The 205,392-nt window shown below is 64.5% G+C and carries 173 protein-coding genes, 3 tRNA genes, 2 pseudogenes and 2 riboswitches (1 of these 180 only partly in view); of the genes and pseudogenes, 90 read left to right on the forward strand and 88 right to left on the reverse strand.

Annotated features, from left to right (window positions below; translation table 11 throughout):
• The 3 genes and pseudogenes from F0185_RS09475 to F0185_RS35650 all read left to right on the forward strand — a co-directional run.
• Nucleotides 1-2,258, forward strand: partial view of a DUF6861 domain-containing protein gene (locus F0185_RS09475; protein ID WP_167223753.1) — the 3' portion only. The gene continues 2,203 nt to the left of window position 1, outside the view; only the last 2,258 of its 4,461 coding nucleotides appear in the window; the start codon falls outside the window, past its left edge; it ends in the stop codon at nucleotides 2,256-2,258.
• 33 nt (nucleotides 2,259-2,291) lie between these two features.
• Complete coding sequence (locus tag F0185_RS09480) at nucleotides 2,292-3,338, forward strand: immunity protein RhsI2 family protein (protein WP_167223755.1); 1,047 nt, start codon at nucleotides 2,292-2,294, stop codon at nucleotides 3,336-3,338.
• Between the two features lie 7 nt (nucleotides 3,339-3,345).
• Nucleotides 3,346-3,573, forward strand: a pseudogene (locus F0185_RS35650) (immunity protein RhsI2 family protein); the annotation flags it as partial.
• A 327-nt stretch (nucleotides 3,574-3,900) separates the two neighbouring features.
• On the opposite strand, the gene F0185_RS09485 reads toward F0185_RS35650, so the two are convergent.
• Entirely contained in the window at nucleotides 3,901-4,362 is a 462-nt protein-coding gene (locus tag F0185_RS09485) for a cache domain-containing protein (RefSeq protein ID WP_229476857.1), read from the reverse strand.
• Between F0185_RS09485 and F0185_RS09490 the strand changes: the two genes are divergently transcribed.
• The 7 genes from F0185_RS09490 (at nucleotide 4,346) to F0185_RS09520 (ending at nucleotide 10,591) form a co-directional block, all read left to right on the forward strand.
• Entirely contained in the window at nucleotides 4,346-4,621 is a 276-nt protein-coding gene (locus tag F0185_RS09490) for a hypothetical protein (protein WP_167223757.1), read from the forward strand. The two genes, F0185_RS09485 and F0185_RS09490, sit on opposite strands and share 17 nt — an antisense overlap.
• Before the next feature lie 15 nt (nucleotides 4,622-4,636).
• Nucleotides 4,637-5,023 carry a VOC family protein gene (locus F0185_RS09495; protein ID WP_167223759.1) on the forward strand — a complete coding sequence of 129 codons (387 nt, stop codon included), beginning with the start codon at nucleotides 4,637-4,639 and terminating at the stop codon, nucleotides 5,021-5,023.
• A 231-nt stretch (nucleotides 5,024-5,254) separates the two neighbouring features.
• Complete coding sequence (locus tag F0185_RS09500; protein WP_167223761.1) at nucleotides 5,255-6,340, forward strand: PEP-CTERM sorting domain-containing protein; 1,086 nt, start codon at nucleotides 5,255-5,257, stop codon at nucleotides 6,338-6,340.
• A 192-nt stretch (nucleotides 6,341-6,532) separates the two neighbouring features.
• Nucleotides 6,533-7,555 (forward strand): phospholipase C/P1 nuclease family protein, encoded by a 1,023-nt coding sequence (locus F0185_RS09505; RefSeq protein ID WP_167223763.1) that lies wholly within the window; start codon nucleotides 6,533-6,535, stop codon nucleotides 7,553-7,555.
• Nucleotides 7,552-8,919, forward strand: coding sequence for a peptidylprolyl isomerase (locus tag F0185_RS09510; protein WP_229476858.1), 1,368 nt, complete (start codon nucleotides 7,552-7,554; stop codon nucleotides 8,917-8,919). The genes F0185_RS09505 and F0185_RS09510 overlap by 4 nt, the downstream gene beginning before the upstream one ends.
• The gene (locus F0185_RS09515) at nucleotides 8,916-9,449 is read left to right on the forward strand and encodes a hypothetical protein (RefSeq protein WP_167223765.1); all 534 of its coding nucleotides are present in this window, start codon (nucleotides 8,916-8,918) and stop codon (nucleotides 9,447-9,449) included. The genes F0185_RS09510 and F0185_RS09515 overlap by 4 nt, the downstream gene beginning before the upstream one ends.
• 92 nt (nucleotides 9,450-9,541) lie before the next feature.
• Nucleotides 9,542-10,591: an Rpn family recombination-promoting nuclease/putative transposase gene (locus F0185_RS09520; RefSeq protein ID WP_167223767.1), complete on the forward strand. Its 1,050-nt coding sequence runs from the start codon at nucleotides 9,542-9,544 to the stop codon at nucleotides 10,589-10,591.
• Nucleotides 10,592-10,722: 131 nt separating this feature from the next.
• Here F0185_RS09520 and F0185_RS09525 read toward each other — a convergent pair whose 3' ends face one another.
• Nucleotides 10,723-11,871 (reverse strand): ABC transporter substrate-binding protein, encoded by a 1,149-nt coding sequence (locus tag F0185_RS09525; RefSeq protein ID WP_167223769.1) that lies wholly within the window; start codon nucleotides 11,869-11,871, stop codon nucleotides 10,723-10,725.
• A gap of 305 nt (nucleotides 11,872-12,176) precedes the next feature.
• On the opposite strand from F0185_RS09525, the gene F0185_RS09530 reads away from it, so the two are divergent.
• The 16 genes from F0185_RS09530 (at nucleotide 12,177) to F0185_RS09600 (ending at nucleotide 32,693) form a co-directional block, all read left to right on the forward strand.
• On the forward strand, nucleotides 12,177-13,478 hold the full coding sequence (locus F0185_RS09530; RefSeq protein WP_229476860.1) for an NCS2 family permease: 1,302 nt from the start codon (nucleotides 12,177-12,179) through the stop codon (nucleotides 13,476-13,478).
• Nucleotides 13,479-13,627: 149 nt separating this feature from the next.
• Nucleotides 13,628-15,667 carry a methyl-accepting chemotaxis protein gene (locus tag F0185_RS09535; RefSeq protein ID WP_167223773.1) on the forward strand — a complete coding sequence of 680 codons (2,040 nt, stop codon included), beginning with the start codon at nucleotides 13,628-13,630 and terminating at the stop codon, nucleotides 15,665-15,667.
• 38 nt (nucleotides 15,668-15,705) lie between these two features.
• Entirely contained in the window at nucleotides 15,706-16,578 is an 873-nt protein-coding gene (locus F0185_RS09540; protein ID WP_187362479.1) for an outer envelope protein, read from the forward strand.
• Nucleotides 16,579-16,654: 76 nt separating this feature from the next.
• Entirely contained in the window at nucleotides 16,655-17,290 is a 636-nt protein-coding gene (yfcF, locus tag F0185_RS09545; protein ID WP_167223775.1) for a glutathione transferase, read from the forward strand.
• 132 nt (nucleotides 17,291-17,422) lie between these two features.
• Nucleotides 17,423-17,959 carry a hypothetical protein gene (locus F0185_RS09550; protein WP_167223472.1) on the forward strand — a complete coding sequence of 179 codons (537 nt, stop codon included), beginning with the start codon at nucleotides 17,423-17,425 and terminating at the stop codon, nucleotides 17,957-17,959.
• 235 nt (nucleotides 17,960-18,194) lie between these two features.
• Nucleotides 18,195-19,460 carry an ABC transporter substrate-binding protein gene (locus F0185_RS09555; RefSeq protein WP_167223777.1) on the forward strand — a complete coding sequence of 422 codons (1,266 nt, stop codon included), beginning with the start codon at nucleotides 18,195-18,197 and terminating at the stop codon, nucleotides 19,458-19,460.
• Between the two features lie 4 nt (nucleotides 19,461-19,464).
• Nucleotides 19,465-20,358, forward strand: coding sequence for a carbohydrate ABC transporter permease (locus tag F0185_RS09560; protein WP_167223779.1), 894 nt, complete (start codon nucleotides 19,465-19,467; stop codon nucleotides 20,356-20,358).
• Nucleotides 20,355-21,218: a carbohydrate ABC transporter permease gene (locus F0185_RS09565; protein ID WP_167223781.1), complete on the forward strand. Its 864-nt coding sequence runs from the start codon at nucleotides 20,355-20,357 to the stop codon at nucleotides 21,216-21,218. Before F0185_RS09560 ends, F0185_RS09565 begins: the two co-directional genes overlap by 4 nt.
• Nucleotides 21,219-21,221: 3 nt before the next feature.
• Nucleotides 21,222-22,274 (forward strand): ABC transporter ATP-binding protein, encoded by a 1,053-nt coding sequence (locus tag F0185_RS09570; RefSeq protein WP_167223783.1) that lies wholly within the window; start codon nucleotides 21,222-21,224, stop codon nucleotides 22,272-22,274.
• A 107-nt stretch (nucleotides 22,275-22,381) separates the two neighbouring features.
• A complete protein-coding gene (locus F0185_RS09575; RefSeq protein ID WP_167223785.1) occupies nucleotides 22,382-23,404 on the forward strand; it encodes a LacI family DNA-binding transcriptional regulator in 1,023 nt (340 codons plus the stop codon).
• 197 nt (nucleotides 23,405-23,601) lie between these two features.
• Complete coding sequence (locus F0185_RS09580) at nucleotides 23,602-26,088, forward strand: glycoside hydrolase family 3 protein (protein WP_167223787.1); 2,487 nt, start codon at nucleotides 23,602-23,604, stop codon at nucleotides 26,086-26,088.
• Nucleotides 26,089-26,186: 98 nt separating this feature from the next.
• On the forward strand, nucleotides 26,187-26,507 hold the full coding sequence (locus F0185_RS34410; protein WP_223164481.1) for a hypothetical protein: 321 nt from the start codon (nucleotides 26,187-26,189) through the stop codon (nucleotides 26,505-26,507).
• Nucleotide 26,508: 1 nt separating this feature from the next.
• Entirely contained in the window at nucleotides 26,509-27,801 is a 1,293-nt protein-coding gene (fucP, locus tag F0185_RS09585; RefSeq protein ID WP_167223789.1) for an L-fucose:H+ symporter permease, read from the forward strand.
• Between the two features lie 152 nt (nucleotides 27,802-27,953).
• Nucleotides 27,954-28,697 (forward strand): DUF4142 domain-containing protein, encoded by a 744-nt coding sequence (locus F0185_RS09590; RefSeq protein WP_229476862.1) that lies wholly within the window; start codon nucleotides 27,954-27,956, stop codon nucleotides 28,695-28,697.
• A 104-nt stretch (nucleotides 28,698-28,801) separates the two neighbouring features.
• Complete coding sequence (locus F0185_RS09595) at nucleotides 28,802-29,752, forward strand: AEC family transporter (protein WP_167223790.1); 951 nt, start codon at nucleotides 28,802-28,804, stop codon at nucleotides 29,750-29,752.
• Nucleotides 29,753-29,846: 94 nt separating this feature from the next.
• The gene (locus F0185_RS09600) at nucleotides 29,847-32,693 is read left to right on the forward strand and encodes a sensor domain-containing diguanylate cyclase (RefSeq protein WP_167223791.1); all 2,847 of its coding nucleotides are present in this window, start codon (nucleotides 29,847-29,849) and stop codon (nucleotides 32,691-32,693) included.
• Here F0185_RS09600 and F0185_RS09605 read toward each other — a convergent pair.
• On the reverse strand, nucleotides 32,690-33,328 hold the full coding sequence (locus tag F0185_RS09605) for an FMN-binding negative transcriptional regulator (protein ID WP_167223792.1): 639 nt from the start codon (nucleotides 33,326-33,328) through the stop codon (nucleotides 32,690-32,692). The genes F0185_RS09600 and F0185_RS09605 overlap by 4 nt on opposite strands.
• A gap of 1 nt (nucleotide 33,329) precedes the next feature.
• Nucleotides 33,330-33,794, reverse strand: a complete 465-nt coding sequence (locus F0185_RS09610; protein ID WP_167223793.1) for an OsmC family protein — start codon at nucleotides 33,792-33,794, stop codon at nucleotides 33,330-33,332.
• A gap of 236 nt (nucleotides 33,795-34,030) precedes the next feature.
• On the opposite strand from F0185_RS09610, the gene pdxR reads away from it, so the two are divergent.
• From pdxR to F0185_RS09640, 6 genes are all read left to right on the forward strand, one after another.
• Nucleotides 34,031-35,539, forward strand: a complete 1,509-nt coding sequence (gene pdxR, locus F0185_RS09615; RefSeq protein ID WP_370663992.1) for a MocR-like pyridoxine biosynthesis transcription factor PdxR — start codon at nucleotides 34,031-34,033, stop codon at nucleotides 35,537-35,539.
• Nucleotides 35,540-35,553: 14 nt separating this feature from the next.
• On the forward strand, nucleotides 35,554-36,126 hold the full coding sequence (locus tag F0185_RS09620) for a DNA-3-methyladenine glycosylase I (RefSeq protein ID WP_167223794.1): 573 nt from the start codon (nucleotides 35,554-35,556) through the stop codon (nucleotides 36,124-36,126).
• Nucleotides 36,123-37,763: an FAD-dependent 5-carboxymethylaminomethyl-2-thiouridine(34) oxidoreductase MnmC1 gene (mnmC1, locus tag F0185_RS09625; protein ID WP_167223795.1), complete on the forward strand. Its 1,641-nt coding sequence runs from the start codon at nucleotides 36,123-36,125 to the stop codon at nucleotides 37,761-37,763. The genes F0185_RS09620 and mnmC1 overlap by 4 nt, the downstream gene beginning before the upstream one ends.
• Before the next feature lie 152 nt (nucleotides 37,764-37,915).
• Nucleotides 37,916-38,563: a sensor histidine kinase gene (locus F0185_RS09630; protein WP_229476863.1), complete on the forward strand. Its 648-nt coding sequence runs from the start codon at nucleotides 37,916-37,918 to the stop codon at nucleotides 38,561-38,563.
• Nucleotides 38,560-40,245 (forward strand): response regulator, encoded by a 1,686-nt coding sequence (locus F0185_RS09635; protein ID WP_167223797.1) that lies wholly within the window; start codon nucleotides 38,560-38,562, stop codon nucleotides 40,243-40,245. Before F0185_RS09630 ends, F0185_RS09635 begins: the two co-directional genes overlap by 4 nt.
• A gap of 92 nt (nucleotides 40,246-40,337) precedes the next feature.
• Nucleotides 40,338-40,553, forward strand: a complete 216-nt coding sequence (locus F0185_RS09640) for a hypothetical protein (RefSeq protein ID WP_099874024.1) — start codon at nucleotides 40,338-40,340, stop codon at nucleotides 40,551-40,553.
• A 265-nt stretch (nucleotides 40,554-40,818) separates the two neighbouring features.
• On the opposite strand, the gene F0185_RS09645 is transcribed toward F0185_RS09640, so the two are convergent.
• Nucleotides 40,819-41,478, reverse strand: a complete 660-nt coding sequence (locus tag F0185_RS09645) for a PhaM family polyhydroxyalkanoate granule multifunctional regulatory protein (RefSeq protein WP_229476865.1) — start codon at nucleotides 41,476-41,478, stop codon at nucleotides 40,819-40,821.
• A 133-nt stretch (nucleotides 41,479-41,611) separates the two neighbouring features.
• On the opposite strand from F0185_RS09645, the gene F0185_RS09650 reads away from it, so the two are divergent.
• Both F0185_RS09650 and F0185_RS09655 read left to right on the forward strand, forming a co-directional pair.
• A complete protein-coding gene (locus F0185_RS09650; RefSeq protein ID WP_167223798.1) occupies nucleotides 41,612-42,757 on the forward strand; it encodes a DUF3108 domain-containing protein in 1,146 nt (381 codons plus the stop codon).
• A 1-nt stretch (nucleotide 42,758) separates the two neighbouring features.
• A complete protein-coding gene (locus F0185_RS09655) occupies nucleotides 42,759-43,505 on the forward strand; it encodes a DUF3108 domain-containing protein (protein WP_167223799.1) in 747 nt (248 codons plus the stop codon).
• 124 nt (nucleotides 43,506-43,629) lie between these two features.
• Here the strand turns inward: F0185_RS09655 and F0185_RS09660 are convergent, their stop codons facing one another.
• On the reverse strand, nucleotides 43,630-44,025 hold the full coding sequence (locus F0185_RS09660; RefSeq protein WP_167223800.1) for a hypothetical protein: 396 nt from the start codon (nucleotides 44,023-44,025) through the stop codon (nucleotides 43,630-43,632).
• A gap of 4 nt (nucleotides 44,026-44,029) precedes the next feature.
• Complete coding sequence (locus tag F0185_RS09665) at nucleotides 44,030-44,935, reverse strand: LysR substrate-binding domain-containing protein (protein WP_167223801.1); 906 nt, start codon at nucleotides 44,933-44,935, stop codon at nucleotides 44,030-44,032.
• Nucleotides 44,936-45,036: 101 nt separating this feature from the next.
• On the opposite strand from F0185_RS09665, the gene F0185_RS09670 reads away from it, so the two are divergent.
• Nucleotides 45,037-46,320 carry an MFS transporter gene (locus F0185_RS09670; RefSeq protein ID WP_167223802.1) on the forward strand — a complete coding sequence of 428 codons (1,284 nt, stop codon included), beginning with the start codon at nucleotides 45,037-45,039 and terminating at the stop codon, nucleotides 46,318-46,320.
• A gap of 56 nt (nucleotides 46,321-46,376) precedes the next feature.
• On the opposite strand, the gene F0185_RS09675 is transcribed toward F0185_RS09670, so the two are convergent.
• Entirely contained in the window at nucleotides 46,377-46,808 is a 432-nt protein-coding gene (locus F0185_RS09675; RefSeq protein ID WP_167223803.1) for a hypothetical protein, read from the reverse strand.
• 174 nt (nucleotides 46,809-46,982) lie between these two features.
• On the opposite strand from F0185_RS09675, the gene F0185_RS09680 reads away from it, so the two are divergent.
• From F0185_RS09680 to F0185_RS35430, 4 genes and pseudogenes are all read left to right on the forward strand, one after another.
• Nucleotides 46,983-48,350: a hypothetical protein gene (locus F0185_RS09680; protein ID WP_167223804.1), complete on the forward strand. Its 1,368-nt coding sequence runs from the start codon at nucleotides 46,983-46,985 to the stop codon at nucleotides 48,348-48,350.
• Entirely contained in the window at nucleotides 48,343-49,119 is a 777-nt protein-coding gene (locus F0185_RS09685) for a hypothetical protein (protein WP_370663998.1), read from the forward strand. Before F0185_RS09680 ends, F0185_RS09685 begins: the two co-directional genes overlap by 8 nt.
• Nucleotides 49,120-49,128: 9 nt before the next feature.
• Nucleotides 49,129-51,951, forward strand: coding sequence for an ATP-binding protein (locus tag F0185_RS09690; RefSeq protein WP_167223805.1), 2,823 nt, complete (start codon nucleotides 49,129-49,131; stop codon nucleotides 51,949-51,951).
• A 94-nt stretch (nucleotides 51,952-52,045) separates the two neighbouring features.
• A pseudogene (locus F0185_RS35430) lies at nucleotides 52,046-52,135 on the forward strand (hypothetical protein); the annotation flags it as partial.
• Here F0185_RS35430 and F0185_RS09700 read toward each other — a convergent pair.
• Entirely contained in the window at nucleotides 52,122-52,628 is a 507-nt protein-coding gene (locus F0185_RS09700; protein ID WP_167223807.1) for a CcdC protein domain-containing protein, read from the reverse strand. The pseudogene F0185_RS35430 and the gene F0185_RS09700 sit on opposite strands and share 14 nt — an antisense overlap.
• Nucleotides 52,629-52,795: 167 nt before the next feature.
• On the opposite strand from F0185_RS09700, the gene F0185_RS09705 reads away from it, so the two are divergent.
• Both F0185_RS09705 and F0185_RS09710 read left to right on the forward strand, forming a co-directional pair.
• Nucleotides 52,796-55,243 carry a S9 family peptidase gene (locus F0185_RS09705; RefSeq protein WP_167223809.1) on the forward strand — a complete coding sequence of 816 codons (2,448 nt, stop codon included), beginning with the start codon at nucleotides 52,796-52,798 and terminating at the stop codon, nucleotides 55,241-55,243.
• A gap of 106 nt (nucleotides 55,244-55,349) precedes the next feature.
• Nucleotides 55,350-55,517: a hypothetical protein gene (locus tag F0185_RS09710; protein WP_166890286.1), complete on the forward strand. Its 168-nt coding sequence runs from the start codon at nucleotides 55,350-55,352 to the stop codon at nucleotides 55,515-55,517.
• A gap of 14 nt (nucleotides 55,518-55,531) precedes the next feature.
• Here F0185_RS09710 and F0185_RS09715 read toward each other — a convergent pair whose 3' ends face one another.
• Together F0185_RS09715 and F0185_RS09720 are read right to left on the reverse strand one after the other, a co-directional pair.
• The gene (locus tag F0185_RS09715; protein ID WP_167223811.1) at nucleotides 55,532-59,932 is read right to left on the reverse strand and encodes a translocation/assembly module TamB domain-containing protein; all 4,401 of its coding nucleotides are present in this window, start codon (nucleotides 59,930-59,932) and stop codon (nucleotides 55,532-55,534) included.
• Complete coding sequence (locus F0185_RS09720) at nucleotides 59,932-61,830, reverse strand: autotransporter assembly complex protein TamA (RefSeq protein ID WP_167223813.1); 1,899 nt, start codon at nucleotides 61,828-61,830, stop codon at nucleotides 59,932-59,934. Before F0185_RS09720 ends, F0185_RS09715 begins: the two co-directional genes overlap by 1 nt.
• Nucleotides 61,831-61,914: 84 nt before the next feature.
• Here F0185_RS09720 and queC point away from each other — a divergent pair, with 84 nt between their 5' ends.
• Together queC and F0185_RS09730 are read left to right on the forward strand one after the other, a co-directional pair.
• The gene (gene queC, locus F0185_RS09725) at nucleotides 61,915-62,619 is read left to right on the forward strand and encodes a 7-cyano-7-deazaguanine synthase QueC (protein WP_167223815.1); all 705 of its coding nucleotides are present in this window, start codon (nucleotides 61,915-61,917) and stop codon (nucleotides 62,617-62,619) included.
• A gap of 276 nt (nucleotides 62,620-62,895) precedes the next feature.
• Nucleotides 62,896-63,777 carry a hypothetical protein gene (locus F0185_RS09730; protein ID WP_167223818.1) on the forward strand — a complete coding sequence of 294 codons (882 nt, stop codon included), beginning with the start codon at nucleotides 62,896-62,898 and terminating at the stop codon, nucleotides 63,775-63,777.
• Between the two features lie 51 nt (nucleotides 63,778-63,828).
• Here F0185_RS09730 and F0185_RS09735 read toward each other — a convergent pair whose 3' ends face one another.
• Nucleotides 63,829-65,451, reverse strand: a complete 1,623-nt coding sequence (locus F0185_RS09735; protein ID WP_167223820.1) for a hypothetical protein — start codon at nucleotides 65,449-65,451, stop codon at nucleotides 63,829-63,831.
• Between the two features lie 365 nt (nucleotides 65,452-65,816).
• Here F0185_RS09735 and lodA point away from each other — a divergent pair, with 365 nt between their 5' ends.
• From lodA to F0185_RS09755, 4 genes are all read left to right on the forward strand, one after another.
• The gene (lodA, locus tag F0185_RS09740) at nucleotides 65,817-67,976 is read left to right on the forward strand and encodes a CTQ-dependent lysine 6-oxidase LodA (RefSeq protein ID WP_167223822.1); all 2,160 of its coding nucleotides are present in this window, start codon (nucleotides 65,817-65,819) and stop codon (nucleotides 67,974-67,976) included.
• Nucleotides 67,954-69,114, forward strand: coding sequence for an FAD-dependent monooxygenase (locus tag F0185_RS09745; protein WP_167223824.1), 1,161 nt, complete (start codon nucleotides 67,954-67,956; stop codon nucleotides 69,112-69,114). Before lodA ends, F0185_RS09745 begins: the two co-directional genes overlap by 23 nt.
• A gap of 175 nt (nucleotides 69,115-69,289) precedes the next feature.
• The gene (locus F0185_RS09750) at nucleotides 69,290-70,033 is read left to right on the forward strand and encodes a metallophosphoesterase family protein (protein WP_167223826.1); all 744 of its coding nucleotides are present in this window, start codon (nucleotides 69,290-69,292) and stop codon (nucleotides 70,031-70,033) included.
• Between the two features lie 85 nt (nucleotides 70,034-70,118).
• Nucleotides 70,119-73,163 (forward strand): CHASE domain-containing protein, encoded by a 3,045-nt coding sequence (locus F0185_RS09755; protein WP_167223828.1) that lies wholly within the window; start codon nucleotides 70,119-70,121, stop codon nucleotides 73,161-73,163.
• A gap of 3 nt (nucleotides 73,164-73,166) precedes the next feature.
• Here F0185_RS09755 and F0185_RS09760 read toward each other — a convergent pair whose 3' ends face one another.
• Nucleotides 73,167-73,553: a hypothetical protein gene (locus F0185_RS09760; RefSeq protein ID WP_167223830.1), complete on the reverse strand. Its 387-nt coding sequence runs from the start codon at nucleotides 73,551-73,553 to the stop codon at nucleotides 73,167-73,169.
• Nucleotides 73,554-73,773: 220 nt separating this feature from the next.
• On the opposite strand from F0185_RS09760, the gene F0185_RS09765 reads away from it, so the two are divergent.
• From F0185_RS09765 to F0185_RS09775, 3 genes are all read left to right on the forward strand, one after another.
• Nucleotides 73,774-74,019: a hypothetical protein gene (locus F0185_RS09765; protein ID WP_166890316.1), complete on the forward strand. Its 246-nt coding sequence runs from the start codon at nucleotides 73,774-73,776 to the stop codon at nucleotides 74,017-74,019.
• Between the two features lie 224 nt (nucleotides 74,020-74,243).
• A complete protein-coding gene (locus F0185_RS09770; RefSeq protein ID WP_167223832.1) occupies nucleotides 74,244-74,675 on the forward strand; it encodes a BPSL0067 family protein in 432 nt (143 codons plus the stop codon).
• A 2-nt stretch (nucleotides 74,676-74,677) separates the two neighbouring features.
• Entirely contained in the window at nucleotides 74,678-75,115 is a 438-nt protein-coding gene (locus F0185_RS09775) for an STY0301 family protein (RefSeq protein ID WP_167223834.1), read from the forward strand.
• A gap of 152 nt (nucleotides 75,116-75,267) precedes the next feature.
• Here the strand turns inward: F0185_RS09775 and F0185_RS09780 are convergent, their stop codons facing one another.
• Entirely contained in the window at nucleotides 75,268-76,317 is a 1,050-nt protein-coding gene (locus F0185_RS09780) for a choice-of-anchor A family protein (RefSeq protein WP_167223836.1), read from the reverse strand.
• Between the two features lie 226 nt (nucleotides 76,318-76,543).
• On the opposite strand from F0185_RS09780, the gene F0185_RS09785 reads away from it, so the two are divergent.
• The 3 genes from F0185_RS09785 to F0185_RS09795 all read left to right on the forward strand — a co-directional run bounded on the left by F0185_RS09785 (nucleotide 76,544) and on the right by F0185_RS09795 (nucleotide 79,830).
• Nucleotides 76,544-77,044: a hypothetical protein gene (locus F0185_RS09785; RefSeq protein WP_166890326.1), complete on the forward strand. Its 501-nt coding sequence runs from the start codon at nucleotides 76,544-76,546 to the stop codon at nucleotides 77,042-77,044.
• A 41-nt stretch (nucleotides 77,045-77,085) separates the two neighbouring features.
• A complete protein-coding gene (locus F0185_RS09790) occupies nucleotides 77,086-79,023 on the forward strand; it encodes a GAF domain-containing sensor histidine kinase (RefSeq protein ID WP_167223838.1) in 1,938 nt (645 codons plus the stop codon).
• 99 nt (nucleotides 79,024-79,122) lie between these two features.
• Nucleotides 79,123-79,830, forward strand: coding sequence for a DarT1-associated NADAR antitoxin family protein (locus tag F0185_RS09795; protein WP_167223840.1), 708 nt, complete (start codon nucleotides 79,123-79,125; stop codon nucleotides 79,828-79,830).
• A 13-nt stretch (nucleotides 79,831-79,843) separates the two neighbouring features.
• On the opposite strand, the gene F0185_RS09800 is transcribed toward F0185_RS09795, so the two are convergent.
• Entirely contained in the window at nucleotides 79,844-81,349 is a 1,506-nt protein-coding gene (locus tag F0185_RS09800) for a DUF3369 domain-containing protein (protein ID WP_167223842.1), read from the reverse strand.
• A 175-nt stretch (nucleotides 81,350-81,524) separates the two neighbouring features.
• Entirely contained in the window at nucleotides 81,525-82,262 is a 738-nt protein-coding gene (locus tag F0185_RS09805) for a DNA-formamidopyrimidine glycosylase family protein (RefSeq protein WP_167223844.1), read from the reverse strand.
• A 160-nt stretch (nucleotides 82,263-82,422) separates the two neighbouring features.
• On the opposite strand from F0185_RS09805, the gene F0185_RS09810 reads away from it, so the two are divergent.
• Nucleotides 82,423-82,917, forward strand: a complete 495-nt coding sequence (locus F0185_RS09810; RefSeq protein WP_167223846.1) for a DUF3016 domain-containing protein — start codon at nucleotides 82,423-82,425, stop codon at nucleotides 82,915-82,917.
• Between the two features lie 49 nt (nucleotides 82,918-82,966).
• On the opposite strand, the gene F0185_RS09815 is transcribed toward F0185_RS09810, so the two are convergent.
• From F0185_RS09815 to mepK, 10 genes are all read right to left on the reverse strand, one after another.
• Nucleotides 82,967-83,902: a hypothetical protein gene (locus F0185_RS09815; RefSeq protein WP_167223848.1), complete on the reverse strand. Its 936-nt coding sequence runs from the start codon at nucleotides 83,900-83,902 to the stop codon at nucleotides 82,967-82,969.
• 26 nt (nucleotides 83,903-83,928) lie between these two features.
• Nucleotides 83,929-84,411 carry a hypothetical protein gene (locus F0185_RS09820; protein WP_167223850.1) on the reverse strand — a complete coding sequence of 161 codons (483 nt, stop codon included), beginning with the start codon at nucleotides 84,409-84,411 and terminating at the stop codon, nucleotides 83,929-83,931.
• Nucleotides 84,412-84,420: 9 nt separating this feature from the next.
• A complete protein-coding gene (locus tag F0185_RS09825) occupies nucleotides 84,421-85,023 on the reverse strand; it encodes an RNA polymerase sigma factor (protein ID WP_229476869.1) in 603 nt (200 codons plus the stop codon).
• A 63-nt stretch (nucleotides 85,024-85,086) separates the two neighbouring features.
• The gene (locus F0185_RS09830) at nucleotides 85,087-85,530 is read right to left on the reverse strand and encodes a thioesterase family protein (protein ID WP_166882465.1); all 444 of its coding nucleotides are present in this window, start codon (nucleotides 85,528-85,530) and stop codon (nucleotides 85,087-85,089) included.
• An 84-nt stretch (nucleotides 85,531-85,614) separates the two neighbouring features.
• Nucleotides 85,615-87,054, reverse strand: coding sequence for a PQQ-dependent sugar dehydrogenase (locus F0185_RS09835; RefSeq protein ID WP_167223852.1), 1,440 nt, complete (start codon nucleotides 87,052-87,054; stop codon nucleotides 85,615-85,617).
• A gap of 78 nt (nucleotides 87,055-87,132) precedes the next feature.
• Nucleotides 87,133-88,338: an MFS transporter gene (locus F0185_RS09840; protein ID WP_167223854.1), complete on the reverse strand. Its 1,206-nt coding sequence runs from the start codon at nucleotides 88,336-88,338 to the stop codon at nucleotides 87,133-87,135.
• Nucleotides 88,339-88,624: 286 nt separating this feature from the next.
• Nucleotides 88,625-90,610 (reverse strand): putative bifunctional diguanylate cyclase/phosphodiesterase, encoded by a 1,986-nt coding sequence (locus F0185_RS09845; RefSeq protein ID WP_167223856.1) that lies wholly within the window; start codon nucleotides 90,608-90,610, stop codon nucleotides 88,625-88,627.
• A gap of 359 nt (nucleotides 90,611-90,969) precedes the next feature.
• Nucleotides 90,970-91,287 carry a hypothetical protein gene (locus tag F0185_RS09850; RefSeq protein ID WP_229476870.1) on the reverse strand — a complete coding sequence of 106 codons (318 nt, stop codon included), beginning with the start codon at nucleotides 91,285-91,287 and terminating at the stop codon, nucleotides 90,970-90,972.
• Nucleotides 91,284-92,105, reverse strand: coding sequence for a hypothetical protein (locus tag F0185_RS09855; protein ID WP_229476871.1), 822 nt, complete (start codon nucleotides 92,103-92,105; stop codon nucleotides 91,284-91,286). The genes F0185_RS09850 and F0185_RS09855 overlap by 4 nt, the downstream gene beginning before the upstream one ends.
• Nucleotides 92,106-92,161: 56 nt before the next feature.
• On the reverse strand, nucleotides 92,162-92,698 hold the full coding sequence (mepK, locus tag F0185_RS09860) for a peptidoglycan L,D-endopeptidase MepK (RefSeq protein ID WP_167223858.1): 537 nt from the start codon (nucleotides 92,696-92,698) through the stop codon (nucleotides 92,162-92,164).
• 337 nt (nucleotides 92,699-93,035) lie between these two features.
• On the opposite strand from mepK, the gene F0185_RS09865 reads away from it, so the two are divergent.
• Complete coding sequence (locus F0185_RS09865; RefSeq protein ID WP_167223860.1) at nucleotides 93,036-93,818, forward strand: NF038120 family PEP-CTERM protein; 783 nt, start codon at nucleotides 93,036-93,038, stop codon at nucleotides 93,816-93,818.
• A gap of 19 nt (nucleotides 93,819-93,837) precedes the next feature.
• Nucleotides 93,838-96,996, forward strand: a complete 3,159-nt coding sequence (locus F0185_RS09870) for a S8 family serine peptidase (RefSeq protein ID WP_167223862.1) — start codon at nucleotides 93,838-93,840, stop codon at nucleotides 96,994-96,996.
• 104 nt (nucleotides 96,997-97,100) lie between these two features.
• Here F0185_RS09870 and F0185_RS09875 read toward each other — a convergent pair whose 3' ends face one another.
• The 3 genes from F0185_RS09875 to F0185_RS09885 form a co-directional block, all read right to left on the reverse strand.
• Nucleotides 97,101-97,589, reverse strand: a complete 489-nt coding sequence (locus F0185_RS09875) for a hypothetical protein (RefSeq protein WP_167223864.1) — start codon at nucleotides 97,587-97,589, stop codon at nucleotides 97,101-97,103.
• A 52-nt stretch (nucleotides 97,590-97,641) separates the two neighbouring features.
• Nucleotides 97,642-98,415: an SDR family NAD(P)-dependent oxidoreductase gene (locus F0185_RS09880; protein WP_167223866.1), complete on the reverse strand. Its 774-nt coding sequence runs from the start codon at nucleotides 98,413-98,415 to the stop codon at nucleotides 97,642-97,644.
• Nucleotides 98,416-98,496: 81 nt separating this feature from the next.
• Nucleotides 98,497-99,084, reverse strand: a complete 588-nt coding sequence (locus tag F0185_RS09885) for a TetR/AcrR family transcriptional regulator (RefSeq protein WP_370663993.1) — start codon at nucleotides 99,082-99,084, stop codon at nucleotides 98,497-98,499.
• 318 nt (nucleotides 99,085-99,402) lie between these two features.
• Between F0185_RS09885 and F0185_RS09890 the strand changes: the two genes are divergently transcribed.
• Entirely contained in the window at nucleotides 99,403-99,804 is a 402-nt protein-coding gene (locus F0185_RS09890; protein ID WP_167223868.1) for a hypothetical protein, read from the forward strand.
• A gap of 105 nt (nucleotides 99,805-99,909) precedes the next feature.
• Here F0185_RS09890 and F0185_RS09895 read toward each other — a convergent pair whose 3' ends face one another.
• On the reverse strand, nucleotides 99,910-100,824 hold the full coding sequence (locus F0185_RS09895) for a LysR family transcriptional regulator (protein ID WP_167223870.1): 915 nt from the start codon (nucleotides 100,822-100,824) through the stop codon (nucleotides 99,910-99,912).
• A 106-nt stretch (nucleotides 100,825-100,930) separates the two neighbouring features.
• On the opposite strand from F0185_RS09895, the gene F0185_RS09900 reads away from it, so the two are divergent.
• Nucleotides 100,931-101,554, forward strand: coding sequence for a glutathione S-transferase family protein (locus F0185_RS09900; RefSeq protein WP_167223872.1), 624 nt, complete (start codon nucleotides 100,931-100,933; stop codon nucleotides 101,552-101,554).
• Nucleotides 101,551-102,381, forward strand: coding sequence for a pyridoxamine 5'-phosphate oxidase family protein (locus F0185_RS09905; RefSeq protein ID WP_167223874.1), 831 nt, complete (start codon nucleotides 101,551-101,553; stop codon nucleotides 102,379-102,381). The genes F0185_RS09900 and F0185_RS09905 overlap by 4 nt, the downstream gene beginning before the upstream one ends.
• A gap of 363 nt (nucleotides 102,382-102,744) precedes the next feature.
• Here the strand turns inward: F0185_RS09905 and F0185_RS09910 are convergent, their stop codons facing one another.
• From F0185_RS09910 to F0185_RS09920, 3 genes are all read right to left on the reverse strand, one after another.
• Nucleotides 102,745-105,711, reverse strand: a complete 2,967-nt coding sequence (locus F0185_RS09910) for a TonB-dependent receptor (protein ID WP_167223876.1) — start codon at nucleotides 105,709-105,711, stop codon at nucleotides 102,745-102,747.
• A gap of 306 nt (nucleotides 105,712-106,017) precedes the next feature.
• Nucleotides 106,018-107,238, reverse strand: coding sequence for a DUF4861 family protein (locus F0185_RS09915; RefSeq protein WP_167223878.1), 1,221 nt, complete (start codon nucleotides 107,236-107,238; stop codon nucleotides 106,018-106,020).
• 7 nt (nucleotides 107,239-107,245) lie between these two features.
• A complete protein-coding gene (locus F0185_RS09920) occupies nucleotides 107,246-108,652 on the reverse strand; it encodes a glycoside hydrolase family 88/105 protein (protein ID WP_370663994.1) in 1,407 nt (468 codons plus the stop codon).
• 329 nt (nucleotides 108,653-108,981) lie between these two features.
• Here F0185_RS09920 and F0185_RS09925 point away from each other — a divergent pair, with 329 nt between their 5' ends.
• Both F0185_RS09925 and F0185_RS09930 read left to right on the forward strand, forming a co-directional pair.
• On the forward strand, nucleotides 108,982-109,932 hold the full coding sequence (locus F0185_RS09925; protein ID WP_229476873.1) for an alpha/beta hydrolase: 951 nt from the start codon (nucleotides 108,982-108,984) through the stop codon (nucleotides 109,930-109,932).
• Nucleotides 109,929-111,536 carry a glycoside hydrolase family 43 protein gene (locus F0185_RS09930; RefSeq protein ID WP_167223882.1) on the forward strand — a complete coding sequence of 536 codons (1,608 nt, stop codon included), beginning with the start codon at nucleotides 109,929-109,931 and terminating at the stop codon, nucleotides 111,534-111,536. Before F0185_RS09925 ends, F0185_RS09930 begins: the two co-directional genes overlap by 4 nt.
• Nucleotides 111,537-111,592: 56 nt before the next feature.
• On the opposite strand, the gene F0185_RS09935 is transcribed toward F0185_RS09930, so the two are convergent.
• The 7 genes from F0185_RS09935 to F0185_RS09965 form a co-directional block, all read right to left on the reverse strand.
• Nucleotides 111,593-111,799 carry a hypothetical protein gene (locus tag F0185_RS09935; protein ID WP_167223884.1) on the reverse strand — a complete coding sequence of 69 codons (207 nt, stop codon included), beginning with the start codon at nucleotides 111,797-111,799 and terminating at the stop codon, nucleotides 111,593-111,595.
• A gap of 70 nt (nucleotides 111,800-111,869) precedes the next feature.
• Nucleotides 111,870-114,134 (reverse strand): pectinesterase family protein, encoded by a 2,265-nt coding sequence (locus tag F0185_RS09940; RefSeq protein WP_167223886.1) that lies wholly within the window; start codon nucleotides 114,132-114,134, stop codon nucleotides 111,870-111,872.
• A 361-nt stretch (nucleotides 114,135-114,495) separates the two neighbouring features.
• Nucleotides 114,496-115,299 carry a rhamnogalacturonan acetylesterase gene (locus tag F0185_RS09945; RefSeq protein ID WP_167223888.1) on the reverse strand — a complete coding sequence of 268 codons (804 nt, stop codon included), beginning with the start codon at nucleotides 115,297-115,299 and terminating at the stop codon, nucleotides 114,496-114,498.
• Nucleotides 115,299-118,118 carry a TonB-dependent receptor domain-containing protein gene (locus F0185_RS09950; RefSeq protein ID WP_167223890.1) on the reverse strand — a complete coding sequence of 940 codons (2,820 nt, stop codon included), beginning with the start codon at nucleotides 118,116-118,118 and terminating at the stop codon, nucleotides 115,299-115,301. The genes F0185_RS09945 and F0185_RS09950 overlap by 1 nt, the downstream gene beginning before the upstream one ends.
• Nucleotides 118,119-118,446: 328 nt before the next feature.
• The gene (locus tag F0185_RS09955) at nucleotides 118,447-119,145 is read right to left on the reverse strand and encodes a FadR/GntR family transcriptional regulator (protein WP_167223892.1); all 699 of its coding nucleotides are present in this window, start codon (nucleotides 119,143-119,145) and stop codon (nucleotides 118,447-118,449) included.
• Nucleotides 119,146-119,245: 100 nt separating this feature from the next.
• Nucleotides 119,246-120,448, reverse strand: a complete 1,203-nt coding sequence (locus F0185_RS09960) for an ammonium transporter (protein ID WP_166896457.1) — start codon at nucleotides 120,446-120,448, stop codon at nucleotides 119,246-119,248.
• Between the two features lie 172 nt (nucleotides 120,449-120,620).
• The gene (locus tag F0185_RS09965; protein WP_167223894.1) at nucleotides 120,621-123,086 is read right to left on the reverse strand and encodes a sensor domain-containing protein; all 2,466 of its coding nucleotides are present in this window, start codon (nucleotides 123,084-123,086) and stop codon (nucleotides 120,621-120,623) included.
• A gap of 254 nt (nucleotides 123,087-123,340) precedes the next feature.
• Here F0185_RS09965 and F0185_RS09970 point away from each other — a divergent pair, with 254 nt between their 5' ends.
• Entirely contained in the window at nucleotides 123,341-125,611 is a 2,271-nt protein-coding gene (locus tag F0185_RS09970; protein ID WP_167223896.1) for a TonB-dependent receptor domain-containing protein, read from the forward strand.
• Nucleotides 125,612-125,624: 13 nt separating this feature from the next.
• Here the strand turns inward: F0185_RS09970 and F0185_RS09975 are convergent, their stop codons facing one another.
• Nucleotides 125,625-125,933, reverse strand: a complete 309-nt coding sequence (locus F0185_RS09975) for a PsiF family protein (protein ID WP_167223898.1) — start codon at nucleotides 125,931-125,933, stop codon at nucleotides 125,625-125,627.
• A gap of 186 nt (nucleotides 125,934-126,119) precedes the next feature.
• On the opposite strand from F0185_RS09975, the gene F0185_RS09980 reads away from it, so the two are divergent.
• Genes F0185_RS09980 through F0185_RS09990 form a run of 3 tightly spaced genes read left to right on the forward strand, consistent with a single transcriptional unit; the run spans nucleotide 126,120 to nucleotide 128,310 of the window.
• Nucleotides 126,120-127,118 (forward strand): MerR family transcriptional regulator, encoded by a 999-nt coding sequence (locus tag F0185_RS09980; RefSeq protein ID WP_167223900.1) that lies wholly within the window; start codon nucleotides 126,120-126,122, stop codon nucleotides 127,116-127,118.
• 40 nt (nucleotides 127,119-127,158) lie between these two features.
• Nucleotides 127,159-127,866, forward strand: a complete 708-nt coding sequence (gene folE, locus F0185_RS09985; protein WP_166896465.1) for a GTP cyclohydrolase I — start codon at nucleotides 127,159-127,161, stop codon at nucleotides 127,864-127,866.
• 18 nt (nucleotides 127,867-127,884) lie between these two features.
• On the forward strand, nucleotides 127,885-128,310 hold the full coding sequence (locus F0185_RS09990) for a BLUF domain-containing protein (protein WP_167223902.1): 426 nt from the start codon (nucleotides 127,885-127,887) through the stop codon (nucleotides 128,308-128,310).
• A gap of 73 nt (nucleotides 128,311-128,383) precedes the next feature.
• Here F0185_RS09990 and F0185_RS34760 read toward each other — a convergent pair whose 3' ends face one another.
• The 6 genes from F0185_RS34760 to F0185_RS10020 form a co-directional block, all read right to left on the reverse strand.
• On the reverse strand, nucleotides 128,384-129,070 hold the full coding sequence (locus tag F0185_RS34760; protein ID WP_229476874.1) for an Hsp20/alpha crystallin family protein: 687 nt from the start codon (nucleotides 129,068-129,070) through the stop codon (nucleotides 128,384-128,386).
• 15 nt (nucleotides 129,071-129,085) lie between these two features.
• On the reverse strand, nucleotides 129,086-129,523 hold the full coding sequence (locus tag F0185_RS10000) for an Hsp20/alpha crystallin family protein (RefSeq protein WP_167224060.1): 438 nt from the start codon (nucleotides 129,521-129,523) through the stop codon (nucleotides 129,086-129,088).
• A gap of 145 nt (nucleotides 129,524-129,668) precedes the next feature.
• A complete protein-coding gene (locus F0185_RS10005; RefSeq protein WP_167223904.1) occupies nucleotides 129,669-130,439 on the reverse strand; it encodes a ParA family protein in 771 nt (256 codons plus the stop codon).
• Nucleotides 130,440-130,586: 147 nt separating this feature from the next.
• Nucleotides 130,587-131,081 carry a Dps family protein gene (locus F0185_RS10010; protein ID WP_167223906.1) on the reverse strand — a complete coding sequence of 165 codons (495 nt, stop codon included), beginning with the start codon at nucleotides 131,079-131,081 and terminating at the stop codon, nucleotides 130,587-130,589.
• Nucleotides 131,082-131,138: 57 nt separating this feature from the next.
• On the reverse strand, nucleotides 131,139-132,137 hold the full coding sequence (locus F0185_RS10015; protein ID WP_167223908.1) for an LLM class flavin-dependent oxidoreductase: 999 nt from the start codon (nucleotides 132,135-132,137) through the stop codon (nucleotides 131,139-131,141).
• 163 nt (nucleotides 132,138-132,300) lie between these two features.
• Entirely contained in the window at nucleotides 132,301-133,932 is a 1,632-nt protein-coding gene (locus tag F0185_RS10020) for a methyl-accepting chemotaxis protein (protein WP_229476876.1), read from the reverse strand.
• A gap of 474 nt (nucleotides 133,933-134,406) precedes the next feature.
• Here F0185_RS10020 and F0185_RS10025 point away from each other — a divergent pair, with 474 nt between their 5' ends.
• Both F0185_RS10025 and F0185_RS10030 read left to right on the forward strand, forming a co-directional pair.
• Nucleotides 134,407-134,616 carry a hypothetical protein gene (locus F0185_RS10025; RefSeq protein WP_167223910.1) on the forward strand — a complete coding sequence of 70 codons (210 nt, stop codon included), beginning with the start codon at nucleotides 134,407-134,409 and terminating at the stop codon, nucleotides 134,614-134,616.
• A gap of 58 nt (nucleotides 134,617-134,674) precedes the next feature.
• The gene (locus tag F0185_RS10030; RefSeq protein ID WP_167224081.1) at nucleotides 134,675-136,834 is read left to right on the forward strand and encodes a phosphocholine-specific phospholipase C; all 2,160 of its coding nucleotides are present in this window, start codon (nucleotides 134,675-134,677) and stop codon (nucleotides 136,832-136,834) included.
• Between the two features lie 84 nt (nucleotides 136,835-136,918).
• On the opposite strand, the gene F0185_RS10035 is transcribed toward F0185_RS10030, so the two are convergent.
• On the reverse strand, nucleotides 136,919-137,719 hold the full coding sequence (locus F0185_RS10035; protein ID WP_167223912.1) for an HDOD domain-containing protein: 801 nt from the start codon (nucleotides 137,717-137,719) through the stop codon (nucleotides 136,919-136,921).
• Between the two features lie 530 nt (nucleotides 137,720-138,249).
• Here F0185_RS10035 and F0185_RS10040 point away from each other — a divergent pair.
• Nucleotides 138,250-140,565, forward strand: a complete 2,316-nt coding sequence (locus F0185_RS10040; protein ID WP_167223914.1) for a DUF6351 family protein — start codon at nucleotides 138,250-138,252, stop codon at nucleotides 140,563-140,565.
• Between the two features lie 31 nt (nucleotides 140,566-140,596).
• On the opposite strand, the gene F0185_RS10045 is transcribed toward F0185_RS10040, so the two are convergent.
• The 4 genes from F0185_RS10045 to F0185_RS10060 all read right to left on the reverse strand — a co-directional run bounded on the left by F0185_RS10045 (nucleotide 140,597) and on the right by F0185_RS10060 (nucleotide 144,698).
• The gene (locus F0185_RS10045; RefSeq protein WP_167223916.1) at nucleotides 140,597-142,048 is read right to left on the reverse strand and encodes a glucose/sorbosone family PQQ-dependent dehydrogenase; all 1,452 of its coding nucleotides are present in this window, start codon (nucleotides 142,046-142,048) and stop codon (nucleotides 140,597-140,599) included.
• 133 nt (nucleotides 142,049-142,181) lie between these two features.
• On the reverse strand, nucleotides 142,182-142,748 hold the full coding sequence (locus tag F0185_RS10050; RefSeq protein WP_167223918.1) for a hypothetical protein: 567 nt from the start codon (nucleotides 142,746-142,748) through the stop codon (nucleotides 142,182-142,184).
• Nucleotides 142,749-142,763: 15 nt separating this feature from the next.
• Nucleotides 142,764-143,609: a hypothetical protein gene (locus tag F0185_RS10055; RefSeq protein ID WP_167223920.1), complete on the reverse strand. Its 846-nt coding sequence runs from the start codon at nucleotides 143,607-143,609 to the stop codon at nucleotides 142,764-142,766.
• Nucleotides 143,610-143,801: 192 nt separating this feature from the next.
• A complete protein-coding gene (locus F0185_RS10060; protein ID WP_167223921.1) occupies nucleotides 143,802-144,698 on the reverse strand; it encodes a CAP domain-containing protein in 897 nt (298 codons plus the stop codon).
• Nucleotides 144,699-144,799: 101 nt separating this feature from the next.
• Between F0185_RS10060 and F0185_RS10065 the strand changes: the two genes are divergently transcribed.
• The gene (locus tag F0185_RS10065; RefSeq protein ID WP_166896488.1) at nucleotides 144,800-145,336 is read left to right on the forward strand and encodes a DUF2058 domain-containing protein; all 537 of its coding nucleotides are present in this window, start codon (nucleotides 144,800-144,802) and stop codon (nucleotides 145,334-145,336) included.
• Nucleotides 145,337-145,508: 172 nt separating this feature from the next.
• Here F0185_RS10065 and F0185_RS10070 read toward each other — a convergent pair whose 3' ends face one another.
• The 4 genes from F0185_RS10070 to F0185_RS10085 form a co-directional block, all read right to left on the reverse strand.
• A complete protein-coding gene (locus tag F0185_RS10070) occupies nucleotides 145,509-146,501 on the reverse strand; it encodes a GlxA family transcriptional regulator (protein WP_167223923.1) in 993 nt (330 codons plus the stop codon).
• A gap of 30 nt (nucleotides 146,502-146,531) precedes the next feature.
• Nucleotides 146,532-147,662, reverse strand: a complete 1,131-nt coding sequence (locus F0185_RS10075; RefSeq protein ID WP_167223925.1) for a DJ-1/PfpI family protein — start codon at nucleotides 147,660-147,662, stop codon at nucleotides 146,532-146,534.
• A gap of 188 nt (nucleotides 147,663-147,850) precedes the next feature.
• Nucleotides 147,851-148,270, reverse strand: a complete 420-nt coding sequence (locus F0185_RS10080) for a hypothetical protein (RefSeq protein WP_167223927.1) — start codon at nucleotides 148,268-148,270, stop codon at nucleotides 147,851-147,853.
• Nucleotides 148,271-148,354: 84 nt separating this feature from the next.
• Nucleotides 148,355-148,558: a hypothetical protein gene (locus F0185_RS10085; RefSeq protein ID WP_167223929.1), complete on the reverse strand. Its 204-nt coding sequence runs from the start codon at nucleotides 148,556-148,558 to the stop codon at nucleotides 148,355-148,357.
• 211 nt (nucleotides 148,559-148,769) lie between these two features.
• Between F0185_RS10085 and F0185_RS34285 the strand changes: the two genes are divergently transcribed.
• The 3 genes from F0185_RS34285 to F0185_RS10100 all read left to right on the forward strand — a co-directional run bounded on the left by F0185_RS34285 (nucleotide 148,770) and on the right by F0185_RS10100 (nucleotide 150,209).
• Complete coding sequence (locus tag F0185_RS34285) at nucleotides 148,770-149,009, forward strand: hypothetical protein (RefSeq protein WP_187362480.1); 240 nt, start codon at nucleotides 148,770-148,772, stop codon at nucleotides 149,007-149,009.
• A 246-nt stretch (nucleotides 149,010-149,255) separates the two neighbouring features.
• Nucleotides 149,256-149,828, forward strand: a complete 573-nt coding sequence (locus tag F0185_RS10095) for a hypothetical protein (RefSeq protein WP_167223931.1) — start codon at nucleotides 149,256-149,258, stop codon at nucleotides 149,826-149,828.
• A 90-nt stretch (nucleotides 149,829-149,918) separates the two neighbouring features.
• Complete coding sequence (locus tag F0185_RS10100; protein ID WP_166896504.1) at nucleotides 149,919-150,209, forward strand: VldE C-terminal domain-containing protein; 291 nt, start codon at nucleotides 149,919-149,921, stop codon at nucleotides 150,207-150,209.
• Between the two features lie 19 nt (nucleotides 150,210-150,228).
• Here F0185_RS10100 and F0185_RS10105 read toward each other — a convergent pair whose 3' ends face one another.
• Complete coding sequence (locus F0185_RS10105; protein WP_167223933.1) at nucleotides 150,229-151,230, reverse strand: DUF4424 family protein; 1,002 nt, start codon at nucleotides 151,228-151,230, stop codon at nucleotides 150,229-150,231.
• Nucleotides 151,231-151,680: 450 nt separating this feature from the next.
• Nucleotides 151,681-152,787 (reverse strand): alkene reductase, encoded by a 1,107-nt coding sequence (locus tag F0185_RS10110; protein ID WP_167223935.1) that lies wholly within the window; start codon nucleotides 152,785-152,787, stop codon nucleotides 151,681-151,683.
• A gap of 226 nt (nucleotides 152,788-153,013) precedes the next feature.
• Between F0185_RS10110 and F0185_RS10115 the strand changes: the two genes are divergently transcribed.
• Complete coding sequence (locus F0185_RS10115) at nucleotides 153,014-156,328, forward strand: DEAD/DEAH box helicase (RefSeq protein ID WP_167223937.1); 3,315 nt, start codon at nucleotides 153,014-153,016, stop codon at nucleotides 156,326-156,328.
• Between the two features lie 75 nt (nucleotides 156,329-156,403).
• Here F0185_RS10115 and F0185_RS10120 read toward each other — a convergent pair whose 3' ends face one another.
• Genes F0185_RS10120 through F0185_RS10130 form a run of 3 tightly spaced genes read right to left on the reverse strand, consistent with a single transcriptional unit; the run spans nucleotide 156,404 to nucleotide 157,925 of the window.
• Entirely contained in the window at nucleotides 156,404-157,252 is an 849-nt protein-coding gene (locus F0185_RS10120) for a hypothetical protein (protein WP_167223939.1), read from the reverse strand.
• On the reverse strand, nucleotides 157,252-157,584 hold the full coding sequence (locus F0185_RS10125; protein ID WP_167223941.1) for a hypothetical protein: 333 nt from the start codon (nucleotides 157,582-157,584) through the stop codon (nucleotides 157,252-157,254). Before F0185_RS10125 ends, F0185_RS10120 begins: the two co-directional genes overlap by 1 nt.
• A complete protein-coding gene (locus tag F0185_RS10130; RefSeq protein WP_167223943.1) occupies nucleotides 157,566-157,925 on the reverse strand; it encodes a hypothetical protein in 360 nt (119 codons plus the stop codon). Before F0185_RS10130 ends, F0185_RS10125 begins: the two co-directional genes overlap by 19 nt.
• Before the next feature lie 241 nt (nucleotides 157,926-158,166).
• Between F0185_RS10130 and F0185_RS10135 the strand changes: the two genes are divergently transcribed.
• Entirely contained in the window at nucleotides 158,167-158,847 is a 681-nt protein-coding gene (locus tag F0185_RS10135) for a hypothetical protein (RefSeq protein ID WP_229476877.1), read from the forward strand.
• Here F0185_RS10135 and F0185_RS10140 read toward each other — a convergent pair.
• A complete protein-coding gene (locus F0185_RS10140) occupies nucleotides 158,844-160,130 on the reverse strand; it encodes a site-specific DNA-methyltransferase (protein WP_167223947.1) in 1,287 nt (428 codons plus the stop codon). The genes F0185_RS10135 and F0185_RS10140 overlap by 4 nt on opposite strands.
• Before the next feature lie 366 nt (nucleotides 160,131-160,496).
• On the opposite strand from F0185_RS10140, the gene F0185_RS10145 reads away from it, so the two are divergent.
• Together F0185_RS10145 and F0185_RS10150 are read left to right on the forward strand one after the other, a co-directional pair.
• Entirely contained in the window at nucleotides 160,497-162,272 is a 1,776-nt protein-coding gene (locus F0185_RS10145) for a coiled-coil domain-containing protein (protein ID WP_167223949.1), read from the forward strand.
• A gap of 268 nt (nucleotides 162,273-162,540) precedes the next feature.
• The gene (locus F0185_RS10150; RefSeq protein ID WP_167223951.1) at nucleotides 162,541-162,972 is read left to right on the forward strand and encodes a hypothetical protein; all 432 of its coding nucleotides are present in this window, start codon (nucleotides 162,541-162,543) and stop codon (nucleotides 162,970-162,972) included.
• A 115-nt stretch (nucleotides 162,973-163,087) separates the two neighbouring features.
• Here the strand turns inward: F0185_RS10150 and F0185_RS10155 are convergent, their stop codons facing one another.
• The 7 genes from F0185_RS10155 to F0185_RS10185 all read right to left on the reverse strand — a co-directional run bounded on the left by F0185_RS10155 (nucleotide 163,088) and on the right by F0185_RS10185 (nucleotide 171,239).
• Entirely contained in the window at nucleotides 163,088-166,879 is a 3,792-nt protein-coding gene (locus F0185_RS10155; protein ID WP_167223953.1) for a WGR and DUF4132 domain-containing protein, read from the reverse strand.
• 103 nt (nucleotides 166,880-166,982) lie between these two features.
• Nucleotides 166,983-168,098 carry a suppressor of fused domain protein gene (locus tag F0185_RS10160; protein ID WP_167223955.1) on the reverse strand — a complete coding sequence of 372 codons (1,116 nt, stop codon included), beginning with the start codon at nucleotides 168,096-168,098 and terminating at the stop codon, nucleotides 166,983-166,985.
• A gap of 321 nt (nucleotides 168,099-168,419) precedes the next feature.
• Nucleotides 168,420-168,485, reverse strand: a tRNA-Phe gene (locus F0185_RS10165).
• Entirely contained in the window at nucleotides 168,461-169,807 is a 1,347-nt protein-coding gene (locus F0185_RS10170) for a sensor domain-containing protein (protein WP_167223957.1), read from the reverse strand. The genes F0185_RS10165 and F0185_RS10170 overlap by 25 nt, the downstream gene beginning before the upstream one ends.
• Nucleotides 169,808-170,241: 434 nt before the next feature.
• Nucleotides 170,242-170,317 (reverse strand) — tRNA-Phe (locus F0185_RS10175).
• Between the two features lie 92 nt (nucleotides 170,318-170,409).
• On the reverse strand, nucleotides 170,410-170,865 hold the full coding sequence (locus tag F0185_RS10180) for a fasciclin domain-containing protein (RefSeq protein ID WP_167223959.1): 456 nt from the start codon (nucleotides 170,863-170,865) through the stop codon (nucleotides 170,410-170,412).
• Nucleotides 170,866-171,163: 298 nt separating this feature from the next.
• Nucleotides 171,164-171,239 (reverse strand) — tRNA-Phe (locus F0185_RS10185).
• 118 nt (nucleotides 171,240-171,357) lie between these two features.
• On the opposite strand from F0185_RS10185, the gene F0185_RS10190 reads away from it, so the two are divergent.
• Genes F0185_RS10190 through F0185_RS10215 form a run of 6 tightly spaced genes read left to right on the forward strand, consistent with a single transcriptional unit; the run spans nucleotide 171,358 to nucleotide 178,634 of the window.
• A complete protein-coding gene (locus F0185_RS10190; RefSeq protein WP_167223961.1) occupies nucleotides 171,358-172,578 on the forward strand; it encodes an FAD-dependent monooxygenase in 1,221 nt (406 codons plus the stop codon).
• A gap of 24 nt (nucleotides 172,579-172,602) precedes the next feature.
• The gene (locus F0185_RS10195) at nucleotides 172,603-173,421 is read left to right on the forward strand and encodes a DsbC family protein (protein ID WP_167223964.1); all 819 of its coding nucleotides are present in this window, start codon (nucleotides 172,603-172,605) and stop codon (nucleotides 173,419-173,421) included.
• A 52-nt stretch (nucleotides 173,422-173,473) separates the two neighbouring features.
• Complete coding sequence (locus F0185_RS10200; protein ID WP_167081809.1) at nucleotides 173,474-173,932, forward strand: (2Fe-2S)-binding protein; 459 nt, start codon at nucleotides 173,474-173,476, stop codon at nucleotides 173,930-173,932.
• A gap of 10 nt (nucleotides 173,933-173,942) precedes the next feature.
• Nucleotides 173,943-176,162 carry a xanthine dehydrogenase family protein molybdopterin-binding subunit gene (locus F0185_RS10205; protein WP_167223966.1) on the forward strand — a complete coding sequence of 740 codons (2,220 nt, stop codon included), beginning with the start codon at nucleotides 173,943-173,945 and terminating at the stop codon, nucleotides 176,160-176,162.
• Nucleotides 176,163-176,170: 8 nt separating this feature from the next.
• Nucleotides 176,171-176,764, forward strand: a complete 594-nt coding sequence (locus F0185_RS10210; RefSeq protein ID WP_229476878.1) for a nucleotidyltransferase family protein — start codon at nucleotides 176,171-176,173, stop codon at nucleotides 176,762-176,764.
• A gap of 46 nt (nucleotides 176,765-176,810) precedes the next feature.
• Nucleotides 176,811-178,634, forward strand: coding sequence for a M61 family metallopeptidase (locus F0185_RS10215; protein ID WP_167223968.1), 1,824 nt, complete (start codon nucleotides 176,811-176,813; stop codon nucleotides 178,632-178,634).
• A gap of 46 nt (nucleotides 178,635-178,680) precedes the next feature.
• Here F0185_RS10215 and trpC read toward each other — a convergent pair whose 3' ends face one another.
• The 7 genes from trpC to F0185_RS10250 form a co-directional block, all read right to left on the reverse strand.
• Nucleotides 178,681-179,481 (reverse strand): indole-3-glycerol phosphate synthase TrpC, encoded by an 801-nt coding sequence (gene trpC / locus F0185_RS10220; RefSeq protein ID WP_167223970.1) that lies wholly within the window; start codon nucleotides 179,479-179,481, stop codon nucleotides 178,681-178,683.
• A 9-nt stretch (nucleotides 179,482-179,490) separates the two neighbouring features.
• Nucleotides 179,491-180,123, reverse strand: coding sequence for a LysE family translocator (locus F0185_RS10225; RefSeq protein ID WP_167223972.1), 633 nt, complete (start codon nucleotides 180,121-180,123; stop codon nucleotides 179,491-179,493).
• A 156-nt stretch (nucleotides 180,124-180,279) separates the two neighbouring features.
• Nucleotides 180,280-181,311, reverse strand: a complete 1,032-nt coding sequence (gene trpD / locus F0185_RS10230) for an anthranilate phosphoribosyltransferase (protein WP_167223974.1) — start codon at nucleotides 181,309-181,311, stop codon at nucleotides 180,280-180,282.
• Nucleotides 181,312-181,336: 25 nt separating this feature from the next.
• Nucleotides 181,337-181,900 carry an anthranilate synthase component II gene (locus F0185_RS10235; protein WP_167223976.1) on the reverse strand — a complete coding sequence of 188 codons (564 nt, stop codon included), beginning with the start codon at nucleotides 181,898-181,900 and terminating at the stop codon, nucleotides 181,337-181,339.
• Between the two features lies 1 nt (nucleotide 181,901).
• Nucleotides 181,902-183,398 carry an anthranilate synthase component I gene (gene trpE / locus F0185_RS10240; protein WP_167223978.1) on the reverse strand — a complete coding sequence of 499 codons (1,497 nt, stop codon included), beginning with the start codon at nucleotides 183,396-183,398 and terminating at the stop codon, nucleotides 181,902-181,904.
• Nucleotides 183,399-183,592: 194 nt separating this feature from the next.
• Entirely contained in the window at nucleotides 183,593-184,306 is a 714-nt protein-coding gene (locus F0185_RS10245; RefSeq protein WP_167223981.1) for a phosphoglycolate phosphatase, read from the reverse strand.
• Nucleotides 184,307-184,436: 130 nt separating this feature from the next.
• Nucleotides 184,437-184,886: a hypothetical protein gene (locus F0185_RS10250; protein ID WP_167223983.1), complete on the reverse strand. Its 450-nt coding sequence runs from the start codon at nucleotides 184,884-184,886 to the stop codon at nucleotides 184,437-184,439.
• Nucleotides 184,887-185,204: 318 nt separating this feature from the next.
• On the opposite strand from F0185_RS10250, the gene F0185_RS10255 reads away from it, so the two are divergent.
• Nucleotides 185,205-186,359 (forward strand): carboxypeptidase-like regulatory domain-containing protein, encoded by a 1,155-nt coding sequence (locus F0185_RS10255; protein WP_167223985.1) that lies wholly within the window; start codon nucleotides 185,205-185,207, stop codon nucleotides 186,357-186,359.
• 36 nt (nucleotides 186,360-186,395) lie between these two features.
• A complete protein-coding gene (locus F0185_RS10260) occupies nucleotides 186,396-186,899 on the forward strand; it encodes a hypothetical protein (RefSeq protein WP_167223987.1) in 504 nt (167 codons plus the stop codon).
• Nucleotides 186,900-187,055: 156 nt separating this feature from the next.
• Here the strand turns inward: F0185_RS10260 and F0185_RS10265 are convergent, their stop codons facing one another.
• From F0185_RS10265 to rpe, 5 genes are all read right to left on the reverse strand, one after another.
• Complete coding sequence (locus F0185_RS10265) at nucleotides 187,056-187,331, reverse strand: HigA family addiction module antitoxin (RefSeq protein WP_167223989.1); 276 nt, start codon at nucleotides 187,329-187,331, stop codon at nucleotides 187,056-187,058.
• 16 nt (nucleotides 187,332-187,347) lie between these two features.
• Complete coding sequence (locus tag F0185_RS10270; protein ID WP_187362481.1) at nucleotides 187,348-187,626, reverse strand: type II toxin-antitoxin system RelE/ParE family toxin; 279 nt, start codon at nucleotides 187,624-187,626, stop codon at nucleotides 187,348-187,350.
• A gap of 410 nt (nucleotides 187,627-188,036) precedes the next feature.
• Nucleotides 188,037-188,717 (reverse strand): hypothetical protein, encoded by a 681-nt coding sequence (locus tag F0185_RS10275; protein ID WP_167223993.1) that lies wholly within the window; start codon nucleotides 188,715-188,717, stop codon nucleotides 188,037-188,039.
• A 22-nt stretch (nucleotides 188,718-188,739) separates the two neighbouring features.
• The gene (locus F0185_RS10280) at nucleotides 188,740-189,657 is read right to left on the reverse strand and encodes a hypothetical protein (protein WP_167223995.1); all 918 of its coding nucleotides are present in this window, start codon (nucleotides 189,655-189,657) and stop codon (nucleotides 188,740-188,742) included.
• 10 nt (nucleotides 189,658-189,667) lie between these two features.
• Nucleotides 189,668-190,339 (reverse strand): ribulose-phosphate 3-epimerase, encoded by a 672-nt coding sequence (rpe, locus tag F0185_RS10285; protein ID WP_167223997.1) that lies wholly within the window; start codon nucleotides 190,337-190,339, stop codon nucleotides 189,668-189,670.
• Between the two features lie 181 nt (nucleotides 190,340-190,520).
• On the opposite strand from rpe, the gene apaG reads away from it, so the two are divergent.
• On the forward strand, nucleotides 190,521-190,895 hold the full coding sequence (gene apaG, locus F0185_RS10290) for a Co2+/Mg2+ efflux facilitator ApaG/CorD (protein WP_166898164.1): 375 nt from the start codon (nucleotides 190,521-190,523) through the stop codon (nucleotides 190,893-190,895).
• 13 nt (nucleotides 190,896-190,908) lie between these two features.
• On the opposite strand, the gene F0185_RS10295 is transcribed toward apaG, so the two are convergent.
• The gene (locus F0185_RS10295) at nucleotides 190,909-191,181 is read right to left on the reverse strand and encodes a hypothetical protein (protein ID WP_167223474.1); all 273 of its coding nucleotides are present in this window, start codon (nucleotides 191,179-191,181) and stop codon (nucleotides 190,909-190,911) included.
• Here F0185_RS10295 and mltA point away from each other — a divergent pair.
• Together mltA and F0185_RS10305 are read left to right on the forward strand one after the other, a co-directional pair.
• Entirely contained in the window at nucleotides 191,075-192,289 is a 1,215-nt protein-coding gene (gene mltA, locus F0185_RS10300) for a murein transglycosylase A (RefSeq protein ID WP_167223999.1), read from the forward strand. The two genes, F0185_RS10295 and mltA, sit on opposite strands and share 107 nt — an antisense overlap.
• A gap of 58 nt (nucleotides 192,290-192,347) precedes the next feature.
• On the forward strand, nucleotides 192,348-193,124 hold the full coding sequence (locus F0185_RS10305; RefSeq protein WP_167224001.1) for an enoyl-CoA hydratase: 777 nt from the start codon (nucleotides 192,348-192,350) through the stop codon (nucleotides 193,122-193,124).
• A gap of 9 nt (nucleotides 193,125-193,133) precedes the next feature.
• Here F0185_RS10305 and F0185_RS10310 read toward each other — a convergent pair whose 3' ends face one another.
• From F0185_RS10310 to rtcR, 6 genes are all read right to left on the reverse strand, one after another.
• Nucleotides 193,134-194,543 carry a carotenoid oxygenase family protein gene (locus F0185_RS10310; protein WP_167224003.1) on the reverse strand — a complete coding sequence of 470 codons (1,410 nt, stop codon included), beginning with the start codon at nucleotides 194,541-194,543 and terminating at the stop codon, nucleotides 193,134-193,136.
• Between the two features lie 16 nt (nucleotides 194,544-194,559).
• Nucleotides 194,560-195,576 (reverse strand): MerR family transcriptional regulator, encoded by a 1,017-nt coding sequence (locus tag F0185_RS10315; RefSeq protein WP_167224005.1) that lies wholly within the window; start codon nucleotides 195,574-195,576, stop codon nucleotides 194,560-194,562.
• 112 nt (nucleotides 195,577-195,688) lie between these two features.
• Nucleotides 195,689-196,282 carry a C39 family peptidase gene (locus F0185_RS10320; RefSeq protein WP_229476879.1) on the reverse strand — a complete coding sequence of 198 codons (594 nt, stop codon included), beginning with the start codon at nucleotides 196,280-196,282 and terminating at the stop codon, nucleotides 195,689-195,691.
• A 33-nt stretch (nucleotides 196,283-196,315) separates the two neighbouring features.
• Nucleotides 196,316-197,062: a hypothetical protein gene (locus F0185_RS10325; protein ID WP_229476880.1), complete on the reverse strand. Its 747-nt coding sequence runs from the start codon at nucleotides 197,060-197,062 to the stop codon at nucleotides 196,316-196,318.
• Nucleotides 197,063-197,175: 113 nt separating this feature from the next.
• Nucleotides 197,176-198,408: a D-amino acid dehydrogenase gene (locus F0185_RS10330; RefSeq protein WP_167224007.1), complete on the reverse strand. Its 1,233-nt coding sequence runs from the start codon at nucleotides 198,406-198,408 to the stop codon at nucleotides 197,176-197,178.
• A 57-nt stretch (nucleotides 198,409-198,465) separates the two neighbouring features.
• A riboswitch (glycine riboswitch) is annotated at nucleotides 198,466-198,575 on the reverse strand.
• Nucleotides 198,576-198,680, reverse strand: a riboswitch (glycine riboswitch).
• Between the two features lie 109 nt (nucleotides 198,681-198,789).
• On the reverse strand, nucleotides 198,790-200,400 hold the full coding sequence (gene rtcR / locus F0185_RS10335) for an RNA repair transcriptional activator RtcR (RefSeq protein WP_167224009.1): 1,611 nt from the start codon (nucleotides 200,398-200,400) through the stop codon (nucleotides 198,790-198,792).
• 284 nt (nucleotides 200,401-200,684) lie between these two features.
• On the opposite strand from rtcR, the gene F0185_RS10340 reads away from it, so the two are divergent.
• From F0185_RS10340 to rtcA, 3 genes are all read left to right on the forward strand, one after another.
• Nucleotides 200,685-202,148, forward strand: a complete 1,464-nt coding sequence (locus F0185_RS10340; RefSeq protein ID WP_229476882.1) for a vWA domain-containing protein — start codon at nucleotides 200,685-200,687, stop codon at nucleotides 202,146-202,148.
• 530 nt (nucleotides 202,149-202,678) lie between these two features.
• Entirely contained in the window at nucleotides 202,679-203,914 is a 1,236-nt protein-coding gene (locus tag F0185_RS10345; protein ID WP_166898149.1) for an RtcB family protein, read from the forward strand.
• A 42-nt stretch (nucleotides 203,915-203,956) separates the two neighbouring features.
• Nucleotides 203,957-204,979, forward strand: coding sequence for an RNA 3'-terminal phosphate cyclase (gene rtcA / locus F0185_RS10350; protein WP_167224013.1), 1,023 nt, complete (start codon nucleotides 203,957-203,959; stop codon nucleotides 204,977-204,979).
• Nucleotides 204,980-205,392 lie beyond the last annotated feature (413 nt).

Consider the following 205,392-nt stretch of genomic DNA (forward strand, 5'->3'; position numbering starts at 1 on the left):
CCGAGGAGCATTACGAATACGATGAATTCGGGCGCATTTGTGCACACATCGCCGGAGGCAACCGCACCAGCTATGTGCTCGACAGCGATGGCCGCCCACTGCAACGGATCGATGCGCGCGGCGGCGTGTTGCAGTACCAGTACGACGCTGCGCGCCGCATGGCGGCGCTGGTCAACGAAAACGGCGAGACGCACAGCTTCGCCTACGACGCGATGGATCGCCTGACCGAAGAAATCGGCTTCGATGGCTGCCTGACCCGCTACCGCTACGACGCCAGCGGCCAGATCGCCGCCAAGGAGGAGCATGGCAGCGGCGCGCGAAGTGAACTGACCCACATCGAGACCAGCTTCCTGCGCGACACAGCAGGCCGCCTGATCGAAAAAATCACGTCCCGCGTTACCGGCCCGGCGCAGGCAGAGCAGATGCGCGAGCGTTATGGCTACGACCTGGCCGGACGCATGACGCACGCGGCCAACGCCGATGCCGCCATCGTGCTCAAGTACGATGCCGTGGGGCAGTTAGTGGCTGAACAGACCACCAGCGCCGGCCACACCAGCGCGATGCGGCACGCCTACGACGAACTGGGCAACCGCGTGCAAACGGTGCTGCCCGACGGGCGCGTGCTCAATCATCTGTTCTACGGTTCCGGTCACTTGCACCAGATCAACCTCGATGGCGAGGTGGTGAGCGATATCGAGCGCGACAGCGCGCACCGCCCGGTCAGCCGCAGCCAGGGCGCCTTGACCAGTCACTTCCGCTATGACCCGGTCGGGCGACTGTTGTCTCAGGTCGCCGCGAACGGCAGCACGCCGGCCTTGGCGCGACGTTACGAGTATGACGCCGGCGGCAACCTGGTGGTGCTCGACGACAGCCGTAACGGCCGAAGCACGTTCGAGTACGACGTCATCGGCCGCATCCTGAGCGCCACCCAGCCGCAACTGGGCGAGCGTTTCGCGTTCGACCCGGCGCATAACCTGCTCAATGCGGGAGCCGAAGGCAGCGGCCGGGTCGAGGGCAACCGCCTGCGCGTGTTCGAAGACAAGCGCTTCGACTACGATGCGCACGGCAACCTGATCGAAAAGCGTGTCGGTCGCCACACACACATGCAGTTCACCTGGAACGGCGCGCATCAGCTGGTCAAGTCGACGGTTACCCGTAACGCCGGGCAGGAGGGCGACAGCGCGCAGACGGTGAAGTATGCGTACGATCCGTTCGGTCGGCGCATCGCCAAGCGCGATGCCTTCGGCACCACGCGCTTTGCTTGGGATGGCAACCGCCTGCTCAGCGAGACCCGTGGCACGCACTGCCGCACGTATATCTACGAGCCGGATTCCTTCGTGCCGCTGGCGCAGATCGACAGCGCGCCGGAGAATGGAGGCGCTGCGGCGCAGGTGCACTACCTGCATACCGATCATTTGGGCACGCCGCGCGAAGTGAGCGATGCCGGCGGGCGCGTGACTTGGGCCGCCACTTACAAGGCATGGGGCAATGTGCTCAGGATCGAGGCCCCCGAGGTGGAGGACGAGGTGCAGGCCGGACAACGCTCGCAGCAGGCGCTGGCACAGGCGCAGCCGATCCGTTTCCAGGGTCAGTATCACGACGTCGAAACGGGCCTGCATTACAACCGCTTCCGGTACTATGATCCGGACGTGGGGCGTTTCGTCAGCCAGGATCCGATCGGGCTCGCGGGTGGCCATAATGCGATGGCATATGCGCCCAATCCGACAGGATGGATTGATCCGCTCGGGTTGGCGACGTGTGGGCCGTGTCCGAAAGGCACAGGTGTTGTCGCGAGAAGCGTGCAGGGGGCAGCGAACCGCGTTCTGGAGTGGGATAAATTCGGTAACGAAATTGTGTACCGTGGTATGAAAGCAAAACACTACAATGCTCTTGTTGCACGCGGAATAATAACCGGGACGGGGGAAACGTCCACCTCTCCGGCAATTTGGTATGCAAGTCGATATGCCCAAGAAGAGGGTGAAGTTTTGGTCAGATTTGCGATGAAACCGGGTACCTCAGATAAACTCCTCGCTATTGCTGTCGCTGCCGATGACGATGTGACCAGACTTGCGTTCCCTGATCTTCCGGTATTACGTCCCGGAGTAAGGTGGGGGGAGAGTTATGCGCGAATTAAAGTTGAAGGAGATCAGGTGACCACTGCCCTCGGTGCAAAAGGCGGGAGAGCGATAAAAATTTTCGAAGAAAATATTGTTCAATTTGAGCGTATTGCGCCAGATAAAACCAGCCTAATTTATTAAAGAATTGCAACATAACTTATGCGAGTAGCGACAATGTTTTTACGCCTTGATGAAGCTGACGTGCCAATGAAATTGGTCTACCAACTGAAAGAAGATCTCAAGAGGGATCCGGAACGAGTGCAGCAAACACAAGCGTTGACCCTGAATGCGTCTAGGCCGTGCATGGGGCTGAGCGGGAGATTGGGATTGTATGGTTCACCTGAGTGGTGGACCAACATTCAAAATGGCGTAATTAGACAGGAGATAGTCTCCGGGCTAATCACTCGTGTATATATAAGCGGGTGGGGGGAGGATGAAATTAATGCTTTCTCTTTCGTGACACCGTATGAAGAAGTGGACCATGAAGACATTCATGTCATCAATCAAGCCGATGCTAACCTGTTCCAGGTTGGAAGCCGTGTCGATGTGCTTTACTGCTATTACGAGCTGAAACACCAGCCGGCGGAAGACGGCACCATCGTCTATCTGAAGGAGGTGGTGGAAATGGCTGTATCATTGGAACCTGCCAGGCAGCGACCGGAGGGGGCTTACCGCAAAAGACAGGAACCAGGTTTTGTGGCGCCGGTGTCGTCGTTATTGGAGAGCATGCCAAATTTTATAGATCTCGATGCTGAGATACCGATGAAGCGGGTGTTCCGGCTGTCGGAACATCACAGACTTCATCCGGATGAGATAAGGAAAATTCAAGCGCTCACCTTGGATGAAACCAGGCCAACCGAAGGTCTGAGTGGGTATCGTGGCCTATACGGTTCAAATGAATGGTGGCACTACGTGCAATGTGGAAAAATACGTCGCACTTTTGCATCGGGTGTGATCAGCAAAGTCTATGTCGGAAAGGATAATGGGGTAGAATCGCCGGTCCTGCTGATTGACGTTTTGTCATCGAGAAATGCATTGATGGGTTTGCCTGTGCATGTGAACGACAACGCAGACATCGCGCTGTTTCAAGTGGGATGCCGGGTTGATTTTATCCATCTTTATCTGGAAAAAAAATGCCCTCCCTCCGCTGAAGAGGAAACCGAATGGGCTCCTGGCATGCTTGAAATGGCCGTCTCGCTCGAACCAGTCCGCCAGGGTTGAAAGATACTTGCTGAATGACAGGAGACGGCAATCTTTTGTTTGGTTTCGTCACAGGCGGTATCCGGATGTTGTAAAAGCCAGGGAGGCGCTTACCCTGGACGAGACCCGGCCGACGCAGGGCTTGTGCGGAAAGCCCGGCCTGTACGGCTCCAACGAATGGTGGCACTACCTGCACCGCAGGAAAATACACCTGAGCCGGGGATCGGGCGTGATCAGCAGGGTGTATAGCGCCCCTGTCGAGGACGGTGAAAAGCCGGCGCCAAGCTGCCTCGTACAAATGGCCTGCTATGGTGGTGAGAAACACGATGGCAAGCTCGCCCAGCGCCATCGGCGTATTGCCCCAGCTGCTGCCGGCGTGGACAAACTCGATCTGCGCCTGCGGCGCCAACCCGGCCAGCGCCCGCCGCGCGCTGTAGAGCGTGAGCAGGCGCGCGCGCAATTGCTGCGGCGCTCGCGCGGCCACGATCCTCACCAGCGCCGCATCGTGAGTTGCGAGTTTATCGGACAAAAAGCCATTCCCTGCGCTCATTGCTTCATGTCTGCTGGACTCCGGGCGCGTCGCCTATTTCTTGTAGTACCCCGCCGAAATGACGACATCCTCGACTTTTTCAAAATACGCCGACTTGGCCTGGATATCCTTGCTCACCGGATTGACCCATTTGTAGTCGACCCAGCCGCTGCCCGGATTGGCGGCCTTGGCCATGATTTCCTTCATGAAGTACTTGTCGTCGCCATCTTTCAATTCGATGATGTTCTTGCCGGCCATCTTGGGATTGGCGCCGTGCGCCAGCACCTTGGCCTTGGTGTCCCACACGCTCAGGTACAAGTCCTTGCTGACGAACTGCCCCTTGGGATTGGCCACTTCGGCAAGCAGCTTGTCCTTGCCGTTGGCCTTGAAGAAAGCCACGCCCTGCTTCACCAGCGCGCTCGCTTCCTCCGCCGTTCCCGCATCCGCCGCCAGCACATTGGCGGCGAAGGCCAGCGAAGCGGCCACGCCGAGTACACTTTTGATCAACATTGTCATCAACTTACTCCTTCAAACAGGTGGGGGAACAGGTGTCGGCAAGCTTCCCGATGGTGTACCCGCCGCCCGCGAAAGTCAATCGACACTGTTGTCTGGCGGATTCTCCCGGACCTTGACTTCGAAAAACCGTACAGTGGAACATGCGCTGGCTGGCCGACCGGTCGATATTGGCCCGGACGGGCGCGCCGGCCCGACCTTGAAAAAGTTCAAAAATGGCGAAACGGGTGCGCGGATGCGCGGCCGGGTGTGCCGCTGTTGAAAGGAGAAAGGCTGTATGCGGATCGATGTGTTCTTGAGGGCCGAAGCGCCGGCCGAGACGATCAGGTTTTATGTGCAGGAACTGGGGATGTTCCGGGTCGACGCCGATTACGGGATGGATTCCTGGCTGCTGCGTGCAACCGCCAACCCGGCTATCTGCCTGCAAATCACGCCCTGGCATCCGGCGCCGTGCGCGACGCCGGTGTTTGCGTTGACCGTGCCGAGCTGCGACGCCGAATTGAAGCGCTTGCGGGGAGTGCAGTTTGCCAGCGGCGGCGGGCTGGTGCCGGACAAAAACGGCGTGCTGGAGGTATTCGAATGGCCGGGCGGGAAGAATTTCATGCTGGAAGATCCGGGTAAAAACCGTTTTCTCCTGTGCGAAGACCATATCGCACCTACGTGAACCGGACCGGTGCGCCCATCCTGGAAGGTGGCGAAGCGTAAGGAAAATCGCGGGGCGTTCGATCGTCGCACGCCTGCCGATCCCAAGGCCGATTTACTGAATGGGAAAAGATAGATTTATCAACGTTGATATTGGTCTAAGATTGTCAGTGCTGTCCACGTCCTGCCTGTAGCCCATTTGCGCTAAAGGCAATATGGCATCCCTCTCCGCCACGCTCACCGGAACCTTACCATGCAAAAATCATCAGTTCTTTTTGTCGCAAGTCTTCTTTTTGCCGCCGCCGGCCCGGCCCAGGCGCTGCAGTACAAGCTCTCGCCCCTGCTGGTCGATTCGGCCAGCGCGACCGAGGCGTTCTCGATCAATAACGCCGGCACCGTTCTTGGGCTGGCCCAGCTTAACCTGATCCAGGCCGTGGTGTGGGAGCAGGGCACGGCGCGCCAATTGAGCCACGACCCGCAGAGTTATGGCAGCTATGGCCTGGCGCTCAACCAGGCCGGCGACGTCGCGGGCTATGACTATTACCCTCACGGTATCGTCCGCGCCGCCACATGGACCGCTGCCGGCCGGCAGCCGGTGTCGTTGTCGGCCGAGTATTCCAGGGCGGTCGACATCAACGCGCATGGGGTGACGGTTGCCAATGGATTCGGCGGCTACGCGCAAGACTCCTGGTCATGGGATGGCGCGACGCTGACAAAGCTGCTTCCCTTCAGTCCGGCCTACAACGACTCGCCCGGTTCGCCGCTACGGCCGGGGACCACGGCGCATGCGATTAACGACCTCGGCCAGGTCGTGGGATCGGGCGGGACCGCCGATCACCAGTCTCATGCGGCGCTGTGGACCAATGGCCAAATCGTCGACCTGCATGGCGGCGGGACCGGCAGCGCGGCGAAAGACATCAACAATGCCGGGCAAATCCTGGTCAATACCTATTTTGGACAAGACGTGCGCGCCGGCCTGTGGCAGAACGGCGCCCTGAGCTACCTGGGCGAGCACTCCGAAGGCAACGGCATGAATGCCCAGGGCGCCGTGGTCGGATGGGCCGGCTTCGGCGAAGGCGCCCAGCACGCCATGCTGTGGCAGGATGGGATGGAATTCGACCTGAACGCGCAGATCGTCGGGAAGCGGTTCGGCTTTACTTATCTCGAGAAGGCCTACGGCATCAATGACCACGGCCAGATCGTCGGGCGCGGCCTGACGGCCGATGGCAGCTACCAGGCATTCCTGTTGAGCCCTGTGCCGGAACCCGGCGCCTGGCTGATGCTGGTGGTCGGGCTGGGCATCGTGGTGCGCGTCAAGCGCAGGGCGCGGGCTGCCTGAACGGCGGCGGCGAAACCGTCGCGCCGATCGCCAACGAGCTGCCTTTGCGCGGCCTGTCAACTGAAAAAGCGCGTCGTTACCGGGCGCGCCACAGTCATGGCATCGTCACATTTCATCGTTACATTTTCACATTTCTTCCTTCGCGAATCAGCCACGCGGTTACCGCACCGCTGGCATCACCCTGGAGTCATGATGAAACCGACACTGCTCGCCGCCAGCCTCGCGCTGGCCCTGTTTGCCAGCGCACCCGCCAAGGCATGGCAACAAGAAACGCACCGCCGCATCGTGCTTGATGCGATCACCTTCATGAAGAACAATCCATCGACCACCAACTACGCCAAGCTGGCGGCCGGCGTGGCCAAGGCCGGCTACACGATGGACCAGTTCGCCCAAGCCGTGGGCCAGGGCGCTTACGACGTCGATGATTTTGCCGACACCTATCTGTGCGGCGCCACCACCGGCAGCTGCCAGATGGCGCCGGTGTGGGGCCTGGGTTCCTCGCTGGCCAACTACACCTCCTACTGGCACTTCCAGAACCACACGGGCGGGCGCGATGTGCACGGCAACGCCTTCGGCGGCTACAACTACGCCAAGCTGAGCAACCGCGGCGATATCGACAAGCTGGCCGCCGGCTGGCTGGTGGGCGACTACCTGGACGATGGCGCCGGCGGCCTGAAAGGCTGGTTCGGCGACAGCAGCAAGTACAACAGCTTCGGCGTGACCGAGGCCAACTACCGCATGGGCGGCACCTCCAGCAGCAAGCAGTACGCCGATTTCGAGACCATGCCGTTCCAGCCGATCGACAACCTGGGGCAGTACTGGTGGCAGCAGTTCCTCGCGCGCCCGAGTGCGCAGTCGCTCGGCTTCGTGCTGCACACGACCGACCTGGTCCAGCCGCACCATACCTGGGGCACCTCGGGCAATGGCCACTCGGGCTGGGAACAGTGGGTGGGCGACTACTACGAGCGCGAACAGTTGAACGATGCCGCCCTGGTGCGCGGGGCGCTGGCCAGCTTTACCCCGCTCGCCCCAAACGCCACCGATATCCGCGCGCTGCTGACCCAGGGCGGCAGCTATTCGTACGCCAACGGCGGCATGGTGCTCTCGTCGACCGATCACGCCGACCGCCGCACGGTGGCGCGCGCCATGGTGCCGCATGCGATCGCCATGGTGGTGCACGTACTCAACCGCGCCGCCGAGCGCCTGGCGATTTGAAGCCGCTGCGCCTGCTGCGCGCGCTGGCCGGCGCCGCCTGCGTGACGTGCGCCTGGCCTGCCATGGGGGCTTGCGGCCAGCCGGCGTCGGCAGCGGCGGTGGCGGCGCGCATCGACGGCGCGCCGTTGCTCGCGTTCAGCGTCGAGAGCAGCTGGTGCATGGCGCGCGCCGCCGATCCGGACGCGCAGCGCAGCGCCACGCTCGAGCTCCTCATCGCCAACCGCCTGCTGGCCGGGGAGGCGCGCAAGCGCTTCGGGGAAGCGGCGCTGTGGGCCGGGCAGCGGGTCGGCTTCGCACGCGAGGTGAGCATCGACGACCAGCTGGTGAGTACCTTGCGCAGCCTGTATGGCAAGGAAATGGAAAGCGATTTGCGGCAATTGCCCGGCGTCGGCCTCGACAGTTTGCTGCGGCCAACGCCGCCCTTGAGCGACGCCGAGCTCGACGCGGTGTTCGGCAAACCCGGCGCGCTGAGGCTCGACCTCAGCCTGGGCGAGGCGCAGCTGGCGCAGGCAAGCAAGCTGGTGCTGCTGCGCTTTGGCAAGCCGGGCGGTGGCGAAGGCAGCATCAGCCTGGCCGACGTGGCCCGTCGCCAGAACGTCCAGGGCAGGGTGGCGCTGTTCGCGCGCGAGCGTGACTTCATGCAGCGGCAGGCCCGGCTGCAGGTCGCCTCGTGGTACGTGCTGGACTGGAGCGTGCGCCGCTTCGGCGCCGCGTCCGTGGCCGACCTGCGCCGGGTGCTGGCCGACCAGGGCGATGTGCAGGCCATGATGCGCCTGCACGGCCTGGGCGACGACCAGCACGCCGGCAGCCGCCTGCTCGACACGCTGGCCGGCCAGGTCGGCGCCGGGCAGGTGCGCGCCTACTACGCGCGGCGGCGCGAGGATTTCGTGCGCATCGAACGGGTGCGCGCGCGCCATATCCGCCTGCCCGATGAAGCGGCGGCGCGCAGGGTGGCGGCCGCGCTGGCCGGCGGCGCCGATTTTGCGGCCTTGGCGCGGCGCCACTCGATCGCGCCGGACGCCGGCGGCGGCGGATCGCTCGGCTGGGTGCGCCATGAAAGCCAGGCTGGAAGCAAACCCGGCTGGCTGGCGCAATTGCTGTTTACCCAGGCGCCGGGCCAGGTCTCGGCGCCGGTGCGCAGCCCTGCCGGCCCCGGCCGCCATGCGCCATGGGAAATCGTGCTCGTCGAAGAGCGGGTGCAAGGTTATCAGGCGGCCGATTCCGAAGCGGTGCGCTATGTGGCCAGCCGCGCGCTGGCGCGCGAGATGGCTGCGGCACAGCTGACGGCGCTGCGTGCCGGGCTGCTGCGCAAGGCGCGCGTCGAGATCACCAGGGCCGGCATGGCAGGGGAGGGGCCGGCATGAAGGGCGGCGCCCTGCTCGTGGCGCTGGTGGTGGCCGCTGCCGCCTCACTGCTGGCGCGCCCGCCTGCCCCGGAGCCGTCGGCGGCTGCGCCACCGGCCGGGACGCCCGCCGTGCCGCCCGTCGCAGCCGCGCCTGCCCGCACCGTCCAGGCGGCGGGGCCGGGATGGTTCGGCGAGATGCCGCGCGCCGCGCCGCTCACGGCAGCCGACAGCATGGCCGATGCACGCCTGCATGGCGACGCGCGTACGCCGCCGCTGGCGCCACCAGCGGCCGCCGAGGCGGGGCCGAGCAGCGCCGAATTGGCCGACCGCCACGCGTACCGGGACTACGAAGCGCGCCAGGAGGCGCGCGTCATGGCCGCCTTCGCCAGCGCCGCGCAGCGCGAAGTGCCGCGCTTGCAGGCTGACGTCGAGCGCGCCCGCGCCAGCGGGATTCCGGCGGCGCAAATCGCCAGGGTGGAAGACAAGATCCGGCGCCTGGAACAGTTGCGCCGCGAGATCGCCAACCCCGGAGCGGCGCTACGCGACTGAGCATGCAAAGGCGTGGCAACTGCCGCTGGCACGCCGCTGCGCACGTTTGAGCCAGCGCAAAGGCGGGCCAGGGGCGCTGGCTAAGATGCGCCATGACCGCCAATCACGACCTTGGATACCGCGCCTTGTTTGCCCACCCGGAAATGGTGCGCGAACTGATCACGGGCTTTACTGCCTTCAAGTTGCTTGACGGAGTCGCCCTGTCGGCCTTCGAACGCGTCAATGCGGACTACGTGAGCGAGCGACCGTCGGCGCGCCAGGGCGATGTCGTCTGGCGCGTTCGGCTCGGCGAGCAATTCCCGGACGTGGTCATCCTGCTCGAATTCCAGTCCGGCGTGGACCGCTGCATGGCGCTGCGCATGCAGACTTACGTCGGCTTGCTGTGCCAGGACCTGGTCAAACGCCACCAATTGTCGCCAGGCTTGCTGTTGCCGCCGGTGCTGCCGCTGGTCTTCTACAACGGCGAGCCGCCGTGGAGCGCGACCCCGGATCTGGCCGACTTGCTCATGACGCCGCCCGCCGAGCTGGCGGCCTTGCAACCATCGCAGCGCTATGCGCTGATCGACCAGCGCCGCCTGGACCGGGCGGCGCTGGACGCGAATGACGATTTGCTGGCGCTGCTGTTCCGGATTGAACTTTCACTGTTCCCCGATGTCTTAACGACGCATGTAACGGCGCTGAAGACCTGGTTCAGGAACACGCCCCAGACCAGCCTGCGGACGTCGGTCTGGGCCTGGTGGAAAGCGCTGCTCGCGCGTAAAACTGACAATACGCAATTGTTTGACCTCGATAGTGCAGAGGAGGATGACATGAAACAGCTAAAACCTTGGGACAGAGAGATGGAGGAGCTCGTCAATCAAAGAGCACTCGCGCTGATTGAGAAAACCATGGAGAAAATTAGGGAAGAAAGCAAGAAAGAAGGCCAGAAAGAAGGCAAGGAAGAAGGCCAGATAGAAGGCCAGCTCATCACCCTGCGCAACATGCTCGGCGCCCTGTTGCGCAAGCGCTTCGGCGACTTGCCGACGCCGGCGGCGCAGCGTATCGCCGAGGCCACGAAGGACGAGCTCGAACAATGGTTCGAGCGCGGCCTGAATGGGCCCAACCTGGCGCTAGTGTTTGGTGACGCCAAGACGCCCGGATAGACGCGCTTGCCCGAACATGGGCGCCGGCAAGGTGGCGGGCATTGCCGGCGCGGTGGACCTGGACCTGTTCAACGGCAGCGCCCGGGCGCTGGCACAGCCGGGCCGGGCCGCCACCTGAGCGTCGGGCAAGCTTACAGCGGCGCGCGCACGATCGCGCCTTTTTTCCAGATCGCCATCACTGCGCTGCTCAGGTTGATGCCTTCGTGATCATCTTCCGAGAACGGTTTGTTGTAGGTGGCAATCGCACCCGGCACCGTGCTGTTCAGCTTTTCCAGCGCGGCCTTGATCTTGGCGCCGTCGGTGCTGTTGGCCTGGCGGATGGCGGCGGCCAGCAGCAGGATCGAGTCGTGCCCACCGGCCACGGCGGTCGGATTGGTCATGCGCGCACGCTTGTATTCGCTGCGGTAGGCCGTCTCGAATTCGCGCCCGGCCGCCGAGGTGGCGCCTTCCACAAACGTCTGCGGCGAGATCGCTCCTTCGGCATGGGTGGCCGCCACGTTGATGAAGGAATCGGTGGCGTTGGCCCACGAGCCGATCAGCGCCAGGTTCAAGCCCAGCTTGGCGCTGGTGGCGGCGATATGACCCTGCTCGGTGCCGATGCCGTACACCAGCATCACCGTCGCACCGGCTTCCTTGGCCTTGGCCAGCTGGGCCGACATATCGGCGTCGCCCACCTTGAAGCTGCCCACCGAGACGGCCTTGATGTCATGCGTGATCAACTGCTTGACCATGTCGTCATGCCCGCCCGTGCCGTACGGCGTGGTGTCGTGCAGCAGCGCGATTTTCTTGTGGCCCTTCTTGACCGCGTAGTCGACCATCATCTGCGCCTGCAAGGTGTCCGACGCTTGCACGCGGAAGGTGTAATTGCCTTCCGGCGCGTTCTGGAACGCCTTGGTCAGCTTGGTGCCGGCCGACGCCGGTACGATATTGGGCAGCTTGGCCTTTTGCATCACCGGCTGGTACGCCAGCACCACGCCGGTGTTCACGCCACAGGAACACGCCACCACGCCCTTGGCCAGCAACGCTTCCATGTTCTTGCTCGCGTTTTCAGGCTTGCTTTCATCGTTCAGCTCGACCAGTTCCAGGTTGCGCCCCATGACGCCGCCACGGGCATTGATGTGCGCCACCGCGAGGCGCTGGCCGTCGCGTACCGCCAGGCCCAGCGGGGCCGATCCGCCCGTCAGCGGCAACAGCGCGCCGATCTTGATGGTGTCGGCCGCAAACGTGGCGCTGCCGAGGCACAGCGTGGCCGCTGCGAATCCGATATGGCTAAGTTTCATGCGTAATCCTTTTCCTTCTGTTCTGTAAGAGGCAAACTGCTGATGGGACTCCGGATACCGCCGAGCATCATGGTCGCGGGCCCGATGTTGAGCAAATTGATAGCGTTCTTGGCAAGGGCGCTTTAGTTTAAGGCAAATTTGCGCTGATGCAACAATTGAACTGTTGTATTTGCGTCAGCCCATGGCGTATGGCGGCGCTCGCCATGCACTTTGCATGCAAATGGCGACGAGCGGGTACGATATGCCCCCCGCCGGCATGCCGGCTGTTATATTTCCCATGCTTACCCCCAACAGGAGAGACCATCTTGTCGTTACTTGAAAACCATTTCAAACTCAAGGAGCACGGAACCGACGTCCGCACCGAGCTGCTGGCCGGGCTGACCACGTTCCTGACGATGGCCTACATCATCTTCGTCAACCCGTCGATCCTCGGCAGCGCCGGCATGCCCACCGATGCCGTGTTCGTGGCCACCTGCCTGGCCGCCGCGCTCGGCAGCCTGATCATGGGCCTGTACGCCAACTATCCGATCGCGCTGGCGCCGGGAATGGGCTTGAATGCCTATTTCGCTTTCATCGTGGTCAAGCAGATGGGCTTGTCGTGGGAGGTGGCGCTGGGCGCGGTGTTCATTTCCGGCTGCCTGTTTTTGCTGGTGAGTCTGTTTCGCCTGCGCGAAATGATCATCAACGGCATTCCCGCCTCGATCCGGGTCGCCATTGCGGTCGGGATCGGCCTGTTCCTCGGCCTGATCGCGCTGCACAATGCCGGCATCGTGGTGCCCAACAAGGACACCATGGTCACCATGGGGGACTTGCATTCCGCCCCGGCCTTGCTGGCGATCATCGGCTTTTTCGTGATCGTCGCGCTCGACAAGCTGAAGGTCAAAGGCGCGATCCTGATCGGCATCCTGCTGGTCACCGTGCTCAGTTTTTTCTTCGCGGGTAACAAGTTCATGGGCCTGGTGTCGGCCCCGCCATCGCTCGCGCCCACCCTGTTCAAGCTCGACATCATGGGCGCGCTCTCGGTCGGGATCTTGAACGTGGTGCTGGTGTTCTTCCTGGTCGAGCTGTTCGACGCCACCGGCACCATGATGGGCGTGGCCAGCCGCGCCGGCTTCCTGGTCAACGGCAAGATGGCGCGCATGAACAAGGCCCTGATGGCCGACAGTTGCGCCATCGTGGCCGGGGCCGCCCTCGGCACCTCGAGCACCACGGCCTACATTGAAAGCGCGGCCGGGGTCCAGGCCGGCGGGCGCACCGGACTGACCGCGGTGGCGGTGGCGATCCTGTTCCTGTGCTGCCTGTTCCTCTCGCCGCTGGCCTCGGTGGTGCCGGCGTACGCTACCGCGCCGGCGCTGCTGTACGTGGCTTGCCTGATGCTGCGCGAACTGGGCGAGATCGACTGGAACGACACCACCGAAAGCATACCGGCCGCGATCACCGCCCTGGCCATGCCGTTCACGTATTCGATCGCCACCGGCGTGGCCTTCGGCTTCATTTCCTACGCCGTGCTCAAGCTGCTGACCGGGCGCGCGCGCGAGGTCAAGGCGGCGGTATGGGTGATCGCAGCCTTGTTCTTGTTTAAGTTTATCTATCTCGGCGGAGGTTAAACCATTGCGTGTTTGTCCAGCTTGCGACCGGCACGCAACACTTCCTGAGGGCGTTAGCACGCACCAGTGCATTTGGTCTTGACCTGGCGCAAGCCAGAAAGGAATATGGTCCTTGTGTTGTGACTCCCTGTCACCGAAAGGACACCGCCTTGACCCTGTTGCGCCATCTCTCGATCCAAAAGAAACTCATGCTCAGCATGGCCGCCTGCCTGCTGTTGTTCGTTGTCATTTCCTCCACCCTGAGCATCACCATGACCAGCCGCGCCATCCGCGAGCGGGTCGTCGAGCAGGAGTTGCCGTCGGTGGTGGGCGAGATCCGCAATGACGTGCTGCGCCAGATTTCGGTGCCGCTGGGCGCATCGCTGGCGCTGGCCAACAACACCTACATCCACGCCTGGGAAGGCGAGGGCTTGCCCGACGCCGGCATCGAGGCCTGGAAGGCCTACGCCGAGAGCGTCAAGGCCAAGAACAAGGCCGTCACCGTGTTCTGGGTCTCGAAAGCGACCGGCAAGTACATGAGCGAGCAGGGCCTGACCCGCACCATCGACAAGGAAGGCGGCAACGACCAATGGTTCCATGGTTTCCTGGCCGAGGGCAAGCCCTACACCCTGGTGCTGAACAAGGAAGGCGCCTCCGACATCATGTTGTTCATCAACGTGCGCGCCGACGCCGGGCCGGGCAAGCTGGGCGTGGCCGGGGTCGGCCTGTCGGTGGCGGCGCTGGCCGACACCATCCGCGCCTACAAGGTCGGCCAGACCGGCTTCGTGTCGCTGGTCAGCGCCAACGGCGCCGTGCTGGTGCACCGCGACGCCGCCCTGGCCGACGGCAAGCACCTGCTCAAGGACTTGCCGGGCTACAGCGAAGAACTGAGCAAGGCCTTGCTGGGCGGCGCCAAATTCACCCACGCCGCCGGCACCGGCGCCAACGGCGCGCGCATCCTGGCCTCGTCCTATGTGCCGGAACTGAACATGTATGTGGTGGCCGAAGTGCCGGAAACCGAAGTGCTGGGCAACGTCGCGCGCGACGCCACCATCTCGGCCCTGGTGGCGGCCCTGATCGGCGGCGGCATCGGCCTGTTCGGCATCTATTTGATCAGCCGCGCGATCGCCGGCCCGGTGGCGCGCGCTAGCGCCATGCTGAGCGATATCGCCGGCGGCAATGGCGACCTGAGCCGCCGGATGCCGGTCGAGAGCGGCGACGAGGTGGGCGAACTGGCCGATGCCTTCAATCGCTTCGTGTCGTCGCTGAACCTGACCATCAGCCAGGTGCGCGGCAGCACCGAAACCATCGCCGCGGCCTCGAGCGAAATTGCAGCCGGCAATATGGACTTGTCGGGCCGCACCGAAGCGCAAGCGTCGAGCCTGGAAGAAACGGCCGCCGCCATGGAGCAGATGACCTCGACCGTGAAGCAGAATGCCGAGAACGCCAGCCAGGCCAACCAGTTGGTCGTGTCGGCCTCCTCGCACGCGGTCAAGGGCGGCCAAGTGGTGGGGCAGGTGGTCAGCACGATGGGATCGATTACCGACAGTTCGCGCAAGATCGTCGACATTATCGGCGTCATCGACGGCATCGCTTTCCAGACCAATATCCTGGCGCTGAACGCCGCCGTGGAAGCGGCGCGCGCCGGCGAGCAGGGGCGCGGCTTTGCCGTGGTGGCGTCGGAAGTCCGCAACCTGGCCCAACGCTCGGCCGCCGCCGCCAAGGAAATCAAGACCCTGATCGACGACTCGGTGGCCAAGGTCGACGCCGGCAGCAAGCTGGTGGACGAAGCCGGGGTCACCATGCACCAGATCGTCACCTCGGTGCAACAGGTGGCCGACCTGATGAGCGAGATCGCCGCCGCCAGTTTCGAGCAGAGCCAGGGCATCGGCCAGATCAACCATTCGATCAGCGCCATGGACGACGCCACCCAGCAGAACGCCGCGCTGGTGGAAGAAGCGGCCGCAGCCGCCAAGTCGCTGCAGGACCAGGCGGCCAACCTGGCCAGCGTGGTCAGCGTGTTCAAGCTCGACGAGAACGTGGCGCCGCCCGCGCGCGGCGCCCTCGCACGGCCGGCGCCGGCGGCCCGCAACGCGCCACGCCCGGCCGCCAAACCGCTCGCCAGGCCCGCCGCTAAAGCGCCCGCCAGGCCGCCCGCCAAGGCGCCAGCCAAGTCCGCGCCCGCCGGCGACGACTGGGAAGAATTTTGAGCGCCCCCCTTTGCATGACTTTTAACCAGGGAACCACCATGACCGCCATCCACCTGCGCCGCCTGCCCGCGGCCTGCCTCCTCGCCGCCACCAGCCTGGCCGGCAGCGCCGCCCAGGCGGCCGACTGGAGCGACACCGCGATCAGCTGGCGCACCGGCGAGCGTTTCCGCGAGCCGTTCAACAGCGAGAACGTCGGCAAGCACGTCTTTGCGCTGACCCACGCCAGCGGCTACCAGTACGGCGGCAATTTCTTCAATCTCGACATGCTCGTTTCCGACAGCAAGGACCCGGCCTCGCTCAACCAGACCGACGGCGCCCAGGAAGCCTACGTGGTGTACCGCCACACGCTCGACATCGGCAAGCTGCGCGGCGCCCCCATCAAATTCGGCCCGGTGAGCGGGCTGGGCGCGACCGTCGGTTTCGACTGGAACACCAAGAACGACGTCGGCTACAACTCGCGCAAGCAGATGCTGGTGGCCGGCCCGACCGTGATGTGGCAGGTGCCCGGTTTTCTGTCGACCAGCCTGTTGCTGCTACGCGAGAGCAATGCGCCGAGCGGCGCCTTCCCGCCGGTTTCCAACGTGCGCGGGCGCTACGTCTACGACCTGCATCCGATGCTGACGGCCAGCTGGGGTATTCCGGTCGCCCAGTTGTGGGCCTTCGAAGGCTACGCCAACTTCATCGCCTCCAAAGGCAAGAGCGAAACCGGGGCTGACACCGGCGCCGAAACCAATATCGACATGCAACTCATGTTCGACGCCGGCGCGGCCATGGGCTATAAAAAGCGCACCTTCCGCGTCGGGCTCGAATACCAATACTGGAACAACAAATTCGGCAACACCGCGGCCACCACCAGGGGACGGGGCTACCGCGCCAAGACGCCGATGGTACGCGTGGCCTACCACTTCTGAGGGGGTGGCAGCAATGTTGCAAGTTTTGCTATAAGATGAAAGGCTGACTTTCAACCACCACTGCCCGGAGCCCACCATGCAAGAACTGACCCTGTACGTCGACAGCCGTTTCACCAGCCCATGGGCGCTGTCGGCGTTCCAGGCCCTGACCGAGAAAAAGCTGCCGTTCACGCTGCACACGGTCAACCTGGACCAGGGCGAGCAGAAGCAGGCTGCGTTTCGCGATCTCAGTCCCATCGGGCGCGTGCCGCTGCTGGTGCAAGGCGACCTGGCGCTGGCCGAGTCGAGCGCCATTGTCGAATACCTTGAAGAAGCTTTTCCGCCGCCGGCCTACGCGGCCGTGCTGCCGGACGGCGTGCAACAGCGCGCCATGGCGCGCCAGGTCATGGCCTGGCTGCGCAGCGACCTGATGGCCCTGCGCGCCGAGCGTTCGACGGAAGTGGTGTTTTATGCGCCGGTGAGCACGCCGCTCACGCAGGCCGGGCAGGCCGCGGCCGCGCGCCTGATCGCGATTGCCGACCAGTTGCTCACGGGCGAGCATCTGTTCGGGCAGTGGTGCATCGCCGACACCGAGCTGGCGCTGGCGCTCAACCGCCTGATCTTGAACGGCGATCCGGTGCCGGAACGGCTCACCGCCTGGTGCGCGGCGCAGTGGCAGCGCGACAGCGTGCGCCAGTGGATCGCGAAGTCGCGCGGCGGCGTACCCGGGTAAGATGGTGGCGGGCGGGTAGGCCCGGGCGGGAAGCCCCGGGAACTCGGCGGCAAGGATTGCGCTGAATTCCATCGGGCTGTATATTGTTGCCGAAAGGGAGCAGCAATGGAAGAGCGACGCAAGAATCATGCAATGGCCGCGACGGTTGAGAAGGCAATCCTTCTCAAAGACACCGTATCGGTACACCAAGCCGCAATTTACCTGGCCTCGGGCGGCGTGCCGCTCGATGTGACCGGGCGCGTCCTCACGACCCCGTACCGGCGCGGCATGGTGCGCTCCGGGGTCAGTGACGAGGCCTACACCATGCTGCCCGCCACACCGCCGGCCGCATTGGCGCAGCCGGCACGCGCGCCTGCCGCGCCAGTGGCGCGCGCAGCGGCACCCGCACCCGCACCCGCACCCGCACCCGCACCCGCACCCGCACCCGCTCGGGCGCCGGTCCCTGCAAGCGCGCCCGCGCCTGTCGCCGTGCCTGCTCCCGCAGCCGCCGTCGTCCCTGCGCCGGTCGTGCAATCGGCCGCTCCCGCGCTGCCGCTGCCCTTGCGCGCTGCCGATGCCGAAGCCGATTCGGACATGGTCACCGTGCCCCTCATGGTGCCTGGCGCGCCGCCCTCGGCGCCATCATCCTGGCGCGACATCATCCATTCAGCCGGTCCGACCTTCCGCTGAACGCCTCGCCTTGGCGCCATGCGAGGCGCCAAGCGCCGCCCGGCTGTTGCGAAACGTTAACAAAATGCCGGCGCAGCGGATGGTCTTTCATCCCTACGTGCCGGTTTTCCGGCACGATGTTATTTCGTTGACACTGAAAATCGATGGGTGTTATATTCGTGTGCCCGGGATGGTAACGTTTCCAATCTAGCGTTATCCCGGCCAGCGGACACAGATCCGCACACAAGGAGACAGGATGCACACAGCACACAAGCTGGCGCTGGCGGCAGCGCTTGCGCTGGGCGCCTGCGCCACGGCGCACGCGGCGGGACCCACGGCTGGCGCGCCCCGGGCCGGCGCGCCCCGGGCCGAGGTGATTCACTGGTGGACCTCGGGCGGCGAATCGGCCGCCGTCAAGACCATCGCCGACGCCTACCGCGCCGCCGGCGGGGTGTGGGTCGATACCGCCGTCGCCGGCAACGAACAGGCGCGCGCGGTGGCGGTCAACCGCATCGTGGGCGGCAATCCGCCCGCCGCCGCCCAGTTCAACGCCTCCATGCAGTTCCTCGACATCGTCGAACAGGGCATGCTCAATAACGTCGACGAGATCGCCGCCAAAGAGCGCTGGGATACCACCCTGCCGGCGCCGATCCGCGACGTCATCAAGGTCAAGGGCCACTACTACGCAGTGCCGCTGAACGTCCACATGCCGACCTGGATCTGGTATTCCAGGGCGGCGTTCGCAAAAGCGGGCATCGCCAAAGAGCCAGCCACGATGGACGAACTGTTCGCCGCGCTCGACAAGCTCAAGGCCGCCGGCCTGATACCGCTGGCGCACGGCGGCCAGTCGTGGCAGGAGAACATCGTCTTCATGGCGGTGCTGGCCAACGTGGGCGGCAAGGACCTGTACCTGAGCGTGTTCCGCGACCGCGACCAGCGCGCCATCGCCTCCGAACCGTTCCGCCAGGTGCTGGTCGCGTTCAAGCGCCTCAAGTCCTACGTCGACCCCGGCTCGCCCGGGCGCAACTGGAACGACGCCACCGCCCTGCTGGTCAACAACAAGGCCGGCGTGCAGATCATGGGCGACTGGGTCAAGGGCGAGTTCAACGCCGCCAGGCTCACCGCCGGCAAGGAATACGGCTGCATTACCGGCTTCGGCCCCAAGGCGCCGTTCCTGATCCAGGGCGACGCCTTCATCTTCCCCAAGAGCGCCAACGCCGACACGCTCAAGGCGCAACAGCTGCTGGCCGGCGTGATGACAGCGCCGGCCACCCTGGCCGCCTTCAACCGGGCCAAGGGCTCGCTGCCGGTGCGCACCGACGTCGATGCCTCCACCCTCGACGCCTGCACCCAGGCCGCCATGACGGTGATGAAAGAGCGCACGCGCCATGTCGGCAACGGCGAGGTGTATCTCACGCCCGACCAGAACGGCGCGCTGGTCGATGTGCTGACCGCCTTCTGGAACACCGCCATGCCGGTCGAAAAGGCGCAGAAGAACATCGCCGCCGCCTTGAAGCGCTGACGCCATGCGCCACCGCCATCCCCGCGCCCGCACTTTCGCCAAACAAGCCACGCCGTTCGCCGCGCTGCTGCCGATGGCGCTTACCGTCATCGTCGGCTACCTCGGCACGGTGCTCTGGTCGCTGCGCATTTCGCTGACCAACTCGCGCAGCTTCCCGTCCGATACCTTTGTCGGCATGGCGCAGTACACGCGCCTGTTCGAGAACGAACGCTGGCTGCTCTCGCTCAATAACCTGGCCCTGTACGGCGTGCTGTTCATCGGTGCCTGCCTGGTGATCGGCTTCCTGCTGGCCGTGTTCATCGACCAGAACGTGACCGGCGAAGGCGTGCTGCGCACGATCTTCCTGTATCCGTACGCGATGTCGTTTGTCGCCACGGGCCTGGTGTGGCAATGGATGCTCACGCCCGGCAACGGCATCGAACAAGCCGCCCACCAGTTCGGGTTTGCGGGCTTTTCGTTCGACTGGATCGTCGACCAGGACATGGTCATGTACACGGTCGTCATCGCCACCGTGTGGCAGGCTTCCGGCCTGGTGATGGCGATGATGCTGGCCGGCCTGCGCGGCATCGACGGCGAAATCTGGAAGGCCGCGCGCCTGGACGGCATTCCCGCCTGGCGCGTGTACCTGTCGATCGTGCTGCCGATGATGTGGCCAACCATTGCCACCGTGCTGCTGCTGCTCACGACCGCCGTGGTCAAGCTGTTCGACGCGGTCGTCGCCATGACCCAGGGCGGCCCCGGCACGGCCAGCGAAGTGCCGGCCAAGTTCATCATGGATCACCTGTTCGGGCGCGCCAACATCGCCCTGGCTTCGGCCGGCGCGGTGGTGCTGCTGGTGCCGGTGCTGGCCATGCTGGCGCCGTATGCGTATGCGCGCAGCCGCAAGGGTCGCGCATGAAGCGCCGCTCCTACTTCAACCCGGCGCGTATCGGTATCTACGCTTTTTTGATCACCGCCGCGCTGTTCTTCCTGCTGCCGCTGTACGTGATGCTGGTCACCTCGGTCAAGCCGATGGAAGAAATCCGGCTCGGGAATATTTTCGCGCTGCCGCTGCAGATCACCTTCGAGCCATGGCGCAGCGCCTGGAGCGGGGCATGCACCGGCGCCTTGTGCGAAGGCATTCGCGGCGGCTTCTGGAATTCGGTGGCGATCACCGTGCCGAGCACCATCCTGCCGATCCTGATCGGCGCCATCAACGGCTACGCGCTCTCGTTCTGGAAGCCGCGCGGCGCTTCGGTGCTGTTCGCCATACTGATGATCGGCGCCTTCATTCCGCTGCAAGTGATGATCTATCCGCTGGTGCGGGTGCTGGCCGCGTTCGGGGTGTTCGGGTCGCTGCCGGGCATCGTGCTGGTGCACATGATCTTCGCCATGCCGGTGATGACCTTGCTGTTCCGGAATTACTACGCGGCCGTTCCGCATGAACTGTTCCAGGCCGCGCGCATCGACGGCGGCGGCTTCTTTCGCATCTTCGCCCACGTGATGCTGCCGATGTCGCTGCCGATCATCGTGGTCGCGGCGATCATGCAGGTCACCGGCGTGTGGAACGATTACATCCTGGGACTGGTGTTCGCGGGACGCGACAACGCACCGATGACGGTGCAGCTCAATAACGTGATCAACACCACCACCGGCACGCGCCTGTACAACGTCAACATGGCCGCCACCATCCTCACATCGCTGGTGCCGCTGGCGATCTATTTCATCTCAGGGCGCTGGTTCGTGCGCGGAATCGCCGCCGGCGCGGTCAAAGGGTAATCCATGTCGAATGTCTGTGTCCGCAAGCTGTGCATCACCCTCGGTGGCAACGAAATTATCAAGGACCTCGACCTGGCGGTGGAAGAGGGCGAATTCCTGGTGCTGCTGGGGCCTTCCGGCTGCGGTAAATCGACCCTGCTGCACAGCATCGCGGGGCTGATCGATGTCAGCGCCGGCACGGTGGAAATCGGCGGCGAAGACATGACCTGGGCCGACCCGAGCGAGCGCCATATCGGCATGGTGTTCCAGTCGTACGCGCTGTATCCGACCATGACGGTGGAAAAGAACATGTCGTTCGGGCTGCGCATCAACGGCACGCCCAAGGCGGAGATTGCGCGCCGCGTTGCGCGCGCCGCCGACATGCTCCATCTGGGACCGCTGCTGGCGCGCAAACCGGCGCAGCTCTCGGGCGGACAGCGCCAGCGCGTGGCGATCGGGCGCGCGCTGGTGCGCGAAGCGGGCGTGTTTTTGTTCGACGAACCGCTCTCGAACCTGGACGCCAAGCTGCGCGCGGAACTGCGGCGCGAACTGAAACTGCTGCACCATAGCCTGCGCTCGACCATGATCTACGTCACCCACGACCAGGTCGAGGCGATGACCCTGGCCACCCGCATCGTGGTCATGCGGGCCGGTAAAATCTTGCAGATCGGTGCGCCGGCCGAGGTGTACGAGCGGCCGGCCAACCTGTTCGTGGCCGGCTTTCTGGGTTCGCCATCGATGAACTTCATCGATGGCGCGCTCGATCTTGAGGGCTGCTTTGCCGGCAACGGCTTTCGCCTGGAAGGGGGCGCCGCGGGTGCGGCGGCCGGCCAGGCGCTGGTGCTGGGCATCCGTCCCGAGCACATTCGCATCGCCGACGACGGCGCGCTGGAAGGAAAGGTGGCGCTGGTCGAACCGATGGGCAACCACCAGATCGTGTGGATCGCCACCGCCGGCCAGCAGCTCTCGGCCATCGTCAACGACACGCGCGTGTTCGCGCTGGGCGAGACGGTGCGCTTCGCGGTCGATGCGGCGCGCGTGTCGCTGTTCGACAAGGCCAGCGAGCAACGCCTGTAATCGGGACTGGAAAGGCAGGCGCCGGGCATGCATAATCCGACGTTTGCGGTATGCTTTCGCTGTATTTACTAAACTAATGGTCTTGAATTGAACAAGCAAAGGACGCCGTGGCCAATATCAAAGACGTAGCACGCCTTGCCGGCGTAGGCCTGGGGACCGCGTCGCGCGTGGTCAGCGGCAAGGGCTCGGTCTCGCCCGCGACGCTGGAACGGGTCAAGAAAGCCATCGCGGAACTCGATTTCCGCCCGTCGCACGCGGCGCGCTCGCTGCTCTCTGGCACCTCGCAGATGATCGGCGTGTACATCCCGGTCCTCAAGGGCACCTTCTACACCCCCATCCTGCAGTCGATCGATACGGCGCTGCGCGCCGCCGGCCTGCACATGGTGGTCGCGTTCGGGGTCGGCTCGGGCGACGCGCGGCGCCAGGCCATCGAAGGCATCGACTTCTTGATGGAGCGCGGCTGCGACGGCCTGATTTTGCTGACCAATCTGCTGACCGACGACGACATCGCCGCGCTCGGGCCGAAGCAGTCGCGCGTGGTGGTGCTGGGCCACAGCGTCGAGAGCATTCCCGAACAGTGCTTTTCGGCCGACCATACGCAGGGCGGCATCGCGGCGGCGCGCGCGCTGCTGGAGCACCGTCATCGCAAGATCGCCGTGATCGCCGGGCCATCGACCTCGCCCGACAACGTCGAGCGCATCGCCGGCTTCATGGGCGAGTTGGAACGCAGCGGCATCGCTACCAACAAGATGTGGGTGGCCGAGAGCGACTTTTCGCCGCAGGGCGGATGGGACGCGGCGGCCGAACTGGTGGCGTCAGGGCACAAGTTCACGGCGCTGTTTTGCGCCAATGACGAAATGGCGGTCGGCGCGCTGTCGTACTTCCAGGACGTGGGGCTGGCGGTGCCGGGCGATGTGTCGGTGCTCGGTTACGACGATACCCCGAGCGCGCAGTTTTCGGCGCCGCGCCTGACGTCGGTGCACATTCCATGGCGCGACGTGACCCTGAGCGGGCTCAATGCGCTGCTCAATCGCTGTTACGGCAGCGCGCACCCGGTCGAGCGCGAGTTTCCGATCAGCGTGACGGTGCGCGCATCGCTGGGCAAGCCGGCCAGGCGCCGCGCGGAGTAGGGCGCGAGGCGGCTGCTGCGCCGCCTCGCCGTTCCCGCCCCTGCCAAGCCATTTACGCAATCTTATGATTGACAAAATTTCTTCATCGTCGCACTATTGATCGTCGGTTGGGAGCGTTTCCAACTTTTGGCAGCAGCAGAACGGACCCTGGTACCGGTTTTCACCGGCAGGCATTTCCACTTTTTCGCACTGACACCATGATCAAGCAATCCTGTCTTATCGCAGCCGTCGCGCTGCTGCACGCCAGCCACGCCGGCGCCGCTCCCCGCAACCTGACCGACTGGCCGCGCGTACGCAGCGCCGTCGCCCCGGACGCCGCGCTCGAAGCGAAAGTCGCCGGCATCGTGGCCGGCATGACGCTCGCGCAAAAAGTCGGCCAGATTACCCAGCCCGAAATCAAGGCCATCACCCCCGAGCAGGTGCGCGAGTTCTATATCGGCTCGGTCCTCAACGGCGGCGGCAGCTGGCCGAACGGGAACAAGTACGCGACCGCGGCCGACTGGGTCGCGCTGGCCGACAAATTCTACGACGCGTCGATGAGCACCGACATGAAAGTGAAAGTGCCGGTCATCTGGGGCATCGACGCCATGCACGGCAACAGCAATGTGTACGGCGCCACCCTGTTCCCGCACAATATCGGCCTGGGCGCGGCGCATAACAAGAAGCTCGCGCTGCAAATGGGCGAGGCGGTCGGCAAGGCGGTGCGCGCGACCGGCATCAACTGGGTGTTCGCGCCGACGCTGGCGGTCACGCGCGACGATCGCTGGGGCCGCACCTACGAGAGCTTTTCGGAAGATCCGGCGCTGGTAAACAGCTACGCCGCCGAATACGTGCGCGGCATGCAGGGCAAGTTCCGCGACGACGCCAACGTGGTCGCCACCGCCAAGCACTTCATGGGCGACGGCGGCACCGACCAGGGCAAGGACCAGGGCGTCACCCGCGCCACGCCGGCGCAGATGATGAATATCCACGGGGCCGGCTACTATAGTGCGCTGGACGCCGGGGCGCAGACGGTGATGGCCTCGTTTAACAGCTGGGTCGATGTATCGTCCGGCAAGGACTACGGCAAGGTCCATGGCAGCAAGGAGCTGTTGACCGACATCCTCAAGACCAAAATGGGCTTCGACGGCCTGGTGGTAAGCGACTGGGACGGCATCGGCCAGGTGAAAGGCTGCCGCAACGACAGCTGCGCCCAGGCGATCAACGCCGGCATCGACATGATCATGGTGCCGAACGACTGGAAAGCCTTTATCGCCAACACCATCAAGCAGGTGGAAGCGGGCGAGATTCCGATGGCGCGCATCGACGACGCCGTCACGCGCATCCTGCGCGTGAAGCTGCGCGCGGGCCTGTTCGGACACAAGCCGTCGGCCGGAAAATACGCTGGCAAGCCGGAAGCGCTGCAGGCGCGCGCACTGGCGCGCCAGATGGTGCGCGAGTCGCTGGTGCTGCTCAAGAACGACGGCGGCGCGCTGCCCCTGGCACGCGGCAAGAAGATCCTGGTGGTCGGTAAAAGCGCCGACGACCTGTCGCTGCAAACCGGCGGCTGGTCGCTGACGTGGCAGGGCACCGACAACAAGAACAGCGATTTCCCGAACGGCGAAACGATCCTGGCCGGCATCAAGGACGCCGCCGGCGCCGCCAACGTGACCTACAGCGCCACCGGCGAGGGCGTCGACGTGGCGGCTTTCGATACGGTGGTGGCGGTGATCGGCGAAACGCCGTACGCGGAGTTCGGCGGCGATATCGGTCCGTCCGGCACCTTGCGCCACAGCGGACGCTATCCGGAAGACCTGGCGGTCCTCAAAGCCGTCGCCGGCAAGGGCAAGCCGGTGGTGACCGTGCTGGTGTCGGGCCGCGCACTCTATACCAATGACCTGATGAATTTGTCCGACAGTTTTGTGGCCGCCTGGCTGCCCGGATCGGAAGGCAAGGGCGTGGCCGATGTGCTGTTCAAGGGCGCGCATGGTTTCAAGGGCAAGCTGTCGTTCTCGTGGCCCAAGTCGATCTGCCAGGCGACGGTGAATGTGGGCGACGCCGATTACGCGCCGCTGTTCAAGACCGGCTACGGCCTGACCTACGCCAGCAAACAAAAGGTCGGCCAGCTCGACGCCGGTTATGCCGACGGCGGCTGCGGCGTGACCAATCTGTACCCGGTCTTTAACCAGTCGGACCGCGCCACCTGGCCTTTGTTCGTGGTGGTGGGCGAGAAGCGCAGCGCGCTCGGCGCCGACTTGAACAACGCCTTCACCCAGCCCGGCGTGAAGATCGAGACTTCGCAGGTGAATACCCAGCAGGATGCCAAGAACGTCTTCTGGAGCGGCCCGGCGCGCCTGGAGGCGCATGGCGCCAAGGCGCTCGCCCTGCCGGCGTTTGCCACCAAGGATGGCGCGCTGCAGTTCGATACCATCGTCACCAGCGCACCGGCCGGCAAGGTACTGGTGTCGATGGACGGCGCGGCGCTCGACCTGACAGCGGTGTTCAAGGGCCTGGTGGGCAAGGCCAAGCAGACCGTCAGGATTCCGCTGGCCTGCTTCACGGCCAAAGGCGCCGACCTGGCCAGGGTGCAAACGCCGTTCGCGGTGGCCAGCGACGCGGCATTTCACGCCGCCTTTGCCAATATCGAGGTGGCCGGCGGCGCCGCGCTCGAGAAGGACGCACTCAAGTGCGCCGACCTGAAATGAGTGCTGGCGCCTTCCAGGATGCGCGCCGGCTGGCCGATGCGGGCGGTGTAAGCGCCCGCTTCGCGGCTGCGCGGTCGTGGCCCGGGAGGAGGCGGAATATGCACATCGGGTCGGGCGCGGCGCCGCTCGGGCGGGCGCCGGAATCGGGCGCTCGCGCGAGCGAATCCGGCCGGTCGGGTATCATTCCGGCTGCGCTGGGCTTGCCAGCGCGCCGCGCGTATGTACGCGCTTCGGCCGCGCCGGTCTTGTCCGGCCGCGGCCCGCAGCCGGTTCGCGGCGTACTGGCCGGCCCTTCCCCGCGCGTTTCCATGGTGCGGATACGCACGTATCCGCTCACGGAAAAGCATTCCGCGTTCCTCGGTGTATCGGCGTTTTTGTCGGAACAGATGAAAGGGGGCTCGATTAACATGAAGGAGTAGCATGCAACACGTATCGACGGCCAAGGCCGTGCCGCAGGCGCCGGGTGCGCACCAGGGCCATACCGGCCCGCTGATCGTCATCACCATCCTGTTTTTCATGTGGGGCTTCCTCACCTCCCTGAACGACGTCCTGATTCCCCATCTGAAGTCGGTGTATGAGCTGAGCTACGTGAAGGCCATGCTGGTGCAGCTGTGCTTCTTCGGCGCTTACCTGGTGGTGTCGCTGCCGGCCGGCTTCCTGATCAAGAAAATCGGCTACCAGAAGGGCGTCGTGGCCGGCCTGGCCATCGCCGCCACCGGCTGCGCCATGTTCTATCCGGCCGCGAACGCCGGTTATGCGCTGTTCCTGCTGTCGCTGTTCGTGCTCGCCGCCGGCATCACGGTGCTGCAGGTGGCGGCCAATCCCTACGTCACGGTGCTGGGCGACCCGGCCACCGCATCGAGCCGGCTGACCCTGACCCAGGCTTTCAATTCGCTGGGCGCCACGGTGGCGCCGTATCTGGGCGCGCTGCTGATTTTGTCGAGCACCGTGCTCTCGTTGGACGACCTGAAAAAACTGCCGGCGGCCGAACAGGTCGCGTACCGCGCGCACGAAGCGGCCACGGTGCAGCTGCCCTACCTGATGATGGCGGCGCTGCTGGTGGCGCTGGCGCTGTTCTTCGCCATGGCGCGCCTGCCGGCCATTGCCGACAGCGACGACGCTGCCGCCGCCGATCATAGCGACGACAAGGCCTCGGTCACCGGCTACCGCCATCTGGTGCTGGGCGCGCTCGGGATCTTTTTATATGTGGGCGCGGAGGTCAGCATCGGCAGCTTCCTGATCAACTTCATGGGCGAAAAAAACATCGCCGCGTTCAGCGCCGACACCGCCGCCAAATACGTCACCATCTACGGCGGCGGCGCCATGATTGGCCGCTTCATCGGCTTTGCGGCGATGCGTTACATCAGCCCGGGCAAGGCGCTGGCCTTCAATGCGGCCTGCTCGATCGCGCTGATCATGGTGGCGGTGTTCGGCAGCGGCATGACGGCGATGTGGGCGATCCTGCTGGTCGGCCTGTGCAACTCGATCATGTTCCCGACCATTTTCAGCATGGCGCTGCACAAGCTGGGCAAATTCACCGGGCAGGGCTCGAGCATCCTGTGCATGGCCATCGTCGGCGGCGCAGTGGTGCCGCTGGCGCAAAGCGTGCTGGCCGATGCGTTCGGCGTGCAGTTGTCGTTCCTGGTGCCGGCCGCCTGCTACCTGTTTGTCATCTATTACGGGCTCAAGTACGCCAAAATGTACCAGGACTGATTCGCGCTTCGCCGCAGACAGACACCGCCGCTTGCCGGCGGTGTTTTCATTTGCGCGCGCCGATTTGGTTGAACTTGCGGGCGCGGAGCGCGGTCCAAACGAGACAGGCGCCCTCGCGCGGGCGCCAACCCCAACCTCATCAGGAGATCGACATGTTCAACAAGAAATCAGTAAAAGGATTGATCGGCATGTGCGCTGCGGCTGCGCTGTGCGCCAGCCTGGCTGTTCAGGCACAGACCGGCAGCGGACAGGCTGGCGCCGGGCAAGGCGCAAGCGGCCAGAGCGGCACCGGCCAAGGCGGCAGCGGACAAGGCGGGACCGGACAAGGTGGCAGCGGGATGGCCGGTGGGCAGGGCGCGAGCGGCCAGGGCGGGACCCAAGGCAGCACCGCCAGCGGCACCGGTACCGGCACGATCGCCAGCGCCGACCGCAAGATCGTCACCGACCTGGCCATGGCCAATATGGCCGAAATCGAGGCGGCGCGCACCGCCCAGGGCAAGAGCCAGGATGAGCAGGTCAAGAAATATGCGCAGCAAATGATCGACGACCATACCAAGGCGCTGGGCGAGGTGCAGCAACTGGCGCAAACCAAGGGCGTCACCCTGCCATCCACCCTGGACCGCGCGCACAAGGCCAAGGTCGACAAGCTGGCCGCGCTGTCGGGCGACGCCTTCGACCGCGCCTACATGGCGCAGGCCGGCGTGGCCGAGCACAAGAAAACCCACAGCATGCTGAGCAAAGCGCAGGGCCGCACCAAGGATCCCGATATCAAGGCGCTGATCACGCGCATGACGCCGACCGTGGACCAGCATCTGAATGCGGCGAAAGAACTACACGGCAACAAGAGCAAGGCCATGGGCAGTTCGGGCACGGGGACGGAAAAAACCGGCCAGTAGCATCGCCCATAAGCAAGGCCGGCATCGCCGCGCGGCGGATCGTCGATATCGGCGGCGGAGGGGACGCGGGCACGAGCTGAGCGGTCACGCTACAATGACCGCTCATGCTCGCCATCCTCGCCATTACCTTCCCGTTTTTCGCCCTGGTCCTGTGCGGCTACCTTGCCGTGCGGCGTCATTTGCTGCCGCAATTGGCCATTCCGGGCCTGAACAGCTTCGTCCTGTATTTTGCCTTGCCGTGCCTGCTGTACCGCTTCGGCTCGACCACGCCGCTGACTCAGTTGCTCGACGCCGGCCTGTTCGGCGTCTACCTGCTGTGCGCGCTGACGACGGTGGGCCTGGCCATGCTGCTGACCTTGCGCCGCGCCGGCTGGAACGATGGCGCTTTCGGGGCGCTGGTGGCGGCTTTTCCCAACACCGGCTTCATGGGTGTGCCGCTGCTGCTGGCCCTGCTGGGGCCGCGCTCGTCCGGGCCGGTAATCGTGGCGCTGGTGGTCGACCTGGTGATCACGACGTCGCTGTGCATCGCCCTGTCGCGGCTCGGCCCGTCAGGCGGGCAGAGCAGTGCTACGGCCCTGCGCAATGCGCTCAAAGGCATGCTGCGCAACCCGATGCCATGGTCGATCCTGCTGGGCGCGCTGGCGTCCGGGGTCGGCCTTGTGCTGCCCCAGCCGCTGATGAGCACGATCAGCCTGCTGGCCGACGCCGCTTCGCCGGTGGCGCTGTTTACCATCGGCGCGGTGCTGGCGCGCTCGCAGATGAACGCCAGCGGCGCCACCGCGCTGGCCGATTTTGTCCCGATTGCCCTGATCAAGCTGCTGATCCACCCCTTGCTGTTGCTCGCCATCGGTCATGCCGCCATCGGGCTCGGCGTTCCCATCGACCCGGCCGCCCTGACGGTGCTGGTGCTGGTCGCCTGCCTGCCCAGCGCCAGCAACGTGGCGCTGCTGACCGAACGCTTCGGCGCCGACACCGGCAGGGTGGCGCGTATCATCCTGGTCTCGACCGCACTGTCCTTCCTGAGCTTTTCGGCGGCTGTATCGTTGCTGATATGAAACATTTCTGACTTCTGGCAGCCTGTTTGTGAAATAATAACGGGCGAGTCCATCGACGATGCGGCGGCAAATTCAGGGGTGTCGATTGCTAGAAATGTTTGCAGTGGAGCAGGAGCTGGCGCAACTGGAAGAGGAGCTTTCTTCCCAGTACGGTCTCGCGCGCCTGAAGCCGATGCTGGCGCTGGCCTGGCACCTGCGCCAGCGCGACCCTGCGCGCGCGTGCACCCTGTCGCTTGACGCCGCGCCTTTGCTGGCGCTGCTGCCCGAAGCGGAACGGCGCCTGGAACAGGCGCGCTGCCAGCTGATCGACGGTGAAGCCGCCTGGCTGGACGGCCAGCTCGACGCCGCGCGCGCCCTGGCCGACGCGGCCTGGGAAGAATTCCACCGCCAGGACGACTCGATCGGCAGCGCCGACGCGCGCTGGCTGCGCGCCTGGATCGAAGTCGATCGCGGCAACGCCGCCGCCAGCGACGCCGAACTGGCGGGCGCCGCGCATGACGTCTGGCGCGCCGGCGACCGTTTGCGCGCCGACGTGATCGACGCCGCCGCCGCCTTGTTCGCGGTTTTCCGCAACCTGCACTCGGCCAATGAACGCTGGGGCAAGCGCTTCGATCCCGCCGAAAAAGGCCTGCACCCGGCCGCCGCCGGCTGGATCAACGACTACCTCGGCACCGCCGCCTTCCAGGCCAGCGACTTCGGGCGCGCCATCGGCCTCTTGATGAACACCTTCGAAGCGGCGCTGGCCACCGGCCAGGTGCGGCGCGCGATCAACGTCGCCACCAATATCGGCAACGCCTTCACCAGCCTCAATGCGCACCACGCCGCGCTCGAATGGATGCAGCGCGGGCTGGACCTGGCGCGTCCAACCGGCTGGCCGATGAGCATTGGCCTGGCGCTGATGCAGACCGCCGAAACCCTGCGCCAGCTGGGCCAGCGCGAAGCGGCGCTGGAACTGCTGCACGAAGCGCTGGCCACGCTCGCGCCCATGTCCGGGTCGCGCGCCTACGCCATCGCGCTCGAATACGAAGGCGACCTGGCGCTCGACGGCGGCGACTATCCGGCGGCGCTGGCAAGCTTTGCGCGCCTGGAAGCGCGCGGCGAAGCGCTGCGCCAGGCCGACTTTCAAAGCGGCGCGCGGCGCGGCCAGGCGCATGCGCTGTCGCACATGAACCGCCCGCACGATGCGCTCGACAAAGCCGCCGCCGCGCTGGCGCTGGCGCGAGAACACGGCGACTCGTACAACCAGATCGCCGCGCTCAAGGTGCTGGCCGAGATCCACGCGCGCCACAGCCTGCCCGGTCCCGCGCCGCTGGATGCGCCCAGTCCCGCGCTGCATTACCTGCGGCAGGCCATGGCGGTGGCGGCCACCATCGACGGCTACACGGTGCCTGGCGACCTGTATGACGCGGTGGCGCGCGAATACGCCAGCGTGGGCGATTACCCGCAAGCCTACGACATCGCGCTGCGCGCCGGCGCCGCGCGCGACAAGACCCACAGCCAGGAAGCGACCAACCGCGCCGTCGCGATGCAGGTGCAGTACCAGACCGAACGCGCCAAGACCGAAGGCGAGCATCATCGCCAGCTGGCCGCCGCCGAAGCCAAGCGCGCCGAGGTGCTGCAGCAGACCAGCGCCACGCTCGAACACTTGTCGGCCATCGGCCAGGAGATCACCACCCACCTCGACGCCGCCGCCGTGTTCCGCGCGCTCGACCGCCATGTGCATGGCTTGCTCGACGCCACCCATTTTTCCATCTTCCTGATCGATGCGGACGGCAGTTCCCTGAGCTGCGCCTTCGGTGTGGAAGCGGGCAAGGCGCTGCCGGCCACGCGTTATTCGCTCACCGACGAACATGCCAACTCGGCGCGCTGCGTGCGCGAGCGCTGCGAGATCCTGCTCGACCTCAATGCCGGAGACGACATGCCGAACCTGATCCCCGGTACGCTGCCGACACTGAGCCTGCTGTTTGCGCCGCTGTTGATCGGCGAGCGGGTGCTGGGCGTGATGACGGTGCAGTCGCTGCAGGCGAACGCCTACCGCGAACGTGAGCGGCTGATTTTCCGCACCCTGTGCGCGTACGGCGCCATCGCCCTCGATAACGCCGGCGCCTACCTGCAGGTGGCGGCCACGCTCAAGGCCCTGAGCGCGACCCAGGCGCAGCTTCTGGAAAAGAACCTCGAACTCGAGCAAGCCTACAAGGCGCTGGAAGAGGTGAGCCTGACCGACCAGTTGACCGGCCTGCGCAACCGCCGCTTCTTCTTGCAGCATGTCGACGCCGACGTGGTCATGAGCCTGCGCGGCTACGACGACCCGCTGCGCAACGGCGCCGTCGAACGCGAGAACGCGCCGGGCAAGGACCTGGTGTTCTTCATGGTCGACCTGGATCACTTCAAGGAAGTCAACGATTTGCACGGCCACGCGGCCGGCGACGCGGTGCTGGTGCAGATGCAGGAGCGCCTGCGTGAAGTGTTCCGCGAGTCCGATTACCTGATCCGCTGGGGCGGCGAAGAGTTCCTGGTGCTGGCGCGCGCCACGCACCGCGACGACGCCAAGGTGGTGGCGGAACGGATTCGCCAGGCCGTCGCCAATCGCGACTTCGTGCTTCCCGACGGGACGGCCGTGCGCAAGACCTGCTCGATCGGGTTTGCGTGCTTTCCGTTCGTGCCGGAAGAACCGCGCCTGTTATCGTGGTCCGAAGTGGTGGAGCTGGCCGACCAGGGCCTGTACCTGGTCAAGCGCTCCGGGCGCAATGCCTGGGCCGGCATCTACAGCACGCCCGAAGCCCGGCACGAGGGCGTTTTCTCGCGCCTGATCCACCATCTGGAACAGGCGCTAACCGATGGCGAGGCCAGGCTGGTGACCAATGTCGACGAGGTGCAGGTAGCGGCCGGCGCCAAGCCGCGGCGTTTGGTGCTCGCCACCGACAAAGTGACGCCGCGTTAGATTTGCGCGCGGCGCCGCATCGCCTGCGCCATCGGCGCATCCATGGCCGCCATGACCGTCCGATGGTCGTTCTGCGAGCGGTTCTGGCTCACCTTCCATTTGCCGTGCATGCGCGTGACCGGAATTTCGATCCCCACGATCATCTCCACCAGGCGCTCGATGAAGCCGGGCGGGGCGTCGTCCATGGTCCATGGCGTTCCCTGCGTGCCTTCATGGCGCGCGGTCAGGCGGGCCAGCAGCGCGAGTATCCACGCCGGGTCTTCGATGGCGCGCAGCGGGCCGTGCGCGTGCACCACTGCGTAGTTATAGGTCGGGACCACTTTGCCGCTGATCTTCTTGTCCTCGTACAGCGCCGGCGTGATGTAGGCCGACGGACCCTGGAACACCACCAGCGTCTCTCCTTCGTGGCGCCAGAGCGGATTGGCGCGCGCAACGTGGGCACGCAGGATGCCGAAGGGCGCGTCGGCTACCGCGCCGGCTACCGCGTCGGCGTCGGCGGCGTCGATCAAGAACGGAATGTGGTTGGCGTCCAGGCCGGCGTCGCCGTGCGTGATGACGGCGCCCAGCGGGTGCTCGTCGATCAGGCCGTGCAGCAGGGCGGGGCGGATCTCGTCGAAACAGGAAGGTCCGTACATCTTATGCACTCCCTTCGATGACCACGTCGGCCTTGATCGAATTGGCGATGTAGCACTGCGCGTGGGCGGCGTGGTGCAGGGCGTCGAGTTGGGCGGCGTCCGGACCGGTGCCGTCGGCAAAGCTGATCGCCGGACGCAGCACGATGCGGGTCATGGCCATCTTGCCGTCGGCGTTTTTGCTCATGGTGCCGATGGCGTGGTCAAGGTAGGCGTCCACCACGTGGCCGGCGCGCGCGGCCAGCGACAGGAAAAACAGCATGTGGCAGCTCGACACCGCCGCGACCAGCGCCTCTTCGGGATCGACGGCGGCGGGGTCGGACATCGGCGGCGCGACCGACAGGGGCGACGAGGAGGCGGGCACCCGCAGGCCGCCGTCGAAGGTCCAGGCGTGGGCGCGGCTGTAGCGGTTGTCCAGGAACGGCTGCGCACCGCGCTGCCAGGCCAGTTGTGCTTCGAATTGCTGCATTTTTTCTCCAAAGGTCTGTGTGTAGCGCTACCGGACGTTAGTGCCACCGCACCAACCCCCGTCATTCCCGCGCAGGCGGGAATCCAATTTTCTATGCGGATCGCAGATGCCTTGGATTCCCGCCTGCGCGGGAACGACGGGGTACTGTTGGCGGTACTAATGCAGTGGGTGCGGCGGCCAAGCGATCATCTTATGCGCCGCTTTGGCTTGCTCAAATATCCAATTCACGCGATTATGTGAAGACCAATTTAAAGATCGCCATGCTCGTCACCGACATCCTCGCCGCCTTGCCCCTCGCGCGCGGCACACAAGATCCCCTGTTCCGCCAGCTCTACGCGCAGATCAAGGACGCCATCCTGCGCGGCACGCTCGGCGCCGGCATGCAGCTGCCGCCCACGCGCGAACTGGCGCGCCTGCTGTCGGTCTCGCGCCAGACGGTGCTCAACGCCTACGACCAGCTTGGCGCCGAAGGCTACCTCAGTGGCGCCGTCGGCAAAGGCACCTTCATCAGCGAGCACCTGGCCCAGGCCGCGCCCGCCCCGCAGGCTACCCAGGCCACGCTGGCGCCGATGCGCCCCCTGTCCGCGCGCGGCGAGGCATACGCCACGGCCATGGAAAGCGTCGGCTTCCATCAAGGGAAACTGCGTCCTTTCCGCGTCAGCATGCCGTCGCTCGACCTGTTTCCGTTCGATGTCTGGAGCCGCCTGGAGGGGCGGCGCTGGCGCCATCCCGACTACCACATGGGCTACAGCGACCCGGCCGGCTACGCGCCATTGCGCGAGCTGCTGTGCGTCTACCTGCGCGCCTCGCGCGGCGTGACCTGCACGCCCGAACAGGTGGTGATCACCTCCGGTTCGCAACAGGGCCTGTTCCTGCTCTCGCAACTGCTGCTCGCGCCTGGCGACGAGGTCTGGGTCGAGTCGCCCGGCTACCAGGGGGCCAGCGCACCGCTGTTCGCCGCCGGCGCCAACGTGCGCACGGTCCCGGTGACGGCCGACGGCATGGACGTCGCCTACGGCATCGCGCATTACCCTGACGCGCGCATGGTGCTGGCCACGCCTTCGCACCAGCTGCCGCTCGGCGTGACCATGAGCCTGCAGCGCCGCCTGGAGCTGCTGCGCTGGGCCGCCGCCAAGCGCGCCTGGATCATCGAGGATGACTACGACAGCGAGTACCGCTACACCGGCCCGCCGCTGGCGTCGCTGCAAAGCCTGGACCGCGCCGGCTGCGTGCTGTACGTCGGCACCTTGTCGAAGGTGCTGTTCCCCGGCCTGCGCCTCGGGTACATCGTGGCGCCGCCGGCGCTGGTTGAACCGGTGGTGCGCGCCAAGGCGGTGATGGACCGCCACACCGCCATCGTGCCGCAGATGGTGCTGGCCGACTTCATCGCGGACGGCCATTTTGGCCGCCACATCCGGCGCACGCGCGACGCCTACGGCGAACGGCGCGCGGCGCTGCTGGACGCCATCGCCGGGCGGCTGGGCGAGAAGGTGCTGGTCGGCCCGTCCGACGCCGGCCTCGATCTGGCCGTGCATTTCCTGGGCGGCCACGATGAAGCGACGGTCGTGGCGCGCGCCCTGGAGCAGGGCATCGAAACGCGCGCGCTGGCGTATTATGCGAACCGCTCGGCCACGCCCGCGTGCGCATTCGCTCCCGGCCTGCTGCTGGGGTTTTCGTCGCTCACGCCGGCGCAGATCGTGCACGGAATCGATGTGCTGGCGAAGGTGCTAAGCCCGCCGCCTTGAACTATACTGACGTCATGACTATTGAACGCTGCTCCTGGGCCAACCCGGCCAATCAACGCTATCTCGATTACCACGACCACGAGTGGGGCGTGCCTTGCCACGACGAGAACACGCTGTTCGAAATGCTCAACCTGGAAGGCGCGCAGGCGGGCCTGAGCTGGGAAACGATCTTGAACAAGCGCGCAAGCTACCGTCTCGCTTTCGATCATTGGGATGCCGAAAAAATCGCCCGCTACGACGCCGCCAAGGTGGCCGAACTGCTGGCCAATCCCGGCATCGTGCGCAACAAGCTCAAAGTGGCCGCCGCCATCACCAACGCCCAGGCCTACCTGCGCCTGCGCGCCGAAGGCAGTTCGCTCGACGACTACCTGTGGGGTTTTGTCGACGGCCAGCCGATCGTCAACCACTACAGCGGCGACGAGCGCTCGCCGGCCAAAACCGAGTTGTCGGACCGGCTCTCGAAAGACCTGCTTCAGCGCGGCTTCAAGTTCGTCGGATCGACCATCGTGTACGCCTACATGCAGGGCATCGGCATGATCGACGACCACGCCGCCAACTGCTTCCGTCACGGGAAGCGGCGCGCATGAACTGGCAAAGCATCTGGGGCGAACGCGCCCACTTCGTCATTTTCGATGCCGCCTACGGCGATGGCGCGACCTTTCAAAAGACGCTGCACGCCTGGCGCAACGACCCGCGCCGGCCCGCGCGCCTGCATTACATTGCGCTGGCCAATGAAGCGCTGCCCGGCTACCGGCGCATTCCGCAAATTGAAGACGCGGTCACGCTCGACCTGCTCAGCGCGCCGCTCGACAGCGCGCTCGAACAACTGACGGCGCGGCTGGACGTGATCTGGCTGCACGACGTCCATGACGCCGGCACCCGCTTCGCCCACGCGCTGGGCAAGCTCGCCGCGCCGGGTGCGCTGCTCGACGCCGAGGGCTTGACGCACGCGCAAGTGGCGACCCTGGCGCGCGCCGGCTTTGCCTGGGAACCCGGCGGGCAGCGCGCCGTCTATGCCAGCCGCCGTCCGCAGGCCGAAGCGGCGCCGCCGCGCGCGCGCCACGCCATCGTGATCGGCGCTGGCCTGGCTGGCGCCGCCGCCTGCGAGCGCCTGTGCGTGCGCGGCTGGAAGGTGACCTTGATCGAACGCCATGCGCAGCCGGCGCGCGAAGCGTCCGGCAACCGGGCCGGCATTACCATGCCGCTGCTGTCGAAAGACGACAACCTGATGACGCGCCTGTCGCGCGCCGCCTTCCTGTATGCGCAAGCCTACTGGAACCGCATCGACGAGAACAGCATTGATCAAGCCCGCTGCGGCGTGCTGCAACTGGCGCGCGACGCCGCCCACGCCGAGGTCCAGCGCGCCATCGCCGCAAGCCACCCTTACCCGCTTGATTTTGCCGAGTGGCTGGAAGCCCCGGAAGCGACCGAACTGCTTGGCGCGCCCGCACCGGATGGGGCCTGGCTGTTCCGCCAGGGTGGCTGGATCAAGCCCGCCAGCGCCTGCGGCGCCATGCTCACCGCCTGCGGCGAAGCGTTGACACGCCGCTTCGGCGCCGGCACCGTGACGCTCGAAAAACGCGGCGCCGACTGGTGCGCCATCGACGCCGCCGGCGAGGTGCTGGCGCAAGCGCCGGTGCTGGTGCTGGCCAACGGCACCGGCGCGGCCGACGTGGCGCAAGCCGCCGGCCTGCCATTGGCCGCCGTCCGCGGGCAGGTTACCCACCTGGCCGAAGGCGCCGCGCCGGCGCTGCCCTTCGTGCTCTGTCGCGAAGCCTACCTGACACCCGCCGTCGGCGGCTTGCACAGCCTGGGCGCCAGCTACGACGATGACGACGATCCGGCCCTGCGCCAGGCCAGCCAGGACCAGAACCTGGACAAGATCCGCACCATGCTGGGCGACCCCGCACTCGGGCGCGACGCGCCGCTGCTGGGGCGCGTCGGCTTTCGCTGCGTGGCGCCGGACCGCATGCCGCTGGTGGGCGCCTTGCCCGACCCGGAGGCGGCCGGCCGCATCGAGCGCCTGCGCGACGTGCCGCGCCACCAGGGCGTGTACGGCTTGCTGGGCTACGCCTCGCGCGGGCTGACCTGGGCGCCGCTGGCGGCCGAACTGCTGGCCGCGCAACTCAATGGCGAGCCGTTGCCGCTCGAAGCGGACCTGGTCGCGGCGCTCGATCCGGCCCGTTTCCTGTTGCGCGAAAGGCGCCGTGGCGAGGTAGGATAGCGAACCGGGCCCCTTGTCATCCGGTTATAATTGGCATGTAGCAACTTTCCTGCAATCGATCGCCGCGCCCAGCGTGGCTGGAGCCGATCACGATGGACGATGCGCCCGAGTCGAACGAGCTGTTTTTGTTTCTTGCGTCTACCGCGCACGATATGAAAAACTCTGTCAGCGTGCTGAGCGGCACCCTGGAAACCTTGCTTGCGCAAGCCGTCCCTGGCGCCGAGGCCGCCTATCCCCAGATGGCGCACATGCTGTACCAGACCAAGCGCCTCAACGACAACCTGATCCAGTTGCTGGCCCTCTACAAGCAGGTCGGTAAACCTGCCTATCCGTTCGACATGCAGCCGCTGGCGATGGGCGACCTGGTGGCCCAGGTGGCCGGCGCGGGGCGCGTCCTGCTCGACTCGCGCCATATCAAGCTGGAAACGAGCGCCGACCCCGACCTGGTCTGGCATGTGGACGAAGACTTGATCGTCGGCGTGCTCGGGCATGCAATCAACAATGCCATTCATTACACCAAGGACACCATCCGCCTGGCCATCGAGGTGGTCGACGGCGACCTGGAAATCCGCATCGAAGACAATGGCGGCGGCTATTCAAACGCCATGCTGGGCGCCGGTGTGTCGGCCATGCACGGCGCCAGCGCGGGCGTGAATTTTTTGACCAACAGCACCGGCCTGGGTCTGTATTTCTCCAGCGAAGTGGCCAAGATGCACAAGCACCGCCAGCGCAGCGGCCGCCTGCGCCTGGAAAACGGCGGCGCGTACGGCGGCGCCTGCTTTGTACTGAGCCTGCCATGATCGTCGATCCCAAGCCGACCGCCAACCTTGCCACCAGCATCGACCTGGTCGACTGGGCCGGCAAGAATTACCTGGTGGTGGATGACTTCATCGGCATCCGCCAGTTGCTGCGCGAAAGCTTGCGCAACCTGGGCGCCAAGAACATCGACCAGGCCTCGAGCGGCGGCGAAGCGATCGCCATGCTGGCGCGCATCCGCTACGACGTGGTGCTGTGCGACTACAACCTGGGCGAGGGCAAGAACGGCCAGCAAGTGCTGGAAGAAGCGCGCGTGCGCAATTTGCTGCTGCCGAGCAGTGTCTGGCTGATGGTGTCGGCCGAGAAAAGTATCGAATCCGTGATGGGCGCGGCCGAACACCAGCCCGACGCCTACCTGATCAAGCCGATTACCGAGGGCGTGCTGCTGACCCGGCTGAACCGCGTGTGGCAAAAGAAACAGGTGTTCAAGCAGATCGACCAGGCGTTTGCCGAAAAGGATTACCTGCGCGCCGCCAAAATGTGCGACTCCCAGATCGCGGCCAACAAGCTGCACGAAATGGAATTGCTGCGGATGAAGGCGCGCCTGATGCTCAAGAGTGGCGAGCCCGAAAAAGCGCGCGAAACCTATGAAAGGGTGCTGCAGGAGCGCGATTACCAGTGGGCCAAGTCGGGCCTAGCCAGGATCCGCATGGCCAACGGTGAATACGAGCAGGCGCGCCAGATGTTCCAGGGCGTCATTTCCGAGAATCGCTACTACATTGACGCGTACGATCAGTTGGCGCTCACTTACCAGAGCATGGGGCAGATGGAGGAGGCCTGCGCCGTGCTCGAACGCGCCGCCAAGCTCTCGCCCAATTCGGTGATGCGCCAGCGCGCGCTCGGTCATGTGTCGCTCAAGCTGGGCAATGTGGCTATGGCTGAAAAAGCGTTCCGCAAATGCATTTCGATTGGTGAATATTCGGTGATGAAAACCGTCGACGCCTATCTTGGCCTGGCGCGCGTCTGCGGGCTCAAGCTCGACACCAAGGAAGCGATGCAATTGCTGGTGCTGGCCCAGCGCGAATTTTCAGGCGAGCAAGTCCAGCTGCGCTGCAAGATTACCGAAGGCATGGTCCACCACGAGAGCGGCGACTTCCAGCGCGCGCGCAAGGCGGGTGACGAACTCGACGAACTGCTGGTCACCAATCCTGAACGCCCGGATACGCCCACCTGCCTGGAACTGGCGACGTTGCTGTTTTCCGTCGGACACCGTGATTCGCCGGTCGAGCTGCTGTGTTACGTGATCAGGAACAATCACGACAACCTGCAACTGCTCGACGACGTGCAAAAAATCTTCGACCGCGCCCACATGAGCGACGAGGGGCTGGCGCTGATCCGTTCCTCGAAGAAGGAAGCGAGCGACCTGATGAACCAGGGCGTGTCGCTATGGAAAACCGGCAAGCTGCCCGAAGCGGTGGCCTGGATGCGCAGCGCGCGCATGAGCTTGCCGAACAACCTGCGCATCCTGTTCAACTCGGCGCAGATCCTGATTTCCCATATGCAACAGCTTGGTTTTGACGCCGAGCTGGCGGCCGAGGCAACCGAGGTGTTGCTTCACGTGGACAAAGTCTTGCCGGGGCAACAGCGCTTCGCCCAGCTCATGGAACAGCTTGCCGCACTGGCGCCGGGAGCGGCCGATGGGGCCGGCGGTGTTGATCCATCCTGAGCCGTTTTCACGTTTGCCCTTGTCCCCACGCTTGCTGGTGATAAACTGCTCACTGCGCGGAAGTTTCCGCATTCAAGAAGAAAGGGACGTACATGCGCGACATCGCAAATGAAGTCTATGAAAAAATGCGTGTAGGCAGCAGTGCATGGATTCGGCCAGTGGCCGCCAAGGGCGACACCGTGCCCTCGTTCCAGGCTGTGCATGAGCAAGTCAAACAGATGGCGGAAGATGGTTTGATTACCATTTCGACCATCAAACGCCAGGAAGATGGCTTGATCGACGCGATCAGGATTCAGCGACTGGCGTAAGTGCTGGGTTTTAGGAGTCAGCGGCTCGTGTAAGTGCTGGCTTTCAGAATCCAGCGACTGGCGTGAGCGCGCAGCCAATACCCTCAAAACCGTCATTCCCGCCACTGGCAGAAATGACTTCCCGCGCAGGCGGGAATCCAAGGCCTCTACGCTAAGCGACGGTGCCTTGGATTCCCGCCTGCGCGGGAATGACGGTTTTAAGGTTAACGGGAATGACGGTTTTTACGTTAGCGGGAATGACGCTTTTTAAGAAAGTGCCTTTGCGCTAAGCGTCGCTTTTCGGCTTGGCGCGGCGCGATGCGGCCTTGGCCGCACTTTCCGGCTCGGCCTGGTTGGCGTTTGTCGCGCCCCCTGATGCTCCCTGCTGCGCTGCTTTCCCTCCAGCATCTCCCGCCTGGCCGGCCTTGTCCGCGCCCGCTTCCGGCGTCATCGCCGTCGTTACCGCCTGGTTAAACTGTTCCTGAAGCATGTTCCACCACGCCACGGGATTGTTCATCGCGTTCACTGGCGGCGCTTCCTGTTGCTTGACTGGCTCCGGCGCCTTGGCCGGTGCAGGTGCCGGCTGGCTGAAAAATGCCGACGCGAACGGCGCCGCCGCCAGCACCGATTTTTCATCCGCACCCGGCTGCTTGACGGCCGCCGCCAGGGTCGCGCCCATCGATTTCAAGGTGGCGATCGTGCCGCGCTGCACTTCCATGGTCTGGATGGTGCCGCGCAGCATAGATACGTTGATGTTGAGCCAGGCCTCGACGGCTTTCAGGTCCGCGATTTTCTTGTCCAGCTCGTCGAGCGAGACGGGCGGCATGGCCATGTTGGGGAAGGACATCCCCGGCACGGCCATGCTTCCCCACAAATTCTTGACGAAGTCCAGCGTGTCGGTCACGGCGCCGACACCGGGGATGTTGGGCATGGGTGGTTTCAGCATGGAAGTCTCCGTTATGTAGAAGCTTGAGCGTAGCAGATAATTATCATCCTATCAAAGCTAGTTGTGCGAGGAGCAAAGCGCGCGCGCTGAGCGGTGTCAGCGGCAAAAGCGCGAGACACGTTAAACTGTGGCCATGACGATCGCATCCTTCCTATCCCGACGGCGCCGCGCCCTGGTGATCGGCACGGCGACAGTCCTGTTGCATGTCCTGGCGATCGACTTTGTCGGTGCGCGCATCGGACTGGCGCCATTCGACGCGCCCGCGCCTGAACCGGTGACCATCGTCGCCGTGCTGCACGCGCCGCTTGCACCACCGCCGCCAGCGCCGCCGCAACCGAAGCCGCCGCCAGCGCGACCGCGTCCGCCTGCGAAAGCCGTGCCGCCGCCCGCCGCCCCGCCGCCCGATGCCACGGCCGACGCCGAAGCCAGCCCGGCCGACGGCGCGGGCGAGGCCGTCGATGCCGCGCCGGCGCCCATGCAGGCGGGCGCCGAAGTGGCGCCCGCCGTGGACCAGGTCCCCGTTACTGCCTCCGCTACGGCCCCCGCCACGGCGCCCGAGCCGCCGGCGGCCGAGGCCGTGCCGCCCGAACCGGTCAAGCCGGCGCTCAAGGTCAGCCTGCCGCCATCGGCCGACCTGAACTTCGACGTGGCCCGCACCGACCGCGACGGCGGCACCTGGTCCGGGCTGTCGACCATCTCGTGGAAGCACGCCGCCGGGGCCTACAAGCTGTCGATGGAAGCGAGCGTGAGCGTGCTGGTGGCGCGCGTCAACCTGGTGCTGTTGAGCAGCGAAGGCACGGTCGGGCCAGGTGGCATCGTGCCGCGCAGCGCCACCGAAAAGCGGCGCGGCAAGACCCAGACCGCCACCCATTTCGGCGGGCCGGACGGCAAGATCACCTTTTCCGCCTCCGAGCGCAGCTATCCGATGGTGCCCGGAGCCCAGGACAAGGGGAGCTTCCTGATGCAGCTGGCCGCCATCGGACGGGCCGACAGCGCCCAGCTGGCCAGCGGCGTCGAACTGTTCGTCGGCGAAGAAAAGGACGCCAACCCGTTCGCTTTCGTGCTGGTCGGGCAAGAAGACATCAACACCCCGATGGGGCACATGGCGACCTGGCACGTCGCCCGTCCGCCGCGTCCGGGGGCTTACAACTCGCGCCTGGATATCTGGCTGGCGCCAGCGCACAACTGGTATCCGGTGCAGATCCGCAATACGGAATCGAACGGTTCGGTCACGACCCAGACGATCCACAAGATTCTCATCACTGATTTAGGAAACTGATATGCGACCATTATTTACACACCTGTTGGGCGGCGCCGTGCTGGCCAGCGCCTGCGCCGGTATTTTCGCGGCCGAACATGAAGCTGTGCTGCGCCCCTTCAACCTGGCGCCGTCGGCCGACCTGCATTACACGCTCAAGGCGCGCCAGAAAGGGCTGGCCCTGGCCGGCGAGGCCCAGGTGGCCTGGCGCGCGGGCGACGGCAAGTACAGCCTGGTCAACGAAACCCGCGCGCAAATGCTGGGCAAGATCCTCGAGAGCCGCAGCGAAGGCACGGTCGATACCTACGGCATCGCGCCGGCGCAGTTTGTCGAAAAGCGTTTCCGCAAGGAAGCGACCACGGCCACCTTCGACCGGGGCGCCAAGACCTTGAGTTTCAGCGCCGGCAAAGATACCTTCCCCCTGCTCGGCGGCGAGCAGGACCGCAGCAGCGCGCAGTGGCAACTGGCCGCGCTGGCGCGCGCCCAGCCGGAGAAGTTTACGCCGGGGTCGGAATGGCGCCTGTTCGTGGCGGGACGCAAGGATGCGCAGCCGTGGTCGTTCAAGGTAATCAAGCGCGAGAAGATTGCGACCGGGCTCGGTGAAGTCGAGGCCGTTCATCTGTCCAAGGCCCCGCCGCCGGGCGACAAGGACCAGACCGTCGACCTGTGGCTGGCGCCGGGGCACGACTGGTATCCGGTGCAATTGCGCTACAGCGATGAAGAGGGCGAGTTCATCGAACAGACTGTCGACAAGATCAACAAAAAATAGCCGTTGCCAGGCCCGGCAGGCACGCCCGCAGGCCCGGACTAGGCCGTGCGCAGGTGCTGGCGGGTTGGCTCGGCCAGCTCGCGCACCGCCTTTTACCGGTGCCAGGTCTGACAGCCCTTAGCGCTTAGCGCATGTCCGCGTAGGGATCGAACGGCATATCCTCGAACATATCCGCGCGGATAGTCGCCTGGTCGAGCGATGACAATTCCTGAGACGCTTCTTCGAAGCCCAGCATGTCTAGTACGCTCCACAATCTATCCGTCGCTTCCTCAGTACCGCGATGCCAGCGCCTGAACGCAAACGCAGCAAGCTGGCTGCGTCGTTCATAAGGCAGGGGCTGCCACGTGTGGTACTGCCTCATCAGTAGTTCAAACAGGGCATCCAGGATGCGTTCGGATGCTGCTTCATCTAGCGGAGCACGTCCTTCCGACGCCATCGATCGCATTAATTCTTCCTCGACCGCAGAGGCGGGCAGGTAATCAGGAAGTGAGCAAATACGCTCATGTTCGTCCTCGTTCATCAGCTTATTCTCCTGGAATTGAACTGCCGGCATCGGCCAGTTGATGGATGGCGTTGCGTAAAAGGTCGGCCAGCAGCGTGCTTAAAGCATTCTCGTCCACCGCCAGACGGTGCATCGTCAAGCTGATGCCTGGCAATGCCGGCAGCTTCGCCGCCACCGGATCGACCGGCGCCAGGTTCGACGGCAACCCAATGCGCGTGCGGATGGTCATCCCCAGCCCCGCAGCCGACCCCGCCCACAGCGCGGACAGGCTGGCGCTGGACAAGGCACAGCGCCAGCGGATGCCGGCCCGGTCCATGGCATCGGTGGCGATGTCGCGCAGCGCGCACGGCGCCTCCAGCAGCACCAGCGGCAGCGGTCCCTCTCCCCCGGCAAGCAGCGGATCGAACCCGGCCGGCCCGATCCAGTGCAGGGGCAGGGTGGCGAGGCGTTCGCCGGCCAGCCCGTCCGCGCCGGCCTCCCAGGTAATCGCCAGGTCGAGCTGGCCGGCCGCCACGCGCCGCTGCAACTCGGCGCTGCGCGCCACGCACACCTCGATGCGCGCGTTGGGATGGCTGCGGATAAATTGTCCCAGTACACGCGCAAGCAAGGCTTCGCCCACATCTTCCTGCAAGCCGAGCCGCACTTCGCCTGCCAGGCTGGCGCTGCGCAGGGCCAGCGCGGCTTCATCGTTGACCTCCAGCATGCGGCGCGCATAGGCCAGCAGGGTCGCGCCAGCGTCGGTCAGCGCCAGGCCGCGTCCCGCCTTGCGAAACAGCACGGCGCCCGCCTGGTCTTCCAGTTTCTTCAATTGGGCGCTGACGGCCGAGGTGGAGCGCCCCAGCTGCGCGGCCGCCTTCGCGTAACTGCCGAGGTCGATTCCGGTGGCGAAGGTGCGCAGAATATCCAGATCAAAATTCACCAGTCGCATTGATTGTCCTGTTTTATGGCACGATTGCCGTCATATTATCTGATATTCAAAACAGTCGTGCCGGCCGACAATCGAGCCTCCCACTTCATCAGGAGCCCAGATTGTCCGCCATCGCCACCACCGCCGCACCCGATCGTCACCGTTGGAAAGTATTGAGCGTGGGCGTTGCCGCCAACGCCAGTTTTGCCGCCGCGTTTGCCGGCATTCCCGCCGCCGCGGTCATGATGCGCTCGGCGTACGGCTTCAGCGACGCCGCGCTCGGCCTGGCGCTGGGCGCGATGGGCCTGGGCATCGCCTGCAGCGAATTTCCGTGGGGCGTGCTGACCGACCGCTGGGGCGACCGCAAGGTCTTGCTCACCGGACTGGGCGCGACCGCGCTGGCGCTGCTGTCGATGGCGTTGTGGGGCGTCCCGGGCGGGCAGTCCGTGCCAGGGCTGGGGCTGGTCGGCGCGGGACTGCTGGTCGTCGGCATGCTGGGCGGCAGCGTCAACGGATCGAGCGGGCGCGCGGTGATGGTCTGGTTCAGCAGTGCCGAGCGCGGCATGGCGATGAGCATCCGCCAGACGGCGGTGCCGCTGGGCGGGGCGGTCGGCGCGCTGATCCTGCCGACCCTGGCGCGCGAGGCCGGCTTTGCGGCGGTCTACGGCTTGTTGTCGGCGTGCTGCGCCATCAGCCTGTTGCTCACCTGGACCTGGCTGCGCGATCCGCAAGCCGGCGCCAGCGGCGCGGCCGCCGTTGCCGCCGCCGAGGCTGCGCCGCCGTCGGACCGGGGCCGGCTGTGGGCAATGGTGGCCGCCATCGGCATCCTGTGCGCGCCGCAATTCGGCATCCTCACCTTCGGCACGGTGTTTTTGCATGACGTGCTGCATGCCGGGCTGAAAGCCACCACCAGCGCGCTGGTCGGCCTGCAATGCGGCGCGATGGCCATGCGCGTCTGGAGCGGGCGCTGGACCGACCGCCACGGCAACCGCGCGCGGTTCCTGCGCGCCGCCGCCTGGATCAGCGTGCTCTGCTTTGTGATCCTGGGAGTGGCATCCTGCTTGCTCGCGCGCACCCTGGCGGACGGGCCGCTGGTGCTGGCCGCCATGCTGGTGGCGCTGGCCGTCAGCGGCGTGTGCGTGTCGGCATGGCATGGCGTCGCCTATGCCGAGCTGGTCACCCTGGCGGGCGCGCACAGGGCGGGTATGGCCTTGGGGATGGCCAATACCAGCGTGTTCGTGGTGTGTTTTGCGACCGCGTCGGCGATTCCGCACATCAATGCGCTGGCCGGATGGGCTGGCGTGTGGCTGGTCGGGGCGGTGTGCGCGGCGCTGGCCTTGCCGCTGTTTGCCCGCTCGGCTCGTGTCCGAATGTCAGACCTGACACCGGGGGCGCCGGGGATTTAGTTGCCTGCTACAGCCGTGCTCGTGTCCGAATGTCAGACCTGACACCGGAGGTGGGGTTAGCGTTGTTTGATCTGTGTGTACGGATTGCCTACTGTGTCGCCGAATTCGGCGAGCGCCTCGCGCAGTTCGGCGGCGATGATGGTGTCGAGCGTCTGGGGATCGAGCGAGGTGGCGAACGCCAACGCATCGGCCAGCCCCAGGGTGCGGATAATGCTGATCAGTAGCGCGGTCGACGCCAGCGAGCGCCGCTCCCAGACCCCGATCGCAAACGCGCTCAGGCGCTTCCTGGCCGCATGCGGCAGGATTTCAAAGGTTTGCCATTGCCTGTCTGCAAGTTGCGCCAATGCTTCCATCATCAACAGCTTTTCCTGCGCGTCCGGCATCCCATGCCGGAACGAGCGCAGCAGGGAGGCGAGTTCCTTTTCCACCTGCGGAGACGGCAAATAATCGGGCAAGGCTGTAATCCTTTGCAACTCTTCGTGATTCACGCATCTCTCCTCTTAATGATGTGATATTACTTTAGTTTCAATACATCTTGCAATTATGAAACAAGATTGCAAGCAGGGTTGGCACATTTGGACAGATTGCCTTGGCTTAACTGATATACTGACGCCCCCAACGGCAGACCTTAGCCGCAAGCAAGAAACTGGTACCGGAACACGATGATGGAAACAACGGCAGGCGTGGCTGCAGAACCACTGACTTTAGGGCAAGACGACCACGACTCTCTGCAGGCGCACTTTCACGCCGGCATCTCGGCTGACGAGATCGAGCAAGTCTTTCATTTGAAGCGGGCGCAACCGACCCTGCAAGCGTTCACCGCACTGTTCCACGGCGGCGCCGACGGCGTGTTGATCCGCCTGCTGGTACTGCGCGAACTGGCGGCCGATACCAGCACCACCGCTTTTTCGCGAGCCGACATCAACCAGAAGCTGGCCTACCTGATTCCCGAAAGCCTGGAAACGGTGCTCACCCGTCTGCGTTCGCACAGCCTGCTGGCCTGGGACGCCCAGGCCGCCGTGTACCGCGTCACGCCGATGGCGCGCAATGTGCTCTCCTCGCTCGATACCCTGCTGTCGATGGGCCAGGCCGACGACGACGCCGAGATGGGCTTTTTGCTCTCGCAAGTGGCCGGCGCCCAGGCCGTGGGCGGCGTCACCGTGGAACAGCTCAAGCACCTGCTGGGGCGCCTGGTCGAACTGACCGAGGAGTTTCGCGATGCGATCGCCTCCGGTTCTGAATTTCGCCTGCGCACCTCGCAAGCGAAGTGGCACATGGCCTGCGACTGGGTCGAGAAGGGCTCCGAGATCCTGCGCGCGATCACCAGCGACGAACGCGCCGATTCGGCCACCCACAAGGCCGCGCAAGCGATCGGCCGCGCCCAGAGCGCGCTGCTGAACATGCAGGGCATGTTCTCGCGCGCGCTCAATCAGATCGAGCGCCAGCGCGTGCATTTGGGCCAGTCCGGCCTGTCGACCACGGACGTCAAGCGCTGGCTGCTGGCGCACGACGACTTATCGAGCCTGGCGCATGGCGCGATCGACCGCCCGCTGATGCCGCTGTTCGTCACCCCGGCCGAAATGATCGACGTGGCCGAAACCGAACTGCTGGCCGAACGCGGCCCCGCTACAGGCCCGGCCGGCCTGCCGCAAGGCGAGGATGCGCCGCTGACGATTAACGACGGCCCGGCGATCCAGGCCGAACTCGATGACTGGCTGGCGCGCCTGGCCGACTTTGCCAACCTCGGTAACTTCCCCAGCTTCTCGGAGCACGGCCCGAAAACGGTGCCGATCCAGGATTCGCTGCTGCCGGCCAGCTTTGCGGTGGCTTCGTACCGCGCCTCCATGCTGCCGCTCCTGGGCGACGCCGCCGAAGCGAGCCTGCAGGGCGCCACGGCGCAACTGGCGCGCCTGCCGATCACCTTCACGCCCACCGACGAGATGGTGCAGCTGAACGACCCGCACGTATTCGCGATGTCGATCGCCACCCTCTCACTTGATCTGGAAAGCGGCCCGGCCGATGATAAATGACGACTCCCAAATCCTGATTGCGCGCCTGCTGACGCATCAGACCCTGCGCCGCGACGACCGCCTGGTCAAGCGCGTGCTGTCCGATGAACTGTTCCGCGCCGAAGTCGACAAACGCCTGCTCGAATCGGGCCTGAAGTTGCTCGACAACGTGTATGCCGACCATGTAACCCTGGCGCTGCACCGGGCGGTGGAACCGAAGATATTCGGCGCCAAGGACATCTGGCAAAACAATAACTTCGGCCTCACGCGCGATGGCGTGGCGCTGCTGGTGGTGCTGTGGGCGCAGATCATCCTGCCCAAGCGCGAACGCCAGGAGACCCACCAGAACGCCGCCGACGACCAGAACGACCTGTTCGACAAGGACAAGCCGCTGCCGCGCGCGGAAGACACCTCGATCGGCATTTCGTACACCGCGCTGCTGTCGGACTTCGGCGACAAGCTCGGTAAAAAGACGCGCATGGACATGAACCTGGGCGCGCTCTCGCGCATGGGCTTCATCGAACGGCGCGGCGACGTGATCCTCGAAGGCGCGCTGCTCGACCTGCTGATGGATACCGACGTGCTCAAGGAACGCATCATCAACGGCGCCCTGGCCGACGTCTTCAAGCGCGCGCCGGTGGTGGCCGTGCCCAAGCCGGTCATGAGCGAGGCGGCCAACGACGCCGACGCGGTAGCCGACGCCGTAGCCGACAAGGTCACCGACGCCGTCTCGGCCATCCCTATCGAGCCGGCGGCCGATAGTGATCCCGCCGCCGATACCCCAACCTGAGGCTAGCCCATGTTCCACATTAAATCGCTCGAACTGGTCCACTGGGATTACTGGCAACGGATCAAGAACATCCCGCTCGACGCCAAGATCATCACCATCGCCGGCCAGAACGGCTCCGGCAAGACCACCTTGCTCGACGCGCTGCGCACCCTGTTCGGCCTCGATTGCTCGATGGGCCGCACCTACAAGCACTACGCGCGCCACTCCGGCCAGCAGACCGCGTGGATTCGCTCCGTGGTCGACAACAAGGCGGTGGGGCGCCAGTTGTCGAACCGGCCGTTCCGCAGCTCCGGTTTTTTCAGCGACGATGAAGTCACCCTGTTCTGCAAGATCGAAAAGAACGGCGGCGACTGGAAGCGCCAGTACCTTATGCGTCCGGGGAATATCCAGATCGAGGAAGTGAGCGACGCCACCGACTGGCTGGGCGTGGAGAACTACCGCAAGCGCCTGCACAACGCCGGCCTGTCGCCGGCCATGGCCAAGGTGCTGGCGCTGGAGCAGGGCGAAACCGACAAGCTGTGCGAATACGCGCCGCGCCAGTTGCTCGACCTGGTGTTCCAGGTCTTCGGCGACAAGGAAGTGCTGGACGCCTACGACGAAGCCAAGCGCCATCAGCGCGACACCGAAACGGAACTGAAACGCTTCGAAACCGAGTTGGAAGCCTCGCGCACCAACCTGGAAGGCCTGCGCCTGCGCGTGGCCAATTACCACCAGTGGGAAGACCTGCACAAGGAACGCCGCAACTTGCTGGAAGAAGTGCTGCCGAGCCTCGAATACCACGAAGCGCGCGAAAAGGCGGGCAACGCCAGCCGCGCGCTGCGCGAAGCCCGCAAACCGATGGCGCAAGCCGACACGCAGCTGATCGAAAAGCGCAACGCGGTCGCCGCGCAGGCAAAAGCGCTGTCGGACGCGCAGCAGCAGGAGACCTTGCTGGAGCAGGAAGCGACCGCCCTGGGCAGCCGCCTCACGCAAGTGAACGCCAAACTCAAACCGCTCGACAGCCTGCTCGAACAGAAGGAGCGCCTGCAAAAGCTGGCTGCCGATTCCGGGGCCGACATCGCCGAAGTAGCGGCCCAGCTGGACCAGAAAGAAGCCGAACTGACGCGCCAGCGCCTGGCGCGCGATGCGCTGGCCAGCCGCATCCTGACCGAAAAGTCGACCATCTCGGCCTTGCAGGGCAAGACCGCCATGCCCGAGCCGGACGCCGTGCGCGCCATGCGCCGCGCCTTGCGCGACGACGGCATCCCGCACGCGATGCTGTCCGATATCGTCGAAGTGACCGACCCCAAATGGCAGGGCGCGGTCGAAGGTGTGCTGGGCGGGTATGCCTCAGTGGTGCTGCTCGAACGTCCCAAGGATGCGGCGGCCGCCTACCGGCTGGCCGAGAAGGAGCGCTATCGCCACTTCATCGTCCCCGAGTGCATCAAGGCGCCCGTGACGAAAGACGACAGCCTGCTGTCGGTGGTGCGTTTTTCGGCCGCCGCTCCGCAATGGCTGATCGACCAGCTGGCGCGCATCGAGCGTGTCGATTCGGTGGAAAAGGGCTTCAAGCTGCACCGCGACGCCGAGTGGATCACGCCGGACGCGTATCACCGCGAACGGCGCGGCGGACGTTCGCTGTTCGTGGAAGTATCGCGCTACCGCTTCGGCACAGCCGGCCGCGGCCAGCGTATGGAAGCGCTGCAAAAGTCGCTGCCGGCACTGGAAGCGCAGGAAGACGCGCTCACCATCACCGTCAGTAAACTCGCCTCGGAAGTGGGCGCGCTCAAGGCCCGCATCGCCGGTGTCGACGCAGCCAAGGAACTGGCCGCGCGCCAGGCGGAATTCGACGAAGCGCTGCGCAGCACCGTGCCGCTCAAGGCCGAACGCATGGACGTGGGCACGCGCCTGGGCGAATTGCAGGCGCTGACCAAAGCGGCCACGGTGGCGCGCACGCGCGCCGACACGGTATGGCAGAACGCGCGCATGACCCTGTCGGAGGCCGAAGCCGGCCTGCGGCTCGGTCACAAGCGCCAGATCGAACAGCGCGCCGACCATGCGCGCGCGCTGCTGGACTTGCGGCGCGCCTGGCGCCATCTACCGCAAGGCTGGCGCCGACTGGCGCGGCGCGCGGCGCTGGTGGCCGAACACCAGAATGCGCACCAGGTCGACCTGCGCGTGTCCTCGCTCGAACACAGCCTGGCGCGCGACGACTGGGAGTTGGACGCCACGGTCATCGACCAGCATCACCGCCTGAACGAGCAGTTGCAGGGCCGCCAGACCGAGACCGACGAACGGCGCTACCAGAACAACCGCGCGATCGACGCGACCGCGAATGCGCGTGGCGCGTACATCGAGCGGCTGCGCTACACCATCAAGACCTACAGCAAGAACATCAAGGAGCTGGGGGAACTGGCGGGGATCGAAGTGCATGCCGACCCGGTCAAGCTGGAGAACGAAGACGTGCAGTTGTCGCAGGCTGGCCTGCACGTACGCTTCAAGTTCGACGGCAAGGACCAGATCGGGATGAACGACGGCGAAGCGTCGGGCGGACAGCAGGTGATGAAGTCGCTGGTGTTGCTGATTGGTTTGCTCAAATCCGAAGATGGGTCGGGCGGGTTTGTGTTTATCGACGAACCGTTTGCGCACCTCGATATCCGGAATATCCAGCTGGTGGGCGAGTTCCTCAAGAACACCGAGGCGCAGTATCTGATGACGACGCCGCTGACGCACAACACGGACGTGTACGACCCGTCGGAGCTGACGCTCATTACCAGCAAGAAGAAGAAGGATATGCCATGGGCGCAGCCGATTTTCGTGCTGCAGCGGCGTGTGACGCCGGCGGTGGCCTAACGTCGTTCCCGCGCAGGCGGGAACCCAAGTTTTCAGATCTGCCGCTGAATGAAGAACTTGGGTTCCCGCCTGCGCGGGAACGACGGAGCTAGCGGCGGGAACGACGGAGCTAGCGGCGGGAACGACGGAGCTAGCGGCGGGAACGACGGAGCTAGCGGCGGGAACGACGGTTACGCCGCGTTGATTTCCTTCTTCAACGCCCGGCGCCAGCGGATCAAGCCCGCAGAATAGGTTCCGAAATACCCCGCCGTCAGCCCCAGCGCGAGAAGCGTGATGAAGCTGTCGGTGAATCCCGGCGTCGGCACGTTGCTGCCCTGGTTCGCATAAATCTCCACCCCGATATACATCACCCTTGCGAAAAACAGCATCGCAATGACTATCCCCAGACGCGCATTCGGCGTGAAGTAGCAGGTGTCGTTTTCGAACCTGGTCAGCTTGAGCCCCCAGATTCCGTACGCGATGCCGGCCGCCGTGCCCACGGCCAGCCAGCCCAGGAGCGGCAAACGTGTCATCACCTCCGACCCGGCCACCAGGATCATCGCCGCGAACACGCCCAGCCCCGTGTAATGGCGCGAGACGATCGAGCGCTGGCGCATCATCATGGCCTTGAGGCGCTGGTAAAAGCGCCACACCAGAAAGGGGGCGAGCACCAGCAGTGCGATAGTGGTAATTGACATGGGGTTTGCGAATCCGGTCCGGAAACACGCATTATAAACGCCCGCCGCGGAGCCTTGATTTCACCCACCCCGCATGTCCTAAGCCCCGTAAATACCGGAAAAGAGCGGATTGACAAGCCCGCCAGGAGTGCGCAAGATGGAGGATCGCCTACACCCGAGACCCCTCCATGCGCCACCGCCTCCCGATCGTCCCGCTGACCATGTCCCTGCTCGCCGCCACGCCGAATGCGCACTCCCAGTACCAGCTGCCGCCGGCGCAATTGCAGGCCATTGTCGACGCGCCGCGCGCACCGGCGCTGGGCCTGTCCCCGCAGCGCAACCTGGCGGTGATGGTCGATACGCCGGCCCTGCCCAGCATCGCCGAAGTGGCGCAGCCCGAACTCAAGCTGGCCGGCCTGCGCATCAATCCGCGCACCTATTCGCCGAGCCGCTTCAGTTTCGGCACGGGCCTCAAGCTGCTCGATATCGCGACCCAGAAGGAAATCAAGATCATGGGCCTGCCCAAGCAGCTGCGCCTGGCCGATACGGCATGGTCGCCCGATCAGCGCTACCTGGCGTTTACCCACGTCACCTACGCCGACCGTGATGGCGCATCCGGCGTCGAACTGTGGCTGGTCGATATCAACACCCGCATCGCGCGCCGCCTGACCGCGCAGCCGCTGTCCTACCTGGGCGGCTCGGGATTTTCCTGGATGCCGGACGCCAAAGGCTTGCTGGTGCATTTCAAGCCGATCGGGCGCGGCAAGGCGCCGCAAGCGACCGGCGTGCCAGGCGGCCCGATTTTGCAGGACAGCCAGGTCAGCGTCGGCGCGCGCCAGTTGCGCACCTACCAGGACCTGCTCAAAAATGAAGAAGACGCGCGCCTGTTCGAGCATTACGCCAGCTCGCAACTGGCGCTGGTCGACCTGTCGGGCAAGCTGCGCCTGATCGGCAATCCGGAACTGTACACCGACGTGTCGGTCGCGCCGAACGGCAAGCTGCTGCTGTCGTCCGTGCTGCAGCGCCCCTTCTCGTACGTGGTGCCGGCATCGGCCTTTCCGCGCAAGGTCGATGTGCGCGACCTGGCCGGCAAGCAGGTGCACCTGGTGGTCAACAAGCCGCTGGAAGAAGGCCTGCCGCCCGGGAACGACGCCGTGTCGGCCGGCGTGCGCAAGGTCAGCTGGCGCGTCGACGCCCCGGCCACCCTGGTCTGGGCCGAAGCGCAGGATGGGGGCGACCCGGCCAGGGCGGCCGAGGTGCGCGACATCGTCTACGCCCACGCCGCCCCGTTCGCGGGCGAACCGGCCGTGCTGGCCAAACTCGGTTCGCGCTACGAGCGCGTGGTCTGGGGTAATGATGACGTGGCCTTGCTCGGCGAAAGCTGGTACAAGACGCGCGCCGTCAAGATCTGGCGCCTGCGCCCGGAACAGCAGACGGTGGCGCCCGAGCTGCTGTTTTCGTACTCCGCCGAAGACCGTTACAACAATCCCGGCTCACCGGTCACCATGCCGGACGCCGCCGGCCGTCCGCGCCTGGTGATCGGCGCCGATTCGACCATCCTGCTAGGCGGCAGCGGCGCCTCGAACGAAGGCGACCGCCCCTTCCTCGACCGCTTCAACCTGGCCAGCAAGGCCAAGGAACGCCTGTTCCAGAGCGAGGCGCCGTATTACGAAAGCATCGTGACGGTGCTCAGCGACGACGGCTCGCGCCTGTTGACCACGCGCGAGTCGCCCACCGAGCGGCCGAATTTTTATGTGCGCGACCTGAAACGCAGCGGCGCGGCGCAACTGACGGCGCTGACCAACTTCCCGCATCCGACCCCGCAGTTAAAGGATGTGCAGAAGGAGCAGATCCGCTACAAGCGCGCAGATGGCGTCGACCTGACCGCCACCCTGATGCTGCCGCCGAACTACGAAGCCAAGCGCGATGGCCCGCTGCCGCTGCTGATGTGGGCCTATCCGCAGGACTTCAAGAGCGCCAGCGCGGCCAGCCAGACCACCGGTTCGCCATTCCGCTTCAACGCCATCAGTTACTGGGGACCGGCGCCGATGCTGGCGATGGGCTACGCGGTGCTCGATAACCCGTCGATGCCGATCGTCGGCGCCGGCGACGCCGAACCGAACGACAGCTACCTGCCGCAGCTGGTGGCCAACGCCGAAGCGGCGGTCAATGAAGTGGTGCGGCGCGGCGTGGCCGAGCGCCACCGCATCGCCATCGGCGGGCACTCGTACGGCGCTTTCATGACCGGCAACCTGCTGGCGCATACGCGCCTGTTCAAGGCCGGCGTGGCGCGCAGCGGGGCGTACAACCGCACGCTCACGCCGTTCGGTTTTCAATCGGAGGAGCGCGAGTTCTGGAAGGCCAGGGAGGTGTACCAGGCCATGTCGCCGTTTAATAACGCCGACAAGATCAAGGATGCGCTGCTGCTGATCCACGGCGAGCAGGATAACAATTCGGGCACGTTTCCGATGCAGAGCGAGCGCATGTTCCAGGCCATGAAGGGCCTGGGCGGCACCGCGCGCCTGGTGATGCTGCCCAACGAAAGCCACGCTTACCGCGCGCGCGAGTCGATCATGCACATGCTCCACGAGACCAATTCCTGGCTCGACAAATACGTCAAGAACGCCAAGCCGTAAACAACACAGGGGCCGCTGGTGGCGGCCCCCGGCAACTGTCCAAGCGTACGGCCCCGCCGCGACGCTTATGATAGTGTCTGCGCTCCACCAACGAGGAGCGAGCCCCATGAACCCAGCAACCATCGACGCCCACCGCGCACCAGACCCTGTGCCGGTCGATGAACCATCTCCCGAGCCGTTCGACAATCCCCACCCGCATCACCAGCCGGTCAAGCACCCGCAGGACGACGATCCGGTGCCCGACCCGAAGCCGAGCACCTTTTTCCTGCACTAAGTTCTGGCACCAGCCTAGTCGAAGGCCCACGAATAGAGCACGTCGAGCGCGGTGTTGGTCCCGGTCTGGAACTGCAGGGTGATGCGCGGATTGAGCTTGTAGCGAATCTTCACCAGGCTCGATGCGGTCGTCGCGCCCTGCTCGAAACTGAGGTAGGCGCGCGACGAAATGCGCTTGCCGACCGTGACCACGGTGCTTTCCAGCCCCTTGGCCTGCGACAGTCCCAGTTCATCGACGCCGAGCGAGTTGGCCAGGCGCGACTGGAACCCGCCGCCGCTGCCCGAGCCGCCCAGCAGGGCGCCGGCGGCGGCGCTGAGCAGGCCCGCCTCGTTGCCCGACGTCGCTTCCATCCCGTGCCCCAGCACCAGCCATGACAGTTTTTCGCTGTCCGGCACCGACGGCGTCGACACCAGCTTGGCCACCGGCGAGAGGGCCGAGCCGCGCACTTCGACGCCCGCTTCCACATTGGTCTCGGAGAGCTGCTCGCCTTCGGGACGGCGGCGCACCGCGCGGATGTTCAGGGCAGGATTGTCGGCCGGGCCGCTGAAGGTCAGCACGCCGCGCTCGATGTCGAGGTTCTGTCCATACGCCCGGTACGTGCCGCTGGTCACGCGGATCGAGCCGTTGGCGCGCGGCGGACGCCCGCCGGTGGTGCGCACCCGCAGCGAGCCGGCCAGTTCGGCGTCGATGCCCATGCCGCGCAGGCGGAAGGCGTCGCCCAGGTCCGCTTCCACATCCATCGTCAGCGGCATGCTTGGCTCGGCCTTGACCGCCGGCGTACCCACGCCGGCCCGCCCCAACACGATCACGTCGTCCGACAGGGTAGGGCGGCCCTGCGGCGCCAGTTCGATCAGCGCGCGGTCGGCCTTGAATTTGCCTTCCAGCGAGAAGCGCTTGGCGTCGCGGATCAGGGTGCTCTGGCCGCTGACGATCACGGTGCGGTCGGGGCGCGACAAGATTTCGAGCTTGTCGGCCACCAGTTTTAACTGCATGGTCGCTTCGCCGCCGGCAAAGCGCACCGCGCCGTCGGCCACCGCCGTGCCTTGCACGCCGTCGAAACTGAGGCGCTGCAGCAGCAGCTGGTCGCCGGTGAGCTGGGCGCGCAACTGGCCGTTACCGAGCTTGACGCCCTGTTCGGCCCAGCGCAGCGCCAGTTTGTCGCCGTTGACGTTGCCGTTCAGGGTCGGCGTGCCGACCGTGCCGCCGCCGGTGAGCGCCAGTTTCAGCGCGCCGTCCAGTTCCAGCCCCGGTTGCCCGGTAAAGGGCGCCAGCCACGCGATCGACACCATGTCGGCGTTGGCCGTCATTTTCAGGGGGCTGGCGTTGCCCAGGCGGCCTTCAATCATTTGCGCGGTGGCGTCGATATCGGCCTGGCCGATGCGGGTGCCGTCGACCTTGGCCTGCATGCGCAGCGCGCCGCCCGTGATGTCGGCGCGCAGGTCGAGCGTGCGCAGTCCCAGCACCACCGGTACATCGGCGCCGGCGATCACGTCGCCGCTTTCGCGGAACACGTGCAGCATGCCGTTCAGGGCCGGCGTGGCGCCATTGGGCGCCTGCATGTCGAGCGCCCAGTCGGCGCCGAGCAGCAGGTTGCCGCTGATGGCGTCGCGCATGCCGGGCGAGAATTGCGCCAGGTAGGTCAGCGGCACGCCGGCCGCCGCGCCCTTGCTGGTCCAGTGCGGGCCGTTCTTGTCGAGCGACTGTACGCTCACGCTGCCGTTGGGGAGCTTGATCACCGCGTTGCTCATGCTGATCTGCTGCGGCCTGGCCAGGCCGGCCATGCCGTCGCCGGGAGCGACCGCGATGCGCAGCGGCACCGGCGCCTGCAGCGCGAACGCGTAGCGTCCCTTGTTCTGCAGCGCCGCCACGGTGCCGGTCCAGGCGCTGTTGGCCCAGCCGCCGCGGATTTCGCCGGCGGCGTCAAACGCTTCGCTGCGCGCGTCCAGGCGCAGCACGTGGGCGCCGCGCGTGCCGCTCGTTTGCAGGTGCGCGCTGTCGATGCGGGTGTCGCCGCTGACGTACTCGGTAATCGCAATGTCGCTCACCAGCGGGTCGTCCGGCCCGCGCCCGCTGCCAAGATTGGCGCTCGCGCGCAGGGTCTTGACCTGGTGCTTGCCGAGCACCTTGAGGTTCTGGCCTTCCAGCGCGGCGGTCACCGCCGGCGCGGCCATCGTGCCCGAGACAGTGCCCGAACCTTTGAGCACGCCGCCGTAGTCGGGGCCGAGCGCGGCCAGTTGCGGCGCGTCGATGCGCCAGTCAAGCTTGTCGGAGGCGGCGCCGAAGCTGCCCTTGGCGGCCACGATGTTCGGCCCCACGTGCAGGTCGACGTCGGCGTTGGAAACGTGTTTTGCGTCGGCCGCCACCTTGGCGTGCCCCCAGAAGGGCGAGTTGGCCAGGGTCGATGGCTGCAAGGCCAGATCCAGGTTGCCGCGCCAGTCGGGGCCGGAGCGGCCGGTGACATCAAAACTGCCGTTGATGCTGCCCGCCAGCGGCGAGCCGAAAGCGGCCGGATTGAAGCGCTGCGCCGTGCCGGCCGCCTTGACGTCGACCGCTCCTTTGTCCAACCATGCTTCGCCGGTCGCGTGCAGCAGGCTGTTATTGGCCTTGCGCGCCGCCGCCACCCAGCCAAGGCCGGTCGCGTCGACTTCAAAAGTGGTGCGCGGCGCGGCCATGGTGCCGGTGACGACGCCGTTGGCCGCCAGCGCACCGTACAAATCGCTGCGCGCGGCCGCCAGGTCGGTGGCGTTGACCTTCCAGGTGAGTTTTTCGCCCGCTGCGCCGAACGAGCCGGCCAGTTCCGCCGTGTTCTTGCCCAGTGCGAGCGTGGCGGCCACGCCGCTGATGTGGGTGGCGTCGGCATTGAGCTTGCCTTTGCCCGACAGCGGCTGGTCGAACAGGCGGCTTGGCCGCAGCGCAAAATCGGCCGCCACTTTCCACGCCGGCGACAAAGCACCGGCGGCGTTGATGTCGGCGTTGATGTCGGCCTTCGGCAGGTCGCCGAAGGCGGACGGATCGAACTTGACGGCGCTGGCGGCGAGCTTGAATTCGCGCTTGCCGGCCAGGTTGGCGCTGCCGTTCACATTCACGCTGCTGGCGCCGGCGGCCAGGCGCGCCTGCTGCACGGTCAGCACGTTGTCGGCCAGGGTGGCTTTCGCTTCCAGGCGCATGCCCGCTTCCACCAGCCTGGTGGTGAAGGTCTGGGTGCTGCCCTCGTTGGCGACGGTGATGTCGCCGGCGATCTTGGTCGACTTCATGCGGCTGTGCAGGCGCTTGATGTCGATGCCGTCGGTGTGCAGCGCAAAGCCGGCCGTGCCGATTCCCTTGTCGGCCGCGGTGCGCGCCACCGTGCCGCTGCCGGTGAATTTGCCGGCTTCGCCCAGGTCGATCAGCACCGCGCCGATCTCCAGCGCCGACAGGTTGCCTTTGAGTTCACCGCGCATGGCGCGCAGCGGCAGCCGTTGCAGGTCGATCGGGCCGGTCGCGCCGGCGTTGTCGATCGCCACGCTGCCGGCGATGTTGCGGTTCGCTTCGATGCGCGCCGTGATCGCCAGCGACAGGTCGGCCTTCGGCAGTTCGGGATTGAAAAAGCCCGGGTCGATATTCTTGCCGTGGATGGTCAGGGCGCGCAGCGGGATTGCATCGAACGGCGCCAGCGTGAATTTTGCGTCGCCGCTGGCCTTGCCCGATACCGCCGTGGCGTCGAGTTGCGTCGTCACCAGGTCGCCGCCCACGCCCAGCTTGATCTGCGCCGGCTGCTGGCCGGCGGGGACCACGAGCTGGGTCAGGCTGGCGGTGCCGGCCAGCTTGAACGGATGGTTGGCGCCGATGCTGGCGTCGGCCATGGCCTTGCCCCACGGGGTGATGGCGCTGGCTTTGCGCAAGGCCCATTGCGTCGGGTCGCCCAGGAGGTCGAAGCGCACGTCGGTGATCACCGTTTCGGCCCCCGGCGCGGCGGCGTTGGTCATGATGACTTTGGCCAGGCGCGCATCGTCCACTTCGAGCTTGAACGGGGGGGCCAGCTTGGTCGGCATCTTGGCCGGTTCGCCTTCGCGCAGGGTATCCATGCGCAGGGTGGCCACGTGCAGCTTGTTGATCGCCACGCCGCGACTGAGGTACTGGAAGGGCGACCAGTCGATGTCGATGTTTTCGGCGGTGATGACTTGTTCGGGCGTGCGGTAGACGACTTTACCGACGTGCATGGCGCCATACAGCGAGCCGTTCACGCCGGTGACGACGATGCTGCCGCCGCTGGCGTTGGCCACGCGCTGGACCAGCATTTGCAGGGTGGTTTCGCGTCCCAGGTACCAGTAGGCGCCGCCCAGCAGGGCGCCGGTGACGACCACGCCGACGGCGACGCGGCGCGGCCAGCGGCGCTGGCGGACCGGCGGGGTAGTAGGGGTTTCGGCGGTAGTCATCAGAATGTAAAGCCCAGTGAGAAGTGCAGGCGCGCTTTTTTGAGCGCTTGTCCGTATGCGAGATCGACGTTGATCGGGCCGACCGGGCTGCGCCAGCGCGCGCCCAGCCCATAGCCCGATTCCGGTTTCAGGTCCTTGAATTTGTCGGCGGCGTTGCCGGCGTCGTAGAAGAAGGCCACGCCCCAGGGCGGCTTGAACCAGTATTGGTATTCCACGCTGCCGGTGAGCAGATAGCGCCCGCCGACGATGGCGTCGCCTTCGCGCACGCCCAGTTCCTGGTAGCCGTAGCCGCGCACCGACTGGTCGCCGCCGGCGCGGAACAGGAAGGTCGACGGCACGCCGGCCTTGTCGCGCGAGGCCAGTACGCCGGCTTCGCCGCGCACGATCAGGTTGCTCGACGGTCCGAGCGGACGGTATTGGACGAAGCGGGTGCTGGCGCGCAGAAAGCGTTCATCGGTCAGCACCGGCAGCACCGCGCCGCCGAACTGCGCGTTGAGCACATAGCCGCGCGTCGGCAGCACCAGGTTGTCGAGCGCGCGCTTGGTCCAGCTGAAGGTGAGCGGCACGCTCTGGCTGCGGCGCGTTTCCACGCCTTCGACCATGCGCCGCTCGCTCAGGTACTCGAGCGTCAGGCTGCGTTCGAGCAGCGGCGTGCCCCAGGCGCGGCGCCCGGCCACGGTGGCCACGTTGGTCACTTCGCCGCGCAGGTCGGTGCGCTCGAAACCGGCGCCGAAGCTGTCGTTGTAGCCTTTTTCGGTGGTCGGAAAGTAAAAATCGGAGCGCGCGGTCTGGCGCTTTTGCTCCATGATCAGGTTGCTTTTCATGCGCAGGCCGAACACGTCCAGGTCGGCGTAATTGAGCTGGGCGCGCGCGCCGGTGTTGGTCGAATAACCGAGACCGACGTCGACATTTTTTTGCTTGTTTTCGGTCACGCGCACCAGCACCGGCAGGATCGCCGGGTTGGCCACCGGCGGGCGCGGGATGTCCTTCTGGTCGTCGGTCATGGCGTCGATGTCTTCCGACAGCGCGGCCGACATGTCGGCGCTCACTTCCACGGTGCTGAAGTAGCCGGTGTCCTGCAGGCGCGCCTGGTAGGCTTGCAGGGCCGCTTCGTTGTATTCCTGGCCGGGGCGGATGCGATTGAGGTTGCTCACGATGGTGCGCGAATAGCGCTTCAGGCCTTCGACCCGCAGTTCGCCGAAGCGCGCTTCGGGGCCGCTGTCGAGCACCACCTTGAGCAGGGCGCGGCGCACGTCGGGGTCGACGATGGCGCTCGATTCGACCAGCTGGGCGCGCGGATAGCGCGCCATCATCACCTGGCGCAGCAGGTTGCGCTTGGCGCCTTCCCAGTCGGCCTGGCGAAAGCGCTGCCCGACCGGCAAGCCCCAGCGGCTGCGCAGGTCGTCCGCGTTGTACGGTTTGGCGTCGCCGACCGGCTCGAAACCCTTGAGCACCAGTTCGACGTCGCCCACCAGTACCGGCTGGCCCGGATCGACCGTGATGCGCGCGACCGGTTTGGCGCCGCTGGTGTCCAGGCCCGCGCTGACTTTGGGCGAATAGTAGCCTTCGGTGGCGATCAGGGTCTTGGCTTGCTCGGGCACGGCCTTGACCAGGCGCTGCAACTGGTCGAGGTCGAGGCGCGGGTTGCCCTGCCAGCGCACCAGGTCCAGGTTTTCTTCGAGCAGGTCGTCGAGCGGGCCGGGGGCGTCCACCTTGACCGAGTAATCGATGCCGCGCGCCGGCGCTGGCTGCACGGCTGGCTGTGACGGCGCTTCGGTCTCCTGCGCCAGCGCCAATGCCGGCGGCGCCCCCAAGCACACGGTCACGGCGATCTGTGCCAAAATTCGTCGCTGACGCGGCGTCCGGGCTGTTGTTTTGTCTGGTGTTGCGGGAAACATGTCGCTCCAATGGGAAAATGCTCCGGGCATCTTACCGGATCGGCTGCAATGATGGCGAACGTCTAATGATCTGGAAAATACAATATGCAACAAGCTGATACCGCACTGGTGTTGTTTAGCGGTGGACAAGACTCCGCCACCTGCCTGGCCTGGGCTTTGGAACGTTATGCGCGCGTGGAAACCATCGGTTTCGACTACGGCCAGCGCCACGCCATCGAGCTGACCGTGCGCCCGACAGTGCTGGGCAAGATGCGCGCGTTAAAGCCCGACTGGGATGCGCGCCTGGGCGAAGATCACATGGTCGACCTGTCCGTGATCAGCAAGATTTCGGATACCGCCATGACCAGCAACGTGGCTATCGAAATGCAGGCCAACGGGCTGCCGAACACCTTTGTACCGGGGCGCAACCTGCTGTTCATGACCGTGGCGGCCACCGTGGCCTACCGCCGTGGCCTGAATGTGCTGGTCGGCGGCATGTGCGAGACCGACTTTTCGGGCTATCCGGACTGCCGCGACGACACCATGAAGGCGCTCCAGGTGGCCCTGAACCTGGGCATGGCCACGCGCCTCAAGCTCGAAACGCCGCTGATGTGGATCGACAAGAAGCAGACCTGGCAACTGGCGCACGACGCCGGCGGCGCGGCGCTGGTCGACCTGATCCGGGAAGACACCCATACCTGCTACCTGGGCGAGCGCGGCGCGCTGCATGCCTGGGGCTACGGCTGCGGCAGCTGCCCGGCCTGCGCCCTGCGCGCGCGCGGTTACCTGCAGTACGCCGGCGCCGCGTGAACGGCGCGGCGGCGGCGTGGTGCTGTACTGTCTCCTCACGATCCGCCTGCCACTGCACCCAAGCCGCACCCGGCTCGCGCCGCCGCCGCAGTGTTGGATTTTGGTATACGACAGCCTCCGGCGCTGTATTTATAGGCTTCGGGCCGGCCGCTGAAGCTTCTTCAGTGCAATAATACTGATAGGAAATGAACATGCCTGGCGTGCTTGCGCCCCGGGTTTTTCGCTTCCATCACACCCATCCCGCACCGATCCTGCACTCAAGCGAGCCTCTATCCCATGACCATGAAAAACCTGTTCCCTTTCACTCCCGCGATCCGCGGCCTGCTGGCCGGCGCCGCCATGCTTTCTTTGCTGACCGGCTGCCTGAACGCCCCGATGGTCGATACGACCAAGTACAGCGCCCCGAAATCGGTGGTGATCGAAGATTTCCCGGATATGAAAGTGGCGGCCGTGATTGGCGTGGTCGTGCCCAAGTCGTACGCCTTCCCGGGATTTCATTTTTCGCGTCACGCCGATTTTTTCTACATGGACGATGAGCTCAACGAGTTGCCGGCCGACGCACCGCCGCTGTTCCAGTACCAGAGCGCCGGCATTCTGAATGCGGCGATCGGGAACATGGTGACCGGTTCCGAAGAGAAGACCCAAAAACGCGCCGAAGGTTTCCATGGCGCCGTGCTGGCGCGCCTGCCGGGCTTCGACATGCGCAAGGATTTCCTCGCCAGCCTGCGCAAGTCGCTCGAAGCGCAGGGCATCACCGTGACGCTGTCCGATGCCGGCCGGCGTAACTATCCGCGCCATCGCTGGGCGGCCGCGGATGCGGAAGGCAACAAGTATCCGCTCGGTCCGCTGGCATCGTCGGCGCCGGTGGATGCCGACCTGCTGGTGCAAATCAGCCCGGTTGCGTTTTACATGGCGCCCGGTGGCTTGAATGCGTACTTCCGCAATGCCAGCGTCGGCGTGGCCTTGTACAACGGCCGCACCAAGCAGTTCCTCGGGCGCCAGACGCTGGTATTTAGCAACGGCGGCTTCGCCTACCAGTACATGAAGTACGATACCCTGGTCAGCGATATTCCGGTGGCCGCCCCGGCCCTGCGCGAGGCTGTGCTGTCGCTGGTGCCGCAACTGGTCGACCTGATCAACGCGCGTCCGGTCAAGTAAGCGCTCTTGCCGGGGCTGCCGGCATGTGCCGCGGCGGCCCCGGCGCTTGGGTCAGGGCTTGCGCACGAAGTTGTGGTATTCCGTGACCCAGCTCACGCCATTGTCGACGGAGCGGCGAATCGCGTAGAAGCCGCGCTCCTTGCCGTGGCTGAGCATGGCGCCCGAGGGCAGGATGTCTAGCGCGCCGCCCGGAAATTGACCGACCTGGGTCCATTTGCGGCCCAGGTCGCTGCTGGTATGCAGGACCGGGCCGGACGTCTGGTCGAGCGGCAGCGCCGTGCTGCGCACCCACAGGTCGTCGCCGCCCGCTTGCAGGGGTACCCAGGCGTTGCGCGGGGTGGGCACTTCCTGCCAGCTCAGGCCCTGGTCCCTGGTGATATAGGCGCCCCCGAACATTTTGCCACGCACGCCGATGGTGCCGTTGGGACTGGCCTGGGCCGCCTCGACTTTCATTTCTTTCGGCATCTTGCGCGTGACCCACTGGCCGCTCGCGTAATCGAGCAGATGCAAGCTGTCCTCGACCGCGAAGCCGAAGCCGCGCTCCGTGCGCCAAGGCCAGAAGCCCGACTGGCCCCACCAAAAATCTTTCTTGAGAGGCAAGCTGGTCACCTGCTTCCAATTGCCGCTGTCGATGTCCCTGGCGTGGAACACGCTCAACAGCTCATTGCTGTGCAGGGTGATATACCAGCCGGCGCGCTCGTTGCCGGCCACGTAGATCAGGTTCCCGTTTGGCAGGTTGCCGGGGGCGACCGGCGTGAGCGTGGTGGCGCCCGGCGCCAGCCGCACGATGGTGTTCGCTTCGCCGACCCCGATCAGGGTGGCGTTGGGCAGCGCGACCGGCAGCACGCACGCCAGCGAATTGAGGTCCTTGCCTTGCACGCTGCTCCATTCACCCGTCGCCGAGCGCAGCAGCACCGCGCCCATTTTGGCGGCGGCGGCGATGCGTCCGTCCGGATACTCGCTGAAGCAGCCGGCGCCGACCGGACGGCGCAGCGCGATGGTTTCGGCCACGTCATCCTCCAGGCGCGCCGTGGTCCAGCCGGGTGCCGCGTCGCGGTCCAGTAAGCGGGCGTGCGGCGGCGATTTGCGCTCGAGAAGCTGGCGATTGTCGGTATGCAGCGCGCTGCGGCCCATGATCGTGGCTTTGTTGAGTGGGGTAATCACCGTGCGGCCAAGGTCCACCGTTTGGCCGGGCAAGACCGTGAAGGTGCCGAACAGGTCGCGCCGTTTTGAACCGATGGTGGGCGTGACGGTGGTCTGGGTGGTGATCCTCCAGCCCACCAGCTCGTCGACCGTTTGCAGGAAGTAGGGCTTCATCCTCACTTCCACCATCTGGTAGTCGCCGGCCGGCAGCACGCCGACAAACACCGCGCTGTCGAAGGCCAGCGCGGGTGCGACCTGGCCGATCACGTAGATATCGGCATTCTCGCCGGGCGCCGCCGTCTTGCCCTCGCCGGGTGCGCCGAGGCGGCGCACGTTGACGGACACCATGTCCAGCACGGTCACCAGGTTGGTGCTCACGCTCACGACCACCGTCCCTTCCTCCGCCTTGGGCACGCGAGCGAGCGGGTCGTCGGCGCGGGTCGAGCGGTCGAAGGCGGCGCTGGGGCCAGCGGCCAGCAGCAGGAACAAGCCGGGCAGCAGTGCGCGGGCGGGGTGGAATGCAAGAGACATGAGGTCCGATCGTCGGTGCGGGGGAAGGGCGTCATCCGGCTGCTGAGCGCATGGAGTTAACGCATGGAAATATTATCCCATGCTTGCCCTGGCCGGTGTGCCGCTGTATTCACAGTGTGGTTTGGCGGCACGCCACACTTATTCAATTTGCATGATTATCTATTAACATTCTTGTTGTTGAAACCTTTCCCGCGTAGTACATTCAAGCCAGTGACACCTCCCCGATAGCGCATGCCACCGGGTCCGCCGCGCCGGATCCGGTGGCCCGCCGCGCGCCCGGTTTTGTCACTGCCTGCGTAATGGTTTTAGTCTTTCCGCTGTTGACTTACATGGTTCGTCCATCCATCAATCAGGAGACTTGATACATGCCATCCCCCGTCAGTTACCGTATTCACCCGTCGATCGGCGTCGGCCGCGTCGGCAACAGCCTCGACGCGTATTACCTTGCACCGGACAGCATCGGCGGCTTGCCGATCGAAGCGGACACCGATGGCGATCCTGTTCGCGACAATGGCGTCCCCAGGCGCGTGACCCAGTTCAAGGACGCCAAGGGCTTGATCAAGCGCCAGGCCGCCACCTTCAGTATCTGGCAGTCCACCCCGGACGGGCTGGGCGAGGTCGAGCTGGACCTGACCGGCGACCTGGTCGAATCGGTGGTCTGGTCGGTGCATGTGGCAAACAAGAAGGCGGCGTGGTGGGATTTCACGCCCCTGCTGGGCGACCTGATGTTCGGCAAACACAATAGTTACGAGACCTGGCGGGAGCCGCCCGCAGCCTGGGGCGTGGAGGGACCGGTGACTGGCCATCGCAACCCCGACGTGGCCGGCGACGCCCGCAAGGGGCTGATCATCGATCCGGGCCCGCGCAGCGTGAGCGGGCCGCGTGCGGCGCCGGTGGAATTTACGGCGGACACGGTGCCGCCCGAGTACAAGCACGCCTCCTTCCCCCCACCCAATCCGAGCCAGGGCTTGCCGGTCAAGTCGCTCGGCGAAATCCGCACCGATTCGCGCGCCAATCTGCTGGTGCTGGGCGGCTTCGGCCACGCCGGCGGCAACGAGAGCATTACCGGTTTCGGCGGCGGCAACACCTGGAACGACGATATCGCCGACGGCCCGGTGACGGCCACCGTCACCTTCAAGGACCAGAGCGTGGTCACGCTGTCGGCCTGGGTGGTGATCGGCTCGCCCAAGTTCGCACCGCAGCTGGTCAATGTGTCGACCTGGGACGACGTGGCGCTCGACTGCGCGCTCAAGTACCAGGGCGCGCGGCCCGATGTCTACGACCTGGGCCGGTGGCCCGATAACGCCGGCTGGAATCCCGACTACCAGGTCAATTACTGGGAAGACATCAAGCCTTTTCTCAACCGGATGGCCGACTACCAGTGGGTGGCGACGGTGCCATCGATGACGGCCTTTATCAACCCGCCTTTTGACCCCAACGATACCAGCGAACGGGCCGGCGAGCTGCGCGCGCAGTTCCTCAGTTACTTCCGCAACCCGCCGGCGCGGCGCGACGCCACCCTGGAGCAGCCGGCCGGCTTTGTCGGCACCCAGAACCAGCAATTGTTCAGCAGCGGCTTGCAGGAAACGAGCGGCATTCCGCTGGTGCCGATGAATTCGGGCTCGAATTCGGTGCGCAACAATGTGATCGACAAGTTTTCGGTGCTGACCGATACCCAGTATTTCCTGCTCAAGCAATGGGCGGCGGGCCAGTTCTCGCCGAGCGCGCCGGCCTTGCGCATTCCGAACGTGCATCCGCTCGACCAGGCCGGGATCGGCAATTGCGTGGGCGAGCCGATGTGCCCGGGTATCGAAGTGACCTGGTCGGTGCGCAACCCGACCGTGTACGCGGCGCCGTACGAGATCCGGCACCGCCACGACGAGGCGTATTACAACGAGCACGGCCTGTCATGGTCGGAAGACGAAACCGCACCGGTCGACTGGAGCGCGCCGACCGTGGGCGCCGGTTGCGAGCCGGGCGACCTGACCAAGCGCATGGCCATTCCGTGGCAGGCCGACTTCTTCGATTGCTCGGTCCAGTTCATCAATTTCGACAACCCTGCGCAGGTCAAGGATCCGGCCACGATGATTCCCACGCCGCCTACCTATTATTCCTACTGGTGGCCGCCGCAAAGCCCGTGGAACGTGATCGCCGGCGGCTACACCGCCGAGGAGCAGAAGGTGACCGGGGTGCCGGCCGGGATGCAGGTGATGTACAGCCGCGGCGTGAACAGCTTCACGCAGATGATCACCGCGTGGAAGTACCTGGGCTTCGTGGCCAACCAGAACCACGATCCGGCGTCCGGGCGCCAGTATCCGTATTTCGCGGAGCAGGAGCGCAACCACCGCCAGTTCCACATGGCCAGCGTGGCGGTCGGCAATGTGAGCAGCTTCGTCACCAGCGACGATTCGACCTTCTATCCGGCCTGGTTCCTCAAGGATGAAGATCCCGCACCGCAGACCCGCGAGGGCGACAAGCCGCGCAAGATATTGACCCTGTCGCATGGCCGCACCAGCCGCCGCTGACATTGGCGGCGCGCGCGCCGGGGACGATGAGGTCGACGTCATCATCCTCGGCGCCGGGCCGGCCGGCGCCGCCGCGGCGATCACCCTGTGTCGCCACACGCGGCTGCGGGTGGCGCTGGTCGAGCGGCGCCTGTTCGATCCCTTCCGTCCCGGCGAGACCGTCTCGCCGGCCTTGTTTCCTTTGATGGAATACCTGGGCATCGCGCGCGCCGGTTTCGAGGAGCGCCACTTGCAATCGTACGCGCACGCCGCCGCCTGGGGTGGCGACGAGCTGGTGGTGCGCGATTTCCTGTTCAACGGGCAGGGCAGCGGCCTGCACCTGGACCGCCTGGCGTTCGACAGCATGCTGCTCGAACAGGCCGGCCAGCTCGGCGCGCAGATCGTGCAACCGGCCGAGCTGCTGGGGATCACCGGGGGCGCGCGCTGGGCCGTCGCGCTGCGCCAGGGCGAGCGCAAGCGCACCCTGGGCGCCGCCTACCTCATCGATTGCAGCGGGCGCAGCAGCGTGATGGTGCGCCAGCAACAGTGCCCGGTGCTGCAAACCGACCGCATGGTGGGGGTGTACGCCTACTACGATGCCGGGCAGGCCGACGCGCCCGAGCGGCTGCAGCGCACTCTGGTCGAGACCACCGCAAACGGCTGGTTCTACCTGGCCCCGCTGCCCGGCGGTCGCACGGCGCTCGCCTTCATGACCGACGCCGAGACCTTGCGCACGCTCGACTTGCTCGATCCGGACACCTGGCGCCGCCACGCGCTGGCGAGCACGCATATCGGTGCGCTGGTGCGCGAGCTGGGGGCGCCGCAAGCGTTCCGCCAGTATCCGGTCCACAGCCGGGTGGCGCGCCTGCCGGCCAATGCCGCCTGGACTGCGGCCGGTGACGCGGCGGCCAGCTTCGACCCGGTCTCGTCGCTCGGCATCGGGCACGCGCTCAGTTCGGGCATCCACGCCGCCCGGGTGGCGCAGGCGTACGTGGAGCAGGGTGGCGGACTGGGGGAGGGCTACCGCCAGTCGCTGCTCGCGCATTTCCAGTCGTATGCGACCACCCGGCGCGCTTTGTACGCCAACGAGCAGCGCTGGCCGGGGGCGGGCTTCTGGCAACGGCGCCTGGCGCAGGAGGGCGAGCGCGCAGTCGCGTGAAGCGCCGCCGTGGGCCGCGCGGGGGGGCGGCGGCGGCCCGCGCGGCCAATTCCCCCCGTTTCCGTCCACGAACACGCCGTCCGGCAACACTTCCCACGCTATAATCAAGTTGAACACTCGTCATTGATTCCAAAATAGCATTCTTTACTGCGCGCCAAGCGACGCCGTCCCCACCATGCGCCTTGCCCTGCTGACCGACCTGCACGCCAACCGCGAGGCATTCGCCGCCTGCCTGGCGCATGCGCACGCCCACAAGGCCGACCAGTTTGCGTTTACCGGCGACTTCGTGGGCTACGGCGCCGATCCGGCCTGGGTGGTGCAGACCGTGATGGACTACGTGGCGCGCGGGGCGCTGGCGGTGCAGGGCAACCACGACTTTTCGGTGACCCACGAAACGCGTCCGCAAATGCACTTCGAAGCGCGCGAGGTGATCGAGTGGACCCGCGGCCAGCTCAGCACCGGGCAGATGGCCTTTCTTTCAGCCTTGCCGCTGAGCATGGAACTGGAGCGCATGCTGTTCGTCCACGCCAGCGCCCACGATCCGGTCAAATGGGAATACGTGACCGGGCTCGAGCCGGCCGAGCGCAGCCTGCGCGCGGCCAAGAAGCGCATGGTGTTTTCGGGCCATGTGCACACCCCGGCCCTGTACCGGCGCGCCGACGACGGCCGCATGGGCTCGCACGTGCCGGTGCCGGGCACCCGCATCGCCATCGCCCCCCAGCACCAGTATTTGGTGATCCCGGGCGCGGTGGGACAGCCGCGCGACGGCAACAGCGCCGCCTGCTACGCCATGTACGACGACAGCGCGCGCGAGCTGGTGTATTACCGCATTCCCTACGACAACGGCGCCGCCGCGCGCCGCGTGATCGCCGCCGGGTTGCCGATCGTGTTCGCGATGCGGCTAATCGAGGGCATTTGACAACAGTCATGTTGCAACGCAAGGGTTGCTAACGTACTATCAGTTGGCAAGAGGCCCGCTGCGGGCCGCACCCAGGATCGCTTCCATGGACTCTGCCGTTTCCTCCCCGGCCGTACCGGCTTCGCCCGCAAGAACGCGCAGCTGCGCGTGGCTCGGCGCCGCCGCGCTGGCCACGCTGGTGATGGCGCTGTGCCTGGTGCTGACCTGGCAGCTGTGGGATGCGGCGCGGCGCGACGCCGAGCGCGACCTGCGCACCGATTTCGAGTTCGCCGCGCGCGACGTGGTCAACCAGCTGGCGCTGCGCATGGCGGCCCATATCCAGTCGCTGCGCGGGGTGCAGGGGCTGTTCAACAGTTCCGACGACGTCACGCGCCAGGAATTTGCCGATTTCGTGCGCGCCCAGCATGCCGACGCCGAGTATCCCGGCATGAAAGGGATCGGCTACATCGCCGCGCTGGCCGACGCCGGGCGCACCGCGCACCTGGCGCGGGTGCGCGCCGGCGGTTTTCCCGATTACGCGATCACGCCGCCCGGCACGCGCAGCGCGTACGCGCCGCTGCTGTACCTGGAATCGTTCACCGGCGCCCGCCTGCGCGCGCTCGGGTACGACATGCTGTCCGAGGAGCCGCTGCGCCAGATGCTGGAACAGGCGCGCGACAGCGGCCAGCCCAGCATGTCGGGCAAGTCGACGGTGGCGCGCGAACGCGGACGGGCCGCCTCCGACGGCGTGCTCATTGCCCTGCCGGTGTACATCGGCCGCAAGGCGCCGGACCAGGTCGAACAGCGGCGCGACCTGCTGCGCGGCTGGATCTACGCCCCCTTCGTCATGGAAGACCTGATGGCGCGCGTGGGCGGCGAGCGCGGCGCCGACATGCTGGTGACGGTCTACGACGGCAACGAGGTCGCGCCAGCGGCGCTGATGGCGGCCGGCGCCGCCTCCGGGGTGGCGGGCGCGGCGGGGCTGCGCACCGAGCAACGCATCGGCATCGCCGGGCGGCGCTGGACGCTGGTGGTCCAGGCCCGTGCCGGCTTCGGCGACGAACAGCGCAACGATGCCGCGCAACTGGTGCTCACGCTGGGGCTGGCGGTGACGGTGATCCTGTCCGTGCTGACCTGGATGCTGGCGCGCAGCAGCGCCATGGCCCGCAGCGCATTGCGCCAGTCGCTGGCGCTGACGGGCGAGCTGAAAGCCGGCCAGCAGCGCCTGGTGGGGCTGGCCGACTCCGCGCAGCGGGCCCAGGCCATGATGCGCAGCATCCTCGACTCGACCTTCGACGCCATTTTGGTCGACAATGGCGACCGCCACATCCTGGCCTCGAACCAGCGCTTCCGCGCGCTGTGGAGCATTCCCGCTGAACTCGACCTGGCGGGCGACGACAGCGCCGTGGTGGCGCACCTGCTGACCCAGCTGGTGCAGGCCGGGCCGTTGCTGTACAGCCGCTCGCTGCAACTGGCGGACCATGAGGAGCACCGCGAGCTGCTGCGCCTGAAAGACGGGCGCTTTATCGAACAGCTGACGCGCCCGGTGCGGCTGGGGCAGGAAGGCGCGCGCCTGTGGTCGTTCCGCGACATCACCGAACGCAAGCAGATCGAACAGCGCGAGCGCGCGCACCGCCACGTGCTCGAACTGCTGGCGCACGGCGCGCCGCTGCAAGCGGTGCTGGGCGCGGTGGTGCTGGGGGTGGAATCGACCAATCCCGGCATGCTGTGCTCGATCCTGCTGCTCGACGCCGAGGGGCGCTTCCTGAACACCGGGGCCGCGCCCAGCCTGCCGGGCTTTTTCAACGCCGCCGTCGATGGCTTGCCGGCCGCTCCCGGCCACGGTTCGTGCGGCAGCGCCGCCGCCAGCGGCCGGCGCGTGATCGTCGAGGATATCCAGACCCATCCCGACTGGGCCGACTACCGCGCCATTGCCGCGCGCGCCCAGCTTGCGTCGAGCTGGTCGGAGCCGATCCGCGGCGCCTCCGGGCGCGTGCTGGGCACCTTTGCGATCTACCACCGCACCCCGCATTACCCGAGCGCGGCGCACGTGGTGCTGATCGAGCAGGCCGCCCAGCTGGCCGGCATCGCCCTCGAACAGGCCCAGGCCGCGCAGGCCTTGCGGGTGGGCGAAGAGCGTTTTCGCAGCCTGTACGATCACGCGCCGGTGGCGCTGTGGGAGCAGGACTGGTCGGACGCGCGCGAGGCGGTGGCGCGCCTGAAGACGTGCGGCGTGGACCAACTGGGGCCGTGGCTGCGCGAGCGGCCCGAGGAAGCGGCGCGCCTGGCGGCGCTGGTGCGCATCACCGACGTCAATGGCGCCGCGCTGGTGCACGTGGGCGCCGCCGCCAAGGAGCCCGGCACGCTGGGACTGGCGCAGAACTTCGGCAGCCTGGGCGCGGACGCCTTCATCGACGCGCTGGTGGCGCTGACCGGCGGGGCTCTGTTCTACGAGTGCGAGAGCAGCTTCCTGCGGGTCGATGGGGTGGCGCGCCAGCACGAACTGACCTTGCTGGTCATGCCGGGCCACGCGCAGTCGCTCGACTTCGTGATCGCCTCGACGGTCGACATCACCGAGCGCAAACGGATCGACGACGAACTGCATGCGCTGGCCAGCACCGATTTCCTGACCGGGCTGCCGAACCGGCGCGTGTTCATGGCGCGCCTGGACGACCAGTTCGCGCGGCTGCAACGCAGCGTGGACGAATGCGCCTCGGTGCTGATGCTCGACATCGACCACTTCAAGCACGTCAACGACGTGCATGGCCACGCGGCGGGGGATGCGGTGCTGCGCCACATGGCGGGCCTGATGCGTTCCGGCCAGCGCAAGATCGACACCCTGGGCCGGGTCGGCGGCGAAGAATTCGCGGTGCTGCTGCCGGGGGCCACCGGGCCGGCGGCGCAGCAGTACGCCGAGCGCCTGCGCCAGAGCGTGGCCGACAGCCCGCTCGACGGCGATGGCCGCAGCATCGCGATCACGGTCAGCATCGGCATTGCCACCATCGACGCCGGCGACGCCGGCCCGGATGCGGCCCTGATCCGCGCCGACAAGGCGCTGTACCGGGCCAAGGCGGACGGGCGCAACCGCGTGTGCGAGCATGCCGAGGCAACCGGCATGGCTGCCGCCAAGGCCAGCCTGAGCCGTGCTTAGGGCTTAAGGTTTGAGCGCGTCGTGCGCGGCGCGCGCTGTGCGTGGTTGGCGGTCGCGCGCCAGGTACCAGACGATGGCCAGCACGCATGCCAGCGGCAGCAGCAGGGGCGAAGCCAGCAGGCCGACGCAGAGCAGTAGCAGCGCCAGGGCGCCGACTGCCAGCACGCCGAGGCCGGCGAACAGCACCGCCAGCAGCAAGCCGACGAACAGCAGGACCAGGGCCGCGATGACCAGGCCGCCGCCGGCGAACAGCACGCCGAGCAGGGCGCCGAGCGGGCCGTCGATGTGCTCGCCATCGATGTTGATGGCCATGCCGGACGAGCCGGCCATGGCTTCCCAGGCGACCAGGATGAACAGGAACAGCAACAGCAGGGGAGCAAATTTTTTCATGGCGGTAGCCTCGGTCGGGTTGGGGTGGAGTGTCGCTTGGTACGCTTGCACTGTAGCTGTGCGGGTGGCGCGGCGCCATGCGGATGCGACAGGCTGCACGTTTGACGGGGTGAACGGGGCTGCGCACGGCGTGGGCGCCGGCTTACCGAAAACGCAATTTTTCACCTTGAAAATTCGAATTTATTGCCTATACTGAATTCTCTGACGGATGGAGACGCATATGGAATTTATTCACTATTCAGGGGACCGGTGGGCGCTGGCGGCGGGCGACTTCGTGGCGCGCCAGTTGCGCATCCTGCTCGCCGGTGGCGGTCCCAAGGGTCCGCCGTCGGCGCCGCCGGCGATTCCACCGATTATCATCAATCCTTTCACCTACAACACGCCGGGGCCGGCGATCGATCCGCGCATTCCCCCGCCCGGTCCGCCGTTGCAGCCGCCCGCGCCGCCGCGCCAGCGGTTCGCATAAAAAAAGCCCACCTGTTCCGGTGGGCTTTTTTTATGCGTGGCCGAGCGCAAACAATGATTCCACGCTTTCCTGGAGCGGGAGCAAAGACCCTGCCGCGCAAGCGGCTTTGAGGGTTGCTCCAGCTAAAACGCATGGTGGCAATCAAGTTAGGAATTAACAATTTGGCATAGTCATTGCTAGGATATAATTAGTTTTTTATAAATATTTTTATTGGGAGCCAGCCGATGACCTATTTTTATTCGGGCGTGAAAAAATTGATCGGTAAGCCTTTGTACGAGGACGGCAATTGCGCCTTGATGGTCCAGCACTATGCCAAACTACCAAACAGCAGCATGTGGCGCGAAGGTGCGCCCGTCCTCAAGCAGGAGAGCATCTGGGCAGGTACTGCCATTGCCACGTTCGAAAATGGTCGGTATGCGAGCCATGCGCACAACAACCACGTCGCCTTTTTCTTAAAATTCGGTGAACGCAACCCGGATGGGACATGGCACAGCTTTTGGATCGTGGAGCAGTTCAAAGGGCATGGTAGCCAGCCAGGGTCAGGGCGTATCGTCCAGCGTGAGATTAAATCGAAAGGAAAGGTGGTGGACACGCAGTTGGGGGAGCGCTGGAAAGACCCTTCAAATAACGCAGATGCATTTTCCCTTATCGAGTGACCATGAAACTGATTCTATCGTTCTGCCTGCTGTTGGCTGCCGTGGACGTCGGCGCCCACGAAATCAAGCCTTGTCCGGAAGAGTTTCCCGTGGAGGCAATCAAACTGTCTTCTTTGCCCGAAGGTTGGATTGGCGTTACGCCAAGCAAATTATCGTTGGTGTCGGCTGATGCGACAAGCGGGCGACCGCAGCCGGCTGCTGACATCGGGCAGCAGCGAAAGATGCGGAACGGCTACCAGGTCACGTTCGATACCACAAGCACGCGGCCCAGCGAAAAGTGGTTGTCCTGCCGTTATGGTGTTGGTGGCGACCTGGCGCTGGCGCAGCGTCTTCCTGATAACACAGAGAGGTGCACCGTCAGTTATTACAAACGACCTGCGTACAACGACTACGATATTTCGGTCGCATGTTATGCGGCGCAGTCCAAGCCTGCGCGCTGATCAGGAGCATCGGCCAATACCAAGGCCGCTTTGACGTGCATAAAAAAACGGCACCGGGATTTCTCTCCGGTGCCGTTTTCATGTGCGGCCAAGCTAAATGATGCTCGTCGCTGTGCTGTCTTCGGTCGCTTGCAGCCCGGTCGCGCCAGGAATCAGACGCCCGGCGAGGACGTTCGCCTGCGCGTGAGGGCGAGCATCAGCGCGCCCGCTGCCAGCAAGGCCCAAGTGCCCGGCTCCGGTACCGGTACCCGCGACGGGCCCGGGTCGACATTGCCGTCGAACGCTTGCAGGTGCAGTTCGCCGTGCTGGTCGAGCGACCTGACGAACACGCCGCCTTCGATATTCTGGTTGTTGGTCAGGCGGGCCGATGGCGCCAAAATGGTGCCGCCGAACTGCGCATTGGTGGTGATGCTGGTGGCGTTCTGGAAATTCCAGATCAGCTTGCTGCCCAGGGTTTGCGCGGAGCCGCCCAGGAAGTTGGCGCCAATGGTCGCGTTGACGTCACTTGCGTTCAGGATCACAGTGGTGGCGTTGCCCAGGTGGAATTCGAATTCGCTGGCCTTGAACACGCCGGCATCGAACAGGTTGAACACCGCCACACCGTTGGCGTTGGCCACGGCGTTGAAGGTGGCCTTGCCATAGCCGTTGAAGGTGACGCTGCTGCCGGTGCCGCTCATCTGGGCCAGGCTGGTCGAGAGCGCACCGAGCTGGGCTGCGAAATCGGTCGAGTGCGCGGCGTCGGCCTTGGCCTGCATGGCGCCATCGCGCGATGGCAGGCGTCCGCCATTCGTATTGCTACCCTTGAGGCTGCCGCCGACCCAGGCCGCCCCGTTCAGATTGCTGTTGCTGACGTCGCCATAGATCACGGCGCTGCCGGTATTGATGCTCGCGCCGCTCAGGTTGCCGCCAATGACGGCGCCGCCGGCGTTGACCTTGACCTCGCCCGCATTGCCCATCACGGTCAGGCCGGCGTATGTCGAGGCCGGCATGTCGTTCGCGTGCTGCGCGTAGTCGCCGCCGGTGACCTTGCCGCCGACCCAGGTGCGGCCATCGACGTGCGATTGCGACTGCATGTCGGCCAGCACCACGGCGTTGAACTCGTGCAAAATTTGCTGGGAGCTGAGCGGCGTGGCCGCGGCTTGCGTGGCGAACACGGTGGCGGCGATGGCGGTAAGAGCGAGGCGGAAGTGACGGGCGATCATGGGATACCTGTGAACTGCGAAGAAAGATGCTGCGTTGCAATATATGCGCGCGCTGATAGTAACGTTATTTCAATGGCAATGCAACTGAAAACGTGGAGGCATGCGCCGCGCCTGGCTGGCGCGGCGTGCGGCGGGCGCTGTGCTTGCTGTGCCTGGTGCTGTGGAATGCGTGGAATTCGACTATCATTGCCCTTTCGGGCGACGCCCGCACCATGAAGGCGACCCCATGACAGAAGAATTCTCCGACGACATCCCCCAGGACGACGACGCGCCCGTGCAAGAGCCGCGCCTGTGGAAAGGCAATGGCTGGACCGCGCGCGTGATCAAGAACGAGGATGACGAGGGTTGGGCGGTGGCCATGATCAAGGATGGCGAACCGGAGCCGGCGCTGGTGGGCCCGTGGACCATGGGACGCGATAAAAAGAATCCCAAGCCGCTCGACACCAACGCCTTCAACACCCTGGTCAAGACCGCCGCCGAAGTGCTGCGCCGTCACGAACAGCAATTGCACGCCATGCTGCACAAGAACACGGTGGTGTGGCACGAAGGCGCCGACATCAAGGTCACGCTCGACATCGTGCCGGACGACGAGCATCCGTACGCGCTGTTGGCCGCCTTCAACGAAGACGGCGAGCAGATCGCCCAGGTGCGCACCTCGGCCGGCTTCAAATTAAGCCCGGCCAGCGCCACAGCCTGGATCGAAAACGACTTTCGCAACCCTGCCTGACCTGCTAGTATTTCCCTGATGCATTATCAAAGGGAAATGCGATGGAAAGCCGTCTTGACCGTCTGGAAGCCGTCCAGGCCATGTTGCTGGGCATCGGGCAGATTTCGACGGGGTGTACCGACATCGCCGAGTTCGTGGGGGCGGTGCACCGGGCGCTGGGCCGCATCATGTATGCGGCCAATTTCTATGTGGCGCTGAGCGACCGCGACGAGGGCACGGTGCGCTTCGTGTACTACGTCGACGAGCGCGACGCCGCCCCCGATCCCGAGGAAAAGCTGCGCCTGGCATCGCCCGAGCAATCGCCGACCGCCTGGGTGATCCTGAACCGCCGCAATATGGTCATGACCGCCGATGAAAGCGCCAGGCACCAGGTCGACGGCCACGCCTGGGGCCGCGGCACCCGCGCCGAGCAGTGGATGGGTTGCCCCCTGCTCGACCATCAACACCAGGCGCTGGGCGCCATCGTGCTGCAAAGCTACAGTCCCGCACATACCTACAGCGATGAAGACCAGGCCCTGTTTTCGCTGATCGCCAACCACGTCTCGAACGCCTTGCAGGGCATGCAGAGCGTGGACCGGCTCGAGCGCGCGGTGCAGGAACGCACCGCCCTGCTGGCGCACGAGGTGGCCGAACGGCGGCGCGCGGAAGCGGTGCAGCATGCGCTGTACGAAATCGCCAACCTGTCGGCCTCGGCGGTCGATGCGGAAATGTTGTCGAGCAATCTGCACAACATCATCAGCGAGCTGATCGTCGCCGAAAATTTCTTGATCGCGCTGTATCACCCGGAGACGCGCGAATTCAGCATTCCCTATTTTGTCGACCAGAAGCACGCCGAGGCGCCGGTCAAGCGCTTCGCGTACGGCGTGGGGATGAGTTCCTACGTGTTGGACAGCAAGCAAGCCTGCCTGCACGACGCGGCCAGCTATGCGCGCCTGGTGGCCGAACGCAGCATGGGCCAGCCGCTGGGCAGCGTCGAGATCGCCAGCTGGATGGGTGCGCCGATGCTGGTGCACGACCAGCCGTACGGGGTGATCATCGTGCAAAGTTACGATCCGGCCATCGTGTACACCGAGGCCGACCTGGACTTGCTGGCGTTTATGGCCAGCCACGTGGCGGTGGCGATCGCGCGCATGCAGGCCGACCACGCGGTGCGGGTGGCCAAGGAGCGCCTGGAGCAGCAGAATTCGGCCTTGAACGCGGCCCTGACGGCCTTGCGGGATGCGCAGACCGAACTGGTGCGCCAGGAAAAACTGGCCTCGCTGGGACGGCTGGTGGCGGGCGTGGCGCACGAGATCAATACGCCGCTGGGCATTTGCGTAACGGCCACCAGCCATCTGGTGCAGGAGTTGAAGCTTACGCGCGAGGAACTGGCGGCGGGCGAGATGACAGAAGACAGCCTGGCGCAGTTCTTCGACATCGTCGACCAGTCGCTGCGGATCATGACCACCAATACCCAGCGTGCGGCGGCGCTGGTGCGCAGCTTCAAGCAGGTGGCGGTGGACCAGTCGTCGGACGATATCCGCAGCTTTAACATGAAGGCGTATCTGGCTGAAGTCCTGCTGTCGCTGCAGCCGCGCCTGAAGGGGCGCCCGGTCAAGGTGGAGGTCGATTGTCCGGACGATGTGGTGCTGGAGAGTTTTCCGGGGGCGGTGTCGCAGATCGTGACTAACCTGGTGATGAATTCGCTGGTGCACGGGTACACCCGCGAGCAGGGCGGGGTGATCAAGATTGAAGTGAGGCTCGACGGCGGGCAGGTGTGGTTCGATTACCGCGATGATGGCGCGGGAATGGACCAGGAGACCCTGGGGAAACTGTTCGATCCGTTTTTTACCACGCGGCGCGCGCAGGGCGGCAGCGGACTGGGGGCGCATATCGTGTACAACCTGGTGACCGGGCCGCTGGGCGGGTCGGTCAAGGTGGACAGCGCGCCGGGGGAGGGACTGCATTACCGCTTGCGGTTTCCGCAGAGCCGGAAGTAGCAGGGCGACGCGCGTTGCAAGAATCTATATTGCATGGTCTTTTATGTAAGATAATCCTCACTTTTCAGATCAACCTTGCTTCTTCAACCGGAATTAAGAATGGCTCAGCGTCCTGTTTTTACGCCCTCCCTGACTGGCCCTTTGCTTGTCTCCACGCATCACATTGAATTTCAGTGGTTTCCCGGAATGTCGGTCAGTCAAGCCCAAAAATCCATCGATTCCTTGCACCAGCGTACTGTCGAGCAGCTGGGGGTGGATACCGTTCTGGAGATTTCGAGCAAGTCGAAGGATACGTGGGGCGTGCGGCTGAGTGCATTTAATCTGATGATCAAGACGGATCGATATGAACGTGAGTTCAGCCTGGAGTGTGCTTTTCAATCCAGTAAGGTGTTCGAGCATGGGGGGCCGTTTACAGACTTGCTCGGCGCGCGATCGATCGATGCAAAGCGCGACGAGCGCCTCAATCAGAATGGAAGATTGATCAAATTCCAGTACTTTGATGTGGATTGGCCTTTGGAGCCGCGTACGGCATTCTACGATTGGCTGTACATTAATGCGCTCCATAAACAACCTGAATTGGCCGACATCGTTCTGAAGTATAGTGCATTTTCCGATATCGCATTTAATCCCGCACGCTCGATCAATTGCCAGGCCTATGCCGCTGCGCTGTATGTGTCGCTGCATAAGCGGGGATTGTTAACTGGCGATGTTATTGCAGATCAGGCCGCCTATCTCAGACTAATCGACACCGGCGCGGTCAATCATGCTCATGAGAATACTGAGCGGAATAAATCATTGTTTTCCTAATGGCGAGTTTGCCTCAGTCCGGCCAGCGCCGGTTGATATCGACCGCAGCGTCAATGTTGGCGATCAGCAGCTCCACAAACACCGGATCGAGGTGCTTTCCTGACACTTCACGCAGGTGCGACACCACATCCTCCAGCGGCCACGCATCCTTGTAACAACGCTTGTGACTGAGCGCATCGAACACGTCGGCCACGGCCACGATGCGCGCATAGATATGAATATCCGGCCCCATCAAGCCCTGCGGATACCCGCTGCCATCGAATTTTTCGTGATGCTGGTGCGCGATCACGGCCGCCGCTTTCAAAATCGGACGCGACGAGCCGTCCAGGATCGACAGGCCCACCGTCGGATGCTGCTTCATGATTTCCCACTCCTCGGGCGTGAGCTTGCCCGGCTTGAGCAGGACCGCGTCGGGCGTGGCGATCTTGCCGATGTCGTGCATCGGCGCGGCGTGCATCAGCACCGCCGTCTCATCTTCCGGCATGCCGGACGCCTGCGCCAGCATATGGCACACCTGCGACATGCGGCGCACGTGGTTGCCGGCCTCGTTGGAGCGCGATTCGACCACGTCGCCCAGGCGCATGATCAGCTCGGCCTGGGTATCGGTGATCTCTTGCGTGAGCAGGATATTGTCGAACGCGATCGCCACGCCCGAACAGAACACTTCGAGCAACTTGGCATCGATATCGGCGATTTCTTCCACGCCTTTGAGCACCAGCAGCGAGGCTTTACCACTGTTGTTGGGAAAGTAGCCGACATAGGTATCGCCATGCAAGCGCGAGATGCGGTTGCTGCGCGCGTCGTCGAGCTGGGCCATCAGTTCGGGGCCGAGCATGGCCTCGCTGATGTCGCCGATCTGCGCCAGCACTTCGTATTCGCACTCGCCGGTAATGACGCTCGCGCCCGACAGGCGCAGCAGCATGCTCTTTTCCAGGCGCAGCAAGGCCACGACTTGTTGCAGCAAGCCGCTGGCGAAGTCTTTCAGGTTGCGTTGCTGGAAAATGTGCGACGAAGCCGCGATCACCCGTTCCAGGCCTTCGCGATAATTCACTTGCAGCAGGCGCGCTTCTTCGACCTTCATGATGTCGCGGTAGGCGCGCAGGGCGGCAAAGGTGGTGGTGAACAGTTTGGTACGGTCGAGTTCGGTCTTTTCCTTGTAATCGTTGATGTCGTAATTGACGATCACGCGCTCTTCCGGCGCCTGCCCCGGCTGGCCGGTGCGCAGCACGATGCGGGTGAACTGGTTGCCCAGGTCTTCGCGCATCCAGCGCGCCACTTCCAGGCCGCTGTCGTCGTTTTCCATCACCACGTCCAGGAACACCAGCGCGATATCGCTCTCGCGCGCCAGCACCTCCTTCGCTTCGGCGCCGGTGTAGGCGTGCAGGAAGGTCAGCGCGCGCCCGTCGAGGCGGAAGCGGCTCAGGGTCAGCTTGGTGATGTCGTGGATGTCCGGCTCGTCATCGACAAGCAAAACTTTCCATGGGGCGAGTTTGGGCGCGGCGGAGGATAGAAATGACATGAACGGGTTCCGATACCGGTGTGTTGCGAGGCAAGCGCATCGACAGCCCAAGGCCGGCCCGTGACGCGCGGGGGGACCGTTCGATTGTAGACCGACTGCACTCTATTAACAACAGGCAATACAGAACCGATCATGCATCTGACGTAATTTGATCAAGGGTGTCGCGCGCACGCCATCAATCATAGCGTTTTTGGCATCGCTCGCAGTAAAACGCGCGACGTTTGCTCAGGCCCAGATGGCCTTTTGAGAAAGGAATGTCGCAGCGCGGACAGGTGCTCTTGCGGTGCGCCAGCCAGTGCTGTTTCAGCACGTATTGCTTTTTCCATTCGAGGAAGTCGAAGCTGTATTGTCGGGCTTGCTCGACCAGGGCGCGCAGCTTGGGCGCCGGCAGCGCGCCGATGGTCGAGAGCGGATGCAGGCGGATCCGGAACAGCACTTCGTTCTTGATGATGTTGCCCACGCCGGCGAAGATGGCCTGGTCGAGCAGGGCGTCGCAGGCCAGCATGGCGGGCGCGGCGCGCAGCTTCTTGCGCGCCTTGGCCGCATCCCAGGTGGGCGACATGATGTCGGCGTCCCAGTCGTAGGCCGCGTCGATGTCGGGCTCGATGTGCTTGACCGAGCAGGCGTAGAAATTGAGTTCGCCGCCATCGGCAAAGGCGAGCGCCATGCGCGCCGGCTTGTCCTTGCGCTCGTTGATGCGATAACTGCCGAACAGCATGAAGTGAATGCGCAGCACCGTGTGCGGCAGTTCGATGAGGAAATGCTTGCCCCAGCTGCGCAGCGAGACGATGCGCTGTCCTTCCAGGCTTGGCAGGTCGACGGTCTTGGTGTTGCCGCTGGCGTGCACGATTTCCTTGCCGATGAAGGCAGTCGTTTCTTCACGCAGGATGACGAGCGATGGTCCTTCGGGCACGGTGATCTCCTTTTTTGCCGATTCTGGATTGAAAGCGCGAACGACACCGTGAGGCGGCTAACATTTCGATACAAACGGCGACAATCCGTGGACCGACGGCGCTGTCAAAAGCGCGTATATTTCATTCTGAGGAAGCGCGTTGCGCATTGAAAGGATCAACATGAAAAGCGTATTGACGAAGGTCTTGCAAGCAAGTGCGCTGGCGGCCGTGATGGCCCTGCCGGCCAGTGCGGCCACGGCGGCGGCAACGGTGTCGTACGTCGAGCCGGACCGTTTTACCGACGTGCCGTTCACGCCGTGGGAGCGCGAGCGCGTGCTCAAGCAACTGACGGCCCACTTCGACAAGCTGGGCGCCAGCCTGCCGGCCGGGCAGGAACTCAAGGTGGAGGTGCTCGATGTCGACCTGGCCGGGCAGACCAAGCCGAATTTTCGCGGCGGCCAGGATCTGCGCGTGATGAACGGCGGCGCCGACTGGCCGCATATCCATTTCCGCTACAGCATCACCGAGGGCGGCAAGGTCATCAAGTCGGGCGAGGAAAAACTGAGCAATATGCAGTACCTGAACCGCATGAACCATTACGGCAACACCGAGCTGCTGCGCTATGAAAAGCAGATGCTCGATGACTGGTTCAAGCAGGCCGTGGCGGCGCGCTAGGCTGAGCTCATAGGAGCCAGATCATCATTGTTGCCACAAGCACGGCCGCTCAGCGGCTCCCGGCCGCCCTGGCGCGCTCTGCTAGCATGTCCCTGATGGTGTAGTCCGGCGGCACGACAAACAGGGATGCCGGGGGTTCCTCGCGCTTGGTATTGCTCAGCCGGTAGATGCGTTCGCCGCTGCGGGGATCGCTGTGCTTGCTGTACACGGTCACCTTCAGCTCGGGCGCGTACCAGCTTTCGTGCGACACCACGATGGCGTTGCGGTTGCCGACTTCGCCGGCGGGAATCTCGTAGGTGCGCAGCTTGCCGTCGGCCTTGATTCCGTCGATCTCCTTGTTGCCCAGCTCGCGCGTGCTGGCTTTGGCGGCCCAGCGCGCGTCGCCGAACGCGCCCGCCATGGTCGGGCCGATGCGTGAGCCGGCCATGCTGTCGGCGATCTGGATGCGCACCTTTTCCTGGAACTGCTTGCGGGTGTCGCCGTCAGTTCGCTCGACACCTTTGACGATCACCTCGTCGCCCGCATCGGCGCGGCGCTCGGGCAGTTTGCCTTCGGCACGCAGTTGCGCCACCCTGGCCTGCGCCGCGCTGGCGGCGCTGCGCGCGGCGGCGCTCGGGTCGGCCACTTTGGTTGCGCTTTTCTGGCGCGGGTTGAGAATGAACGTGACGCCGTCGGCCGGCTGGTACAGGGTGACCGTGCGCACTTCGCCGTCGGCATCGCGGATTTCCTGGCGTGTACGGCCGGCGCTGTCGCGGTAGTTCATGGTGCTGCTGGTGCGGCTGATCTCGTTGCCGTCGGCCAGGCGCTGGAGCTGTTCCGAGACTGCCTCGGCGCTGTACGGCGCATTTTTGACGGCTTTTCCGTGCATCGGCATCAGCGGGCCGGTAAACCGTAGCGAGTCGGGCGGCGTGGCGACGGCGGCTTGCGCGCCCGGCAGCAGCGCGCCGCCCAGCACGACGGCGAACAGGAGGGAAATACTGTGCATGATGGTCCTCTTTCGGTTGACTCGGGTTATTGCGAACTCAGGCGCAGGGCCAGCGGCGAACCGTCGGCGCCCACCAGCATCTCGGCGCGCACGAAGTCGCCCGCCGTTTCCGGGCTGACCGGCACGCCGAGCGCCGCCAGTTCGGTGCGTTGCAGGCTCGCTTCGAGCATGCGTGGATGGGTTTCCTGCTCGATGCGCTCCTGCGAGGCCAGCGCGATGAAGGCCAGGCCGTCGTCGAGCTGCAAGGGCGCGGCAGCGTCGGCGGCGCCGGGCAGCGGTGCGCGCAGGATCAGCACGGCCAGCACGGCCGCCGTAGCACTGCCCAGAGCGCCCGCCAGGCCCCAGTGCGCGGGCGAGAGGCGCTGGTACCAGCGCTTGCGCGCAAACCGCTGTGCAAAGGCCGCCATCAGGGCTTGCTCCACACGCGGCGGCGCGCCGCAATCGGCGCTGGCGCTACGCAAAGCGGCGAGCGCGGTGGCCAGGGCGGGGTCGATGGGATCGTGGTTCATGGCGGCCTTTCAGAGGAGCGCGTGCAGGGCGGTGGGACGGTGCGCGGCTAGCCGCTTGGCCAGGGCGGCGCGCCCGCGCGAGAGGCGCGAGCGCACGGTGCCGATGTCGACCTGGCAAATATCGGCGATGTCGAGGTAAGACATGTCGTGCAGCTCGTACAGGATGACGGCGTCGCGGTAGTGCGGCGCCAGTTGCGCCAGCGCGCGCCGCACCTGCTCGGCCGTTTCATTTTCGAGCAGGCGCGCCAGCGGTTCGCCATCGTCGCTGGCGAGCTCCTGGGTGGTCTCGTCGTCCGGATCGATGTCGGGCAGGCTGGCCAGGCGCAGGCGCGGCTGTTCATGCTTGAGGATGAGTTTGCGCGCCACGCCGAACAGGAAGTTTTGCAGCAGGCCGCGCAGCGGATCGTAATGAAAACTGCCGGTCAGCAAACCCATGAAGACTTCCTGGACAATATCGGCCGCCGTGTCGCCCGAGCCGGTGCGCAGCAGGGCGAAGCGGTACACCGGCCCCTGATGGCGCTGGTACAGGGTCTGGAAGGCCGCGCCCACGCCCTCGCGCAGCTGGCGCAGCAGGTCGGTGTCGGTGGCGAGGGCGGTGGGCGGCATGGTCATGTGGTCTCTTCCCTGTATTGCCGCCAAAGGAAGAAAAAGTTCCAACTAATTGAGGGGGACCCCTTAATCGATCCAGTTCACGCGCGGGAATTTGGCGCGAAACTCGTCCGGCATGGTCACCACTTGCGTGGTTTTGTAGTTGAAAAAGACGAAGCCCGACTTGGCCATGGTGATTTCTTTCTTGTCGCGCGGACGGGTGACGCGGAAGATGATGTCGCCGCCGTACTTGTTAAAGTCCATCACGCCGACCTCGAACAGCAACTGGTCGCGCGCGTGCGCTTCGGCGCGGTAGGTGGTGGCCAGGTCGGTGACGATGATGCCGGTGCCGTCGCGCTCGGTTTCGGCGACGCCGAATTCGTACAGGAAACGCGCGCGCGCCTCGGAAATCATCGAAATCATCGAGTCGTTGCCGAGATGGTTGGCGCCGTTGATGTCGGTGACGCGCACGGTCAGCGGGGTCGTGTAGTAATACTGGTCTTCCGGAAAATCTAGAATCAGGCGGGCCATGGTGTCGGTTTCGTGGTGAACGGGGCAAACGCCGATTCTAGCGCGTCACGCCACGCCATGCCGATTAGTTACCCGCCGGCCTCCTCAAGCCTTGGGCGCGCGCACGATCCGGTACACCTTGCCGGCGGCGGCGATCAGGTACAGCTCGCCGTCGCCATCCTGGCCGAACGATTGAATCGCATCGATGTCGGCAATGGCCCAGCTGGCCTGCTCAGTGACGCCGTCGTCCTTGTACAGGAAGCTCTTCAGGTAGCCGCCGCAATAGTCGGAATAGAAGTAGCGCCCGGCCAGTTCCGCAATCGCCTTGCCGCGATACACAAAGCCGCCCGTGATCGAGCAGCCGTTGACGTTGTTGTTGCCGTGATCGTATTCGAACGCCGGCAAGGTCAGCCCGTTCTTGTTGCAGATGGCCGCGTTGTAGCACAAGGTGCCTTCCATGGTGTTCCAGCCGTAGTTCAGGCCGGCCTGCTTGACGCCGGCGATATCGACTTCCTCGCGCCTGGCCTGGCCGACGTCGGCGATGTACAGGCGATCGCCGTCGAAGGCGTAGCGCCATGGATTGCGCAGGCCCGAGGCCCAGATCTCGGCGCGGCGGCCGCTCTGGCCGACGAAGGGGTTCGATGGCGGAATCACGTACGGCTGCGCGCCGCGCGAATCGGCCACATCCAGGCGCAGCATCTTGCCCAGCAGCGAATTGAGGTTTTGCGCGTTGCCCTGCGGGTCGCCCGCGCCACCGCCGTCGCCAGTGGCCAGGTACAACATGCCGTCCGGGCCAAAGCTGACCAGGCCGCCATAGTGGTTGGTGGCGCCGGGATGGGGAATGCGGATGATTTCCAGCACCGCCGACGGCTCGGCCAGGTTGCGGTTGGCCGACGATACGCTATGCCGCTCGACAACGATGTTGTTGGCCGCATCGGTGAAGTAGATGAAAAACCAGCCGTTCCTGGCATAGTCGGGATGGAAGGCCATCGACAGCAGCCCGCCTTCGCCGACCGAGGCGACCCGGTTGCGGATGTCGAGGAAAGGCGTGCCGAGCAGCGCGCCATCCTGCATCACGAGGATGCGCCCGCTGCGTTCGACGATGAACTGGCGCGTGTCGCCGCTCGGGGCGGTGAGGAACACGGCGCCGCTGACGTTGGCCACTTCGCGCACGGCGAGCGCCAGCGTACTGCCGCTGTAGCTGATGTTGACGACGGCGTTGCTGTCGGCCGCCACGGTGGCGTTCTGGACCGGCGTGGCGGCGCTCCAGCTCAGGTTGCCGCTCAGGATGCTGTCGGCGCTGACGGTGTAATTGCCGGGCGCGAGACCCGACAAGGTCTGGCCGCTGCCGATGGTTTTTGCGTAGGAAGCCGGGCCGCTGATGCGCACCGCCGCCGGCAGGCCGGCGGGCAGGCCGGCCAGGTTGACCGTCAGCGCACCGCTGCCGCCCGGGGGCGTGGATGGCTGGTCGTCGTCGGAGCCGCAGGCCGGCAGCAGGAGCAGGGCCAGCGCGGCCAGGAGGGTCCGCAGGTGCGATGTGAGCATGTCAATCTCCGGGGGTGGCATTGAGTAATTGACAATACGGGCGGACTTGGCGCCGGTCTGTGCGCCATCGCACGCCGTTCAGCGCGGCCGCGCGGCGGCGCCGCTTTCGCTGCGCACCGCCAGCAGGTACAGCACCAGCGAGGCCAGCGAAAAAACCAGCAGCAGCGAAAACAGCAGCGCCGGCGACGCCTTGAACTGGAGCAGGGTGGCGATCGCGATCGGCCCCGCCGCGCGCGCGGCCAACGCCGGGCCGGCCAGGGCGCCGGAAATGGCGCCGTAATGGCGCGCACCGAACAGCTGTTGCGGCACGGTACCCCGCACAATGGTCAGGATGCCGTTCGAAAAGCCATACAACACGCAGAACAAGGCCACCGCCGCCTGGTGCTGGCCCCAGAACAGCACGCCCAGCAAGGCGCCGGGCAACACCGCGAAGCAGGCCATGCCGACCGCCTGCGGCCGCGCGTTGCGGCCAAAGCGCATTTCGCCGAGGCGGCCGGCGACCTGCATCGGCCCGATCAGCGCGGCCATCCACACCACGTTCGACAAGGCGTGTCCGTACGCTTGCAGGATCGGAATCAGATGCACCGACAGCGCCGAGAAAATGAAGCTGTTGGCCGAAAAGGCGAAGGCCAGCTTCCAGAAGGCGGGGTGGCGCAGCGCTTGCCTGAGGCTGAAATCGGCGCCCGCCAGCGCATGCGGATGCACCCTGGCGCGCGCCGGCGGCGTGCCCAGCAGCAGGTGCAGCGGCAGGCACAGCAGCAACTGCGCCAGGCCGTAGATCAGGAAGGTGTGGCGCCAGCCCAGCATGCCGTTCAGTTGCACCGTGAGCGGCCAGAACACGGTGCTGGCGAGCCCGCCGAACAGGGAGACGGTCGAGATGGCCCGGCGCGCGCCGAGGCCGAACTGGCGGTTCAGGGTGGCGAACGCGGCCTCGTACAACACGGCCGCCATGGACGCGCCGAGCACGCTCCAGGCCAGGTAATAGCCGAGCACGCCACGGGCCTGGCTCAACAGGATGAAGCCGAGTCCGCACAACAGCGAGCCGCCGGCCATCACCAGGCGGCCGCCGTGGCGGTCGATCAGCATGCCCGATGGCGTGGCGGCGACGCCGGCCACCAGCAGGCACCACGAAAACGCGCCGAACACGGCGGCGGGCGGCAAGGCCAGTTCGCGTGCGATATCGTGCGCCACGATGGCGAAGGCGTAGTACAAGGTACCCCAGGACAAGACCTGGGTGATGGCGAGGATGGCGATCGTGTCGCCGCTGCGGGGTGGGCTGTCCATGTGCTTGCGCGCTTGCGGGTTGTTGGCGCAAGGGCGCACCGGACGATTGTACGGTCAAGACGGAAATATTGCTGGCGGTCATTTTAGTCCGGTCAGGGGCCACGCGCGCGCAAGCGACGCCGCTTCAGAGGTTGAGAGTTTTTCTGGCGTGCCCGAGCAGCGCGCCAGAGAGTGGCCGAGCTAGGCGCAAAGCACAGCCATAGCTCGGGCTATGGCGAGCATTTGCAACGACGAGCGGGCGCTTTCTGGCGTGATGAGCGGGCATGATCGAAAGACGCTCAGCCTCTCAGGCGCTCAGCCTCGGGCGCTCCTGCAACAGCGCTTCGAACGCATCGGGCGGGAGCGGTTCGCCGAACAAAAATCCCTGGCCGTAATCGCAGCCGGCCCGGCGCAATATATCGTATTGCTGTTCGGTCTCCACCCCCTCGGCAATGACTTTCAGGTCCAGCTTGTGGGCCATGACGATGATGGCCTCGCACAGCGCCACGTTGGCGGCGTCGTGCTCCAGGTTGTAGACGAAGGACTTGTCGATTTTAAGGTAGTCGAGATTAAACTTGCGCAAGTAGGACAGCGACGAATACCCGGTGCCGAAATCGTCGAGCGAAATCTTGATGCCCGCCTGCTGGAACGCCAGCAACTGCTTCATTACCGCGTTGTTGGACGCCAGCAGCAGCCCTTCGGTGATCTCGATCCCCACCTCGGGCGGGCCGGTGCCGCCGTTGGGGGCGAAGCTGTAGTCGGTCAGCCAGTGACGGCAGTTTTCGCCGTTGGTGTGATAGAACTGGACTGGCGAGACGTTGACATTGACCGTCAGTTGCTGGTCGTAGGTGCGCCAGCGGCGCGCGTGCGCCAGCGCCTGGCGGAAGACCCAGTTGCCGATCGTGACGATCTGCCCGGTGTGCTCGGCGATGGGGATGAAGTCGACCGGGCTGACCGCGCCGCGCGAAGGATGCAGCCAGCGCACCAGCGCCTCGGCCTTGCGGATGCCGCCGTTATGCATGTCGATGATGGGCTGGAAGTGGACCGCAAGCTGGCCTTCATCGATGGCGCGCCGCAACTCGTTGCTGATCGCCATGCGCGCCTGCGCCGCCTCCTGCATGCTGGCGGTGAAATAGGTAAAGCGGTTGCGGCCGTTGTCCTTGGACTGGTACATGGCCTGGTCGGCGTTGCGCAGCAGTTCGCCCGCCGTCTGCGCGTCGCGCGGATACAGGGTGATGCCGATGCTGGCCGAGATATAGGCCAGCTCGTTGCCGAGCAGGAAAGGCTTGGCCAGGTCGTTGCGGATTTTTTGGGCCACGTCGGTGACCGTGTCGACATTGTGCAGTTCGCTCAGGGTGATGGTGAATTCGTCCCCGCCCAGGCGCGCCACGGTATCGCTCTCGCGCACATAGGTTTGCAGGCGCTGCCCGACCTGCTTGAGCAGCATGTCGCCGACCTGGTGCCCGAGCGTGTCGTTGATTTCCTTGAAGTGGTCGAGGTCGATGAACAGCAGGGCCAGCGGCAAGCCGCTGCGGTGGGCCTTTTTGATGTCCATTTCCAGCCGGTCCTGGAACACATTGCGGTTGGGCAGGCCGGTCAGGCGGTCGATGTTGACTTCGCGCAGCGCTTGCTCGATCAGGCGGCGGTCGTGCACCTCGGTCGAGAGCGAATACGCTTGCTGCTGCAGGGCGGCGATGGTGCGCTGCAGGGTTTGCACGCTGGCCGTGGGGTCGTAGCTTTCGGCCGGCAGCACGTGGGTGTGCAGGGTGCACACTTCGTCGAACATGGGTGCGTCGGTCGCGGCCGGAAAGGCGTTGAGCGGGTAGGCGCACAGCAGGTCGAAATCGAACTGGCGCTGCAGGTTGTTGAAGAAGCGCTCGACCCGGATGGCGGCGTCGTGCTTGCCGCCGGCGTTGAGCCAGCAGTGCGAGGTGGCGCACAGGATGGCCACCATTTCGCCGAACACGCACACGCGGCCCTTGTGCCGCGCGCTGGCCTGGCGGATAACGTTGCCGATGGCGCTGCGGAAGCGCCGCTCGTCGGGCAAGCCATTTTCCATGAACATGGGCAGCATGTGGTCGGCGTGCAAGGCCAGATAGCGGCCGTTCGCGCTGCGGCCCTGGGGGTCGACCAGGCCGCGCGCGCTCAGGCTCTCGTGCAGCATCTCGAGGTGGGTGCTGGTGGCGATGGCAATGCCTTTATCGCCACGCTCGAGGGCGTCGCCGATGTAGTCGGACAAGCCTTTGATGAGAAAGACGTCGTCCTCGTAAAACTGGACCAGGTGATCGTTCATGCGCATCCCGCAACCGGATGAATGAACTGGTTAGATGCGCCGTGATGGCGTTAGTTCCCCCTCAGGCGGGATAAGGCCCGTCATTCCCGCGCAGGCGGGATAAGGCCCCGTCATTCCCGCGCAGGCGGGATAAGGCCCCGTCATTCCCGCGCAGGCGGGAATCCAAGGTATCTTAGCTGAGCGACCGTGCCTTGGATTCCCGCCTGCGCGGGAATGACGGTATGTAGGAATGACGGTATGTAGGAATGACGGTATGTAGGTTAGTAGCTAAACATCCGCTTGGCATCCGCTTGGCTCAACGGCATTGGGGAATGACGGCGCTTAAGTTACCGGTATTGTCCGCAGCGCCAGGACGCAGCTCAGGACGCCGGAATGTGCGCGCGCCGGCGCACCTTGCGCACCACCCCTTGCGCATCGAGCAGCACCACGATCTCGTCGAAGCCGCCAGGCACGGCCAACTGGTACAGCCATGTTTCGACACCGTTGTCGAAGGCCACCTTGCGCGTGACGCCCAGGCTGGCCAGCAGGCTCGCGCGCGTGCTCTGCCCCGGGCGGATGGCGCGCACCTGCTCCGCCGTTACCTGGGTCCCGGGCGGCGCCGCGGGCGCCTGGGCGCAGGCCCCGAGCCATAGCGCCGCGGCCAGCACGGCAGCGCAGCGCGCAGCGGCCGCACTCATGGCGCGCCACCCGCCGCATCGTCCATGTACTCGAACTCGACAATCGCGTCATCCGGCCAGCTGGCGTCGAAAATCGGGGCGTAATAGCTGCGATCGAGCAGCACCTGGCAGTCGCAAAAGCGCAGGTCGTCGGCGGTGAGCCGCCCGCCCGCGTACAGCATGGCAAACGGCAGGACTTCGGCGCGCGCGCCGTGGCGCACGGTGACGGCGAACACGGGCCGCTCGGCGAAGAACAGGTAGTTGCCATCGGCGCTGGCGCAGACCTGGTCGGCATTGCTCAGCGCGTCCGACAGCCAGCCGAACAGGGGCGAGCTGTTCGACACCAGCCCCGCTTCGATCCCGACCCGGCATTCGAGCCGCAGGTCGCCCAGGCGGCGCGTGCCCGGCGCCACGCCGGGGCTGTGGATGGCGGCGCGCCAGGTCAGGCTGTCGCCGCGCCGGTTGGCGATGACGGCGGCGTCCTCGCGCAGCGCCGCCTCATTGCGCGGCAAGACGAAACTGTTGTCGCCATCGAGCGCGAGCGGCACGCTGATGCGCTCGCCCGCGATGCGCACGGCCACGCCGCGCATGTCGGTGGTCGGCAGGCGCGGCAGCAAGCGGAAGCGCAGGCTGGCCGCGCTCGCCAGCGCATGCTCGCGTTCGAAACGCGCCACCCCGGCCATCATCTTGCGGTAGGACTTGTCGACCGGATCGCGCACGTAGGGAACGAGCACGGTTTGCATGGGCGCGGCCGCATCTTCCCGGGCCGCGCCGGCGGGCAGGATCGGGCTGGCCAACATGGCAACGGCGAGGCGGAAAAGGATTGTCAGGAATGACATGGCGCCATGCGCCCGGGCGGCGCGCGCAGTGACGCGGCGCGGCCCGGCTGGCACGCTTACCAGCGGCGCAGGCGGCCGGTATCGAGGTGGACGAATTGCGAATCCGGGTAGTAGCCGACCCCGCCGCCGCGCGCGTTGAGCGCCGCCTTGTGCACATGCGACAGGCTCTGGCCCGGCATGCGGATGTCGATGGCCTTGCCTTCGAGGTGCATGCTGTGGCGCGCCACGCCATCGCTCGCTTCGGCCAGCATTTGATTGGTTTCGGGCGAGCGGTAACCGGAAATGACGTGCAGGACCGGATCGCGCCCGAGCTGGGTGCTGACCCTGTTGAGCAGCACCAGCAATTGCGGGTCGATTTCAGCCACCGAGTTGCTGCGGTGGTCGCGCAACAGCTTGTTGATGTCGGTGAGCGACTCGGGCAGGAAACGGCCCTCGGCCCAGAACACGCTGCGCAGGCTTTCGCCCGTGTGGGTGTTATACAGGCGCAAGGTGCGTTCGCCTGGTGCGGCCTTGGCGGTACGGGCCATGGCGGGAAGACTCAGTGCCGATGCCAGTACAACCGAACTCTTTAGAAAGGAGCGGCGTGGGTTCATGATCGATCCTTACGCTTATACACGAATGACCATCATACACACCCTCGGCGCCGCGCGCACGCAATTACGCGCGAAAACGCAAAAAGAGTCAAGTGAAGCTAACACAAACAATGTTGGCAAATGTGGTGAAATTGTCACGGGCTTTTTTAGCATCTTTTCATAGAGGAAACGAAACAAACTCTGGTGAAACCCCGAAAAATATGAATTTATTACGTTGAGATTATTGCTACAACAATTATTTCCTTTGCTATAGTCTTTTGCACTTTTAAGAAAAGTAGCAAGCAGGCAAATCGACCTGTACGCCCATTGATCGAACTAATCAAACATAAGGCAAGAGATGAATCGCACAGTCACCCCGCTGGGTACCCCACGGCGCGCCACCCGCGCACTCCACACGATCGCCGCTGTCGCCGCGCTGTTTTGCGCGCTGCCGGCCATGGCCAGTCCCATCACTTTCGAATCGAGCCTGCCGAATGCGCTGCTCAGCGGCGAATCGATCAGCGAGGGCGGCTACGACATGCTGTTCCTGCCCAGCCCGGACAGTGTCGGCCCGGACCTGACCACGCCGTACGGCACGGTGGTCAACAGCAAAGATCCGAACACCTGCACGGTATTCGGCTGCCCGACCGGCGCCAGCGGACACTTCCTTGCGGTTCTCAACGATGGCGGCGTGAAATTTACGCGCGCCGGCCAGCAGTTCCAGCTCGGCAGCTTGAGCCTGGCGTTCCTGCCGCCGATCAGCGTTCCTGACGGCGAGTATGGCTTGCTGCAATTTTCCGGCATCCGCGGCGACGGCACCGTGGTCTCGAGCACCTCGGCTTTCCCTGGCCAGGCCGCCAACGGCAGCTTTACCTTCGGTTCGGCCCTGATCGACCAGAAATTCCGCAATGAAGTGCTGACCAGCCTGACCGTGAACGCCTGCCTGTTCGACGGCAATGGCGGCTGCTACAACTCGGTCGACAACCCGGCCAACGGCCAGGCCCAGTTCGCGCTCGACGACATCAGCTTCAACGCCGTGCCGGAACCGGGCTCGTTCCTGCTGGTGGGCCTCGGTATCGGCGCCATCGGCCTGACCCGCCGCCGCAGCAAAGCATCCCCATCGACCCCGGCCACCATCTGAGCCCGCAAGGAAATTGACCATGACATTACGCCCCGTATCCCTTGCCGTCCTGCTGATGCTTGCTGGAATCACTTCCACCGCCGCCGCTGACGAAGCCCGCCGTTCCTACATCGTGCAACTGGTCGACAAGCCGGTCGCCACCTACACCGGCCAGGTGGCCGGCCTGCCCGCCACCAAGCCGGCCGAAGGCCAGCGCCTCGATGTCGACGCGACCGATGTGCAGAACTACATCACCTATCTCGAAACCAAGAAATCGAAAGTCATCTCGACCGTCAACGCGGCCCAGATCACGCACCAGTTCAACGTGGTCCTGAACGGCTTTGCCGCCCTGCTGACCGACGCCGAAGTGCGCGCGCTGAAAAAAGACGCCGGCGTGGCCAACATCACGGCCGACTCCATCATGCAGATGGACACCAACTACACCCCGACCTTCCTCGGCCTGGACAAAGCCGGCGGCCTGTGGGAACAGGTCGGCGGCAAGGTGGCCGCGGGCGAGAACATCGTCATCGGCATCGTCGACAGCGGCGTGTGGCCGGAAAACCCGTCGTTCGCCGACAAGGTCGACGCCAACGGCGTGCCGAGCCACTCGGGCACCGTCTCGGCCTACGGCGCGCCGCCGGCCAGCTGGAAAGGCTCGTGCGACACCGGCGAAGGTTTTGCGCTGACCAACTGCAACAACAAACTGATCGGTGCGCGCTACTTCAAGTCGCCGTCCCAGGCCCTGCACTGGACCGAATTTAACTCCTCGCGCGACTCGGTCGCCGGCGCCGAAGGCCATGGCGGCCACGGCACCCACACCGCGACCACGGCCGGCGGCAACGCCAACACCCCTATCGTCAACGGCAACCTGACCCTGGGCCTGGCCAGCGGCATGGCGCCGCGCGCGCGCATCGCCTCGTACAAGGTGTGCTGGACCGACGCCGCGTCCGGCAAGAACGGTTGCGCCACCGCCAACAGCGTGGCCGCGATCGAACAAGCCGTGAAAGACGGCGTGAACGTGATCAACTTCTCGATCGGCCCGAACGCCGGCGGCGGCGCCTTCAACGAAGCGACCGAAGTGGCCTTCCTGGGCGCGGCCAGCGCCGGTGTCTTCGTGGCGGCCTCGGGCGGCAATTCCGGCCCTGGCGTGGCCACCCCGGCCCCGGTCTCGCACATCAGCCCATGGCTGACCACGGTCGGCAACTCGAGCCACAACCGCCTGTTCGTCGGCACCGCCACGCTCGGCAATGGCGTCAAGCTGACCGGTTCGTCGAGCAATGCCTCGACCAACTCGGCCGCGCTGATCCTGGCGCGCGACGCCGGCAAGGCCGGGGTCGATCCGACCAATGCCCAACTGCTGCAATGCTTCGGCGCGGCCGACACCATCAGCCCGCTGCTCGACCCGGCCAAAGTGGCCGGCAAGATCCTGGTCTGCGACCGCGGCAACAACGTGCTGGTCAACAAGAGCCAGAATGCCAAGGATGCCGGTGCGGTTGGCGCCATCATCGCCAACGTCGCGGTCGCCAACAACGCCATCCTGAACCAGTCGCACGCACTGTCGACCGTGCACCTGACGGTGGCCGACGGCACCACGCTGAAAAGCTACATCGCCGCCAATCCGACCAGCGCCATCGCCTCGCTGGGCGACCTGAAAGGCGTGATCAACCCGAACGTGGCGGCGCCGGTGATGAGCGGCAGCTCCTCGCGCGGACCGAACGTGGCCAACGCCAACATCCTGAAACCGGACGTCACCGCACCGGGCAGCGACATCCTGGCCGGCGTCACCGCCGACCTGACCAAAGCGCAGCGCGACGCGGTGGCCGCCGGCGGCGCGGCGCCATCGACCGACTGGGCCTTCTACTCGGGCACCTCGATGGCCAGCCCGCACGTGGCCGGCCTGGCCGCGCTGCTCAAGCAGTTGCATCCGACCTGGACCCCGGCGGCGATCAAGTCGGCGCTGATGACCAGCGCCAGCACCACCCAGCCGGACGGCGTGACCGCCTCGGTCGCCTGGGACAAGACCGCCAAGGCCACCGGCACCCTGCCATGGGGCCAGGGCGCCGGCCACGTGACGCCGAACGGCGCCGCCAATCCGGGCCTGGTGTACGACGCGACGGAAATCGACTATGCGCGCTTCCTGTGCGGCCTGAACGCCGGCGTGTACAGCCCGGCGACTTGCCAGGCGATCGGCACCATCCAGCCGTATAACCTGAACCTGGCCTCGTTGACCGCCGGCGACGTGCTCGGCAGCCTGACCCTGACCCGTACCGTGACCAATGTCGGCGCCAGCACGGCGACCTACAACGCCACGGCCAGCGTGCCCGGCTACACGGTCGACGTGCAACCGCCGACGCTGACCATCGGCGCCGGCCAGAAAGCCACCTTCAAGGTCAAGGTCACGCGCGTCAACGCCCCGGTCGATACCTGGGTCTACGGCAGCCTGGTCTGGTCGGACGGCGTGAACAAGGTACGCAGCCCGCTGACCGTGCGCGGTTCGGCCCTGGCCGCACCAGCGTCGGTGTCGAGCGAATTCGCCAACGGCAGCAAGCTGATCACCATCGGCACGGGCTTTGCCGGCGCCATGACCTCGGTCAAGTCGGGCTTGTTGCCGGCGACGGTGGAAACGCGCAGCGTCGGCCAATCGGGCACCGATGCGGCCATTTACCTGGCGGCTTGCCAGGCTGGCGGCGGTCCTGGCGTGAATGTCCACACGGTCAACGTGCCGGCATCGACCATGGCGGCGCGCTTCGCGCTGTATAACGACGACACCGCCGGCGGCGCGGACTCGGATCTCGACCTGATCGTGGTCGCCCCGAACGGCGCCATTACCAGCAGCGGCAGCGGCGGCTCGAACGAGCGCGTCGAACTGGTCGAGCCAAGCGCGGGCGCCTACAAGGTGTGCGTGATCGGTTACGAGCCGGCGGGCGGCGAAGCCGAGTACAAGCTGTCGTCGTGGGTGCTGAACGAAGGCGCCGTCAACGGCAACTTCAAGGCCCTGGTGCCGGCGCGTGCGTATGTGGGCGGCACCGCCACGGTCAGCATGAGCTGGTCGGGCCTGGCGGCCAACCAGCGTCACCTGGGCGCACTGCGCTATGTGGTCGGTGGCGCCACGCAAGGCACGACGATGGTGGAAGTAAACACCAACGATCCGCTGCCGCAGTTCGACGCGCCGCGTCGCGCCGTGGTACTGGCGAAGTAAGCGGGAAGGACGGGCGCGCCGCACGGTGCGCTCGTGTGTTTCGTTAGTGAAAAAGGCTGCGGCAATCTTGCCCGCAGCCTTTTTTTATGGGGGGAGCCGATTCCTCAGCGCGCCTCGCTGCCGCCCAGGCCGCGTGCTTGCAGCACGCACTTGCCGGCGCTGCAGGTCGCGCCCGGGTCTTGCTCGACCGAGCAGGTCGACATCATGCCGCTTTTCTCGTTGACTTTCTTTTCCGCCGCCGCCTGTTCGGCCGCCAGGCGCGCCAGCAGGTCGCCGTTGCTGCGCTTGGCCGACCAGGGCAGGAAACCGGCCGGGCCGCCGCACGCCTTGCTGCCGACCGGCAGGGTGCGGCACTGGCTGGCGTTGTCGCAGGCGGCGTCGCCGATTTCGGCCGTGATGCGCGCGCCGAGCGAACCGCCGGCCGCATCGCTGGCGGCCACCGGTGCGGCCGGCGCAGCTGGCGCCGGCGATGCCGCCGGCGCGGGCGCGGCCGGGGCGGACGTGTTGGACGGCTCGCTGCAGGCGGTGCCGGCGGCGATCAGGGCGGCTGCGATGCACAGGCGCAAGAAGGAGGAGGGGGCAGGTTTTTTCATGCCCCATCATCCCGGATCGATGCCCGCTTTGCAAGCGGGGCACGATGTGTTCTTAATTTCTCCCGGCCATCACGCCGCCATCCACATCCCACACCGCGCCGGTGACCCAGGCCGCCTCGCCCGAGAGAAGGAAGGCGACCGTATTGGCCACATCCTGCGCCGTGCCGATGCGTCCGATCGGATGGAAGGCGTCGAAGCCCCGCAGCGCGGCCGCCACCTGGTCTTTCGGAATGAAGCCTTCGTACACGGGCGTGTCGACCACCGCCGGCGCGACCGCATTGACGCGGATCCGGTGCGGCGCCAGTTCCATCGCCAGATGCTGGGTCAGCGCGTGGATGCCGGCCTTGGCCATCGAATAGGCCGACGACGGCGTGGCGGCGACTGCCTGGCGCGCCCACATCGAGCCGATATTGACGATCGCCCCTGGAGCGCCGCGCGCCACCATGCTCGCCACCACCGACTGCGTCAGGAAGAACAGGCCGCGATTGATCGCCTGGTACTGGTCGTAGTCCGCCGCGCCGTGCTCCAGGAAAGGCTTGGGAAAGAAGACCCCGGCGGCGTTGAGGATCAGGTTGATCTGCGGATGATCGGCGGCAAGTTGCTGGCGCAGGCGGTCCAGGTCGGCCTGGTCGCCGATGTCGCCGGCCAGGGTGTGCACGCGCCCGGGAGCGTCGAGCCCGGCGGCGGCGCGCGCGTTCTTGGCGGCGTCGCGCCCGAGCAGCACCACCGAGCCGCCGCCACGCACCACCGCGCCTGCCGACGCCAGGCCGATGCCGCTGTTGCCGCCGATAGCGAGCAGGGTTTGTCCTTCAAAAGCGTGATTCATGCTAGACCTTTCTATACCAACTAGTTGGTAGGTTGATGTTGCCAAAAAAGGCCGGCCGCAGCCGGCAAGGGAGAAAATTGCTCAGGCCAGCATGTTCGAGACGTAGGTGGCGCCGGCGTTGGCGGGACTGTGGTCGGTACCCACACCGCGCCCGACCATCATCGCCCCTTCCAGCGCGCTGAGCAGCCCGTAGGCTTGTTCTTCGGCGCTGCCGTGCACGCGCAGCAGGCCGGCTTGTTGGCCCTGGCCGATGGTGCCCGCCAGCCAGTCCAGGTTCAGCTGGAAAAAAGCGCGCACGTCCAGCGCAAGCTCGGGCGACATCGCTTGCGCCTCCGCGCCCAGGATGCCGCACAGGCACAGGCGCCGGTCCTGCTGGTAGGTGGCGGCGAACAGCGCGCCGTAGCGCGCCAGGCGCGCGGGCGCATCCTCGCCGCTGGCGTCGATGTCGCGCAACAGGGTGGCGAAGCGGTCGGCGTAGCGCTGCACGATGGTCTGCACCAGGTCGGCCTTGGTGCGGAAATGGTGGTGGATGCTGGGCTTCTTGATATCGATCTCGCGCGCGATGTCGTCGTACGAAAAGCCGTTGTAGCCGTACTGCTGGATCAGGCGCTGGGCCGCGTCCACCACCCGCTCGGCCGAGGCCGACAGTTCCGAAAATTGTTTGACCACCCTGCCTCCGTTTGCCTACCAACTAGTAGGTTTGGATAGTGCCCGAGTGCTGGCGCGCTGTCAAGCGCCAGCCGCCCTCCGCAGATTCCTACAACCGGGGTCAGAGCTCTAAACTGCAATTAATTGATGAATCGACTGGATTTTCGGTCAAGGCGGTGGAATGCAGCGCCAATCGGCGCGTCTGCTGTGTTGTGGCGCCTGAACCGTTGCAGGAAGCAGACAACATAGCGCTGGGAAAGCTTTTTTGTTGCTGATTGGAGCTCTGCCCCCGGTTGAAAAGCGCTGAGCCCGCTTGACGCGGTGCCTGTACTATTCGTCATGGAAAACAATCACCCCGTGCTGCGCGAGATCATCGAGCTGTTCGTCGAACCGTCGCGCAAGGCGCGCTATCTCTATTTCTGGGAAAAATCGAAACGCCGCGGGCAGTTACTCGACGAGTTGCTGCATGACGCACGCGACCTGCGCGCCGATCGCTGCCGGGAACTCGTGCCGACCCTGTCCGACCCCGACCAGCTGCTGGCGCTGATGCGCAAACAGGGGGCCGGCAAGACCTGCTACGTCTTTGGCCGCTCGACCTTCGACGGCGAGCAAGCCGACTTGCGCGCAGCCCTGGCCGACGTGGCCGGACGCATGCGCGAAGTCATCGTCTTTGCGCGCGACACGCAGCTCGCTTTCGTGGAAGAGCACGACGGGCGCCAGTTCATCCTGTCAATGAAGTGAGGCCGGCAAGGGCTGCGCCGCACCCGCCGCGTTGTTTGCAAACCCGCGACACCTCGGAACGCGGTGTTGCAACACGGCGGGCGTGGAATGCGTATTCATCCGAGCTCAGGCCACAGTGGGATCAAGCACCGGCAGGGCGGCCAGGCGGCGCGCCAGGAAGTCGATGCAGGCGCGCAGGCGCGGCGCCATGTGGCGCGCGCTCGGCACCAGCAACTGCACCGGCAGCGGCGCCAGTTCGTAAGCCGGCAACAGGCGCACCAGGGCGCCGTCGGCCAATTGCTCGGCTACCTGGTACGACAGTGGGCGACCGATCCCGCGCCCGGCCAGCACCGCCAGCAGCATGGTATCGATTTCGTTGACGATCAGGCGCGGGGCCAGGCGCACCGCGAATTCGCGTGCATCGGCGCGCGCGTCGTCGCGAAAGCGCCATTCCATGGTCGCGCGCTGTTCGGCAAAGATGATGTCGTGGGTGTCGAGCTCGCGCGGACTGGCCGGACTGCCGCGCCGCGCCAGATAGGCCGGGCTGGCCACCAGCACGCGCCGCACCTGGCCGACCTGGCGCGCCATCATGCCGGTGTCGGGCAGGGCGCCGATGCGTACGGCCAGGTCGAGCCCGTGTTCGATCATGTCCAGGTTGCGGTCGTTGAACACCAGCTCGACCTGCAAGGCCGGATGCAGGTCGAGGAAGTCGATCATGGCCGGGGCCACATGGCGCCGCCCGAACACGGTCGGCACGGTAATGCGCAGGCGTCCGCGCAGGGGCGCGTTATCGTCCTCGCGCACGGCGTCGTCGTAATCGGCCAGCACGCGGCGCGCCATCTCGCCCAGGCGCAGGCCCGCTTCGGTGGGCGCCAGGCGGCGCGTGGTGCGCTCGACCAGGCGTGCGCCGACCCGCTCCTCCAGCGCCGCCAGCGCGCGCGTGACGGCCGGGGCCGAGCGGCGCAAGCGCCGTGCCGCGCCGCTCAGGCTGCCGGCGTCAAGGATCGCCACGAATATCTGCAACTCATCGAACCGGTCCATGTATTCTTCCATAAATTGAAATAATCATTTTCAATTTATCATGATTCTCATTGATGCGCGCAAGCGATAGCATGGCTTTCCTGATCCCCTATTGAATCGAGACGCCATGCAAACCACTTCCCTGATCCTCCACGGCCTGCCGGTATCGGGCCATGTGCACCGTGTCGAACTGCTGCTGCGCATGCTGGGTCTGCCGTTCACCTTCGTGCCGGCGCCGGCCGAGGTACGCGCCGGCGCCGCCTTCCGCGCCCTCAATCCGCTGGGGCAGATTCCGGTGCTGCAGGATGGCGAGCTGGTCATCAGCGACAGCAATGCCATCCTGGTCTACCTGGCCAGGCGCTACGCCCCCGGCGGCGACTGGCTGCCCGAGGATGCGGCCGGTGCGGCTGGCGTGCAGCGCTGGCTGTCGATCGCGGCCGGCGAACTGGCCTTCGGCCCGGCCAAGGCGCGCGCCCACGCGCTGTGGAATGTGCCGGCCGACCTGGACCAGGCCGGCGCGCTGGCGCAGCGCCTGCTGGCCTTCATGGAGCAGCACCTGGGCACGCATCGTTTCCTGGCGGCCGCGCATCCCACCCTGGCTGACCTGGCCTGTTACAGCTACGTGGCGCACGCGCCGGAAGGCGGCATCGGGCTGGCCCCGTATCCGGACCTGCGCGCGTGGCTGGCGCGGATCGAAGCCCTGCCGGGGTTTGTGGCGCTGCCCGCCTCGCCCTTGCCGGCGGCCGCATGAGCGCGCCGTACCACGAAGGCGAGTTGAAAGCGCAGGCGCTGGCCGGCGAAACCAGTCATGGCAACGGCATCCGCCCGTTCATGCTGGAGCAACATCGCGACTTCTTTGCGGCGCTGCCGTTCGTGCTGGCGGGGACGGTCGGGGCCGATGGCCAGCCGCGCGCACGGGTGTTCAGCGGTGCGCCCGGATTCATCGACAGTCCCGATCCCGGCACTGTGCGCATCGGCGTGGACGACAGCGCCCTGCGCGCCGGGCAGGCGATCGGGCTGCTGGGACTCGACTTCGGCACGCGCCGGCGCAACCGGGTCAATGGCGTGGTGCGCAGCGCGGGCGCGGGCGAATTGCTGATCGATGTGCGAGAAAGTTTCGGCAACTGCCCGCAGCATATCGTGACGCGCGACGTGCGGGCCGTTGCGCCGGCGGTCGCGCGCGTGCGCGAGTTCGACGGCCTGGACGAGCGCGCCATGATCGCGCGCGCCGACACCTTCTTTATTGCGACCAGCGGCGGCGTGCACGGCGTCGACATCTCGCACCGTGGCGGAGCGGCCGGATTCGTGCGGATCGACGGCGACAGCCTGATCGTGCCCGACTATGGCGGCAACCGTTACTTCAACACCCTCGGCAACGTGCTGCTCGACGCGCGCGCGGCCCTGCTGTTCATCGACGACGCCAGCGGCGACGTGCTCGAACTCGAAGGCCGGGTGGAGATCATGTGGGAAGACGGCCCGGCGGTTCCCGGGCAGGGAGGGGGACGGCACTGGCGTTTCAAGGCCGCGCGCGGCCGCATCACGCACGGCGCGCTGGCGCTGCGCTGGACCCGGCGCTGATCGCCCTCCAACCGGGGTCTGACCTCTGATTAGCAATTGATTGCCCAACAGCCCTAAACCCGACAACCAGGGTCAGAGCTTTAACTAGCAATTAGTTACTGAAGCAACTGAGGTGCCGGAAAAAGTGGCAGAACGCTGGGGCAATATCGGCAGGAACTGTGTTGAGTCGCCTGAACCGTCGTAAAAAGCAGACAAATCGCTCTGGGTAAACTTTTTTGTTGCTAGTTAAAGCTCTGACCCCGGTGGGGGGGCGTTGCTTGGTGGATATTAATTGCTAATCAGAGGTCAGACCCCGGTTGAATAGCGACGGGCGTCAGTTCATCCTTTCGGTGAGATGACGCCCGACGCTCTGGCCGCTTGCGGTCAGAACTTGTAACGCAGCCCGGCCAGTACTTCGCGTCCGGTGACGTTGTTGACCACCACGCTGTTGCGGGCGCGGCTGGCGAACTGGTCGTTCTCCTCGTTGGTCAGGTTCACGCCTTCCAGGGTCAGTTCGAGCTTCTCGTTGACCTTGTACGAGAACGACAGGTCGACGTTGAAGGTCTTGTTCTTGCCCTCGACATCGTTGTTGTTCTGGCCCGGCACGCGCGTGACGAAACCGGAACGCTGCGAGGTCGATACCCGTGCGCTGAGCTTGCCGTCATCGTAGTACAGGGTGGCGTTCCACGATGTCGGCGACAGATTCAAGAGGTCGTCGGTCACGGTCTGGTTGCTGGACGGCGAGACCACGTACTCCATCTTCGACTTGACGTAGGTGTAGTTCAACAAGCTGCCGAAGTTGCGGCCCCAGCCCGGCAGGAAGGTGAACGGTTGCTGGTAGTTCAGTTCCAGCCCGCGCAGCTTGCCGCCTTCGGTGTTGATCGGGGCGGTGAACTGGAAGATTTCGTCGCCCGTGAAGTTGGTCGGCAGCAGCGCCAGCGGCAGGCCGGTATCCTTGAATTTCACATCGTTGCGGATGCTCTGGATATATGTGGCGATGTTTTTCTGGAACAGGCCGACGCCGATAAACGCGTTCTTGTCGAAGTACCATTCGAAGCTGGTGTCGAAGGCCTTGGCGCGGAACGGTTTGAGCATCGGGTTGCCGCTGGTGATCGACAGGGTGCCGGTGGTGGCCACGCTGCCGCCCGGGGTCAGGTTGGCCAGCTGCGGCCGCGACATCACCTTGGCGGCGGCCGCGCGCACGATGAAGTTCTTGGTGATGTTGGCGGCGATGTTGAACGATGGCAGCACGTCGTGGTAGTCATTGTCGACCGTGACCGCGGTGCCGTTGCCGACGGCCTGGTAGCCGGTCGAACTCTGCTGCGTCTCGACATAGCGTACGCCCAGGTTGCCGCGCAGCGGAATGCCGCCCAGCTCGCTCGTGAACTCGCCCATCAGGAACAGGCCGTTGTCTTCTTCGCTGACCGAGCGGTTGTTGCCGCGCGCATTGGCGTTGGTGGTCGACGACAGGGTGAAGTCGCCGGGGCCGCCGGCCGGGCCGCTCTTGATGCAATTGCAGTAGATGTCGTAGGCCTGGGCGATGGCGTTCATGTTGGGCAAAACCCAGCCGCTTGGGGTGCCGGCCGGCATGCCGAGACCGTTGCCGAAGCCCGTGATCTGGGTGCTCAGGCTGGCCGCCGGGACGCCCGCCGCCGGGGCGAAGATGGTGTCGCCCTGGTTCACGCGGCGGAATTCGTAGGAATCGAAGGCGAACTTTTTATAGTCGGCGCCGGCTTTCAGGGTGAATTTGTCGGGCACCACGTCCCAGGCGAAGTCGACGTGGCCGACATCGTTGCGGTTGTTGGCGCCTTGCGGACGCATGCGGATTTCGCTCGGGCTGGTGTTGACGATGCTCGATGGCTGGGCGCCGCTGGCGACCTGCGGCACGCCGACGATGCCGAGCGCGCCGCCCGGCTGGTTCACATTGAACGGGTAGCTGATCGCCGGCAGGCGGTCGTTGCCGCGAAAATCGATGCTGTAGCCGTTGACGTTGAGGGCGTCGAGCGTGGTGGTGGTCTGGATCGGGTTGCGGAACTTGGAGGTGGCGCGGCCGACCCGGGCATTGAGGCGCATGCGCTCGTTCAGTTCGTGCTCGAACGTCAGGGTCGGCTGGGTGAAGGTGGTGTTCAGTTCGTCGTAGCGCGATTCGGCGCGGATGTCGACGCCGTTGTAGGTGCCGTACAGCAGGGCGCCGTTCGGTGCGTAGGCGGTGTCGACGACGCTGGTCTGCGGCTTGCCGCCCTGGGTCGCGCCGCGGCTGAACGAGGTCGCCTGCAAGAAGTCTTCCTGGCGCGTGGCGTCGAGCTTGGAGTAGAGCATGTCGAGCGTCAGGCGGGTGCCGGCGGCCGGACGCCATTGGACCGAGGCGGTCAGGCCGAGGCGGTCCTGGTCGTGGGTCAGGCGGCCGTAGCGCGGAATGCGCGGGGCGAAGTTGTTGGCGCTGCTGGCAGCGTTGTAGGCGGCCACGGCGCCGGGGCTGTTCGGCAGGCGCGCCACGCCCTGGGCGGCCGGGCCGCAGGTGGTGGCGCTGGAGTTGGCCGGGTTGGCGGCGAGCCCCATCGGCGCGCACCAGCCGCCCGAGGAGGGGCCGTTATCCCAGCGCACGGTACTGAAGCCTTCTTCGACCACCTGGCGCTTGGAGTAGGCGCCCGAGACCAGCACGCCGAGCTTGCGGTCGGCGAAGGTGTTCGAGACCAAAAAGGCGACGCGCGGGTCGGTCTTTTCGGACAGGTCGTTGTAGCGGCCCTTGAGCATGACGGTGGCGTTGAAGCCTTTCAGGTCGAACGGGCGCATGGTTTGCAGGTCGACCGTGGCGCCGAGCGAGCCTTCGTCGACGTCGGCCGAGGAGCTTTTGCGCACCGTGAGGGAACTGAACAGTTCGGCGGCGAAGACGTTAAAGTCGAAGCCGCGCGAGCGGTTGGCGCCGCCGGAACTGTCGGTGCCGCCGGTGGTGGCCAGGCCTTCGACGCCGTTGATGCGCACGCGGGTGAAATCCTGGCCCAGGCCGCGCACGGTGATGTTGCGCCCTTCGCCGGCGTCGCGGTCGATGACCACGCCGGGGACGCGTTGCAGGGACTCGGCCAGGTTGGTGTCCGGGAACTTGCCCATGTCTTCGGACTTGATGACGTCGACGATGCCGAAGTCTTCCCTTTTCTTGTTGAGGGCGCTCTCCAGGGAAGCGCGCAAGCCGGTGACGACGACGGTTTGGGCTTGCTGGTCGGCTGCGGGCGAGCTCGGTTGCGCGCTGGTCTGGGCGTAAGCCCCGCTGATGGCCAGGGCTGTGACGGATGTGCTGCCCACGAGGCGCACGGCGAATTTGCCGAGCGCGCGGGTCTGGTCGGTGATGCGCATGCTGCTGTCTCCTATCGTTATTAGAATACAGCCGGATGCCGCGCGGTCTTGCTGCCGCTGATCCAACAACCGGCCGGGTTACCGCGCGCCGATTTCACCGTCATTCCCGCGCAGGCTGGAATCCAAGTTTTCGCTTGCCAAGCGAAGGGCCTTGGATTCCCGCCTGCGCGGGAATGACGGATTCCCCCGTGGCGCCTGGCTTGTTGCTGCCAGTTTATTAAGCGGTTGACCAATTCTAGGCCGGTTTACATCTTTGCACAATTGGTCAGGCCACAATCTTTTTATGGTCAGGCCGCTTTGTGGTTTTTATGGCGTGGTGGCCACGCTCACGGTCACCGGATTCGCGTCGCGCGCAGCCGCCGCGACGAGGTAGCGTTCCCAGTCCTGGCCGCTGAGGATGTCGCCCGAGCGGCTCCACGCCGCCCCCGCGTAGTAGCGCAGCGGCGTGCCGCTGGCCGCCGGCGCCAGCACCAGGTGGTTCAGCGCATCCGCGCCAAAGCCGGTCGCCGACGGCAGGATGACCGCCGTGCCCATGGCGCCGTTGCTGGCCTGTTCGACCCATTGCATCAGGATGCCGGGCGCCTTGTTGCCGATTTTGATGTCGGGCACCTGCCCCTTGTCGGTGGGGGTCTTGTTCAAGCCCACGCCGACTTCGATGCCCGCCTTGCCGGCGAAGGTGAAGGTGCTGTCGATGCGGTCCAGGTAGTGGCCGGCGTCGACCGTGAAGCGCTTGACCTCGGACACCGGCGTGCCGCCAGCATCCCAGCTGTCGTAGCTGAGCTCGAAGATGGCGCGCACCGGGCCGTTGGCCAGCACTTTCCAGCCCGTGAAGTTGTTGCCGGTGTAGAGAAGCTTGCCATCCCACACCCCGGTGCCGCCGGCGCCGCGCGTCTTGCCGACGTTGTACATGTCCATGCCTTCGCCTTCATCCTTGTGATAATGGTCGTGGCCCTTGTTGTACCAGCGATCGACGATCGGATACGGCACCCGCTTGAACCAGATATCGAGTCCGCTGGTCACCAGCACTTCCTTGGCGCCGCCCGCCGGGACCGGCGCGCCCAGGGCCGGGCCGTAGGTGCGGTGCGCGAGCTTGTCGTTTTCCCAGGCGAAGTCGTCGAGCCGCTCCGGCACGAAGCGCGCAAACGCTTTTACCGGGAACGGCGGCGCCACGGTGTCGATTTTCTCGACCGTGAAGATGGCGCGTTTTTCGCCGGCCGCAAAATTGTGCTGGAAAATCAGCTCGCCGTAGGCGATGCCGACGTTCTTCGGGTCCTTGGCCAGCGGCGCGATATTCGTTACCTGGTAGGGCAGCACGCGGCCGGCGGCATCCTTGACGGCGATGCGCTGGATCAGCGCGCCGGGCAGGGCGCGGTTGATCTCGCTCCACGGCAGCACGATGGTTTCCGACGGCCGCGCGATGTCGAGCCCATGGCTGACCGTGATGGTGGCGGCCGGGCCGGCCTGCGCCAGCGGGCAAGCTCCCGCGGCGGCCAGGGCGAGGAAGGAAAAGGCGAGTGATCTGGTCATGGCGTTCTCAATGATGTTCGCGGTAGTTGGTCTGGCCGGCGCCCTTGGGCATGTAGTGATAGGTGCGCACCTTGTGCTGGACTTCGATGTTGGGGTTGTTGATCAGCTTGATCATCTCGGCGCCGGCCAGCAGGGTCGGGCCGTAGCCGTGCAGCGCGAACGGGCTGGTCGGGCGGTTGTAGTAATACACCTGGTCGCTGGCAAACGTGGTGCCGACGCAGGTGCCCTCGACCTGGCCCTTGTCGTTGATGCGGGTCGACAAACCGGCCCAGCCGGCCTGGGCGATGGAGCCGTAGGTCGTCGGGCTGATCCAGCCTTGGTTGATGGCGTGCGCAAACACGTAGACGAACATCGCGCTGGCCGAGGTTTCGAGATAGGAATCGTTACGGTCGAGCATCTGGTGCCACAGGCCGCTGCCGGACTGGCGCTCGCCGATGCTCGTCAATGTGGTGCGCAACTGCGCCAGCACCTGCGGATAGCCGGGATGGTCCTTCGGCAGCACGTCGAGCAGGTCGGACATGCTCATCACCGCCCAGCCGTTGGCGCGCGCCCAGTAAAAGTTCGGGGCGTCGGGGTTGTTGGCGTTCCAGCCGTGGGTGTACAGCCTGGCCTGCTTGTTGAACAGGTAGCCCGACATCTGCAGCACGTTCTTGACGGCATCGTCAAAATGGGCGCGCTTGCCGGTCATGCGGCCCAGTTCGGCCAGGGCGGGCACCGACATGTACAGGTCGTCGGCCCACAGCGACACCGCCTGCGGGCGCTCGCGCGCCATGGTGCCGTCCGGCAGGCGGAACTGCTTGTTGACCACCCAGTCGCCGCAGGTGGCGATGACGTGCGACAGGTCCGGGCCGATTTTCAGGGCGCGCGCGCGCATCATGGCGGCGCACATGGAGCCGGCGTCGTCGAGCGCGCGCGGGTCGAGGAAGCGCGAAAAGCTGTTGGCGCGTTCGAGCTTGAATTGCTTTTCCTGGGCCTGGAAGTAGGGCAGTTTGTCGGCGAAGAAATTGAAATGGCGGGCGGTCAGGTCGGTGAAGCGCTTGTCGCCGGTCACTTCCTGGGCCTTGATCATGCCGGCATGCACCACGCCCATTTCGTAGACCATGATGCCCATGTCGGCATGGCTCGCTTCGGTGATGGCGTTGGCGTTCGGTTTGCTGAAGTCGGTAATCGGCGCGCCGGTCTTTTTGTCGACCACGCGGGTGGGGGTGGCCGTTTCCATGAAGCCGCGGATGCGGTGCAGGGCGGCGGTGATTTCGGCCACGACGGGCTTCTTGTATGGGACCGGATAGCTGCCTTCGCCCGGGTCGTTCAGGTTCTTGTTGTCCGGATTGCGGAATGGGCCGTCGGCGTACGCCGGGCTGCCCATGCAGGCCACCGTGGCGATGGCGGCAAACAGTTTAAGTGCTGTATTCACATTGTCCCCTGTTATTGGTGATGATTTTTTAAGCGCTATTTGGTCAGGCCATTCTAGTTTGGTCAGGCCAAATGTGCAAGGCGGACTAGCCACTTGTGTCAGCCCATGGCATACTTTATCGACACGTGGATGAACTGGGAAGGTCGGCGATGGGGAATGCTGTTCAAGGCTGGGGCGCCGTATTTACCGGGCTGCTGTTGGCGGGGTGCGTCGCTGGATCTGGCCCCCATACCGAAGACCGTCATTCCCGCGACGGCGGGAATCCAAGGCATGTTTGCGGCTCGACGATACCTTCGATTCCCGCCGTCGCGGGAATGACGGATAAGAGGATGGTGACCGAACAAGCTGCCAGCGCCGCCGCGCCCTACAACGCGGCGACCTCCTACGCCAAGCTGGTCAAGGCCTATCCCTTCATCAAGATCGCCGGCACGCACACCAGCGCGGAGACGAGCACGATCGGCGGCATCGGGTATGCCCGGCGCGGCGCGCACCTGCTGCAACTGGACCTGTACCTGCCCGCCCAAGCGAGGCGCAATCAAGCACCGCTGGCGGCGGTGGTCCTGGTGCACGGCGGCGGCTGGCGTTCCGGCGAGCGCGCCAACATGGCGCCGCTGGCCGCGCGCCTTGCCGCGCGCGGCATCGCCGCCGCCGTGATCGACTACCGCCTGGCCGATGAAGCGCGCTACCCGGCCGCCATCCACGACGTCAAGGCCGCGCTGCGCTGGCTGCGCGCCAACAGCGCCGCTCACGGCATCGACCCGCAACGCATCGCGGTGGCCGGCGGCTCGGCCGGCGGGCAAATCGCCAGCCTGGCCGGCGTCACCAACGGCATGCCGACATTCGATCCCGACGCCGCCGGCAACGCCGTATCGAGCGCGGCGCAGGCGGTCATCAACATCGACGGCCTGTCCGATTTTACTTCTCCGGCCGCGCGCGCCAACGAAGACGATCCGCACAAAAAGCCATCGGCTGCGGGCTTCTGGTTCGGCGGCGGCTACGCCGAAGCGGCCGACCTGTGGCGCGAAGCCTCGCCCACCTTCTACGTCAACCCGCGCACGCCGCCGATGCTGTTCATCGGCAGCGCGCAGCCGCGCTTTGCGGTCGGGCGCGACGACATGGTTGCCAAAATGACAGCGGCCGGTGTCGCCACCGAAGTCGTCATGCTGCCCGATACACCCCATTCCTTCTGGCTGTTCGAGCCATGGATCGACCCCACGGCCGACGCGATCGCCGCCTTCCTGCATACCCACATTCCAACAACAACGAGACAAGCTCCATGACCACAACGACTCTATTGCACCGGGCCGCGCTCCTGATCCTGCCGCTGGCGCTTGGCGCCTGCCAGGGCACGCCGACCGCCCCGCAGCAACCATGGACGGCCGACCTGGGCAACGGCCAGTACCAGAACCCGATCCTGCACGCCGACTATTCCGACCCGGATGCGATCCGCGTCGGCGACACCTATTACATGACCGCGTCGAGCTTCAGCAACACCCCCGGCCTGCCGCTGCTGCAATCGACAGACATGGTCAACTGGGAACTGGTCGGCCACGCGCTGCCCAGGCTGGTGCCGGAAAACGTCTTCGCCACGCCGCAGCCGGGCAAGGGCGTGTGGGCGCCGTGCCTGCGTTTTCATGACGGTAAATTCTGGATTTTTTATCCCGACCCGGACTTCGGCATCTACGTCATGACCGCCGCCAGTTTCGACGGACCGTGGACGGCGCCGCACCTGCTGGCCGGCGGCAAGGGCTTGATCGATCCGACGCCGCTGTGGGACGACGACGGCAAGGCGTACCTGCTGCACGGCTGGGCCAAGAGCCGCGCCGGTTTCAATAACGTGCTGACCCTGCGCGGCATGGCGCCGGACGGGCGCAGCCTGCTCGACACCAGCGGCCAGGTCATCATCGACGGCAACAAGCTACCCAATTACAAGACGCTGGAAGGGCCGAAGTTCTACAAGAAGGATGGCTACTATTATGTCTTCGCGCCGGCGGGCGGAGTGGAGGAAGGCTGGCAGTCGGTATTCCGTTCGCGCAGTATCAACGGGCCGTACCAAGACAAGATCGTCATGGCGCAGGGCAAGTCCGGCATCAACGGTCCGCACCAGGGCGCGTGGGTGACGGCGCAGGATGGCAGCGACTGGTTCTTCCACTTCCAGGACAAGCGCGCGTACGGGCGCGTGGTGCACCTGCAGCCGATGCGCTGGAAGGATGGCTGGCCGCTGATCGGCGAGGAAGTCGACGCCAGCGGCGTGGGCCAGCCGTTTGTACGGCACGCCAAGCCGCTGTCGGCCGGGCCGGTGCGGGTGCCGCCGACGGGGGACGAGTTCTCCAGCGCGGCGCTGGGGCCGCAATGGCAGTGGAGCGCGAACGGCAGTCCGCAGTGGACTTCGCTGGCCGCCAGGCCCGGCCAGTTGCGCCTGCAAGCGCAGCCGGGGACCAATCTGCGCGAGATGGCGTCGGTGCTGACGCAGAAACTGCCGGCGCCGGCGTTCACGGTCGACACGCGGATCGCACTGTCGGCCACGCAGGAGGGAGATCGCGCCGGGTTGGTGCTGCTGGGGATGAAGTATGCGTGGCTGGGATTGCGGCGCGCGGGGACAGCATCGCAGTTGGTGCTGGGGGTGTGCGAAGGCAATGAAAATACGTGTACCGAGAAGGATCAGCTGGTGGTGCCGGTCGATGGAAATGCGGCGTACCTGCGCATGACGATGGCCGACGGCGTGGCGACTTTCTCGTACAGCGTGGATAACAGCCGTTTTGTAGAGGCGGGGCAGCCGTTCAAGGCCAGCATGGGGCGCTGGGTGGGGGCGCAGATGGGCTTATTCAGCGCCGGTGGCGCGCAGGCGCATGCGGATGTGGATTATTTCCGGGTCAGCAAATAGGAATGACACCGCGTCGTCCCCGGCAATGCCGGCGACGACGCGGTGGCGAGATGCGCTTAAAACGCCGGATCGTTCGCCGCCATGCGCGAACGGCGCCAGCGCCACACGTTGAAGGCGGTCAGCGCGGCGGGCACGCCGATCACGACCAGCCAGGCGCTGGCATCCATGTTGCGCGTGATGACCACGCCGGCGCCAAGGGCGAACGCGATCAGGCCGCGCAGCAGGATCCAGTTGAGCTGGGCTTTTGAGTTCATTTTTTGCATGTGTCGAAGTTCGATCAAGAGGGATGCCGCAGGCGGCTGTAACAGCCCGCTAGCGTATCACGAACGCCGTTCAGGGCGTCGCTTGCCCCGCTTCCGGGTCCCATCCCCGGCCGCCATCGAAGCCGGAAAACACCGCCGCCCGGCTCGAGAGCGCGGCCGCTTCCTGCGCGCTGAGAACCACGCCACCGGCGCGTTGCGACAGGTCCAGCGGCTTGCCGTCCAGGTCCATGCTGCCGGATTCGCGCCAGCCGCTGTGCGCTGTCGCGCTGGCCGGATTGGGCGCCGGCTCGCGCGTCGCATAGCGCGTCGCATCGCGCTGCACGTCGTTTCCGGCCCAGCCGACCGGGGCGATATGCTCGCCCATCTTGCAATTGATGTAGGCCACGTTATCCCAGGTGGCCTTTGTACCCGGGCTGCGCGCCAGGTAAGTGGCGCCGCGCGCAATCTTGTTGGCCAGCGGACCCGGTCCCGGCCCATGGGTCAGCGCGCTGTTGAGGAACACGAAGCCGGGGTCAAGCGCGCTCACCGTGCGCGCCTGCACCACATAGCCGCCGCTGGACGGGTTGGCGCTGTCGCCGACCGAGCGCAGTTCGCTTTCTTCGAACAGGGCTGCGCGGTTGGCGCCCCAGATGAAGTCGACGTTGCCTTCGATGAGCGTGCGGTAGAACCAGGAATACCCTTTGACCTGGATCGTATCCTGCTCGCTGAAAAAGCTGGCGTTGCGCGCGATCAGGCGGCCGCTGTCGTTGTTGAAGTAGATGGTTTCGGCCTGGCCGGCCACCTTGTCGGCGCGCAGGGTCGTGTTTTTCAGGGTCAGCGTGTCGAGCGTGAGCAGGTCGGACGTTTCGACCATCAGCAGCGCGCGCCCGCCCGTGAACGATGGCGACTGCGGGCCTTGGCTGAGGCCCGAACCGGGGTTGTAGCCATCGTTGTTGCCATTGTGGATGACGACGCCGTCGCGGCTTTCGCCCTTGATGGTCAGCTTGTCCTTGCCCCGGATGAACAGCATCTCGTCGTAGCGGCCGTTGCGGACGTCGATCGTGACCGGCGTGGCCTGGCCGGCATGCCGCATCGCGTGGTTCAGCGCGCCCTGCACGGTGCGGAAATCGGCCGGGCCGTCATCGTCCACGCTGAGCCGGGTGCCGGATGGCGCGCTGGCGCGGGTGCGAAAGGTCCATCCGGCGGCGCGGCCGACACCGGCAAACGGCGCGCCCTTGATCGTCGCGTTCCCGAACACGCCCGGCTCGATCACCACGTAGTAGGCGCCGCCGTAGGCGAGGCGGTTGGCGTGCGGGCGCACGGTGGCGCTGTTGCCGTCGATGCTGATCGGCGCGCGGCGCACGTAGCGCATCTGGTCCTGGCCGGGGTAACCGATGGCCGCCACTTCAGCGCCGGGACGGATGATATCGACCAGCTTGTGGTCGCCCTGGCGGTAGATGCGCACCGAACCGGTGCTGCCGAGGCGAGGCGGCTGGTCGAAGCGAAGGCGCAGCAGGGTGTCGGGCTGGACCGCATCGGCGCGCGCGGGCGGGGAGATGGCGCCGTCGAGGTCGATCCGGTACGCGGCCGGTGGCGCGAAGGCGGACGCGATGCGCGCGTCGATGATGCTCTGTACGCTCGGATCGGCGACGCTGGCGACGATCAGGCTGGCGCTGCCGGTTTTTTTTGGCGTGACGACGATGCCGCTGCCGCGCACGCTGGCGCTGGCCACGGCCGGGTTGCTGGAACGGACGCTGAAACGCACCGGCGTGACGCCATCGCCGTCGAACGCGCTGATAGCCAAGGTCGATGGCGGATCGCCGGCCTGGGCCTGGAAGCTGCTGGCGGCGACGGCGGGCGCGATGCGCATGGGTTTCTGTGCCGGGTCGCCGATGCGGATAGCGTCTAGCTCGAAACCTTTGCCGCTGCTGTAGACGCCGAGCGCGCCGGGGATGGCCGAGCCGGGCACGGTGGCGGTGGTGAGTTTTTCGCCATTGAGGTAGACGCTGAGCGCCTCGCCGATCATCTCGAAGCGGACGGTGAGAAAGCGGCCTGCGCTGGGGATGGTGCGTTTGACCTGTTTCAGGCGGCCGAGTTTGGCGTCCTGCTGGCGCACGATGTCGGCCTGGACGGTGGGGCTGGCATCGCTCATCTGCAGTCCAGCGCCGAGCCAGTGATTAGCGTCGACATGACGGCCGACCAAGTACAACTGGCCAGGAGGGCCGGGCGGGCCAGGCAAGGCGCGCACGCGTGCCTCGACAAAATAGTCGGTGGCGTGCGCTACCTGGGTGAACAGCGTGCGCACCGCGCCCGGCCCCTGGTCGAGACGAAGCGCCTTGGGCGCTGTTGCCGCCATCTTCAGCAAACCGGGGTCTGACCTCTGATTCGAAATATTGCTAATTAAAGCTCTGACCCCGGTTGTAGGCGGTTTTACCTGTGTTTCAGCCATTGTGGCAGTTGGCAGCAGCATGGCGAGGAGCAGAGGGGAGGTCAGACGCTGGGACATGGCTCGGGACTCAGAGTGAAAAGGGATACGCGACATTTGCATCCACACCGGGGTCTGACCTCTGATTCGAAATATTTCGAATCAGAGGTCAGACCCCGGTTGTATCAGGGCAGAGCCTGGTTGTAGGAATGTTGAACCTGGCTCATCCCCACCGGGGTCAGAGCTTTAACTTGAAACATTTCTAATTAAAGCTCTGACCCCGGTTGTAGGCTTATGGCTCGGGGGCGAGGGCGGGGCGCAGGGCGGGAATCTGGCGCCGCAGTTCGCGCGCGACCATGCCGGAAAACAGGGCCGCACCCTTCGCGCCGACGTGGGTGCGGTCGAAGCTGGTTTTTGGCGTTCCTTGCGGTTCGACCGCCGCAGCCGACCCCGCCGCCACGGGCGCCGCAGCCGGGTCCGGCGGCGGCGCTTGCGCCAGGGTGTCGGCTTGGTTTGACCCCATCGCTTGCACGGCGTCGGCGCTGATCTTGTTCAGGTCGACGAGCAATGTGCCAGTCTCTTTCGCCACGCGCCGCACTTCGGATGCCCACGGACCGAGGTCGTCGCGCAAATATGCACCCTTGAAGCTGCGCCGCGTCAGCGGCGTGACCAGCACCGGCACGCCACCGAGCGCGCGCGCTTCGCTGACGTATCGCGCGATGTTTTGCGGGAACTGGGTCACCAGGTCGGTCGAGCGCCCCGGTTTGCCCGGCTGGTCGTTGTGGCCGAACTGGATCAGCACGTAGCTGGCGCTGTACGCCGCGCCGTCGCGCAGCAGCGCTTGCACCTCGTCCCAGCGCCCCTCGGCGCGAAAGCTGCCGGAGCTGCGTCCGCCACGCGCCAGGTTGACGCAGGCCGCGCCGGCGCGCAGGCGCTGGCACAGGGCGTCGCCGTAGCCGGAGCGGGTCGCCATGGTCGAGTCGCCGACCAGGATGAGGCGCGCCGGCCTAGCCGCTTCTGCGGCCGCATGCGCGGGCGCGGCGGCCGCCAGTGCCAGGCCAGCGGCCGCTATCAGGGAAGGAAATGGCGTCATCATCAGAAGGTGTAGTTCACGCGTACGTTGTAGGCGCGGCCGATCGGCTTGGCGATGTTTTGCGCGAAGACCACGCGCGAACTGAGGCGCTGGTTCGACAGCGGCGGGTCGACATCGAGCAGGTTGTTCACGCCAAACGTGAACTTGAGCCGCTTGTTCCAGGCGTAGTTGGCGGTCAGGTTGTACAGGATGTAGGGCTCGATTTCGTTGTAGAAGGGCTGGCCCGGTTTCTGGCTCGGCAAGGCGTTGGTGTCGATGTAGCTCGAGGTGTAGGACTGCGTCAGCTGGGTGCCGAAGCCGCCCCGGCTCCACGACAGGCGCAGGTTGTGCTTCCACTTGAAGACGTAGGTGTTGGCGGAGGTGGCGCCGGTCGAGAGCGCGCCGGGTTTGCCGACGCTGTCGATCCAGTCGCCGCCTTCTTCGTTCTGGCCTTCGTATTTGTTGACGTAGGTGCCGTCGAAGGACATGCCGAAGCGCCCCATGCTGGCGGTCGGGAGGGTGTAGCTCAGGCTGGCGTCGATGCCCTGGGTGCGCAGGCCGCCCATGTTCAGGCGCGTCTTGGTGATGTAGGCCAGGGTGCCGTCGGCATTGCGTACGAACAGATTGTTGTATTTGTTGACGTCGCCGAAGATCGTGTCTTCTGAAATCTGCGCGATCGTGCCTGTCATCTCGACGTTCCAGAAGTCGAGCGAGGCAACCAGGTTCTTGACCGGTTCGATGACGATGCCGGCGGTGAAGGTCTTGGATTTTTCCGGTTCGAGGTCGGGATTGGCGCCGGTCAGCACGGTCAGGGTGCTGCCGCAGACCTTGGCGGCGTCCAGGTTCAGGCCCGCGTATTTCGGGTCGGCGGTGAGGGTGCCGGTGCCGCTCACGCCGGGCGTGCCGCTCGGGCACAGCAGCGGGTCATCCCACTTGGAGGTGGATGGCACGCGCGTTTGCGGGGTGCCGTACAGCTCGGGCAGGGTCGGGGCGCGAAAACCCGTGCTGGCGGTGGCGCGCAGCATCAGGGCCATGGATGGCTCGTAGCGCACGCTGGCCTTGGGGTTGAAGGTGGTGCCGAAGTCGCTGAAGCGGTCGGCGCGCACGGCCAGGTTCAGGTTGAGCTGCTTGGTGAACGGCGCGTCCAGTTCCAGGTAGGTGCCGAGCACGGTGCGCGCGCCATGCGGGTAGCGGTTGGGCGTGCCGGAGACTTTGTAGACCACCGCGTCGCCAATGTCGCCGGAGGCGTCACGGTAGGTTTCGCGGTGCAGGTCGGCGCCGACGGCGAGCGCCAGCGCGCCGCCGCCCAGGGTCGTCAGTTCGCGGTTCAGGGTCAGGTCGGGGCCGTAGTAGTGGACTTCGGCGCGACGGTTGACCAGGCCGTCGGCGGAGATGCTTTCCAGGTAGGCCTGGCCGGCTGCGTCCTGCGGTCCGAAGGGGTTGAGCACGCCGTCGGCCACGCCCTTGTACAGCGCGGGCGTGCGCAGGTAGCCGCTCAGGAATTTGACGGTGCGCTTGCTGTAGGCGTAGTTAAAGCCGGCCTTGTAGTCCCAGCCCTTGAACTGGCCTTCTTCGGTGAGCACCAGGCGGTGGCTGTTCTGGCGGTCGTCGGTGATGGCCGGGCCGAGTTCGTCAAGGCTCCAGGTGAGCGCGAGGTCGGTGCCGTTCAGGCCGGCCACGGCGGGCACGCCGCCCGCACCTCCTGGATACCATTTGCTGGCCTTGGTGATCATCAGCGGTTTGCGCAGGCCGGGGTTGAGCTTGTCGTAGTCGGTCTGGGCGCCGAATGGCTGCGGCGGATTGAGGGCGTCGATGTAGGATTCGGAACTGAGCAGCTCGACCGTGAGCATGTTGCCGTCGCCATGGCGCAGGCTGCCCTTGGTCAGCAGGGTGGTTTGCTTGTTGTCGGCCAGCAGTTGCGGATACAGGTTCGGGTCGAGCACGCAGGTCTTGCTGCCGGCGCCGCCCGGCTTGGTCGAGGCGATGGTGTACTGGCCCTGGTACGGGGCGACGCAGCCGGCGCCGAAATACGGGTTGCCGGTGACGCTGGTCGGCTTGCCGTTGGCGTAGACGGTGTAGTTGGCCGGCGCCGACGAGGAACCGGAGGTGTTGCTGGTAAACGCCGTGCCGCCGAGGCGGGCGATGTCGTCCGGGTCGCTGATGTTGGGGCGGTCGCGCTGCATCAGGGCGCTGCGTTTCTGGGTGTCGAAGGCGGCGTAGACGTTCCAGCCATCCTTGGCCAGGTCGCCGGTGCCGCTGGTCAGGCTGAAGCGGCGCTGCTCGCCGCCGCCGCTGCGTTCGGGCGCCATGACGCTGGCGCTGGCCGTGGTGTCGGCAATGGCCCGCTTGGTGATGAAGTTGACCACGCCGGCAATCGCATCGGTGCCGTAGATGGCCGAGGCGCCGTCGCGCAGCACTTCGACCCGTTCGATGGCGCTCATGGGAATGACGTCGACGTTGATCGCGCTGTCGCCAATGGCTTCGTTGGCCAGGCGGCGGCCGTTGAGCAGGAGCAGGGTGCGGTTGGTGTTCAGGCCGCGCATATTGATCATGGTGCCGCCGCCACCGCCGCCGACCGGTTCGTTGGTCGCGCCGGCGGTGAGCGAGGTGGCCACTTCGGACATCGTGGTCAGGCCGCGGTTGACCAGGTCGTCGGCCTTGATGGTGGTCAGGGGCAGGGCGTTTTCGCTGGCCAGGCGCTTGATGGAGGAACCGGTGACTTCGATCCGGGTCATGCCGCCGTCGCCCTGCTGGGCCGAGGCCTGGTTCATCAGGGTCAGGACCGCGATGGCGATGGAGGAAAGCAGTAGCTTCGGTTGCGGGAACCGGGGTGGTGTGGGCACGGCGTGTCTCCTGATTAGAATTGCTTTTATGGTTAGGCCAATTTTAGTTTGGCCTGACCAATTAATCAAGGTGGACTTGCCAATATCGCCATCATGCCAGTTCGCGCCTGTTGCCTGAGCCGCTTATGCGATCATTTTCCCCGCTACCCCGTCGTTCCCGCCAAGGGGGCCGCCCAGGCCGGGAACGACGAGGGTGGTGGATAGAATGATGATGATGACGACGGCGGATAGGGCGAGTTAGTGGCGCTTCCCGGACCGGGTTGCCGGGGCCGGGATGTCAGATGCAGGATGCGATTAAGGACGGGCGTAACAACCGCGCCCCCGCGAACTACCCCCGCGAAAACGTCCTTGTCACGCGCTCCAGGTGTGCACGCATGGCCTGGCGCGCGCCGGCCACATCGTGCGAGGCGATCGCTTCGAGAATCTTGCGGTGGTCGGTCAAGGTGGTCACGCGCAAATCCTCGGTCTGGAAGTGTTCCTTGAGCTTGTGCCACAAGCTGCCGCGCTGGTTCCACAGATAATCGACCACCCCGACCAGCGCCGTATTGCCCGTGGCGCGTGCGATCGCCAGGTGAAAATTGCGGTCGGCCTGCTCGTTGCTGGCGCGGTCCTCGTGATGGTGTTCCATCTCCAGCACCGCCGTCAAAATCGCGTCGATGGCCGAATCGGTGGCCATCTTGGCCGCCAGCGCCGCCACTTCGGACTCGATCATGCGGCGCGCGGCCAGCACTTCGAACGGGCCTGGCCCGACCTCGGGCACATCGGATTGCGCCGTGGCTTGCTCGCTGACATACACGCCCGAGCCGCCGCGCACTTCGACAATGCCGCTCAGTTCGAGCACGATCAGCGCTTCGCGCAGCGAGGCCCGGCTCACGCTCAGCTTGGCGGCCAGGTCGCGCTCGGCCGGCAGGCGCTCGCCGGCCTTGATGCTCTCGTCGCGGATCAGGGCCTGGATGCGGGTCGCTACGACCCGGTACAGGCGCGGCTCAGCCGAGGTCGATTCTTGCGGCGCAGAGGGTTTCTTCATTGATTATGTGGATCCGGGGTAAGGCGTGAGGGGGGTGTGTACATGCTCGCCTGATTTTAGTTTGGTATGGCCAATGTTGCAAGGCTCCCCCTCCGGTGCGCTACCAGTTCGATTCCCGCTCCGGTGTCGATGAAATGTGGTGGATCGACAAATCGGCGCCCTGGAATTCCTGCTCCGGGTCGAGCCGCAAGCCCATGGTCTTTTTCAGCACGCCATACACCAGGTAGCCGCCGGCGAGCGCGATGGCCACGCCCAGCGCGGTGCCGGCCAGTTGCGACATGAAGGCCACCCCGCCCATGCCGCCCAGGCTTTTCAGCCCGAAGATGCCGGCCGCGATGCCGCCCCAGGTGCCGCACAGGCCGTGCAGCGGCCACACGCCGAGCACGTCGTCGATCTTCCAGCGGTTTTGCGTCAGGGTGAACATGGCCACGAAAATCGCGCCGGCAATGGCGCCGGTGGCCAGCGCGCCGAGCGGATGCATCAGGTCCGAGCCGGCGCACACGGCCACCAGCCCGGCCAGCGGGCCGTTGTAGGTAAAGCCCGGATCGTTCTTGCCGAGCACCAGCGCGGCCAGGGTGCCGCCGACCATGGCCATGAGCGAGTTGACGGCGACCAGGCCATTCATCTTGTCGAGCGTTTGCGCACTCATGACGTTAAAGCCGAACCAGCCCACCGCCAGGATCCAGGCGCCCAGCGCGAGAAAGGGAATCGAGGAGGGCGGATGGGCGGCGATGGCGCCGTTGCGCCCGTAACGCCCGCGGCGCGCACCGAGCAGCAGCACGGCGGGCAGGGCGATCCAGCCGCCCACGGCATGCACCACGACCGAGCCGGCAAAGTCGTGGAACCCGGCGCCGAAGGCGAGTTTCAGCGCCGCCTGGATGCCGAAGCGCTCGTTCCAGGCAATGCCTTCGAACAGGGGGTAAACGAAGCCGACCAGCAAGGCGGTGGCGATCAGTTGGGGATGGAACTTGGCGCGCTCGGCAATGCCGCCCGAGACAATCGCCGGAATGGCGGCGGCGAAGGTGAGCAAGAAGAAGAATTTGACCAGCTCGTAGCCGTTGCGCTCGGCCAGCACGTCGGCGCTGGCGAAAAAATCGACGCCGTAGGAAATGCCGTAGCCGATGAAAAAATAGGCAATCGTCGAGACGGCAAAGTCGGCCAGGATCTTGACCAGGGCGTTGACCTGGTTCTTTTTCCTCACCGTGCCCAGTTCGAGAAAGGCGAAGCCGGCGTGCATCGCCAGGATCATGATGGCGCCGAGCAAGATAAACAGCGCGTCGGCGGCGTGGTTGGTTCCGTTCATTGGACGATTCCCGATAAAGGTGCATGGAAGTATTGACGTCCTTGAAGTAAGCAATAATCGTTCCATTTTGGTGCGTCGATCCAAGTGCTTGATTTTGAAGCGGAAAAGATCGTGCGGGCGCGGCTGGAGGCGAGCGCTGCACCACGGCGGCGCATCCGTTTTGGTGCAGGGCTCAGCGGCGCGTATCGTGGCAGCGCAGCAGGCGGTCGAACTGGGCGGCGGTGAGCGGCCGCGAAAACAGGTAGCCCTGGCCGAAGTCGCAACCGGCGCCGGTCAGCAGGTCGCGCTGTTCCTGCGTTTCGACGCCCTCGGCGATGACTTTGATGCCGAGCTTGTGGCCCATGACGACGATCGCTTCGCACAAGGCCAGGTCGTCCGAGCCGGCCACCATCTTGAGCACGAAGGACTGGTCGATCTTCAGATAGTCGATGTGGAATTTTTTCAGGTAGGACAAGGAGGAATAGCCGGTGCCGAAGTCGTCGAGCGACATCTGGATGCCGCTTTCGCGAAACGACAGCAGTTGTTCGTGGATGCTGTGGGTCGATTCCATGAGCATGCCTTCGGTAATTTCGACCACGATTTCGGTGCCGGCGTAGCGCCCCAGCACCGGATGGCTGCGCAGATGCGGCGCATGCAAGGGTTGCCCGTTGCCGCATGACTGGCGGCGGAACTGGGCCGGCGACATGTTGACGCTGATCTGGAATTCCGGATCGATGTTGCCGCGCCAGCGCATGGCCTGGTGGAACGCTTGCTGGAACACCCACTCGCCGATGCCGACGATGAGGCCCGATTCCTCGGCCAGCGGGATGAATTCGGCCGGGCTGACGGCGCCGCGCAGCGGATGCTCCCAGCGCAGCAGCGCTTCGGCCTTGCGGATGCGTCCGCTGGAAAGGTCGACGATGGGCTGGTACAGCACCCGCAACTGGCCCTGCGCGAGCGCGGCGCGCAGGTCGTTCAGGGTGCGCATCTTGTTCTGCGCGGCACGCTGCATGGCCGGCATGAAGTAGCTGAACTGGTTGCGCCCGTGATTCTTGGCTGCGTACATGGCCTGGTCGGCGTTCTTGAGCAAGGTGTCGACGTCGCTGGCGTCGTGCGGGAACAGGGTGATGCCGATCGAGCCGGACAGGTACAGCGTTTCGACCCCGATGACGAAGGGTTTGGCGAGCGCGGCGAGCATGGCGTGGGCGACCCGCTCGACGCTGTCGAGGTCGTCGAGCTCGCCGAGGATGACGGTGAATTCGTCGCCGCCCAAACGCGCCACCGTGTCGGCCTGGCGGATGCAGGACGACAGGCGCGCCGCCACCTCGCGCAGCAGCTTGTCGCCGGTATCGTGGCCGAGGGTGTCGTTGACTTCCTTGAAGTGGTCGATGTCGATGAACATCAGCGCCAGCGGCAGGTTGGAGCGGTGCGATTTGCGCAGTTCGTGCGTGAGCCGGTCGTGGAACATGCTGCGGTTGGGCAAGCCGGTGAGGAAGTCGAAGTTGGCCTGGCGCCAGATGGTGTCTTCCGCCAGTTTCTGGTCGGTGATGCCGGAAAACATATTCACGCGGAACTTCACCTGGCCGCGTTCGTCGTAGATGGTGTCGATGCGCAGCCATTCGGCGCATTCGTCGCCGTTCTTGTGACGCGTCCACACCCGGCCCTGCGCGTGGCCCGATTTTTCCAGGCGCTGCAGCAATTCGCCGTTGTGCTCCCGGCCCAGCACGCCCGCCAGCAGCATGCGGGCCGGCTGGCCGATCAGCTCCGGCTCGGCGTAGCCGGAGAGGCGGATAAACGCGGGATTGACGGCGACGATGCGCTCGTCCGGCGCGGTGATCATGATCGCTTCGCCGATGGCCTCGTACACCATGGCCGACAGGTTCAACGCGCGCTCGGCCTTTTTCCATTCGCTGATGTCGGTGGAAATGCCGATCACGCCGATCAGGCGGCCCTGGTCGTCGCGGATCGGCGAGTCGGTCACGTGCATGGGGAAGGTGGTGCCGTCGCGGTTACGCACCAGGAATTCGCCCGACCAGCTGCAGCCGGCCTGTAACCGGGCCATGATCTGGGCGGCGCGTTCGGCCGAGGTCTCGGCCGGCACCAGGTCGACGATGTTGCGGCCCATTGCCTCGGCGGCCGCCCAGCCGTAGAGCTTTTCGGCGAACGGGTTCCAGTACAGGATAGTGCCGGCCACGTCGGTGGCGATGACGGCTTGCTCGACCGAGGCCAGCAGGCTGGCCTGGAACTGGATCTGGCGTTCGCAGCGTTTGAGCGTGGTGATGTTGTCGTGCACCAGCACCACGGCCGGCGCGCCCTCATGGTCGAGCGCGCTGATCTTGAGGGAAAACCAGCGCGGCTCGTGCGGGGCGTCGCAGGGATAGTCGAAGGTGGCGCTGCGGCAGCGGCCGGCCAGGATGTCACGCACCAGGGAGGCGACTTGGGCGGCGTCGCTGCAGCCGCACAAGGCGGCGCGGTCGCACACATCGAGGTAGTTGATGCCTTCGCACACGCGCAGCGGATCGCCGTCGTTGGCGAGCGCGAAGTCGCGCCAGGCCTTGTTGGCCGACACGATCATGCCGCGCTGGTCGATCACGACAATGTGCTCCAGCAAGGCGTCGATCGTGATGGCGGAGAGGGAGTGGGATAGGGCCGCTAGCATCGTTGCATGGTGTTCCTGCGGGGAGAGGAGGAGCTCGCCCGAGTCCACCAAACATATAAGACACGCAGACTGCAAGAAAGTGCCTGTGTTGAGCCAAATTATTTCGCCAACGACGTATTGATGCCTCGGGCGCGGCGCTGGCGGCGACTGAATCAATTGATTGATGGAACGTACTAAGCGTAGCCTGTGTATAGTGCCCGCTGGACAATTCCATCAATCCCCATCCAGCGCCTGGATGTCGCCCGAGTTTCCCGATGAAGCAGTTTCGATTGCCCGGCGCCGCCGGCGCCCGCCACGCAAGACCACGGTGGCTGGCGCTGCTGGCCCTGTGCGCGGTGCATGTCGCGCAGGCGCAAGGCGCGCTGGCGCCGGATGCCCGTATGCCGGCTGCCGGTACGCCGCCCGCCATCACGCAGGCCGCCCGCAGCGCGGCGCCGCCCAAGCCGCTGCCGGAGGGCGACCTTGCCGTGCCCTCGGTCACGGTCGAAGGCGAGCGCCCGAGCAACCGCATCGACCGCCAGGTCTACGACATCAAGGCGGACGTGAGCACGAGCAACGGCTCGGCGGCGGATGCGCTGGGCAATGTGCCGTCGGTGACGGTCGATCCGGACGGCAGCGTCAGCCTGCGCGGCAACAACAATGTGCAGATCCTGATCGATGGCAAGCCCTCGGCCATGTTGCAGGGCGAGAACCGTGGTGCGGCGCTGGCCGCGATGGCCGCCGACGATATCGAATCGGTGGAAGTGATCAACAACCCGGGGGCGCAGTTCGGCAACGACGGCGGCGGCGGGCCGATCATCAACCTGGTAACGCGGCGCAACCGGCGCGCCGGCGGCATGGGCGTGGCCAACCTGAATGCGGGCACGGGCGGGCGCGCCAACGCGGCGCTGTCGGGCAGCTACAACCAGGGACGGTTCAGTTTCCAGGGCGGCCTCAACGTGCGCCATGACGGGCGCGATACGCGTGCCACGGTGGCGCGCGAGCGCATCGATCCGGTCAGCGGGGCAGTGCGGCGCAGCACCCAGGAATCGCGCGGGGAAGGGCTCAACGATGCGTTCGGCATCAATGGCGGCGTGGGCTACAACCTGGGCACGCGCAGCAAGCTGGCCGCGACGATCGCGTACAGCAAGCGCAGCAACGACCAGCACGGGCGCGACCACTATGCGAACCACAGCGCGACGGGCGAGCTGGACAGCGATGTCACGCGCACCAGCGAGCGCAGCGGCAGTAGCGGGAGCAATAGCTGGGGTGTGCGCGGCGAGCACAAGGGCGATGCCGACGGCGAACTGTTCAAGATGGATCTGCGCGTATCGTCGAGCAGCAACCGCAACGACAGCGCGTACGCGCATCGTTATGTCTACGACAGCGACGGCAGGCAGCGCGCGTTCAGCCGCCAGGGCAGCGGCACCCGCAACCGGATGACCGACTGGACCGGCGACTACGAGCGCCCGGTGGATGCGGCCATGCTCAAGCTCGGCTACAAACTGGCGCGCAATGCCGGCAGTGTTGACGCGCGCTACGTCAACATCGATGCGCTCACCATGGACGAGACCGATAACGCGGCGCGCAGCAACCGCTTCGAGCTCGACGAAACCACGGCCGCGCTGTACGGCTCGTGGCAGTGGCGGGTGGACGAACGCTGGGGCGTGCTGGGCGGCTTGCGGGCCGAATATACCCGGCTCGATATCCGGCAATTGACGGCGCGCACGGCAGCGCGCAACGACTACCTGAGCACGATTCCGAGCTTCTTTATCAGTTACAAGGCATCCGACCAGAGCACCGTGCGGCTGTCTTATGCGCATCGCATCGAGCGTCCGGCGGCGGGGGACCTCAATCCCTTCGTGGTGTACCGGGATGAGCTCAATGTATCGTCGGGCAATCCGGGATTGCTGCCGTCGGAGACCGATTCGCTCGAGCTCGGCCTCGATACCACCCTGGGGCTGGTAGCGACCAACCTGCGCGCGTTTTTGCGCAAGGAACACGATCTGATCTCCGAGCGGCGCTATTTTATCGGCGACAACGTGCTCCTGACCACGCGCGACAACGGTGGCAGTCGTCAGTCGGGCGGGCTGGAGTTCAGCCTGGGCGGGAAGGTCGGCAAGACCTTGTCGCTGAGCACCAGCGGGAATGTGGGGTATAGCGAGCAGACGTACCTGAACAGCGGCGGGGCGGTGGTGCGGCGCTCGGCCACCTCGCTCAACGTGCGCGGGCGCATCAATTATCAGGTGAGTGCGGCGGATCAGTTGCAGGTGGTGCTCAACAGGCAGGGCAAGACCTTGATCGGGCAAGGCGTTCGGGAGCCGAATGCGACGCTCAATCTCAGCTTCCGGCACAGCCTGACGCCGCGCCTGAATGTGGTGCTGAACGTGACGGATGTATTCGATTCGAACAAGACCCAGACGCGGATCGACAGCGACATCCTGCGCGAAAGCAGCCTGCGGCGCTACGATGGGCGGCTGGTCTATGTGGGATTGTCGTACCGGCTGGGCGGGGTGACGCCGGGCGCGCGCCGTCCCGGCGCCTGACACCGGGGTGGGGTTATTTTGGGGCGCTCAGGCAGGTTTTCATGAACGCCTTGCGCTCGTCGCCCTTTTTACCCGCCGCATCGGCATTGCAGGTCTTCATTTTGTTCTGCTGCGGCGTGGCGGCCGGGGCCGCCGGCTTGGCGCTCAGGCATTCCTTCATGAAGGCTTTGCGCTCGTCGCCCTTTTTTCCACTGGCGTCGGCGTTGCAGCTCACCATCTTGTTCTGCTGCGCCGACTTGGCCGCCGGCGCCGCTGTCTCTGGCGCAGCGAAGGCGGCACTGGTGAAGGCCAGCAGGGCGCAGCTCATCAACATCTTGTTCATCATGATTGTCCTCAGGTTGTTGGATTGTTCCGACTTGCAACAAGATAAATATACGTCAGATGCCATGCTCGCCGCGACTTTTTCTTGCGCCCGGCGCTTTTTGGGGTGCTTCCAACTGTCCATGATTTGAAGCGGTATAATTGATTTTTCACGGTTCACAAGCGGTTCAACATGAAGGGTGACGCCATGAATGAACTTTCTACCGATCACGATACGGTGCGCTCCGACGACACCGGCGCCTACCGCAGCGGCGTGGCCGCGCGCCTGGCAGGCTTGCCCGTCGAAACCTTGCGGGTGTGGGAGCGACGTTATGGCGTGTCGACGCCGCAACGTTCGGCGCGTGGGCAACGTTTGTATTCGAGCGCCCAGGTGCGCAGGCTGAGCCTGATCAAGCAGTTGGTCGACCAGGGCCATCCGATCGGCGCCATGGCCCATTTGCCGCTGGAACAGCTCCAGCACCTGGCCGAGCCTTTGGAAACCGATGCCGGGACCAGCGGCCCGATCCGGGTGGCGGTGGTGGGCGCGGGACTGGCGCGCCAGTTGACCGCCGGCGGGCGCGAGCTGCTCACGCTCGATGTGCGCCATTCCTGCGCCCGGCTGGACGAGGCGCCTGTCGCCTTGCGCGGCGTCGGCGCCGACGTGCTGCTGATCGAATTGTCGGAACTGGACGATGCGGCCCTGCCGCTGGTGGCGGCGGCGCGCCTGGCGTGCGGCACGCCGGCGGTGGTGGTGCTGTACCGCTTTTGCGCCAGCGCCACGATCCGCCACCTGCGCGCGCTCGGTTGCCTGGTGGCGCGCGCGCCGTCCGACATGGCCGAGGTAGCATTGCTGTGCCAGGTGGCCTTGCCGTCCCGGCGCGCGCCTCTGGCCGCGCCGCCCCGCGCGCCGCTGGTGCAGCGCGCCGAGGCAGTGGCGCCGCGCCGGCTGGACGAGCAGGCGCTGGCGGCCTTGGCGGCGGCCAGCAACAGCGTGATCTGCGAATGTCCGCGTCACCTGGCCGAGATTTTGCTGATGATCGGCAGTTTTGAGCGTTACAGTATGCAGTGCGGATCGCGCAATCCGGGCGACGCGGCCTTGCACCAGGAGTTGGGGCAGGCCGCGGCGCAAGCGCGCGCCTTGCTGGAACATGCATTGGAACGGCTGGCGCGGGCCGAAGGCTTGCCGCTGCCGGATGGGCTGGCGTGAGCCGGGCCGCCATTTTTATCTTTTTAAACAGGAATTGAGCATGTCGAACGGACTGACTACCGAATACCAACCCAGCACCGTGACGGTGTCGGAGCGCATCCGCGCGCGCCTGGTCGCCAGCAAGACGCGCTTCCACGCCAACGACAATATCGCGCGTTTCATCGAGCCGGGCGAACTCGACGAGCTGCTCGACGAGGTCAGCGCCAAGTTGCAAGGCGTGCTCGAGAGCCTGGTGATCGATACCGTCAGCGACCACAACACCCAGGATACCGGGCGCCGCGTGGCCAAGATGTTCATCAACGAAGTGTTCGGCGGCCGTTATGTGCCGATGCCGCCGGTCACCGAGTTTCCCAACGCATCGCATCTGAACGAGCTGATGATTATTGGCCCGATCACAGTGCGCAGCGCTTGTTCGCACCACCTGTGCCCGGTGATCGGCAAGGTCTGGATCGGGGTGATGCCGAACGAGCATTCGGCGCTGATCGGCTTGTCGAAGTACGCGCGCATCGCTAACTGGATCATGAGCCGTCCGCAGATCCAGGAAGAAGCCGTGGTGCAACTGGCTGACTTGTTGCAGGAAAAAATGCAGCCGGACGGGCTGGCTGTTGTGATGGAAGCGGACCATTTTTGCATGCAGTGGCGCGGCGTGAAGGATATGGATGCGAAAATGATCAACAGCGTCATGCACGGTTCGTTCTTGAAAGATCCGGCGCTGCGGCGCGAGTTTTTGTCCCTGATTAAACGCTGATCTTCGGAGAATCACACCATGCTCGTCCGTCTCCTGTACGCCAGCCGCGCCATTGCTTCGCCGCAGCCCGATACGATCCACGACATCATGTGCCAGTCGCACGCGCACAATCCCGCCCAGGGCATCACGGGCATCCTGTGCCACAGCGAGCACGTCTATATGCAGGTGCTCGAAGGCGGGCGCGAGGCGGTCAACGGGCTGTACGCGAAAATCGTGCGCGATCCGCGCCACACCGATGTGGTGCTGCTGCACTATGAAGAAATCAACGAGCGGCGCTACGCCGGCTGGACCATGGGTAAGGCCAACCTGGCGCGCATCAATCCGTCGACCCTGCTGCGTTTTTCTGACTTGCCGGGATTGAACCCGCATGCCATGTCGGGCAAGAATTCGCTGGCGCTGATCGACGAACTGATGGCCAGCGCGTCGGTGGTCGGCCACCCGTAAGGCAAGGCCGGCCAGCCGCGCCGGGATTGCGGTCCGGATTATCGTGGCCGAAGGCGACGGTCCCATCCATCAGTTACGCGACCTTGATCTGCACCCTGCGCGGTTGCGCGTGCGCCGTTTTCGGAATGCGGATCTTGAGTACCCCGTGGGTCAGTTCCGCGCTGGCCTGTTCGCCATCGAGCTCCTTCGAGAGCGCAAACGTGCGCTGGTATTGCTGGTGCTTGACCTCGGCGTAGCGCGATTCCATTCCTTCCGGTACATCCAGCGAGACGGCGCCGTTGATGGTGAGGCTGTTCGTTTCCAGCCGCAGGTCGAGCTTGTCCTTGGACACACCCGGCATGTCGGCCAACAGCGTGATGCCGTTGGCGTCTTCGATCACGTCCACCGGCGGTATCAGGATGCCGGTGCGGGCCGCGATGCCGCCGGCCTGGTCCGTGGAGCGGGTTCTGGTCATCTGGCCGGCGCCGCCGCCCGCCGCCGTACCGCCCTGGTCGCTGGCGGAACTGGCGGACTGGCCGCCGGCATCAGCAGCGCCGCCTGTACCGGCGCTAGGCATCTCATCGCCGCCTACCTCGCTGCCAGCGCCGCTGCCGGAGTCCGCGCTGCCGCCGCCGACATTGCCGGTATTGCCCGCGCTGCCGGCAATGGCGGCATCTGAGGGATCACCCATCGGCCCCGGATTGCCCGCCTGGCTGGCCGTACCTGCCGCGCTTGCGGCGCCGCTGTGTTCTTCGCTGTGTTCATTCTCGTTGCTCGTCATGGTGCGCTCTCCTGTTCAGTGAACTGAAATACGGCGCGGCTGCGTTGCCTCGCGGCGCGCCACGGTGACGTGCAGCACGCCATCGCGATACTGTGCCGACACCGATTCGGGGTCGATGTCGTCCGGCAGGCTGACCACCCGCTTGAAGCGGCCGGCGAAGCGTTCGTTGATCTGGACCGTGGCTTGCTGCTGCGCGCTCGACAGATCGTCGGCTCGCTCGCCGGCGATGATCAGCACCCCGTGTTCGAGCTGGACGTCGATCGATGCCGGGTCGAGCCCGGGCACGAACGCGTACATCTCGACGCTGTGCGGCGTACTGCCGACATTGAGCGCCGGAAAGCCACCACGGCCCAGCCCGCGAATGCTGGGGCCGAGGTCGAGGGATTGCTCGATTTCGCGCTGGAGGCGGTCCAATTCGGCGAACACATCGCCTGGAAACATGGATCGATACATCATCATGGTGTTCTCCCGTTTAGCTGATTAGCTGATGGGAGTTTGACCGGGTGCGGCGGGAGTGGTTCGCCAGCGCCGCCTGGCGCGGCCGTCCGGCGCACGGTGTTTGAGATAGATCAAAGATGCGCGCAGGGCGCGGCCAGCCTTATGCGGCCTGCAGTTCGTGGTACAGCGCCAGCATTTCCTGGCTCAGCTTGTGACGCGGGTCGAGGTGGATCATGGGCAGGTTGCGGTCGTGCGATTCGCGGATGCGGATCGAACTCGACAGCTTGTTGGCGAGCACCGGCAAGCCTTCCGCGCTCAGTTCGTTCACCAGGCGCTGCGGCAGCAGGGCGCGCGCCTGGAACTGGTTCACGACGATGCCTTCGATCGCAAGCGCGGGATTGTGGTCGGCCTTGATCTCGGCCACGTTGGCCACCAGGGTGTAGAGCGCCTGGCGCGAGAAATCGTCGCAATCGAAGGGGATCAGGCAGCGGTCGGCGGCAATCAGGGCCGACTGGGTGAAGAAGTTGTAGGCGGGCGGGGTGTCGACAAAGATGTCATCGAAGTCCTTGGCCAGTTCGTTCAGGGTATCGCGCAGCTTGTAGATTTTGTGGCGCGATTCGAGCTTGGCCTGCAAGTCGCCCAGTTCCGGGTGCGAGACCATGATCGACAAATTGGCGAACGGGGTGGGATGGACGAAGTCGCCGGCCGGTTTGGGGAAGACGATGAAGTTGAGCATCTGCTCGAAGTAGGCGCCCATGGTCGGGGCTACCTCGTTCATGGCCGCGCCGAGCAGGTAGCGGCTGGCGTTGCACTGCGGATCGAGGTCGATCAGCAGGGTTTTCTTGCCCTCATGGGCCGCGATGGCTGCCAGGTTGACCGCAATCGTCGATTTTCCGACGCCACCCTTCTGGTTGAAAATCACACGTTTCATCTGCCGGCCCCGGGAAAGTGATTGATTTTTCAATACTAGCATGCTGCGATGCAGCAAAGGGCGTTGGCGACGGCGCTTGTGCGCTTGATGCGACGTTCGGTCGCAGGCAAGCGCCAGCCGGGCGCGTGGCGCGGCTGGCGTGGGGGATCAGTCTTCCAGCAGGCTGCGCAGCATCCAGGCGTACTTTTCGTGCGTCTGCATGCGCTGGGTCAGCAGGTCGCAGGTTGGCTGGTCGTTGGCTTTTTCGGCCACGCTGAACAGGGCGCGCGCGGTACGCACCACGGTGGCCTGGCCTTCCATCAGGTCGCGGATCATTTCCTTGGCGTTCGGCGTGCCGCTGGTCGGGGTGATCGAGGTCAGCGCGGCGAATTGCTGATAGGAACCCGGCGCCAGCTCACCCAGCGCGCGGATGCGCTCGGCGATCAGGTCGACCGCCAGCCACTGCTCGTTGTACAAGGTCATGAACATGGTGTGCAGGGTCTGGAACATCGGACCGGTCACGTTCCAGTGGTACTGATGGGTTTTCAGGTACAGGGTGTAGCTGTCGGCGAGCAGGCGCGACAGGCCTTCGACGACTTGCTTGCGGTCGTCGTCGGCAATGCCGAGGTCGACCATGGGGGCTTGCGAGGTTTTGCTGTTCATGAGTGCATGCTCCTGTATGAAGTAATGAATGGAAAACGGTGAGGAATATAAGCGATTTCAGGCCGGCGCGTGCGCCTCGGCGTGGATCTGGCCGACGATCTCGTAGGAGTGCAGGCGCGCCTCGTGATCGAACACTTGCGAGGTGATCATCAGCTCGTCGGCGCCGGTGCGTTCTATGAACTGCTGCAACTGGCGCTCGACCGTGTGCGGCGCACCGATGGCCGAGCACGACAGCACCTGGTCGAGCATGGCGCGTTCTTGCGGGCCGAGGGCGTCGAGGTAGCCGGACACGGGCGGTTGCAAGCGTCCCGGACGGCCGCTGCGCAGGTTCACGAACGCTTGCTGCATCGAGGTCGCCAGCAGCGCGGCTTGCTCGTCGGTATCGGCGGCGAAGACGTTAAAGCCGAGCATGACGTAGGGCTTGTCGAGCTGGGCCGACGGGCGGAACTGGGCGCGGTACAAGTCCACGGCCTGCATCATCTGGGCCGGCGCGAAGTGCGAAGCGAAGGCATACGGCAGGCCGAGGTGGGCGGCCAGCTGGGCGCCGAACAGGCTCGAACCGAGGATCCAGACCGGCACCTTCAGGCCCGCGCCGGGCACGGCCATGACCGGGCGGCGTGAATTTTCCGCGAAATAATCCATCAGCTCGACCACGTCTTGCGGGAATTCGTCGGCGTCGGACTGCAGGTTGCGGCGCATGGCGCGCGCGGTGGCCTGGTCCGAGCCGGGCGCGCGCCCCAGGCCGAGGTCGATGCGGCCGGGATAGAGCGACTCGAGCGTGCCGAATTGTTCGGCGATGACCAGCGGAGAATGATTCGGCAGCATCACGCCGCCGGCGCCGACCCGGATGGTGGCGGTGCCGCCGGCCACGTAGCCGAGCAGCACGGCGGTGGCGGCGCTGGCGATGCCGGGCATGCCGTGGTGTTCGGCCAGCCAGTAGCGCTTAAAGCCCCAGCGTTCGGCATGCTGCGCCAGGTCGAGCGTGTTCTGGAAAGAAACGCGCGCGGTGCTGCCTTGGGTGATCGGGGACAGGTCGAGTACGGAAAAGGGGATCATTGTCGGTGCCTTGGGTCGGTAAGGGGGCGGCGCGGCCTCTGATTGTGCAGCGCGGTCTTACCCACATGGGGACGGGCGCGCCGTTTAAAAGGCGTTTTGTCCACATGTGACCAGGCAATTGAATCAGGCAATTCATGCAGCCGGTGGCGGATACCGACGCTGTTTATGGCAGGCGTCGCCGGGCCGGGGAGCGGCCCGGCAGGGCGCCGCGCTCGCCCGTGGCGCCGCCCATGCCGTCGAGGCGGAACACGCCGACCACCTGCGACAGGCGCGCGGCCTGGTCCTGCATGCTCTCGGCGGCCGCGGCCGCTTCTTCGACCAGCGCGGCGTTTTGCTGGGTCGCTGCGTCCATCTGGGCAATCGCCTGGTTAACCTGGGCGATGCCGGCGCTCTGCTCGTGGCTGGCGGCCGAAATTTCGGCCATGATGTCGGTCACCCGGCGTACGCTGGCTACCACATTGTCCATCGTGCCGCCGGCGTCCGCCACCAGCTTGTTGCCGACCGATACCTTCTCGACCGAATCGCCGATCAGGGTCTTGATTTCCTTGGCGGCCGCTGCGCTGCGCTGGGCCAGGTTACGCACTTCCGAGGCGACCACGGCAAACCCACGGCCCTGTTCGCCGGCGCGCGCCGCTTCCACCGCCGCGTTCAGCGCCAAGATATTCGTCTGGAAGGCGATGCCGTCGATCACGCTGATGATGTCGACAATTTTCCTCGACGAGTCGTTGATCGAGGCCATGGTGTCGACCACCTGGGCCACCACCGCGCCACCCTGCATGGCCACCTCGGACGCGGTGGCCGCCAGCTGGTTGGCCTGGCGCGCGTTGTCGGCGTTTTGCTTGACGGTGCCGGTCAGCTCTTCCATGGAGGCGGCGGTTTCTTCCAGCGAACTGGCTTGCTGTTCGGTGCGCGAGGACAGGTCGAGGTTGCCGGATGCGATCTGGCTCGATGCGGTGGCGATGGTGTCGGTCCCCATGCGCACCTGCATCACGATCTTGGCCAGGTCGTCGCGCATGGTGCGGATGCCGTGCAGCAGGCTGCTGCTGTCGTTGTGCTTGAGGTCGATATTGATGCTCAGGTCGCCCTCGGCGATGCTGCGCGCAATGCCGGCCGCGTAACCGGGTTCGCCGCCGAGCTGGCGCAGCAAGCCGCGTCCGATCAGCAGGCCGATGCCGAGCAGCACGCCAGCGAGCGCCAGCGCGCCCAGCGAGAAGCTGAGCAGGCGCGCGTGGATGGTGGCGTCGACGGTGTCGAGGTAGACGCCCGAGCCGACAATCCAGCCCCACGGCGCGAAGCCTTTGACGTACGACACTTTTTGCACCGGATTCTCGCTGCCCGGCTTGGGCCACATGTAAAACACGAAGCCGGCGCCGCTGGTTTTGACGGTCTCGGCGAATTCGGTAAAGAAGAACTTGCCGGTCGGGTCTTTGGTGCCGCTGCCGTCCGTATTGTCGAGTGCGGGCTTGATGGGGTGCATCAGGATCCTGGCGCTCTGGTCCTGGACCCAGAAGTATTCGGTCTTGCTGTAGCGCAGGGTCTTGATGGTGGCGAGGGCGCGCTTCTGGGCCTCGGCGGCCGGCATGCCGCCTTTTTCGGCCAGTTCATGATAGTAGGCGACGACCCCGTGCGCGGTCTCGACCGCCTGGCGCACATTGTTCTGGCGCTCTTCCAGGATCATGCGTTTTTCGGAAATGAGGAAGAGCGCGGTCAGGACCACGATGCCGATGATGCTGCTGATGATCAAGGTAGCGAGTTTCTTCGCAATGCTCATCGATTCGAGAAAGGCAATATTCATGGTGACGTCCTTGTGCGTGCGCTCTGCGAGCCGGTCTGTCCTGTGAAAGATAGCATGCGCAACGGGTTTTTGGGAGCTGTTTGGAAAGCCGCCGGGGCTGGCTGGCGACAGCGTGCGATTGCCGCCCTGCATCGCTGCAGGCGGCCAGCCGGGCTCGCGCGGATCACGCGAGCACGCCGCTGGCGGGCCTGGCGGGGAAGCCGGATCGGGCCGCCGTCAAGCCTGAATAAAGTACTTTCAGGAAAGGTTACTCCATAGAAAGTTGCCAGTCAAACATTGACTGGCGCCGGCCTGCGGAAAGTGCGCCGGCCCGCCTGAAAAGCAACACGCCGGATAGTTATCTCATCGATATCTGGAAATAATGTGTAATAGCAAGGTCATGCGGGTGTCACTCTGCCGTAACATTAGAGCAATATTATCTTTCTTGCCTGCAAGACAGGCCACGACCCTGATGATTTTTCAAGAAAGACCGCCATGCAGTATTGCCCGCCAACACCCCGCTGCACGCCCCTTGCCGCGCGCCTCCTGTTTGCCGCGCTGATGGGCGCGAGCCTGGCCGCCTGCGGCAACGACGACCCGGCGCCGGCCACGCCGGTCGCGCAAACGCCGGCGCCCGCGCCCGGCGCGGCCGATCCGTCGCGCGCCTGCAGCGCCAAGTCTGCCAGCATGCGTTGCGCCCCGTGAGCGCCGCTTTCCCTCGCGGGCACCTCGCGCCACCCGATAAAACCGACAAAAAATGACGATGACACCCACCAGCAGACGCGCGTTCTTGCGCCAGGCCGCCAAGGTCGGCGCTAGCGCCGCCGCGCTTTCCATGTTTCCGCCCGCGATCAGCCGGGCACTTGCGGTCGCGGCCAACAACCGCACCGGCACCATCCGGGATGTCGAGCATATCGTGATCCTGATGCAGGAAAACCGTTCCTTCGACCATTACTTCGGCACCCTGAAAGGGGTGCGCGGTTTCGGCGACCGCTTCCCGATCCCGCTGCCGGCCTCGAATGCAATGGGCAAGCACCGGGTCTGGTACCAGCTCAACGACAGCGTGCCGGCGGCGCCGCGCGTGATCGCGCCGTTCCACCTGAACACCCAGCAAAGCTTCAACGCCATGCGGGTGTCGGGCACGCCGCACAGCTGGCCGAACGCGCAGTACGCGTGGAACCACGGCATCATGGATACCTGGCCGACCCACAAGCAAAACCATTCGATGGGCTACTACAAGGAAGCCGATATTCCTTTCCAGTTCGCGCTGGCCAACGCGTTTACCATGTGCGACGCCTACCACTGCTCGTTCCAGGGCGGCACCAACCCGAACCGGGTGTACGCCTGGACCGGCGCCAACGACCCGCTCAAGCAGGGCCATGGCCCGGTGATCGGCAACAGCTATGACAGCGTCGAGCACGACCCGACCGGCGGCTACGCCTGGCTCACCTATCCGGAACGCTTGCAGGCGGCCGGCATCGGCTGGCAGGTGTACCAGAACATGGCCGACAACTTTACCGACAATCCGCTGGCCGGCTTCCGGCGCTTCCGCGATGCCTTCGCCAACCTGCCCGGGTCCGATCCGCAGTTGCGCGAACGGGGCATGAGCACGCGCGACCTCGACCAGCTCAAGCTCGACGTGCAGGGCAACAAGCTGCCGCAGGTGTCGTTCATCGTCGCCACGGCCGAAGGGTCGGAGCATCCCGGCCCGTCCAGCCCGGCGCAGGGCGCCGAGTACACCGCGGCCGTGCTGGACGCGCTGACCTCGAACACCGACGTCTGGAGCAAGACCGTGCTGTTCCTGATGTTCGATGAAAACGATGGCTTTTTCGACCACGTGCCGCCGCCTGCCGCGCCATCGTATGTGCAATGGAACAGCGACCCGAAGCAAGCGCTGCTGGCCGGCGCCTCGACCGTCAGCACCGTCGGCGAATATCATGAGATCGCTTCCACCGAAACCAGTGAAGCGGCGGCCCTCATGCACCGCCCGTACGGGCTCGGTCCGCGCGTGCCAATGTATGTGATTTCGCCGTGGAGCAAGGGCGGCTGGGTCAATTCGCAAGTGTTCGACCACACCTCGGTGATTCGGTTCATCGAAACCCGTTTCGGGGTGATGGAACCGACCATTACGCCGTGGCGCCGCGCCGTGTGCGGCGACCTGATGAGTGCCTTCAACTTCAAGGACCCGGACGGCGCCGCGTTTGCGACCGCCTTGCCGGACACCAAGGCGCTGGCCGCGCGCGCCCGCGCGCTGGGCGACACCAAGACCCCGGACCTGCCGCCCTTGCCCGAACTGCCGACCCAGGTGGCCGGCACGCGGCCCTCGCGCGCCTTGCCGTACGAGCTGCACGTGAGCGCGCGCGTGCATCCCGACAAGGTCGAGGTCGAACTGCTGTTCTCGAACACGGGCGCGGCCGCGGCGGTGTTCCATGTGTACGACCAGAACCAGCTGAACAAGCCGCCACGGCGCTACACGGTGGAAGCGGGCAAGGACTTGAACGGGGCCTGGGCGCTGGGCGAGCAGATGGGCAAGTACGACCTGTGGGTGCTGGGGCCGAACGGTTTTCACCGACACTTCAGCGGCACGGCGTCGCGCCAGGGGCCGCAGCCGGAAATCCAGGTGTGCTACGACATCGTCAACGGCGCCGTCTCGGCCAAGTTGCGCAACGACGGCGCGGTGGCGGCCACTTTTGTGCTCAAGGCTAACGCCTACTTCGATGCGCCGGCGTGGAATGTGACGGTGGCGGCCGGCGCCATATCGGAGCAAGCCTGGCCGCTGTGCGATTGCGGCAACTGGTACGACTTCAGCGTGCGCGTGACTGAACTGCCCGGCTACGTGCGGCGCTTTGCCGGCCGCGTGGAAACGGGCAAGGATGCGATCAGCGATCCGGCCATGGGCGGGCTGGCGCTGGCGGGGGATTAATCCGCGCCGGCTCGCTTGCTTGCCCACGCAAGCAGGAATGCCTCTGCAATGGGGCGGCAGGCCAGCCGGCGCTCACGGCGTCCGCTACGGCGCCGCCGAAAACGAACTATGCGAAGGGAACTTCTTCTTCATCCACTCGTCGTTCAGTTGCAGGGCGGTGACGATGTCGGCCGGCAGCGTATCGAGAATCTCCGGGTCGTCGCTCGGGGTATCGGCCAGCAGGCTGGCCAGGTGGATGATGGCGCCGAGTTTGCTGAACGGATGCGCCGCCATCGGGTCCGATGAGCATTCCAGCGCGCGCACGATCGGCACCGGAAAGTTCCAGCGCCGGCCCAGCTCGGCAGTAATTTCCCCTTCGCAAAACCCCAGCAAGCGCTGCTCGCGCTCCCAGCGTCCGCCCGGCAAATGCGGCTGCTGTTCGATTTCGGCGAACGCGCTCGGCTCGGCCTGGTAAATCAGCAGTTCGCCCAGGCGCACCATCATCCCGGCCAGCCAGGCATCCTGGCCGTCGTTGCCGAGGCCCGTCGAGAGCCACTTGGCGTAGCCGGCGCAAGCCATGCTGCTTTTCCAGAATTCATCGCTGTCGAGCCCTGGCAGGTCGGGAAACGATTCGGCGAAGCAAGCCGCCAGCGCCAGGGTGCGCACGTGCGCCATGCCGGTCATGGCGATGGCGTCGTCGAGCGAATTGACGCCGCGCGAGACGCCGAAGCGGGCGCTGTTGGCCAGCCGCATCAGCTTGGCGGTGAGCGATGGATCGCGCGCGATGATGGCGCTGATCGCCTTGGCCGAGGCATCTTCATCGTCCAGCGTCTTGATGAGCGCGTGGGCCACTTCGGAAATCACCGGGAGTTTGACGTTCTGAAAAAATGCGGAGAGTGCGGGCATGGGGCTTCCTTTTGAAGGTCAGTCGCGGCGTGAGGAAAGGGAGTGCGAACGGAACAGCGTGGACAGGACAAGGGCGTCGCCGCCGGGGTGTGCCGGGTGCGTCGGTTGATGAACGGCGGTGCGAAATCGGGCAGGCATGCTTCGGTGTTCCCCAGCTTGCGTTGATAATTCAGTCTACTCTGAGTAATGCCCCATGCAAACAGAATCCGTAGCGTCCAGGACATGCCGGCGCGGCGCGCGCAGGGGCGGCGCGCCGTTTCCTCTACGGGCGACTGGCGCGCCATGCGGCGTGCGTGGAAAAGCCGCTCCCGACGCTACTTGCCAAGGTGTTGTTTTAGCGTGCGCAAGGACCGGGCGCGCTGGCGTGCCGGTCACCACGGCCGCGCGCCAGCGTTGTGACATGGCGCGCCTGGCCCGATAATGGGGTGTCCGATGCTTCACGAAATTGACTATCGTCAATGCTGTCCGGGCGTCGCAGAGCAAGATTGAAGACTGGTCGGTCCCGTTCAATCACTCCGGAGGCAATTGCCATGACCCATTGGAACCCATCGTTCGCCGGCGCGCTCGCCGCCATGCTCGTGCCCGTCGTACTGGCCGGCTGCGGCGGCGCGGTACAGACGCCGGACAGGAAGCTGTCGCTGACCGTGTTGTCGAGCAAGCCGCACGAAGTGTCCGGCGGCGACGCCCGGATTGCCGTCAACGCGGCCCCGGATGCGCCCGGGAAGATGACATTCCTGCTCAATGGCCGGCCGATCGATCCGCCGATGGTGGCCGCCGGCACGCGCATGGAAGGGGTGGTGTCGGGCCTGGCCGACGGCGCCAATACGCTCGAGGTGCGCTACGCCGCCGATGGCGGCCGGGGTGCTTCGGCCGCGCTGGTGCTGACCAACCATCCGCTGAACGGTCCCATTTTCAGCGGCCCGCAGCAGCAGCCCTTCGTGTGCCGCACCCAGGAGTCGGGCCTGGGCCAGCCGCTGGTCGATAACCAGGACGGGGTCGGCCATCCGGTGTTCGACACGGTTGGCGGGCGCCCGATCGGCCACAGCAAGTCGTGCGCCATCAAGACCCAGATCCACTACTTCTATTTTAACGGCGAGGGCTTCAAGCCATTCGATGCCGCCACTGACTACGCCACGCCCCCGGCCGACCTGAAAACCGTCACGCTCCATGGCGCCAGCGTGCCGTATGTGGTGCGGGTCGAAGCGGGCACCATCAACCGTTTTGTGTACACCATCGCCATGCTGGCGCCGGTGGCGCAGGGCCAGGGTGCGGCGCCGGGCTTCGACAGCGCGTCCTGGAACCGCAAGCTGGTCTACTGGCTGCGCGGCGGCGTCGGCCTGGGCCACCAGCAGGGCACGGCGATCTGGTTCAGCAATGGCTTGCGCGGCATCGAGCGCCAGATTATTTCGCGCATCCTGGCGCAGGGCTATGCGGTGCTCAGTTCGTCCGGTAACGAAGCGGGCGTGCATTACAACATGCGCCTGGCCGAAGAAACCGCCATGATGAGCAAGGAGCGCTTCATCGAAGCGGTCGGCGTGCCCGCCTTCACGATCGGGATCGGCGGCTCGGGCGGGGCGGTGCAGCAGTATCTGTTCGCCCAAAACCGGCCGGGATTGCTGGACGCCGGCATTCCGGTGCAATCGTATCCGGACATGGTCACGCAAACCATCCCGGTGGCCGACTGCCCGCTGCTGGAGCAGTATTTCAACGGCGAGGTGGCGCGCGACCCGGCATCGACGTGGACAAGCTGGAGCCGGCGCGCGCTGATCGAAGGCTCGAACGCCAGCGATACGGTGGCCAATCCGGTCACCGGCAAACCCGGATCGACCGAATGCATCAACGGCTGGCAGGGCGCGGTGCCGACCGTGCTCAATCCCGTCTTCAAAGATCCGCGCTACGAGCTGGTGGCGCAAAATTACGGCTATCCGGCCGACGTCTTCGCCAAGGTCAAATGGACGCACTGGAATGACCTGGCCAATATCTATGGCACCGATGGCGACGGCCATGCCCCCAGCCCGGTCGATAACGTCGGCGTGCAGTACGGCCTTGGCGCGCTGGCGCAGGGACAGATCGGCAAGGATGAATTCTTGCGCATCAACGCCTGCGTGGGCAGCTGGAAGGAGCCGTCGCAGTTCGTCATGTGGGAGTCGGACAGCGATCCTTTCGACGCGCGCAACATGCAGCGCAGCGCAAGCTGCCGCGATCCGGGCGGCGTGCCGTCGCCACGGCGCATGGGCGACATGGCTGCCATGCACGCGGCCTATGCATCGGGCCACGTGTTTACAGGGCAGCGCCTGGATATTCCCATGATCGACGTGCGCCCGTACCTGGAGCCGTCGCTCAATATGCACAACGCGCGCCAGGCGTTTTCGGTGCGCGCGCGCCTGCTGGACGCCAACCACGCGGCGGCGAAGAACCAGGTGATCTGGTTCGCGGACGAGAAAGCCGATCAGAGTGCGCGCGCCCTCGATGCGCTGGCGGTGCTGGACCGTTACCTGAGCGACGGCGCAGCGCCCGCCGGCTTTACCGACCAGTGTTTCGATGCCAGCGGTGCGGTGATCGCCAGCGGACCGTCAAGCTGGGATGGGGTGTTGAACCAGCGGCCCAAGGGCGCCTGCAGCGCGGCTTTTCCGATCTTTGCCAGCCCGCGCATGGTGGCCGGCGACTCGATCAAGGGCGATGTCTTCAAGTGCAAGCTCAAACCGGTGGCCGCCGCAATGGGCGATGGCACTTATCCGGACGCGGCCCGCTTCAACGCGGACGACAGGCAGTGGCTGGAGCGGATCTTCCCGCAAGGGGTGTGCGACTATCGCGCCGGCGACCAGGGCCGGCCGGCGCGCTGGTGACAGCGCACGGCCCCGGATACGGCGGCGCTGCTTACCTGGCGCCGCTGTATTTGAAGACCAGGATCGCGCCCGGATTTTCCAGCTTGCTGGCCGGCGCACCGTTCTCGCCGGTGCCGAGCGAGCCTTCGACATCGGTGGCCACGTAAATGGTGGCGCCATCGGCGCTGACCACCACATCGCGATACCGGTTCACCGAGCGAAACAGCGGCTCGGCGTCACCGAGCGGCAAGTGACCTGCCGGATCGAGCCGCACGCGATAGATGGTGCCGCGTTTCAGGCTGCCGATCAGCAGCGAATTCTCCCATCCCGGCACGCCGGCCTTGCCGCCCTTGTAATAGGCGACCGAGGACGGCGCGACCGTGGGCCAGCAGATGTAATACAGGCTGTTTTCGGCGCACACCGGGTCCTTGAAACTGAAGCTGTTGTCGACCGTGTAGAAGGTTCTCAAAGGTTCCACAAAATCCGGATCGGACCATGCCGATTCCTTCTGCACCGGCACCCCCGGCGGCACGCTGGCGCCGTTCAAGGCCGGGTCTTTCACGCCCTCGCAGCCGCCTTCGGCCTTCGAATAATTGGCGTAGGCGTAGGCGGCGTTATCCTTGTAGCCGGCCACGTTCGGCCAGCCGTAATTGCGCCCGGCCAGGATCAGATTGAGTTCGTCGTCGGTATTCGGTCCCTGTTCGGTGGCGAACAGCTGGCCGGCGGGGCTGAACACCATGCCCTGGGTATTGCGGATGCCCCAGGCGTAGACATGGCTTTTCACGCCGTGGATGACCGGATTATCAAGCGGGATGGAGCCGTCCTGGTTCAGGCGCAGGATCTTGCCGCGATAGGCGCTCCAGTCGGCGGCGCGCACTTGGGCGGCGCTGGGCAGCACCTGCGCCTGGTTCGGCACGCACAGATAGGTCATCTGGTTGGCGCCCTGGTCGCCGATGGAATAGTACAGCTTCTGGTCGGGGCCGAACAGCAGGCGCGCCGACTGGTGGTCGTGCGAGGACGGCAAGCCTTTGATGACATCCTTCGGCGCACCGAGTTTGCCGGTCTTCGCATCGTAGGTATAGCGGCGGATCGCGGTACGGTTGGGAAAAGCGCCGCCGTCGCCGCTGGCGTACGAAAACGACACGTATACATAGTCGCGCCCGCGTTTCCTGAGCAGGTCCGGGTGCAGCGCCAGGCCGAGCAAGCCATCTTGCGCCTTGTCGGAAGAGACCACCTCGTCGATGGTGGCGATCACGGTTTTCTGGCCGCTGGCCGGATCGACGCGCAGCACGCGCTTGCCGGTCTGCTCGGTCAGCCACAGCTGGCCATCCGGTCCCAGCACCATATTGTGGGGATTGGCGAAGCCGCTCGCCAGCACGCTTTTGGTAAAGCCCGGCGGCAGCGGCGCGACCTTGGTCCCGGTCGGCGGGGGCGGTTCGGCCCATGCCGGTGCGCTGGCGGCCAGCAGGAGGATCAGGGTGTGCGCAAGGCCGTTACGGTGCATGTTCTCTCCCAGGGGCTGCGGGCCCGTTGATGTCGGTATGGTCAAGCAAGCAATATACGCTACTTGCATAAGCACGCGATTGGCCCAAAAAAAACGCCACCCGAAGGTGGCGTGATGGCGACAGCGGCGCTGTTTAGCGCGCCGCGATCCCGGCTTTGCCGCAGTGGGCCGCCAGGGCCGGCGCCATGCTGGCGAGCATGGTGTTGGTGGCATAGTTCAGGGCGGTGACGTGCTCCGACTGGGCGCCCCACATATTCGCCTTGCTGCCGGTGGCGCGGAATTTCTCCTGCGCCGCGCCTTGCGCCGTCACGTCCAGCGCCACCATGGCGTTGATGCGCATGTGGCCGAACCAGGTGTAGGCGCGGATCAGGCGCACATCGAGGTTGACCGCCTGCGGCACGGCGGTTTTGCTGTGCGAGACGGTGAAACCGTATTCTTTCAGCGCATCGAGGCTGGCGCTGACAAACGGTTCCGGGCTGTCGGTCGGCACCGGAAAATCGGCGCCGATACCGTCTTTGGTCGGGCGCTGGTCGCTGATGCTGACGATATTGATGGCGCAGGCGCCCGCGACCGGCTTGGCGACAACGTCGCTGCTGGCCGCTTCATAATTGAGCGCTACCTTGGTTTCGGCCGCGCCGGCGCTGACTGCCAGCAGGCACGACAACAAGGGGGCAAACAGGTGGATCGATGGTTTCATCATGGTCGGTTCCGCTTCTTATTGGGCGATGGAATACAGGTGGCCGTTGAGCGCACGGAGGACGGCGCGGCCGTTGCCGGATGCGAGCACGGGTGCGTTCTGCTGGGCCACACTGACACCCTGGATCATCGGAATGGTCCCTTTCGGCAGATCGGCGGCGTCGGCCGGGCCGGCCATCAGGTCGAGTTTCATCATCAGCATGATGTTGTCGATGGCGTCCTTGGACGCGCTGCGGTAGGCCGCGCCCTTGTTCTCGCCCCATGCCTTGAGCGAGTCCGTGCCGCCCGCGCCCAGCGGGCTGGAAACGAAGACATAGGTATTGAGGAAGGACTTCTGTTCCACGTTCGGGCGCGACAGGGTGGCCACCGAGCGCACGCTCAGCTGCTTGAAGTCGGGCGAGAAGGTGTAGCTGGTCTGAATGACCATCAGGCCCTTGCCGGCGCCGACCGCATTGACGCGGTCGGTGATCTGCTGCATCGTCGACGGCAGCGGCTGGGTTTCGACAGCGCCGAACTTGAGCGGCGTGCCGCTGGCCAGGTTGGCGGCCAGCGCCTGCAGGTAGTGCGAGCGGAAATCGTAGTCGTCGACCGAGGCGTAGAACGGGGCCAAGGTGCCGTGAATGGTGTTCTGGCGCGATTCGGCCACTTTCGAGTCGATGAATGCGCCGATCAGGCCGCCACCGAGGGCGGCGCTGGCGCCGAACGCTTCGGCGCGCACGATGATTTCGTCCTGGGGCAGCAGGCTCGTCACCGGCACCTGGGTCAATTCTTTCGCCGCCGGGTCGAGCGCGACCCGTGTCGGTGGCATGGTGCAGGCACTAAAGCACAGCGCCACAGCGCCGGCGATCACAATCCTTGATAACATTTCCGTTTTCCGTTCCGTCATTGGCCCTGCTTGCGGGACCATTATTGTAAATATATCCAGGCGGAATTTTACGGGGAAGTTGATTAATTCTGTAGATAACTATTTGTTTATTTTTAGAAAAAGTTGCGCTTGAGATCTTGTGGTCGTGTATTTATTGTGCATTGCAGCAGCCGCCGCTTGGCGGCCAGCAGCCTACCTGGCCGGGTCAAGCGGCGCGACCGGGTCCGCCAGCACCTGGGTCCAGTACACCCGCGCGCTCGCGCCGGCATGGTTGATGGCGTAGGCGGCGCCCATGTCGCTCAATTGCGGGTCCATCAGGTTGGCGCAGTGGCCCGGGCTGTCGAGCCATCCGGCGACCACCTCGTCGGGCGAATCCTGCCCGACTGCGATGTTTTCGCCGACGCGGCGCCACTGGTAGCCGGCCGCCAGCGCGCGTTCGCCGACCATGCGGCCATCTTTTCCGGTATGGCTGAAATAGCGCTTGCCGGCCATGTCGCCGCTGTGGCTCAGCGCCGCGGCGGCCAGTTCCTCGTTCCACACCAGCGGCGGCGCCGCCTCGAACGCTTGCGCGCCGCAGTTGCGGGCGCTGGCGCGGGCCCGGTTGGCCGCCTCCAGGATGCGCAGCCCGGCCTCGCGCGACGGCGGCAGGCGCGAGGCGGCCGAGGGCGGGGCCGGCTCGGCCAGCACGATCAGCCAGCTGTCGCCGGTGCGGCGCGCGCCCACGTGCGCAAAGCGGGCGTTTAGCAGCGTCTTGCAGTAGCTGCGTTCGATGCTGGCCATGACCCGCACCGGATCGGATACGCCCGCCACGTAAATCGCATCGGCCTGGGCCACCGGATAGCCGGCGCGCTCGATCGCCGGCGCCAGCAGGGTGCCGGCCGCCACCTGGACGTTGGACAAGGCCGGATGCGCCAGCAACGGCGCCGCCGGTCCCAGCGTGGCGCCCTGGCAGGTGTGCGGGACGGCGCGGTAGGCGTTGATCAGTTCGATGAGCGTGGTGCGTTGCTGGGCGCCGGCCGGCAGCGTGGCGAGAGCCAGGCAGGCGAGCAGCCAGCGCGGCGTGGCGGTGTGTGGAGCGAAGAATGTCATGCGGGGATTCTAACAGCGGCCGCATTTTTGCTATGCTATCGACTTTCCACCGGCTGGCGCCCTTGCCCGTGCCGGCGAACCACATTTACGGAGTAGTGCATATGGCCTCGTTGCAAGAGCAGTTTTTGAAAGCCGGCCTGGTCGACAAAAACAAGGCCAAACAGGCCAACCAGGAAAAGACCAAGCAGAAGAAGGTCGAGCGTCGCACCGGTACGCAGAGCGTCGACGAGGCCCGCCTGGCCGCGCTGGAGACCCAGCGCAAGAACGCCGAGCGGGCGCGCGAACTCAATGCCCAGCGCGACGCGGCCGCCAACGAAAAGGCGATCGTGGCGCAGATCGCCCAGATGGTGCAAAAGAACCGCCAGAGCAAGGGCAATGGCGATATCGCCTACAACTTCACCCACAATAACAAGATCGAGCGTTTTTATGTGTCGGCGGCGGTGCAGGCGCACCTGGTGGCCGGGCGGCTGGTGATCATCCGCCAGGGCGATTCGACCGAACTGGTGCCGCGCGTGATCGCCGACAAGATCGCCGAGCGCGATGCGTCGATCGTGGTGCGCGTGAACAAAGCCAGCACCGAGGTCGATGCGGACGATCCGTACGCGGCGTTCCAGATCCCCGACGACTTGATGTGGTAAGAGCCTATCCCAGTAGATCGGAGTCGCTGCTGGCGCGCCTGCCAAGCGAGTGCCGCGTTGCTCGTCGTTGCATGGCTAGCCATGCGGCCTCCTCGCGCCTTGCCCTCGCTTGCCATGCATCGCCATCAGCTTCCCCCGATCTACTGAGATAGGCTCTAAGCCAGCCGGCCGCTCACAACCCCGCGCGCTGCGAGAAGCGCGCGCGGTACTGCAGCGGATTGACGCCGAAATTGCGCAGGAAGACACGGCGCAGCGTTTGTTCTTCGGCATAGCCAATCTTTTTGCAGATGGCTTTCAAGGGCAGGGTGCTCGATTCGAGCGCCCGGCACGCCGCTTCCATGCGGATCGCCTCGACCGTCTTGGCCGGGGTGCGGCCCACGGTGGCGGCATACACGCGCACGAAGGTGCGCAGCGACATACTGGCCATCGCGGCCAGGCGCGCCACGCCCAGGTCTTCATCGATATGGGCGGCGATCCACGCATGTAAAGCCGCAAAATTGCCGTCATCGCGCGCCTGCGCCGCCAGCGGCACGCTGAACTGCGATTGTCCGCCGGCGCGCTTGATGAACATGACCAGCTGGCGCGCGGTCTGGATGGCGATCTGGTGGCCGTAGTCGGCTTCGATCAGCGCCAGGCTCATGTCGATGCCGGCCGTGACCCCGGCCGAGGTCCAGACGCCGCGATCATGGATGAACAGGGCGTCGGCATCGACGTCCACATCCGGGTGGCGCTGGCGCAAGCGCTCGACCCAGGCCCAGTGGGTCGCCACGCGGCGCCCTTGCAGTTGGCCGGCGGCGGCCAGCACAAAGGCCCCGCTGCACACCGAGCATAGCCTGCGCACGCCGCCCGCGTGTTCTGCGATCCAGCCGGCCAGCCGAGGGCTGACGGTAAATTCTTCTCCCTTGCAGCCGCCGGCGACGATCAGCGTATCGATGCCGGCGACATCGAGCGTGGCGACGGACTGCGTGTCGACCGCCAGACCGGCGCTGGACATGACGCTGCCGCCGCCCACCGACGCGATGACGGTCTGGTACAAGGCCGGCGCGCCGGCGGCCTGGCTCAAGCGGTCCGCCGTGGCAAACGCCTGCAGCGGCCCGGCCAGGTCGAGCAGGTTCATGTCGTCGTAGGCGAGGAAGACGATGCGGCGCGGTGGGGAAACGAGCATGCGTGTGATGTCAGTTAATCCGGACCCGCATTATCGCCGCTGCCACGGGTATTCGGTTTCCAGCACCACGAAGCGGGCGGCCGCCGCGCCGTAGCGGGTGGTGATGTCGCTCAGGGCCTTGTCCAGCACCTGGGCGGACGGCGTGGCGTCGAAGGCGGGCAGGGTCCAGTCCATCGGCCTGGCTTGTCCGCCAATCGGCTCGGGCATGAGCAGCAAGCCGTTGCGCGTTGTGACCTGCGCGCCGCTGTGCGCCAGCGCATGGACGCGGGCGCGCAGGGTGGCGGTGTAGGCGTCGGCGCTCAGGGCGAGCGCCAGTTCATCGACGCCGTCGGCGACCTCGATGCCGATATCGTCGCTGGGACGCAAGAAATACGCGGTCACGGCGCTAACGCGGTCGCCCAAGGTGAGGCGGAAGGCATCGCTGTCGTGGGTGGCGCTCCAGTCGGCTACGCCGAGCCGGGCGGCCAGCGCCTGCGCGCGTGCGGCGCCGCCGATCGCTTCGACCAGCGCCAGCGAGGTCGGTAACGCCGCGCTGATGCCGGCGCTGGTCACCAGCTTGCCGTCGGCGACATAGCGCGTGTTTTTCAGCCAGGTCGTCTCGGGGAACTGCTTGATGCGCGCCGCGTGGGTGCTCCAGTGGCCGGTGGCGCGGTGGCCGCGCGTCAGGCCGGCGTGGGCCAGCACGATCGAGCCATTGCAGATGCCGACCATGGTCGCGCCCCTGGCCGCCTGCGCGCCGATCCACGCCAGCAAGGCCGGGTCATCGGCGTGCTTGACGGCGGGGATGATGACGTAATCGGCGCCGTCGGGATAGCGCTGGTCGAATTCGGCGACGCTGGCGCCGGGCTGTATTGTCAAGGGCGGCAGCAGCAGCGGGCCGGCCCCGGTGGCCACGCCGATCACCTCGGCCACGCCCGACTGGGCCAGCACGCCGTAGGGCAGCACGTAGTCGGACATCACGGTGCCGGCGTTTTCGCCCACCACCGCGATCACCGGCCTGGCGCGGCCGAAGCGCGGCGCGTAAGGGGCGATTTTTTCGGCACTCCCGATCGTGGTGGTGGCGCCCGGTGCGGCGACGGCCGGGCCGTCCTGCGCGAACGAGGGGCCGCTGAAGGAGAGGGCGGCAAGTGCGATGAGCGCCAGCGGCGGGAATGCAGTCATGGGTCGGACTCCGGTCAGTCATTTAGATGAGGTTCTGGCCCGGATTGCTTATCGCATCCGGGGCCTGAGACGATCTTATGAGACCGCAGGCTTGGCGTAAATGACAAAATACGGTCAATTTGCGCCAGCCTGGAACGAAAAAAACGCCAACCCGCATGGGTTGGCGTTTTTTTGGGAGCTGCGCGATATTACTTGGTCGCTGGCGCCGCTGGTGTCGCTGGCGTTGCCGGCGTTGCCGCTGCCGTGACCACCGGCGCCGCGACGCCGCTGGTCGCCGGCGTGGCTTCCCTGGTCGCCTTGGCCGCCTTGGCATGCTTGGCGTGCTTGGTCTTTTTCTCGGTCTTCACTTCGGTCTTGGTGGTGACTTCTTCCTTCATGCCCGCAGCCGACTTGGTTTCCTTGACTTCGGTCTTGACCGAGTGCGTGTCCTTGGCGCCGTGGGCATCCTTGGTGTCGGTCTTGACGACGGTGGTTTCTTTGGTGTCGGTCTTGACCACATGCGCTTCGGTTTTCGCCGCCGGCGCCGGCGCCGCGGCAGGCGCTGGAGCCTGGGCGAAAGCTGCGGTTGCGAACAGGCCGGTGATCAGGGTAGCGATAGTTTTTTTCATGATGTGGTTTCCTTGGAATTGGTATAAACGGTTTATATTTTTATGTATGGTGAGGCTTGCTTACTTGCTTACTTGCTTACTTGCTTACTTGCTTGCCTGGGGCGCCGGCTTGGCGGCTGGCGCGGCAGTCTTGATGTCCGTGCCTGGTGCTTTGACGTCGGCTTTGGTTTCAACCTTGACTTCGGCCTTCGCTACCGGTGCTGCTGGCGCCGGGGCCGGCGTGGGAGCTTGTGCAAACGCAGCGCTGGCGAACAGTCCGGTGGTCAGGGTAGCGATTACTTTTTTCATGGTCAGTCCTTTTTCTGGTTTGAGGTTCGGTACACAGTTGCCGTGTCACTGAGCTGAAAACGCTGCCCGCAACCGATGAGTTGACGACCTTTACACGCGCTTACAACTTGCGCTATCTGCTTACAACTCGGCATGTTTCCGTATCGCGCCGCCATTTTTATGGCATGCGTGAAAATGTTGTCGCAGCGCCTACGTAGAACTCCTGATCGGCGTGTTCATCGACGACATCCTGCGCAGCGGCAAGGGCATGATGGATGTGGTGCCGGTCGGCGCCAAGGGCGATGCCGGGCGCGAGCGCATTTTGGTCTACCGCACCAACAAGGACTGGGACTGGACCATCGTCGGCGTGGCCTTTGCCGACGAGGTGACGCAGGAAGCCGCTGCGGCGCAGGCCATGCAGGAGATGGCGGCCGAACTGGAACGCACGGTGAGCATTTTCAAGCTGGAATAAGTTACCCGGCGCCCCGCAAGGGGGTGATCCTTCCGATGGCCGGCCCGCGTTGCAGCGCGTGCCGGCCATTGTCGTTTTCCAGCGCGTGCCTGTTACTTGCACGCATCACTTTTCTCTTGTTTCAGAAACAAGTTTTGCTTAAGCACCTCGCATGATAATATTGTCAATATTAAATCCGCCAGCTTGTCGTTTCCGCCAAATGGGTGGATGCCGCTTGGCCTGCAAGCGTTCAATCAAAGGACATGTATGACAATTCGCCCGATGGGTCTGATTTTTGCCGTGGCGCTGTGCGCCAGCGCCGGGGTGTCTGCCCGGACCAGCATGGAAAGCGTGTACACCAACCTGGAGGGCAAGTCGTGCAAGAAAGTCGTCGATGACAAAACCACCGGCGCCTACACGCTGACCTGTCCGGGTGCCGGCAAGTTCGCGCTGCAAGTGCTCGACGACGATGATCGCAGCTCGGTCAATCTCGTCGGCCCGGAAAAACACGTCTTCGAGCTCGATTACTGGACCGTGGTCACGCCCGGGTTTTCCTCGCTGGGAAAAAAGGCGGAATGGCGCGTGGCCAAAATTGACGGCAAGATTGTTCCGGCCGCCTTGATTGTGCGCGTCAACGGCACCGATCAATCCGATCCCGAGCATCCGAAGCGCGTGCCCTTGCTGGCCGTGGCGCAGATTCGCAAGACCGAAGCGTGCGTGGTGAAAACCATCGGCGCCGGCTCCGCCAACGCCAACACCGAGGCGCGGGCGATTGCCGACGGCCCGGAACTGCCCTGTTTGAAATCCCTTATGCCCACCAACCAGTCGAAAAAAGGATAACGTATGGCCCAGCCATCATTAGCATGCAAGCGAGCACTAACTGACGCAACCTCACTGTGCCCAAAGCGCAGCCGCATCTCGGACGGCCTGATGGGCGACTCCGCGCACCAGGCCAGGAAGAGCGACCATAACGACGGCAATGCGTTCGACCTGACCCATGATCCGGACAATGGCGTCGATTGCAATTTGTTCGCCAAGCTCGCGCTGCTCGATACGCGCACCACCTATGTGATCTGGAACAGGCAGATCTGCAATGTCAGCGATGGCCAGTGGAAGCCGTATCACGGCAAAAACGGCCACACGCACCACATGCATGTATCGATCAAGGCCGCCTTGCGCAATGTGGCCTCGCCGTGGCCTTGGGCGTCGATCGAATCGTAAGCCGGCGCCGGCCGGCCGCTCACTTGGCGAGCACCGGCATCACGCCGCTGCTCTCCGATGCCGCGTTGATGTCGATGTTGCCGAAGTAGACTTGCAGATCGTCGGCCGGCTGGAAATTCGACAGGCGCACCTGGAAGGTGTTGGCGTCGATCTTCCTGAACGTGCCGGGGAAGCACAGGCTGACGATTTCCGCCGGATGGCGCTTGATGACGTTGAGCGTAAAGTCGTCGATGCCGCGCTTCCAGGTATTGCCGGTCTTGAGGATGTACGACACATGTTCGGCCGGCACCAGGCGGTCCGGGGTACGCGCCGCCAGTTTCTTCCAGGTGCCGAGGAACTCCTTGTCGGCGCAGTAGGTTTTTGCGACCTCCTCATTCATGCCCCATTCGCCGGGGCCGCCGGACACGAAGGGCCGGTACGCATGATGCACGCGCACCACTTTCCCGGCCGGGAACACCTGCTTCCAGATGTAATTCACCTGCACCTCCCAGACCGGCCCGGTGTCGCCGTCGGCGCCCTGCTCGAGCAGATTGAGGCTGCTCAGTTGCTGGCGCTGTTTCGCCGTCAGCGGCGCTACCTTGGTCTTTGATGCGAAACTGCTGTTGAAGGCAATCTGGGCGTCGCTCAGGCCGAGCTTTTTGAGCTGGGCAGTGATGTCTTCTTTTGCGTGCAAGGCAATCACGCGGGTGCTGAAGCCGACCGCCTTGCCATCGACCTTGATCGAAAACCCCGCCGGCTGGCCGTAATACGTGTCGCTGTCTTGCTTCATGGCCTGATAGGCGGGCAGCGGGAACACGATCGTTTCTTCCAAATCACTCGACGATTCATTGACGAATTCGTAGTCCACGCTGATCAGGCTGCGGCTAACGTTGAGCACTTCCTTTTTCATGGCAATGGCGTCGGTCTTGCGGAACACGATGCCGCCGGCGCTGACGCCGGCAATGCCGTCGTTGGCCAGCGCGAGGACGGGAAGAAGGAGGGCGGCGAGGGCGGCTGTGCGTGGCGTTGTGAGTCGTGTCATGGCTGTGTGCTTTTTCGAGGGCGAGGGACGGCGGCGCAAGATTGATGAGATGGAAACTATATCGGAAACTGACGGTGGTGGTGGCGGTGTTCTTCTGGCGCGGATTTTTCCTCGACGCGGCAAGGCCGGCCGCAAAGTGACGCCGCCGGCGCGCCATCTGCTCCTTGCGTGATCTAACGTACGGACGAGATCGCTTTTGGAAGGCATTCTGTCTACATCGACACCGCACAACTTCTACAGGAGCACGATCATGGGTAAATATGTCATTGGCTGGATGCTGGGAATTCCGACCGTCGTACTGGTGGTTCTGTATTTCATCTTTAACTGATACAGCAAGGCCTGGCCATGAAGCCGGGCCGGACAGGACGATGTCCTGTCGCCGCAACTGAAAACGCCACCCTCGGGTGGCGTTTTTGTTGCTCAGCGGGCGGCGATGGCTTGCACCGTCACTCAGGCGGCCTGGGCGAGCGTCGGATAGTCGGTATAGCCGTGCGCGCCGCCGCCGTAGAAGGTCGACTGGTCCGGTGCGTTGAGTGCGGCGCCGGCGCGGAAGCGCTCGACCAGGTCCGGGTTGGCCAGGTACGGCCGGCCGAAAGCGATGGCGTCGGCGACCCCGCTGGCGATCAGCGCGTCGCCCTCGGCGGCCGTGTAGCCGCCGCAGAAAATGAGCAGGCCGCCGAACGCTGCGCGGATCTGGCGCCGGAACGCATCGGTCAGTTCTTCACCGCCAGCCCAGTCCGGTTCGGCGATGTGCAGGTAAGCGATGCCGCGGCGCTGCAATTCGGCGGCCAGGTACAGGGCGCTTGCTTCGGCTTCCTGGTCGGCGATGTCGTGGCCGACGAAATGCGGCGACAGGCGCACTCCAACGCGCTCGGCACCGATTTCGGCGATGGCCGCGTCGACCGCCTCGAGCGCCAGGCGCGCGCGGTTTTCAAGCGAGCCGCCGTAGGCATCGGTGCGCTGATTGGTGTTGGTGGACAGGAACTGTTGCAGCAGATAGCCATTCGCCGCGTGTACCTCGACCATGTCGAAACCGGCGCGCTGGGCCCGGGCCGTGGCCTGGCGGTATTGCGCGATGATGCCAGGCAGCTCGTCGGTGGCCAGGGCGCGCGGGGCGCCGGTCGGCACGTTGGCGGAGGTTCCGTCGGCTTGCACGACGAAGCATTTGCTGGTGGCCGCAATCAATGCCGAAGGCGCGACCGGGTCGGCGCCGCCGGCCTGCAACAGCGGATGCGAGATGCGGCCCACGTGCCAGAGTTGCGCCGCGATCCGGCCGCCCCGCGCATGCACGGCAGCGGTGACTTTTTTCCAGCCGGCTTCCTGCTCGTCACTGTAGATGCCGGGCGTCCAGGCATAGCCCTGGCCTTGCTGCGAGATTTGGGTGGCTTCGGAGACGATCAGGCCGGCGCCTGCGCGCTGGGCATAGTATTCGGCATTCAACGCGGTGGGGACATCGCCCGGCTGGCCTGCGCGCGAGCGCGTCAGCGGCGCCATGACGACACGGCTGGACAGGGTGAGTGCGCCAGCCTTGACGGGCGATAATAAGTGGTCGTACATATGTTCTCCTGGAGAGGGAAGATTGGATAGCAAACAGCGCTAATTCGTTTGGGTTGAATTAGACCGGTCGTCTAGTGTAGCACTAAAAAGAAATCCCGCAGGCACGGTGCGCACTGGCCGCTGGCCTGCCCTGCGTCGGGAACCATCGCATCGTGAGCAAGTCTTATAGCGGGAACGGCGCGTACGCTGCGATAATAGCGGCCATCTTTCCGCGCCCTGACTTGCCATGTATGTTCCTATTTTCGACGACGACGACATTCAAAAAAACACCGGTGAGGCGAGCTACGCGCGCGGCAGCGACTACTACCGGCGCGGCAAGGTGTATTCCTGCCGTGTGCACGGGGGCGACATCGTGGGCACGGTCGGCGGCAGCGGCCGCCAGGTCTATGAGCAAACGATCGAAGTGAGCGAGGATGGCGGGCTGATGATCGACGGCAGTTGCAGCTGTCCCATGGAATACAACTGCAAGCACGTGGTCGCCGTCCTGCTGGCATATTTGCAGCGCCAGGATGGGCAAGCACCGTCCGCGCCGGCGTTGCCGTATGCCAGCACCACCTGGCTCGACCGGCTTGCACGGGCGGCCGCCGCGGCCGATGTCGCCGCTGCGGGCAAGCCGCTGTCGCAATTGATCTTCGTTTTCGTGCCATCCAAGCAAAATAGCGGCTTGGAACTGGCGCTCTGCCGTTCGTTTCCGCGCTCGGGCGGCGGCTATACCAGCGCCAGTGCGATCACGCAAGGCTACGAGCTGGTCGCCGAAGCGGCCAGTGGCGGCGCGCAGGGCGAATTGATCCGCTTGTTCCTCGCCTTGCGGGCCGATGGCGACGCCTACGGCGCGGTGGCCCAGCCACGCGGCGCGCTCGGTGCGCAGTTGCTCGCACAATTGCTGGACCAGGGCTTGCTGCTGCGGGCCGGCTCGCGCAAGGACCTCAAGGGCAAGATGCGGCAGCTGAAACGCGGCGCGCGGCGCGCCGCCGCGCCGGCCTGGCGCAACACGAACGGCATCATCAGCCTGGCCTGGGAGGGCGAGGGCGGCGCCATCGACACCATCCTGGCGACCGATCCGCCGATGTACCTGAATGACGACGAGGTGGGCGAGCTCGACTTGCCGGCCGCGCTGCGCGGCTTGCCCACGGCGGCCCTGCTGGAGCTGGTCCGGCAGGCGCCCCAGGTCGAAGCGGCGCAGGCGGCGCGTTTTTGCACTGAAATGCAAGCCTTGCAACTGGACCGGCTGATGCCGCTGCCGCCCCTACCGCACGTGACCTTGCGCAGCGATATCCCTTGCACCCCCTATCTTTTACTGGGCAGCATGGAGAGCGCCGCAGCTTGCCACGATTACGCCGTGTTGGCCTTCGATTACGACGGCAAGCGGGCCTCGGCCGACCCCAGCCAGCGGCTGATACGCACGAGCGCAAACGGCAGCGAGCAGATCGAGCGCGACGGCGGCGCCGAGACGCTGGCCCATGCCACGCTGGAAGGCTTTGGCTTTCGGCCCAGCAGCGCGCCCGCGCTGAAGCGCTTTGCGGGGGCGCTGGAGCTGGCCGACAACGACGCCTGGCTCGAATTCGGCCGCGCCGGCCTGCCGGCCTTGCGCGCCCGGGGCTGGCTGCTGGAACTGGCGCCCAGCTTCCGCTTCGACGTGCGCGCGATCGACGACTGGTACGCCGACGTCGACCCGGGAGGCGAGGGCAATGCCTGGTTCGAACTGGAACTGGGCATCGTGGTCGAGGGCGAGCGCGTGCCCCTGTTGCCGATCCTGTTGCAACTGATCCGCAGTGCGCCCATGGAGTTCGATGCGCAGGCGCTGGCGGCCCATGCCGACAGCGACGTGCTGATGGCGCGCCTGCCCGGCGGCGCGCGCGTGGCCCTGCCCTGGAGCCGCATCCGGCCGATCCTGAGCACCCTTGGCGAACTGTATTTTCTGGAACGCATCGGCAACGCCATCCGCCTGCCCAGCCTGGACGCGGCCCGCCTGGCCGAGCTGGAGGCGGGCGCCCGCCTGCGCTGGATCGGCGGCGAGCGCTTGCGCGCCCTCGGCCAGCGCCTGGCCGGCTTCGACGGCGTGCAAGCGGTGGCGCCGCCGCGCGGCCTGCAAGCGACCTTGCGCAGCTACCAGCAAGAGGGCGTGGCGTGGATGCAGTTCCTGCGCGAATTCGGCCTGGCCGGCATCCTGGCCGACGACATGGGTTTGGGAAAGACCATCCAGACGCTGGCCCATATCCTGCTGGAAAAGGAAGCGGGGCGGCTGGACCGCCCGGCACTGGTTGTCGCACCCACCAGCCTGATGGGCAACTGGCAAGATGAAGCGGCGCGCTTCGCGCCATCGCTGCGCGTGCTCCTGCTGCATGGGCCAGACCGGACAGAACGCTTTGGGGAGATGGCCAGCTGCGACCTGGTCCTGACCACCTATGCGCTGCTGCCGCGCGACGAGGCGGCCTTGCTGGGGCAAGAGTTCCATCTGTTGATCCTGGACGAGTCGCAATACATCAAGAACCACCGCAGCAAGGCAGCCGGGACGGCCGCCCTGCTGCGCGCGCGCCACCGCTTGTGCCTGACGGGCACGCCGCTGCAAAACCACCTGGGCGAATTGTGGTCGCAATTCCACTTCCTGCTGCCGGGACTGCTGGGCGACGAGAAGCAATTTAACAGCGACTTCCGCAAGCCGGTCGAGCGTGACGGCGACGCCGGCCGCAACGCCTTCCTGACGCGCCGCATCAAGCCGTTCCTGCTGCGCCGCACCAAGGACCACGTGGCCAAGGAATTGCCCGCCAAGACCGACATGCTGCGCGAAGTCACCCTGGCCGGGGCGCAGCGCGACCTGTACGAGACGGTGCGCCTGGCGATGGACAAGAAGGTGCGGGCGGCGATTGCCAGCAAGGGCGTGGCGCGCAGCCAGATCGTGATCCTGGAAGCGTTGCTCAAATTGCGCCAGGTGTGCTGCGATCCGCGCCTGGTGGCCATGAGCGGCGCGCGCAAGAGTGCCGCGCCGTCGGCCAAGCTGGCCGAGTTGACCGGCATGCTGGACGAGTTGCTCGACGAGGGCCGCAAGATCCTGGTGTTTTCCCAGTTCACCAGCATGCTGGCGCTGATCGAAGAGGAACTGCGCGCGCGCAATATCCCCTACGCCTTGCTCACGGGCGACACCAAGGACCGTCGCGCGCAGGTGGCGGCGTTCCAGGGCGGCAAGGTGCCGGTCTTCCTGATCAGCCTGAAGGCGGGCGGTGTCGGCCTGAACCTGACGGCGGCCGACACCGTGATCCATTACGATCCGTGGTGGAACCCGGCGGTGGAGAACCAGGCTACCGACCGTGCCTGGCGCATCGGCCAGGACAAGCCGGTGTTCGTCTACAAGCTGATCGCCAAGGACACGCTGGAGGAAAAAATCCAGGAGATGCAGCATCGCAAGGCGGCGCTGGCCGGCGCGGTGCTCAGCGGCGGCGATACGCAGGGATTGCAGATTACCCAGGAGGATTTGCAGGGCATATTCGCGCCGCTGGAGGCGGCGCCGGCGCCGGCGCGGCGTACTCGAGTCGTAAGCGCTTGAGACAGCATGAGATGAGGGAGGTCCTGTATCCTGCGCAACGCTCGATTTTGTCGTCCTGTCGCCGGCCGTGAGGAGCTATGCGACAGCGGCCCAGGCTTGAATCTTCAATGCCACCTCGGCAGGATCGTTATGCGAAAACTGGGTGACCCCGGCCTCCTCGATCTCATTCAATAAATCGATGGTCTTTTTTGATGTCAGCACGTCTGCCGGTGTTTTTACTTCGGGAAGAACGACAAAAAGCGTCGGTTGCGCCTCCCGGTTGGACAGGTTGTGGGCTCGTGTTACCTGGAGCAGCGAAGAGTGGATGTGGCCGTGAATAGTCGAAAATAATGCATATCTGGCGGAGACGATATTTCCGTAACTATGGCCATTATTGAGCGCGATCGATAATTTCCTGGTCCCGATGACGACGGATCGGCCTGGAATGAAGGGATTGAATGTGTCCTGTGCGGACTTCACCGCCCTCATCATCGTCGTGTAGGCCCACTCGTCATCCATCGGGCTATCCCGATGATGACTGTCTTGCCATAGCGCGCCAGCTTGCCGCTTCAGCAGGGTCGTCAGTTCAACATCGATGTCGTGTGTTGCCAGATAGCCGCAAGGGATCACGCGCAAATGCGGCGAGCCGCTGTCGAGCGTCTTCAATAGTGCGTGATAGCTGGAGCGGATAGCGATTTCAGACCCGTCGAAAAGATCGCGCGTATCGGATGAGGTAATGGCATCACCGTACAGGTGGCTGAGTTTTGAAAGTGACGGGAGCCATTTCAGATGCGGTTGCGCATCACCGTCAATCGCTGCCGCCACGCCAACGATAAATTCTTGTTGGCTTCCCAAGTCGGGACGAAACGCAATAGTCGCCCATTCACCGGTCAGCAACGGTTCCGGTGATGGGGTAGCTCGCTGCAGAAGTTCCAGAAAGTTCATCAGATTAGCCTTTCGCAACTGGTGGCAAACGCCGGTCCCGTTGCGCGTCCTCGCATATATTCTACAATCGTATCGATATCGTCGGCGTCCAGCAAGCCAGGTAGCATGGCTGAAACGTGGGCCAGAATCGCGTCCCAGCTCGATTGCGCATTTCCATACTCCATGAGCGCTGCTGCACGCCATGCGGCCAGTTGTGAGCCGTTCAGAAAACTCTGTGCGAGGATCGCCAACTCGTTTCTGGGATGCGGGTCAGGCCATGAAGTATGCCAATACTTGCCGCCACCTACGCAACCTTGATCGATGGCCAAGTATTTCAAGTCGTCTTCGTACAAGAAGTTACCTTCATGCTGATCCAGCAAGCCGCCAGTCCACTATGCGTATCGATAAAATCAGCCAGGTCTGTGTTGAGATCCGGTAGTTGACGTTTCGACAGAAGAAGGATGCCACCTCTTCTGGGCTGCCGAATCCCACGTAGAGCGTTGACGATGTAGCCGATGGTTTCGTTCGCTACCCCACAGCTACTTGCTTCGTAGAGCTTAACAACGACGTCTTCAGGTTCACTGCCAGCGGGCCAGAGAACGCGGCCGATAAAAATTGGCTGGGCCGCTTTTTCAGCCCCGGGCAGGAGGCGTCCCAAATGTGCGGAGAAGCCGCGATAAGAGTCGGCTGCCAATATTGGTATCATCTTGGGCTGTCTTCTCGCATGTTGGGCAAGCTGAAGTGGATAAGGATACGGTTGACGCAGCTGAGATGTCGACTGTCACAATGCCAAAAAGCGACAGCCTACGCATGTGACACTCTTATATCACACTACAAATTCTTGTCTGCCCCATCGGCGCACAATGTCAATCCGCCGCGCCATCGAGCCCAAAATCGGTACACTGGCTGGCATTCAAATAGCTGCCGAGGCCGGGATGCGCACGATGGATTTCAGTTCATGGCAAGGAGCGCTGACGACCATCGTCGGCCTGGCGGTGTTCACCTTGCTCGGGGTGGGCGTGCGCATGCTCATGATGCAGACCATTCAGCAACGGCGCGAGCGCATGAACCGCCAGATCAACGAGCGCTTGAAAACGCTGATGTCCGCCTATCGCACCCTGGGCGGGTCGTTTACCGGGCAATTGACGGTCGATCCAACCCACTTGCGCGACGTGCGCCAGGGCGCTCCCGGCGCGCCGGAAGAGGCCGGCGCGGCCGAGGGACCGGCCAGTTCCGATCGCTCGCGCCGCATCCGTGACGCGGTCGAAGCGGCCCTGGCCGATATTCTCCTGCTGGGCACCGAAGAACACTGCCGCCTGGCGGGCCAGGCCGCGGCCGACCTGGCCGCCGGCCGTCCCATCCACACGGCGGACCTGGTCATTTCGCTGCGCAGCTTTATCCGCGCGGCGCTCGACCTGGGGCCGGTGCCGGGCGACGTGATCATTCCGTTGCAGGGGCCGACGCGCGCAGCGGCTGGCGCCGGCCGTGGCAAGGGTGACGCCAACCGGGGTGGCAACAAGGGCGCGGGCATGGAGATGCAGGGAGGCGGCGCCGGCCCGATGGGCATGGACATCGCGCCCGGCATGGGACGCAACGATGGCGGCCATGCCGGTTAATGGCGCGCTGCGGGGGCCAGGGTGCAGAAGCGAAATCCGCCACCGCCAGTCCATCCGACGTCGGCGCTCACGCCCGTCTTGTCGCCAGCGATGACCGTTATCAACCGGGCAAGGCAATGGGTGCGCGCCTGCTCGCCTTGTTCGATCCCAATATAGCCGCGTCCGGTTTTATGCGCGACAGCCGCCGTCGAGCCCGAGCCTGAGAACGGGTCCATCACCAGGTCTCCGGGCCTGGAAAACAGATCCAGCATCTTCTTGACATAGGCTTCAGGCTTCTTTCCGGATCGGAAATCGACACCGCCTTCATAGCGGCAATTTCCAAACTGGGGTGAGAAATCGTAAAAATTTTCGATGGGCAGTTGCGCGTCCTGCACCTCCAGGCTGCGCTTGTCGGTCGGGACGCCTTGAAAATACTTGCCTTTGGAGGCCGACGCTTTCTTTGGCCCGGTTAAATAGCGATAGCCGAGACCGTCATCGCCGATATTGGCTACCTTGTACAGCGCGCCGGCGCCATCCTCGTCAAAACGGCCCGCGAGGTAGTCCCGGAAGAAGCGCCCGGAGGAGTTTCCATCGAGAATAGACCCGGACGCCCATATTTCCTTTAACCCATCAACGTGGCCTGCCACTTTGTTGATTTCGTACTCTCCCGGCCGGAACACTTGCACCGCCTTGCCTCCGAGGGTGATGGAGCGGCCGTGCGCCAACTCGACAATCTCGAAGTTGAACTTGTCGAAGCCTTCGGTCTGAATCGATGGCTTATAGGGTTTCGCCGCGCAGGAACGGCGGTATACCAATGCCTGCTCAATCTGCTTGTGATACGCCATGTCGGACTTCAATGTCTTGGACGTGTATCGCACCTGGACATACATCGACGTTTGGTAGTGTGAACGGCCGAATATTTCATCCATCAGCACTTTGGCGTAATGGCTTTCAGCATCGTCAATGTGAAGAACGATGAAGCCGTCCTCGCTTAACAGCTCGCGCAGCAAGACCAGGCGCGGATACATCATCGACAGCCATTGGCTGTGTTCCAACTTGTCATCGTAATGCTCAAACGCGCTTTGGGTGTTGTAGGGAGGATCGATGAAAATGCATTTGACCCGCCCCGCGTACAAGGGCATCAGGGCTTTGAGCGCCAGCAAGTTGTCAGCCTGAATGAGCAGATTGCCGGCACAGGCGCCGGTGATATCGCCGTGGACAGACTCCTGCTTGAGCAAGTGGCAGGGCGCCTCGTGAGTGGCCGCCTTCGCTTGATTCTTGTTTGCCCAGTCTAAAAACGGCATCGTTTGCTCTTTCTTTCCTTTTCGGGGCAACAGGCGACATGCCGGCCCCCCTTCCATCAGACTGATACGGAGCCGGCGGATGGGCTGCGCAATCTGTTCGCCAGGCACTCTGGCGTGGCAAGGGTAACGGATACGCGCAGAGCGGACAAGCGTGCCGACCCTGAACAGGCGAGGCGAGCAGGAAGTACGATACGGGAATATGGCTTCCATGATGTGGGCCGGCATCAATGGGACCGGGCAGGCCACCATCTCGTGGTATGTTTTGCATGCGAGGCACACAATTGCAGGCCCTGCCGCCATGCGCGCACGCCGCATGGCTAAGCGGTGCTTGAAAGGGCTTGTTGCAGTCTTCGCTGTGGTGTTCCGTTGGCGTTCCCCGCTTCTTTGCAATTTCTAACATTCGGTGGTTTTCGCGTGGGTCATTTTCTTTCCGTTGTGTTCCAGACCATCCGACGTAATCTGTTTGTATTCACGTTCATTGTCCTCGCTCTCGTTTCCGCAAAATGGATCCGCAGCGAGTGGATGCACGTTCAAAGCATTGTGAAGGACGTTCCGGCGCTGCGCGCAGTGCAAGAGGATGTGAGCGACCATCAGGCGACGGTCGCCCAGCGCATTGCGCGGCAGGTGGAGCAATTGTCCGGGGCGACGGTGCAGCAGCTTGATGAGCAAATCCGCGGCATCGACAACGACATCAGCCTTCAGCAGCGCGAGCTGGATAAGGTATCGCTAGCGTCCGACGCATTCAAGGGCGCGGATCGGATAGTAGAACATGTAAGGCAGCAGGCCATGCGTGGCGCCGAGATCGAACTGCGGCGCCAGGCGAAGGCTCATCTGGTCGCCTTGCGTGCGCACCTTGTTGTATTGGGCAACCGGCAGGCTGCGCTGCACACACTCGAGCAACTTCGGCTCTCGCACGTGAAAATTTACGCGGCCTACCAAAGCATGCAAAAGGAACTGGACCATAGCCAGGCAGTGGGAGGTTTGCTCGTCAACCTTCCCTTCACCGAGCCATACGAGCGCGTGCAGCAATTGGAGAGGGCAGTCAACGATCTGCGCGCCGCGAACAGGAAAGCGTACAAAGATTTTTTGGTGCAGCAGGCGCTTCTTGAGCGGATGTCGCTTCCCACCCCGATTGCCGCATTCCGGGTTGATGAGCAACGCCTCGTCATGATTGGCGCACCGCTGCGGGAGCGGCTGCGCCAGGCGGAGGGGCTGGCGGCGCAGAACCACGTTTGGCAAGCTTACCAGGCCGTGCGTCCGGTACTGCCAGTGGCGCTCGGTGTGCTGATCGGATGGTGGCTGGTGCCGGCCGCCATCCGCACCTTCTTCTATTTTGTGCTGGCGCCGCTGGCCGCACGCAGGCCTGCGATTGTGATCGGTACAACACAGGGAAACGCGCCGGCTTCACCTTCCGCCAACGCGCGGCGAGCGCGTCACAGCTCAGTTATTTCCGCGGTATCCCAGAACGTGGTCTTGGCGGCTGGCGATGACATGCTCATCCGTCCGGACTATTGCCAGAGCCAGCCCGAAGGCGTCAATGTTACGACGACGTTGCTGTTTAGCTGGCGCCACTGGTTTACCAGCATCGCCGCGCATTTATGGATGTTGAAGCGGCTTCGTACCGCGCAGCCTGCCGATGTGGTGGTGTCGTCCACCGTCGACGCGCTCGATGAAGTCGCCCTTCTCGAGATTGCTGCCGGAGAGGCGATCGTGCTTCAGCCACGCGGGCTGGTCGGGATGATCTGCAAGGCCGGGCAGCGCCCCACCATTCGCAGCCACTGGCGCCTGGGCACCCTGCATGCATGGCTGACGCTGCAGTTGCGTTACCTCGCTTTTGAAGGACCAGTCACGCTCATCGTCAAGGGCTGCCGTGGCGTGCGGCTGGAAAGCGCCGTGAGCGGCCGGATCATCAGCCAGGATGCGACTTTGGGTTTTAGCGTCAATGCCATGTACGCCACCGTCCGCGCCGACCCGTTTATTCCTTATCTGAGGGGGCGGCAGGCGCTTTTCCACGATAAATTCAGCGGGCAGGATGCCTACTTCCTGTACGAGGAAGTGCCGCGCAATGCGCGTCCGGGCGGGCAACAGCATAATCCCCTGGAAGTCGTGCTCGATGTGGGCCTGAAGGCTTTCGGGATCTAGATTCTGTTTGCGATGAGGAAGTAACAGGCTGAAGTCTTGCGCATGGTCTTCACCACGAGCCCATGCCGCTGCTAGCGTGAAGCCTCTATTGGCCGCAATCAATATTTTTGATCAGGAGGAAGTCATGGCTACGTCCGCTGGCACGCGGCGCTGCCAACTCAATCATGAGCAACACGCATTCGACGTAAAATGGCCGTCGCGTCGTCATGCCGGGCTTGGTGCCCCGTCGGCGCGAAGAGCTCCCCTTTCTGAAAGACCAATGAGAACGATGCGCACACATACCTTGGCTGCTTTGCTGGTGGCGCTGGCTGCGCCGCCCAGCATGGCTGGAACGAATGCGGGCTCGGCTGTGCTCGGACGGTGGACGGTGACCGGAACGGCAGGCGCGCAGGAAACCACGTCGCTATCAAGCGACGATGTCGACAAGCTGCTCGGTACCGATTTCGTTGTCACAGCTGAGTCCGTGCAGTTCGCTGGCGAAAAATGTGACAAGCCAACATTCAAGCAATCTCGCCACAACACAACTAACTTTTTTTGGCGCGAGTTCAAGTTTGATCCGCGCAGCATGCGATTGCCCGATCCTGTCACTGAAATTGCGATAGATTGCCTCCTGCCTTCTCCAATCACCTTCATCTATGTCAGGGATAAGCGCCACATCGTCTTCTTCTGGCGCGGATTTTTTCTCGATGCAAAGCGGTAGCGCGGCAAACAGGACATACCGTGTGAACGGGCTTTGAGAAGCGCGCAAATGTGGGCTTTGCGCGTGGTTTTCCATTTGGGCGCTTTTACAAAACCGCTAACCAGACGCCACCCGCCTATGCACACAGCCCGGAGATATCGCGTATCAATTCGCTCAGGGCAACCGGGTCGAGCGTGGACAGGCTTTCTGTCGGCGAAGGAAAACCGTCCCGGTTGGCCTTGCCGTACTGTACGAAGGCGAGCGTCTGCTCCGGGTTCTCGGTCAGATTGCCGGTATAAATGCCGGGACCAAAGGAAAGCATGGCCGCCTTGTCAGTGCCGATCGGCTTGCAGAAGTAATACATGCAGCCGTGGTCTTCCGCACTGCCGCGGCGCCAGCCCCGGTTGACCAGACCGAGTATCCGGCCGGTCGGCACCACCTTGCCCTCCCACCTCTGCAATGTGCACCCGTCCAGCTCGTCTGCTTCAGCGCGATAGCTGTCGCGGCCGAGCTGCGCGAATGGCTGCAGCAATTCGTAGTCGGCGAACAGCTGGCCAAAGGCTGTAGCGTCGCTGGCGGGCAGTTCCAGCGCATGAGGAATGCCGATCCGCACGTCGGAACCGTCGGGAAGCACAAAATCCTCGTCGCCGGCGCCGGTATAGAGGCCCTCCGGCGTCACCCGGAAACAGGCGACCAGGCGCGCCCGCTCCTGCGCCACCTGCTGGTACACGCCCCATATCAGGCGTTGCACAAGGTGGCGCAGCAGCGGGTGCTGCGCCAGGACGGCCACGAAGACATCGACAGTCCAATGACGTGGCGTACACATGGCGCACTCGAGCCGGAATACCTGCTGCGCCGCGATCACCTTGGCATCCTTTTTTAGCAGCTTGAAGCGCGCCACCGCTTCTGCCGCCAGGGCCTGGTCATCGCTGGCTTTCGGTTTCGGCAGGTCTTTCAGGCGCGCCCCGCTGTCGTCGCGCACATAGGGATTGAGAGTCTCGTCAAAGCCGACCGTAAACCGGCGCGGCCCGAAGTCCAGTGTGAGCTTGCCGTTATCGTCCAGCCCCAGGTCCGGCGCCAGCCGGTCCTCGAGCTCCTCGATGCTCAGATTGCGCGTGTCGGCGATCTGCGCGATCTTGGCCCGTGCGCGGTCCTGCAGGGCCTTGAACTTGAGTTTTTTGGCGATGCCGTTCAGGAGCATGAGCGCAGTATCGGTGCCGATGGCAGCCAGTATGTCCAACCCTGCTGCCGCGCGTGCGTGTTGCGACTGGCCGGGCCACGCCCGCACCAGCGGCGTCAGTTTGCGCGCGCTGTGATCGTTGCCCAGCATCCCCAGCGCGAGAAAGGCCCAGCCCTCCTTGGCCGGGGCGCCGGCGTCCATCCAGGCCCTGAACAGATCCCAGGCGAAAGCGTCCAGCGAATCGGACGTGCACGCCGCCTTGACGTCGACGATGCCGGCGTAGGGGCCTTCAATGGTGGGAAAGCGCAGCATGGTCCCGAGATGGTCGAGCGCCTCGTCGGGCAAACCCTTGCCGCTAGCGGCGAGGACCGGGCGGGTCCATCCGGCCGGCTGCCAGAAATCGGGCGCCTTGATGCGCTTGTCGGGGTAGCGGTCGAGCGGGTCTTCGTCCAGCAGCGCGCGCACGCGCAGCGCCACGCCCGGATCGGGGTAGCGCTTCGCCACCGCCATCAGCAGAGCGTCGTGGCCTTCCGCCGCCAGCAGGCGCAGCGCCAGCACCGCGCAGCTGCGCTCCGGCCCAGGCAGCGCGAGCGCATACGCGATCAGGCCGCAGGCGGCATGTTCGGGAAACGCCAGCAGCCACTGGCGCGCGGTATCGCGCACGGTCTTCAGCTCTGCAAAGGCACGCGCAACGGGCAGCGCCAGTTCGACTGCCCCCAGGTGCAGCGCGACGTGGAGATTTTTCAAGGCACGGAACGTGCAGACGAGGACCATGCCGGGGATCGCGCCGACACCCGAGCGGGCAAGGACAAAATCGATATCGTAGTCGTCCTGGCAGGCGAGCTCATTCCAGAACGCCAGCCCCGTTGGCTGCGGCATAAGCATGGCGTTGCGCGCACTGAAACAAGGGCACTCGTTGCGGCTGTCGCGAAGTTCGATCCACAATGCGGCCAGGTCAGCGCCATCGTGCTTCGCCAGGCAGCGCGCGACACGGTCAGTGTTCTTCTTGCCGAGGCGGAACCACTCGATCAGCTCAGGCAAGTTGCCCAGCTTTTCGATGCGCGTCTGGTCCCACTCGCTCGGCACGAGGAGTGCCTCGCGTTCGCCCTCGGCCCACTGTTCGACGGGCGCCAGGTCCAGCGGATCGAGCTCCATCGGTGCCGCTGCGCGGCGCCGTGGCAGCGTCCATGGCGCCACGGCCAGCACGCGCGGCAAATCGGCCGGCCCGGCCAGGTCGGCGCGCTCGCCAATTTGCGCGCTCACGATGTCGATGACCTTGTTGGCCTCGTCCGAGAGCCATGGCCGCAGCGCGGCCAACATGTCGGCCTGGCTGCGCAGCAAGGTCGCGAGCATGGGCGCGAACGCCGTCATGGCCTTGCGCTCGGCGCCGATCATCTCGCTCAGAGCGGCAATGCCAGCCAGCGGCCAGCACTGCACGGCAGCGGTGAAGCGCGCCATCGCCTCTTTGCCGGTGCTGCTCGCCGCGGCCAGCGCGCGCATGGACGAAGGCGTGCCGATACAGGCCAGGCCCTCGGCAGCCAGTTCATTTTCCGGATACGCGACCAGCAGCGCCTCGGCAGCGAGGCCGCGTTCCTGCAGCAGCGTGGCGACCAGCCGGGGGTAGGTGAAGCCCGATTCGGCGCCACGGTATGAGGGCGGCGCATATGTCATCAGGCGCACGGTTTGCGGCGAGCTTGCCCCCAGTTGCAACCAGTACGCGGGCGTAAAGTCAGGGGTGGCCGCGTAGTCCAGTATCAGCTGCTCGCACCAGCCGGCCTGCTCGGAAAACAGCAGGCCGAACAGTGGACGGCGCTTGACCGGCAGGCCGGGCACGGCTGCCTGGCAGAGCGCCAGGCATTGATCCCATGTAGCCTGGTCTGCATGGGCCAGGTGTGCGCGATAGGCCAGTTCGGTGGCCGTGTAAATGCCGTTGCTCGTGTAGTTGAAGGCATTTTCGTCGGCATCGGTGAAGCTGAAGTAATACTCATTCGATCTGTGCTCGACGGTGCAGCTCCAGCGCTCCATCTGCAACAGCACCTCCAGCGCGTAGACCAGGCCCTTGCGTGCCACCAGAAAATCGACGAATGCCGACCCGGTGCTGCGCGCCGCCTTGCTGTAGGAAGGTAATTTTGCTTCGGCCGCAAGCAGGATCGCGTCCGATTCCAGCGAGCCTTCCCATTGGTCCTGATGGAAGCGTGTAGCAGCCTCGTTAACAGCGGGTTTGAAAGCCTCGGAAGCCACGTCGTACTCGGGATAACAAAAGCTCTCGGTCATCGCTTCGCAAAATTTGTCCCACAGTTTTGCCAGGTCGTTGCCTGGCTTTTTGCCGGGAAAGCGGCGTGACGGCAGCGCCAGCGCGGCCAGCTTCGGCGGTATGACGACGAGGGTGGCGAGTGCCAGCCACGGGGCGATATCAGTGCGTGCGCCAGGGGACGCGGGCGCTGCCGCAAGCGGAGCGATGGGTTCCGCCGGTGTCACAGGTGGCGTCGCTGCCTTCGCATCCGGGACGGGCAGCGGGAGCGGCGCTGCGACAGGGGTACCGGCACCTGTTTCGACATAGCCCTTTGCGGTCTTCTCCTTGACCAGCTTGGCCAGTGCAGCGGCCGCCTTGGCCGCATCGGCATGAACCTTGGTCTGGCGCTGGCCGGTCGTGCCGGATTTGCCAAAGCAAACGTTAAGCTCGCAATCATCCTGTTCAATGCTCCAGAATTTCCGGGATGTGCCGTCGTCAAACTCGAAATGCCGCATGCGATCCGCCTTATTGTTGTGTGCGTGAGTCAAACTGATAACATTGCATTATCGCTCATGTATGTCGGCAGGCGCGGCTACAAACCCGTGCTGTGAACGATCCTCACCACACTTCCAGTGTGAGCGTCCGTTGCTCGCCGCTGTCCGAATGCGATGCATGCATATGGATGCGCGAAGGGACAAAACTCGTCTCCTTGTATTCAGGGCGCACGTCCAGGTTATTGACTGCGCCTTCCTCAATCCATGCCCGCAGCGCTTGTATATGCGCTGTCCGTTGCCGAACCGTCCTTGGCGGGACGTACACGACATTCATCGCCACATCTTCCCCGCCAAACTCGGCGGGGAACATCAAGAGCCTTGCCAATTGCCCCTTGGCCTCGAGCTCTTTTGCCTGGCTCAGGCTCGCCACCTGCGCAAAGTCGGGTTCCTCGATACGAACAACACTGGCCCGGTCCAGAATGCTCATCTGGCCCACTCCGGCTTTTTTCAGCTCGGCCAGCAAACGATCGCGCCCGTTCGTCATCGACCAACGCATTTCGTCTTCCGTGATCACGGTTGCGACAAGCAGTGCCATCTTCCCGTTGGGAAGGTCAAGCTGATCGGGGAGCGGTGCCTGCGCCTTGCTGATGAGCAGAGTCACCGATTTCCCTTCGCCGATCCCGATCTGCTCAACCGTGATGCCCTGGTGCTTCTCCACGAAGCCGAGAAAGTCGGCGTCTTTGAGCACCTCCGCTTTGGCCGCCCATTGCAATAGCCAAAGTGGCCAATCAGCATTCTCCCTGGCGAGGACGATCAACTCGTAACCATAGCCTGGGCGATCGGTGCGCGGCCTTATGTTTGCCTTCTGGCGCAAGGTGCCGGCCAACCCAACGGTTCGCTGGCCGTGACTGTCGCTCGACGTGGACTGCGTATCGACCATCTCGACTGTGGCGGGCATATCGGGATTGGACAGCCCGAAGGTGGAGTAGATGACCCCTGGCTCACCCGCGATCCTGGTCGGGATGACGTACAGCCCTCCGCCTGGCCATACGCCGGAAAGATCCATCATCTGGAGGATGTCAGCTGGCAGTGTTCCAAAATGTCGTTCGAACAATCGGGAACGCGCGTCGTAGACCTGCTGCCAGCGTATCTCATCCACCGACGGTGCGGGTTTGCTACCCTTGGCGCCTGTGCCTTGGTCCTTCTTGCTTCCACCAAACAGCTTGCCAAACAGGCTCATCGTGCATCTCCATATCAATGCCTTATATCGCTCTTGAACAGCCAACCGGCCAAATCGCCGGAATTTCCCTACAGTATATCCGCTACGAAATTGATGTTCTCGTAAAGACGCCACGCAATGCGGAAAATTCCGTGCTGCATCAAGGGGGAGATATAAGAAACGCGGCAGGTCAATCAATGGGCCACCAATACAAGAGAGAAAATGAGCGATTGTCTGAGCGTCGAGCCATAGACCAACCGGAAATAGACCGGACAGGAGGAGGTCTTAAGCTGGAAACAAAAACGCCGGTCCGGATGGATCGGCGTTTTCTCTGGATATTCTTGGTGGCCCGCGGCGGAATCGAACCACCGATACAAGGATGTTCAATCCCCTGATCCAGCCTCCGCCGCGACCGCCTTGGAGGCATACATCCGCTCATCCGCGTGGGACATGAGCGCCTGCCGATTGTCGCCATGCTCAGGATAATGCGCAATGCCGATGCTGACGGAAACCTGCAGTTGGATGCCTTCGCCAAGGTCGACCAGCGCCGCCAGCGCCAGGTGGATTTTATCCACGACCAGCCCCGCATTCGAGGGCAGGGCGCTATTTTCCAGTAGGACGACGAATTCATCACCGCCCAGGCGCGCCAGCGTATCGCTGTCGCGCAGGCAGAAAGCGATGCGGCGTGCGACCTGCCGCAGCAACAGGTCGCCACATGCGTGGCCGTAGCTGTCGTTGACCAGTTTGAACCGGTTCAGGTCGATGAACAGCAAGGACAAGCCCTCCTGCTGACGTCGAGCGCGGGCGAGGGCGGTGTCGAGCCGGTCGTAGAGCAGGCGCCGGTTCGGCAGGCGGGTGAGTTCGTCGTACATAGCCATGAAATGCATTTGCGCATGCAAGCGCTTGCGCTGGATGGCGGCGGCGAGCTGGTCCGCCACGAACAGCAGCAGGTCGCGGTCGTGGGCCATGTAGCTGGCGCCCTCGGTTCCCGTGCACAGTACGATAACGCCGACGATGCCCTCGGGAGTCTTCAGTGGCACCGCTAGTGCGCCGCCTGTCATGCTGTTCGCCGCTGCCTGCAACTGTGCCGGCAGTGCTTCACTGCTCCCGGACTTCAGCAGCAGCGGCGCTGCGCGTCGAACCACTTCCTCGCACAGCACGCGCGTCAAGGACGCATTGGACGGCATGCCGCCGTCGACGTAATAGGCAAAGTGCAAGTGCTGGCCGGCCGTGTCGAGCAGGGCCACGCCAAAACCGGAGGCGGGCAGCAGGTCGCCGATGATCGCGTGGCTGCGCTGAAACAGGTCCACCAAGTCGTCGCTTGCCTGCGCCGCCTCGGAAATGGCGTAGAGCACCGCCTGCAGCGCCTGGGCCTGTTTCAGGAGCGTTACATCGCGCGCAACCGCCACGCGCAACTGATCAGGCTCGGACCAGCGCGCCGACCACATGATATGAGCGATGCTCCCGTCCTTACGCAGGTAGCGGTTTTCGAAATGGATATGGGATTCGCCGTTCATGATGTTGCGCGCCGCAGCCAGCGTGCGCTCGCGGTCGGCCGGCGCGACAAGATCGATCATGAGCTTGCCGATCATTTCCTGTTGGGTATAGCCGAAGATGCGTTCGCAAGCGGCACTGACAAACACGAAACGTCCACCGGCGTCGACCATGCAGACAGCGTCAAGCAGCAAGTCAGTGAAGTTGGCCACGGGGGCGGCAACGATATTTTTCATGTTTCATTTTAACGGACATTTGACGGGAGCAAGGAATCGGGGCCATAGCGGTAACAGTGGACACGTCGAAAACCCGCCGCCACCCTGGCATAGCGGAATACGTCAACTTCGCTGCCCTGGCCGGCTGCGAGTACGACGCGCTCCCGTTGTACTACAGGCAGAATGCAAAAATTATGACGGTAGGGAATTGAGGCGCCTGAGCTATCCATCAGAGATACCCAAGCTCGATGCGATCGACCGGCGTTATCGATGTTCAAGGAAAAACAAGGCATTAATTGTTTAACATGCAACGTGTGACGGACATCTCACCAGTTTCAAGCGCTGGTTGAGGGGATGGTGCAGCATGTGAAAAGCCGGAGATGGAGGGGACACAAGGACTTTTCGTCTGACAAACAAAAACGCCAACCTGAGATGGTTGGCGTTTCGTTTGTTCTTGGTGGCCCGGGGCGGAATCGAACCACCGACACAAGGATTTTCAATCCTCTGCTCTACCGACTGAGCTACCAGGCCAAGGGTCGCTATCATAGCAGCCCCGGGCCGGTCTGGCTAGTGCTGCGCGCGCATCGCTTGGCACGCGCACGCCGCGCCGCCGATCCTGCCTGTTATTTCGGCATCACGACCGTATCGATCACGTGGATCACGCCATTATCGGCCGCGATATCGGTCTTGATCACATGCGCCTTGTCGAGCATGACCTTGCCGCCCGCCGCAGTGACCGTCAGGTTGCTGCCCTGAACCGACTTGACCGCCCCCGGCTTCACATCCGCCGCCATCACTTTGCCTGGTACAACGTGATAAGTGAGCACCTTGGTCAGCGCGGCTTTGTCCTTGAGCAGGGCATCGAGCTTGGCTTTCGGGATTTTCGCGAAGGCTTCGTCGGTCGGCGCGAACACGGTGAACGGCCCCGGACCCTTCAAGGTGTCGACCAAGCCCGCAGCCTGTACCGCCGCTACCAGCGTGTTGAAGGTGCCGGCGGACTTGGCGGTATCGACGATATCGGCTGCGTTCGCAGCGCCAAATGCCAGGGAGAATGCTGTTGCGATGAGTACTTTTTTCATTGCGATTTCCTTTAGATAAATTGACCGCCGCAAGATGCGAAGGATTAAGAATGCACTCTGTTGCACCGATATTGAACCGGTATGCAGCCAATTTATCGTTATTGCCTGGTTAAGTCTATTGTGCACGCTTGCACGATTGGGTCGCAGCGGTTCAGATGCGGTTCATCGACAGCTTTGCTATGTGCCGCGACGCGATCTGTCGGCGACGTCAATGTCGCGGCCGATCATCAAAAAGGGAAGGGGGAAAGTGACGAGCAGAAATGCAAAACGCCACCCGAAGGTGGCGTTTTTCAATTCTTGGTGGCCCGGGGCGGAATCGAACCACCGACACAAGGATTTTCAATCCTCTGCTCTACCGACTGAGCTACCAGGCCAAGAGGCATGATTATAGACACCCGATTCCCACTTTGCAAGGCCGACTGGCAACTTTATCGATAAAACCTTCGGCTGCCGCAAAAAACTGTCTGCTTGCCAGCCGCTATAATGCTCTGTATGACTAGTCCAAATTCTTCTTCCGCGCGTCATCAGAGCGCGGTGTGCATCGTTGGCAACGGCGCCATCGCCAAGACGACCGCCCTCGGGTTCGCCCAGGCCGGTCACAGCGTTACCGTGCTGGTCCCGCCATCGGCTTCAATCCCCCCCGCCGCCACGAGCGGCGAGCAGCCCTGGGATGTGCGCGTCTACGCGCTCAACCACACCGCGCACGGCTTGCTCTCTACGCTCAAGGTGTGGGGCGCGCTCGACATGGACCGGGTGGCGGCGGTCGACGTCATGGCCGTCAACGGCGACGGCGCCAAACCGGGCGACCTGGCCTTCGATGCTTTCGGCGCCCATGTCGGCGCGCTGGCCTGGATCGTCGAAGACCGCAACCTGAACCAGGCGCTCGACGCCGCGCTGCGCTTCGCCGCCAACGTCACCATCGTCACGGGCCGCGCGGTCAGGCTGGCCAGCGACCTTGATGGCGCCACCGTGCATCTCGACGACGGCAGCGCCATCGCCAGCGCGCTGGTGGTCGGCGCCGACGGCGGCCAGTCGTGGGTGCGCGGCCAGTGCGATATCGGAGTCGACTACCGCGCCTACCACCAGCGCGCCGTGGTAGCCAACTTCGCCTGCGAAAAACCGCACCACGGCGTGGCGCATCAATGGTTCACCGGCGAAGAAGGCATCGTGGCGCTGCTGCCGCTGCCGGGAAAACGCGTCTCGCTGGTCTGGTCCGCGCCCGATGCGCTGGCCGACACCATCATGAACGAAAGCATGGGCGAACTGGCCGTGCGCCTGGCGGTGCTGGCCGGCGACAAGCTGGGAGAACTCAAGCCCCTGCAACCGGAGGCGGTCAAGGACTTGCCGCTGGCGCTGATCCGCCCGCACGCTATCGTCGCGCCGCGCGTGGCGCTGGTGGGCGACGCCGCCCACGTGGTCCATCCGCTGGCCGGCCACGGCATGAACCTCGGCTTTGCCGACGTGTCGGCGCTGCTCAAGACCATCGCCGCGCGAGAACCGCAGCGCGCCATCGGCGACGAGCGCGTGCTGGCACGCTACGCCCGCGCGCGCAAGGAAGACATCCTGCTGATGCAGGTCGCCACGGACGGCCTGGCGCGCCTGTTCGGCACCAACCTGGAGCCGGTGCGCATCGCGCGTAACCTGGGACTGAATTTGCTGGACAAGTTGCCACTGCTGAAGCGTCGACTGATGTCGCACGCCATGGGCAAGTAGGCTGTTAAAGAAATCGGAGAAGCTATGACTAAAAGTAAACTCGCGCTGTTTGTGTTGGCCGCATTGTCCGCCACTGTTGCCAATGCCGCCCCGGCGCCCACCCCCGCCAAAGCGAGCCTGGAAGAGACCATCAGGAAGCGCATCGAGCCTCGCCTGGGCAAGGATATGAAGATCGATTCGATCAAAAAGACGCCTTACAGCGGCCTGTATGAGGTGCGCGCCAACGGCGACATCATCTACACCGACGAAGCCGGCGAGTACCTGATCTTCGGCCAGGTGGTCGACGTCAAGACCCAGCGCAACCTGACCAAGGAGCGCGTCGACGAGATCAACATGATCAATTTTGCCGACCTGCCGTTCCAGCATGCGCTCAAGCTGGTCAAGGGCGACGGCAAGCGCACCATCGCCATCTTCGAAGACCCGAACTGCGGCTACTGCAAGCGCTTCCGCCAGACCACGCTCAAGGAAATCGACAACGTGACGGTGTACACCTTCATGTACAACATCCTGTCCGAGGATTCCTCGGTCAAGTCCAAGAACATCTGGTGCGCGCCGGACCGCAACAAGGCCTGGGATGACTGGATGATCGATAACAAGGCAGCGCCGGCCGCCGCCGCCAACTGCGCCAACCCGAACGACAAGGTATTTGAACTCGGTCGCAAACTGCGCATCGAGGGCACGCCGGCGATCTTCTTTGCCGACGGCAGCCGCATTCCGGGCGCGATCGATACCAAGGGCCTGGAAGCCAAATTCGCCACCCTGAACAAGACGGCCAAGCCGGCGGCCAAACCTGCCGCGCCAGCCGCCGCAGCCGCCCCGGCGCCGGTCGCTGCAAAAAAATAGCACATATAAAAACAGCAGTCCGAAGCGCAGTACCAAGACAAGGGAGCAGTACATGGTTACTTTGAATATCAACGGCCGCGATATGCAGGTCGACGCCGATCCGGCCACGCCCATCCTGTGGGCGCTGCGCGATAACCTGAACATGACGGGCACCAAATTCGGCTGCGGCGCGGCCCTGTGCGGCGCCTGCACGGTGCACCTGAACGGCGATGCGATCCGTTCGTGCATCACGCCCATTTCGGCCGCCGCCGGCCAGAAGATCACCACCATCGAAGCGATGGAGGGCGACGCGGTCGGCAAGGCCGTGCAGGATGCGTGGGTACGCCACGACGTGCCGCAATGCGGCTACTGCCAGAGTGGCCAGGTGATGAGCGCTACGGCCCTGCTGCGCACCAACAAGAAGCCGACCGATGCCGACATCGACGGCGCCATGAGCGGCAATATCTGCCGCTGCGGTACCTATCAACGAATCCGCGCGGCCATCAAGGATGCGGCGACCACGTTAGCCTGAGGAGAGCCGCATGCGTACCGAATGGATCAACCAGGCGGCGTTGACACGCCCGCCTGAAGGCGGCATGTCGCGCCGCAGTTTCATGAAAGCCGGCGCCGTCGCCACCAGTGGCCTGGTGCTGGGCTTCTTCATGCCCGGCGCGAACAAGTTCGCGCGCGCGGCGGATGCCGCCGCCAAGCCGGTGTACGCGCCCAACGCGTTCCTGCGCATCGCGCCGGATAACAGCGTCACCGTCATGGTCAACCGGCTCGAATTCGGCCAGGGCGTACACACCGCGCTGCCGATGCTGATCGCCGAAGAACTCGACGCCGACTGGTCGCAGATGCGCGGCGAACTGGCTCCCGCCGGCGACGTCTTCAAGGACCCGGCGTTCGGCATGCAGATCACGGGCGGCTCGGGCACCATCGCCCACTCGTTCATGCAGTACCGCGAAATCGGCGCCAAGGCGCGCGCCATGCTGATCGCCGCCGCTGCCGGGCAGTGGAAGACCAGTCCCGCGCAGCTGAGCACCGCCAGCGGCTTCGTGCTGCACCCGGACGGACGCAAAGCCAGCTACGGCTCGCTGGCCGACGCCGCCATGAAGCAGCCGATGCCGGCAACCGTGGCGCTCAAGGACGCCAAGGATTTCCGCTTCATCGGCAAACCGGTCAAGCGCCTCGACGCGCTGGCCAAGTCGAGCGGCAAGCAGCAATTCGGCATCGACTTCACCCTGCCCGACGCCAAGGTGGCCGTGGTGGCGCACCCGCCCGTGTTCGGCGCCAAGGTCGCCAAGCTCGATGCGACCAAGGCACGCGCCATCAAGGGCGTGATCGACGTGTTCGAAATCGCGCTTGATCGCGGCGGGCGTGGCGTGGCGGTCATCGCCGACGGCTACTGGCCGGCCAAGCAGGGCCGCGAGGCGCTGGTGATCGAGTGGGATACCAGCGCGGTCGAGAAGGTGACTTCATCGAAGCAGATGGCCGAGTTCAAGGCGCTGGCCAAAAAGCCGGGCACCGTCGCCAAACAGGCCGATGTGAGCAAACTGGCCGGCGCGCCGAAGAAAATCTCGGCCGTCTACGAATTCCCGTACCTCGCGCATGCGCCGATGGAGCCGCTCAACTGCGTCGTCGACCTCAAGGCCGACAGCTGCACCGTGTGGGCCGGCACCCAGATGCAAACGGTCGACCATGCGGCAATCGCCGCCACGGCGGGCCTGAAGGCCGAACAGGTCACGCTCAATACCATGATGGCGGGCGGTGGTTTTGGCCGCCGCGCGGTGCCGTCGTCGGACTACCTGGTTGAAGCGGTCAACGTCGCCAAGGCCTACAAGGCCGCCGGCAAAAGCGGTCCGGTCAAAGTGATCTGGAGCCGCGAAGACGACATCAAGGGCGGCTACTACCGTCCGTCGCACGTGCACCGCGCCGATATCGGCCTGGACGCCAAGGGCAATATCCTCGCATGGGATCACACCATCGTCGGCCAGTCGATCATCAGCGGCACGCCGTTCGAACCGTTCATGATCAAGGATGGCGTGGACCACACCATGGTCGAAGGCATGGGCGCGCCGTACGACGTGCCGCTCAAGCTCTCCGTGCATAACGCCAAGGCCAACGTGCCGGTGCTGTGGTGGCGCTCCGTGGGCTCGACCCACACCGCCTTTGTGATGGAAACCCTGGTCGACGAAGCCGCGCACGTGGCCAAGATGGACCCGGTGGCCTACCGCAAGAAGCTGATCGGCGAAAAGCATGTGCGCCACCTGGCCGCGCTCGACCTGGCGGTCGAAAAATCCGGCTACGGCAAGCGCAAGCTGGCCAAGGGCCGCGCCTGGGGCGTGGCGCTGCACGCGTCGTTTGGCTCCGTGGTGGCGTATGTGGTCGAAGCATCGGTGGTCAAGGGTGTACCCAAGCTGCATAAAGTCACCGCCGGCATTCACTGCAACCAGGTCGTCAATCCCTTGACGATCGAAGCGCAGGTGCAGGGCGCGGTGCTGATGGCGCTCGGTACCACCTTGCCCGGTGCGGCTATCACGCTCAAGGATGGCGTGGTCGAACAGCAGAACTTCGGCGACTACACCGTGGCGCGCATGACCGACATGCCGCAGGTCGATGTGTACACCGTGGCGTCGAGCGATGCGCCGACCGGCATGGGCGAACCTGGCCTGCCGCCGCTGGCGCCGGCGTTCGCCAATGCGCTGTTCACGCTGACGGGCAAGCGGCTGCGCAAGCTGCCATTCGACCTGAAGGCCGCCTGATTGCGCGCATGGCCATGACCCCTGTCGGCATTCTGCTGGCTGCCGGCAGGGGGCACCGATTCGATCCGACTGGCGCAGCGAGCAAGCTGCTCCAGCCTTTGCCTGGCGGCGAGCTGCTTGTCGCCGCCAGCGCCCGCGTTTTACTCTCCTCTGTAGATACGGTCATCGCCGTCGTACCGCTTGACGATGGCGGCGTGGGCGAGTGCCTGCGCGCGCTTGGCTGCATCGTCACCGTATGCCCGGACGCCGACAGCGGCATGGCCGCGTCGCTGGTGCATGCGCTACGCCAGGCGCCTGACGCGCCATCGTGGCTGATCGCGCTGGGCGATATGCCGTATGTACGCACCAGTACCATGCTGGCGCTGCGCGCCGCGCTGGAGCAGGGCGCGCCGATCGTGGTGCCGGTGCACGCTGGCCAGCGCGGCAACCCGGTGGGTTTTGGCCGCGTGCACCGCGAGGCGCTGCTGGCGCTGCGGGGCGACCAGGGCGCGCGCGCCATCCTCAAGGCGCACCCGGTGAGTGTTGTTTCCGTTGACGATCCGGGCGTTGTTTCCGACATCGATACCGTCGCGGATCTGTTAAAAACCAGCACACTCGGGTAAGGTGGACAGCTTGCGCTGGTCCATTTCCACGAACTACCCATTGAACATGAAAAAACCGACACCCAAGAAGCCGGCGGCTATCCAGTACGCCATTGTTCCTAAAGACCTGGGCGGACACCTGTTCGACGTCACCGTCACCGTGGCCGCACCATCGCCCGAAGGCCAGGTGTTTGCCCTGCCCGCGTGGATCCCGGGCAGCTACATGATCCGCGAATTTTCGCGCAATATCGTCCAGATCCGCGCCGAATCGAACGGCAAGCCGGTCGCGCTGACAAAGCTCGACAAGCATTCCTGGCAAGCCGCCCCGGTGGCTGGCGCCTTGAGCGTGCAGTATGAAGTCTATGCATGGGACCTGTCGGTGCGCGCCGCCCACCTGGACCAGACCCACGGCTTCTTCAACGGCACCAGCGTCTATTTGCGCGTGCTGGGGCAAGAGCAAACGCCGCACGAAGTCGACATCCAGCGTCCGCTTGACGCCGCCGCCAAAACCTGGCGCGTGGCCACCTCGCTGCCGGAACTGGGCGCGAAGCGCTACGGCTTCGGCACCTACGTAGCTAGCGACTACGATGAACTGATCGACCACCCGGTCGAAATGGGCGACTTTGCGCTGGCCACCTTCAAGGCGCACGGCATCGCGCACGACATCGTCGTCTCGGGCCGCGTGCCCAACCTCGACATGGCGCGCCTGCAAGCCGACCTGAAAGCCATCTGCGAAACCCAGATCGCCTTTTTCGAGCCGCGCTCTCGGCGCGCGCCGATGGACCGCTACGTCTTCCTCACCTTGGCCGTGGGCGACGGTTACGGCGGGCTGGAACACCGCGCCTCGACCGCGCTGATTTGCGCGCGCGCCGACCTGCCCAGCACCGCCGCGCCCAAGGTGGCCGACATCGGCGAGGGTTACCTCAAATTCCTCGGCCTGTGCAGCCACGAGTATTTTCATACCTGGAATGTCAAGCGCATCAAGCCGGCAGCGTTTGCGCCGTATGACCTGCAAAACGAAACCTACACCCCGCTGCTTTGGCTGTTCGAAGGCTTCACCAGCTACTACGATGACCTGATGCTGGTCCGCAGCGGCATCATCGGCGAAGCGGCCTACCTCAAGCTGCTCGGCAAAGCCGTCAGCGGCGTGCTGCGCGGGAGCGGTCGCACCAAGCAAAGCGTGGCCGATTCCAGCTTCGACGCCTGGGGCAAATACTACCGCCAGGACGAGAACGCGCCGAACGCCATCGTCAGCTATTACGGCAAGGGTTCGCTGATCGCGCTTGCCTTCGACCTGACCATCCGCGCCAAGACCGAGGGCAAGAAGTCGCTCGACGATGTGATGCTGGCGCTGTGGCAGCGTTACGGCCGGGATTTTTATCCTAGCGTGGGCCGTGGCGTGACCGAGGCCGAAGTCGAAGCGCTGTTCGACGAAATCAGCGGCCTGAAACTCAAACCGCTATTCGACAAATACGTGCGCGGCACGGCCGACCTGCCGCTGGCCAGGTTGTATGGGCCGTTCGGGGTCAAGATCGATGACGCGCGCAAGAACGCCAAGCCGGCCTTCGACGTCGGCATCGGGCGCGATGGCGGCGACTGCAAACTGACGCAGGTGCACGAAGGCGGCGCCGCCCATCGCGCGGGCCTGTCGGCAGGCGACATTCTGGTGGCGGTGGAAGGCTTGCGGGTGGCGGGCAGCCCGGCCAACCTCGATGCGCTGCTGTCGCGCTACAAGGTGGGCGACACGGTCGCCGTGCACGCCTTCCGGCGTGACGAACTGATGACGTTCAGCGTGCAGCTCCAGGGCGACCGGGTGCCGGACGTGAAACTGACGCTGGTCGACGAGCGCAAGAAAGTAGCGGGTCTGGCGCGTCCGAGCGCGCCGCGTTAGAACGGGCTCCCGCCGCTCGCGCGGCGGGAAATGCGCGAAGGCCTGGTCAGCTGAACAGGCGTTGCAACTCCACACCCGGTTCCGGCGCGCGCATGAACGCTTCGCCGACCAGGAAGGCGTGCACATTGGCGTCGCGCATGCGCTTGACGTCGCCTGGCCCCATGATGCCCGATTCGGTCACCACCAGTTTCTCGGCCGGGATGCGCGGCAGCAGGTCGATGGTCGTTTGCAGCGATGTCTCGAAGGTGCGCAGGTTGCGGTTGTTGATGCCGACCAGCTTCGTATCGAGCTTGAGCGCGGCCGTCAGTTCATCGCCGTCGTGTACTTCCACCAGCACGTCCATGCCCAGTTCGTGCGCGCAGGCTTCCAGTTCGGCCATCAGGCCGTGGTCAAGGGCCGACACGATCAGCAAAATCGCATCGGCGCCCATCGCGCGCGCTTCGTAGACCTGGTACATATCGATCATGAAGTCCTTGCGGATCACCGGGATCTCGCAGGCTGCGCGCGCCTGTTTCAGGTACTCGACCTGGCCCTGGAAGAACTGCACGTCGGTCAGCACCGACAGGCACGCCGCGCCGTGGCGCGCGTAGCTCTCGGCGATGTTCGCGGGACGGAAGTCGGCGCGCAGTACGCCTTTTGAGGGCGAGGCTTTTTTGACTTCGGCGATCACGCCCGCGTGGCCGGCTGCAATGTGCTTGCGCAGGCTCGCTTCGAAGCCGCGCAGGCCGCTGCGCAAGGTGCCATCGGTTTCGACTTCGCGGCGCAGGCTGGCCAGGTCGCGGTGCTTTTTTGCGGCGGCGACTTCGTCAGCCTTGACCGCCAGGATTTTGTTGAGGATATCGGACATGGAGAGGCCTTAGTTTTGTTTGGAGAGCGCGAGCTTGATACCGAGCCAGATGAACAGGCCGCCGGTGACGCGGTTAAGCCACAGCGATACATTCGGATTGACCTTGATGCGGGCGCTGGCCTGCGCCGTGAACAGCGCCAGCGAGGTACACCACAGCATGCCGTTCAGGTTGAAAATGCATCCGAGGATGACAAAGGCGAGCGCCTTGCCGGGCGCATCGTGCGCGATAAACTGGGGCACGAAGGCGAGGAAGAAGACAGCCACCTTGGGGTTCAGCACATTCGTCAGGAAGCCCTGGGCGAAAATTTTAGCGTATGGCAGCGGCGGCACGACGATTGGCGCAGCCGGGTCGCGCCGTTTGCTGCGCAGCAGGCCGACCGCCATGTAGATGATGTACGCCGCGCCGACGTACTTGACGACCATGAAGGCGGTCGCCGACGTGGCCAGGATGGCGGACAGGCCGAGCGCCGCGGCTAATACGTGGATCATGGTGCCGGCGCCGATGCCCATGGTGGCGGCCACGCCGGCGCGCCAGCCCTGGGTGGCGCTGCGCGTCATGATCAGGAGCGAGTCCGGGCCGGGCATGATGTTGAGCAGCAGGCCGGAGAGGATGAACAGGGGGAGGTCGTGGATGCCGAACATGGCGCAAAATCCTAGCCGTCATTCCCGCGCAGGCGGGAATCCAAGGCGTAGTCGATTAACGTAGGCGTCTTAGATTCCCGCCGAGGGCCGCCTTGGCGCGGGAATGACGGTTTTGAGTTTTGAGGCACAGGCACCTTCCAGTCGATACTACGACGTTCAGGCACCTAACTGCTGGGTCACCTGGACAAACTGGTCGACCTTGGCCCGCGCGGCGCCCGATTCGATCGCCTCGCGTGCTTTTTTCAGGCCATCTTCAATCGAACTGGCCACGCCCGCCGCATACAAGGCCGTACCCGCATTGAGCGCCACGATATCGTACGCCGCACCCGGCTCGCCATTGAGCGCTTCCATCATCTTGATCTTCGACTCTTCCGCATTCGCCACCTTCAGGTTGCGGCTGGCGATCATCGGCAGGCCGAAGTCTTCGGGATGAATCTCGTATTCGCGGATTTCGCCGTTGACCAGTTCACCGACCATGGTGGCCGCGCCGAGCGAGACTTCATCCATATTGTCGCGCCCATACACCACCACCGCATGCTGTGCGCCGAGGCGCTGCAGCACGCGCACCTGGATGCCCACCAGATCCTGGTGGAACACGCCCATCAGGATATTCGGCGCGCCGGCCGGATTGGTCAGCGGCCCGAGGATATTGAAAATGGTGCGCACGCCCAGTTCGCGCCGCACCGGCGCCGCATGCTTCATGGCGGCATGGTGGTTCGGTGCGAACATGAAGCCGATGCCGGTCTGCGCGATCGACTGCGCGATCTGCTCGGGCGAGAGGTTGATGTTCGCGCCGAGCGACTCGATCACGTCGGCGCTGCCGGACGACGACGACACGCTGCGTCCGCCGTGCTTGGCCACGCGCGCGCCGGCGGCGGCGGCCACGAACATCGCCGTGGTCGAAATATTGAAAGTGTGGGCGCCGTCGCCACCGGTGCCGACGATGTCGAGCAGGTGGGTGGTGTCGGCCATCGGCACTTTTGTCGAGAACTCGCGCATCACTTGCGCGGCGGCGGCGATTTCGCCGATGGTTTCCTTTTTCACGCGCAGGCCGAGCGTGAGCGCGGCGATCATGGTGGGCGACATTTCGCCCGACATGATCTGGCGGAACAGGTGCAGCATCTCGTCGTGGAAAATTTCGCGGTGTTCGATACAGCGCAGCAGTGCTTCTTGTGGGGTGATCGGCATGACAGCTCCTTGATACGGGCAGGTGTTAGCGTTCGAGAAAATTCTTCAGCAGGGCATGGCCATGCTCGGACAGGATCGATTCTGGGTGAAACTGCACACCCTCGATATCGAATTCCCTGTGCCGCACGCCCATGATCTCGCCGTCGTCGGTCCATGCCGTCACTTCCAGGCAGGCCGGGAGCGACGCGCGCTCGATCGCCAGCGAGTGATAGCGGATGACCGTAAACGGACTCGGAAGATTCTTGAACACGCCCACGCCGGTGTGCGCGATCACTGAAGTTTTGCCATGCATGACCTGCTTGGCGCGAATGACCTTGCCGCCGAACGCGGCGCCGATGGCCTGGTGGCCGAGGCACACGCCGAGGATCGGCAGCTTGCCCTTGAACTGCTCCAGGATGGAGATCGAGATCCCGGCTTCGGCCGGGGTCTTGGGACCGGGCGAGATGCAGATGCGGTCCGGCCGCATCGCGCTGATCTCGTCGATCGTGATTTCGTCGTTGCGCACTGTGCGCACGTCCTCGCCCAACTCACCGAAATACTGCACCAGGTTGTAGGTGAACGAGTCGTAGTTATCGATCATCAGCAGCATCTCAGATCTCCCCATCCAGGCCGTCTTGCACTTGCTCGGCTGCGCGCAGGACCGCGCGCGCCTTGCTTTCGGTTTCCTGCCATTCCATCTCGGGGACCGAATCGGCCACAATGCCGGCTGCGGCCTGCACGTACAGCATGCCGTCCTTGATCACGCCGGTGCGGATTGCGATCGCCACATCCATCTCGCCGCCAAACGACAGGTAACCGCAGGCGCCGCCGTAGATGCCGCGCTTGGTCGGTTCGAGTTCGTCGATCACTTCCATGGCGCGCACTTTCGGCGCGCCGGTCAGGGTGCCGGCCGGGAAGGTCGCGCGCAGCACGTCCAGGTTGGACATGCCATCCTTGAGCGTGCCTTCGACGTTCGAGACGATGTGCTGCACATGCGAGTATTTTTCGACGACCATGCGTTCGGTGACCTTGACGCTGCCGATCTCGGAGATGCGCCCCAGGTCATTGCGCGCCAGGTCGATCAGCATGACGTGTTCGGCGATCTCTTTCGGGTCGGCCAGCAGCTCTTTCGACAGTTCGGCGTCGCGCTCCGGCGTGGCGCCGCGTGGACGGGTGCCGGCGATCGGGCGCAGGGTGACTTTTTTGGTACCGTCGGACGCGGTCTCGTTGCGCACCAAAATCTCGGGCGAGGCGCCGACGATCTGCATGTCGCCGAAGTTATAGAAGTACATGTACGGCGATGGATTCAAGGAACGCAGGGCGCGGTACAGGGTCAGTGGATTGTCCACGTACGGCTTGCGGATGCGCTGGCCGATCTGCACCTGCATCAGGTCTCCCGCCATCACGTATTCGTGGGCGCGCGCGACCGCCTTGAGGTAATCCTCTTTGCTGAAGTCGCGCACCGCTTCGGTACGCACCGAGCTCGATGTGACCGGCGCGTCGACGCCACGGCGCAGCATCATGCGCAGGTCTTTCAGGCGCTGGCGCGCTTTGGAATAGGCTTCCGGTTGCGCGGTGTCGGCGTACACGATCAGATACAGCTTGCCGGACAGGTTGTCGATGACCGCCAGTTCCTCGGTCACCATCAGCTCGATGTCGGGCAGGCCCAGGTCGTCCTTCGGCTGCGTGTCGGCCAGCTTGCGCTCGATGTGGCGCACGGTGTCGTAGCCGAAGTAGCCGGCCAGGCCGCCGCAAAAGCGCGGCAGGCCCGGACGCAGCGCCACTTTGAAGCGCGCCTGGTACTGTTCGATGAAGTCGAGCGGATTGCCGTCGTGGGTTTCGATCACGACGCCGTTTTTGACGATTTCGGTGCGCGCGCCGAAAGTGCGCAGCACCGTCGTGGCGGGCAGGCCGATGAAGGAATAGCGGCCAAAACGCTCGCCGCCGACCACCGATTCGAGCAGGAAGGTGTTCTTTCCGGCGTTTTGGGTCTGGGCCAGCTTGAGGTACAGCGTGAGGGGCGTTTCGAGATCGGCGAAGGCTTCCGAGATCAATGGAATGCGGTTGAAGCCTTCGTTGGCCAACGATTTGAATTCGAGTTCGGTCATGCTTTTCTCCATGCCGCCATGGCGTGTGCGCGGGCGGTGGGTTTCAAAAAACCTGCCGGCGCAAAAAGGCGGCCGACAGCAATCAATACGGGGTCACTTAGCCCAGGATTGCCAGCGTCGCCAAAGCCAGGCCTCAATCGAGCCGGTTTGGGTGACATTGTGTTTTTTGATGAAAAACATATGTGGTGGAGGTTTTAGTTTGCGTTGTTGTTGTGCGAACGAATCCGCGTTGCAGCATCTACAAGTGAGATAACTATACCATCGGAATCGGTTTCGTGTATAGCCCGCCCGTGGTTGTAACCATACGGTACCGTCAGCACAAAGCAGCCGGCCGCGCGCGCCGCCTCGGCGTCGTTGGACGAGTCGCCGATGGCCACCACTTGCGAGGGCGCCAGCTTGAAGTCGGCGCAGACCTGCAGCAGCGGCATCGGGTCGGGTTTTTTGCGTGGCAGCGAGTCGCCGCCGTAGACCACCTCGAAATACGGCGCCAGGCCCTTTTGCGCCAGCAGCGGGGTGGCGAAGGCGATCGGTTTGTTGGTCACGCAGGCCAGGCGCAGGCCGTCGGCTTTCATCGCTTCCAGGCCGTCGATCACGCCGTCGTACAGCGCGCTATGGTCGCCGTTAATCGCCAGGTAGTGGCTCTGGTAGGAGGCCATGGCGTCGTCGAAGCGCTGTTCCACGCCGGCGGCGTCGTTGTCGAGCGCGAGGACGCTGCGGATCAGGTTTTCGGAGCCTTTGCCGATCATCAGCGCGATTTGCTGCTGCGTGATCGGCGCGTAGCCGAATTGTCCGCGCATGGCGTTGATGGCGACGTGGAAGTCGGGCAGGGTGTCGAGCATGGTGCCATCGAGGTCGATGATGACGGCGCGTATGGGGCTGTGCCCGGACTTGAGAGAGTTGGTCAACATGGGATAGGGTCGGTTAGGGGCGTCGATCGGATGGCGCAGCGCAGACGCACGGGCGCATTCGTCGATCCGCGATCGGGCAGCTGGCCGCGTCGCCATGCGGCATGGCTGCCATCACAAGGCGACGGGACGTTTATTGAGCCGCCGGGGTTTCGGGTGCAGCTCGTTGACCGGATTGGTCGGGGGCCTTGTTTGTCCGGACGATTGTCGCGAGCGTCGATCCGCCAGCCTGTTCGCAATTGGGGGCGGCACCGGTCCACTTGATCGACTGGCCGCGCACCACGGGACGTACCAGGCGCCATGGGAAGAAGCCAAAGCGCTGCGAGCCGGCATAGTTAATAATGGCGTCGCCACCTTCCGCTCTGGCGCGTTGGGACAATTCCCCAAGGAGCTCCGCAACGCCGCCATACGTCCCTTTAGCCACTTTGACTTTCCTTAGCACCGTGTAGGTGAACTCGGCTGGCGGGACGCCAGCGAAAAAGCAGAAATTGTTCGGATCGGACTGTGGCGCCGCCTCTTCCGCCGCAGAGGCGGTATTGAGGAAGGCAAGCGAAAGGAGGCAGCAAAGCGAAATTTTGTTCATGTTGAGGTGTGGCTTTCGTTAAATTTTAGTGCAAATTGGCAATATTTCGGTGCAGGGAGCGAGTATGAGCTGAAATTGGCAATTCATCAATACGGCGTGTATCGTTCTGCGCCACGTTGCGCATCTGGTTGACGTGGAATGGGCGCAATGAGCTTGGGGGGATGTTCGCGGATCTGGCATCGTGGCGCCTCCAGTGACCGGTTTGATACAACCGGCGGGAACCTCGCGCCACGCAGTGGTGCCAGACCTCGACAAGCGTAGCGATGGGCGCAGATATTCATTTCTTATCTCTGCGTCCCATTTTCACGATGCAGCTGGTTGACGCTGTCCGAGTTCAGGCTCGTGGTGGCAGGCGCAGGCCACGTGGAACGGGGTTTGTCGCTGGAGTGCCGCCCGACCATCGACATGGTCGCCAACATCGAAGAGCGTGGGTACTTTTGCCGCATAATTTTCTGGTTCGACTTCAGGGGCCTCGAAAAACCTGGTGCGCGGCGTCTGCCTTTGCATCCGCGCCGCCGGGGATGCTTGCCAAGGTATTTGCCACAACCCTTTCAGAAAGCACCATTGATACCTCCAATTGCGGCGAGCCGCGTCCGGTTCATGTCGCGTCGTGTCGTCGCCGTGCTTCGCATCGGCCTGTTGTTGATATTGCTCGCGCTCGTCGTGTGGGGCTGGTCCCTGCCCAGGGAAGTGCAGTTCGGTTCGGGAGTGACTGCCCGTCGCGCCTTTACTGTTGAGGAGGCGCGCACGACAGGAGCCATCCAGGGCAAGGTCGTCGATCTGGAAACTGGCTTGCCGCTTCAGGGTGTGCTGGTCTCTGTCGACCACGACAGCCCCACGTCCGACTACGTTTCTGACCGGACGGGAGCGTCGGGCGAGTTTGGATTGGCGCTGCTGGTGCCGGGTGTTGTGACGGTCGACATCGGTCGGACCGATCTGCTGGCGCAACGGCGAGATGTTGCCGTCGAGGCCGGCAAGACCACGCGGCTGAACGTCAAGCTAGCCAAAGCGCCACCGCCGTGCTGCCAACTGGCAGGCAAGTGGAGGGTAGAGTTGACGATTGATCCGGGCACGCCCTCGAATGTATCCGCAAGCAATATCAGCGGGACGGTTCGGTTCAGGTCGGGCTTGTGGGCGCGTGTGACGGCGCCATCCGATCCGGATAAGGCCCTGTACCAGGAGTACGGCAGCTTTCATATCGATTGGCGGCCCTTCCTGGGTTATTGGGCAACAGAGGTGGCCAAAGATGTATACGCTCCGGACAATGGCTGGATGGCGGCGTATATGTTCAATGACGCGGCTGGCACCGTCCTGAGCGGGGACCGCGTTGACATGCTCTTCCAGGGAGGACTTTCCCATGACCGGATCTCGCTGAGCGGCAATATCGACAAGGACGGTATCCTGCGCGGCCGCTGGTGCAATATGGGTTTTACCTGTTCCAGCACAGGCGATTTCGTGATGACGAGAATGTAAGCATCCCCGCACGCTAACAGATTGATAAGGACCAGGATGGGCGCAGATATTCATTTGGTGGTGGAGGCATCGGATACCGAACAATTCGTCGCTCCACAGGCGATCGCATTTTTTGAGTGGCCGAGGCGTTCGTCCCTGTTCAATGCGATGAACAACCGGCATGGGCGCGATGATCTCGTTGCCGCACGTGGTTTTCCCGAGCCCGCATCGGCAATGGCGAATTTTCACTATGGGCTAAATGTCATCGACGATGACGATATGGACGGTGCGCTGGCAATGCCATCGATTGCGCGATCGGAGGCGGACGAGGCGTTGCGGACAGGAGAAAGTCATCCGATCGCCTACCGGTGGGACTTTATCTCGGCACCCCACTACTCGCGTTGCAGCTGGCTCACGCTGGCCGAATTCCGGCGTGCGGTCGCAGCCACCGATGACGGCGAGCTGCATATGACGCTCGAGTGCCGCTTGACGATCGACCTGATGGCGAACATCGAAGCGCGCGGGTACTTCTGCCGCATGGTTTTCTGGTTCGACCTGTAAGTCCGGCGGCGCTCATGGGGGCAGGTAGATTCGATCAGGGCGATTCTGGCGGATTTCATTTCACGCGATTATGCCTCGATACTCGATCTGGCCAGATGTCATCGTCAAGCCGGATCGGATCGGATCGGACGGTGCAGGGCGTCGGGAGTTATTTGGCTAAGCCGTGATGCGTTCAATTCCAGGTCGTTTGATTTTTCCAGCCTGGTACAGATCATATTGGAGCTGCATGCCTGCCCAGAATTCAGGGCTTGTGCCAAAGGCCGTACCCAGACGATACGCCATGTCTGGCGACACTCCTGCAGTGCAGGAAACCACACGCTGAAGCGTAACCCGACTTACGCCAAGGCGACAGGCGGCTTCCGTTACCGTCATGCCCCCCAGATATTCCCGAAGTACTTCCCCTGGATGAGGCGGATTATGCATGCGAGTCATGTAATTCCTCGTCAATTCAGTGATAGTCTCGGTAGTCAACGAGGATCGCATCATTCCCATCGAATGCGAAAGTCATCCGCCAATTGCCGTTGACCGTGACTGCCCAGTGCCCGTTTAAATTTCCCTTCAATGGATGAAGATCCCATGAGGGGGCCGATAAATCTTCCGGACGAATAGCCTGGTCAAGGGCGCCTAATTGGAGACGCAATCTCGCCGCGTGCGCTGCTTGAATTCCGGCTTTGCTACCCGTCTCGAAAAACCGTTGCAGTCCCTTGTGTCTGAACGTTTTTATCATAGTGTTGATTGTATCTAGTATCGCTACGCGATACAATTGATTTGCTTCAACAGGCGCTGCGCTCGCTTGCGCTATCACTGCAAAAGTGCAGGTCCAGGTTTGGTTTTTCTGTTGGCATGTGTATCTGTCCAGAAAATGTTCTCCGTAAGTCTTGTTACTCCGGTGCGAACGTCCTTACCCTCACGCCAGAACCTACCACATGGGAGCGGTTTGCGTTCGCTCTGTGCACGAGGCTTGTCTTGACTTGTCGGATTCTGCGCTGATGCGATTGAGACTACATCGTTACTGAATGTCGTTGATCTAAACCGGCAGTTGTTCATGATATGGATCAATTCTTTGGCCGGCTTGGACGTCTTCATACTGATGTTCGCAGCACGATTTCCTGGTTTGACCTGTGAGCTGGCCGATGTTTATGCGGTCAGGTATGCAGGGCAAGTGTCGGCAAGCCGGTGCGCTTTTTGAATCACCTGGCGGATGGTTTTCTGCTCACGCCGATCGAGCCGGTGCCGGCCCACATGGTGGCCGCTGCCGCCCGGGTCCATGTGGCCATTGAAAAGTCCGAATAGCTCGCCATCGACATCGTCGACAATCAGTTCCATGAACGATTGGTCGGCGTTGCCCGTGACGAAGATGAGCCCATCGATCGCTGCGGCGCTGCACCAGTGCACCTCGTCCCAGACCAGCACGGTGCCGCGCTGCGTGCCCACCTTGACCAGGCTCCAGCTCTTTGCGTCCTCATGAAGTCCATGAAGCATGGGCAGAAGCGGTTCGCAGGAGACAATGTCGACATGGTGCCGGTACACGTTTGCAAAACCACTGCGCTGTTCGAGGCTGGGGGAGACGTCGACCACCTTTGCAACCACCAGATAGCTTTCTGCGATCTCGGAAGGCTGGTCGACCCATCCGTTCAATTCCGTGTACGGAGGCTGCCAGAGAAGCGTTTCAACGGCCCCGGCGCACGACGCGGTATCGGGCGCGAATCCGACGGCCGCACGCTGTCCGACCCGAGGCAGGATTGCCGCCATGCTGGTAGTGGCGCCCTGATCGAGGGCGGGATCGCGGATCCAGTAATCGGGGCGGTGAATTTCCATTGGGTGAAGTGACAGCGTGGCGTTAGTTCGATTGCATGCGGTATGTTTTCATGAAGTCGATCAGTATCACTGCCGCCTTGGCCGCGTCCACGTACGTCATGCAAAATTGGCTCCTGAAGGTGCTCACCAGCGCGATTCTTTTCCCGTTTTGAGCAAGAGAGAACATGCCAGGAGACTGGACCACACGGCCCAGCACCACAGGATATCCCCACTCTGAAAACTGCGCGCGCTCGATGGAAGTGATCATGGACGGATCGACTCCGTGCTTCACCAGCACGTCGACTGCGTTGCTTCGTACTCGCCAATACACGGCATGGCTTCGCTGTAGCAGCAAATTGACTGGGAATAGCTGCGCCAGTGCTCGCTGAATCGCTTCGAGGCCGGATAAGTCGACGATCAAGTCAACGTGATCGGGCAGGGCGCGCACGCGCGTTTCAATCTCGTTCGCATCAACCCGATGCGCCGAAGGTGCAAGGCGAAGGCGCAAGGGGACTTCGTTGTACAGCGTTACCGGCGGCTGCAATTCGAAATATCCGCGGATGCTTTCAAGCTGTTCCTCGGCGACGCCGCTGCAGCCCTCCGGGGGGAAGCACTTGAATACAGCTCTGATCATGGCGTGCGGCAGGCTTGCCCGATCGGGGCTCCACAGCGAAAAGTGTTGCGGCTGCGCGCCGGACGACGCAAACGTACCGCCAAAGCTGATGCCGTCGCAGCCCTCCTCGGTCCACCGGTCATCCCATCCTGCCAGCATGGCCGAGCAACTGGCATGGATGGCCGCCATGTCGCCCGCGTCCACCGGCAGCGTGAAAACCAGGCCTGGCAGAAATCCCGTGGGATCGGCTTCGAACGTCGCCACGCCCGTCACATCGCCCTCGACCCGAATCGCGCCGCCGCGGTGAAACGACGGCGCAAATCCGAGGCGAAGTTCGAAGTACGGCATGGTGTGGGTTTTACTTGCCGACCTTGGCCAGCTCCACGCGCATGGCGTCGATCACCGCCTTGTAGTCCGGCTGGCCGAAAATCGCCGAGCCGGCCACGAACGTGTCCGCACCGGCGGCGGCGGCGGCGGCGATATTGTCGATCTTGATGCCGCCGTCGACTTCCAGCAAAATGTCGCGGCCCGAATCGTCGATCATGCGGCGCGCCAGCGCGATTTTTTTCAGCGCTTCCGGAATGAAGGATTGACCGCCAAAGCCCGGATTGACCGACATGATCAGGATCATGTCGATCTTGTCCATCACATGGTCGAGGAAGTGCAGCGGCGTGCCCGGATTGAAGACCAGGCCGGCCTTGCAGCCGTTATCGCGAATCAGCTGGAGCGAGCGGTCGATATGCTCGGACGCTTCCGGGTGAAAGGTGATGATGTTCGCGCCAGCCTTGGCAAAGTCCGGAATCAGGCGGTCGACCGGCTTGACCATCAGGTGCACGTCGATCGGCACCTGCACGTGCGGGCGGATCGCCTGGCACACCAGCGGGCCGATGGTCAGGTTGGGAACATAATGGTTGTCCATGACGTCGAAGTGGATGACATCGGCGCCCGAGGCGACGACATTGCGGACTTCTTCGCCAAGGCGGGCGAAATCGGCGGACAAAATGCTGGGAGCGATGCGGAAAGTGGTCATGGCGGCGGCTGGCAAAAAGCTTGCGGTTAATGAAGATGCGCTATTTTACGCTCTCCCGTGGCGCGCCCTTGCGGCCGGCCCCATTTTGCGGCGCAAGGTATGATGCTTCGCCGGGCCGTGTCAGGCCGGCGCCTGAAAATTCACTCGGGCAACTTTTACAGTCTTAATCAAGGAAATCCAGATGGCCGCTTACGAATTTACTGTCACTGTCAGGACCCAGTACCTGCCGGAGCAGTCCGATCCGAGCCGAAGCAATTACGTGTTCACTTATGCGATTACGATAAAAAACACCGGCACCGTCGGCGCGCAGCTGATCTCGCGGCATTGGGTCATCACCGACGCCAACAACCACATCGACGAAGTGCGCGGCCTGGGCGTGGTCGGGCATCAGCCGCTGTTGCAGCCGGGCGAACAGTTCGAGTACACCAGCGGCACCCAGATGGCGACCCCGCAAGGCTCGATGACCGGCGAATACTTCTGCGTGGCCGAAGACGGCCATCAGTTCGAGACCAAGATTCCCGAATTCGTGCTGTCGCTGCCGCGCACCCTGCACTGATCTCAGCGGCTGATCAGCGTTTAGTATCGTCGGGGAGTTCCTGTTTTTTCTCCGGCGCGTTCAGCTGCTGGTCGTCATTGGTCGGCTTCGGTCCCGAATACATCGTCCACCACACGATAAACACCAGCAGGAAAAACGCCACGCCTGCTTCAAGCATTAACACCCACATATCGACTCCCATGTCTTCAACACGCAGCAGTTTACTCGTTTCGGCCGGCGCCGTCGCGCTGGTCCTCGCGGCATGCACCACGCCCGAGCCCAAACAGGCGCCGCCTGTCGTCGTCATGCTGCCGCCGGTGATGCGGGTGGAGCCGCCGCCAGAGCCGCCTTTGCCACCGCCAGCGAGGGCCGAACCGGCGCCGTTGATGACGCCATCGACCTTTGCCGCACTGCCGGGCTGGGAGCGCGACGACCTGCGCCAGGCCTGGCCGGCCTTCATGACCTCGTGCGGGGTATTGGCGCGCAAGCCCGAATGGAAAACCGCGTGCGGCGCCGCGCGCACGGTCGATGCAAACAATGGCGCGGCGCTGCGCAGCTATTTTGAAACCTGGTTCGTGCCGAACCAGGTGCGCGCGCCTGACGGCGCCGACACGGGCCTCATCACCGGCTACTACGAACCCTTGCTGCGCGGCGCCCGCAAACGCGGCGGCGCCTTCCAGACACCGCTGTACCGGGTGCCCGACGACCTGCTGACCATCGACCTGGCCGGCGTGTACCCGGAGCTGAAAAACAAGCGCGTGCGCGGACGGCTGGTGGGCAAGAAGGTGGTCCCGTACGGCAGCCGCGCCGAGATCGAGCGCGCCGACATCCCCGGCAAGGAACTGCTGTGGGTCGACGACCCGGTTGAAGCATTCTTTTTGGAGGTGCAGGGTTCCGGGCGGGTCAAGCTGGCCGACAGCGGCGAGACGGTGCGCGTGGCCTACGCCGACCAGAACGGCCATCCGTACAAGGCCATCGGACGCTGGCTGATCGAGCAGGGCGAGCTGACGCCGGAGCAGGCTACCGCGCAGGGCATCAAGGCCTGGATTGCGGCCCATCCCGAGCGGCGCCAGGAACTGTTCAACGCCAATCCGAGCTTCATTTTCTTTCGCGAAGAGCGCCTGCCCGATCCCTCGGTCGGGCCCAAGGGCGCACTGGGCGTGGCGTTGACGCCGGCGCGTTCGGTCGCGATCGACCCCACCTTCTTGCCGCTCGGCGCGCCGATCTGGCTGGCCACCACCGAATCGGGCAGCGAGGCGCCGATGCGGCGCCTGGTGATGGGGCAGGACACGGGCGGCGCCATTCGCGGCGCGGTGCGGGCCGACTTCTTCTTCGGCTTCGGCATTGATGCGATGGAAAACGCCGGCCGCATGAAGCAGCGCGGCCAGCTCTGGGTGCTGCTGCCCAAACCCTGATTGACGCGCAGATTGGCTACAATCGCACATTACCCCACGCTTTTTTATAGAGGATCCCATGAACTATGCAGACCTGCTGATCGAGACCCACGGCAAAGTGGCCGTGATTCGCCTGAACCGTCCCAAAGCGCTGAACGCCCTGAACGACAACATGATGGATGAACTGGGCGACGCGCTCTACAAGTTCGACGCTGACAGCAATATCGGCTGCATCATCCTGACCGGCAGCGAAAAAGCCTTTGCGGCCGGCGCCGACATCGCGGCGATGGTCGACTACGACTATGGCGACACCTACGGCGGCAACTACATTGGCCGCAACTGGGAACATATCCTCAACGTGCGCAAACCCGTCATCGGCGTGGTGCAGGGCTTCTGCCTCGGCGGCGGCTGCGAACTGGCCATGATGTGCGACTTCCTGATCGCGGCCGACACCGCCAAATTCGGCCAGCCCGAAATCAAGGTCGGCGTAACCCCGGGCGCCGGCGGTACGCAGCGCCTGCCGCGCGCCATCGGCAAGGCCAAGGCGATGGACATGCTGCTCACCGCGCGCATGATCGACGCGGCCGAAGCCGAGCGCACCGGCCTGGTGTCGCGCGTGGTCCCGGTGGACAAGGTCATGGAAGAAGCGCTGGCCGCGGCCACCACCATCGCCTCGATGTCGGTATCGGTGGCGATGGCGATCAAAGATAGCGTCAACCGCGCGTTCGAGACCACCCTGACCGAAGGCGTGCGCTACGAGCGCCGCTACTTCCACGCGGCGTTCGGCACGCCCGCCCAGAAAGAAGGCATGCAGGCGTTTTTGGCCAAGCGTCCGCCCAACTTCGACGGCTTGTAAGTTTGTAAGTCAGTCGCTGGCGCGCCAGCAGCCGTGAAAGCCGAACGGTATGCGGTGCGGCAGGCACGCCGTTGCGACGGGGCCGGCCGCGAGGTCCGTCGCGTCGATCACGAGCAGGTCGCTGCGGCCTTCTTTTGCGCGCCACGCCACCGCCAGCAGCCAGCCATCGCCCTCGGGCGACTGCGCCGAGCGCGCCACGAAGACCGGTTCGGAGACAACGTCGCCGGCCGGCAGTGCATAGAGCTGGCGCGTGCCGGAGGCAAAGTCGAAGCATGCCAGCGCGTCGTACAGCACACTGTCCGAACCGCTCCTGATGCGCGGCACGCTGTGGCAGCAGTAAAAACCCACGCGGTTGCGGCGCCCGCTGAAGCGCTCGTCGATGCGCGGGAATTCCGCCGCCAGGTCGTCGAGGATGGTGCGCTCGAAACTGTCGCCATCGCTCTCCATATCGAACGTCCAGCGGCACAGGCGCGCCGCCATGCCGGCCGCCTCGCCCGCGCTGCCGTCGGCATTGGGCATGCCTGGTGCGGTGCGTGACTCCATCACATACGCCACGATGCGCCCGCCATCGTCCCAGGCGTTCATCGCATGGAACACGTGGCAGGCGTCGCTGGCGAACCAGCGCAGCTTGTCCATCGCCTGACCACGCACGCCGATGCCGACGTGGCTGCGCTTTTCCGCTTCCCATGCGAACAAGGGTAGCCCTTTCATGGCGCGTTCCACGCTGATGGTCAGCGGGGTAACCGGAAACAGCACATGGCGTTCGGTCAGCATGAAGTCGTGCATCATGCTCGCGTAGGGGGCGCGGAAGACGCCTGAGGTGGTGACCCGGCAGTGCGCATCGAGCACGCCGTACTGCATGTTGGGCTCCCCCGGACTGTCGGGCAGGTAGGAGAAAAAGTGCAGCTCGCCGGTGGCCGGATCGGCCTTGGGATGCGCGGTGAAACGCCTGTTCACGGCGCCGTCGAAATCCTGGTGCCCCTTCGACGCCAGCGTGTGCGGGTCCATTTCGAATGGCTGGTGCGATTCTTCCAGCGCAAACAGGCGCCCGCCGTGCCAGGCCATATTGGTATTGGCGGTGCCGCTGTTTTGGCCGTGGACTGACGGGGCGCTGGTGGCCGGGTTGCCGAAGGTGCCGAACAGCGCATGGCCGGCGTCATTTTCGAGCTGCCATTTCGGCGTGCGCGCCCAGCGGTTGGCATAGGCCACCTTGCCGTCGCCGATGAAGAAGGCGTGCACCATGCCGTCGCCCGAGAACCAGTGATAGTGGTCGTCGCGCGGCGCGAACCGGGGGTTCGGTCCGACGCGGTACAGCGCGCCGCGCAGTTGCGGCGGCAGCGTGCCGGCTACCTGCAGTGCGTCGATGTCGCATTCGCTATCGAGGGGAGCGTAGTTCCCCGTGAAGAAATGGCCTGGCATGGTGATTCCTGGTGGTTTAAAGACTGTGCATGGCTTCGCGTACGTACGCGATCAGCGGCGCGTCGATGCCGGAGCCGGTGCGCAAGCCGGGCTCCATCTCGAAAGCGTGGCGCAGCTTGGCCTGGAGCGCGGGATGGCCCGGCGCCTTGGCCAGCGACAGGGCCCGCCACTGGCGCGCCAGTGCTTGCACCTCGACGCTGGCGGCTGGCGTGCCTTCGGCCAGGTGATTGCGCAAGGCGCAGATGAGGATGGGCCAGGTGTCGGTTTGCTTGACGTAGTGCTGGCGCAGCAGGGCCATGTCGGCCGGGCTGCAGTAGTTGGCGTAGATGGCCAGGCGCCGGTGCGCCATGGCGTGCGAGATGAACTGCATCGCCGCGCGGTCAACCCCGCTGAGAGTGTGCAGGGTGGGCTCGTTCCAGTTCATGGCGTAGAGCTTCATCAGCATGCCTTCGTCGCCGCCCACGCTCTCCAGCAGGGTGGCAAGCCAGCGTTGCGCGAATGCGCCGGCTTCAGGGCTGTCGGGCGCCAGGCCCCGGGCCATCAGCTCGTGCAGCGTGGCGGTCAGCTGTGCGTTGGCGCCGCCGCTGCCGCTGTGCTGGCGCCGCGTCTTGAGCGTATGCAGTTCGGCGTCGGTGAAGTAGCGTGCGCTGGCGGCCATGCGTTCGAGGGCGGCCAGCCAGTTGTCCATCGACGGCTCGTGGCGCTCGTCGAGCTGCGCCTGCAAGTCGCGCAATTGGCCGTGCAGGGCGCTCGCTTGCGCGATCTGGCGTTCGAGCGACGCGATCTGCTGCGCCACCACCTGCGGCAGGCTGGCGCCGCCGTCGGCCAGCATCGCCTGGATTTGCGTGAGCGGCAGGTCGAGGCGGCGCAGCGCCTGGATGCGATACAGGCGGGCCACGTCCGCGCTGTCGTACAGGCGGTAGCCGCTGTCCGAGCGGACCGACGGCGTGAGCAGGGCGATATCGTCGTAATGGCGCAAGGCGCGCACGCTCAAGCCGCTGCGCTTGGCCAGTTGTCCTATTTTCAGTAGCATGCCGGTTTCTCCATTTGCAAGATGGTAAACCGTCACGTAGCGAGAGGGTCAAGCGCAAGCGCAGCAACAGCCTGCAAAACCGGGAAAAACCCGGTTTTGCAATTCAGGCCATTCAGGTCGGTCCGTTGATGCTCATGCGCTGCGTGTGCGTCCAGCGATGGTCCGACGCCGACACCGCGGAGTTATAGGTGCGGTAGGTCTGGCCCTCGCCCGGCCAAGGATCCATGATGTACACGTTGTTCACGCCATTGGCCGTCTCGTACCCGCGTCCCACCATGATGTGCCCACCGCCGTTGCTCCAGCCGTAGCGCATCACGAATGGACGATTGGCGTTGATGTCCGATACCACGCTGCTCCACGACGAGGCCACGCTGTATGCGCCGTTCGCCACGCCCCACGCCTTGAGGATGTTCTGCACGCTGCCGTTGGAGCCGTACATATTGTTCGGCTGGTTGGCCGGGCTGTTCCAGTTGAAGTAGGTATTCCCGCAGGCGTAGTTCAAGCCGAACGCCCAGTTCACGATCTGGCACTGGCTCGGTGTCTTCTTGTAATAGTTCAGCACCGCCTTGCTCGACGCCGACCAGCACCACTGGCTGTGTTCCTGGGTCGTCAGCGGCACGCTCAGCGTGCGCCATTGCGCCATGGCTGCCGGCAGCGCCAGCAAAAGTGAGACACCGACGACGATCTTTTTCATATTTGTGTTCATGTTATCTCCTGATTCGTTCTGAGGATGGTCGGCTTACTTCGAAGCGTCCAGGTTCTGCTTGACCGCGCTGCGCAGCGGCTGCAGCAGCTCCGCTTCGTCCATCAGGGCGTCGCCGGCCTTGCCGTCCTTGACGGCGCGCTGTTGCATCAGCAGAGATTCGCGCGCCGAATGCAACGGCGCATAGCGGGTGCGGCCGTCTTCGCGGGCGACCACTTCCAGCACGTCGGAGCGCGCCTGGTAGATGCGCACGAAACGCACATTGCTTCGCTCGGCGTCGGCGTAGTAGCCCATCGACGCATCCACATCCTTGGCCAGCACGGCGGCGCCGTAGGCGACCGTTTCGTAGTTTCCGTTATTGAGTTCCACCGTCGCCATGCCGATCGGACGCTGGTTCAACAGGATGACGAAGCGCCACTGACCGGTCGCCTTGGCCATCTGTTTCATGCTGCCGCGGCCCGCCAGCAGCTCGTTCGGATCGATCGTGTAGACCGGGAAGCCGTAGCCGATCTTGGCATCCTTCAGGTCCTGCATGTCGCTGATGTCGAGCGGGAAGTCGACCGGCGCGCCGCTGGCGCCGCGCACCTGCACCTGGTGCGTCACGAACTGGGCGAAGTCGCGCTGGGCCGCAGCCTGGGCCGCCGCTGCCGCGCGCTTGGGCACCGCCTTGAAGGTGCTGGTCCCATCGGACTGGGCCTGTGCCGGCGCACCGGCCAGGGCCAGGCTGGCGCCGCACAGCAGGGCGGCGAGCATGGGACGGCATGAGAGCATTTTTGTTTGCATTATTGACTTCTCCTCACATAGATTGATACGGGAACCCCGCCTGTCCAGGCGGGGTGGGTGCTGCGACTGCATTGGCATGCACGCATGCCGGACATCGTTGTCAACGCACATGGTCAGTGCGTTGGAAAATCGAGAGAGCGTTGCATCAAGTCGCCGATCATGTCGGCGGTGACGGCGGACAGGGTCCAGCCCAGATGCCCGTGGCCGGTGTTATAGAAGACGCAGGGCGACTTGCCGCGACCGACGCGCGGCAGCATGGTCGGCATCATCGGGCGCAGGCCGGCCCACGGAATCACGCTGCGCGTGTTCACGCCGGGGAAGCATTCGTGCACCCAGTCGATCAGCGGGCGAATCCGGTCGTCGCGGATGTCGCGGTTGAAACCATTGAATTCGGCCGTGCCGGCCACGCGGAAGCGATCGATCCCCAGGCGGCTGGTCACCAGCTTGGTGGCGTCGTCGAGCAGGCTGACGGTGGGCGCTGCCGCCTGGCTGGCGGCGTCGTTCAGGTTGACCGTGATCGAGTAACCTTTGACCGGATAGATGTTGACCCGGTCGCCCAGGCTGGCGGCCAGCGCGCGGCTGGCGGTGCCGGCGCAGATGACGATGCCGTCGTAGGTCTCGGTCTGGGTGCGCTCGCCGTCGCCCACGGTCACCTGGGCGTGGCGGCCGTCGGTGCGCACTGCGCCGATCCGCACGCCGTAGCGGCAGTCCACGCCATTACGGCGTGCGGCGGCGGCCAGGCCCGTGGTGAATTTGTGGATGTCGCCGGTGGCGTCGCTGTCGGTGAAAAAGCCGCCGTAATAGTCGCCCGCCAGGGTCGGCTCGATGCCGCGCATTTCGCCGGGAGTCACCGCCCGCCGCGCCAGGCCGCCGGCGGCCAGCATCCTGCTGACTGTGGCGGCGTGCTCGAAGCCGGCCTTGTCGCGGTAGATGTGCAGGATGCCTTTGCGCTTGACGTCGAAGTCGATGCCCTCGGCTTCGGCCCACGCGAACAGGTGCTCGCGCGCGGCAATCGCCAGGCGCGCCGTCTCCACGGTGTTCCTGCGGTAGTGGGGAATGGCGGCGGCGAATTCGGCGAACCACGACAGCTTGTGCCAGCTCGGTTTTGGGTTGACCAGCAGCGGCGCGTCGCGCCGGAACATCCACTTCAAGCCCTTGAGCATGGTGGAGCGGTGGTTCCAGACTTCGGCGTTGGAGGCCGACAGCTGGCCGCCGTTGGCGAACGAGGTTTCCATCGCCGCGTAGCGGTGTTGTTCGAGCAGGGTGGTGGCAAAGCCACGTTTGGCGAGGGCGTAAGCGGTCGTGACGCCGGTGATCCCGCCGCCTATTACTGCAATGGTTTTCATGTGTTTTCCAGGTCCGAAAAACGTCAGATAGGAGAGTCCGCGCGCCGCAGCGCGTCGGATACCCCCTCTGTGCTGGACCTGAGAGATTCGCCGGCAACGCGCGATGCGTGGCCGGTTTGCTCCTTCGGTGCACCGGATGACGACTCCCGGTGGCTCTTCAGAGTTCAAATGCGTTATCGGTCCTGGGGCCTGAGAGATTCCGGGGCGGTTGCTCCTTCGGCGCCGTCGATCCATAACACGTTGCGATCGACAGACTCTCCCGATAACGCTTAGCGTTGCGCTAAGTATGCCGTGGGCATATGTATGCAGAATACCGCAGGAATTATCGCCAATACAACCTATTTAACTGATAGCTGTTGTTTCCAAGACAATACCGACAAATTACCGACTGCCGCTGACCCGGTCCCAGTCCAGGTCGAACCGCGCCAGGAATTTTTTCAGGCGGTCGGCGTCGTTGGGCTTGCTCTTGGCGCTGCGCGAGACGGCGAACAGCTTGCGCCCGGCGTCGGACAGGGTGCTCGACGCGCGGCACACCTGCACCACGGCGGCCAGTTGCAGGGCGTCGAACAGGTCGAGGGCGGCGGCGGCTTCCTCGCCCATCAGCCCGGCGAGGTCGACCTCGGCCGCAACCGGCGCGCGCGTGTAGTGGTGCCAGAGTTTTTGCAGCCGGGCCACTTCGGCGCTGACGACGCCCTCCGAAATGCCGCCCGCCTCGGCCAGGGTCGCCATGCGCGTAACCGACGCCGACAGGTCGCGGAAGTTGCCGGCCCAGACTGCCTCGGGCGACATCGCAAAGCGCATGTAGCGCTCGCGCGCCTCCTTGTTGAAACGCACCATCTGCCCGTATTCCTGGCTGAACTGGTTGAGCAGGTAGACCAGGTTGGGTTCGATGTCTTCGGGCCGGTCCACCAGGCCGGGCAGGGCGTAGGTCCATAAATTGATGCGCGCGTACAAGTCTTCGCGAAAGCGCCCGGCCACCACCTCGCTTGCCAGGTCGCGGTTGGTGCCGGCGATGAGCTGGAAGTCGCTCTGCACTTCACTGTCGCTGCCGACCGGATGAAAGCGCTTTTCTTCGATGGCCTTGAGCAGCATGGCCTGTTCGTCCGGACCGAGTTCGCCGATTTCGTCGAGGAACAGCAAGCCTTTGTGGGCGCTGCGCAGCAAGCCGGGGCGGTCGGCGGCGGCGCCCGTGAAGGAACCCTTGACGTGGCCAAACAGGGTCGAGGCGGCGCCGTCGCCATGCAGGGTGGCGCAGTTGAGCTCGACGAACTTGCCGTCGATCTGGTGGCGCGTTTTCTTCAGTTCGTAGACCCGGCGCGCGAGGAAGGATTTGCCGGCGCCGGTCGGCCCCATCAGCAACATCGGCGCGCGCGACTTGATGGCCACGCGCTCGATCTCGTCGATCATGGTGTTGAAGCTGGCGTTGCGGGTGGCAATGCCGGACTTGAGGAAAGCCACGCCTTCGGCTTGCTCGCGCGAAAAGCGCTGGGCGATCTGGTCGTAGCGCGACAGGTCGAGGTCGATCAGCGCGTAGCTGCCCGGTTCGGTGGTGGACTGGCGTCGCGGCGGCGAGCTTTGCAGCAGGCGGCCGGGGAAGAAACGCGCTTCCGTCATCAGGAACATGCAGATCTGCACGACGTGGGTGCCGGTGGTGATGTGGATCCAGTAATCCTCGTTGTCCGGATCGAAGGGGTAGCGCTTGGCGAAGTCGAACAGGGCGCTGTAGACCTCGCCGAAATCCCAGGCGTCGCTGATCGGTATGTTGTGCGGGACCACGGTCGTTTCGGGCGAGACGGCGGCGATGTCGGCCGTGACGGCGTCGACCACCGGGCCGAATTTGCCGCTGTAGAGCATGTCGAAGCGGTGCACGGCGTATTCCTCGTGCTGGGTGATGGCGATGCTTGGGCGCCACTTTTCCCAACGGGCCGGGCCCTTGCCGCTGTCGAGCTGGGTGCCGACGAATCCGATGACCACAATGCGTTTCTGTTTCATATCTGTATAAAGTTTTATCTTGTTGGATAATTTATCACGTGCTTGCCAGCTTGTCCATTTCTTGCCGGTTTGGCTTGGCGAATTGGTAATCTTTTTTAAATCAAGGACTTAAGGGGAATTGATGCGGATGTGGTGCGAGCTGGCACGCCCTTTGCAATAGAGGAGATACAAACAAGAAAAATGAGGAAGTTAAAATGGCAAACGCACAGTTGTTCCAGACCTTGAAGGGAATCTTTGTCCCTCGCGCCGATGGTCTTAATGCGGCAGGCGCTCCGGCTTACAGCATGACGCCACGGCACCAGCTGGCGCAGTATGCCGCCACCGGTTGCCTGAATTCGACCTATTACGTCAATGCGCAATCGCAGTTGGCGACGGTGCTGGAGCTGTGCGAAAAAGTCGACGCCAGATTTATCGCGCAGACGGCGATTTACTGCCGCGAACGCGGTTATATGAAGGATATGCCGGCGCTGTTGACCGCTGTACTGGCCGCCAATGGCGCGCCGGAACTGACCCCGGTGTTCCGCCGCGTGGTCAATAACGGCAAGATGCTGCGCAATGTGGTGCAGATTATCCGCTCCGGCGCGGCGGGTCGTAAATCGCTGGGCACCCGGCCGAAAAAGCTGGTGCAGCAATGGTTGAACCGCGCATCGGAAAAAGAGCTGCTGGCGGCCTCGATCGGCGCCATGCCGTCGCTGGGCGATGTGGTGAAGATGGTGCACCCGAAGCCGTCGCAAGCCTGGCGTGACGCGTTTTTCGCCTGGTTGATCGGCAAGCCGTTTAATGCGGATGCGCTGCCGGATGCGCTGAAGGCCTTCGAAGCGTACAAGGCCGACCAGTCGCAGCCGGTGCCGGACGTGCCGTTCCAGATGCTGACGTCATTGTCATTGTCGGCGCAGGCATGGGCGCAGATTGCACGCCAGGGCGGTTGGCACATGGTGCGCATGAATTTGAATACCTTCGGCCGCAATGGTGTGTACGCGCTGCCGGGCATGGTCGAAGTCATCGCCGACAAGCTGCGCGATCCGGTGGCGATTGCCAAGGCGGGCGTGTTTCCGTACCAGCTGATGTCGGCGTATATGGCGGCTTCAGACGATGTGCCACGGGCCATCAGCGACGCTTTGCAGGATGCGCTGGAACTGTCGCTGTCGAATGTGCCGCAGGTGGAGGGCAAGGTCGTGATTTGCCCGGATGTATCCGGATCGATGCAGTCGCCGGTGTCGGGTTATCGGGGCGGCGGCACCTCGAAGGTACGTTGTATCGATGTGGCCGGGCTGATCGCCGCAGCGATGCTGCGCAAGAATCCGGATGCACTGGTGCTGCCGTTCGAGAATTATGTGCGGGTTTGCGCATTGAATGCCCGCGATACGGTCATGACCAATGCGCAGAAGCTGGCGGCGATTGGCGGCGGTGGTACCAATTGCAGCGCACCGCTGGCGCACATGAACAAGCAGAAGGTGATGGCCGACCTAGTGGTGTACGTGTCCGACAATGAATCGTGGATCGACCAGCGTGCGGGCGCCACCGCCACGATGACCGAATGGGCGCTGTTCAAGCAGCGCAATCCGGCGGCGCGGCTGGTGTGTATCGACTGCACGCCGAACAGTACCAGCCAGGCGGCGGAACGCGCCGATGTGTTGAATGTCGGTGGTTTTTCGGACGATGTGTTCAAAATCATCGCCGCCTTTGCGGCCGGCCAGCTGGGCGCGGCGCATTGGGTGGGCGAGATCGAAGCGATCGCGCTTGAGTAAGTTTTTTTGATGTACCGGTTTTGAGTGCAGTGCGAATGCCGATGCGAATACATTTTGCAAATGTCCAAGTTCGTAGCGAAATTTTGTCGCACTGTGCTCAATCGTTTTACCCCGAATGCAGGTTAAGACTACATCCACGGCTGCAAGGGCTTCGCGTCCTACAGCTGACATGTCTTGCCGCTCCTTGTCGGGAATTTGTTGTACAGGTTTTGAGCGCGGTGCGAATGCTTGGTGCGAATACATCTCCAAATCTATTTCGCATCGGATTTTTCTTGTCGCACCGTGCTCAATCGTTTTACCCCGAATGCGGGCGGGACTACATGGGGGTTGCTGTTGGCCTGAAGCCGGCAACTGTTTGTCCCGCCGACTCCTTGTCGGGAATTGATTTTTGGCGAATGCAGTCCGGATTACATTGCGTTCCCGGTTCGAGTCCGGGCGGTTGCGCAAGCGGCCGTAGCTCAACTGGTAGAGCAAATTATCCGGGCGATGTTGTCGCCCCCTTGCATCACCTTATATAGAGTGAGAAAAATATGAAAAACGAAAACTACGATGTCCTGAATGTGGACGATGGCCGCCACGTCAAAATGTGGACCAAAGGCGTGCCGGTGGAAGACGTGGCCAAGAAGCAGCTGGCCAACACCGCCAAAATGCCGTTCATTTACAAGCATATCGCGGTCATGCCCGACGTTCACCTGGGTAAAGGCTCGACCATCGGCAGCGTGATTCCGACCCTCGGCGCGGTGATCCCGGCGGCTGTTGGCGTGGATATCGGCTGCGGCATGATGGCCGCCAAGACCACCCTGACCGCGAACGACTTGCCGGATAACCTGTCGGCGCTGCGTAGCGCCATCGAGCGCGCGATCCCGCACGGTATGTCGCCGAAGACGCGCGGCTACCGCGGCCGCGATGAAGGTTCGTGGAATACGCCGCCAGCGGCGGTGGATGTGGCCTGGGGCCAGTTAAAGGATGAATTCGACGCCATCTGCCTGAAAACGCCGAAGCTGAAAACCACGAATAACTACCGTCACCTGGGAACCCTGGGAAGCGGTAACCATTTTGTGGAAGTCTGCCTGGACGAGGTAGGTTTCGTGTGGTTCATGCTGCATTCGGGTTCGCGCGGCGTAGGTAACGCCATCGGCACCCACTTCATCGAGCTGGCCAAGAAGGATATGCGCACGCACTTCATCAACCTGCCCGACCAGGACCTGGCGTACCTGGCCGAAGGAACGCAGCACTATAACGATTACATCGAGGCGGTCAGCTGGGCGCAGAAGTTCGCCCGCACCAATCGCGACGTGATGATGCATAACCTGATCGCGGCGGTGCGTACCGTGATCACCAAGCCGTTCGAGACGCACGTGGAAGCGGTCAATTGTCACCATAATTATGTGCAGAAGGAGCATCACTTCGGTAAAGATGTGCTGATTACCCGTAAGGGCGCCGTGTCGGCCCGTCCGGGCGAACTGGGTATCATCCCGGGATCGATGGGGGCGAAGAGCTTTATCGTCCGTGGTAAAGGCAATCCGGACAGCTTTAACAGCTGCAGCCACGGCGCCGGCCGTACCATGAGCCGTACCGAAGCGAAGCGTCGGTTCACCGTTGACGACCAGGTCAAGGCGACCGAGGGCGTGGAATGCCGCAAGGATGAAAACGTGATCGACGAGATTCCGATGGCGTACAAGGATATCGACGCCGTCATGCACGCCCAGCGCGACCTGGTGGATGTGGTCCATATCCTCAAGCAGGTGGTGTGCGTCAAGGGTTGATGCCGCCGCTGGTTACACTATATATAAGAAGAAAAGTTGAAGATGATTGAATTAGATGGCGCCGTCGGCGAAGGCGGCGGACAAATCCTGCGCAGTGCGCTGACCTTGTCCATGATTACCGGCCAGGCGTTTTGCATCAAGAATATCCGGGCCGGTCGCAAGAAGCCCGGGCTGCTGCGCCAGCATCTGGTGGCGGTCCAGGCCGCCACCGGGATCAGCGGGGCTACCGTCACCGGCGCGCAATTGGGTTCGCAGACGCTGCTGTTTGCGCCCAAGGCCATCAAGGGTGGCGATTACCAGTTCGCGATCGGTTCGGCGGGCAGTTGCACGCTGGTGCTGCAAACGGTGATGCTGGCCCTGTTGCATGCGGACGGCCCGTCGACGGTGCGCATCAGCGGCGGCACGCATAATCCCATGGCGCCGCCGGCGCAGTTCCTGCAACGCGCATATTTACCGTTGCTGCGCAAGATGGGGGCGGACATCAACATTGAATTGCTGCGTTCCGGGTTTTATCCGGCGGGCGGCGGCTGCATTGTGGCCACTATCGCGCCATGCCCGCAATTGCAGCAGCTGACGTTGATGGAGCGCGGCGAGCGTACTGGCGGCTATGCCGAGGGCATGGTGGCGGGATTGCTGGCGTCGATCGCGCTGCGCGAGCTCGAATGCGTCGGCCTGGGAATGGGCTGGTCGGGCGACCAGTTGCGCATGCGTGGCTTGCCAGCCGATCAGGGGCCGGGCAATGCCTTGCTGATCACCTTGGAATACGAACACGCGAGCGAGGTGTTTTGCGCGTTCGGCGAGAAAATGGTGCGGGCCGAAACCGTCGCCAAGGATGTGATGCACGAGGCGCGCCGCTATATAGCATCGCAGGCGGCGGTGGGCGAGCACCTGGCCGATCAGTTGATGCTGCCGATGGCGCTGGCCGGCGGCGGTAGTTTTACGGCCGATGTGATCTCCCAGCATGCCATCACCAATGCGGAAGTCATCGGGCGTTTTCTGCCGGTGTCGATCACCCTGGAAGAAGGTGAGCAGCGCAGCACCTGTACCGTTCGTGCCACGGCGTAAAAAGAGCCCTTGTCAGTTCGGGGCAGGCTTTGCTATAGTTCGCCTCCCCGCAGAAAGGGTTAACGAAATCAAGTAGTTAGCAGCCTGTCAGGGCCGTCTCCAAGGAGGCGCGGTAGTAAAAAGAGGTTGACGAGAAACGCGAAACGCTGCATAATCTCACCTCTCTGCTGCAACGAACACAACGCTTCGTAGCAAACGGCAGAAGGTAGTACAGAATAAGTTCTTTAACAATTAACAGTCGATAAGTGTGGGCGTTTGATGAAGGTGCCAACGAAGCGCAAGCGACGTTGAATACTTAAATTATCAAATGTTCACAAAAAAGAAACACGGCGCATCGAAAGATGAGCTTGTCAGTATTTTGAGTGAGCGATCTGTCCGCAAGGACATTAAACAGAGATTGAACTGAAGAGTTT

The organism is Massilia rubra (assembly GCF_011682065.1).
GTDB classification, from domain to species: Bacteria; Pseudomonadota; Gammaproteobacteria; order Burkholderiales; family Burkholderiaceae_D; genus Telluria_A; species Telluria_A rubra.

What these genes read in the sequence shown, in the direction of transcription:
- F0185_RS09480 (WP_167223755.1), top strand. Translation starts at nt 2,292, where the DNA reads ATGTTTTTACGCCTTGATGAAGCTGACGTGCCAATGAAATTGGTCTAC.
- F0185_RS09485 (WP_229476857.1), bottom strand. Translation starts at nt 4,362, where the DNA reads ATGACAATGTTGATCAAAAGTGTACTCGGCGTGGCCGCTTCGCTGGCC.
- F0185_RS09495 (WP_167223759.1), top strand. Translation starts at nt 4,637, where the DNA reads ATGCGGATCGATGTGTTCTTGAGGGCCGAAGCGCCGGCCGAGACGATC.
- F0185_RS09500 (WP_167223761.1), top strand. Translation starts at nt 5,255, where the DNA reads ATGCAAAAATCATCAGTTCTTTTTGTCGCAAGTCTTCTTTTTGCCGCC.
- F0185_RS09505 (WP_167223763.1), top strand. Translation starts at nt 6,533, where the DNA reads ATGAAACCGACACTGCTCGCCGCCAGCCTCGCGCTGGCCCTGTTTGCC.
- F0185_RS09515 (WP_167223765.1), top strand. Translation starts at nt 8,916, where the DNA reads ATGAAGGGCGGCGCCCTGCTCGTGGCGCTGGTGGTGGCCGCTGCCGCC.
- F0185_RS09520 (WP_167223767.1), top strand. Translation starts at nt 9,542, where the DNA reads ATGACCGCCAATCACGACCTTGGATACCGCGCCTTGTTTGCCCACCCG.
- F0185_RS09525 (WP_167223769.1), bottom strand. Translation starts at nt 11,871, where the DNA reads ATGAAACTTAGCCATATCGGATTCGCAGCGGCCACGCTGTGCCTCGGC.
- F0185_RS09540 (WP_187362479.1), top strand. Translation starts at nt 15,706, where the DNA reads ATGACCGCCATCCACCTGCGCCGCCTGCCCGCGGCCTGCCTCCTCGCC.
- yfcF (WP_167223775.1), top strand. Translation starts at nt 16,655, where the DNA reads ATGCAAGAACTGACCCTGTACGTCGACAGCCGTTTCACCAGCCCATGG.
- F0185_RS09550 (WP_167223472.1), top strand. Translation starts at nt 17,423, where the DNA reads ATGGCCGCGACGGTTGAGAAGGCAATCCTTCTCAAAGACACCGTATCG.
- F0185_RS09555 (WP_167223777.1), top strand. Translation starts at nt 18,195, where the DNA reads ATGCACACAGCACACAAGCTGGCGCTGGCGGCAGCGCTTGCGCTGGGC.
- F0185_RS09560 (WP_167223779.1), top strand. Translation starts at nt 19,465, where the DNA reads ATGCGCCACCGCCATCCCCGCGCCCGCACTTTCGCCAAACAAGCCACG.
- F0185_RS09565 (WP_167223781.1), top strand. Translation starts at nt 20,355, where the DNA reads ATGAAGCGCCGCTCCTACTTCAACCCGGCGCGTATCGGTATCTACGCT.
- F0185_RS09570 (WP_167223783.1), top strand. Translation starts at nt 21,222, where the DNA reads ATGTCGAATGTCTGTGTCCGCAAGCTGTGCATCACCCTCGGTGGCAAC.
- F0185_RS09580 (WP_167223787.1), top strand. Translation starts at nt 23,602, where the DNA reads ATGATCAAGCAATCCTGTCTTATCGCAGCCGTCGCGCTGCTGCACGCC.
- F0185_RS34410 (WP_223164481.1), top strand. Translation starts at nt 26,187, where the DNA reads ATGCACATCGGGTCGGGCGCGGCGCCGCTCGGGCGGGCGCCGGAATCG.
- fucP (WP_167223789.1), top strand. Translation starts at nt 26,509, where the DNA reads ATGCAACACGTATCGACGGCCAAGGCCGTGCCGCAGGCGCCGGGTGCG.
- F0185_RS09590 (WP_229476862.1), top strand. Translation starts at nt 27,954, where the DNA reads ATGTTCAACAAGAAATCAGTAAAAGGATTGATCGGCATGTGCGCTGCG.
- F0185_RS09595 (WP_167223790.1), top strand. Translation starts at nt 28,802, where the DNA reads ATGCTCGCCATCCTCGCCATTACCTTCCCGTTTTTCGCCCTGGTCCTG.
- F0185_RS09600 (WP_167223791.1), top strand. Translation starts at nt 29,847, where the DNA reads ATGTTTGCAGTGGAGCAGGAGCTGGCGCAACTGGAAGAGGAGCTTTCT.
- F0185_RS09605 (WP_167223792.1), bottom strand. Translation starts at nt 33,328, where the DNA reads ATGTACGGACCTTCCTGTTTCGACGAGATCCGCCCCGCCCTGCTGCAC.
- F0185_RS09610 (WP_167223793.1), bottom strand. Translation starts at nt 33,794, where the DNA reads ATGCAGCAATTCGAAGCACAACTGGCCTGGCAGCGCGGTGCGCAGCCG.
- F0185_RS09620 (WP_167223794.1), top strand. Translation starts at nt 35,554, where the DNA reads ATGACTATTGAACGCTGCTCCTGGGCCAACCCGGCCAATCAACGCTAT.
- mnmC1 (WP_167223795.1), top strand. Translation starts at nt 36,123, where the DNA reads ATGAACTGGCAAAGCATCTGGGGCGAACGCGCCCACTTCGTCATTTTC.
- F0185_RS09630 (WP_229476863.1), top strand. Translation starts at nt 37,916, where the DNA reads ATGAAAAACTCTGTCAGCGTGCTGAGCGGCACCCTGGAAACCTTGCTT.
- F0185_RS09635 (WP_167223797.1), top strand. Translation starts at nt 38,560, where the DNA reads ATGATCGTCGATCCCAAGCCGACCGCCAACCTTGCCACCAGCATCGAC.
- F0185_RS09640 (WP_099874024.1), top strand. Translation starts at nt 40,338, where the DNA reads ATGCGCGACATCGCAAATGAAGTCTATGAAAAAATGCGTGTAGGCAGC.
- F0185_RS09645 (WP_229476865.1), bottom strand. Translation starts at nt 41,478, where the DNA reads ATGCTGAAACCACCCATGCCCAACATCCCCGGTGTCGGCGCCGTGACC.
- F0185_RS09650 (WP_167223798.1), top strand. Translation starts at nt 41,612, where the DNA reads ATGACGATCGCATCCTTCCTATCCCGACGGCGCCGCGCCCTGGTGATC.
- F0185_RS09655 (WP_167223799.1), top strand. Translation starts at nt 42,759, where the DNA reads ATGCGACCATTATTTACACACCTGTTGGGCGGCGCCGTGCTGGCCAGC.
- F0185_RS09660 (WP_167223800.1), bottom strand. Translation starts at nt 44,025, where the DNA reads ATGAACGAGGACGAACATGAGCGTATTTGCTCACTTCCTGATTACCTG.
- F0185_RS09665 (WP_167223801.1), bottom strand. Translation starts at nt 44,935, where the DNA reads ATGCGACTGGTGAATTTTGATCTGGATATTCTGCGCACCTTCGCCACC.
- F0185_RS09680 (WP_167223804.1), top strand. Translation starts at nt 46,983, where the DNA reads ATGATGGAAACAACGGCAGGCGTGGCTGCAGAACCACTGACTTTAGGG.
- F0185_RS09690 (WP_167223805.1), top strand. Translation starts at nt 49,129, where the DNA reads ATGTTCCACATTAAATCGCTCGAACTGGTCCACTGGGATTACTGGCAA.
- F0185_RS09700 (WP_167223807.1), bottom strand. Translation starts at nt 52,628, where the DNA reads ATGTCAATTACCACTATCGCACTGCTGGTGCTCGCCCCCTTTCTGGTG.
- F0185_RS09705 (WP_167223809.1), top strand. Translation starts at nt 52,796, where the DNA reads ATGCGCCACCGCCTCCCGATCGTCCCGCTGACCATGTCCCTGCTCGCC.
- F0185_RS09710 (WP_166890286.1), top strand. Translation starts at nt 55,350, where the DNA reads ATGAACCCAGCAACCATCGACGCCCACCGCGCACCAGACCCTGTGCCG.
- F0185_RS09715 (WP_167223811.1), bottom strand. Translation starts at nt 59,932, where the DNA reads ATGACTACCGCCGAAACCCCTACTACCCCGCCGGTCCGCCAGCGCCGC.
- F0185_RS09720 (WP_167223813.1), bottom strand. Translation starts at nt 61,830, where the DNA reads ATGTTTCCCGCAACACCAGACAAAACAACAGCCCGGACGCCGCGTCAG.
- queC (WP_167223815.1), top strand. Translation starts at nt 61,915, where the DNA reads ATGCAACAAGCTGATACCGCACTGGTGTTGTTTAGCGGTGGACAAGAC.
- F0185_RS09730 (WP_167223818.1), top strand. Translation starts at nt 62,896, where the DNA reads ATGACCATGAAAAACCTGTTCCCTTTCACTCCCGCGATCCGCGGCCTG.
- F0185_RS09735 (WP_167223820.1), bottom strand. Translation starts at nt 65,451, where the DNA reads ATGTCTCTTGCATTCCACCCCGCCCGCGCACTGCTGCCCGGCTTGTTC.
- lodA (WP_167223822.1), top strand. Translation starts at nt 65,817, where the DNA reads ATGCCATCCCCCGTCAGTTACCGTATTCACCCGTCGATCGGCGTCGGC.
- F0185_RS09745 (WP_167223824.1), top strand. Translation starts at nt 67,954, where the DNA reads ATGGCCGCACCAGCCGCCGCTGACATTGGCGGCGCGCGCGCCGGGGAC.
- F0185_RS09750 (WP_167223826.1), top strand. Translation starts at nt 69,290, where the DNA reads ATGCGCCTTGCCCTGCTGACCGACCTGCACGCCAACCGCGAGGCATTC.
- F0185_RS09755 (WP_167223828.1), top strand. Translation starts at nt 70,119, where the DNA reads ATGGACTCTGCCGTTTCCTCCCCGGCCGTACCGGCTTCGCCCGCAAGA.
- F0185_RS09760 (WP_167223830.1), bottom strand. Translation starts at nt 73,553, where the DNA reads ATGAAAAAATTTGCTCCCCTGCTGTTGCTGTTCCTGTTCATCCTGGTC.
- F0185_RS09765 (WP_166890316.1), top strand. Translation starts at nt 73,774, where the DNA reads ATGGAATTTATTCACTATTCAGGGGACCGGTGGGCGCTGGCGGCGGGC.
- F0185_RS09770 (WP_167223832.1), top strand. Translation starts at nt 74,244, where the DNA reads ATGACCTATTTTTATTCGGGCGTGAAAAAATTGATCGGTAAGCCTTTG.
- F0185_RS09775 (WP_167223834.1), top strand. Translation starts at nt 74,678, where the DNA reads ATGAAACTGATTCTATCGTTCTGCCTGCTGTTGGCTGCCGTGGACGTC.
- F0185_RS09780 (WP_167223836.1), bottom strand. Translation starts at nt 76,317, where the DNA reads ATGATCGCCCGTCACTTCCGCCTCGCTCTTACCGCCATCGCCGCCACC.
- F0185_RS09785 (WP_166890326.1), top strand. Translation starts at nt 76,544, where the DNA reads ATGACAGAAGAATTCTCCGACGACATCCCCCAGGACGACGACGCGCCC.
- F0185_RS09790 (WP_167223838.1), top strand. Translation starts at nt 77,086, where the DNA reads ATGGAAAGCCGTCTTGACCGTCTGGAAGCCGTCCAGGCCATGTTGCTG.
- F0185_RS09795 (WP_167223840.1), top strand. Translation starts at nt 79,123, where the DNA reads ATGGCTCAGCGTCCTGTTTTTACGCCCTCCCTGACTGGCCCTTTGCTT.
- F0185_RS09800 (WP_167223842.1), bottom strand. Translation starts at nt 81,349, where the DNA reads ATGTCATTTCTATCCTCCGCCGCGCCCAAACTCGCCCCATGGAAAGTT.
- F0185_RS09810 (WP_167223846.1), top strand. Translation starts at nt 82,423, where the DNA reads ATGAAAAGCGTATTGACGAAGGTCTTGCAAGCAAGTGCGCTGGCGGCC.
- F0185_RS09815 (WP_167223848.1), bottom strand. Translation starts at nt 83,902, where the DNA reads ATGCACAGTATTTCCCTCCTGTTCGCCGTCGTGCTGGGCGGCGCGCTG.
- F0185_RS09820 (WP_167223850.1), bottom strand. Translation starts at nt 84,411, where the DNA reads ATGAACCACGATCCCATCGACCCCGCCCTGGCCACCGCGCTCGCCGCT.
- F0185_RS09825 (WP_229476869.1), bottom strand. Translation starts at nt 85,023, where the DNA reads ATGACCATGCCGCCCACCGCCCTCGCCACCGACACCGACCTGCTGCGC.
- F0185_RS09830 (WP_166882465.1), bottom strand. Translation starts at nt 85,530, where the DNA reads ATGGCCCGCCTGATTCTAGATTTTCCGGAAGACCAGTATTACTACACG.
- F0185_RS09835 (WP_167223852.1), bottom strand. Translation starts at nt 87,054, where the DNA reads ATGCTCACATCGCACCTGCGGACCCTCCTGGCCGCGCTGGCCCTGCTC.
- F0185_RS09840 (WP_167223854.1), bottom strand. Translation starts at nt 88,338, where the DNA reads ATGGACAGCCCACCCCGCAGCGGCGACACGATCGCCATCCTCGCCATC.
- F0185_RS09845 (WP_167223856.1), bottom strand. Translation starts at nt 90,610, where the DNA reads ATGAACGATCACCTGGTCCAGTTTTACGAGGACGACGTCTTTCTCATC.
- F0185_RS09850 (WP_229476870.1), bottom strand. Translation starts at nt 91,287, where the DNA reads ATGAGTGCGGCCGCTGCGCGCTGCGCTGCCGTGCTGGCCGCGGCGCTA.
- F0185_RS09855 (WP_229476871.1), bottom strand. Translation starts at nt 92,105, where the DNA reads ATGTCATTCCTGACAATCCTTTTCCGCCTCGCCGTTGCCATGTTGGCC.
- mepK (WP_167223858.1), bottom strand. Translation starts at nt 92,698, where the DNA reads ATGAACCCACGCCGCTCCTTTCTAAAGAGTTCGGTTGTACTGGCATCG.
- F0185_RS09865 (WP_167223860.1), top strand. Translation starts at nt 93,036, where the DNA reads ATGAATCGCACAGTCACCCCGCTGGGTACCCCACGGCGCGCCACCCGC.
- F0185_RS09870 (WP_167223862.1), top strand. Translation starts at nt 93,838, where the DNA reads ATGACATTACGCCCCGTATCCCTTGCCGTCCTGCTGATGCTTGCTGGA.
- F0185_RS09875 (WP_167223864.1), bottom strand. Translation starts at nt 97,589, where the DNA reads ATGAAAAAACCTGCCCCCTCCTCCTTCTTGCGCCTGTGCATCGCAGCC.
- F0185_RS09880 (WP_167223866.1), bottom strand. Translation starts at nt 98,415, where the DNA reads ATGAATCACGCTTTTGAAGGACAAACCCTGCTCGCTATCGGCGGCAAC.
- F0185_RS09890 (WP_167223868.1), top strand. Translation starts at nt 99,403, where the DNA reads ATGGAAAACAATCACCCCGTGCTGCGCGAGATCATCGAGCTGTTCGTC.
- F0185_RS09895 (WP_167223870.1), bottom strand. Translation starts at nt 100,824, where the DNA reads ATGGACCGGTTCGATGAGTTGCAGATATTCGTGGCGATCCTTGACGCC.
- F0185_RS09900 (WP_167223872.1), top strand. Translation starts at nt 100,931, where the DNA reads ATGCAAACCACTTCCCTGATCCTCCACGGCCTGCCGGTATCGGGCCAT.
- F0185_RS09905 (WP_167223874.1), top strand. Translation starts at nt 101,551, where the DNA reads ATGAGCGCGCCGTACCACGAAGGCGAGTTGAAAGCGCAGGCGCTGGCC.
- F0185_RS09910 (WP_167223876.1), bottom strand. Translation starts at nt 105,711, where the DNA reads ATGCGCATCACCGACCAGACCCGCGCGCTCGGCAAATTCGCCGTGCGC.
- F0185_RS09915 (WP_167223878.1), bottom strand. Translation starts at nt 107,238, where the DNA reads ATGACCAGATCACTCGCCTTTTCCTTCCTCGCCCTGGCCGCCGCGGGA.
- F0185_RS09925 (WP_229476873.1), top strand. Translation starts at nt 108,982, where the DNA reads ATGGTGACCGAACAAGCTGCCAGCGCCGCCGCGCCCTACAACGCGGCG.
- F0185_RS09930 (WP_167223882.1), top strand. Translation starts at nt 109,929, where the DNA reads ATGACCACAACGACTCTATTGCACCGGGCCGCGCTCCTGATCCTGCCG.
- F0185_RS09935 (WP_167223884.1), bottom strand. Translation starts at nt 111,799, where the DNA reads ATGCAAAAAATGAACTCAAAAGCCCAGCTCAACTGGATCCTGCTGCGC.
- F0185_RS09940 (WP_167223886.1), bottom strand. Translation starts at nt 114,134, where the DNA reads ATGGCGGCAACAGCGCCCAAGGCGCTTCGTCTCGACCAGGGGCCGGGC.
- F0185_RS09945 (WP_167223888.1), bottom strand. Translation starts at nt 115,299, where the DNA reads ATGATGACGCCATTTCCTTCCCTGATAGCGGCCGCTGGCCTGGCACTG.
- F0185_RS09955 (WP_167223892.1), bottom strand. Translation starts at nt 119,145, where the DNA reads ATGAAGAAACCCTCTGCGCCGCAAGAATCGACCTCGGCTGAGCCGCGC.
- F0185_RS09960 (WP_166896457.1), bottom strand. Translation starts at nt 120,448, where the DNA reads ATGAACGGAACCAACCACGCCGCCGACGCGCTGTTTATCTTGCTCGGC.
- F0185_RS09965 (WP_167223894.1), bottom strand. Translation starts at nt 123,086, where the DNA reads ATGCTAGCGGCCCTATCCCACTCCCTCTCCGCCATCACGATCGACGCC.
- F0185_RS09970 (WP_167223896.1), top strand. Translation starts at nt 123,341, where the DNA reads ATGAAGCAGTTTCGATTGCCCGGCGCCGCCGGCGCCCGCCACGCAAGA.
- F0185_RS09975 (WP_167223898.1), bottom strand. Translation starts at nt 125,933, where the DNA reads ATGAACAAGATGTTGATGAGCTGCGCCCTGCTGGCCTTCACCAGTGCC.
- F0185_RS09980 (WP_167223900.1), top strand. Translation starts at nt 126,120, where the DNA reads ATGAATGAACTTTCTACCGATCACGATACGGTGCGCTCCGACGACACC.
- folE (WP_166896465.1), top strand. Translation starts at nt 127,159, where the DNA reads ATGTCGAACGGACTGACTACCGAATACCAACCCAGCACCGTGACGGTG.
- F0185_RS09990 (WP_167223902.1), top strand. Translation starts at nt 127,885, where the DNA reads ATGCTCGTCCGTCTCCTGTACGCCAGCCGCGCCATTGCTTCGCCGCAG.
- F0185_RS34760 (WP_229476874.1), bottom strand. Translation starts at nt 129,070, where the DNA reads ATGACGAGCAACGAGAATGAACACAGCGAAGAACACAGCGGCGCCGCA.
- F0185_RS10000 (WP_167224060.1), bottom strand. Translation starts at nt 129,523, where the DNA reads ATGTATCGATCCATGTTTCCAGGCGATGTGTTCGCCGAATTGGACCGC.
- F0185_RS10005 (WP_167223904.1), bottom strand. Translation starts at nt 130,439, where the DNA reads ATGAAACGTGTGATTTTCAACCAGAAGGGTGGCGTCGGAAAATCGACG.
- F0185_RS10010 (WP_167223906.1), bottom strand. Translation starts at nt 131,081, where the DNA reads ATGAACAGCAAAACCTCGCAAGCCCCCATGGTCGACCTCGGCATTGCC.
- F0185_RS10015 (WP_167223908.1), bottom strand. Translation starts at nt 132,137, where the DNA reads ATGATCCCCTTTTCCGTACTCGACCTGTCCCCGATCACCCAAGGCAGC.
- F0185_RS10020 (WP_229476876.1), bottom strand. Translation starts at nt 133,932, where the DNA reads ATGAATATTGCCTTTCTCGAATCGATGAGCATTGCGAAGAAACTCGCT.
- F0185_RS10025 (WP_167223910.1), top strand. Translation starts at nt 134,407, where the DNA reads ATGCAGTATTGCCCGCCAACACCCCGCTGCACGCCCCTTGCCGCGCGC.
- F0185_RS10030 (WP_167224081.1), top strand. Translation starts at nt 134,675, where the DNA reads ATGACACCCACCAGCAGACGCGCGTTCTTGCGCCAGGCCGCCAAGGTC.
- F0185_RS10035 (WP_167223912.1), bottom strand. Translation starts at nt 137,719, where the DNA reads ATGCCCGCACTCTCCGCATTTTTTCAGAACGTCAAACTCCCGGTGATT.
- F0185_RS10040 (WP_167223914.1), top strand. Translation starts at nt 138,250, where the DNA reads ATGACCCATTGGAACCCATCGTTCGCCGGCGCGCTCGCCGCCATGCTC.
- F0185_RS10045 (WP_167223916.1), bottom strand. Translation starts at nt 142,048, where the DNA reads ATGCACCGTAACGGCCTTGCGCACACCCTGATCCTCCTGCTGGCCGCC.
- F0185_RS10050 (WP_167223918.1), bottom strand. Translation starts at nt 142,748, where the DNA reads ATGATGAAACCATCGATCCACCTGTTTGCCCCCTTGTTGTCGTGCCTG.
- F0185_RS10055 (WP_167223920.1), bottom strand. Translation starts at nt 143,609, where the DNA reads ATGTTATCAAGGATTGTGATCGCCGGCGCTGTGGCGCTGTGCTTTAGT.
- F0185_RS10060 (WP_167223921.1), bottom strand. Translation starts at nt 144,698, where the DNA reads ATGACATTCTTCGCTCCACACACCGCCACGCCGCGCTGGCTGCTCGCC.
- F0185_RS10065 (WP_166896488.1), top strand. Translation starts at nt 144,800, where the DNA reads ATGGCCTCGTTGCAAGAGCAGTTTTTGAAAGCCGGCCTGGTCGACAAA.
- F0185_RS10070 (WP_167223923.1), bottom strand. Translation starts at nt 146,501, where the DNA reads ATGCTCGTTTCCCCACCGCGCCGCATCGTCTTCCTCGCCTACGACGAC.
- F0185_RS10075 (WP_167223925.1), bottom strand. Translation starts at nt 147,662, where the DNA reads ATGACTGCATTCCCGCCGCTGGCGCTCATCGCACTTGCCGCCCTCTCC.
- F0185_RS10080 (WP_167223927.1), bottom strand. Translation starts at nt 148,270, where the DNA reads ATGAAAAAAACTATCGCTACCCTGATCACCGGCCTGTTCGCAACCGCA.
- F0185_RS10085 (WP_167223929.1), bottom strand. Translation starts at nt 148,558, where the DNA reads ATGAAAAAAGTAATCGCTACCCTGACCACCGGACTGTTCGCCAGCGCT.
- F0185_RS10095 (WP_167223931.1), top strand. Translation starts at nt 149,256, where the DNA reads ATGACAATTCGCCCGATGGGTCTGATTTTTGCCGTGGCGCTGTGCGCC.
- F0185_RS10100 (WP_166896504.1), top strand. Translation starts at nt 149,919, where the DNA reads ATGGGCGACTCCGCGCACCAGGCCAGGAAGAGCGACCATAACGACGGC.
- F0185_RS10105 (WP_167223933.1), bottom strand. Translation starts at nt 151,230, where the DNA reads ATGACACGACTCACAACGCCACGCACAGCCGCCCTCGCCGCCCTCCTT.
- F0185_RS10110 (WP_167223935.1), bottom strand. Translation starts at nt 152,787, where the DNA reads ATGTACGACCACTTATTATCGCCCGTCAAGGCTGGCGCACTCACCCTG.
- F0185_RS10115 (WP_167223937.1), top strand. Translation starts at nt 153,014, where the DNA reads ATGTATGTTCCTATTTTCGACGACGACGACATTCAAAAAAACACCGGT.
- F0185_RS10120 (WP_167223939.1), bottom strand. Translation starts at nt 157,252, where the DNA reads ATGAACTTTCTGGAACTTCTGCAGCGAGCTACCCCATCACCGGAACCG.
- F0185_RS10135 (WP_229476877.1), top strand. Translation starts at nt 158,167, where the DNA reads ATGCGCACGATGGATTTCAGTTCATGGCAAGGAGCGCTGACGACCATC.
- F0185_RS10140 (WP_167223947.1), bottom strand. Translation starts at nt 160,130, where the DNA reads ATGCCGTTTTTAGACTGGGCAAACAAGAATCAAGCGAAGGCGGCCACT.
- F0185_RS10150 (WP_167223951.1), top strand. Translation starts at nt 162,541, where the DNA reads ATGCGCACACATACCTTGGCTGCTTTGCTGGTGGCGCTGGCTGCGCCG.
- F0185_RS10155 (WP_167223953.1), bottom strand. Translation starts at nt 166,879, where the DNA reads ATGCGGCATTTCGAGTTTGACGACGGCACATCCCGGAAATTCTGGAGC.
- F0185_RS10160 (WP_167223955.1), bottom strand. Translation starts at nt 168,098, where the DNA reads ATGAGCCTGTTTGGCAAGCTGTTTGGTGGAAGCAAGAAGGACCAAGGC.
- F0185_RS10170 (WP_167223957.1), bottom strand. Translation starts at nt 169,807, where the DNA reads ATGAAAAATATCGTTGCCGCCCCCGTGGCCAACTTCACTGACTTGCTG.
- F0185_RS10180 (WP_167223959.1), bottom strand. Translation starts at nt 170,865, where the DNA reads ATGAAAAAAGTACTCATCGCAACAGCATTCTCCCTGGCATTTGGCGCT.
- F0185_RS10190 (WP_167223961.1), top strand. Translation starts at nt 171,358, where the DNA reads ATGACTAGTCCAAATTCTTCTTCCGCGCGTCATCAGAGCGCGGTGTGC.
- F0185_RS10195 (WP_167223964.1), top strand. Translation starts at nt 172,603, where the DNA reads ATGACTAAAAGTAAACTCGCGCTGTTTGTGTTGGCCGCATTGTCCGCC.
- F0185_RS10200 (WP_167081809.1), top strand. Translation starts at nt 173,474, where the DNA reads ATGGTTACTTTGAATATCAACGGCCGCGATATGCAGGTCGACGCCGAT.
- F0185_RS10205 (WP_167223966.1), top strand. Translation starts at nt 173,943, where the DNA reads ATGCGTACCGAATGGATCAACCAGGCGGCGTTGACACGCCCGCCTGAA.
- F0185_RS10210 (WP_229476878.1), top strand. Translation starts at nt 176,171, where the DNA reads ATGGCCATGACCCCTGTCGGCATTCTGCTGGCTGCCGGCAGGGGGCAC.
- F0185_RS10215 (WP_167223968.1), top strand. Translation starts at nt 176,811, where the DNA reads ATGAAAAAACCGACACCCAAGAAGCCGGCGGCTATCCAGTACGCCATT.
- trpC (WP_167223970.1), bottom strand. Translation starts at nt 179,481, where the DNA reads ATGTCCGATATCCTCAACAAAATCCTGGCGGTCAAGGCTGACGAAGTC.
- F0185_RS10225 (WP_167223972.1), bottom strand. Translation starts at nt 180,123, where the DNA reads ATGTTCGGCATCCACGACCTCCCCCTGTTCATCCTCTCCGGCCTGCTG.
- trpD (WP_167223974.1), bottom strand. Translation starts at nt 181,311, where the DNA reads ATGCCGATCACCCCACAAGAAGCACTGCTGCGCTGTATCGAACACCGC.
- F0185_RS10235 (WP_167223976.1), bottom strand. Translation starts at nt 181,900, where the DNA reads ATGCTGCTGATGATCGATAACTACGACTCGTTCACCTACAACCTGGTG.
- trpE (WP_167223978.1), bottom strand. Translation starts at nt 183,398, where the DNA reads ATGACCGAACTCGAATTCAAATCGTTGGCCAACGAAGGCTTCAACCGC.
- F0185_RS10245 (WP_167223981.1), bottom strand. Translation starts at nt 184,306, where the DNA reads ATGTTGACCAACTCTCTCAAGTCCGGGCACAGCCCCATACGCGCCGTC.
- F0185_RS10250 (WP_167223983.1), bottom strand. Translation starts at nt 184,886, where the DNA reads ATGAACAAAATTTCGCTTTGCTGCCTCCTTTCGCTTGCCTTCCTCAAT.
- F0185_RS10260 (WP_167223987.1), top strand. Translation starts at nt 186,396, where the DNA reads ATGGGCGCAGATATTCATTTGGTGGTGGAGGCATCGGATACCGAACAA.
- F0185_RS10265 (WP_167223989.1), bottom strand. Translation starts at nt 187,331, where the DNA reads ATGACTCGCATGCATAATCCGCCTCATCCAGGGGAAGTACTTCGGGAA.
- F0185_RS10270 (WP_187362481.1), bottom strand. Translation starts at nt 187,626, where the DNA reads ATGATAAAAACGTTCAGACACAAGGGACTGCAACGGTTTTTCGAGACG.
- F0185_RS10275 (WP_167223993.1), bottom strand. Translation starts at nt 188,717, where the DNA reads ATGGAAATTCACCGCCCCGATTACTGGATCCGCGATCCCGCCCTCGAT.
- F0185_RS10280 (WP_167223995.1), bottom strand. Translation starts at nt 189,657, where the DNA reads ATGCCGTACTTCGAACTTCGCCTCGGATTTGCGCCGTCGTTTCACCGC.
- rpe (WP_167223997.1), bottom strand. Translation starts at nt 190,339, where the DNA reads ATGACCACTTTCCGCATCGCTCCCAGCATTTTGTCCGCCGATTTCGCC.
- apaG (WP_166898164.1), top strand. Translation starts at nt 190,521, where the DNA reads ATGGCCGCTTACGAATTTACTGTCACTGTCAGGACCCAGTACCTGCCG.
- mltA (WP_167223999.1), top strand. Translation starts at nt 191,075, where the DNA reads ATGTCTTCAACACGCAGCAGTTTACTCGTTTCGGCCGGCGCCGTCGCG.
- F0185_RS10295 (WP_167223474.1), bottom strand. Translation starts at nt 191,181, where the DNA reads ATGACGACGACAGGCGGCGCCTGTTTGGGCTCGGGCGTGGTGCATGCC.
- F0185_RS10305 (WP_167224001.1), top strand. Translation starts at nt 192,348, where the DNA reads ATGAACTATGCAGACCTGCTGATCGAGACCCACGGCAAAGTGGCCGTG.
- F0185_RS10310 (WP_167224003.1), bottom strand. Translation starts at nt 194,543, where the DNA reads ATGCCAGGCCATTTCTTCACGGGGAACTACGCTCCCCTCGATAGCGAA.
- F0185_RS10315 (WP_167224005.1), bottom strand. Translation starts at nt 195,576, where the DNA reads ATGCTACTGAAAATAGGACAACTGGCCAAGCGCAGCGGCTTGAGCGTG.
- F0185_RS10320 (WP_229476879.1), bottom strand. Translation starts at nt 196,282, where the DNA reads ATGAACACAAATATGAAAAAGATCGTCGTCGGTGTCTCACTTTTGCTG.
- F0185_RS10325 (WP_229476880.1), bottom strand. Translation starts at nt 197,062, where the DNA reads ATGCAAACAAAAATGCTCTCATGCCGTCCCATGCTCGCCGCCCTGCTG.
- F0185_RS10330 (WP_167224007.1), bottom strand. Translation starts at nt 198,408, where the DNA reads ATGAAAACCATTGCAGTAATAGGCGGCGGGATCACCGGCGTCACGACC.
- rtcR (WP_167224009.1), bottom strand. Translation starts at nt 200,400, where the DNA reads ATGAAACAGAAACGCATTGTGGTCATCGGATTCGTCGGCACCCAGCTC.
- F0185_RS10340 (WP_229476882.1), top strand. Translation starts at nt 200,685, where the DNA reads ATGACGCCACGGCACCAGCTGGCGCAGTATGCCGCCACCGGTTGCCTG.
- F0185_RS10345 (WP_166898149.1), top strand. Translation starts at nt 202,679, where the DNA reads ATGAAAAACGAAAACTACGATGTCCTGAATGTGGACGATGGCCGCCAC.
- rtcA (WP_167224013.1), top strand. Translation starts at nt 203,957, where the DNA reads ATGATTGAATTAGATGGCGCCGTCGGCGAAGGCGGCGGACAAATCCTG.